Raw genomic sequence first — 230,686 nt, 5'->3', positions numbered from 1 at the left:
TTGATAGTATAATCCATTTGCAAAAATCCCCATTCCAAACAGAATAAAAATGAGTAATAAAAACGTAAGAGGCACCATATTAATGATTGGCAGTGCTACATTGAAACCCATATAATAAGAAAACGCATCACACGCTACTAATAACAATACAAATAATGCTGCCGGTAAATAGTACTTACGATATCCAAGCCAACCTATATTGAAAATAGTTGCCCAACCATTCCAGCTCCACCTAGCAATCCGCTTATTCTCAAGCTCCCATTTCCTTTTGTAATACGGATATTGTCTCCCTACATATACTTCTAGTTCTTTATCTATTAACGAGCTACTTTCACCTTGTTCATTATCCAACTTTCGCTGACAACTTGCACAATTTAACTGTTCCTCCTCGCAAGGTTGCCCACAATTTATACATTTCAAAACAATCCCTCTTCCCATCCATACGTCATTTCATAATACCTTCGTGTTTTAATAACCACTCTTTCCTCCATAAACCACCAGCATATCCAACAAGCTTTCCACTCTTTCCTATTACACGGTGACATGGAACGATTATTGAAATTGGATTCCGACTATTTGCCCCTCCTATCGCCCGTACAGCTTTCGTATTTCCAACCTTCTCTGCAATATCTAAATATGAAGCACTTACGCCATAAGGGATAGTATAAAGCGCATCCCATACATTTTTTTGAAATACTGTTCCCTCAGCAGATAGCGGGACTGTGAACTCTTTTCTTTTCCCCTTAAAATATTCATCTAGCTCATTTATACATTGATCTATTATTTCATTTTTATGTTCTTCTTGTCTCTCATCAACAAATATAACAGACGTAATTCCTTTATCGTTCGCTGTAATTTCCAGCAAGCCTAATTCACTTTCATAATAAGCCTGGTACATATGTCATCCTCCAATTCAATTCATATTAATTATTGTAACACGAATAGACAAAATTTTTCGTATAAGCGTTTTATTAGGGAAACAAAAACAAGAATGATACAATGTAAGAAAATTCAATCTAGGAGGCTATTGGATGAATTCTGAACTTTTTTCACCTTATACAATTAAGGACGTTACATTAAAAAACCGTATCGTTATGTCACCTATGTGCATGTATTCATCAGAAAACGAGGATGGCCAAGTAACTAATTTCCATCACGTTCATTACGGAACAAGAGCTGCTGGTCAAGTTGGTTTAGTTATGATCGAAGCAACAGCCGTGTTACCTGAAGGAAGAATTTCTAATAAAGACCTAGGTATATGGGATGATAGCCTAATTGAAGGCTTACATAAAACGACAACTTTTATACATGATAACGGCGCAAAAGCCGCCATTCAACTTGCTCACGCCGGAAGAAAAGCTGAATTAGAAACGGATGCTCTCGCTCCATCCGCAATTCCGTTTAATGAAACTATGAAAATCCCAGTAGAAATGAGTATACAGCAAATAAAAAAGACCATATTAGCTTTTCAAGAGGCTGCAATACGATCCAAACAAGCTGGATTTGACGTTATTGAAATACACGGCGCTCACGGTTATCTTATTAATGAATTTCTTTCTCCACTTTCTAATAAACGGACCGATGAATATGGAGGTTCACCTGAAAATCGCTATCGTTTCTTACGTGAAATCATTGACTCAATAAATGAAGTTTGGAACGGACCGTTATTTGTTCGTATTTCAGCAAACGATTATCATCCTGACGGTTTAACGGTTCAAGATTACGTTCCATATACAAACTGGATGAAAGAACAAGGAGTAGATTTAATTGATTGTAGTTCTGGAGCTGTTGTTCCGGCACACATCGATGTATATCCCGGGTATCAAGTGCAATATGCTAAACATATTAAAGAACATGCTAACATTGCAACTGGGGCTGTTGGTTTGATTACGAATGGAGTACAGGCAGAACAAATTTTAAATAATAACGAAGCAGATTTAATTTTTATCGGACGTGAGTTACTTCGCAATCCTTACTTTCCAAGAATAGCCGCCAATGAACTTAGTTTTGAGTTAGAAGAACCGTATCAATACAAACGAGCACCGGGGAAACTCCATACAAATAAAACCGAGAATAATATGTACTACTGAATCTAGAGGAATAAAAAGTATACTATAAGATAACGTATGTTATTTCATAATATCGTTTTAAGGTGGATCAACATTTTGCTTGATACACCTATTTTTTTATGTATTTATCTCCCTTTCTGAATATGTGACAGGGTTAAAAATCGAATTCCACAATCATGATTACGAAAAAAAACAATTCCTCAGATTAAGTGAGAAATTGTTTTTTCATATAGTAGTATTCTACATATTAATTCGTTTGTTTCGTTTATAACTCCAACAATTTTAAGTATCATTTACAAATAAGAACGATGCGCTGGCCATGAATCTTGAAGCTTGCGAAGTTGCACAATTTGCCCGGTATGATAAGCATCGTGCAAAAGGATGTTCATATATTGTTGCCAAATTGGTAGAGAAGGAGTTAATTGATTTAGTTCTGCTTCTTGAAGGGATATTAATGCAGATTGTAAGGCATCATGCACTTGAATTGTTCGCAACACTGTTTGTTGCCAAGCATCCTCATCATTACGTCCACCTTGGACAAACGTTTCATCATTATTTTGTGGCGCCACAAATGTTTCATCTTGATGCAAGCGGGCAAGTAAGCGTTCTTTAAAGATAAGTAAATGGTTTACATTTTCCCAAATCGTATTACTAGCCTCTCCTTCTGGTTGCCAACATGCTTGTGCAGCAGTAAGGTGCTTTAACGCGTCTGATAAAGGTGGATACCATTCTTCTTCGTAAAACACTTGCTTAATTCCATTTTGCAACATTTCTTTTTTACTCATTCTTATATCCTCCTTTTGCAAATCTCCCAAAAATACGGAGTAGTACATATAGGACTTTTATATCTTCGGAACCCAATTCCCTTCAGATTTTACTCAAACAGATTATTTCCAAATAGAAAGTATATTCCATTTGATTTATTGGCATTACAAACAATGGATATATGATAGTAGTATATTTTCAAATGAAGTGAAACATTCTTATAAGACGAAATCATCCGTTAGTATAATACGACTCTAAAAATAGCATTGCAATAAACGAGGTCACTTGTCGTACTAGAGTTGGAGACGTATAAAGTGAAACTTTAATCCGCGGGGGTTTTGCTGTCCACAAATAGCGGGATAAGAATGCGATTTGCATAATAAATTATCGTAAAAAAGGAGTGGGATTCCCACTCCTTTTTTACTTTCTTATAATTGCTAAACTACATGTATTTACTATTCATTCAAGATTCAAACTTGATTTTTAATACATGCCATTTTTCACGTTTTTTATTCTATCGTTGTAATTTCATTTGAGTTATAAATATAAATACCCGTTTCTTCTCTCAATGCAGTTATATACATCCCTTTCGCCACATCTTTCGCTGAAATTGGTTTATACTTTTTGAAAGCCCCTTTAAATATAAAAGGAATGATACGAGATAACTTTTCAGCCATTCGTTCACCGAAACGAAATTCTTGTCGATTTCCTACTAATAAAGATGGCCTAAAAATGTGAATACCACCAATGACTAACTTTTGTAATTCCTCTTCCATTCTCCCTTTAACTTGCGAATAAAAGAAAAACGATTTAGGTTTTGCTCCCATTGAAGACACAACAAGGAAATTTTGTACCCCTTGTTTTTCAGCTAAACAAGCAGCTCGTAACGTATATTCATAATCTACCTTTTTGAAATTTGCCTTTGTTTTTGCTTTTTTGATTGTTGTTCCTAGACAACTAAATACGTCATCTACAGCAAAAAACTCTTTATATTCCTCTAACATCGAAAAATCTATTTGCTTTTGCTGTAATTTTTCATGTTGCCATTGCATTGGTTCCCTTACAAAAATAGTAACCGAATCGTAGTAATCTGATTCAAGTAATAGACGCGTTATCTCTTGTCCAACTAAACCACTTGCACCAAGTACTAACGCTGTTCGCTTATTCATATATGCATATACCTCTTATTTTACTTTTCTCTCCTTCAGTAAAATACAACTTTTAGGAGTTTCCTGCTCTCATTTTACCACAAGTAAAGCACTATGCGTACGCATAGTGCTTTACTCACTCTTTTTTCTCATCTTTCTCTCGCAATTTTGTTACTGTTGATGCATCTCCTAAATTACTTATTAATCTTCTTAAAAAAATTAAGACTAATGCTAATGGTAATACTACCGCTAATATCAATAAAATAGCTTCCATTAAGTAACCCAAACACTCATCCCCCTCTACACCCTCCTTTCAAATATATGAACGTAGCGTTGTCACATATGCATGCATTCCTAAAAATAATACATCCAAATTTGACAACTTTATAACAAAAACAAATCGGAATGATTATTATTTATTGCAACTTTATAAAAGATGTATTATACTAAGTTCGCAAACTAAAACGTAATTATTCCGTTTTGTATTAAAATGATATTTTTCTTCTATAATTGGGGAAAATATATCCGTAAAAAAAGAAAAGAGGAGAACTTCATGCCTAAAAGATTGACTATATTTTCATTCTTACTTATTTTCACTTTAATTTTTACTGGCTGCTCAAATAAAAAAGAAGGTAATGCCAAGAAAGACGGAAAGCTAACTGTTTATACTACTATTTTTCCTCTTGCAGATTTTGCAAAAAAAATTGGTGGCGACTATGTAACTGTTGAAGCGATTTACCCACCTGGTGCAGATTCACATACATTTGAACCAAGTCAAAAACAAACAGTACAAGTTGCAAAAGCCGATTTATTCGTTTATAACGGCGCTGAATTAGAACCATTTGCTGAAAAAATGGAAAAAGCATTACAAAAAGAAAATGTTAAAATTGTAAATGCATCAAAAGGTATTGAACTGCGTACTTCTACTGAAGAAGAGCATCATGATCACGGAGACGGTCATAAAGAGGATGAACATCATCACGATAAAGACCCACACATTTGGTTAGACCCTACTCTAGCAATGAAACAGGCAGAAAAAATTAAAACTGCACTTGTAGAATTACAGCCTGATCATAAACAAGAGTTCGAAAAAAATTTCGCAGCACTGCAAACAAAATTTACTGATTTAGATGATCAATTTAAAGCAGCTGTTGCGAATGCAAAAACGAAAGACATTTTAGTTTCTCATGCGGCTTATGGATACTGGGAACAACGCTATGGCCTGAAACAAATTGCTATCGCTGGTATTTCAGCTTCTAATGAACCATCTCAAAAACAGCTTGCTGACATTACAAAAACAGTAAAAGAACATAATCTACAATATATTTTATTTGAAACATTCTCTACACCAAAGGTAGCGTCCGTAATTCAAAAAGAGACGGGTACAAAAATTTTACGCTTAAATCATCTTGCTACTATTTCTGAAGATGATGCGAAGAGCAATAAAGATTACTTCACTTTAATGGAAGAAAACGTAAATACATTAAAAGAAGCTACTAACTAATCAAATTTTTAAAAGAAGCTGAATATGTCATTCAGCTTCTTTTTTATTTGTTCTTACTTGACTTGACCAAAATAACAAGTAAAATTATCCATATTAGCTTTTAAGCTATATTAATTTAGAAGGTGAGTTGGAATTATGACTCTTCACATTTGTGAAGTTACAGCAAAAAATTGGCGTTCGGTAGCTGCTTTAAACGTCGCAAAAGACCAGCAGCAATTTATTGAAAGCAATGCGTTTTCTCTAGCAGAATCATTATATGAGGGAAACGGAACGTCAGTAGGTTTATATGATGGAGAAACACTTGTAGGATACGCAATGTATGGATGGTATTGGGAAAAACGTAAAAGTGTGTGGTTAGATCGCTTTATGATTGACGAGCAATATCAAGGAAAAGGATACGCAAAACGTTTCCTTCGCATACTCATTCAATTCTTACAAGATAAATTTGAATGTAAAATAATTTATTTAAGTTTACATCCAGACAACAAACTCGCAATGGGATTATACGAGTCATTTGGTTTCCGTTTAAATGGTGATATTGATGACGAAGGTCCAGTTGTAGGTGTTGTAATGGAGTTACTATTAGATGAACATACAAGCCTGTGAAAACAGGCTTTTTATTATCCTTCGTTTTTTGCAATCTAGCATTTTTCTACAAAATACTTAGTTAAGTTAAAAAATAAGCCTGCAATATATGCAGACTTATTTCACACACTCCCCGAAATGTTCTTGGAACCATTCTTTATTAATATCTTTTCCGATAAACACAACTTCACTTACTCGTTCTTCGCCCTCTTGCCACTCTCTATCATATGATGCAGCAAACAGTGTATGCACACCTTGGAAAACGATACGTTTATCTACTCCATCAATCGATAAAATTCCTTTGTAGCGATATAAATACTCCCCTAGCTCTTGAACGACAGCTGACATCCACTCATTTAGTTTTTGTAAATCTAACGGTCGCTCTTCGCGTAGTACAAACGACTTTACCCCTTCTAGATGATTATGCTCTTTATGAGGATAAATTTGTAACGTATCTTTCGTTTTAAACGTTTGAATTTGTAGTAACGATGGAATATCTACATCACAGTTAGTCGCCTCGATTAACTTTGCAGTTGGGTTAATACCTTGCAGTTCCTGCAATAGATTTTCCTTTTCACTTTCATCCACTAAATCTAATTTATTTACTAAAACGACATCAGCAAATGCAATTTGTTCCTTTGCTTCTAGTCCTTTTTCAAAATGTTTATGTATATGATAACTATCTACTACTGTTACAACGCCGTTAATTTGGTATGCAGATTGAATCACAGGATCTAAAAAGAATGTTTGAATAATCGGACCTGGATTTGCAAGACCAGTCGTTTCAATTACTAATCCATCAAATTCCATTTTACCTTCTGCTTTTACGTCCAGTAATTGTTTTAAAGCGACTAGTAAATCTTCACGTACAGTACAACATAAACATCCATTCGTCATCTCCATAATCTCTTCTTCGACATTCATAATCAGCTGATTATCAATACCAATTTGTCCTATTTCATTTACAATCACTGCTAATTTATGACCGTGATTTTCTGATAAAATGCGATTTAATAATGTCGTTTTCCCTGATCCAAGAAAACCAGTTAATATTGTTACTGGAATCATTTCGTACATCTCCTTATAGCTATATGTTTTTACATTATAGCATATAGAGAAAATCGTTTTTGTAGCAAAACATATTTATTGTATGTACGACACTGTAACTATATAATAATATGTAGCAAGAAAGCCTTTTCAAAAAATGATTCATTCATCAAGGAGGTACTTATAATGGAACGAGTTCAAATGGCCGAAACACTAGAATTTTCTCGTATTATTCAAGGTTTTTGGCGTTTAGCAGAATGGAATATGCCAAAGCAAGAGTTACTTTCTTTTATGGAAGCTTGTATGGATATGGGAATTACTACTTTCGATCATGCTGATATTTATGGCGGATATACGTGTGAAGGATTATTTGGAGAAGCGTTACAACTCAAGCCTTCCTTACGCGAAGACATGCAAATTATCACAAAATGTGGAATCGCTCCCCCATCACCAAAATTTCCAGAGAGATATGTTGCGCACTACAATACGAGTGCTGAACATATAATAAAAAGCGCGGAAGACTCACTACAAAACTTACATACAGATTATATTGATGTACTGCTCATTCATCGCCCTGATCCATTTATGGATCCAAATGAAGTAGCAGAAGCGTTCTCACGCTTAAAGCAAGAAGGAAAAGTCCGTCACTTCGGTGTATCTAACTTTTTACCTTCACAGTTTAATATGTTAAGTTCTTATTTAGATTTCCCGCTCATTACAAATCAAATTGAAGTATCTGCGATGCAGCTTGAACATTTCGAAAAAGGGACAATTGATTTATGCCAAGAAAAGCGAATCAATCCTATGATTTGGTCGCCTCTTGCTGGCGGAGAAATCTTTACTGGTCAATCAGAACGTGCTGTACGTTTACGTGAAACTTTACAGAAGGTTGCTACTGAACTAGATGTTACTAGCATCGATACAGTTATGTATGCATGGCTGCTTGCTCATCCAGCTAACATGATGCCAATCGTTGGATCTGGTAAATTAGATCGTGTTAAAACAGCCGCCCTTGCTACAAAAGTTAATTTAGATCGTCAACAATGGTTTACAATTTTCGAAAGCTCTAATGGACATCCTGTACCATAATACACAAAAAGAAGAGCTGTTTCTTTACAGCTCTTCTTTTTCATATGTATTTCTAGTCATGGCAAATACACACATATCCCTTAATCCATTTCCATCTACCGCTACACTCGCACTTTCCAATGTACCTTCTAACTTAAATCCTAATTTCTCAGGTATCGCTCTACTCTTCTTATTTAAAGAATCACATCGAATTTCTACGCGATTTGCTTTCAGCTCAGAAAAAGCATAATCTGTTATACCCTTTGCAGCCTCTACCATATAACCCTTTCCACTAAACCTTGAATCAATCCAATACCCAATTTCAAATTGAGGTATATCCCAATTAATACGATGCAATCCAGCTGATGCAATAAATTCACCTGTTTCTTTCGAAAAAACTAGTAATCTTAAATCCTCACGCTGTAAAAATTGAATATGCGATTTTCTAATGCTCACTTCTACTTCTTCCTCTGTTTGCTCTTTTTGTGCAAAAACCATCCAAGGTTTTAATTCTTTCATAGAAGCTTGAATTGCATCGTATACAGATTTACCGTCACCCGGTTTCGGCATTCGAATAAATAGCCTATCAGTATAAAATTCAGAAGGAAAATCAAATAATAACGGATTCACTTTCAACACTCCTTTTAATTCTTTTATATATAATAATATCCATCTCAAACTATACAGTAAAGAAATTTCTGAATTTTATACATTTTAATTATTTACCTCTACCGCTACACGAACTCCAGATTCAATTGCACCTTGTATCCATCCGTGATATAACGTTGTATGATCACCTGCAAAGTATAATCTCCCCTCTGGTTTTATAATCGCTGGTTGTAGCTCAGATTCTTGACCTGCCTGAAATAGCGCAAATCCTCCAAGTGCATATGGATCCAATGTCCAACTTTTTGATATGCCAGACATGAACTCATCATATACTTGACCGCCTAATATGGTCGCTAAATTTTGTAGTGTGTAATAAATACGATCACCTTTTGATAACCCATCCCATAACAACGCATCATAAGACCATGTATAGCTTCCTAACATCATAGCAGGTCCTTTTTCTCCAATTCCGTGACTTGGATAATAGGCGTAACGAATTGGTAAATCCGTTATAATTCTGCCACCTAATTGTCCTTGTTCTTCCCAAAATCGACTTTTAAATTGAATTCCTATTTTCGTCGCTGGCATATAATGCAATTCACGAATTGCTTTCCATTTTTCATGAGATATAGAATTAAATGGATCTACTTCCACAAAGCGCATTGTCGAAAATGGAATTGTAATAATAACTAAATCCCCTGTAATACTACTATACTCAAAAGTTTCCTCGTTTCGATAGAAAGCTGTCACACCATTATCATGTTGTTGTAGCTTCATTAATTTTTGATTATATATAATATTTTCTTCTAATTGTGGTAAAAAGGACTTCGGTAATCTATCATTCCCGCCTACTATTTCACAAAATCCACTCTCCACTTGCATAATATATAAAAAGCGTAACGTCTCAACAAATGACCTTTCCAAAAAACCTTCTAAATCTAATAAAACACCAATCATCTCGATTGTTACTGGTGAAAAGTAAGTATTATATTGATAAGGGTAATACTTTAAAAATTGTCCTGTAGAGTATCTCCCAAAATCCTTTACTACAATATCCCAATTTTTCTCTGGGTTCTTTTTTATAAAATTTATAATGGGCTGCACCGCTAACATTAATAGCTCCTCAGACGTTTTCCCAACTTCATTCATTTCCACAGGATACTTTAATATACTTGGATCTTTTTCATATTGTTTTAATGTCGTTTTTCGGCCATTTACGTAAACGATATCTGTCTCATTCCTATTAATAAAAGGGCTTACCTGTAGCCCGAATTTTCTTATATATGCCATTGTTAATGTGTGCGAATACGGAATTCTCATTGCCCCAACATCTAAATATAATCCGGTATCTTCCATTCTAACCGTCTCTATGCGGCCACCTACCCGGTTGTTTGCTTCAAAAATCTTCACATCATGTCCTGCAGCTTTTAATAAAGATGCCGAAACCAACCCAGCCATACCGGCCCCTACTACTATAATTCGCTTCGGACGAGTCGTCTTCTTTAACCCTTTATTTATAACTTTTAACGTTTCATCCATCTCAGTGTTATACATTATATCTTTCTGCACAATTCCACCCCTTACTTCATAAAGTGAAACTATAATCAGTGGGGGGTCTTCCCCTACTGATTATTAGTTGAACCAATCGGGCTTTTATGGGCATTAGTGGTTTAGTGCATTTTATTCATAAATTCCTATAAACATAACAACATAGAAAGAGGAATATTCACTAAAAGTACATAAGAGTTAGCTTTCACACCTCTTCACGCTTCGTATAATATAGCAACAGCAAAGAAGGAGTGGTTAAAAATGAAACAAACTTACGACTACCACGCTACAAAGAAGTATTTAGAAGAAAAGAAACAACAACTATGCAACAAACTTAGTTGTAAGCATCTATCTAAAAAAGAGCGTGAACAACTAAAACTTGAGATTGATAACTACGAATATATATTAAATTTAGCCGAAATGAATCATTATGAACGAGGATTTTCTCGTTAAAAGTAAATATAGAATTTATCCACTTTTTATTTTGAGCATTTTATTACGCATTTTTCGTAAGTAAATATATAATAGGATGTACATTAAGATTGAGAGGTATATTCTATGATCAAATTAAGCGTATTAGACCAATCACCTATTTCAGATGGTAGTACAGCAGCCCAAGCTTTTTCACATACAGTTACACTTGCGCAAGAAGTTGAAAAACTCGGATATACACGCTTTTGGGTATCGGAGCATCACAACTCTGTCAGCCTTGCTGGTTCAAGTCCTGAAATACTTATTTCACATATTGCAGCAAAAACAGATCGTATGAGAGTGGGTTCAGGTGGTGTTATGTTGCCACACTATAGCCCATATAAAGTTGCTGAGAATTTCCGTGTTTTAGAAGCGCTTTATCCAAATCGTATTGATCTTGGTGTCGGCAGAGCACCTGGTGGTATGCCAATTGCAACTCGCGCACTTCAAGAAGGCAAAATGGTCTCACTTGATCAATACCCAGAACAAATTGCAGATGTTGCAATGTACTTACATGATCAAGTACCAGAAAACCATCATTATGCAAATTTAAAGGCTACTCCTGTCATTCCAACATCTCCCGAGATGTGGATGCTTGGTTCTAGCGGAGAGAGTGCAATGATTGCCGCAAAACAAGGTGCTTCTTTTGCATTCGCACAGTTCATTAACGGATACGGTGGCCCTGAAGTAATGAATGCTTATCAAGAACAGTTCCAACCTTCTTATTTAGGAGATAAACCAAAATCAATCGTCTCTATTTTTGTTATTTGCGGAGAAACGAATGAAGAGGCGGAAAAAATTGCTTCTAGTTTAGATTTATCAATCTTATTACTAGAACAAGGAAAGCGTACAACTGGTACTCCTTCTATCGAAACTGCACAAAATTATTCATACAGCGCTTATGATTTATTCCGTATAAAAGAAAATCGTCAACGTATGATCGTCGGTGATCCATCTTCTGTGAAAGAACAAATCGTAAACTTAAGCAAAGCGTACAATACTGATGAATTTATGATTGTCACAATTACTCATCGATTTGAAGATAAATTGAATTCTTATCGCTTACTAGCAAATGCTTTTCATTTATAATGACAAAAGGGAGATACATCAATTATGATGCATCTCCCTTTTTTACTACTTATTATTTTTGTCGTCTATATATTCAATAGCTTCTTTTAATAGTTCATCAAAATCCTTAGGATAATCATGATTTAAATTGGGTATAACTTTAAACTCATGTTCTATATTCTTATCTCTTAATAATTGTACAAATTGCTGCGTACATTCGAAACAATCTTCATCTTGATCCCCACACACTATATATCCCTTTATATTTTTATTCTGTAACACTTCCAACAACTCATTCCATTCTTCAATCTCTGGAAGCCACGGCGCCACAAAAATAAAACCATCTACATCTATATCTTTTTGTAAAATTGTATACAAAGCTACTCTTGCGCCAGCAGAAAAACCACCAATTATTACACTTTCTACTGTATGATTTTCTATAAACATAACGTAATGCTCTTTTAATTCCTCTTTCCCTCTATGTTTATCATCCCAAACAAATCCATCTGAAAACTGAATTTGCGAAGATTGTGGTAAAGCTAACGTATAATCTTGTGTCAAAACAGATTTCCAATATGGTTCTATTATTTCTATATTTTCTTGATCCCCGTGCATTGCAATAAATAGTTTTCCTTCTTTATTGCTGTCTAAATATTTCACGTCTGCTCGTTCTGTTTTCTTTGCTAATTCTTCTCTTTCTTTACATAATTGAACCATTTTATGAAACTCTTCAAATTTATGTAGTGGTGTTAAATCATCGTCCGAAATTAAATACTCATTTCCGTACCAAAATCCATTGTCTATAATAGCTTCCTTCATTATCTGTAACGCTTCTTCTTCAAGCCCCGCTGCACTCGCTAGCGCATATTTAAAATTATATATTTGCGCTTTATTCCCCACTACACCTTTAGCATGCTCCATTATATAAGTGTACGCTTCCAAACTCCCTTTATTTGCGTAACAATGTAACGTTTCATTTAATAATTGAATGTAAGTCATACTATTTTTCATACATCCATTCCCCCGTAATCTTTTATAATATTTATTTCTCAAACCTTTATACCATTCTGTAATCACTGTATATAACTCACGCTAACAATACTTAATCATTACTTCTCTTCGTCCAATAAGTTTAGTATAAAATTTAATAAACTGAAAAATCAATATTTTACTAAACAAAAAAAGACAACAATATATTTATTGTTGTTTTCAATACATCTACCCACTCTTTTGTTTTTTTCTGTCTGGTTTACTTGAAACTAAATAGTGTTTTTCTGAAATATATAAGTCTCTTTTTAATATACGATTTAAATACGGCCCTAATTTCATCCCGCATATAAGGCGATCTTCACTACCTTCAACAATTGGAAACATTTCTTTTTCTGTTACGTATTGATCTACTGCTTTTTGTACGATATCAATTTCTTTAACTAGGTTTAGATTTTCTTCTGTATGTTCAAATACCTCAAGCGTTTCCTTCGTAATAAGAAAACTATTTGTTGGAAATGCAAGTAAATACGGCTTTAACAAATCATAATTTACTGTATAATCATCATTTACTAATACTGTATAAACAATATTAGCATTCGTTTCTAGAAACTTAGCCATCGCTTGTTCTAATTCATCTTTCGTAATTTCACGCTCTTCTTTTCCAGTTCTGAAAAAGCGAAACATTGCATCGCCTCCTTTTTACTATATTATAGCATAAAAGAAAACTGAAAAATGACAAAAAAAGCCATTGAAAGAATTTTTCAATGACTTTTTTCTTTATATACTTATATTTATTTTAAGAACGCACTTAGCATCCATACATGTTGTTCTAATGTTGTATGAATCGCTAACAACATGTCTGCTGATGTTTCATCGCCAGCTTCGCCAGCAACTTCCATACCTTCTTTTAATTCTTGAATAAGTGCAGAGTAATCATTCACTAATGTTTGCACCATTTCTTCTGCAGATTCCTTGCTTGTCCCTTCACTCACACTAGATGTTGCAAGATATTCTTTCATTGTCGCTAGCGGTTTACCTTCCAACGCTAAAATACGTTCTGCTAATTCATCAATATTTGTTCCAGCTTCATTGTAAAACTCTTCAAATTTCTCATGTAACGTAAAGAAGTGTGGTCCTGTCACATACCAGTGATAATTATGTAGTTTCACATATAACACATTCCAGTTTGCTACCTGCTTGTTTAATACTTCAACAACATTTGTTTTCGTACTCATACAATCCACTCCTCTTATCATTTCATAATGTTTATCTTTTAATAACCTAGTTACATGTTACCATACATTTCCTATCCTTTCGAACGATTGGCTCATATGTAACAAAGTTTTAACACCTTTAATACTTCCCTAATATCTTTTAATTCATGTATGTTTTCAAACACTTCATACGTCTAATTGTCCAAGCTCATACATATGCATAATAGTAAATCAAGCTCATCGTAGTAGAAAGAGGGATAACATGGACAATCAACAATGGCAAGTAGCAAAGAAGGTCGCTGCTACTTATATTGGAACAGTCGTTGGAGCTGGATTTGCTACTGGACGAGAAATCGTTGAATTTTTTACAGTGAACGGATTATATGGAACAATTGGCATATGTGTAAGTGGATTTTTTTTTATTTGGCTTGGCACAAAGTTGATGTTACTTTCATCACAAATCGGTGCATTTTCAGCGCAAGAATTTAACAAATATTTATTTGGGGATGTAGTTGGCAATGTTGTAAACACACTATTATTACTCGTATTATTTGGTGTAACGAGCGTTATGTTATCAGGAGCTGGGGCGGTATTTGAAGAGCAACTTCGTTTACCAAGACAACTTGGTATTTTCATTATATTGATCGCCTGTCTCATTATAGGTAGTCGCGGATTACAAGGGGTTTTTGAAGTTAATACACTTGTCGTACCTATTATGATGATTTTTATTATCGGACTTGCTATTACAACTTTTTTTCACGGTACAACTCCTATTAGTGACACTATTCCTGCAGAAAGCTGGAATATGAAGTGGATTACTAGTCCTATTACATATGTCGCCTTAAATCTTTCTCTCGCCCAAAGCGTTCTCGTCCCGTTAGCCAGTGAAGTAAAAGATCGAAAGGCCATTTTATGGGGCGGTATTTTAGGCGGTGCAGGACTTTCTTTAATTTTATTATGTAGCCATTTAGCTATTTTATCAGTCGATCAATTTTATCAATATAATATCCCAATGGCTGAAGTCATAAGAAAATTCAATGCAACTTTTCACTTTTTCTTTGTTCTTATCATTTTCGGTGAAGTGTTCACAACTTTAGTTGGTAATGTGTTCGGAATGACAAAACAAATTCAATCCATCACCAGATGGAAAAGTAACAATATTATTTTCTTCATTTTACTAATTAGTTATTGCTTTAGTTACATTGGTTACAGTGAATTACTCCACATTCTATATCCTATAATTGGATGGGTCAGCATCATTTTACTGCCAATTATTGCTTTTAAACAACTTCAAAAAACATAAAAGAAGCATCCATGTTATTGGATGCTTCTTTTATGTTCATTCACAATCATCGCATACTTCCCAGTACGGCCCCATTTCGAGTGCTAAATATGGCTTTAATTGCAACCGAATCATCCGACTAGGCATACGTTCTAAAACGAATTGAATTCCTTCTTCCTCTTCGTCTAATTCAACTTTTGAAATCGCAATTCTTTGCATAGTAGAAATAGGCATTCCATCTTTATATAAAGTGATTTTCACCTCATCATATTCATTAAAATACAATTCAACACTCATTTGATTTTTCAACAGTTCATCAACAATTTCATATTTATCATTTCGTTCCTGGATTATATATTTCCAGCCGCCTCTACCTTCTTCTTTCGGAGCTGCTTGAAATAATGTCATCAAATCCTCGTATAGCATAAGATAACCCCTCTCTTACTAAAAAACGATGAGTATTTTATATACCCTTTATCTCTATCACTATCCATATGTATTGTACCATATATCGTCGTTTTTACCGTATTCATTTGCTTCATAATTGCATGTAAAACACCTGATTCTCTTCATTATTATATGAATTGTCTCTCATTATATTTCTTAATATGCTTCTAACGCTTTCCAATCATATCAAACATAAGTAAATGCACTCTTTGTCCATCCTCCGCTTAGTATTTCCTTACAATCACAAAAAAGAAGAGTGACTTTTATCACTCCCCTTAAAAGAATTTCCCCGTAGCTACTAACGCTAATACTAGTATTAAAATTGTAAATAATAATGATACGATGAAACTAAAAATAGGTAATGCTTTCTTTTCATTCTTCTTAAAGAGTAACTTTAAACTAAGAAAGATGTTTACTGGTACAAGTATAAAATAAAAATATTTAACAATTTGCACCGAACTATTCGAAAGTGTTTTTAAAATAAACACTTCAATTAGAAAGACAATAAAAAATGAAATACTTAACCAAAATGAGACATAACTAAGCCAAGAATGTCTTTTGGTACCCCAATAAACTCCCATAGTAATCTCCTTTATTTGCATTTTATACGATTATAATTATACACAAAGCAAACAAATACCTCTATTTTTCGACAAATATCATACAAAATATACCTTTAAATATTATAAAGATACTCTCAATCTCATTTCATTTTACATAATAAAAACAGACTACTCCAATAGCATACTGCTATTTTGGAGATAGTCTGTCCTCTGTTAAACTTTAAATCTTTCAATTAACCCTTGTAACTCTTCAGCCATTTGAGATAATGTACCAGCCGCCGAACTAATCTCCTCAATGGACGCTAGTTGTTCTTCTGCTGATGCTGCAACGTTTTGAGTACTCGTCGCATTGTTCTGTGCTGTCATTGCAATTTGACCTACTGAAATAGACACTTCATTTGCACCTTTTGACATCCCGTTAGCCGTTTCAACCATCGTTTTAATTTGATCTGCAATTTCATTTGTAGATAGTAAAATCTCAGTAAAGTTTTGCTTCGTTTCATTCGCAATAACAAGTCCAGATTGAACTTCTTCATTTACATGCCCCATTGATTTTACCGTCTTACTCATGTCATCTTGTATTTCACATATTAATTTACTAATTTCACTAGAAGATACACTAGACTTCTCCGCCAATTTACGTACTTCATCTGCAACAATCGCAAATCCTCTTCCGTGCTCTCCTGCTCTTGCAGCTTCAATTGCCGCATTCAAAGCTAGAAGATTCGTTTGATCTGCAATATTTTGAATGACTTCTAGTATGTCACCAATTTGTTTTGATTTATTATTTAGCAACTGTATAACTTCATCTGATTGTGAAACAGATTCTGCAATAGACTGCATTTGATTTACTGTTTTTCCTACTAGTTTCCCGCCATCTTCTGCTTTTTCACGAGTATGAGCAGAAGCCATACTAATTGATGATGAACTATTTGCTACATGCTGAATTCCTTCTGTTACATCAAATAATAACATTGCACCATTTTCTACGCTCGTTGTTTGCGTTGTTGCCCCGCTCGATATTTCATCCATTGCCATTGTAATTTGCTCAGTTGCTTCACTCGCTTGTCTTACACTTGCCGTTAGCTCTTCTGATGCTGCTGCAACATGTCCAGCCGACGTATTAATTCTTCCAATTAACGTTCGCAATGCATCTGTCATCTCATTGAATCCTTTTGCAAGTTGGCCAATTTCATCATTAGAATGAATCTCGATTGTTTGCGTTAAATCTCCCTCACTTATTTCTTTAGAAGTAGCAACTAATCTTTTTAATGGCTTCGTTATAGAAAGTGTCACAAAATAAATAAGTGCTCCGCCTATAACTAATGAAATGAACATAACAATTAACATATTATAAAATACAGGCTGCGCAGCTTCAATTATTTCATTTGAGTACATCGTTCCACCGATTTTCCAACCTGTTTTTACATTTGTAGCAAATACCATTTGTTTTTCGCTGCCATCATACATATATGAAAAAGCACCATGGTTATCTTCATAAATTTTCTTCGCCCAAGAATCAGCTGCTTTTTCTCCTGATTTTTCTTGAGGATGTGCAATTATTTTTTGTTTTCCATCTAAAATGAAAGCATATCCCTTTTTACCGATATTGATTAACTTTGTTGTTTTTAATAAATTATCTAAACTTAAATCTATTGCTACAACACCGTTTTTATCTTCTGCTTGTTTTGCAATCGTTACGACAATATGTCCATTTCCTTGCGCCTTATATGGCTCAGTAACGACAATACCCCCTTGTTTTGCCACTGCATCTTTATACCAAGAACGTTCTGTTGGATCATAGTCTGCTGCCATTTGTATATTTGGTTCTTGCACAAATTTCTTATCATTCCCAGCAAAGTATACTTGTTCAACATCTTTATTCAAATTAATATATTGAGATAACATTTTTCTTAATTCATCTTGATTATCCCCTTGATACATATTACCTTGAATCACCCGTGCAAAATTATTTACATCATTAAATTTCGCCTCAATCATTTGATTGATTAAATTATCTAATATTTTTATATTGTCGTGAGCACTGCTCGTAATTTGTGATTCAAAGTTCTTTTTAGCTGTTTGATAAGACATGCCTCCAATAATAGAGACAGCCGCAATTAAAATGACAAAAAACGAAATTAGTAGTTTTTTTGCTACTTTCATATCACGAAACCAATTTAATAGTCTACCCATTACAAACCTCCTGCTTTTCAATTTCAATAGTTAAATCTAGCGAGTTGTAAACATTTCCCATCCCTAAATTATTATTTTCATAATCTATTACGATGAATACTTTGTAAAGTTTAAACAATTAAATTCCCTTTGTCTATATATTTGAATAATATTATTATAAAATTTACAAATACAAAAAAAGCCAAAGGGAACCACCCTTTGGCTTTTCATATTTTTTTATGCTGTTTAGAAATCTTTTTCCACTTATCACGCTCTGCTCTCGCAAGAATAGCATCTTGTTTTCTCATAAAATACGCCAGTTCTCTTTGTAATTTTTTATAGCTTTGCAAACGATTTATCGTAATAATTCCGTTATCAATTGCACTATGCACTGCGCACCCTGGCTCATTTTCATGTTTACAATCCCTAAAACGGCACGTTTTTGCTAATTCTTCAATATCAGAAAATGTTGTTTGAATTGCATCGCTTCCTTCCCAAAGCTGTAGCTCCCTCATACCCGGAGTATCAATAACTAAACCACCACTCGGTAATCGGAACAATTCACGATGAGTTGTCGTATGCCTTCCTTTACTATCTTCCTCACGAATATCTCCCGTTTTTGCTACTTCAAGTCCTATGAGTGCATTTAACAAAGTGGATTTTCCAACCCCCGATGACCCGACTAAAGCAATTGTTTTTCCTGAAGAAACAAATTGCTGCAGCGATTCAATACCAGTATGCTTTAAACTATCAACGACGAAGATCGGAACACCAATTGCCACAGCTTCCGTTTCAACAATTTTCTGTTCCACGTCTTCACATAAGCTACTCTTTGTTAAAACAATAACAGGCATTGCACCACTTTCATACGCTAATAGTAAATAACGTTCTATTCTTCTTACGTTAAAATCATGGTTAAGTGCATTTACTAAAAATAGATAATCTACATTTGCTGCTATTACTTGTTCTTCCGTTCGATTACCAGCCTCTTGTCTAGAAAAAGAGCTTCTTCTTTGAAAAATACGATGAATAATTGCTTTCTTTTCATTCTCTATTTTCTTTATATACACCCAATCACCAACCGCTGGATAATCTCCCTTCGTTACTGCTTCATGCCGAAACTTTCCAGACAGCTCTGCCATATATTCACCATCATTACAAATAATTCGATATATATGTTTATGCTCTAGTAAAATACGCCCTACTTCAAAGTTCTCTACAGCTTGTTCTTCAAAAAAAGAATCCCAGCCGAATGATTCTAAAATATTTTGATTCAAATTGATATCCTCCCTAGTTTAAGCTAAGCGGAAGGATCGTGCGCTCACTTATACAGTCTCGCCCTTTCCATCCACCTTTGTATTTGGTTTATGATTCATATACGTTATTTTCACCATAATACATCACCCCGTTCTCATTTTAATTACTCTCATTATATGGAATATTTATTTAAAAAGCTACCTTATTTAACGCAATTTTCAAACATTTTATTTTTCATCATTCTAATTTGTCCACGATGACTAATCTCATCTTCTAGCACATGAAACCACAGATAGTGCTGGTTATACGCTACACCGTTAGGCCACTTTCTTTCTGACATAAGCCATTCATCATCTTGTTCATTCAAATACTTCAGAGATTCTTCTCGAACACTTTGTAGAATTTGTATATAATACTGTATTTCATTACCACGGATTGTTCTCCCCGCTTTCCCTAAATACAGTGCGTCTTCCCATATTTCTAATTCTTCTTTTGTAAAGTCGCGCTCTTGAAATGAAATAAGTTGATGGGCTTTTTCTACAGCTGCTATATGCTTTAGTAACGCTCCGATGGAATTCCCTCCACTCGTCATAATGAAATCTACTTGCTCAACTGATAGATCGTTTATTTCCTGTAATGTTACAGCCCTCGTATGCTCCAGCATGCTTACTAATTCCCCTATATTTTTTGTATAACCATCCATACTTCTTATTCGATAATCTATATTCATCTCACGCACCCCTTTCTACATTCATATTAAGGAATAACCGCTTCATATAATAGACTGAAATATGTCAGATTTTTCTGTTATAATTAAATTGAATACGTAATAAACCCAAACAAACTTTCTCAATATGCTTCTATGAAATATTAAAAGGAATCAATATAAAAGAATCGAATCTTATTCACTAAAAGGAGTGGATTCGATGGAAATGTATCAATGGCTAACCGCTATACTCGTTGGTGGCATTACCGGTTTCGTTTCCCATCTAATCAATAACCAAGGTAAGTTATTGCTTCCACGCCGTTTGAAAACTTTTTTTCACTTTGGGTTTTTGACTGATATTTTCACTGGTAGTCTAGCTGCACTTCTTGGACTCGTTTTATTCGATGTTACCTTAATAAAAGAAATTATTAAAGTATCCATTGTGACTGCTATTTCCGGTCAGACTTTCTTACTGCACCAAGCGCTTGGTGGTGAGCAGGCTAAAAATAAACAAATTGGGAAAGCTGATGAGAAGATTCAAGAAATTGACAAATTATTACGACGTTAGTCTATACTTTCTTTAAAAATTATTGCTATAATAAACAATAAATATTTTCTATTGCGTCGTTTGTCAGAAGAAAGGGTGTTTCGTATGACAAAAAAGAAAATAGAAGATTTCTTAACAAACACTGAAAAAGAGGAACTGCTAGAAAACTATAAATGTTTACGAGAAGCCCGCACAAAAAGCGAAGCTAATTATTTTGGTGAAGCAGTAGACCATCTTTTAAATAAAGCAAAACAACGAATTATTAAAGATGCAGGCATACATGATGAAAATGCAGCAACAGTTCAATCAAAGAGAAAAGCACTGTTTTAGTTACATTAGCTAAAACAGTGCTTTTTATTTAGAATTTTTTCACAGCTATTTCACATCTATTTCACAAATATAAGTAGTCCTATATGCTAAACTAAGTATATCCTTTTCCAAGGAACTATATGCCGATATATGAATCCCTATCTCTGTAGGGATTTTTTATTTTTGGATTCCTCATAACTTTATTACGATACCTTTATACTATTTGTCTATTTTCTTTAATCTCTGCACTCAAAAACTCCTTTATGTATTTCTTCTCCTTTTATATAAAAGAGGGAAGTCCCCCTCTTCTCAACTAATCTTCTAAAATAGATTTAATTTCTTCCATAACCTTTTCATTCAATGAAACTTCCACCGCTCTTACACTTTCTCTTATTTGCTCCGCTCGTTTCCCACCAGGAATAACAGTATCAATGCCTTTTTTATTTAATAGCCATGCTAAAGCTAAATGTGATACTTCAAGATTCATTTCTTTAGCTAAACCTTTTAACTTCTCAACTTTTTTAAAGTTACTCTTATATGTATTTTCTTCAAATAGATTTACACTTTGACGCCAATCGCCTTCGTTTAATTTAAAATCTTCTGTATATTTTCCACCTAGTATCCCAAAAGCAAGAGGCCCGTATGGTATAAATGAAATACCTGATTCTATACAATACGGCAAAAGTTCTTCTCCAGCAGTACGATCCAACATATTATACGGTGATTGTACAACATCTATTTGTTCGTGCTGATTCGCTGCTTTTAATTGCTCTACGTTTACGTTAGATATTCCAATTGCACGAATTTTACCTTCTTCTTTTAGACGAGCAAGCTCTCCAATTGAATCTATGTAACTTGTTTCTGGATTTGTAAAATGTAAATAATATAAATCAATATAATCAGTTTGTAATCTTCTTAAGCTATTTTCCACAGCATTTCTTAAATAGCTTCGTTCATTATTAATATAAACTTCTCCATTTAATAACGGCTGTATTCCACCTTTTGTAGCAAGTACAACTTCTTGACGTTTTCCTTTCAATACTTCTCCTACCAATTCCTCTGATCTACCGAGACCGTATGAATCCGCTGTATCAAAAAATGTAACCCCTCGCTGGATAGCTTCTTCTATTAATCGTTTTCCTTCTTCTTCGTTCACATTAGCATATAAATTATGCCCCCCTACAGCGTTTGTTCCTAACCCCAACTTCGAAATATGTAACCCTGCCTTTTGTAATTTTGTATATTTCATTTTTTCTCCCCCTATATTTCTATTGTTCGAACATATTCGAACAATAGAAATATACCACTTTATATGTTATAGTGCAAACTATATTAACTGATACAAGTAGGTGAAAAAAATGCGTACTCTTTATCATCCAAACCGAGAAGAAATTCAATTCTCTTCAGTCTTATACGCACTTAGCGATCAAATTCGTTTACAAATTGTAACAATGCTATTAGAGAAAAATGAACAATCTTGTGGTGCGTTAAACATTCCAATTGCGAAATCAACTTTATCTCACCATTTCAAGGTTTTACGTGAATCCGGTGTTATGTATACACGCATTGAAGGAACACAACGTTTCATTTCAATTCGTGAAGATGACTTACATGCTAGATTCCCTGGTTTATTAGACGTCGTATTACATGCGACAGAACCATACTAAAAACATCTCATATTCATATGAGATGTTTTTTAGTATGGTTCTATTCTTTTAATAAAATGCAACTTTAATCAGAAGGAACTTTGTTCATCACACACTAGAAATATATACGCTTCATTCTTTTTCACTTTATTTTTGTACTGGATCCTTTGGACACTTTAATTATTTGATTACATTTTATACACATCATTAATATAGGGCCGCCTATCTGTTTCAATTCCTGTAGTTGCTTATGCTCACACTCCTCCATATTATTACCTCCCTTATCATATAATTAGGTCATTTTGTAATCACCATCACTACTAAGTTCATTCCTTATTTAACCTCTGAATAAAACGTTTAAATGCCGATATCCCTTCGTCATCTCGTTTAAAAACGCCAGCATCTTCAAGCGCCTGTATAAATTTCTGTCCTAATTCTGCTCTTACTATCTCCTCTACATTTTGTTCATGTATCCGATGGTAATATTTGATTTTTAATTGTTCAGCCCATCGTATATGAAGCGTTGGAATATCACTTGGAATGTTAAGTAAGAATTTTTCCACTTCCTGAAGTTCTGTTTTTAAACGCGCCGGAAGTACTGCTAACCCCATTACTTCAATTAGACCGATATTTTCCTTTTTAATATGCTGTATTTCCGCATGAGGGTGGAAAATACCTAACAAATGTTCTTCACTTGTACGATTGTTCCGCAAAACAAGATCCAATTCGTACATACTATTCCGGTAACGAGCAATCGGAGTTATCGTATTATGTGGAATATCATTCGTAAATGCAAATATATTAACAGATGGATCACTATATCCCTTCCACCTCTCTAATATGTACTCCCCTGCATTTACTATTTGTTCTATGTCTTTACTTCTTAAGCGAATAACTGACATAGGCCATTTAATAATAGAACATTGCATTTCTGGAAAGTTAGTTAGTTCAAAAATTAGGTCGTTTGATGCATTTGCCATAGCAAATTCATAGTTTCCACCTTGATAATGGTCATGTGTTAGAATAGATCCTCCTACAATAGGCAAATCAGCATTAGAACCAAGAAAATAATGCGGGAATTTTTCTACAAATTTTAACAAACGTAAAAATGTTTGACGGTCAATTTTCATATCACGGTGTTCTGAAGACAATACAATACAGTGTTCATTGAAATATATATACGGAGAATACTGTAGAAACCAGCTTTCATCTGTAAGATTCATACGAATCATACGATGATTCGTGCGTGCTGGATGTCCAATTCTGCCTCTATATCCTTCATTCTCAATACAGAGTAAACATTTTGGATAATTTGTACTTTCCAATACTCTCTCTCTAGCAATTTGTTTCGGGTCTTTTTCCGGTTTTGATAAGTTAATCGTTATATCAATGGGTCCATATTCCGTATTTACTTTATAATTTATATTTTTGGCAATTTGCTTCATTTGGATATAGTTGCTGTTTTTACTTAACTCATAGAAGTAATTTGTCGCAGCCTTCGGATTTTGTTCGTATTTTTCATAAAATAGAGAATTGATAACGGACGGTTTGGACATAAAAACATCCATAATTGCACTTGCTAAAACCTCCTTCTCGTCCATTACTGTCTCAATGACTTTATGCATACAAGCATATTCAATTAACTCTTCCAATAACTCCGAAATTGCTTTCTTTGCGGGCGCGGGCGCTGACGCTTCCACTACAAAGTCATCTAAACGAAGTAAGGAAAGGATTTGATTCCTTGTATATATTTCATCTTCTTTTTCAATCAGTTGAACTTCAATAGCACGATCAATTAACTGCTGGATAGCTTGATATATCATCAGTATATACCTCCTCTAACCTTATAGCGGTTTTCGTTGTTACGATGCCAGTTCTATGTACCTTTTATCATTTTATGAACAGATCTATGGGATAACCACCACCCTAATAAACATTTCATGAAAAAGAAATAAATACTAGATTCCACGATATATTCGACAAAGCCATACAAAAAAACATCTCATAAAATTATGAGATGTTTTTAGTATTTGCTATTCTTTTAATAAATCTATTAATCCATTCCCTTCAGATGTACGTTCATACCCTAAAGGTACAGTTCTTTTAATAAGTTGTGCATATATTTCTGGCTCTGATAACTTTCTACCATATTCTCTCTCACACTGCTTAATGAGCAATGCCAGCGCTCCAGCGACATGCGGTGTCGCCATAGAAGTTCCACTTAATACCGCATATTTCCCTTCAGGATACGTAGATAATATTTCATCACCTGGCGCCACTAAATCAATTTCTTGATTCGAATTACTAAAACATGCGATTTTCCGTTCTAAATTGACAGCGCCGACTTCAATTACTTCGGAATAAGCACCTGGGAAATCTAGTTCCTCTGTATTATCATTACAATCTCCATTATTCCCAGCAGCACATACGACGAGAACATCTTGCTTTACTGCATTTTGAATCGCTTCATGTAATTCTGGAACGTCCTGCGGGCCACCAAGTGACATTGAAATAACTCTAACTCTTTCTTTATTAGGCCCTCTCCAATTTACAGCATAATGAATCGCCTCAATAATTTGCTCATAACTTCCAGAACCATCTCCCGCTAAAACCTTTAACACTAACATTTTAGCAAGTGGTGCAACTCCTAAAACACCGACACCATTTTCAGTCGCTGCAATTGTCCCCGCTACATGAGTACCGTGTCCGTTATTATCAAGATAAATATTTGGATCCCCTTCGTAATCTTTCGTGAAATTTCTTCCACCGATAATGCGATCCTTTAAATCTATATGATTCACATCACAACCTGTATCTAATACGGCAACAACAATATCATTTCCTTTCGCACTCTTCTCCCATACTTGTGGAGCATGAATGAGTTGTACACCTGGTGGAATTTCATTTACTTGTTCAACCACCTTATCTACTGTAAAAGGAATCAATTGTATACCTTTTTGTTTATTCGCTGTACTACTATTCATCGTAATCCCTCCTGAAAATATATTATTTTCATTTCAGACCACTTTTGAAAAGGTTTAAATGTAACATTCGTTTTATTCGTTTCGTTTTCCTTCCTTAAAAATATTTCTCAATATAGCTTACTAATTCTATACTACTCTTTTTATTTATCTCGTAATTTTTATTCACCAAAAATTCGATTGGTACAACCAATAACCAAAATAAAAGGACCAATTTAATGGTCCTTTCATAGTTTTTAAAGAATGATATGAAATTTTAAAAATAAAATAAATTAAGACTAAGCCTCACTCTTATTTAAAAACTTCTCTATTTCTTTTATTAAATGTTTCGCTCCATCTATACTAACAGTAATGTTTCCATTTGCTAATGATATGTTTTGATTTGAAACATCACCTGTTATTTGACAAGCATTGTAAGGTTGATATTTTTGTAAAATGACTTTATCTTCTTCTACGAAAATTTCAAGTGGTGATTTGATTTGTATTCCTAATACTTCTCGTAACTCTTTAGGAATAACAATTCGTCCTAATTCGTCTACTTTTCGAATAATTCCTGTTGCTTTCATATTACTCCCCCCTTACTTTCTATTAATTTTTCCACCTCGCTCTTTCCATTTTATCACTTTTTGGTAATACTTGTATCTTTTTAGAAAATTTTGTACTCAAGTTAAAAATACACATTTAACTAATACGTAATCTCTCTTTCAATTGTTTTAAATAACGAGATCGTATGAATAAGAAATATACAACTTGAATTCCTACGAAAACACTTAATACAATCGCATTTTCTTTAAATAATGAGTACTCAAACATCTGTCCCAGTGCAGTTAACGCTACTGCCCCGTGTAATGTTGCAACACCTATTGGAACGAAGAATAATAGTGCTAATCGAATTGTAACTACTTTCGATAATTCTCCGCTCGTTAAACCTACTTTTCTAATCATTTCAAACAAACGAGTATCATCCTCTAAATCAGAAAACAAACGGAAGTAAAGGAAGCTTCCTGCACATACGAAAAATACTATACCAATAAAGAAACCTACAAATAAAATTGGTCCTGCTATTTGTAAACTTTGGTTTTGTTCGTACTCTTCTGCACTAAACGTTGCATGTTCTTCATAAGTCTTCATTTGATGAGTAAGCTCTTTACCAACCTCTATTTCATCTTTCGTTCCTTCTGTTTTGTACACATAATCTTTTTCCTCTTTAAATCCATCTTGTAATGCATCATATTGATTTTTAGAGATTACATAAACGTTACCTCTTAGTATTTTACTTAATGAAGAAGTATTAACTTTTTTCACTTTTAAAGATTCATTCAAATGTGGTAAAGTAATTTCTTTTCTTTCTTTCATCGGTGGGCCTGGTATATCGACTGATAAAAATAAAGCTTCTTTATTTGCTACAGTTTGAAATGGTTCTCCTGTTAACTTCGCATATTCCTTATAATCTGATTCTTTTATGAAAATAGCACTTCTTAACGACTGCTCCTCCGCCCTTTTCGTTGAAATAGTAGCTTTAGAAGCTGTTATACTATGTTTCTTTAATCCTTCATCAATCATCTTCAAATGCTGTGATTCATTACTATTTCCTTGCTTAGAATGATACTGAAACGCAATTGGTCTCTCCATAATCCCTTTCGTCATGGACGTGAAACCTACTAATGTACCTATTGCTGAAAATGCTACAGTTGAAATAATAGTTACAATAAAGAACATTCTGGCGTTGTCTCTCATACGGTAAGCTAAATCTGATAACGTAACAATATTTGTCTGTGTCCAATAGAAACGTTTACTTTTTTTACATAGTCTAATAATAAAGACACTCAACTGCTTGTACAGCAAATATGTACCAATAATGACTACCGTTGTAACAGGAATCATCATGACAAATACCATTGCACCGTGTGACATAAGCGCTCCCGCATATCCCGCACTAAGCAATATGACCGCTAATATAGAAGAAATAATGGAAGCTTTCGGTTCCGGCTTCGCTTCTGCTGATCCTCTAAACAATTTCATAATTTTATTTTTCCGAATCATTCCTGCACTAAACAATGAAATGATCATAAATAATACGAAAAACATAATGCTCGTTACAACAATGGCTTTCATTGGTATGTAATAAGCTAAGGAAATATCTAATTTTAATATCATCGGAGCTACAAATATTAACATTCCGGAAAATAGCATTCCTGCAAGTATTCCAAAAATAATAGCCCCTATCCCAATCATAATATTTTCAAAGAAGATAAGACGCTTTAATTGATATTTCGTCATACCTAACATCATTAAAATTCCTAATTCACGCTTTCTCGTTTTTAAAAACATTCCCATCGAATATAAAATAAAGAAAAACGTAAATAAGTAAATAATGGACTGTGCAAAAGACATACTTACGAATACGTATCGTCCCAATTCTCCAGCACTTAATGCGGGATGAAACGCAAAAAATGAATAAACAAAAAAGGCCATAATGGCAAATGCACTACTTAAAAAATATGCTGAGTATGTTCGTCTATTTCGTGTTACATTTCGATATGCGAGTTCTCTAATGTTCATATTCCTTCTCCACCCTTCTACTAACTATGTTCTTATATTAGTAAAGTCCGGAAATACCTTCCATCGATTCAAATGACAAAAACCTTACATTATTGAAAGGTTTAAAAAAAATTGCTTAAACGAAAGAGTTTCATTATAATGACTACATTCATATTCATACACGCATCCTATTGTATATTCGTTAGTTTTGCGAAATAATAAAGGATAGAAGTATGTACCAATATACATATAAACTTATTTACCGCTTTAATATGAATAGGAGGAAACATAATGACATTACAAGAACAGATTATGAAAGCATTACATGTTCAGCCTGTAATTGATCCGAAAGCAGAAATCCGTAAACGTGTTGATTTCTTAAAAGATTATGTGAAAAAAACAGGTGCAAAAGGATTTGTACTTGGCATTAGTGGCGGACAAGACTCTACATTAGCTGGACGTTTAGCTCAGCTTGCAGTGGAGGAAATTCGTAATGAAGGTGGTAACGCAACGTTTATCGCCGTGCGTCTTCCTTATAAAGTGCAAAAAGACGAAGATGATGCACAATTAGCATTACAATTTATTCAAGCTGATCAATCTGTTGCATTTGATATCGCTTCAACAGTTGACTCTTTCTCAAACCAATACGAAAACTTATTAGGTGAATCATTAACAGATTTCAATAAAGGTAACGTGAAAGCACGTATCCGTATGGTTACACAATATGCAATTGGAGGACAAAAAGGTCTACTTGTTATCGGAACTGATCACGCGGCAGAAGCTGTTACAGGATTCTTTACAAAATTCGGAGATGGTGGTGCAGACCTATTACCATTAACGGGTTTAACGAAACGTCAAGGACGTGCTCTTTTACAAGAATTAGGTGCGGATGAGCGACTTTACTTAAAAATGCCAACTGCTGATTTATTGGATGAAAAACCAGGTCAAGCTGATGAAACGGAGTTAGGTATTTCGTATGATCAACTAGATGATTATTTAGAAGGTAAAGCAGTTCCAACTGACGTTGCAGAAAAAATTGAAAAACGTTACACAGTGAGCGAACATAAAAGACAAGTTCCAGCATCAATGTTTGATGATTGGTGGAAATAAATAAAACATAAAAAAGAAGCTAATCTCATTAGCTTCTTTTTTATGTTAACGATACACCCCTACTCTTTTCTCTAGTAAGTCCTGTAAACAATCCTCATGTTGTTGATTAAACAATGGTGGCATTTTGTTTAGCGGGAAAAACTTCAATTCCAACGTTTCATCACCGTCTACTTTTTGCTCTCCACCGGCAATTGAGCATGAAAAGAATATTAAAATTGACTGGGCATTATCTCCATTTGGATATGCTTGAAAATATTTTGTATACACCCCGATAAGCTCATTTATTTCCACGTCATAACCTGTTTCTTCTTTTATTTCTCGAATCGCGGTTTCTGCGGCAGATTCTCCAATTTCCATTGCACCGCCAGGAAATCCCCAAGCGTTAAAATCACCTCTTTTTTGCAGTAATACTTCTCCATGTTCATTCAACACACAACCACCCGCAAAGTTTATGAGAACACAGTCGTGACCTACTTTTTCACGTAATTCTTTTATATAATTAGCCATCCTCTTCCCCTTTTCATACATCTTCTATCATTATTTCTTATCTTTTTCAAGCAATTCAATCATTCGATCTAGCTTATTATTCATATTAATTACATGTTGTTTTTTTGCAGCGCTGTTTTTGCAATAATTTTCTAAGGAACAAAGTAAATGATAGGAAAAACAAAACGATAAGTCCGATTACTAAACAAGTATATATCAATGTAAAAATATTACTTTCGAACAAATTCATTCAAATCCCACATCCTTCCTTTTTATATTTTATCACACAATTCTGTTTTTTGAAGTGATACATAATAAAAAGAGCACCTTTTACAGATGCTCTTTTTAATTAATAAGTAAATGTAATTGTCGCTAATGAATAATCTGCCATCGCACTATATGGTGCTACTTCATAAGATACACGTTTTGCACCTTTTGGCCAATTTATTTCATTTAACACTTTCTTTATATCTTGCATTGTTCCATCCATCGATTGCTTATATCGTACTTCTACCTTTTCTGGCTTAGAAGCGAATTGTTGCTGTAATTTTTTCTTAAATTCACTATAATTATCTGCCCCGTATTGTGCAGACAAATATTTTAAATTTGTTTCTTTTAACATTTGTTCATACGCAGCAGTCTTTGAACTACCCGTTTTTATTTTGTTTGTTAATTCATTAAAGTAACTTGCAGTTGCCGCCGGATATTTACTACGATCCCATTCATGATCTTTACTTAATTGCTCATCAGACATATTAAAATATGAATATGTTACACGCCCAGCTTTATCTGGTACTGGATCATCGAATGTCGTATCAATGTGGTACCATTTGTTTTCAATGTTTACTAAATTCCATGCATGAGCTTGTCCATTCCCTGTGCCTGTTACAATATGATTTTGAATACCTGCTTCTTTTAACAACTCATACGTTAATAACGTATAGCCTTGACAAACGGCAGAACGATTCGCTAATGCTTCATATGCTGTATACGCTTTATAAGACGTATCATAAGATACATGTTTTACAACATAATCGTGAATAACTTTTACTTTCTCATGCTCATCCATCCCTGTTTTTACAATTGAACCGATAATTGCTTTTGCCTGAGATTTTACATATTGTGTTTGCTCTTTTGATTCACGGTATTTCACTTGCAATGTAAACGTATAGTTTCCTGGTAACCCTTTAATAGAATATTTAGTAGACGCTACATTATATTTTACATACTCATCTGCATCTACAATTTTATTAAACTCGCCATACAATTGGTCCATAACATTTCTAGCATTTCTATCTTTCTTTTTATATGTGATTGTAATATTTTCTTCTCGATTATCAACCTGTTTTTTTAATTCTTTTCGGAAATCATCTAATAGCTTTGCATCTGATTGTGTTGTCGCTACAGACGGATTCGTAGCTGCATAAGATACCGTTGACGCGTGTAAGCCTCCCATTACTATAGTTGAACAAAGCAGGGTAGCTGTCACATACTTACTTGTCTTTCTCATCTCGTCACTCCTTACATTCTATAACTATACGAAAAAGTATCGTATAGTTTCAGAGTATACAATACTTTTCCGTATAGGTCATATGAGATTATGCATATTTAACATTGTAAAAAGGTTGTTCTTTTTACAAGAACAACCTTTTTCATTAACAAGTTTGTAATACACAACACGCATTTTCAAAACGTCGATTTTTTAAGTCTTCATTTCCAATACAGAAATAAAGCATTCCTAAATCTCCCCACATCATATTACAATTTTTAGTATCTGAATCGATTTGGAATAAAAGCGTCATTTGCTGCGGGTCTATCCCCATATATTCTCCTGTCTCATATAATACTTCCTCTTGTACAGAGAATGGTTCACCAAACATTTGATGGTTATCATAGTTGTCTGGGATTAGTTCTTCAAGCAATTGTAAGAAACGATCTGAATCAGCCTCATCTTCAATGAAAAGCTCTGGCAATTTATATGTCAGTTCAAAAGTAGTTGCACACTGGTTATAATTTGTTTGCAATTCATCTGCTCTTCGTAATTGCTCTACAGGAACATCATAATAAAGTACACGCCCCGCTTCAGTTGGATTCACATCTTCTTCAAAGTAATTTTCAATGCTAAAGAAATATAACATCCCTGTCTTAGGAAGATTGTGACCCATACCAACATTTTGTAAATCATTTAAATTAAATTGAGCGATAAATTGTAATGGATTTCCTTTGTGCATTGGGTATTCCAATGTAGCTGGCAAGTCAGGAACTCCTCCCATTTTCGAACTACCTACCGCAACTGTTTCCTCCTGCTTTGGCACAACTTTTACACAAGGAAATACAGTGTGAATAAGTTCCTCTTTTAAATGTGTCAGCCCATATTTATCAATTAATACTTCAATTTGTTTATTCATAAATTCTCCTTATATTTACATACTTATTTGTATCATCGCACAAAAATTATACTCCATTCTTTGTAAAAACAACAAGCCTCCAAAAAAACGGGCTCTTCCTCCATACGCGAACAAGTTTAAAAAAGCATAGTATACATTGTTCCTACAAACACGATAGTTCATTATTTCTTCCAGTACATTTTCCCCTCGTTCATTTTTATTTTTAATTTAAGGAGGAATTCCACATGGGTTACGGATATAGTTGCGGCGGTTACGGTGGTTACGGTGGTAGTTGCGGCGGTTACGGTGGTGGATGTGGTTATGGAGGTTTCGCTTTATTAATCGTTTTATTTATCCTTCTAATCATCATCGGAGCTAGCTGTTGGGGCGGCTTTGTAGGCTGCTAGTAAATTTAAAAACTATTGTAAAAAAGCACGTACAATACGTGCTTTTTTGTCATTTTCAAATCTTTTATTCGAAAGGAAGTATGATTAATGAAGATTGATGGTGTTTTTGAGGGGGGCGGTGTACGCGGAATTGCGCATGTAGGGGCAATTTGCGCGTTAGCTGAAAAAGGCTATGAATGGGAACGTGTAGCTGGAACATCAGCTGGTTCCATTATCGCTGCGCTCCTAGCAGCAGGATATTCTTGTTCAGAGTTAAAAACGATTATAACTGATATCGATTATAATAAATTTACGAAGAGAACCTTTATTGACAGAATCCCCTTTATCGGAAAAGGATTAAGCGCATGGACTACTCTTGGTATTTACTCTAATATATTTATAGAAGAATGGATTGAAGAATTACTTCGCAAAAAAGGAGTTCACTTATTCACAGATTTACCTGATTTAAATAAGCTTAAAATTATTGCTTCTGATATAAGTAATGGTAAAATGGTTATCTTTCCTGATGACTTACCAAATTACGGATTTTTAAATTATCGCTTCTCTATTTCTAAAGCTGTAAGAATGAGTAGTACAATCCCCTTCTTCTTTGAACCGGTAAAATGGAGAACCCCTAAATGGAAGCAACCTTGTTATATGGTTGATGGAGGGATTTTAAGCAATTACCCAATTTGGATTTTCGACTCACCTTCCTCTCCTCGCTGGCCAACATTTGGATTTCATTTCGTAAAAGATGAGATTCAAGCTGATCCTGCCCATTATAACGAGCCTATCTCCATGTTCAAAGGACTTTTTAAAACAATGATGCAAGCCCATGATTTACGTCATTTAGATAAGGAATCAAAAGCAAGAACGATTACAATTCCAACAGGATCCATTACAAGTGCCAACTTTGAGTTAACAAAGGAAGAAAAAGAGTGGCTTTACAATTCTGGTTATAACGCCGCAAATAAGTTTTTACAATCTTGGAACTTCAGACAATATATTGATGACTATAGAAACGGAAATCAGGACCGAAAAACAAATCGGTATTTCCGTCAACTTGACTCATAATACTATTATTTTTCATACGAGAACACGTAACGCTTTCAAAAAAAATAAGCCTAGTAATATCATAGATTACGAGGCTTATTTACTTCCTGCATAAATTATTATACGTCTCTTAAGGATACGTTAACCCTTTAGCTTCTTCCGCAGTAATAACGGTATATCGATTTCCCGTTCGTAACCCTAACAATTCTGCTTTTTCAATTGCATCCTGCTTCGTCTCCGCATAAGCAGCTAAATATTTTTCTCCATTAATAATTTGGCAAATTACGTATTGTTTCATTACTTTCTCCTCTTACTTTTTCATTAGTTGTGCAAGCTTTTTTATACCTATTTCAATTTCTTCTAACGTTGCGTATGAATAGGATAGACGCAAAAATTGGTTTGCACTTCTATCATACAAAGTACCTGGATTTAATAAAATCTTTTCTTTCAAAGCTTTGTCAAATAAGCTACGGTTCGAAACGGGTACATTCATATGTAACCAAATATAAAAACCACCTGTCGGTTCATACCATGTTGCTATATCACGACAATATTTCTCTAACATTTGCAACATAAAATCTCTACGTTTTTTCAACTTAGTTCTTACAAACTGTAAATGTTCATCATACAATCCATCTGCAAACCATTCCGCTGCAATTTGCTGGGATATAGAACTTGAACCATAATCTGTTTGCATTTTTATGTCTGCCAATCTTTGAATGACTGGCTCAGATCCAACAATCCATCCAATTCTTAATCCTGGACTAATGACTTTAGACATACTCCCAATATGTAGTACAATTCCGTTTTTATCATATGCTTTTAAAGGCTTTGAAACAGGCTCATCAAACCATAAGTCTTGGTACACCGCGTCTTCTATAATAGGCAAACCAATTTCGTTACATATTTCCATCACTTCTATTCGTTTCTTCGCATTCATACTAAAGTTCGTCGGATTATGAAAAGACGGAATTGTATATAAAATAGATGCATTAAATTGCTTCTTATATTTCGTAATATATGATGCATGTAAACCGTTCTCATCCATTGGTATACCAATTAAACGCATTCCTGCTGATTGAAAAACATTAAGAGAATATAAATAAGATGGTTTTTCTAATAAGATGGATGCCCCTTTTGGAAGAAGTCCCATAGAAATAAGTTGCAACGCTTGAATTGCTCCTGAAACAATTAATATAGAATCAGGAGTTACATCTATACCATGTCCTTTTAAATAGTCCGCAATTTTCTTCCTTAAATAGAAATTCCCTTTTGGTTCTTCATACCCAAGTATCATGCTCGACTTTAAAAGCTTATTCATAATACCTTTCATCTTTTTTTCAGGTAAAAGACTCGGCGCGAGCTCACCTGTTCCTAAACGAATTACATGCGGATAAAATTCAGCTTGATTAATCTCTTGAATAGCAGGCAGATTCGGATAATGAAGTCCTGTTTCTACATAAGACTGCCAATTAGGCGGGGGCGCGTACGTTGAAGCATTCTCATTATTATTTACAACAATTGTTCCTTTCCTGCCATTCCCTTCAATGTATCCCTTTGCCACTAGTTCATCGAAAGCCATTACAATTGTACTCCGGTTCACACCGAATGTATGTGCCAAATCTCTTTGTGAAGGTAATTTCGTTCCAACAGTCCATTCTCCATTAACGATTCTTTCTTTTATATACGTTTCTATTTGTTTATACAGAGGAGTCGCTAGAGACATATTCGGTTTCCAAACAAATCTTTCCATCATATCACCTTATATTCTTTTTGGTTGGTAACCTCTCCAACCATATGGATGGATACAAATTTTCATTTCTTCTATACAATATACACTATCATACTGAATTAAAATAGGAGGTAATATGATGAGTGAAGCAATTATTCATGGTATCATTCTTGCATTTGGTCTTATCATTCCATTAGGTGTCCAAAATGTTTTCGTCTTTAACCAAGGTGCGAGCCAACCAAACATTTGGAGGGCAGCCCCTGTAGTATTAACTGCCTCTATATGTGATACGTTACTCATATTGATTGCAGTGCAGGGTGTCTCCCTTGTACTCCTTACTTTTTCTTGGCTAACTAACACGTTATATATAATTGGATTTTTCTTTCTCCTATATATGGGCTTTGTTATTTGGAGAAGTAACCCTTCCAACGATATAAAAAAAGAAAACAGTATGCCATTAAAAAAGCAAATCCTTTTCGCTGCATCGGTTTCGTTATTAAATCCACATGCAATTTTAGATACAATCGGTGTAATCGGAACAAATTCTATTGAATACATAGGAAGTGAAAAATGGGCTTTCACACTTGCAACTATTATCGTTTCGTGGATTTGGTTTATAAGCTTAGCTTTAGCGGGGAAATTTCTAAAAAGAATAGACTCAACCGGAAAGACAATCGTATTATTAAATAAATTTTCTGGCCTCATCATATGGGGCGTCGCGCTTTATATGTTAAAACAAGTTATGTATTCTTAATGAATGAAAGAGAATTGCATGTTACTGAAAACATCATGCAATTCTCTTTCAAATTATGAAGTAGGTTCCGGTTTCTGTTTTACGTTCTTTGCATCTTTTGCTGGTTTAATCCAAATCATTGCTATAACAGCACCGATACCAGCGAAAATACTTGTTACATAAAACACTTCATGGTCAGCACCTTTCATGAAAAAAGAGTATAGAGGTGGGCCGGCTGCTACACCGATAAATCGCATGGAACTATAAAAAGATGTAACCGTTCCCCTTTGCTCCTTTTCAATTCCTTGTGTAATTAGGGAGTCTAAACATGGGAGTGCCATACCAATTCCTATCCCCATGATAACGAGACAAAGAAGTAGTAAATAAATCCCTTTTATAAATAAAGGAATGATGACTGATGCAGCTGCCATTAAAAAACCAATATAAATACACTTCTTCATTACATTTTGATTATCTCCAATTTTTTTACCCGCCATATATGAACTAAGTGACAGTACAAGTAACGGGATAGCAAGTACACAACCTTTCCATATACCATGTATGTCATACTTTGATTCCAGTATCGTCGACAAATAAAAGAGAATTCCGAATAAAATAAGCATAATAATTGCACCTAATACAAAAATGGCAATTAACCATCTTCCCTTTTCTCGAAATGTAGAGATAATCGATTTTATAAACTCTTTAAGTGGTGGCACTTCTCCTTCTTGTTTCTTTGCCTTTACTAGAATAAGTAATAAAACAATTGATACTATGCATAAAACTGGAATTGCCCAAAATGGTAAGAACCATACAATGGCAGCAAGAGCAGATCCTAAAATAGGGCTCAGCACTTTTCCAAATGTATTGGATGTTTCAATGATTCCTAAACCTGTACTAACTTGTTTTTCATCCTTGTATAAATCACCAACACATGGTATAACAACTGGCATTGCACCAGCAGCACCAATACCTTGAATCGCTCTACCGACCAATATCCAAGTGTAGGGATTATCAACTTTCCATGATACCCAACCAGTTATCGCTCCTCCTATAGCCGCAATCAGCAAACTCGGAACCATTATCATCTTTCGTCCCCATCTATCTGATAAATAACCAGCAATCGGTATAAGAAGAATGGCTACGATAGAGTATATTGTAATAATCATGGATACTTGAAACGATGAAATATGTAATTTCTTTTCGATTGTCGGTAGAATTGGAATGAGCATTGAATTCCCTAATGTCATAACAAGTGGAACTGATGCAAGCGCAATTAAACAACAGTTTTCTTTTTTTAACATGTTGGCTTCGGAACCCTTTCATCGTATATTTCTGACCATATAATAGCCCTGCTGGAACGTAATTTTTCATTCCACCAGGGCTATTACATCTTTACTACTTCCCATTTACAACAAAAGAAATTGGGGAAAATATAGTATTATTCCTATTCTTTGAATCCAGTTCGCAATATATTCATACCAATTAATTGAAAAAAAAAGAAAGGAAGAATCCTTCCTTTCTCCTATAACCTTCTACAATTAGCGAGTATATCCGCCACCAAGTTGTTGTTCTGCCATCGCTACTAGACGTTTTGTAATTTCACCGCCTACAGAACCGTTTGCACGTGAAGAAGTATCAGCGCCAAGTTGTACACCAAATTCTTGTGCAATTTCATATTTCATTTGATCTAAAGCTGCTTGTGCTCCATGTGATGCTAATTGATTAGAGTTACGATTTCTAGCCATTACCAATCACCTCCTTATTTATATATAAATTGTGTTAAATTTCAATTTAAATACATGGTAATTTTTGGTTATTTATATTTTTTAAAAAAGAGTCTCTACAATGAGAGACTCTTACATCATTTTATATTAAGAAGTTACTACTTCTAAATTTCTATTTGTTAATACTTTCATTTCTTCTTTTAATATATCTTTCGCATTATGTCCAAACCATTCGAGTGAAGCAAAATGGTCAGTATCTCTCACTTCCTGAATAATCTCATCATAATTTACCACACCTTCAAATAATGGAACCATACCAATTCGACTTCCCGCTGCTGCATATACATTATTTGGTTCAAACACATGCAAATAATCTGCTGACGATATATTCTTAAAATGGTAATGTTGTATCCACGGCTTTAGTCGATGGAAGCTGTCTATTGGATCTGCACCAGACTCCCATATATGAAGAAAATCAAGGTTTATTTTCAAATTCGGATGATCTACTTCTCCTAATAATTCCAAAGTAGAAGGCAGCGTATCCGTTAACGTATTTGGATGTGTTTCTAAAAGTACATACATATTATGCTGAGCAAATACTTCACAAATCATGCGAATACGATTCACATACTCTTTTCTCTCCTGTTCCGAGAAACCTTCGCTACCTTTTTGTCCAGCAAACGTACGAATTTTGTTTGTTTTAAACCAATTAGCTAATATTGCAAGTTGTTCACATTTCTCTATCGTTTTTTCAAAATCTGCCGATAATGATATGTCTAAGTAATCACTTATCATCGTAATTTCCAAGTTTTTATCCTTTAAACAATTCAATTCTCGTTCTGTCGTTTCATACTCTTGCATATACAAATTTCGTGCATGAGTCCCCCACAATTCAATTCCTTTAAAACCGTTTTCATATGCAAATTGAACAATATCAGTAAATGAAATTAATTGATGACGAAAGGAAATAGTACATAATGAATATTTCATAGGTTTGAACTCCCTTATCTTAAATTCAGTTAGGTTTTTAAAATGCTAAGACAGACTCGTTTGTTTTCATTTCTTTCCATGATAAAAACTGTCTCTCTAATTCAGCCTTAATTTGCAGTTCAATTGCATTCATTTCATCCAACTTTTCAACAATTGATAATAACATGCCTTTATTATTCGTCATCGCCATTTTAATTGCTCGATACTGTACATTTGTAAATCCTTGTACAATATCCTCTACCCGATCACACCAATAATCAAACTCTTGCTCCGAATATTGCAACGTTTCACGGAAGTATGCAAAGGCATGTTCATAACTATATTTACGAATTGCAAGTACTGGTATTTGCTTCACTGCCGCTACAAGACCAGAAAGCGAATAACCTTCTTCTTCATTTGCCATTTTTATAATTAAATTTTTCAATTCCATAGTCAGTTCATTGTCATTTCTTTTGAAAGTTTCTATGAAATAACTCGCTACCATTTCTTCTGTTGGCTCCTGAATTTCTTCTACATCAATGAAATACCCTCCACCAAATGGGTTATCTTGAACAGAGTGAAGCACTTTTTCTCTTTCCATATTCCCTTCCCAGCGAAAATCAGGATCTAGCATGAACCATTCTTCATCTTTCTCTGTCTTCGATATCATTAAATAATGCGGAAACGGTTTTTGATGAAATTTATTTTCCCTCTCTGGCAATAGAGACATATCAACCATTACAATGACATAGCGATTTTCTGGCTTGTTTTCTACTAATTGTAAAAACGTTTCTACATTGCTATCTTTACCTTTTGCATGATCATACCATTCGTTCACTTTCATACCGTACAATTTTTCATACCATAATAAATAATTATCATGGTTAATATTTTCGGAGTGATACGAGATAATGCCGCCTTCTGTTATATCAAAATCTCCGTCCCATAATCCAAAATAAAATGGACGGAAATCTATTTCGCTACGCCTTTTTATAATTTCACAAAAACAACTCACTAAACAGTGAACTTTAATTGAAGTCATATTCTCATCCACTTTCCTAAAGGTTAATTATTCACATTTACTACTTATACAGGCTGTAACTCCTCCATAAAATCAAGCAAAGATCCTACAGTAAGAAATGCTTTTGGGTCTACCTCATCCTCTGGAACGCATAGCTTTACATCCATTTCTATGTAGACTATGAGTTGTAACATCATTACCGAATCTATATATAAATCTTGGTTTAAACGCATCGTTTCTTCTAAATGCGTTACATTTTTTAGCTCCATTTTTTCTGTCATAATTTTCAACACTTCATTTTTTAATGTTTCACGTCTCATGTTGTAACCTCTCCCATCTCTAGTAATTTTCTACTTACTTTTCCAGTTTTATTTTTCGGAATTTCAGTTACACTTTCAATCTCATGCGGAACTTTATAAGATGGTAAATGCTGCATACACCATTCTCTTATTCGCACTGGATCAACATGAGAGATTACTTTCGCTTTAACAACTTCGCCCATCACAGGATGTTTTCCCCGATATACAATTGCCTCTTGAACGCCTTCTAGTCGAAGCATTGTTTCTTCTACCTCTATCGGAAAGACTTTTAATCCTGAAACGTTAATCACATCATCCATGCGCCCCATAAAATGAAGACCATGCTCAGATTTATACCCCAAATCTTTCGTGAAAATTTCCTTATCTTTCATTTTCACTACGATTTCTTCGGGCATATTTTCATCTGAACCTATACTTATACTCGCATGAGGTAGTGGATTACCTAAATCTAAATGGCTTTTCATATCATGACATATACTAATACAACCTGCTTCAGAACAACCGTATTGCTGCATCATATATGTTGTCATTTCTTTTAGTTTATAAAATAATGCTTCTGATAAAGGTGCTCCGGATGTCATAATTTTATGAAACTGAAACGTTCCTTGCGGGAAACTCCCCATAATATGTAACATAAGCGGTACTGCATAAATGATATGTTTTTCTGTATTGCGAACTATATTTAATGCGAATTTAGGGTTTTTATTCGTAATGATGATAGGTTTGCTTCCTCGCGTAATTGCAGATAACGTACCACATATTAGTCCGTATGAATGTGAAACAGGAGCCATAACGATCGGCACTTCATCTACTTCACAGTTTAAAGCTTCATTATAAGCAGTAATTTCTGTATCCACTTCCGCCCATGCTCTACGAATCAGTTTTGGTTCTCCTGTTGTTCCAGAACTATATTGCAATAAAGAAGGCTCTTCTAGTAAAGCGTTCACTACTTCTAATTTCGTAAAATCGGGATATTCTCCATATAATATCCCGATACAATTTGCACGCTTTGCCATTTCAATAGCCGTTTCTTTTGGCGTATCTTCATGTATAAGCAATACTGATGATTTCTTTTCTTTTAAGAAAAACACAAGCGTAATAATATCGAATGGATCTTTCAGACAAAGCGCGAATCTATTTCCTGCTGCTTTTTGAAATTGTTCCATTTCCTCATAAACTTGTAATCTCAAATCAAAATCACTTTTGCTATACTCTTGTTTATTAACGATTAGCATAATTTCCCCCTGTAACAACTGATTTTTGTTTGATAAGTTGTCTTGCTCTATACAATGGATTTGGAACTTCATGAACAAGCGAGTCCACATCCATATATAATCGTCGCTTCGTTAATTGCTCAGCATAGAATGTAGGAGTGTATAGCTGAATACTTTCAAATCTATCTTTCAAGTGTGGATATTTTCTAAAATGATTTTCAATTTCTTCGACAACTATCATCCAAAAAATTTCTTCTTTCCAATCATATTCGTCTGCAAGTACGAAAGCTAATTCTCCTACATTAAATAAGAACAGTGCATCTAATACCATCTCTTGTAAACATTCAATACGATCCATTTCAAAGAAATCATTCATTTTTCCATTCGCATACGTTTTGTGCATTTTAGTAAAGTCTGGACATTTATTCATTTCTTTTAAGAATGGACGATAAAACTCAAGTCCTTCATGGAAATCCTTTAATGCAATACGGACAGGTAGCCCTTCTTTATGAACTAAAATCATATTTTGTCCGTGTGATTCTAATGCGATTCCATACTCTACAACAAGATGTATAACTGGTATGATCGCTTTTTGAATCAGTAATCGTAGCCAATTTTCTATCCCGTATTTGTTTAACCATGCATCAATAACTGGTGTCCCGTCTTTCTCCTTTGCATATAAGCCGTTAAAGGGAACCGCATCCTCTTGCTCATCTAAATATTTATGAACGCTTTCACGCCAAATGCACCCTAATGAACCATATGTGGCTTTCTTATTCGTATCATACGTTACACTCGAAAATTCCTTTAACAAAATAATGCGCGATTCATCCCTTAAATAAGAATCCTGACTTACGACATCACTTAACCAATTCGATATAGCTGGTGCACTCACAACTGAATATGGTTTCAGCGTACGGAGTGTTGAAGTGTTAAGTATGTTCAGCGATAACTTTACATATGGTCTCTTTGGATTCGTAGCATTTCTTAACGTCCTCATCGATTGTTGCGCGCAATAATCATCCGCCGATTGTCCTAAATAAATTATATTTTTATCCTGTATATGGTCAGCGTAATTTGGAATGATGAAATTCTCCCACTGCCAAGGATGAACAGGTATAAACACGTACTGTTTTGGATTACATCCCGCACTGTGAATTCGTTCCATATACGTTTCTAATGTATGCTCGCCTATCTCACCTTTTAAAATATTGTCATAGATCATTTCATTTTCATAACCTACAGTCGCATACTTCTTATGAGCTGCAATCCATATAATTTTTATTGGTCTCATAAATTCATATCCATATTGAAAATTGTCACGATATTGAAACCCAATGCGTGCTTTATAGCTAGGATGATATGGATGACCGTCTATTAAATGGCTTTCAAATTCATCGTACGATTTTTGGGTATATTTCATCTTATTATGTCTTTCATATTGTACAATCGTGTCTTTAAATATCGTTTGTTCTAATTCATGAATAAAAGAATCTAATTTCGTTTGTTCTACGTTAACAATTCGAAAAACTTCTTCCAAAAATTGCGAAACTGATTGTATTTCTTGTTTTTCCTCTTGAACTCTTATTACTAATGAATCTATAGAGATACGTCCAAATGTCATTCGTTCTCTTCCGTAACATTCATACGTGACACTTTTGTTGTCCTCATCAAGTCCTTGAATAAGAAAAAGAATTTGTTCTTCGTTTTCTATGCGAATTGGCGTAATAATCCCCTCATAAATTAACGACTCTACTAATTGACGTAACACTCTTCTTCGTACTGAAATGTAATCTTTTGATTCAAGCGCTTTCAATATTCTCGTATGATACATGTCCACTCTCATAACTCCTCCACCTTATGAAAAATACCATTATTTGTATTACGTGAAATTTTAACGTTATTTATGAACGGACAGCCACTTCTCTAACGAGCGGATTCTGTACCTGTACGTAAATTGCTTGTTCTAAAGGATTACTTAACTCATCGACATCGAAAAATCTCGTTAATAAATTTGCTTTACATGCCAACTTATCCTCTTCTAACAATTCTCTTAAAAAGGTAGAAGGTTCACGGTTATACGAAAGGAACGCTTCAAGTACAGATCTTAATTCAGAGAGAAGAATTTCCTCCTTAATTAATCCTGCTGTGCCAAAACCGTTAATGAGACCAAACATATGATTGAAAATTAAGTAGTAACGAAATCTCTCATCTACAATATAATCGTCATATAGATTTCCAGTACGTTCTCCAATGCCAGCCAACTCATTATTAAGCGTCTCTTTCATTGAATTACAGAAATAAAACCCTTGATTATCACGGAAATAATATTTGACCGGATAACCATCCTTTAGCTGAACAACACTATTTTGCTGATGCGCTTCTACTGCAACACCATAACGTAAGTACATCCATACCATCGGCTTTAAAGAAATATTCATATATCGTCTAAACCAATCTAAACTTACTTCTTCACAGCTTCTACTTTCTACATCTGCTAGTCGATGAATAATATTCGATAAACGAGTACGTTCTCCAGGTATTGCATCTTGAACTAGTCCAGCAATTAAAGTAGCGTCATTTGCATGTTCACCATAAAAAGGGTTCTCTCGTATAATTACTTCAAATCCAGATTCTTTTGCCCCGTACTTTAATGTAATAAATGCTGGATCACAAATAAAATCAAAACCTGGAAACTTATCTAACACTTCACCAATTGCTGTATTTAGCATTTCCTTTCCTTCAAGACCACTCTCTAGTTCCTTCAATTTATTAATACGCATTGAATTTGTTACTTTTACTGGGAATGAAAACTTAAGCATATATTTTGATTGGGGATGATATAACGTCCTAAGTGATGATGTTGCCATATAATACTTACCGACAGGACCGATATATTCAAGTACTCCTTGATCTATCCACTCCTGTACGTATGATTGGTGCAATAGCCATTCTGCCTGAAGCGGATGAATTGGAAGTAATGAATATTCATCTTCATTACAATACTTCGATATAAATTCTTTACAAACCATCTCATCATTACGTAACTCTTCTTTTAGAATTACTGTTGTAGAATCTAACAATAATGATTTTTCATTTACTATATTTTTATGTGCCCTAAAATAATGAAGCTGACATTCTCCTTTTAATTCTGGAGAATACATTGCGCTTTTCCATTCCAAAATACCTTGTCTACTCTTTGGGGTTGGATGCGTTAAATGTCCAAATAATAAAGATTGCTCCGCTTCTATAAAGGATGTATGGAAACCGTATAATGCAGATGTATCTTCTATTCTCTCCTTTGTAAATTCTTCAATATTTTGACAACTACAAATAACTCGAAGCATAAGTTCAGCAGGATTCGTCCCTTCTCCGTAGTTGATAGACATCTCTTTTATTAAGAATGTAATAACAGTAACGTAATCTGCTTTTATAACATTCTTATTTTCTCCCATTTGATAATAAAATTGTTCTCCAAACAAATGGCGATCTGTTGCTGATTTATATATAACTTCTCCATACAAAGTAATGTTTTGTGCCGATAACCGACAACATAAATAAGTAGAGCCAGTATCTCTTTGAAATGAATTGTAGAAAATATCCTCTATCCTTTTATCCGCTGTAATCCATTCTCCACTTCCTGTTTCTCTTAAATAACAATTTAAAAAACTTTGTATTGTTGCATGTTCCGCGATTTGTTTCGCACGCTGCATACTTGTCCTCCTCTTTATATGAACACTATCGTAATTTCATATTACAATCGATAATTGAATATCGTTATCAATTAAAATTTTAATTGATTATCATTATCAATTCAATAGTTTATTTCAGAATTTTTAAATCCGAATAAATATTTCTTTTTTTCAGCCTTTCTTTAATCTAATTAAAAATACACAAGAAAAATTCTCACTTTCAAACTACATACTTATTTATTTCATTAGTAATCCCCTTCAAAATAGTTAAACAAAAGAGGTATACATTAATTCGTATACCTCTTTCAAACATAAAGTTTACATAATAATATTATTTATATCCCTCCAACAATAGGCTGTCTCTTCTACCTGTACTCTCTCTAAAAATTTCGTATCAATTTTTTCTGGATTAAATTTTTCATAAAAATTTTTAGAAGGGTTATTCGTAACAACCCATACTAAAAGTGATTGCATATCATTGTTTATACATTCCGATAATAAAGCTTGAAATAACTTTTGTCCTATTTTCATTCCTTGATACTCTTGTAAAAGGTAGATTGCATATAATTCCCCATCACAATTATATGTACCACTTCTTTCCACTCCCCCGTCAATGAATCCGATTATTGTTTCATCTGACGTCTCTGCTACAAATCTATATTGGTATTTATCTTCTTGTTGAAAAATGTTTTCCCATTGTTTTTCTCGTTGCTCATATGTTATATTTTCTAAAAATTCGTCAGCAAATATCCCTTTATACGTTGTTTTCCAGCTATCAACATGCACCTTTGCTATACCTCGTATATCATCTTTTATCGCTCTTCTAATATGTATTTCCATCATTTCTCCCCCTTGTTATTCATCATTATATCAATTTATTTCCTTAAAAATCCAAATAAAAAAAAGAGCGAATGCACTTCACTCTTTTTTATCACAATTATCTACTTTCCACTTCAACTGAAACAACACGATCAATCTCTTTCAGGGAACTATATAACTCTGTTGTATATAAATCTTCTGGAGCTAAAATAACCATTTCCAGTTGCTGAAATGCTCCATTATCTATATCTTTAATTTTCACTCGTTTCACATGCATACCTAAATTTTTAATTTGCTTAAATATACCATCTAACTCATGATGCTCTTTTACAGTAATTTTTATAGATAAATCCTTTTGTCTTAATGAATACGGACCTGCAATTTTCACAAGTTGTGGAAGTACGTTAATTGCTAAAATAATTAAAATCATAGCAACCGTCGCTTGTAAATAAAAGCCCGCCCCAATTGCTATACCTAAAGCTGAAGCAGCCCACACCATAGAAGCTGTCGTTAATCCAGAAATAACATCATTACTTCTTCGTAAAATAACACCTGCCCCAAGAAAACCAATCCCACTCACAATTTGAGCAGCTAGACGCATTGGATCCATATTTGTATGCCCTGGAACAGAATATACATGTACGGCTTCAATTGAAACCATCGTAATTAAACAACTTGCTACAGAAATAACCATACTTGTTTTCACACCAAGCGGTTTATTCTTTAGCTGCCTATCTATCCCGATGAATAATCCTAAAAAGAGTGCTAAACCTAATTTGAGTAAAAATTCATATGACATATTTCCATTCTCCTTACTTTACAATGTTTCCCTTGGAATAATTCACTATAACTCTTTTATGATATCAATTCCAGTCTTTTCTATTCATTTAACATAAAAAGCCGAAAAAACATTTGTAACGATGTTTCTCCGGCTTTTTATTATGCTTAAGATTCTTCTTTATTTCTGATCTTTAATCTTAATCTCTGCATCTTTGTAGAATGCTAATTTACTGTCATTATACTCTTTTGTAAAATTGTTAAATTGCTCTTTTGATTTTTGTGCTTCCACAGTTAATTCATTAACAGCCTTAACTTTTTCACCAATCTCCTTTAATTTCGTTTCTTTTACTTTTAATTTTTCATACAGTTCTTTTTCAGTCGCTAACGCCTTCGTATAATTTTCATTCATCTTTTGGAATGCATCATAACGGTTTTTATACGACTCTTCTACTGCTTTCGCTTGTTTTTGTAACTTCTTATCTTCAAGCTTCTCTATATTTCCTTGAACAGATTTTGTTTCTTTCTGAGCTTTTTCTAGCATTTCTTTCTCAGTTTTTAATACTTTTTCACGGTCATCTACATTTGCAGTAGCTTGCTCTATCTTCTTCATAACAGCGTCATTATGATCTTTACCTTCTTGTAAAATTTGAGAATATAGTTCTTGACCTTCATTCTCTAATTTCTCTAACTTCTTCGCTTCATCAACTAATAATTTTTCTTGTGTCGCTGCTGTTTCAAAAGCTGTATATAGATTTTCTTCTGGTTTTTCACCGAAACAACCTGTTAATAGTCCTACTGATAGTGCTCCAACTACTGCTACTTTTCCATACTTCAACGTTCATTCCTCCATTACATACGGTTATCATGCCAGAAATTCACTGGGAAGTGACTCTCTTCATGATAAGCTTCAAACTCATAACCCTTTTCTTTTAACCCTTTTAAAATTGCTGGCACAGCAGCAACTGATTGTGGGTGAATGTCATGCATTAAAATAACTTCCTGTGGTTTTGTTGCATTTGTTATTACATTTTGAGCAATTTGTGCTGCCGCTGCATCAACTTGCATTTTGTTATATCTCCAATCTAATGAATCAATTGTCCAATCCCATACTTTAAAACCGCCCTCTACTACTTTATTTCGAAGACCTTCATTTAATCCAGGCATCGAACCGTATGGTGGACGTGTTAATTTAGGTGATTTTCCAATAATATTTGCGATTAAGCTTTGATCTTCTTTCATTTCATTTACATACTCGCCATTTTTATATAACTTTGCAAAATTATGTGTCATACTATGCATACCTACATAATGACCCTCTGCATTTTCACGTTTCACTAAATCCGGAAATCCTTTTACATTCGCTCCAATTAAAAAGAACGTCGCCTTCGCATCATGCTGTTTTAACGTATTTAACAATTCAGCCGTATATTTCCCTGGGCCATCATCAAATGTAAGGTAAGCAACTTTTCTTTCTTTTCCATTAAAACGACTTGGTGCCGTTTTATTCATTTCTACTTTCGGTTGTTCACTTGCAAGCTGTACTACGTTTTCTTGTTTTGCAACAGCCTTTGCTGGTGAAGTAATGGATTGAAACATGAAATACCCAATAGCTACTGCTGCAATCGCTATTAAGCCGACTACTACTCGTTTAACTTTAAAAGCTTTTTCCATTCTATCGAATTCCTCTCCCTATTAATCTTATATATAAATCACCCAATATAATTATACATCTATTTATTTTATTACACTATATAAACAGACTTTATATGTATTATAATGGGAGTTTTATCAAAATGGTTGTTCCTTTTCCTTCTTTACTTATAATAACTAAGTGTACCTCCATGAAGCTCCACCATTTTTTAACGATAGCTAAAACACCTGTAGCACGGTTATTAATCTAGTAAAATGACTGTTCTATATATGGTAAATGCTCTGTAGCAATTCCAATCCCTTCGTCTTTCACCTTTATCACTGCTTGTCCTTCTTTTTTAGTCGCTTCAATATATACTTTACCATTTTTATGTGAATATTTAATGGCATTTTGAACAATATTCAAGAAAACTTGCTTTAGCCTATTTCGATCTCCTATCAATTCAATTCGTTCTATAGTTTTGATGAATTGCATTTGCTTCTCTTCAGCATTAGGAGTTAATTGCCAAATCGTCTCCTCTAGTATATCGTATAATTGCACCTTTTGTTTATATAAATTGAAATGATTTAAGTATAAGTTTTCTAAAATAAAAAATCGTTACAGAAAAGTTACAAATCCATCTCAATAAAAAAGATTGGCAAAGGCCAATCTTTTTTTATTATTCATTTCGAACTGGTTTTGGTGTTACACCTAAATGCTCATTTAATTTTTTCGAAATATCTTTTACATTTTTTTCGTTTGGAATGTAATAATAAATACCTCCGATACGTTTATCCGTACCTTCTATTTGCATTTTTTCCATTTCTAAATTAGATCCTGCCATATTTTTTGTAATCGCAAGCATATCATCGAAAGTTAAGTTCGTTTTCATATTTTTATCAACCGCATCAAGTAAAGAGCCCATTTTGCTAATTGATTGCACAGACATCGCTTTTTTTGCAATTGCTTCTATTACAAGTTGTTGTCTTTGTCCACGCATTGCGTCACTATCAATTTTACGCGTTCTTGCAAGTGCAAGTGCTTGTTCTCCATTTAAATGTTGGAAGCCTTTTTCTAAATGAATCATACCCGCTTGGTCTTTACTATCTTGCTCTGTGAAAGTAACAGGTACATCAATATCAATACCACCAAGTGAATCGACAATTTGTACGAATGATTCAAAGTTAAACTTCACATAATAATCAACAGGAACATTTAAAAATCTTTCCACCGTATCTCGTGTACTTTCAACACCACCAAATACGTGTGCGTGTGTAATTTTATCTAATTTCTTTCTAGATGGAATATATACACGTGAATCACGCGGAATACTTACTAATTTAACTGATTTATCATCTTTATTAATTGTTGCTAATAAAAGTGCATCTGTGCGAACAGCTTCACCATATTGACTTTTTCGCATTTCACTACCATCTACACCCATAATTAAAATAGAGATGTTATCCTTTAAAGGCTCAACTTCTTTATCACGTTTTGATGATTTATCAATTTGTGCATACGCATCACTTACAACAGCTTTTGCTTTATTATATATTAATGATCCATATCCTACTCCTCCAAAAATAAGTAGGAAAAATGGAATTAAAATGAACCATTTTATTGACCTTCTTTTAGAACGTTTTTTATTGCTTCTCGTATTTTGTTCTAATTCAGAGCTCATCTTCATTCGCCTCTCTTTCTCTTTCCCTAGTATAATGTATGTCTAGTATTCTTCATATTGAATTTCCTTTCAAACACCTTACATTTTTGTAAGGTTACATGATGAATCCAATATGTATTCCATCTCACATTATACTCTCGTGCTTATTTTTGGCAAGTCACTATTTTCCAACTTCAAATATTTAGCACTTCTCAACATTCGAAATTATAGATTTATAAATTTATTCGTTTCGAATCCTTCAATTTTCACCTAAAAAATTAGTAATGCAACAATACATTTCATATTATCTCTCAAGCGGTGTATACATTGTTTTCTTCCCATGATTATTAATGAAAGCGGATTTTGCTTTTAGTTTCGTCTTTTCTATTTCTATATCTTCATTCGAGAAATTCACAATAATTTTAATATCTTTTCCATAAGAAGCAGATTGAACTAATTTATCTTCTGACAAATATACAAAGTTCGTCATTTCTTCTTTTACTGCCTTTTCATGAACGTCATTCCAAACTTTCAGGTGCTGCGTAATTTCTTGTTTATGCTTATTCCACTCTACTTCATCTAAATGGTACAACGGAGGAACATTATACAATAATTCGTATAGCATACGGTTCCCTACCTCATCTTTTACTTTCAAACTTCCCCATTCCCAGTGGTGCGTTGTAATTACAGAATCATTGTATACTAATTTATATAATGGTACTGAATATACAGGGTTTAAATACACTTGTTTATATTCTTCTTTTAACAGTACTTGTTTTGCATATTTTTCTGGAACATTTTGATTCGGTGACCAATATCCGCCCACATAATACGGACTTGTTTTATTTTTCCTCATATCTTCATCGTCCCATTTAATAACCGGTGTTTCAATACCGTGAGCAAATGCAATCGTGCTACTTGCAAAGTCATTTCCGCCTTCTGAGCCAACTACCATACCTTTTTCTTGCGCAATATAATCCATTCGTTGCAATCTTGCTTTTAAATCTTGTTCTTGTGTCGTTATATGTTTGGCTGAATAGTCATCATAAATTTCACCTGTTGCATCACAATCAATAAACCATGAATTATATTTAGGTCCATTTTGTAAAATATCGTTCATTCGCTCTTTTACACTAGGAAGAGATAAAGTTGGATTTAACTTTCGCCCTCTACCTAAAAAGCCTTGCACTTTTTCTCCATTTTTCTTCGTCACAGTTCCCTCTTCATATAACGATGGATCCTGAAAAGAAGCTGTATTCCAATTTTTATCAGCTTTTTCGTGAATAGAATGATAAGAATCATACGGACCAACTAAATATCCCATTTTCTTAGCTTCTGTCACGAAATCAGGCTGCATATACCCTTGTTCCCAGTTCGGTAGCCCAATCCATGCATTGTCTATTCCTGATTCTTTCATTTCCTTTATAATATCCGTTCCATCTGCCTTACCCCATTTACTTACTTCTTCAACCGCATCACCGAGCGCTGACTTTAATACATGCTTATTTAAGTTATATAACTCCATCTTCGATAAATGGTCTATCCCTTTGTTTAATAACTCACTAGCGTTCTGATCAACCTTTTGAAAAATATCATCTTTATACAATTCCTTCATTGATAATACTTCATTTACATAACGTAAAATAACATTTTTTTGGTACTTATCAATGAAATCTTGTTTACTTACTTGCTCAAACACACTCAGTTCTCCAAGCTCCGAACTATTCTTTTGAATAAGCCCTTTTATATGACTAAATACAGGGCTATTTATTTGCTCTCTTATTTTAGGCCAATTTACGTTACTGTCAGACAAACCATTTTGATTCCAAAAATAAAAATGAGCAGCACCATAAAGTTTTTCAATCTCTTTATTTTTTCTAGCCTTTTCTTGTAATGTTTTAAATTCACCTTTTTGAGCAATATTATCCTTATACAGTTTAGCAATACTGACTGCATCATTATTTGTCACATATAATTGAAATCCATATGCTTTATTTTTATTTATACTCGGGAATTCATGTATAAAATCAAATCCTATTTTCGGATCCGAATGAAATTTCAATTCATTATTAAACATATTGTTCGCAATAAATACAATTGAATATTTCGAACCATTTAACGCAAAAAACTTCATAGAAAATGATTCAGCAAATGAATATGCATCATCCTTTAAAAACTTCTTCCAATTTTCATCATTACTCGGAATTTGCTTACCTTCCCATAACGGAAGTGTATAATTTTCAGCTTGTACTTTCGGCCACGTAAAGCTTTCTGCACCAGTCGATTCCACTTCAATATTTAAGTGATCTTTTTTCTTTTCTAGATTCACTTTTACTTTTTGATCTGGATATTCCCAAGATGTTCGATCCTTGTCTTTTTTTACATTCGACACCTTCATTTTCGGTAACGGCTGTGACGCCTGTTCCTTTACACCATCATGTTCTACAGTTAACATGAAAGTCTCTGGATTTACATCGTAAGTAAACTCTTTATACGTCGCTTTCTTTACTTTAGAATCTTGTACAGCCTTGTTACCTTTTACATCACACCCGACTAAAGTCGAAAATGACATCGTTGTAAGAAGACATATTGCTATCATTTTTTTCATCTTCTGCACCTCCACCACTGAATATACAGGGGCTTTGTTACAGGAATGTGGCAAAAAAATAGAACTAGCATAACGCTAGCTCTATTTTGAGTATTATAAATAAGTGTGTATGAACAACTATAATCTGCTTAAAGTATATGTAGTACAATAACCGTGTTTTTTCATCCCCACTAAATATAAAAGCAAATAATTCGAAGCCTTAACACTTATTTTTCAACTAAAAAAATAAGTGTATATAATATACCCTAAAACTAGCACTAAAATTACTAGCGCTGTACCTTTCCAATTCATACCACCCGTCATATCAACTGGACTACCTGATTCAGCTCTGTTGAATCCATCATTTAAAGAACCGGTAGGATTATTTTTCAATTCACTTTGCCTTATACGTTCTCTGTTTTCTTCTGGTGACTCTTTTTTCATACGATCACCTCCAAATTAATACACGCTTTACTAAATTATACATTATTACTTTTCTTTTATATGCCAACTGAAAAGATATTTACAACAAAAAAAGCTAGCAATGCTAGCTTTTTTATAGTTCTATATGTTCTTCTTTATTTACAGTAATTCCTCTATGATCGATTTCTAGCACACACACTTTCATAGACGTAAATACTCTCGCTAATTGCTCAGCAATTTCTTGACGCTTATCATATGGCGTTAATATAAAAATGGATGGACCTGCACCACTAAGCGCTGTGCCGTATGCTCCAAACTCTTTTGCACATTTACGAATTGAGGGTAATAGCGGTACGAGTTCTAAACGATACGGCTCGTGAAAATGATCTCTTTCCATCATTTCACCTACAACTTCCCACTTCTTTTGACAAAACGCAGCTACTAATACGTTGCTGATTGCACTAGCCTTAACTGCTTCATGAAACGGAAACACATCTGGTAATACAGATCGGCTTTCCTCTGTATTTAACTCTTCATTTGGAATAAGAGAAATTACACCTAATTCCTTACTTTCAATTCTTACAACCGAAACATTCTTTCCATCAAGTGCTCCGATTACAGTTCCTCCTAATATAGAAGCCGCAACATTATCTGGATGCCCTTCAAAATTTGTTGCAATTTGAACTTTTTGATCAGTCGTTAAGTTTAAATTGCCAAGTTGATTCGCAAGCTCTATCCCTGCTACAATTGCTGATGCACTACTTCCTAGTCCTCTTGTAAGCGGGATATTACTAGTAACTTCTATTATATGAGGTGATAAAGAAGGACATACTTTACATGCCGTGCTAACGATTAAATTTTTATCATCTGTCGGAATTAATTCTTCAAAGGAATGGATTACTTGCCATCTATCAGCTTTTTCTTTTACCACCACATCTAAATATAATGACAAAGCTATTCCTACTGAATCAAATCCAGGTCCAACATTCGCTGTACTAGCAGGAACACGAATACTTAATGGTATCACGACATAATCACCCCTTTAATATGTTCTTTAATTTGTTCTATATTATTTGAAACACTTGCAATATCTAATGTATTAGAAGAAATTGCGATATCAGGATCTTTCAAACCGTTTCCAGTTAAAACTGCAACAACTGTCTCTCCTTTTTTGATTTTTCCAGATTGAACATGTTTAATTACACCTGCTAATGAAGCATTTGATCCTGGCTCAGCGAAAACCCCTTCCGTTTTTGCTAATAATCTATACGCATGTAAAATTTCTTCATCTGATACCATATCTATTTCACCTTGAGACTGTTCAGCAGCCTCTACTGCATATGACCAACTTGCGGGGTTACCGATACGAATCGCTGTTGCAATTGTTTCAGGTTCTTCAATGACATGTCCTTTTACAATAGCAGCTGCTCCTTCCGCTTCAAATCCGTGAATTCTTGGCTTCTTATAGCCTTTTTCTTTCTCATATTCACAGAAACCTTTCCAGTATGCTGTAATATTTCCGGCATTCCCAACAGGAATCGCTAAAACATCTGGTGCACTTTGCAACTGGTCACAAATTTCAAATGCTGCTGTCTTTTGCCCTTCAATTCGATAAGGATTCACTGAGTTTACTAATGTAATCGGCTCTTCCGCAGCAATATTTCTTACAGCCTTAAGTGCATCATCAAAATTTCCTTCTATTGAAATGATTTCAGCTCCGTAAGCGACTGCTTGCGCTAATTTTCCATGTGCAATCTTTCCTTCCGGGATTACGATTATACATTTCATTCCAAGGCGTGCCGCGTATGCTGCGGCTGATGCCGAAGTATTACCTGTTGATGCACAAATAATTGCCTCCGAACCTTCTTCTTTCGCCTTCGCAACAGCCATTACCATACCACGATCTTTAAAAGAACCTGTCGGATTCGCACCTTCGTACTTACCGTATAACTGAATCCCTAATTGTTTTGATATATTTAATAGCGGAATAAGAGGTGTATTTCCTTCCATTAAGCTAACATCAGGTGTATTTTCATTCACCGGTAAATAAGAAGCATACTGTTTTAATAATCCTTTATACATATTGTTTTTCCTCCTCAATAATGTAATAACTGTTTATTTCACTTGCGACACTTTCTATCGCTCCTAGAACTCGTTCAAATTGATACTTTGAAGTTTGATGTGTCACAACAACGACTTCTGCAAGTTCACGATTTAAAGGTAATTGAATAACTTCTTTTAAACTTACAGAATAATTAACGAAACATTCTGTTATTTTTTGCAACATCCCAGGTTCATCTCGTAATGAAATACGTAAGAAATATTTCGAAACGACTTCTTCATCCCCCTGTAATTCATACGGTTCTGGTTCTTTTAATGCGCTTTTATTTTTCTGAACTTGATTCATATTTTTAACGATTGAAATAATATCACTTACTACAGCAGAACCAGTTGGTAACTTCCCAGCTCCAGGTCCGTAAAACATTACTTCTCCTACTGCTTGACCATGAACATATACTGCATTAAATTCATTATTTACATTCGATAATGGATGATGACTTGGTAAAAGAGTCGGTTCTACACTTAAATGAATGGCTGACCCTTGTTTCTCTGCTTTACCAATTAATTTCATAGTAAATCCTAACTTTTCAGCCATTTGTAAATCTTCTTTTTCGACCTTTCGAATCCCTCTTACTTGCACATCATCTAAAGAAACATTCATCGAAAAACCTAAGTTTGCAAGAATGGCTACCTTTCTCGCCGCATCTAACCCATCTACATCCGCTGTTGGATCCGATTCTGCGAAACCTAATTTTTGTGCTTCCTGTAAAGCCTCTTCATACGACCATCCATTTTGACTCATCTTTGTTAACATGTAATTTGTTGTTCCATTTACAATTCCCATTATTTTTTCAATTTGATCTGAAGCTAATCCGTCTGTTAATCCTCTTAACACCGGAATACCGCCCGCTACACTTGCTTCATAACATAAATCACAATCATTATCGTTCGCCACTTGGAGAAGCTCTGCACCGTATACAGCCATTAAATCTTTATTTGCTGTTACGACATGTTTTTTATTTCGTAAAGCCTTAACAATATGTTGCTTTGCTTCTTCAATTCCGCCCATTACCTCTACTACAATATCAATATTTGGATCATTTAGAACTTCATCGACATGACTTGTTACTACGATTCCATCAATGCAAACATCACGTTCTTTTTCTAAGTCACGTACAACGACTGTCTTTACCTTCACTTCATACCCTGTATCAAGTGTAATTTTTTTATAATGTTCTTTCAAAATATGGACAACACCACTTCCGACCGTACCTAAGCCTAACACCCCAACATTAATAACGTTATTCATTTTCTAATCTCCTCCTACAATTTTATTTTTTATCTCTATCAATCACCTTGCTCTGCTTTTTAATCATGCAGGTGGTGGTTATTTCCGTACGTACAAATCGTTTCATTTTACTGCACCTCCTTTCAAAGTAAAAAACACACTCATCCCTAGGAAAGGGACGAATGTGTTTTCGTGGTTCCACCCTTGTTCCAATCCAGACTTAACTCCTTCTAGATTGCTCAAGTTCAGATAACGGCTGATTCCGTCAATAATTACTAGATTACTCGTTCACTATTGAAGTTCAAAGGTGGTAAAATCATTTCTCGTGTTAGGAAGCTCACACCCTTGGCTTCCCTCTCTGTAAACCGTAAAAATGATTCCGTGTCCTTATCGTTACTTTTTCGTTCATGTTTATTTGTTAACTCATTATACTCGTATAAACAACAAAATCAATACTATTTTTTAATTATTTTTAATTTTCAATCCCTAATTCAATAAAAAAACACACTCATCCCTAGGAAAGGGACGAATGTGTTTTCGTGGTTCCACCCTTGTTCCAATCCAGACTTATTTCCTTCTAGATTGCTCAAGTTCAGATAACGGCTGATTCCGTCAATAATTACTAGATTACTCGTTCACTATTGAAGTTCAAAGGTGGTAAAACCATTTCTCGTGTTAGGAAGCTCACACCCTTGGCTTCCCTCTCTGTAAACCGTAAAAATGATTTCATGTCCTTATCATTACTTTTCGTTCATGTCTATTTGTTAACTTATTATAGTTATCAACTTTTTAAAAAGCAAGCCTATTTTTACTAACTATTTTCAAAATCTTTTTTTATTATATTTCACAATAACATTTTACAATTGCCGCTCGATTTACCTATTTTGCTATTTCTCCATTTTGTAAATCAACAGTTCATATATAAATATCCCATTCTAAAATGTGTACATATTCACCTTACAAAGATATATTAATAAAGTTTTTTAATACAATCTTTTCGTATAACTTTCTTCTAAAGAACGTGCAACATCTTCTTCTGAAGCATTCACTTTCGCATGCTCCAGCAACATTTTTGCTGCTGAAGGTAATTCTTTTTTATTTAACCAAAATTCTGAATCCCACATCTTAGAACGAATAAAAGCTTTTGCGCAATGAATATAGCATTCCTCTATTTCAACAACAATTCCAAGTAACGGATTGCGTCCATTTGCCTGCATTTCTTGCAAAATTTCTTCATCGTTTGTAATGAATGCTCGGCCGTTTATTCGGAGTGTCTCCCCAAGACCAGGGATCAAAAAGAGTAACCCTACGTGCGGATTTGAAATAATATTCAAAATGGAGTCTATACGACGGTTGCCTGGTCTTTCTGGAATAATAATTTTATTATTATTTAATACGTATACAAATCCAGGTGCGTCTCCTCTCGGCGAAGCATCACACTCTCCTAATTTATTTGCAGTAGATAATACTAGAAAAGGAGATTTAGACAGAAAATCTATGCAATGATGGTCTAATGATGAAATAACTTTTTTCAAAGCTCGCTCACTTGGTCGCCCCAATATTTTTCGTAACTCTTCCTCTGTTGAAATAATCGATTTTATTTCCTTATTCTCTATCCCCACTTATACCTACCCCTTTTTCTTTATTCTCCCAAAATTCAATACAGATATTGTATAATAAAATTTGCAGAAAGGGGAATTTAAATGACAGAGTGGTTAACAATATTTGATACTGAAAGAAATATACTTGGGAAGAAATTACGTGATGAAGTGCATCGTGACGGTGATTGGCATGAAACATTTCATTGTTGGTTTGTAGAAAAAGATGCTGAAGATATGTTTTTATATTTTCAATTACGCTCTAAAAATAAAAAAGAAGCACCGAGTATATGGGATATTACTTCAGCTGGACATATTATGCATGATGAAGAAGTACAAATTGGCGGTCTTCGTGAAATTGAAGAAGAATTAGGACTTTCCTTTCAAACTACTGATTTAGCATACAAAGGTATCTTTAAAATAGATTATGAAATTTCAAATCTTACTGATCGTGAATTTTGTCATATGTATTTTCACAATGTCATCAATACACTTTCATTTGCACCAGGTGAAGAAGTAGACGATGTGATGAAAATACATGCAACTTCTTTTCTACAACTATTAAAAAGAGAGATTTCATCTTTTACGGCTATTTCTGTTTTAAGCAATACACCGATAACAATAACATTTGAAGATATTTATCCATATGATCTTGCATACTATGAATTTGTTATAGAAAAAGGAAAAAACTTACTAGAAAATAATAGTTTATAAATAAAATAGGACTCCCATTTTAAAGTACTTGGGAGTCCTATTCTTTATAGTGGATGATTGACAATACCCGACTGATTTAAATTCCAGTTTATTTTCTCTCTTTCGATGTTTGGAACATACTTGGCAGCGTTACAAAGCGTGCCCCTTTCGTTTTTAACTGCGGAATAATTTTGTCTAGTGCCTCTACAGATCCTTGCAAATGCCCACCTGGTGTTGAATGCTGAAGTATAACACTGCCAGGAAATGAATTCCCTAACACATTATTTATAATCGTATCAGCGCTTACTCCTTTCCAATCAACCGTATCAACACTCCATTGTACAATCATAAAATTTTGCTCTGTTGCCCACTTCAATTGATTTTCAAGTATTTCACCGTATGGCGGACGAATAAATTTCGGTGCATAACCAGCTAAACGATTTAATATTTCTTCGGTTTTCATAATTTGATTACGGTACTCAGCATCATTTACTTTCGCTAAATTTGGATGGCTATACGTATGATTGCCAATTACATGCCCTTCATTCGCAATACGTTTTACTACATTCGGAAACTTTTCTGCATTTTCACCAAGCAAGAAGAAAGTCGCCTTCACATTATGTTGTTTTAACTTATCTAAAATTTTCGGCGTAAATTCTAAATCTGGTCCATCATCAAATGTAAGAGCGACTTCCGCTTTATTGTACGGCCCTGAAAATGCGTACGCATATTTTTCGACCCACGAAAATGGCGTCCACGATCCACGCTCATATGCTTTCATTTGTACTGTATATTTTTGAGGGATATATGTGTATGGCAATGAACTCATATAGTCTCCATAATAAAATGAGTGATATGGCATATAGGCGTACGAAACATCTCGTTCTAGTCCCCATTCATATGGGGCAAACATTTCTGACGAATAAAAATAATACATAATAAAAACCTCCCTAAAATTTCATATGTGATTCATCTGCACTTTGTTAGAGAAATTATTATTCATGAACAAAAATAAGACTGTCCATAATTAGGACAGTCTTACTGCTATATACAATTAATAAATCGATGCACTATCTTTCGGCAAAGCTTTTACATGTTTTAAATAGCTTGTCACTCTGTCATCATCACCTTGCGGGTATTGATACCCATATGTGTTACCAATTTCGTTCGCAACTTTTCTAAATAAATCGCCCATTACAAAAAACGACTCCCAAATGTCTACATATTCAGCATTCGAATAGGTCCTTTTAAATTGCTCCCACATATCTTTTTCAATGTATTGCTCGAAAAGCTTTCCAAACTTTCCTGCATTAACTGTAAAGTCTGTTTTCATACCAATATGCCATTCTAACATTACGATGAACATATCCCGCACCGGGCCATCAAGTATTCCTTTCGCATAAGAAAGTTCTTCTCTCCATAGTCCTTTTGCCACATTCGTACTACACCACCAAAATTCATTACAGCAATCTAAAAACTCTTTTTCTGTAGGCTTTTTTATTAAGTAATCCCTATCGCTTGCTGGTGGAAATTCGTCAATACAATTATCTTTATCCAGAAGCAGTTCACTTAAACTATCTTGTCCAATGAACTTATTTATCAAATCAAAGGGAACGAGCGTTAAATCAATTCGGTTTCCATCCATAAACTGCATTAAATACGGAAATTTCCCGTCTTCATCTGGGAACTAATGACATTTCTTCCGGCATTTGTACAATCATTATTTCGCCAAATCTATGAATCCAATTATGATTAGACGTAAAAGATTGTATATCATTTACAACATACATAATATCATAGTCTTGAAAACAATCTTTTTTCACATGTTGATTTACACGTGACCCATTCATGATGACAGCTCGAATTCTTCCATCCTCTTTTGCTGTACTAATAATTAAGTCTAACATTTCTTTTTCAGTTCTCATCTATTCCTAACCTCCAATTTTTATATAAACTTATATTTCCAAGTATGTTGGAGGTCCACGAGCTAGCTGTGTTGTACACGATACATGTTATAATTTTTGAAACATCTTTTTCATCTTTTTACCACCTTCCGTCATTCTTTTACGACTACCATTACAAACCCATCGTATCCTTTACTTCCGACAGTTTGAAGCGCAGTAGCACTTACACGTGGCTCTGCAGCTATTAATTCATAGAAGCGACGTATCCCTTGTACGCGAGGATCGTTACTCGTATTGTCAATAACTTCTCCTTCACGTACTACGTTATCACCAATAATTATAGTACCAGGGCGTGATAGTTTCAGTGCCCATTCAAAATAAGTAGGGTTATTTTGTTTATCAGCGTCTATAAAAATAAAATCAAATGGTTCATACTTCTCATTTTCGATTTGCTGTAAAGAATCTAAAGCTAATCCTGTTCGCACTTCAATTCTATCATTCAAATTGGCACGCTCAATATTGCTACGTGCAATTTCAGCATGCTTTTCACTTGCCTCCAATGTAACAACTCTGCCTCCAGATGGCAATCCCCTTGCAAGCCATATCGTGCTATATCCGCCTAGAGTACCAATTTCCAAAATGTTTCGAGCTCCTTGAATTTGTACTAATAGTTGCAAAAACTTCCCTTGCGTTGGCGATACATCATGTGCTGGTAAATTAGCTGCAGCGTTTGCTTGAAGTACTTCTTCTAATGTAGAATCTTTCGGTATTAATACATCACTCACATATTGATCAACAGCCGTCCATTTCTCAATCGTACTCATGTAAATACCATCCCTTTCAATATATTTCTACTATTCACATATTATTATACAGAAAATTCTGCCTTATAAACAAAAATAAAGAAGGGACATCTACTCCATTACAGAATAAATATCCCTTCTTTTGTTTATGAAATTATCCCTTACGGATTAGTAGACCAAAGTCCTGCTGATTTAATAAATGTACGTTTATTTAATTTCAGCTGCGCTACGATAAACTCTGCAATATCTTCTGCTTGCATTACTTTATCTGGGTTTCCATCAGTTAACCCTAAATCTACAGCCATATCAGTTGCTACTGTACTTGGGGTTAAAGCTGTTACACGAATATTATGTTTGCGAACTTCCATCGCTAACGATTCTGTTAAGCCAAGAACACCAAATTTAGAAGCACTGTATGCACTTGTTACAGGTGCACCTTTTTGTCCTGCTGTAGATGAAATGTTAATAATATCACCAGATTGTTGTTCAATCATACTTGGTAAAGCTGCACGAGTTGCATAGTATACACCCATTAAGTTTACTTGAATGATTTTTTCCCAATCAGCAACGTCTAATTCTAAAAACTTACCGAACTTAGAAATACCAGCGTTATTAATTAAAATATCGATAGACCCTAAACCATTTTTTAACGTTTCAATTGCAGTCGTTACCTCTTCATATGAAGATACATCAGCAGTCGTAATAACAGCTTTTACGCCTTCTGCTTCTACTTCTTTCGCTACAGCTTTCAAGTTTTCTTCTGAACGAGCTAAAAGACCTACATTTACGCCCTCTTTCGCTAATGCGATTGCTACAGCGCGACCAATTCCTCTACCTGCTCCTGTAATTAAAGCATTTTTACCTTGTAATAATTCTGCCAAGTATAACACTCCTTAATCATCTCAGTTATGTATTATATTAAAATTGTATCTGTGTTTATGTAAAAAGGCAATGATGCACTTTCATGTGCGTAGGTTACTTATAGGTAACTACGGAAAGTTTTTATTGATAAGTCTCATGTTTTTGCCATAATTCATGTAAAATAAAAATAAATCCAGCATAGGAGAGTGTATGTGTATGAAAAGAAAAAAATGGTTCTTGTCACTAACTGCAGTCGGACTATGTATCATATTTTTGGCTATGTACTTTATATTTGGTAATCCACTACATTATAAAGTAATAGAAAAAGATACTAGCGACTATCTCTATAATATACAAGGCTATAAGCAAAAAGAAATACAAAGCATAACCGGAAAATATACTCCCATTTATAATATCGGCTATTATGCAGAGGTAGTATATAAAGACGAACCTTATTTTACATACTCTTATACATACGATAATAATAAGAAAATAATACAAGACAACGGCATTTTAGGAAGACATACTGAGTCATTTAAAAATCTTAATTTAAACTGGTCATTGTTTGACGAGTTAGTAGACGGTATCCATACTAACTTGCAAGAAAGAGGTTTAAGCGAAAAGAAAGATTATTCTATACGCTATGTTCAATTCATTGATATCGATGATGATACAAACGGTGCAGAAGCATATGTTGACTTTAAGAAAGATAAAGAATCAGATTATTCATACCGTATGAATGGCCAAGGAACAGCTTATCAATATAGTTGCAGTAACGGGGAATGTATTTTTAAAGAAAAATAGTGTTAGAAGATATCCTCCTAACACTATTTCTCTTCATAATTCGGAATACACACAATAAATTCTGTTCCATTCCCTTCCTCACTCTCGACTTTTATTTCTCCTTGATGAAGGTCAAGTACCTTTTTTACAATGGCCAAGCCTAAGCCACTTCCTCCATAAGTACGATTTCGTGAAGAATCCGCTTTATAAAACCGTTCAAAAATATGTTGTTTTTGTTTTTCAGATATACCAATTCCCGAATCATGGATACGTATTTCTACGAATTTCTCATATTCTTTTAACTGAATTGTAATTGTGCCACGACTTGGCGTAAATTTAATACTATTATGAATTAAATTAATCCACACTTGACTCATACTTTCTTGATCCGCAATTATATACACTTTTTCTAAATCAAGGTCTAATTCAATTTCTTTTTCAGCCCAGAGCGGTTCACTATTTAACACAGTTTGCTTTAACTGTTGATCTAATCGATAAGTCACTCTTTCTGGTGTATACTCTTCCGACTCTAAAAGAGTTAGTTTCAGTAAATTTTGGCTTAGTTTAGATAATCTCGTCGTTTCCGTTTCAATAATGGTAAGATAATGCTTTCGTTTTTCCTCGGAAAGATTGTTATCTTGTAGCGCTCTAGCATATCCTTTTATAGATGTTAATGGTGACTGTATTTCATGAGAAACATTCGATACAAATTCCTGGCGCATTTTCTCCATCGCATTCAGTTCATCTGTCATATCATTTATACTTTTTACGAGTACACCAATTTCTCCATCATACTTTTCTTCATTTCGTATTTTTACGGAGAAGTCTCCTTTTGCAATTTTTTGTATCGGTTCAATAATAGTCCAAATCATTGCCTCTCGTTTTGGTCTCATTAATATCCCAATCAATGTCCAGATAAGAACAATAAATACAAAACCGACCATATCACTAATTAGAAAGGCCACAAACGACGATACGTTTACTTCAAAAGCATTCAATATACTAGTTGCTACATAAAATGCGATAGACCAAATTATAGTGAGAAAAGAAAAAAGCGCTAATACCGCTCCCGTTACTTTCAACATCTTCAACTTACTCATTCGTTTTCTTTTCCTCATTTACTTACCTCTAAGCGATACCCTAATCCTCTTATCGTTTTAATACTAAACTTCGACTTCTCTTCTTGAAACTTCTCACGTAGTCGATTAATATGAACGTCTAGTGTACGTTCATTCCCTTCAAAATCATATCCCCATACATCTTCAATTAACTGCTCTCTCGCACAAGTTCTTCCTGCTTTAGAACCTAAAGTAAAGAGCAATTCGAATTCTTTTAGCGGTAATGTGACTGTTTGTTCTCCGGCTGTAACTTCAAATGTTTTACGATTTAACAGTACATTCCCAATTTGAATCGATTGCGACACTGTAATTTGGTAACGTTTCAATAACGCCTTAACTCTCACTACTAGTTCTATAGGATCAAATGGTTTTACAAGATAATCATCCGTGCCAAGGTGAAATCCTTTTACTTTTTGAGACGTTTCCCCTTTAGCAGTTAGCATCAAAATCGGAATATCATAGTACTTCCTTAATTCAAAACATACATCAAATCCATCCATATTTGGCATCATGATATCAAGAACAACCATATCAACTTTTACTTCGTCTATTTTCTGAAGTGCATCTAGTCCATCAATTGCCTCATATGTTTGAAAACCTTCTCGTTCTAAAAATACAGAAACAAGTTCCCTAATGTGCGGATCATCGTCCACTATTAAAATGTTAGGTATCAAAGAAACCATTTCCTTTCTAATTCGCATCCTTTATAAAACTTTTAAAAATGAATCATTAGTGGAGTAAAAACCCCACTAATGATTCATTTTATAATACGCCCTCTTTAATTTTCAATTGTTGCGTTGCAAATTCACGATACATATCATGTGTCTGTAATAATTCATCATGTGTACCGCTTCCTGTAAGATTCCCTTTTTCTATAAAGATAATTTTATCTGCATCCACAACAGTAGAAAGTCTATGTGCAATAACTAATGTTGTTCTGCCTTTCATTAAGTTATTTAACGCTTTCTGAACGACAGACTCTGATTTACTATCTAGACTGGAAGTTGCTTCATCTAACATAAGAATTTGTGGATTTCGAAGTAACGCTCGAGCAATTGCAATTCGCTGTCTTTGCCCTCCAGAAAGCTTCACACCACGCTCTCCAACTTCTGTTGCATATCCGTTTGGCAAATCATGAATAAATGCATCAACATATGCCATCGCTGCTACTTTTTCAATTTCTTCATCTGTTACTTCACCCTCAACACCGTAGCAAATATTATCACGAATTGTCCCATCAATTAACGGACTATCTTGTGAAACGTAACCAATTTGACGTCGCCATGATTGCAATGAATAACTCGTAATTGAGTCTTTTCCTAATTTAATGGCACCGCTAGTTGGCTCGTAAAAACGTTCTAATAGTGAGAATAACGTCGTTTTCCCGCTACCACTTGGTCCTACAATCGCTGTTACTTTTCCTGATTCAATTGTGAAATCAATATTCTTTAAAACTTTCTCTTCTTCGTTATACTCAAAATGTACATTTTCAAGAACGATTGGCTGCTTAGCATTTGTGACTTTCACACCAGTTTCATGATCTTCTACTTCATATTCTAAAATTGTATTAATTCTTTCCGTTGCACCAATTGCCTTTTGGAATTGTGTAAAGAACATAGATAATTGACTCATCGGCATTATAATTTGAACTAAATATAAAATAAATGCTACTAGTTCTCCTGTTGTTAATGCACCGCTAGAAACTCGCATTCCACCATACCCTACGATAATAACAAGTAATGCCATTAAAACAAACGACATAACTGGTGAAATTAACGCTTGCACTTTTCCCTCTTTCAAGCCAAATTGTAATAGCTTTTCAATACCTTTATTTCCAGTTTCATATTCCTTTTTTTCTGTGTTCGAAGATTTCACTAAACGAATTTCTGATAATACTTGTGTTAATACACTAGTAAAAGAAGCCGTTTCATCTTGAAGTGCTTTTGAAATCTTATACATTTTTCGTCCAAGTGGAACTAAGATGAGTACTGATAACGGAATAACCGTTAAAAGTAAAAGTGTCATTTTCCAATCTAAAACAAATAGTACAATTAATGATCCAACAATTGAAATACCGCCTGTTAATAAATTTGACAAATGCTCAGAAATTAACGTTTTCACAACTCCTGTATCATTTGTCATACGGCTAATTGTATCGCCTGTTCTATTTTGATCATAATAAGTTACCGGTAAAATAAGCACCTTTTTCCACAAACGTTCTCTCAGTCCAGCTACAATCTTCTGTCCTATATAATTTAGTAAATATATAGACAATCCCGCGGCTATAGTTTGCATAATAAAGAATGCAATTAGCCCAACAATTTGTCCTGTACTAATTGACGAAAGTGAAAAATTATCTACTAAGCCCTTCGTTAACATCGGTATAAATAAACTTGCTCCAGTAGAAAGTAAACTCATTAATAACGCAAAAGCAAGAATCCCCTTTGGAGGATTTGTATCTTGAATAAGGCGTAAAAACTGCCTCCATCTCCCTTTTTTCTCCATCTCATTTCTAACTTCCATTTTTGTTCATCTCCTCGTGTTCAACCAAACTGTTCTTTCTAAAAGTAGAATACAATACAAATGTAAACTGAATGTAAACACACTTTTTCTGTTTTTACAAAATATACATACAAACGCATCTTTACAACAGATATAAACATCTGATATTATTACCTGGTACTTAATATTATTCTATGTGAATTATAGATAACTAATTTACAATACTGTATAAATCTCCCGTTATTGAAAGGAGTATCCTTTTTGCAAACAAATATACATTCCGAAAAGGAAACAATCATTTTTATTCATGGATTAGTCGGCAATCGTCGTGCCTTCAAAAAAGAGCATAAGCGATTTTCCGCCTCTTACAACATTATTACTTATGACTTATTAGGTCACGGCGACGATAAAGGAGAAGCTATCGAATTTTCATTACAGCGCCTCGTAGATCAACTATTGAAATTATATGAAAAAGAAGGTATTACAAAAGCTCATATTTGCGCTCTAAGTTATGGCTGTTATATCTCTACAATTTTTGCACAAATGCACCCAGAAAAAGTATTAAGCATTTGTCATATTGGTGGACATTATAATAATCCATCCCTTTTATATAACGTATTTCAAAAATTTTGGGAGAAGCGCGGAGACGAATACTCTAAATGGCTCTCTCAATATGCAAATACCATTTTTCCAAGTGGCATACTAAAGGCAAATCCGTTCGCAGTCATTTCAAGAAATATTTATTACCGTTTCGGATTGCAATTACATTCATCAATTATTTCCCAATCATTACGGCATCGTTTAGAATTCGATTTAAAATCTAAATTAAAATCACTTCCCCACCCTATATTATGGGTAATGGGTGAACATGATCATCTCTATAAATCTTGTCTTTTTGATTTAAAGTCCATTCTTCCTAACGTTTTATATAAAGAAATACCGTTAGCAGGACATGCAGCAAACTTATTCCGTCCGAACTACTTTCATGACCTATACGCTCGATTTTTAAATGGGAAGTTACAGTAAAAACTACTACATTCCCAATTTATTCAACTATAAAAAGGCTTCCCAAGTTTCCCTGGAAAGCCTTTTCTCTATACGAAAAGTATATAAAACTACTTTTTCTTAGTATGCTTTTGTGTAACCTAACATGTGCTTGCTCCAGTAAGAGTTACTTACAGAACTAATACGTACACCAGTTGCATCAGTTTCTGCACTAATGAACTGACCGTTTCCTAAGTAAACACCCATGTGAGAAGGACCTGATTTATAAGTATTTTGGAAGTATACTAAATCACCTGGTTGTGGATTGCTAGTTTTTGTTTTAGAGCTCCAGTATCCAGCAACTGTTTGACGAGCGCCTTTATGACCAGTTTGATTTAATACGTAGTGAATGAATCCACTGCAGTCAAAACCAGCAGGTGTTGTACCAGCAGTTCTGTATGGTGAACCATTTAATGATCTAGCGAATCCAGCGATTGAAGATGTATCTCCACCTGTTGTTGGTTTTTGTACGTCTTTACCTGGTTGTTGAACGTTATTTGTAACGTTATTGTTATTTGTAACGTTGTTTACTCCGCCTTTTACAAACTTAACGAAGTCTGCACTTACGTAACCTGTACGGCCGTTATGGTTAATTTTGTACCAACCATTTTCAGCGCCAGTAACGTTTAATACTTTACCTTGTGTTACGCCACCGATTACAGCGTTGTATGTAGCTGGGCCTGTACGTACTTTTAAAGCACCAGTGTTAACAACATAAGAACCACCAGTTTGAACTGTAGTAGTATTGTTGTTTGTAGTTGGTTGTTTTGTTTCGTTAGATACAGCAGAACCACCTTTTGTTACGAAGTCTTTGCTTACGTATCCAGTTCCACCATTGAAGTTGATTTTAAACCAATCTTGTACTTCACCTACAACTTGTACTGTTTTACCTTTATTTACAGAGCCTAATACTGTATGAGATGCACTTGGGCCTGTACGTACGTTAAGTGAAGAAACGTTTACTGTGTAAGTACCAGTTCCTTGTTGAACAGTAGTTCCTGTTTTACCACCAGTCGTTACGAAGTCACCACTTACATAACCAGTTTGACCGTTTACAGTTACTTTGAACCAACCGTTTTCTTGTCCAATTACTTGTAGTACTTGACCTGATTTCACTTTAGAAATAACGTTATGTCCTGTACCAGCACCTGAACGTACATTTAATACATCAGCTGTTACCGTGTATTTTAATTCAGAAGTTGTTTCTACCTTTTTTGTTTCAGTTACAGTCGTTTGAGTTTGAGTTTGTCCATTAATTTCTTTTAGCGCTTCATTTGAAACTTGTGCCTGAGCAGAATCCATACCTGGAACTGCAACACCTACTACAGAAGCTGCTGCTAAACCTGCAATTACTTTTTTCATAAGTTGTCTTTACTTCCTTTCCCTACTATCCTCTTAAAAAAACTTATAAACTTAATACATTACAATATTATCAAAGTAAAATATTCATTAAGTTCCATTTTTTAACAAGAGTTTTATTTTTCACACAGAGTTCATTTTAAATGAATGAAGTGAATTCCGTGTGAACTTCATGTGAACTTTACCATTAAACTTATTGTTTTTGCAATGCTTTTTTCAATTCTCTTATGTATTTCATTGAAAATTCGACATTTCATTCATTATCTGAATATACATTTTCTATCCACTTTGAAAAACTCTATTCATCTAATCCAATGCAAAGAATGTATTTCCTAGTAAAGTTCCTTCCATGAAGCATACTCTTATCATGACAAAAAATACTTTTTTTATCAATAGTATAATATTTTTAGAAAACTATTTTTGATACTAGCTATCGCTTTTAAAAGATTTGACGATTTGTAAGATTTAACTTCAAAAATCCTGTTCTAATTTGGCGAAAATACACACCCACTACCCACTTTTCACTAACTATGGAATTTATAGGATATTTATATTATCATATATACAGCGGCATTTTAACCAATACAAATTTTATTTACCCTACACTGAAACCTATGGAACTTTTACAGGGCGGTACATTGAATTTTGAGATGGAAGTCTTATTGCCCGCAAATAATGGGATTAAAAAAGGAGGTATATTTATGAAAAACATAATAGATGATCCTATAAATAAAAATATAGAATTGTACTCTGCTTTTTTTCAATTCGTTTCAATTATTACCTTACAAAAAATATCAACTATTGAAACACGTAAAAACGAATTAAAAGATCAGATGAAAAATTCCTATCAAAAAAATCCTTATTACTTATAAAAGGTGAACAGGTTGTATCCCTGTTCACCTTTTATCTCGCATTATTTATAAATTTTCACACGATTTTCTAAAGGTTGGTATTCTTTTTCACCTGCAGGTACCACCGGTTTACCAAACGGCATTTGCGCAGTAAGTTTCCAGCTTTCTGGAACTTCCCATTCTTTTCTCACTTCTTCATCAATTAATGGATTGTAATGCTGCAATGTAGCACCAAATCCTTCAATTTCTAAAGCTGTCCAAATTGCAAATTGTAACATTCCTGAGGATTGCTGTGACCACGTTGGGAAATTCTCTTTGTATAATGCAAAGTTTTCTTGCAGTTCTTCCACTACTTGACTGTCTTCAAAGTATAAAACCGTTCCATAACCACTTTTAAATGCATTCATTTTTTCTTCAGTAGATGCAAAGTTATTTTCAGGTACAATTTTTCGTAACGTTTCTTTCGTAATATCCCATAACTTATCATGTTGTTCTCCTAGCAAGACGACAACGCGGGCGCTCTGAGAGTTAAAAGCTGAAGGTGTATGTTTTACAGCATGATAAATCACTTCTTGAATTTTTTCATCAGAAACTACTTGCTCTTTACTAATCGCGTAAATAGATCTTCTGTCTTCAATTGCTGTGTAAAAATCTTTTGCCATCATAATTCCCTCCAATTTTCATTTGAGGCTTTTTCATATGTATACATCATGTTCCGCCTCTTAAAACTTATCATTAATAAGCTTCTAACTTTATACTATCAACAAACAATAATAAACTCAAATAATAACACTCACATTTTTTACCTTTTTACTTCCTAATACTAACAATAAAAAGGCAATTTATTGTTACCGATAATAAGTAACAACAAATTGCCTTGCTTATATGATGATCCAACTCAGTATTTCACTTAATTAACTAAGCCAAAAGCATAAGACATTAGCTTGTTCGTCTCTGTAAAACGTTGCGTTTTACCTTTCGTTCCCATTACAACAGTAATAATACGAGTATCACCTTGTTTTGCTGTACCCGTAAAACAATACCCCGCGCTATCTGTAAATCCTGTTTTTAATCCGTCTATTCCTTCTATATATAAAGCTTTATTATTTTTGTTTAACATATCATTTGTACTTATAACATTAATATTATTAAATGCTAACTGACTTTGACGTAAATGAGTCACTTCTAATATTTCTGGATAGTCTTTTATTAGATGATACGCCAAGTTTGCTACATCAGCAGCCGTCATCTTCGTCTCACTTCCATCAGGTTCTTGTAGTCCTGATGCATTTGCGAATTTAGCATAATCCGACATTTTTAACTCCTTCGCTTTTGCATTCATAAGCTGAACGAAATCTTTCTCCGCCTTAGCCATATGTTCTGCTAAAGCCACAGCCGAATTATTTGCCGATTCAATCATTAATGCATGGTACAAATCTTTAACAGTCAATGTGTCATTCACTTGGACTGGGATTCTCGCACCCTCTGTTTGTGCCGCTTTCGTACTCATTTTCACCGGATCTTCCCAGCGAACTTTCCCATTATGTACATTTTCTAATAGAAGATACGCTGTCATCATCTTAGACATGCTTGCTGGCGCAAAAGCTTCTTTTTCATTATGTTGATAAATAACTTCTCCATTACTCGCATCAATAATCATAGCTGCTTTTGCATCAATTTTCGGTGGTATGTACTTTGGTGGCACTACTTTTTCAGCTAATCCTGTTTTAGGTAGTTCTGCCACCTGTAAAGGTTGTCCCTCTATATTTGTTGCACTCTTTTGAGTTCCTTGGAATAAGAACCAACATATCCCTAAAATAATGACTACTAGGATCGTCAGCCTTCCCCATTTTAACCGCTTCATTTCAAAACTCCTTTAGCAAACCTTTTATACACTCACGTTTAACCATAACAATAATTACTTTATATCGTCAAGGTAAAAAGCATATTTATTCATCTAATACATTTATGTTACACTAATAATACCGAAATATAAGAATATTCAATGATAAATATTAGAAACTCATAATTCAATAGAAAGGATTCTTACGATGCTACTTCCAAAACCATTAAAATACGGTGACACAATCGGCATTTATTCGCCCTCTTCACCAGCAACCTACACTTCTCCTAAAAGATTTGAACGAGCGAAATCTTATTTACAACAGAAAGGATTTCACATATTAGAAGGTTCACTAACAGGTCGATATGATTATTATCGCTCCGGCAGTATACAAGAGCGTGCCGAGGAACTGAATGCTTTAATAAGGAATCCTAATGTATCATGTATTATGTCAACAATTGGCGGTATGAATTCCAATTCCTTATTACCTTATATTGATTATGATGCTTTTCAAAATAACCCTAAAATAATGATTGGCTATTCAGATGCAACAGCTTTATTGCTAGGGATTTATGCCAAAACAGGAATCCCTACATTTTACGGTCCGGCACTCGTCCCCTCCTTTGGAGAATTTGAGCCTTTTGTAGATTATACATACAATTATTTTGTAGAAACATTACTACATGATCAATCGCTTCCTTACAACATAAAACAGCCTTTATTTTGGTCAGATGAATTTATTAATTGGGAAGTGAAAACGAAAGAAAAAGAACTTAAACCAAATAATTGGATTTCCGTAACAAATGGACAAGCTACTGGACGTATTATTGGAGGGAACTTAAATACAATAGAAGGAATTTGGGGTAGTCCTTATATGCCATGTATTCAAAATGGGGATATTTTATTTATTGAGGATAGTTCAAAAGATGCAGCTACTATTGAAAGAAGCTTTTCATTACTTAAAGTTAACGGCGTATTTGATAAAGTTTCAGGTATTATTCTTGGAAAACATGAGCAGTTTGATGATTGTGGTACAAATCGCAAACCTTATGAAATATTATTGGAAGTACTGCAAAATCAAAGAATTCCTTTATTAGCTGACTTTGATTGTTGTCATACCCATCCGATGATCACTATGCCGATAGGTGCTCAAGTGAACATGGATGCAACTAATAAAACAATACATATTTTAGAACAATGGAAGATATAAAAAAACACTTATATTATAGGAAGAAAATATTATAAACTTTTCCATTAGAAAACATAAAAAAGCTCCGTTCATCACAAACGGAGCTTTTTTATTATTGTCCTAAATTTTGAACCTTCTCTTTCAAATCACGAACTTGATCAATCGTCTGCATAAGCTCAGAGTTTTTAAATTGCTCTACATCCACTTTTCCTTCTTCTATCTTCGTCATTGCCGTATCAATTAATGTATTTAACTTTTCGTTATATCCGACGATTTGCTGATGAAGATCCTTTGCTACATCAGGTGGTGTTAATTCATTGAAAGCGGGTATATCTTGTTTAATTTCACTAAGCTTCGTTTCTAACTCTTTTCGAGCTTCGCTATCATTAACAGCCTTTTCAGCTAATGCTGGTGCATCATTTGCAAATGCACTTATTTCATTTACATAGTCTGTCGCTTTTTGAGCATAATCTATGGAGTTCTTTCCTTGCTCTACTAGTGAACATCCCATTAAACCAATTGAAACTATACATACTAATAAAATTGATTTGATTTTCATTTTAGACTCCCTTCGCCTTTATAATTGTCTGCAATTTTCTCTATGCATAACTTCTAGCTAAATTACTTATAACCTTTTTCAAATAGCTATTTACCCTCTTACATGCCCTATTATCGTTACAGCATCTATTTCTATATTTACGCTAATAATATCTTCAATTATATCCATATATCCTTGTCCTATAGCTGTTCCATAGTGTAATGTAAGCCCCTTCTTTTCATACACTGACTTTGGCACCGAAAAAATAAACCTCCTCAAGTTACTTTCATCAGCTGGTTCCATAATTAAAACAATCCCATCCTCATCAAACATATATGCTCGCCCTCCAACTTTACATTCACTATGGCTCAGTATTGCCTTTGTCAGCTAAATTTAAAACATAATAAGTTAAGATACAACTTTGCTGTATCTTAAAAATAAAAAACATTAATTCTTTTTTGTTAAGAATTAATGCTTTTTAAAAAATCATTTTCTGACTCTAGCATCTTTTTTTGACGAGGTTTTATTTTTTTTACGGGAACTCCAGCATAAATATACCAATCATCTAAACTCTCTTTTACCATACTCATCGCACCAACTGCTGTGCCTTCTCCTACAGTTACATTTGGAAAAATAATAGAATCAGCACCAATAATCGTATGCTTTTTTAAAATAACTTTTCCTGTTTTCACATTCCTATATTGATTCGGGACAGTTGGCCCCATTAATGTATTTCCACTGAAATCATCTAGTACTGCATATACGATTGTTTTAGCTGAGATATTTGCAAAGTCATACATTTCAATCCCAACTTCCCCTCCATATAACGCTGTATACGCTGATATATGCGAATAACTTCCAATTGTGATTTTACCACTTAAAATACAAAAATCATCAATTCTTACATTATTACCAACTGATATAACACCTGGATTATATATACTTGCTTTTTTACTAATCAATACATTTTTCCCAACAGATAAAAATCCAATTTTCTTTAGCTCTTCTTGACTATAAAAACTATTCATCTGCCGACACCACCTTCTGCCCTAAACAGATTACAATTTGTTCTACTATTTCTTTCGTCATTCCTTCCCATAAAGGTAAACTTACTATTCGTTTGGCTATTTTATTCGTTTCTATTAAATCTGTAGACTTATAAGTTCTAAAAAGAACTTGTTGGTGGCATGATGGTGAAAAGTATAATCTAGCTTCTATTTTCTGTTTTTTCAGTTCTTCTATCACTTGTATGTTGTGAACTTCTTCCGGACAAAGAATAGGCATAAATTGTTGAATAACTGCTTCTGTCTTTTGGAGTTTCCATCCTTTTTTCATTAATCCATTACTTTGTAACAATTGTTTATACCATTCAGAAATACGGGTGCGTTCTTTTAATTTTTGATTCCATTTTTTCATAGTCGCAATCCCAACAGCTGCCGCATATTCAGACATTTTACAATTAAACCCCATCATCGTACATTCACGATTTTTATCAAATCCGAAATTACCCATTCTTTTAATACGTTGTATATCTTCTTCCTTTTTACTATATATGAGCCCTCCTTCACCAATTCCGAACGGCTTTGTTGCATGAAAGCTATATACGATCATACCACTAAAATCCTGACCGTAATGCATACTTCCATTCATTAACCCAAATCCCGGTGCCGCATCTACGACAACCGGAATACCCTTTTTCTCTAATTCTTCATATTTTTCTAAGTCCATCCATGATCCAAAAGTTGCGTACGGGACAACAATCGCAACCTCTTCTTTTAATTCTTCAATCTTATCCCAAAGTACTGTTTTATCCATATACCAATCATCTATTGAAATATCAATAAAATAAGGTTCCAATCCACACCAAATAGCCGCTAATGGAGTCGCAGGGAATGTAAAACTAGGCATGAGGGCATATTTTCCTTTTCTTCTTTTCTTAAGTTGAATAGCGGCCATTAACCCTAATGTTGCGTTTGCCACCGTTGTAACAGCGCCCCTGTTCTGAAAAAATCCCGACATAATTGTTTCTTCAAAACGTTGATTTATAGGTCCATAATTCGTATATATGTGAGATGTATCAATTTCCTTCAATTCGTCCAAATACTCAATTACAGGTACAGTTGAAGCACGCAAAAAAGGAATATTCTCCATATCTATCTATTCCTTCCTATCATTTTCGGACAATATAGAGCGTATCTGTTTCAGATAATCCAAATTTCCTAGCACTTTTCATTCCTTTTCTTTCAGCTACGTTATATAATTCCACCTTAAACCCTGCATTCATTAATCGTTGAATGAATCCCGATTGATTATAAATTCTCACATGATCTTCTTGACCAAAAGCTAATTTTCTCAATTGTGGTGTTACAATTAATTTATTTTCTATAATAGAATCTACATTCATTACGATTGGTACTTGAATAATTCCCCATCCATTTGGCTTTAATACTCTATATAACTCTCGCATTGCTTTGTCATCGTCAAGAACGTGTTCTAATACATGGCTACATAAAATTACATCAAAAGTATTACTATCATATGTAATGCTTGTAACGTCAATTTCCTTCATTAATGGATCCTTTGGTTCTATATCCCCACATACATACGTAATATTTTTATACTCGTTAAACCAATCTCTTAACTTCTCTTCAGGTGCAATATGAAGCATAGTGTATTCTCTACTTAACAAGTCCGTTTCCATTTCAATGTACGCACGATACAACCTTTCACGATCCATTGAACTACAAACTGGGCATATCCCTGTATCTTTATTCCACATCTCAAATTTATATTTCGGAAAATCATAATGTGCTGGCCAAGGTGAAAATTTTTCAAATTGCTGATTGCAATATTGACAATAACAAGATTCTTTCTCAAACATATGAGCGACTAGCTTGTTTAACCCTTTTTTTATCTTTTCATTATAAATTTGATCTAGTTCCCCATTTCTTACCGCATCCTTAACTATAAATCCCGCATTTTCTAAACAATAAGATAAACTCTCTTTATAATCTCTCTCAGAACTTAAAAATCCACTATTATATGCATCTATAATTAATTCAATCCACTCTTCAATTGTCATTAAAATAAAATGTATTTGTTTTTGATTTTGTCCACTATGTTGTCTAAAATAACTAAGAGGTTCTTGTATATAAACTACTTTTCCTTTCCTCATCATATCTAGCCAAGTTGCAATGTCATTAATAGAAGAATAAGCCTTTCCTTTAAAATACCCAAACTTCCCTTCAAACAAATCTCGATTAAACAGAACAGTTGTCGGCTCACCAACTATATTTTTTAAATTTTTTAATATGTAATTTCCTAATTCTTTTCCTTCAAAAAGTGTAGTTTCTTTCGCAATTTTCATATTCAATGTTGAGGGTGGTAATATCTCTCCATTCTCATCAATCAGTTCACGATATGACGTCACAAATGAAATATTTTCTAACGTCAAAAAGTATTTCATCATTCTCTCGATCTTTTCATGATGAAATAAGTCATCATCTAATAAAAAGTTTATATAATCCCCATTCGCAAGTTCTATACACTTATTAAAGTTTTCAGCAACTAACGGAGTTTCATTTTTAGCATATGTAATACACTCATATTCACGTAAATACGGTTGAATCATAGCATTAACTTCATTATTTGTACTGTCGTCAGAAATAATAATTTCAATATTTTCATATGTTTGATTCAGTGCGCTATTGAGCGCTAATTCCAAGTAATAAGGTCTATTGTACGCGGGAATAAGTATACTTACTTTTGGTAAAGGAGAATTATTATTTATATGTTGTTTTTTCTTTTCTATGTTTATTTTCTTTCTCCTAATTTTTTGATAATAGTCTAATGTATACAATATCGATGATGGAACTATCCTTCTTGCATAATCTAGAAAATTAGTTATCGCTTTGTCTAATTCTTTTTCGTCGGATAAGAAACCATATTTTTTTCCTGCTATAATACTATGTGAAAAATCTTCTAACCCATCCATCATTTTATTAGATTCATTTAACTGTTGATCTGGATGTAATCGAAAGTAACTAAGTGTCTCTGCTATATATACTGCTTTTCCTTTACTTAATAAAGATAACCATGAAGCAATATCTACGTTACATAGATACCGCCTCTTATCAAAAATCCCATACGGTTCTTGTAAATCATTTTTACGAAATAAAACTGTTGTCGGTTCTCCGATATAATTTTTTTGATCCACAATTACCCTATTTGCTAATTCTGTTCCCTCTATAATCGTATCCTTTTCAAATAAACGGACAGTTGAATAAATATGTCGTAGTTCTTGCCCTTTATCATCAATTACTTGGCGATGAGATGTTACAAGCTTAATTTCATTATCTAGATCATTCAAAAAATACTTCATCATTTTTTCAATTTTATTCACGTGAAATATATCATCATCCATTAAAAAGTTTACATACTCACCGTTCGTTTCATTAAATAACATTAGCGCATTTTCAAATTGTCCGAGAGTTGACCTGTTTTTTATATAAATAATATTTGAATGATTACATAAGTATTTTTGTAACACCTTTTCTGTTTCGTCATTCGTACTATCATCTCCAACTATAATTTCTATATTAGGATACGTTTGTTCTAACACACTACATAATGCCTTTTCAAAGTAGCGAGGTCGATTATACGTAGGAATTAACACACTTACCAACGGAAGTTGATCTACCACCTCTACAGTTCTTTCAATATGAGTTCTCATTTTACTCTCTCACCTCTTCGCATATTATTTGTATACGCGATGCAAAAATCACATTACTTTAACTGTATGGAGCCTATATACTTTTATGCAAATATGAATCGAAATATCATACTTTTCGTTCCTGAATAAACATATTTAATAACGCGGACATTTTATTTGCACCTTTTTTATTCATATGATCACTATCATAAAAATCTTCATCACAAAATAATGGTGAATCAAATAGATCTATGATTTGAAAAGAATATTGTGCTTGAAAATCATTTATAACTTTATAAAAATCTTCTTTTAATTTCTTACTACTACAATTGAAATAATGTGAAGTAACAGGGAAGACAACAATTAGTGGCTTTATATCATTTTTTAACAGTAATTCTAAATATGTTTTAAAAATCGTTTTATTTTCAACTAAAGTATGAGGATACGACAATTTAGCATGTGAAGCTGCTCTCATTTTCCCATGTTCTTCAAAAGGAATATGAAGGGGAGTAGTATTCCATTCAGCATTTATCCAAGGTAGTATCAATGATTCATCTTTTAGTTCGTCTAATAAAATATATTCAAAATGCAAAGTAAAAATAGAAAAAAGTTGTTTCGGACTATCTAGATGTGAGAATCCATCAGTGGGTAGAGGAGAATGAACTACAGTATGATGACCATCTTGAAACAATGGATAATATACTTTGTGAATTCTATATGCTTCAGATGATAACGACATGTCAAAGTAAAAAGAGAAATAGGCTATTCCTATCAAACAATATTGAAATGAATGATCGTTTGATAGAAGTTGTGACGCTATTAAATAATCATAGTATAGATCTTGCGATGGAAGTGTTAATTTTATTGACTTTTTTGAGAGGAGCTCCGTACTTATGCCACAATGCGGATAAGACAAACCGGTAGCAAACAATTCATATGTGGGATCACTCTTTACTTTTTTCATAGACATGTATAAAAACATAAGATCCGGATTTATTTGATATATAGAAATTAATTTATTCCTCCATTCATACATGTATTTTGTTAAATTAATAATTTTTTTACTTTGCACGCCCTTGTTTATCAATTCATTTGTAAGTTTTTCTGCGTCCACTCTCCAAATGACTATATATTGAAAAGAATTTTCTATACGAACAATAGTTGAAACGTCTACAACATGAACTATTGTTTTACATTTATTTTTGTCTAATGCATTTTGAATCCTTACCCCTGATACTTCATCACTTAAAACAATAATTTTATACTGCTCCTTCATGTATATCCCCCTCCATTATATGTATAATATGAAATTCATTTTTCATTCATAATGATCATATGCATCTGCAATCCAACATTAAAAAAGAATAGAATATTCATTTCAAAACAAAAATAGCTCCACCATTTGGCGTAGCTATTTTTACAATTATTACTTATTCAAACTATATTCCTTTATCTAACTCATAAAGCTTTCGATACTTCTCGTTTTCTTTCAGAAGTTGTTCATGACTGCCTTGCATCACAATTTGACCACGATCAAGGAATATAACTTCATCTACATGTTCAATTCCTACAAGGTGGTGTGTAATCCAAATAACAGTCTTTTCTTCTGTTGCAGAAAACATTGTTTCTATTAAAGATAGTTCTGTCTTTGGATCTAAGCCGATCGTAGGTTCATCAAGTACAATAATTGGAGCCTCTTGCATTAGCGTTCTAGCAAAAGCAACCCGTTGTCTTTCTCCACCAGAAAACCTTTTTCCCATTTCATGCATTTTTGTTTGCAATCCATCTGGAAGAGAAGCTATATGCGAAGCTAATTGTGCTTTCTCTAAAGCTGTCCATATCTCTTCATCCGTAGCCTCTGGTTTACCGATTCGCACATTATTTCCAATTGTCGTATCGAATAAATGCGGCTTTTGATTCAATACAGAAATATATTTTGATAAAAGATTCGTATGAGCATGTTCACTATTCAATAAAACTTCACCATGTAACGGGCTTAGCGCACCTGCTAACAATTTTAACAAAGTAGATTTTCCTGTTCCACTTCTTCCTAAAATGGCGATTTTCTTTCCTGCCTTTATTTGCAGTGATACTTCTTTCAATACAAATTCATTACTATCTGGGTAACTATACGATACATTATTTAATTCAATGTCTATATATTTTGATGCAACATAATCTTTATCCTCATGTAATTCCTTTTCATCCTGTAAAACATCATTAGCTTCTACTTTATTTAGACGATGAGCAGATTCTACATATGATGGAATTCGATCGATAGCATCTGAAAGTGGAATTAACGCATTTGTCACAGATAACGTCATTAAGACGAAAGCCGCAATAACGGTAGATGCAATCTGTTCACTTGCTGCCTCATTTCCAGTCCATATGATCATTGAAATAACTACGATCCCCACTACTAATTGAATGATACTGTCCCGAATATGATTCCAGCGCTTCATTCTTTTTTCCGTTTTTAACAACTGAGCATTTTGCTCTACATACTTATCAATGAATTCATCTTTTCTACCACTTGCTTGCCAATCAGATAGCCCAAAAACAGCGTCTGTTAGTTGTTGATACAAACGGCTTCTTCCTTGCTTTAAAGTAACATGATGTTGCTTCATTAAAAGTAATGATACAAACGGAAGAAGAAAAACGATAATAGCCAACATACATGCTGCAATAAGTGCAAATACTACGTCAAATGCTCCGATAACAAGTACGAATATGCTATATACAACTAACGCTAATAGACTAGGAAATATTGTACGTAAATATAGGTTTTGCAAATGCTCTATATCTTCGGATAATATACCTAACATATCGCCCGTTTGAAATCGTGAGCGGAAAAATAACGCCTGCGGTTCTACTATTCTGTATAGTTTCGTTCTCATCTTTTCTAATATGCGTAGTACGACATCGTGTCCAACTAAACGCTCTAAATAATGAAATACCGCTTGTCCTATACTAAACGCACGTGTTGCAACAATAGGAACATATACAGCCATTACATTTTCTGGTCTAAGAGCAGATTTAGAGATTAAATAACCTGAAATGAAAAGTAACATCGCACCTGAACTAACTCCAAGAAGACCAAGGAAAATAGTTACAGTCATTCTACCTTTATTTTGCTGTATATAAGGTTTAATCCAGTTACTCATCTCTATCCCCTCTCTTTCCTTTGAAAATGTAATGCCTCATTCTTTAAAAGTTCTTCATACGTGCCGCTTTTTATCATTTCCCCTTTATTTAAAATAAGAATATGATCCATCTGTTTCATCCAGTGAAGACGATGTGTTGCAAGAAATACTAGCTTACCTTCAAACAGACGTAACATCGCTTGCTTTATTTCAAATTCAGTTTCAATATCAAGATGTGCTGTAGGCTCGTCTAATAAAATAATTGGCTTTTTGCTTAAAAGTGCACGCGCCATAGCGACACGTTGTTCTTGCCCGCCACTAAGCATACGTCCACCTTCTCCAATTCTTTCATACATCCCGTTCGGAAGCGATGTAACGAGTGAACGAAGACCAACTTCATTAATAACTCTTTCCACTTCTGCATCAGTTGTATTTGTTTCATAGAAACAAATGTTATCTTTTAATGAAAGCGGGAAAATATAAGGTTGCTGCGGAATATAAGCAATATTCTTTTGCCAATCTTCTCGAGTAGACCCGTCAATTTTCACACCATTTATTATCAGCTTTCCACCCGAAGGAGTTAAAAATCCTGCTAATACGTCAATTAACGTCGATTTCCCTGCCCCACTTTCACCAATTACACCTATAGCGCCGGTGCCTTTCCAAGTAAAATCAATTCCCTCTAATATAGCTTTTTCAGATTCATTATTCTTTACTTTTACATCTTGTAATTTCAAGTTACTAGAGGCATTCCATATTAAACCTACATTAGATTCTTTCGTTCCTATTTCTTTTTGTTGCTGTAAAATCTCTTCTATTTGCTCCATTGCAAGTTGTCCATCTAACGTAGCATGATAATTCGCTCCAACTTGTTTAATTGGCAGAAAATATTCCGGAGCTAAAATTAAAATCGTAAGGGCTGGCAATAGTACAATTGTCCCATCTATTAAACGTATCCCTAATCCGACCGCCACAAATGCAATGGATAAGCTCGTAAAGAAATCTAATGCAAAAGAAGAAAGAAAAGCAACTCGCAAAGTACGCATCGTTGCTTTTCTATACCTTTTACTTACTTTTTCAATCTTTCCTTCGTGTTGTTTACTTTTCCCTAAATACTTTAATGTTTCTAATCCTTTTAACGTATCTACAAAATGATTAGAAAGTACTCGATATGTTTCATATTGGCTATCTGCCATTTTCTGCGCTGCTAATCCTAGTAGGATCATAAATGTAATTACGATAGGAATCGTTACAACTAAAATGATTCCAGACTCAATATCTAACGTAAAAACATATAGTACAATTAGTCCCGGTACGATACTACTTCTAATCATTTTAGGAATTGTTAATTCAATATATGTTTTAAATTTCTCAATACCTTCAATCGATAAGGTAACCAGATGACCTGTTCCAGCAGTTTGAACATACCGTGGACCTAATGTGAAATACGCCTCTATTAATTGTTTTCGCAGTAGCGATCCTGTTTTTTCAGCGAAACGTTCCACTAATATTTGCGAAATTCGAACTAGCATATGACGTACTGCAAACGTGATTCCAAAATAAACCGTTTCATTTAACACAGATTGCACTGTTTCTCCTTGAAATAAAAACGTAATAGCCCGTGCTAAAAACACTGTTTGCCCAATAATACTTATAGCTTCTAAAATGCTAATGATTGTTAACACTACATATAAAACTCGGCTACCAGGATACGACGGAAGTCCTCTTTTTCTTTTCATTAGTACTCCAAATCTTTATCTGACTTAACAGGTTGTCTAAACACATAGAAACTCCATATTTGACTTCCCAAAACAAATGGCAATATAGCAATTGAAAAATACGTCATCAGTTTTAGTGCATAATCTCCCGATGCTGCATTATAAATCGTTAAATCGTATATTGACCCTAACGAGCTAATTAAGACACGTGGGAACATGCCGGCAAACACACTCGCACTTAGTAAAATGATTGTTAAACTCGTCATAACGAAAGCCCAACCATCTCTTCTTCTTTTATTTAATAATGTTGACGCACATAATGCTACAAAAGCTCCAATCGGAACCATAATCCACTCTGTACCATGACCAGTGAAAATATCTGTTTTCCATAACCCTACACCGGCAAAAATAAGAAGTGCTATAATTGCAAGCGGTGCAATTTTCAACGCAGCAATACGTGCACGTTCTCTTAACTTACCAGTTGTACGTATAGTAAGGAATTGCAATCCGTGAACAATACATAGCAGAAGGAACATAACTCCTCCAAGTAATGCAAATGGATGAAGTAATGGTAAGAATCCACCTACAGCATTTTTCGTTTCATCAATTGGAATACCTACCATAAAGTTAGCAATTGCAACTCCCCAAAGAACAGGCGGTAGTAAACTTCCTAAAAACATACCCCAATCCCAAAAACCTTTCCATTTATGATTGTCTATTTTCGCACGGAATTTAAAGGAAACCCCTCTTATAATTAAAGCAAGAAGCATAAATACAAACGGAATGTAAAACCCGCTAAATAAAGTTGCATACCAGTGCGGGAATGCCGCGAACATAGCTCCACCAGCACAAACAAGCCATACTTCATTCGCATGCCAAAATGGGCCAATTGTATTTAAGTAAATTCTTTTCTCTAAATCGTTTTCCCCTAAAAACCTTGAAACTATACCTACACCGAAATCGAAACCTTCAAGTACAAAGAAGCCTACGAATAAAACTGCAATAATGATAAACCACAACTCATTAAGAGATAACATACTCTTCCTCCTTATCAAATGGATCATGGCTTTGAGAATCCTGTTTCGCTTTCTTATTCTCATGTCCTTTAATAATACGAACGAATAAGTAAATAGTGATTCCACCTATAATTAAATATAGTGATGTGAATGAAACTAAAGAGAATAATACTTCTCCGAACGTAACATTTGGAGATACAGCATCTTCCGTTTTCATAACACCGAAAACTACCCAAGGCTGACGTCCCATTTCAGTCATAATCCATCCTACTGTATTACCGATAAACGGTAGTGCAATTGCATACACCATTAATTTTAAATACCAAGTTTTTTCAGCTAAACGATCTTTTCTTGATAAGAACCATCCGTATGCTCCTAGAAGAAGCATAAATGTTCCACTCATTACCATCGCTCTAAAACTCCAGAACATAGTGTGTACTGGCGGTATATAATCTCCAGGCCCATATTTTTCTTCATATTGTTTTTGAATTTGATTCATCCCTTCTACTTGACCACTAAATTTATCAAATGATAATAGACTTAGCATATAAGGGATTTGAATTTCAAACGAATTTTCTTGCTTCTCTGCATCAATTTTCGCAAATACTGTAAATGGCGCTGGATCCTCACTCGTATTCCATAACGCTTCAGCTGCTGCCATTTTCATTGGATGCGTCTTAATTAATTGTTGTGCTTGCGCATGACCAAAGAATAATACTAACGCCGTTGTAAGTGTTCCAACAATGATAGAAATGCGGAACGATTTTTTAAACACTTCAGTTTCTTGAGCTTTCGTTATTTTCCATGCACTCACACCCGCAATAAAGAATGCACCAGTTGCAATCGCAGCTGTAATTGTATGCGGGAATTGTACCCATAATTGTGGGTTTTGAATAATCGCTAAGAAATCATTCATCTGTGCACGTCCATCTGCTGCCATTTCATATCCTACTGGCGATTGCATAAATGCACTTGCAGTTAAAATCCAAAATGCTGATAACATTGTTCCAATTGAAAGGAGCCAAATACATAACAAGTGAATTCGCTTCGGTAATTTGTCCTCACCGAATACCCATAAACCTAGGAATGTAGACTCTATGAAAAATGCTAATAAGCCTTCAATTGCAAGTGATGGACCAAACACATCACCTACGAAACGTGAATATGTTGACCAGTTCATGCCAAACTGGAATTCTTGTAAAATACCAGTTACTACACCTACCGCAAAGTTAACTAGGAATATTTGTGTCCAAAACTTCGTCATCTTCTTATAAATTTCTTGTCCCTTTACCACGTATAACGTTTGCATTAACGCAATGATAAAAGCTAAACCAATAGACAGCGGAACAAAAAAGTAATGGAAAATCGTTGTTGATGCGAATTGTATTCGTGCCAATTCGAGCGTTTCCATACTACAATCACTTCCTTCATAATTTTTTATATCGTAATTTCAATTGAGTTGTATGAATAAAACAACTCAAATCTTAGAAATATAGAAAGATAAATTTGTTTATGTACTTTTAGAAAATATAATTTTTCAGTTTTCAAGATAATTACAAAAAAACTTTCTCATAAAATTTACCTTTTCACTATTTCAGTAGTGTTTTATCCGTTAATCGAATTGTATAATATACCTGCATAGTAAATTCAGCTGATTTTTGACGTATTATTGACATCATTTTGTCTGAAATATGTCTTTTGTCATTTTTTTGAATTAGATTTTTCTCATTACTAAAATGTATTTTTTTAATATAAGACTTACTCTCATATCAATAAAAAAATCAGTTTTCTCTACATACGCTTGACTTTTTCACGAAAAAATGTCCTCTTTACCAATGAAGAAATCAGTTACTTTTTTGTCAAGAGAAAAATACATTCCTAAAATTCAAACACGAAATAATGTTATTCAAAAATAGAAAACCCCTTCCCTCTTTCTAGACTGAAAATTCATTTTTTTGTCATTTTTTCAAACAAAATTAATACATAAAAAAATACCGAGAATCGATTAGACTCTCGGTATTTTTCAAATTATTTTGCTGTATGTTTTCTAACAGCCGGTAAAATTTCAGTAGCAATTAATTCGATATTTTTCTCAATTTTATTAAGTGGCACACCACCAAAATCAATTTGTGCCATAAAACGTTGTTGTCCAAACAATTCATATTGGTAAAGCATTTTTTCAATAATTTGTTGCGGGCTACCAACCATTAATGCGTCACGATAATCTACTGCATTTGTAAATTGTTGCTTCGGATACCCACCACCACGCAGTGTAAGCATACCAGCATTAATATGAGGATAGTATTCACTAAACGCATCTTGTGAATTTTTTGCTGTATAAAATAAACTCGTTGTTGCAACTGGCAAACTTGCTGGATTAAATCCACTTTGCGCCGCAGCCTCACGATAAGCATCTACTGATCCTTTAAAGTTAATAGCTGGACCACCTAGTGTTGTTATCATCATTGGTACACCCGCACGTCCTGCTTTAATCGCACTAGCTGGTGGGCCACCAACTGCACGCCAAATTGGTAAGTTATTATTTTTAGCTCTCGGAATAACCGATGCATGTGCAAGCGGCGCTCTGAACTGTCCGTTCCATGTTACATGTTCCTCTTTATTAATTTTTAATAAAAGTTCCATCTTCTCTTCAAATAGCTCTTCATAATCATTCACGTCATAACCAAGTAAACTATATCCCCCAATACGAGATCCACGACCAGCCACGATTTCTGCACGTCCATTAGAAATTAAGTCAATTGTAGCAAAATCCTCATACACTCGTACCGGATCAGATGTACTTACTATCGTTGCTGAACTTGCAATTTTTATATTTTTCGTAGCTTGTGCAATAGCTCCTAAAATAACTGTATGAGCTTGCGTTGTAAAATGCGTTTGATGACTTTCACCGACAGCAAATACATCAAATCCAGATTCATCCGCTAACTTTGCTGTTTCAATTAATTCATGAATTCTTTGTTCTGCACTAATTTTCTCTCCGTTATGTGGATTTAAAACATGATCCCCAATTGAATATAATCCAAACTCTATTCCTTTACTTGTATCCATACGGTATTTTTCCATAGTTGCTCTCTCCTTTAATTCAGTCGTATTCATTTTCTTCAATCACCCATCACTTGATTAGTCAATTGATAGTGAAAAAAAATTACTCTTGCGGCAATTCTTTTTTTTCACTATGCTTATGAACTTTCGTCATCAGCTCGTATAATATTTTCTGCTCTTCTTCATTTAATACATCATCAAAAAACGATGATTGAAATGCAAGTTGCTCTGGCAACGCTCTCTCTAAAGCTGCTTCCCCTTGCTCTGTAAGACTAATTGTTTTCGTTTTCCAATCTTGTTTTCGTACAATATATCCTTCTTTTTCAAGACGAGTTAGCATTCGAGAAATACCGCCTTGTGTAACAGTTACCTTTTCAGCTAACTCCATTTGTGTGAGTGGCTGATACGTACGTATTTGCAAAAGCACATCAAATTGAGCTGTCGTTAAATCAAACCGTTTTAAAAACTCATTTGACATCTGATTACTTTGGTTCGTAAATCGTATTAAACGTAACCATATTAATGACCCTATCGTATTATCACGCATATTTGATCACTTCCTATCGTGAATCTTACTATCACTTTACCACTCAAGTGATAGTAATGCAAGAAATAATTACATTTTTTATATAACTCAACTTACTTGTACTTAACTAAAGGCATCAATCGTGTAGTATTAGGTCTACTTGCCATTCTCTACATCTCCATAAAAAAAGGATTAAGCTCCAACGCCAATCCTTATCATGCATTTATTTTTCGTTTTCAAAACAGTATATTTGAAATTCACACCATCTAATCTATTATTTTCTTTTATCGTACCGTAAATTCATTTGAGCATACCGTCTTCATGTAAAACCTGTATAAGTTTGCATAAAAGGCCCTTGTTTACACCAATCGGACTTTTACGGGATAAATCATTTAAGCTCTACTTTTACTTCCTCTTTAGACATAACATCAGGTCTATAAATTAATTCAAGATTAGAATCACCTTTTTTCGCTTCAAATGTTATAGCTCCTGTTAACTTACCGTTTGGATCTACATCTTTAATTTTAAAAATATTTTTATTGCTAGTTGAAAATGTATGGTCCACAATACTTCCATCGCCTCTTTCAAGGTAAAAATCCAATGGGTTAATTCTAACTTTTTGATGACCAATATTCTCTACTGTAACATGAACAATAACAAACTCATTACCTTTTTCCAGCTTATCATATTCTGCCACTTGTGCTATTTGTACTTTATGGACTGTTAATTTTTGATTTCTAATTTCAGTAGTTTTTTCAACATTATATTCTCTTGTATCTTCATTCTTCGTATTTTCTTTTTTGGCACTACTTTGCTCTTCCTTAGTATCATTTGATACAGTTTTAGCTACTTCTTTCTTCTCATCACATGCCGATAAACTGAAAGCTAACGTCCCTGCTAAAGTGACTGTCGCGATTTTTTTAAACATAAATTCCCTTCCCCCAATGTGAAAATGATAAAAATCCCCAAAAACTATATACTATACTAACAGATAAACGAACATTATATTGTCGCTATGTGTCGAATGTAGTAAGGCTATGTATAAGTATGAAGTCTTACTCTGCTTCATCTCTCAACTGTTCGACATATGATAAAATCTTAACAATAGATATCTACCTTACTTACGAACTCTTTCTTCCCATAACTATGAGTATCATAAAGTTTTAAATAAGAAAAAATTCAAATAAAATGATAAAATTAAACAAAGCACTAGTATAAAGGTGGGCAGAACATGCATATTTCTAAACAATTTATAAAACCATTTCCTGAATATGAAGACATATTTTATGATGATTTAGAACAACATAAAAAGCACTTTTTACCCATTTGTTCTATAAACTTACAATGTATTGAACCGGAATTGGACGAATGGTTACATATTGTGTCAGCAAAAGAAATCCATGATGGTTGCGTGGGTGATTTCACCAAACCATTTCACACAAATTTTACGAAAGCAGATACATTAGGATTCAATGTCATTAATGGAAAATATAAATTTGAAGCGGATTGGAATTATTTCGAAATCGAACAAAATAATTCTGACATAATAGAACAAGCCTACGAGAGTAATGAAAGAAATTATCAAATCCGTAAAGATTATTTTCAACGTAATCAAAAAATTTATCCTTATTCTAGCTTTGGAAAAGAATTTACATCTGTAGAAGTATTAGAACGAGAGTTTGCCGAAAAACAAACAAATGGCTGGGGATTAAATTATCCCGTGGTAAATGGTATCCTAAATGATGTTCGTTTTATGACAGAAGAAGGTAAAGAATTATTAGAAGACTGCGATAACGAAGACGAAATTTTTGACTTTACGAATCTTCTATATGTACCAAAAGATGAATATGGACATCCATTTACATATGTTGGATTTGTTACAGGATATTATTTTCAAGCTTATGGTGCCGATCGTATTTACTTATTCTTTAATAAAGAATTAAGAAAAGCAGTAATTTGTTTTGAATATACATAAGATAATTAAGAAAAGTCCATTTTGAACATTATTACTTGACTCAAAATGGATTTTTTATAAATAATTTATTTATATTTCAATTCCTCATCTACTGTGAAATGTGTAAAACCTCATATATTGTAATATCCTCCATCTCTTCAATTTCAGGCTTTACTTCATAAAATTCAAACTGACTATATCCCCACTTATCTGGGTTATACACTATTACATTCCCTTTACAATTTTCTGTATTCTGGACATTCTTATTAAAAATATTAAATTGAGTCCCAATCAATGAATTCTTTTGAGAAATACTTCCCACATATTCAACAACATACTTACATTTCTTAAAATCACCACTTAGATTAACAACTAATGGAACACCTATATTTATTTGTTGCCACCCAAAAGATTGTAAAATATTATCGTAATACCCTTCAAAGATAAATTTGTTCATTCCTTCATGACCATTCCAAATATATAAAGGTGCATAACAGTTATAGAAATTCCCTTCCATACCTACCTCAGTAATTAAATATGCTTTGAAATTCAATTCTTGAAAACCATCCGTTTTATGCCCATTATCCTTTACCCTTTTTTTAATAATCTCCATGTCATAATCCTTTGGCAAAATGACTTTATATTGCATTCCAATCATGTTTATCACTCACTTTCTATCTTATATACACAATGATAAACCGGTGATTGACTAACGTAAAATAGGTATAAATTATGTTTGTTATCATTTATAATGATACCGTATAAGGGGCTGTGATAAATGGAAATAAATGATCTTATTATATTCAAAACTGTAGCTAGTGAAGGTTCTATTAGTAAAGCTGCTAAAGAGTTAGGATATGTTCAGCCAAACGTAACTGAGCGAATCAAAAAATTAGAACAAGAATTAGAAACTCCTTTACTACATAGAGATAACAAAGGCGTTTCCTTGTTACCTTCTGGTGACATTTTATTAGACTACACGAATCAAATATTAACTTTAGTAGAAGAAGCGAAAGATAAAATTAAAACGAGTGGTTCTTCTTATATAATCGCGACGTCACAATCTATTTTGACTAATTATGTAAGTAAGCGTATTAAAGAAAATTTCAGGAATTATCAAATATATGTAGAAAATAGTAGTCATTTACAAAAATTACTGCAACAACAAAAAGTTGATATGGTCATCACTTATGAGGATGATCCCGACGCAGCTTTTAAAAAAGTATTTACTACTTCAATTTCTATAGGCTTATTAAAAACGAAAGAAACACGTACCATTGACTATTCGCAGGAACTCTTCTTCGTTAGTAATGACAAAAAGTGCCCTTTTAGAAATAAGACGATACAATTTCTAAAAGAAAATCATTTATCACAGCGTCAACTTCAACAATTAGATTCTTATTCGCTTATGGAAGAGTTTATTCAGGACGGAAAAGGAATAGCCTTTTTGCCGATTAGAAATGATACATTGGTACCAATTGAAAATGTTCCAATTGAGAAATTAGCTGTTCATTTTTTTACAAATGAAAACTCTTTAAAACAAATCCCTGATGAACTATTTGATTAATAGAATAGCTATAAACTAATTACATACACCAATAAAAATCCCTCCTTTACGAATTTAAAAGAGGGATTTTCATATTCTATACAATTGATTTTTCACACATTTTGCTCCACTTCTGCACTTTTCTCCTTCTTACTCTGTTTCACATTCTTCAGTCTCTTAATCGTGCCAACTAATCCTTTCGGAAAAACTAGCAAGACGATAATGTACAATAAACCAAGAATAATTGTCCATCTTTCAAAAATCGGATACGCTGTGGCTAGTTCTGATAAATAATATTTCAGTGATTCAATAATTCCAGCTCCAGCAATTGCTCCAATTAACGTTCCAACGCCTCCAATCATTGTCATCAATAATGCATTTAATGTCATTTCAATTGAAAATACAGTCGTATTAACAAAGCGTAGTGTGATAACAAATAAACCACCGCTAATCGTAGCAACTACTCCTGCAACAATACTAGCAATAATTTTATAATGAAGAACTTTATATCCTAATGCTTCAACACGTTGCTCATTTTGTGAAATTGCCTTTAATACTTTTCCAATAGAAGATTTTGTGAAAAGACGTAACAGAATAAAAATGACAATTAAACATATAAGTGTTACATAATAAAACGTAAAACGATCACGGAATAAGTCTGGTACACCAAATGTAAAACCGTCCCCTCCGTGAGTGAGTCCACGCCATTTTTCAGCAAGTACGAAAAACAACTGTGAAATAGCAAGTGTTAACATTGCATAAAAATGACTTTTCAGCCGTAACGAAAGCAAACCGATTATATAACTAACAATTGCTGAAATGATAATTGCAGCTACTATCCCTATTAAAAAGTTCGTTATGGATACTCCTTGCCGATCAAATAAAAGTGCTACCCCATACGCTCCAATTCCAAAGAACATACAATGGCCGAACGATACAATTCCTGTATACCCAAGCAATACATCAAAACTCATTGCAAAAATAGCAAAGATGAAGATTTGAGTGAACAAAATTAACAAGCTCCGTGAATCATTTACGAATGGAAATACACTTAAACAAATGAGCATAAATACTCCGAAGTATACTTTAATTCGATTTGATGTGCTGTTCACCATTTCACCCCTTTTCACTAACAAGTCCATTTGGCTTCACTATTAAGAAAAATAGTAACATTAACATATTGATTGCAAGTGATAAATCCGGTATAAAATACGCTGTAAAAGCACCCGCTAATCCGACAATTAAAGATGCGATTGCTGAACCTTGTACGCTTCCTAATCCTCCAATGATTACTACTATGAAAGCTAAAATCGCATACTGCATACCCATCTCGGCGAAAATAACTCCTGAATACGGTGCTAATAAGAAGCCTCCCAACGCTGCCATCCCTGCTCCTAATAAAAAGACGAAAGAAAATATCGCTTTTACGTTAATACCGAGCGCTTGAACCATTTCTTTATCCATTACACCTGCACGGATCATTAGACCTATCTTTGTTTTTTTAAGCAATAATAGTAAGGAAATATAAATGATGATCCCAATTAAAATTACGAATAGACGATATTTAATTAATATAATACCTTCAAATGTATAACTACCTTGTAACCATAACGGTAATTTAGCACCAATTGGATTTGGCCCCCAAAATACTTTAATACATTCACTAAGTACAAGCATTCCTCCAAGCGTCACAAGAAGCTGGCGAACATGATTTCCATATACCGGTCTAATAAGGAATCTTTCTAAAATGAATCCAAGAAACATCCCCATAGCAATTGCTCCAATTAACGCTAATACATAACTACCTGTCATATTAAATATCCAAACACCTGTAAACGCTCCCCAGGCAAATAAACCACCATGTGCGAAGTTTAGAACGCTCATTAAACCGAAAATAAGTGAAAGTCCTGATGCTAATAAAAAAATGAGCATCCCTGTTGAAATCCCATTTACAAATAAATTGATTAACACATCCATCCTTCTCACCTCGGATTCATGTTAAGAGATTCCTAAATATTTGTGACACATTTCCTTATCCTCTTTTAATTCATGCATAAAACCGTTATGAACAATTCTTCCGTTATCCATAATATAAAAGTAATCACCAATTTGACTAGCCATCATAAAGTTTTGTTCAACGAGTAAAACTGTTGTTTTCTCCTTCATTTTCAAAATGGCTATCATTAATTTTTCTATCATAATAGGGGACAAGCCTTTACTCGGCTCATCAATAAGTAATAAACCATCACTATTAATAAATGCTCTTGAAATTGCTAGCATTTGTTTTTGTCCTCCGCTTAAGAATCCACTTTTTTTGTGCCAAAACTGCTTTAAATCTGGAAATAGTTCAAGCATCCACTCAATTTTCTCTTCCGCTTCTTCTCCCTTACCCCTAGCAAGAGCGAATGTTTCTTCTACTGTCAGATCGTGAAAAATACCTTGATTTTCTGGTACATAACCTATTCCTTTCCTTGAAATTAAATGTGTAGATAATCCATTTACTTGTGTACGATCATAATAAATTTCACCATGTGCGATATGGTGAAATCCCATAACCGAACGTAATGTCGTCGTCTTCCCTGCCCCATTTCTTCCAAACAGTACAGTAATCGTTCCTTTCTCAACAGCAAGAGATACCCCTTGTAAAATATGAAACTGATCTAAATACGTCTCTATATTATTCACTTGTAATAGTGCCACTATATAATCCCCCTAAATAAGCACTTTGTACACGCTCATCTTTCATCATTTCTTCGGGCAAACCTTCAGCTAATAACTCTCCATGGAATAAAACGATAAGATGGTCTGATAAACCTAGTACCATATCCATTTTGTGTTCAATTAGTACAATTGTACTCTCTGGATGTTTTTTAATATTTTCAATCACTTGTAAAATAGCCGGTACTTCCTCAACTGATATACCTGCCGTCGGCTCATCAAGTAGTAATACATCCGTTTTTAAAGCTAGTAACATCGCAAGCTCTAACTTTCGTTTTTCCCCATGTGCTAAATCTTTCGCTAATACATGTTCTTTCTCGTGAAGTAAGACTGTTTTTAAGAAACGTCTCGCCTCTCCCACTTGTTGCTTAAATTTTGCCGAACTCGGAAAAAAACTATAGTAATCTTGAACAAATGATTGAACACTTAAACGAACATTTTCAAGTACCGTTAACTCTGGGAATATATTTGTAAGCTGAAAAGAACGGCCGATTCCTAATCGAGTTCGATCCGAAATTGATAATTTTGTAATCTCTCGTCCTTTAAAATATACTTCACCCTTTGTTGGAGAAATTTGTCCACTTAGTAAATTAAATAACGTTGTCTTTCCTGCACCATTTGGTCCAATAATGGAAATAAGTTTTCCTTTTTGTACCGTTAAATTCACATCCTTAATAACATGATGCTCGCCAAAAGATACGCTAAGATTTTTCGTTTCTAGCAAATGTGTCACGAAATCCCTCCCTTTAAAGCTTTAAGTATGAAAGAAATACGTATAAAGAGGGCATCCCCCTCTTTATACAAAAACAACAGAAAATTCAGTTTATTTGTTTTGAACTGGTGGTTCTGTCTCTTTCATCGTTAATTCTCGCTCTAATACTGGCACCGGATAATCAACACCATCTTGCTTTTTCAATGTGATAGAATAAAGTGTTTGCATCGCTTGGTGATCCTTTTCTCTAAACTTCATCTTTCCTTTCGGTGTATCAAATTCCATTCCTTCCATTTTCTTAATCAACGTATCAACATCTGTATCACCTTTTGTTTTCTTTAAAGCTTCTACAATAGAAATTGCCGCTGACATTCCACCTGCTGTAAATAAATCTGGCACCGCACCATTAAATCGTTTTTTATGTTCTTCCACTAACCAATCATTCACCTTATTTTTCGGGAGTGTATGATAATAAACAGAAAAACCTTGCATTCCTACTAACGCATCCATCGTTTTTAATGCCGGTATATCTGGTGCACCGGTAGAAATTTTAATACCTTGTGCTTCCACATTCATATCTTTTAACTGTTTCCAAGGTGAGTTTGCCCCTGCCCAAACGATAAATAAATAATCTGGTTTTGAGCTAATGATATTTTGAATATTTGCAGTGAAGTCAGTCGAATTCGTATCAGCATATTGCTCGTTTACAATATTCGCACCTAATTTCTTCGCTCCAGCTTTAAAAGCTGCAATCCCTTCACGGCCAAATGCATTATCCGGAGCAAACGTCGCAATCTTTACATCTTTTTTTGCAATTGCCGCTGCTCCTGCAATCGCATCTTGCGAAGAACTTCTTCCTGTTCTAAAAATATATTTATTCCAGTTCTTTCCGGTAATACTATCAGCAACTGCTGGTTCAACAACCATTATTTTTTCATATTCTTCAGCTAGTGGTAATACCGCTAATGTATCACTTGAACTAGATGATCCGATTAAAAAATCGACTTTCTCTTCTTCTAATAACTTCGTAGCTTTTTTAACCGCCACCTCTGCTTTTGTTTCCGTATCTTCTACAACAAACTTAATCTTCTTCCCTTCCACTTTCCCAGTTCCACCCGTTGCATAGTCTAACCCTAATTCAAATCCGTTCACTGTTTGTTTTCCATATGATTCTAATGGACCTGTTAATGAAGCAAGAACCCCTACCTTAATCGTCTTTTCATCCTCTGTACTTGTTTTCTTTCCTGAACAAGCTGCCGTTATTAATAACGAACTTAAAATACAACCAGTAGCCACCATTCTTAGCCATTTACGTTTTTTCATCGACATTGTGATCCTCCCCATACTTTACTTTCTGATAGAGTCAAACACGCCAAAGTTGCCCATCCGTAATTATGACTTTTCCTCTGAATCATACAAACAAATCTGTTAAAAAAATTTAATGAAGTACCTTTACATTCGCCGCCTCTTTCCAAATACCTCCATTTACCATATATTCATCTAGCATTTTTCACCACCTAATTACAGTCGCTGCCCACGTATATCCAGTCCCTGCACTAACTACTACTGCAATATCTCCGGCCTGTAATTTTCCCTGTTCATTTGCAAAGTGAAGACCAATGCAAGGATCCAGCGCTGACATATGTCCATAATGATCTAAATATACAACTTGTTCTTCTGCTAGCCCTAGCCCCTGTATCAATTCTATTAACATAGAACGTTTTGTATGCAGTGGTAACAATACTTTAATATCTTTAGGAGTAAATCCACTTTTTCTTAACGCCTCCCGAATCACCTTGTCAAAATTAGGAGTTGAAACCCGGTCTAGACGTTCTTTCATACTAATAGGATCTATTACATCAATAATAATGTTGTCGATTCTCAACAGTATCATAGCTCGCAACCTGCTTCGATCCACCAGCTGGGATACGAACATCTTCATGATCAAAATGAATCAACGCCCCGTCAGTTAACTTTTTATACTTCCCTCTTATAACACCAAATATATTTAAGCAATATTCCGAAAGTAAATCCATATTTTACAAAAACTAAATATACTAATATAATAGATAAGTGATTATCACTTAAAAGTAACGGATATGGGTGAGAAAATATTGTTTTATATACTTAGGAGGAATCATAATGAATTTTAAACATGTACTTGCAACAGGCTTAATTACCGCCACATTATTCGGTGCAACGAATGCTCATGCACAAACTGAACGTTTCATCGATGTACCAAAAGGGCATTGGTCTGAAGATTCGATTGACCATTTAACTGAACAAAATGTCATGAATGGTTATGGTAACGGAAAATTTGGATTTGGGGACAATGTAACTCGTGGGCAAGTAGCTGCGATTATTTCAAGATACTTAAAACTAGAAAATACCGGATCTACAAGTAAACATTTCTCTGATATTCATGGGCATATGTTTGAAAACAATATTAAAGCAGTTGCTCAAAAAGGAATCATGACAGGGGACAATAGCACTGACAAGTTTAGACCTGATGATACATTAACTCGATATGAAATGGCTGTTATCTTACAAAAAGCGTTTCATTTACCTGTAAAAACAAACGACCTTTTCTATGATGTTCCAAATAATCATTGGGCAACAAACTCTGTTCGTTCATTGTATAGTAATGGTATTACAAACGGAATTGGAAACTATCAATACGGCGGAAAACTGAATGTAACAAGAGAACAATTTGCAAAGTTTATGTATAGCGCAATTAATGTAAGTCCTTATTTTATTCCTGATTCTATTCCTGCGAAAGATGAGGATAAGTATAAAGAAATTGAGAATATACTGATTGATTCTGGGTTTTTAAAAACCGATTATAACTATGTATTCACTAAAACTGGTCAAACATATGATGGCATTATGCAATTTAATTTTTCTCCCTATGATGACAGTGCATATAGAATGTCTATTCATAGTGATGATCCTGTATTAAACGAGCCGGTGAGAAAAATCCTAAATACACTACTACCAACTAAAGCAGATTATCTGTATAGTCTAATTAAAAATCCTACTGCAAGCTCTCGAACAATAGAATTAGATGGTCGCAAAATTGAATTTAGTAGAGACTCTAGTACTAGAGTAAATGTTTATCTTGGAAAACGAAAATACTAAAAGAGTGACTATTTAACATGAATACAAGTAGCTAAATGGTTACTCATAAGAAATAAAAGGGCTGCCCCACAAGTCGGTTTCAACGACTTGCGGGGCAGCTCCTTTAATCTTAATTAGAATTAAGTTCCACTTTCTCTAACCCTTCAGCCAATTGTTTCTTATCTAGCCCTTCTCCTATTACTACCAAGTTCGTTGGGAAACCGAAGTCTTGTTCCAATAAAGTCGGTACCCCGAACGAGTATTGGAATAAGTGAGGATATTTGTCCCCATGAAATTTCACAAAACCTTTTACACGATAAATACTATCTGGTAAATTCGAAAGCCATTCGTATAATTTATCTTGATCAATTGATTTCGTAAATTGATATGTCATCGTTTGTATATGCAAATGCTGTTTTACATGTAGTGTCTCATGTTCCCCATCATTCGTAAATTCAACTTCTTCTATATCCTCTAAAGATATATTACAATACTTTGTTTCAAACAATTTCGCATGACTATTTATTGCTTTCACATCTTCAATTACTTTGTTCTTATCCGCATCTGTTAGTAAATCTGATTTATTAATTAAAATTTGGCTACCAAACTTCAGTTGCTCATGTAATAATTGCTGAACGTTTGCACTTAATACACTTCGATTTAACCACCTTACTGCATCTAAAACGACTACTATTGATTTCACTTCTAGGAAAGGTGCTAAAATTGGTGATACACATGCATCTAACACTTCAATTGGATGCGCAACACCTGTCGTTTCTATATAAATGACATCTGGTCTTTCTTGTTGATATAACGAATGTAATTGTATTTCAAGCTCTTCTTTTAGCGTACAACAAATACAACCTTTCAGAAGCTCTCTTAAAACATTCTCTTTTCCAATAATATCTGTATCTACTGAGTACTCACCAATCTCATTCATCAACACTGCAACTTTTCTATCCTTCTTTTTCTCCGCTAACAATAAATTTTGTAATAATGTTGATTTTCCACTACCTAAAAAGCCACCTAATATATGAATTTCTACTTTATTCATTTGATCAACCATCCATTTCTTTATTTCAAAACGTATTCAAAGCGTAATAATTACGATTTATATTTATTATTTTATTAAAAGAGTGGTGATTTGTAAATATATCTTCACTTTTCGTTTACTTCATGAGCAACTCGAATTCCAGACTCTATTGCTCCTTGCATCCACCCATGTGTTAATGTTGTATGCTCTCCGGCAAAATGCACTTTCCCAGATGGTGGTGTAATATACGGAAATAACTCGAGTTCTTGGCCCGGTTCGAAAGCTGTAAATGCGCCGCAAGAATACGGATTTTGACTCCAGCTAAAAGATGCCCCTGTAACAAACTCACTATAAACGATGTCACCGTATATTTCCGCTAAATTTCTTAATGCATAACGAATGCGTTCACTATTCGGTAAACTATCCCATGTTAACGCCTCATCTGCCCACGTATAACTCGCTAAAACGGTAGCTGCCCCTGGTGTATGAATGCCATAACTCGGATAATATGTAAACCGTATAGGTAAATCTGTAATAGATTTACCGCCACATTGCTCCACTCTTTCCCAAAATCTACTTTTAAACTCTATCGCAATTTTAGTTGCAGCAATATAATTTAATTCACGAATTGCTCGTCTTTTATAATAAGAGAATAAATGATACGGCCGAACTTCTACAAATCGTAACGCTGAAAATGGAATTGTGATAATAGCAATATCACTTGTTATAGTAAATCGCTCTAACGTTTGCTCACGATTTCCTTGTAACATTACTTTATTATCTTCTTGTATAATTTTCTCTACTTTATATGACATAAAAATATTATCCTTTAGCTGTGGCAAAAATGAATTGGGTAATACATCCATTCCACCCGTTATCTCATAATATTTCGTCGTTGAAGTAAAAAAAATCATTTCCCTTAATACTTCAATTAAAGACATTCCCATATAAGCTTCCATATCAAGAAGTACCCCAATCATATCTATTGCACCGTCTGAATAATATTCAGTTAAAAATGAGCCGAGCGAATATGTTTTATACTTTTTTTCAACGATAATCCAGTTTTTATTAGGATCTTTTTTTATAAAATTTAGTATGGGTTCTAATACTACTAACATTAACTCTTCTGCCGTTTTCCCTTTTTCGTTCTCTAAAACAGGATATCCAAGTATACTTGGATTTTTTTCGAATATGCTCAATCTCGTTTTAATATTATTCGTATAAATAATATCTGAAGCGGTTTTATTTATAAACAGATTTAACGGTAATTTAAATTTATGAATATAAGCTAAAGTTAACTCGTGTATTCCAGGAATTCGCATCGGCCCTGCATTAAAATATAAACCAGAGCTAAATGGTTCACGAATCGTATATATTCTTCCGCCTATTCGATTATTTGCTTCTAAAATTGTTATGTTATGCCCTGCTTCTTTCAATAACGATGCTGCAACTAATCCTGAAATCCCTGCACCAGCAATAATAATTTGCTTTGGATTCTTCGTTTTAACGAGCCCCACATTAATAATATGAAGCATTTTTCCCATCGTTAATGGCTGCATCATACCCTTTTCCCCTTTGATAAAGGATTTTATTGCATTATATTCCTTTAACTTACTTCCTATGTTTCATGCAAGAAATTGCAAGGATACATTTTCAAATACTTGAATATCTTTTATAAAATGTAATAAACTAGATATGACTCTATAGAAGTAAGACGTATTATCTTACATAATAAAATCAATGAAATTGCGAGGAATTTTGAAATGAAAAAAGGGATTAACCGTGTTGTATTAGTAGGAACAGGAGCAGTTGGATGTAGTTATGCTTACTGCATGATTAACCAAGCTGTAGCTGAAGAATTTGTTTTAGTTGATGTAAACGAGGCAAAAGCTGAAGGAGAAGCCATGGATTTAAGTCATGCAGTTCCATTTGCTCCAGCTCCAACTAGAGTATGGAAAGGCAGCTACGAAGATTGTAAAGATGCTGATCTTGTAGTCATTACGGCTGGATTACCACAAAAACCAGGCGAAACACGTTTAGATTTAGTTGAGAAAAACGCGAAAATCTTCAAACAAATCGTTCGTAGCATTATGGATAGCGGATTTGATGGTATTTTCTTAATCGCAACTAACCCTGTCGATATTTTAACTTACGTAACTTGGAAAGAATCTGGTTTACCAAAAGAACGCGTAATCGGTTCTGGTACAACACTTGATTCTGCTCGTTTCCGCTATATGTTAGGTGAGTATTTCGATATTGGTCCACACAACATTCATGCTTATATAATCGGTGAACATGGTGATACGGAACTTCCTGTTTGGAGTCACGTATCAGTCGGTATTCAAAAACTACAAACGCTTCTTGATAAAGACAACACATACACGCAAGAAGATTTAGACAAAATCTTCATAAACGTTCGTGATGCAGCTTACCATATTATCGAGCGAAAAGGTGCAACTTACTATGGTATCGGTATGTCACTTCTACGTGTTACAAAGGCGATTTTAAACGACGAAAATAGCGTATTAACAGTATCAGCTTACTTAGAAGGCCAATACGGTCAAAAAGATGTTTATATCGGCGTACCTGCTGTTTTAAATCGCGGCGGTGTTCGTGAAATTTTAGAAGTGGAATTAAGTGAAGAAGAAGAATTAAAATTCGATCACTCTGTTCAAGTATTAAAAGAAACAATGGCTCCAGTTCTTTAATCGTGTATGCAAAAAAGCAATCCAATTTATTTTGGATTGCTTTTTTGATTGTTCCTTGAAAACATCAGTTATTTTCTATCATTTCCTATTTTTTAAACTGTTCCTCATTGTTTACATCAAGTACATCTAATAAAAAGATAAAGATTGGTATCCCGATAATAAGCCCCCATATTCCAAGGAAATGTTCTGAGAAGATGAGAATCATAAATGTATAAAAGATTGGCAAATTCGTTTTCGCAGACATAAACTTCGGGTTTAAAAAATAACTTTCAAGAGCATGGATTACTGTAATGAACACAAGTATGTATACAACGTACATAACTCCGCCTACGTTATATGCAATAATACAAAGTGGAAACAAGGAAATGATTACCCCGGCAACAGGGATTAATCCAAGTAAGAAAATCATGACAGCTAATACGAGAAGCTGCGGAAATCCTAAAACAATTAATGCAATGACAGTAAGAATACAATTTACAACTGCAATTAAAAACTGCGCTTCAATTACTTTACCGAACGATCTTGCAAACCTTTCACCAAAATATGCAATCTCCTCATAAAAAACCTTCAGACTACTATCTTTAAATTTCGAAGTAAATGATATGATGCGTTCTTTTTCTAATAAGAAAAATAAACTTAAAATAAGAGAAAGGAGTATTTGCAAACTGACTTTTCCTATATTTGCAATCGATTGATATATGACATCTACACCTTGTTCTATATATTTTGATACTTCCATTCCGTTAATTGTCGAAAGTGCATATTTAATGATTTCATTATCAGGTGGGTTTTGAAAAAACAATTTAAATTGATAAATCAATTGTGAAATTTGTATCGTTAACACAGGTAAATATTTATATAATGTCGTGCCAATAAAGGAAACTAATATGATATACAAACAGGCGATAACAATTTTCCGGTTCACTTTCAATTTCTTTGAAATAAAACGTTGAAAACGATCCATTAAAAATGTCAGTATAAACGTAATTAATATTAAATTGATCATACTTTTTAATCCATATAATACTAACGCTACTATTATTAAAACGAGAAACCGTTGAAACCCTCTACTTCGAAAGAAATTTTTCACTTCATTCATTAAGATTTAACCTCCCCCTTCAGTGGATGGAAATTGAATATATTACATTTTATGAACTTCTATAGACAATCTTTCTTACTAATTAGAAAGAATCCTTTTTTTCTTTTTATATTGTTAGATTCTATTTACATTAGCCACCTACTTACTTCAATGGAGCTCTTTTTTTCGTTTACCCTTTTACAATTTAGGTGATTTTCTATTTTTAGACTGCTGTTCATACGCATAACCAATATTGAATAGTTCCTTCTCACTGAATTGCTTCCCGACAAACACTGCACCTACTGGCTCTCCATTGTTATCATATCCTGCTGGCACCGCTAATTCTGGATAGCCAGCTACAGCTGATAGAAGAACTTCATCGTTGTTAATCATAACTAAAGCATCCAAACCTTTTTCTACTAAATATCTATCTAGCTCTTTTCTTGCATTTTCTTGACTCGTTTGCACTACTTTTTCAAACTCATCTTTCGTTATAACAGATTTTTCAGACGCCTCAATTAATGTTTGTCCATATTTTATTCGTCTATTACTATCCTTTTTATTAAACGCTATAATCTCTTCTAACGATTTTACCGGTACATTTTTTTGCTGTGAAAAATAATCGTTAACATTATGTTTGAATTCATATTCTAATGTTTGCAGATTATCTACACCCTCGCTGTTTAACTGAATATCATCAGTCAATATCGCACCTGCATCTTGAAGGTCTTTTCTAATCTTTTCTGCTACTTTCTTTCTATTCTCATCTTGTTGATCTATTGAAAAAAGAACCCCTATTTTTTTCCCTTTCAATCCATCTATTGATAAATCCTTCGTATAATCAATTCTTTCTTTTTCTTTCATTTTTTCTGTCATAATATCTTTTTCATCATAACTTACCATTATGTTAAATAACGTTGCCGCATCCTTTACCGTTCTTGCCATCGGCCCTGCTGTATCAAGCGTTTCAGCTAACGGAATAATGCCTGATCTACTCACCATACCTAGTGATGGACGTAATCCAACTACTGATTGCTGCGTCGCTGGTGCTACAATTGATCCAGTCGTTTCTGTCCCGATTGCAAGCGGCGCAAAATCTGCCGCAACTACTGTAGCAGATCCAGAGCTTGATCCTGATGTATCAAATGTAATCGGACCGTACGGATTCAAATTTTGTCCTTTTTTCCCGCTATATCCGCTAGGCATTGTAAAGGATAAATAATTTGCCCATTCAGACATATTCGCTTTTCCTAAAACAAAAGCACCTTCTTCTTTCAACTTCTTCACGATTGTCGCATCTTCATCTGCAATCCAATCTTTTAACACATACGTGCCCGCACTTGTCGGCATCACCTTTTCTGTTTGTACATTATCTTTTACGATAACCGGCATGCCGTATAAGTTCGATTTCTTATTTGAAGACCTTTCTTTATCTAACTTTCGCGCTTCTTCCATTGCATTTGGATTAATCTCTGTAACAGCATTTAATGATATTCCATTTTGGTCATGTTCTTGTATTCTAAAAAGATAAATACTCGTTAACTCTTCATATGATAATTTTCCATCATCAATCATTTTTTGAAGCTCGTTCACAGTCGCATTTACAACCTCTTTTTCTTTTATCTTCACATTATCTATGTTAATCCCTTTCAACTGATTATGTATCGGTTTTAACACTCTATCTTTATCATATACGATACGCTCAGTTTCCTTTGGAAAATAATTTTTATACACGTAATATCCTCCGGCACATGTCAATAGGACGATACCCCCAGCAATTGACAGCGTTATCTTTATCCACTTTTTCATGCTGTTTCCTCCGCTCTAAAAGTTGCTCCATTGTATTGAAAAAGAGAGTTATCCTCATAACTCTCTCTAATTAGAATGCTAAATGAAAAAATAAAGGATTTCAATTTCATTACTTCTTTTTTTGCATTTGCTTCGCTAATAATTCTTTCACTTGATTATATGATAATCCCGAATTTTCATTTAAACGTTTTACTTCTTCAACATCAGTACCTACCACTGTATACTTTTTCTCATCATTCATTTTCCCACTTCCCTTTCGATTATTTCTTATATTTTTCCCCTAAACTCTTATTAATTAACACAAATACAAATACGGAAACTGGACGAAATTCAATAGCTAAAGGGAATTCAGTTACATAAGAGGAAAAGATAAAAAAATGTCGAATGTATATACTTGTTAAATTTAAGGGCTTGGAGGGTACATTTTGAAAACATATGAGTTTAAACATAACATTCCAACATTAGAAGAGTACAAATATTTGTGTGATTCTGTTGGATGGACTGATTATATGAATTTTGAAGTGGCGGAAACTTCACTGAAGCATTCTATTCACTGCATCACAGTGAAAGATAATGAACAAATAATTGGCATGGGGCGAATTGTTGGTGATGGATCTATCTATTTCTATATTCAAGATATAGTAGTTCATCCGGATTATCAGAAACATGGTATCGGGAAAGAAATCATGAATCGTTTAGTTACATACTTACACGAAAATGCCCCTGATAAGGCGTTTGTCGGTTTGTTTGCATCAGAAGGTAAAGAATCGTTCTATGAGAAATTTGATTTTAAGGATTACTCACCAAACATGACGGGGATGTTTACTGTCATTACAAAACAATAAACATAACAGATTTTTAATTGTAAGGAAAAACTTCGATTCATATGAAGGAAATCGTTCTTGCAGTAAGAGTTTAACATTGCATACGAAAGGAGAGTACATATATGGCTAATATGTACTCTCCTTTTATTTAACTTTTTACATATTAAATTTCTTAATAAAATTTCACTACATCTTCAGTAGGTAAGAAAGTTCTTTCTCCTGGTTGTTCATTTGGCTCACCAAATGGCATTTGTCCTACTAAGCTCCACTCCGCTGGAATGTTCCAAGTTTCTTTCACTTCAGCATCTACGATTGGATTGTAGTGTTGCAGGGATGCACCAATTCCTTCAGCCGATAATAACATCCATACAGTATGTTGTAACATTGCATTTCCTTGATGAGACCAGAATGGGAACTGATCTTTATATAATGGTGCATTTTCTTGCATTTTTTCTACTGTTGCTTGATCTTCAAAGAATAACACAGTCCCAACACCTGCATGGAAACCTTTTAATCTTTCTACAGTCGCTTCAAAGTTTTCTGCCGGTACGCGGGCTCTTAGTGTTTCTTTAACAATATCCCAAAACTTTTCATGTTCTCCATCCATTAATACAACCATACGACCACTTTGCATATTGAAAGATGTTGGTGCGTGTAAAGCTGTTTGTAAAACTTCTTCAATTCTTTCTTTCGTAATTGCATCGTTTTTTGTTACTTTACGAATAGAACGACGGTTCACGATTGCTTCTTTTAAATTTGTTGTAGTTGCTGACATGTTAATTCCTCCAAATATTTGTTTTATAATTTATTTTGTTATTTCATAACAAGCGAATTAGCAATATCCATCTGTATTACATTGCATACCTTCAAATGAATTTGTTTTATCCTTTTCAATTTCTTTATCGATGACTCTTTGTAGCGTTTCTTTACTAGCAAGCCCTTGAATGACTTCATCTCCAATCATGACAGTTGGAACAGCCATAATATTTGCTTCATCATATGCATGCTGAATTGCTTCTTGATGCTTTTCTTTATATTTACGAGTTACTAAAGCATCTTTAAATTCAGCTTCAGGAAGACCTACTTCTACCGCTAATTTTGTTAAAACATTAATATCTTCAATGTTTTGCTCTTCTTGGAAAAATGCGGTGAATACGCGGTGATGATACTCATTTCCTAGTCCACGTTCTTTCGCAAATTGACATCCTTCGAAAGCTAAATGTGTATATGGATGCGGTGAAACACGCGGCAAACGCATATCGATTCCTAACTTCTTCGCAGTTGGAAGAATAAAAGCATCCCATGAGCCTAATTTTTCTGGCTCATTCCATGGATCTATTTTTGAATATGGACTTGGACGTAATTCAAATGGCATCCATTCAATTTCTACATCTTTCTCTTTCGCTACTTCATCTAATGGACCTTTTGCTAAAAAACAAAATGGACATATAAAATCTGAGTATACTTTCATTTTTATAGTCATACTTTTACACCTTACCTTTATAGTTGTAATTAAATTAGTTACATTAATAACAAAAAAATATAAATATGATTTAAGCATTCATTTTTTCTTGCAAAGTTTCAAACAAATGCCCCATCGCAATATTTCTCAAAATTTCTTCCATCGCAGATTGCGCTTGTATTAATATAACTTCTAACACCGCTTGAATATTTGCTCCAATTGGACAATCTGGATTTGGTTGCTCGTGAATATGAAATAGTTTGTCTTCTTTGACTACATTTACTGCATGGTATACATCTAACAATGTGATTTCGTGTAAATCCTTTAATAATCCGGCACCACCTGGACCGCGATTTACATATACAAAACCAGCTTGTTTCAAGTACGACATCATTTTACGAATGACTACTGGATTTGTGTTTACACTTTCAGCTATATAGTCTGAAGTACAAAGTGAAGATGGATTGTTTTTCAAAATAGATAAAATATGAACAGCTATAGAAAAGCGGCTACTAATTTTCATCGTGATCACCACCTCGATGTAATCATTATAGTTACAACAAAAAGATAAGTCAATCCTTTTCATAGATTTTTTATAAGCAAATTAAAAAGTGTCCCATTATGATATATGAGACACCTCTTTTTATTCTGCAAATAGCGCTTGAAATTCTTCAATAAATAGCTGCACAGCGATTGAGGAATCCTTTAATGAAGGAACAGCTAAAGCAATTTCTCTCCATACTTGTGGTTCCAATTCTCTCGTTTGCACATTCTGTGGTAAATTCGTTAAAGATAATTCGGCTAATATTGCAATACCTAACCCTTCTTGAATCATATTTAAAGCTGTAGTAACGGTCGATATTACATACTCAGCCCGAAGTGGTACGTTGGCTTGTTTAAACATATCAATAATGGGTGGTTCGTATCCACCCTTACATAATATGATCGGTTCATTCTCTAAATCACTAATTGCAATAGAGTCCTTCTTACAAAGAGGATGATCATCTCTTAAGATAGCAACCATTTTCCCCTTCGTTAATGGGACAATCTCCATCTCTTTATTAGGCAAAATGACAATTCCTATATCAACAACCCTCGATACTAACCAATCTTCAACTTCTTTAATCGTTCCTTCACAAAGAACGACTTCTAAGTTCGGATACTTCTCCTTAAAAAGGTTTATCATTTTGGGTAAGAAATGTGCAGAAGCACTCGGAAAACTCCCAATTCGAATCGTCCCAACTTCGTGTCCTTTCTCCATCGCAACTTCTTGTTCAATCTTCTCTACACCGTTCAAAATCTCTCTAATATGCACAAGAATTCTGTTTCCTACATCCGTAACGATTAGCCCTTTTCGTTTATCACGTATAAGAATCGTAACTCCTAACTCTGACTCAATACTTGAAATCGCATGACTTACAGCTGGCTGCGTCATATTTAACACCCGAGCAGCCTTCGTAAAACTACCTAACTCAACAGTTTTTATTAATACTTGCAGTTGTGTAATGGTCATAACTAATCACTTATACTCCTTATAAAAAAGATTCATTTTATTTATTACAGTCGATATCATATCATAGTGAAATGAATAACAACAAGGAGGTCTTACCGTGACACAACTTTCTCGAACTAAGACGGCCATAATCCTTACCTTTCTCGTTTTCATGTGGGGAATCAATTGGCCTTTATCTAAGTTTGCCCTGCATTATACACCACCCGTTTTATTTGCAGGCGTTCGAACTTTAATTGGAGGATTCATTTTACTTCTTTTCGCATTACCGAAATACAAAGAGTTACACTTAAAAGAAACTTGGCATTTATACGTTATTTCTTCTTTACTTAACATCATTATATTTTACGGATTACAAACTGTAGGCCTTCAATATATGCCCGCTGGGTTATTTTCCGCCATTGTATTTCTACAACCTGTTTTACTCGGCATTTTCTCATGGATTTGGCTTGAAGAATCTATGTACGGCTTAAAAATTTTCGGGCTTGTTCTTGGATTTATTGGCGTAGGTGTCATTAGCTCTAGTAGTTTAACTGGACATATTTCTATTATAGGAATCCTTCTCGCGATAGGATGCGCGATTGGCTGGGCACTTGGAACAGTATTTATTAAGAAGACTGGGCACCGCGTTAATTCTATTTGGATGGTAACACTGCAGCTTATTATTGGCGGGCTTTGCTTAATTGGATTTGGATCAGAGTTTGAAAGCTGGTCTAGTATTGCTTGGAGTATACCGTTTGTTAGTGTTCTACTCTTTATTTCATTCTTTGTTATTGCAATGGGATGGCTTGCATACTTCACTCTTGTTGGAGCCGGTGAAGCAAGTAAAGTTGGGGCTTATACATTCCTCATTCCACTAATCGCTATTATTGTAAGTTCAATTTTCTTACATGAGGCCATTACTATTAGCTTATTCATCGGACTATTATTTATTGTGGTGAGTATTTGTTTCGTAAATATAAAGCCGAAAACACTTGCTGTAAGGCAGCAGGTTGAAGTGAAATAAAAATAAAAAAGAGCCTGCTGTTTGTAGGCTCTTTTTCACCCTTACTTACCTTTTACGACGTACTACAAAAACACACGCAACTACCGAAGATACAATCGCCAAAATAGATAAAACAATCGCTATCAATTGCAAATTACTAGTACCTTCATTTTTTTCTACATTAGACACTTCACCATGTTCCCCTGTTAATGACATACCTTTTGCAATTGTAGTAAGTGAATGTGGTTTTTCAGCTTTTTCATCGCCTGTCCATTCAACAATTTCTCCGTCTTTATATTGTTGATATGCATCCCAAACTATTTTTTGTTCTTTATCCGGATTTTTAGCGACGAAAGTAAATCGCTGGAACTGACCGGGTAAAATCCCTTCTCCCGTTGCTTCCCACACTACAGTTTTAACTTTTCCAGCATTATTTTTCTGCTCTTCCACTTTCCATCCTGGCACGGGTTCATACTGTTGAAACTCCACTCCAGACGGTATTTTCAGTGTAACTTTTGTCGTTGCTACATTCTTTTCAACCGGTACTTTTATCGTGTAAGTCTCCCAAGAATTAACGTCCGAAGTCGCTGGCTTCACAGTGACGTGCGCACTAACTGGTAACGAAAAAATGCCCATTGCAATAATTGTTGCGATCATTGTTGTGCCAATTTTTTTTATACGTTTCATTTTCTATTAACTCCTTTTTATTTATACCTTCTCTTTATCTGCCGCCTACTATAAATTTATAATCCGTATCAAAACTATCAAGAGATTTTGTTAATCCGTGCACTTGTATATTCCAGTTTCCTGTCATATTAATATACATACCTTCCGCTTCATATTCTCCTGGTGACACGGCCGAAACTTTAAATGAACCTTTTCCCATATTCATATCTAATGATTGCGTAGTTAAAATAATTTGCTCCATATCAGTAACAGGTTGGCCATTTTCATCCTTTAAAGTAATATGGAATGTATTTTGTCCTACTTTATTAGGACTTACATGTAAAGTAAGTTCATACCCATTATCTAATTGCTTACTCTCTGTAAAAGGTCCAGTAGGAGGCATCGGTGGTGTTTGTACGTTTGTCATAAAAGCTACGATGACGAAAATGATAATTCCAATGATAAACTCTACTTTCACCGTAGCGCCTAATCCTTGCTCCGCTCTCATTTTCCCTTTCACATAGTGAACAATTCCCAATATCCCCATGAAAATGAATAAAAGTATCTTTGCTAATAAAGCTAATCCATACTTCGTATCAAATAACGAGTGGATAGTTGGAATAAAGAATGTACTGTTAAAAAGACCTGTTATTAAAATCACGATGACAGCACCTGTTGCCCACGGCGAAAAACGCTTAATCATATCCCAATACATACTCCACTTGTCATCCTCTTTACGTAAAAGAAGAATAATGGATGATAGACCACCAATCCATAATGATGCTGCAAATAAATGCAGAAAATCCATAACGACAGCAATCTCTTTAAACTTTAAACCATATGCATGACTATTAAATGCTTTCATAACAAGGATCCCAATAAACAATACTATCGGAATGCTCCATACTTTAAACGACGACAGCTTCTCACGCTTCATCGCAAAATAAGTAACAATTATAAGCGAACTAATAAGAACCATTTGAGTAATCCATACATATCCAAAAACAGAAAGCTGTAATGTTTCTTTTAATAGTAATGGATCGAATGCTTCTAACCATGAAACATCAGCATTTATTTTCGCTTGCAATGGCAGATTGAATAATAAGCTAATCAATATACCCAATAATGAGATCCATATTATGTTCTTACTCCTTGATCGAACCGAGGTTGCATTCCCTTTATACATAATAAGATTAAAGAATAGCACTCCTATAAATAGTGAGAAACTTGTATATAGTACTCCACGTTCCATAATCATATCTATTTGCGGGACATATCCCATCTCTTCCACTTGTACGTCGTCTGCTCCCGCTTCTGCTGCCCCAATGCGGAACGGAATAACTCCTTGAATGGGATGCCCATCAGCAGAAATCACTTTCCACTGAATAGAGTAGAGACCGTTTTTCAAATTTCCTTTTAACCCTGCTTCTAATAACTTTTTGTTTTTCTTATCAATATGAGCATCTTTTAAATCTACTCTTGTACCTGAGGTATCTCTTACAACCAATGTATTAAAATGCGAAACTTGTATATCCTCATCAAATTCAATTTTCACTACAGATGGTGCTTTCTTCAACGTTTCATTTTCAGCAGGGTTTGATTTCACAATGTACGCATGAGCAGATGCACTTTTTGGTATCAATATAATAAGCACACATGCAATTAATAGCCATGCCCCTAACCTTCTCATTACTTTCACAACCATTTCACTTCTTTCTTCCACATCACTATATTTTCATTCCTTTAACTTCCCAAGTTCAATTTTCCGGCGAAATATTAACCTGATTAAATATAAGTTTCTACACAGTGTAACTCTTTATTTCTCTCTCACCCCTAAACTTCCAATACAATAGTAACTACCTTCAGTGATACAACTTACATTTTTAAAGTCGATTGTTATTATATCATAAAATATATTTATGTAAGTTCCTGACGAAGAAAAGTTATCGTGAATCATTTGTGAAGAAAGTGTGAAATACATAAATAAAAAAGGTATTACGTTATTACGCAATACCCTTCTTCTATCATAAAATTTCTTTACTTCTCTTCTGGATAATCACAATACTCAATGATTGTTCCCTCTGTATCAGCTGGGTTAAGATATATTAATCTTCTACCGTGCTTATTAATTCGAAGTGTATGCTCTAACGTTCGAATACCTTGTTCTTTTAGCTCTTCTAGGGCCACATCTAAATCATCGACACGATATGCAACGTGATGAACACCTTTACCTTTTTGTTTAATAAAGCGTGCTATTGGAGATGTCGTATTATTCGTAGGCGCAAGTAATTCAATTCTATCTCCATCCACTTCAAGAATGGCTACTTCGCTTTCAACACCAGGAGCTTCACTTACGTAACGATCTATTAAAGTTCCTAACAACACCTTTTCATAAAAACGTATCGTACTATCTATATCTCGAACTGCGATGCCGATATGATCAATTGTTTTTTTCATTTTATTTCCCCTACTACTTTATTTTCTTTCATTATTAATAGTAACAAAAAAAGTTATAGAATCAAATTCTATAACTTTTTTATTTACCCTATTTTCTTATTCGCACTAGCGGGTTGAACTTGATTTTTTGCTTTTAACACGCTAATGCCATATCCGATAAATCCACCGATAATCGCTGGGAAGATCCATCCTAATCCTACTTCTTGCATCGGAAGGAATTTAGTGAACACTCGGCTTACTACTTCAATGTTAACTCCAGCTGCACTTAATCCATCGAATAAGCTGATGATAAATGTTACGATTAAGCTCACTTGATAAACTTCAGCTCTTCCTTTGAATAATGAATGGAAGAATGTTAAGAAAATCAATACGATTGCTAGTGGATAAATTGCTGTTAGTACTGGAACAGAAACTGCGATTAATTGTGTTAATCCTACGTTTGCAACAATTGCACTAAATACACATAGCGTGATTGCAATCGCTTTGTAAGGAACATTTGGGAATAACTTATGGAAGAATGAAGAACATGCTGATACAAGTCCCACACTAGTTGTTAAACACGCTACTGTAATCATTAATCCTAATAATACTCCACCATATGATCCAAAATAGTAGTTAGAAACTTTTGCTAATACTTCTCCACCATTCTCTAAATGTCCAAGCTTTGCAACACTTGAAGCACCCATATAAGAAAGAGCTGTATAGATAATTGCTAAAATAGATGCTGCAATGATTGTCGCTTTTGCACAAACGATCATAATCTGCGTTTTCGTTTTCGCACCTTTTTCTTTAATTGCATTAATGATGATGATTCCAAATACGAATGATGCAAGCGTGTCCATTGTTAAGTATCCTTCTTGGAATCCTTTAAAGAATGCATGTGATGTATAAGCTTCCACTGGTGCTTGCATATCTCCAATCGGATGTATAAAAGCAACGATTACTAAAATACCAATGAAAGTTAACTTAATTGGCGTTAAGATTTTTCCAACAATATCGACAATTTTCGCAGGATTTAGCGAAAAAAAACAAGTGATGCTAAAGAATACAATTGTGAAAAGAATTAAAGGTGTAGAACCTAATCCTTCTGGCATAAACGGTTTAAGACCAATTTCATAAGAAACATTTCCTGTTCTTGGTATTGCAAATAACGGGCCAATCGCTAAGTATAAAACTGTTGTAAACACAATCCCGAATACTGGGTGTGCACGACTTGCTAATGACTGTAAATCATCTTTACCCGAAAAACCAAATGCCAGTACACCTAGTAATGGTAATCCAACACCCGTTACTAAAAATCCAGCGTTAGCAATCCATACATTCTCTCCTGCCGATTGACCGAGCATTGCTGGGAATATTAAATTTCCTGCTCCAAAAAATAGTGCAAATAACATTAATCCAATAACTACTATGAACGAAAACGGTACTTTATTCGCCATAATATAACCCCCATTCAAATTTCCTTATCTCATTTTCCATTTTTAACTAATTGAATTTTCTGAATATTAAATTCGACTATCAACTATTCTTGAACTCATTATAGTTTGTCATATAATATTTTGCAATACTATTTTCAAACTTTTCTTTTATTTTATAAATATACATTTTTTAACATAGAAATAGACTAAAAAACCAACATGGTCATCCATGTTGGTTTTTTACATTTACTATCAATTAAAATTTCGCCGCTACTTTTTTAACGTTCTCTAAACCTTCTTCAACAATTTGTTGTGAACGATCTGGATATTGATTGTGCCCTTCAATTACAACAGTCTCTGGATTTGTAATTCCCCAGAACCCAAGCACATTCGTTACATAATTAACTGCCATTTCCATAGGAGCCATTTGTTCTGAAGAGTAATCTGAACCACGCGCACCTAATACAACGACTTTCTTATCGCCAGCTAAACCTACTGGGCCATTTGCTGTATATTTAAATGTTTTTCCAGCTTGAGATAAGTATGAAATATATGTGATTAATGGCGCTGGTACTGTGAAGTTCCATAGTGGGAACGCAAATACAACTTTATCAGCTTCTAAAAACTGATTTAAATATTGATCTACCGTTGCTACAGCCTTCTCTTCTTCTGCTGTTAACTCCATTCCTTGACTACGTTTATATCCACCTGAAATAGCGATATTTCCGTAATACGGAAGATCTAATGCAAATAAATCTAACTCCGTAATTTCTGTATTTGGGTTGGCTTCTTTATAAGCACTTACAAATGTTTCATACATTCTTGAACTAACTGCTTGCTCCGCTGGACGATCGTTTGCTTTTACAAATAATACTTTTGACATTGTTTTATTCCCCTCTACTTTTGTATTTTCTTCTTTTTTACCAAATAAAGAGCTAAATAATCCCATTTTCTTCACCTAAACTTTCTTATCATATTCATTATTCATCATCATAAAAATTCTTATTCTAATAAAGTGAAACTTTAATCAGTGGGGGAGTTCTTCATCCCCCACTGATTATTAGTTGAACCAATCGGGCTTTTATGGGCAGTTGATCTCCGCCTAACTTCTTTGCTTTCGCTGAATTCTGAGGTGGGGGTCTTACTGCCCATTAATGCGGGATAAAAAGTTCCAATTGATACCTTAAGTAAAACAATTAATACTTTTTGTTATTTAATTACCTTATGTAAGTGATTGTAATACACTTCACTTACTTTAGTCAAGTAACTTTAAATAAAAAATAATATCTCGAATTAAAAATAAAAACCTCGATACAATTAAAACATCCATTGTAACTTTATTATTTGTATAATGGATGTTGAGAGGGCAATTCATATTTAGAAAGGATTTACTCATGAGCACTATAGAAAAGATTCAAACTTTTATTATTCTTTTTGCTGTTACATGCGGCATCGTACTCGGACAATTTAATTTGATACATATGTATGCAGAGCAATTTATTGTCCCCTTCTTATTTTTCATGCTGTATGGATTATTTCTCAGCATTCCATTGAAAAAAATAAAAAATGGATTCCGCAATTTAAAATTCGCTGGAACAAGCCTTACTATTAATTTTGTATGGACACCTTTACTCGCTTGGGGATTAGGAGCACTATTTCTTTCAGATCACCCAGCACTTTGGGTTGGATTTATTATGTTAATGGTTACTCCATGTACAGATTGGTACTTAATCTTTACTGAAATAGCGAAAGGAAATGTAGCACTTTCTACTGCAATTTTGCCTGTAAATTTAATTTTGCAAGTACTACTCCTTCCCATTTATTTATTTTTATTTGCTGGTGTCATGAAGACTGTAGCGGTTTCTGTTTTAGTAGAAAGTATTGTTATCGTAATCTTCTTACCATTTGTACTTGCACACGCTACAAAATTCATTATGAATAAACTGAAAAAAGCTGAAACACTCGAAAATAAACTCATTCCGTTTTTCAGCTCTGCTCAAATTGTATTTTTAAGTTTAGCAATCGTAGCGATGTTTGCATCACAAGGAAAATATTTACTACAAAATATGAATGTCGTTTTATTACTACTCATTCCTGTTCTATTGTTCTTCATCATTAATTTTGTACTGGGACAATTTATCGGACGCATAATGCGTTTATCTTATAAAGATACAGTAAGTTTAAACTTAACAACATTAGCAAGAAACTCACCTGTTGCACTCGCCATCGCTGTAACAGCTTTTCCGGACGAGCCTCTTATCGCACTTGCACTCGTTATTGGACCGTTGATTGAACTGCCAGTACTTGCTTGTGTTTCACAAGTGTTGTTACTTATTAAGAAAAAACAGTAATATACATAAAAAAACGTCCTACTTTAGGACGTTTTTTTATTGTCGAGAAATTATAGAAGTAACGATAATTATCAGCTCTAAGGATTTTATACGTTATAGAAAATTAGCTTGTCGTTACATTAACAAAACCTTTCTAATTAAACATTATAGGAAAAGTAAATATAACGAAAGCTGCCCAAAGTCCGTAGATTGGCAAATACTTCGTAACAGCATCTTGGATAGCTGTCGGTCCTGATTTGTTTTGTAGAAAACGCATATAGGAAAACATAATCCAAATGAGATTTGCCCAAATCAGTATGTTTACGCCTAAAACAGCAAGTCTATTAGGTGTAATCCCGTAAGAAGAAAGTCTGAATACAATGGCTGACAATGCGACAGTGTCAATAATAAGCGCCAGAACAATTAAGGCAAAATTTATATAATCTGAAATGCTCTTTTTCTCGTCTGAATCACTCTCAACGATAGAAAATATAGTAACAGCCAATACACCAAGGAGTATTCCGTTGAAGGCCATTAGGAAATTGCGGTCCAAGAATGGATTTTTCCCGACCCAAATTACCGTTATTAGATAGATAAACAATGTGATCAAGACAAGCGGACTAAAAATTTTAGATATGTATGGTGTAATATTTTTAGCAAGTTTAAGATTCAATGATACTAAGTATGCAGCCACTACAGCGAGAGCGGCAGCTCCAAATAAAACAACATTACTAAAATAGAACTCTCCTATATCCAAGTCAACGAAGCTAAATAATCGCATGGTGAATAATGCTAGTATCATTCCGCTCACTGCCATACTCGCGTAGAGAAGACCATATTCTAAATTAAATTTAATATACGCTAATCTTGTACTACCTTTTGAATATTCATTTCCCGTAAACGCAAGTCCCAATAAGACCCATAACAATATAGGAAGATGTAAATATGCAAGGATACTGCTGTCTTTATAAGTTAATGGCAACATATTAAGATACAACCCGGCAATTAGGAACAACGCTGCAAGTAAGTAAATAATACTTTTTTTCGGAGTATTATTGTAAATAAAATAAGCAGCAATAAAGGGAATTACACCAAAAGCCAAGTTAATTGGAGCAATTGCTTCCTGCTCGACAAAGTGGAAAATGATTCTAGTGCTTAGCCCAGCTAGAATAGCTAACATGCCCATGAATAAGAAACCTTTTTGAAACAGCGATATTTTTTCTTTATTTGCCGTCTCCTTGAAATTCAATCTTTCATACCAAGCAGCTAGAAGCTGAGAATCAGGGTTTTCATCCCATGCTTGTGAGAATGACTTTTTAAAAGCTTTCGGGTCTTTTCTATACATTCTCTCCAACTCATGAGGGTTATCCATATTTTTAATAATCAAATTGTGATTGTTCATAGTTTTACCTCCTCTAATAAAAAACAGCGTTGTTAACTTTCTATAAAAAGCACCTCACTGATTTATTATGATATTGATTTTAATACACAATTTATTGTTTTACAATAAATATTTATCAATTACAAAGATTTTTTTATTGTATATTTTATTTTAAATAAAAATATATAGTACTACTTATTCAAAAAAATATCCTATAGAATAGACTTTTTTAGTGTCTATTCTATAGGATACAGTTTAATTATCATATTTTTTTATTTGTTGAACAACTTAATTCTCAAACACAAAATTAATCTTATTATCTTTCCACTCTAACATCGCATCAAACGTTTTCTCGCCTTTTTTAAAGCCTTTAATTAAATCGGTCTTTTCACCTTTTAAAAGTTTTGTCATATTCTTTTGCGAAATTGTTTTGCTTAATATTTTCTTTGAGATTGTAAAGTCACATTGTGTCGTGTTGTAATTAGAACAACCGTAAAACGTTGACTTATCAATCACATCGCCATCACATTTTTTACAGCTACCAACCTTTTTACCTGTTGTAAATTTCGATCCTTTTCGCTCAATCGATTCAACATGTAATCCAGTAAAATCCCATTTCTCTGACATTTCCACTGCATCTTCAATAATTTTAGCTGATAGCTTTTTCGTTTGTTCCATAAATGTAGCTGGTGATGCTGTGCCTTCACCAATTTCCGCAAGGCGTTGCTCCCATTTCGCTGTCATTTCTGGTGAAGCTAGTATTTTATCACCGATTGCGGTAATTAATACTTTCCCTTTATCGGTTGCATACACTTGGTTCTTCTGCACATCTATATATTTACGGTCTTTCAGCATAGTAATAATACCTGCACGCGTTGCCTCAGTACCTAAACCTTCTGTTTTCTTTAATACTTTCTCCAGCTCTTCATTTTCTAAATACTTACCGGCCGTTTTCATTAACGTAATAAGTTGTCCTTCTGTATAACGCTTCGGCGGCTGTGTTTTTCCTTCTTTCACTTTCACCTTTACAACTTTTCCTTGTTCACCTTCTGCGACAATTGGAAGAATTGTTTCGTCATCTTTATCGTCTTGGAAAATAACTTTACGCCAACCTTCTTGAATTTGCTGTTTTCCTTTTGAAATGAATTCAGCACGTTCGTCTACAAGAGTTGTAATCGTTGTGTAGTCAAAGATTGCTACTTCATAATGCGCCGCAATCAGTCTTCTTACGATCATATCGTAAATTTTCTTTTCATCACCTGATAGTTTGCTTGGATTTGTAACTTGCTCTGTCGGTATAATTGCATAGTGATCTGTAACTTTTTTTTCATTCACATAACGCTTATTATTCATAATCGATTCAATTGGTGCTGGCAATAAACCTTTATATTCATCAAACTGACTTAACTTCTGTAAAATATCAGGGAACGTCGCTGCTTCTCCTTGTGTAACATAGTTAGAATCCGAACGCGGATAAGAAACTATCCCTTTTTGATATAGTGCTTGTGTTATATCAAGCGTCTTTTTCGGTGAAAATTTAAAAGCTTTATTAGCTGTCGCTTGCAGTGCTGATAAATTAAATAAAAACGGGGGCTGAAACTCTTTACGCTCCGTTTTCATTTCTTTTACTACAGCCGGTTTACCTTGGCAAAATGCTGCAATTTTATTTGCCATATCAGGGTCCTTTAAGCGGGATTCACTATCCTTCTCCCATTTCCCCTCATACTTCTTTCCTTCTATATTAAAGGTTGCGAACACTTCCCAAAACGGCTCAGACTTAAAGTTTTCTATTTCCTTTTCACGCTTTACGATTAACGCGAGTGTCGGTGTTTGTACACGACCAGCTGAAAATACATCGTTCATTCCTTTTTTCTTTAACAAAATACTAAAGACACGCGATGCATTCATACCAACGACCCAGTCCGCACATGACCTTGTATATGCCTCATAGTACGTATTAATTGTATCTGCTTCATCTAGTAAATTTTTAAATCCTTGGTATATAGCTTGTTTCGTTAAAGATGAAATCCAAAGACGCTTCATCGGCTTTTGCACGTTACAAAGATTAATAATGTTTCGTACGATTAATTCCCCTTCACGCCCAGCATCGCCCGCATGAATAATTTCTGTTACCCCCGGATTATGTAACAGCTGTTTCACAACGTTAAATTGCTTATACTTTGACTTTGTTACTTCAAATTGAAAACGCTCTGGAATCATCGGTAACGTATTAAGTGACCATTTTTTCCACTCAGCGTGATAATGTTCTGGATTACATAACTGCGTCAAATGACCAATTGCCCATGTACAGTACGCTCCATTTGGAAATAACTCATTCGCTTCTACTTCTAAATATCCATCTTTCCGGCGATATTTAAATTGTGAAACAAGAGCCAAACCTTGATCTGGTTTCTCGGCAATAATTAATTTCATTTTATAACTCCCTATCTGTATTCCAGTGTTACTTTCATTGTCTATCTGTTTAGAGGCGATGATAAAAGAACAATCTTATTTATCATTCGCGGGTTACTCCCAGTAATGGGATAACTATAATATTATACGCTGATTCTTTATGGCTTCACAATAGAAACTCATTATATAACAATTTCTTTCTCATGCTCACAAATAAAAAAGATGCTCAAAAAATCAAGCACCTACTTACTTACATTTATTAAATTGTGCAGATAATATGCAGATATAAATAAGCATAAGTAATCTCCATACGAACATATGATGAAATGAACGATAGGACAGGGAGGTATCATAATGTTCGTTTACACATCGACTGCCTTAACACTTTGTTGTATCTCGATTCTTATTACATCATATATTTCTAAACGTAACGGTACCCTAATGGGGTATATGGTATTTATTATGTCTTTTAGTATGAGTATCGGTTTAAGTATAGGTTTTTATTTAGGTATTCTTTTTAAAGGTGAATTACTATATTCTACTTTGCTTGCGATTTTGATTAGTGGTTTTATCGGTTTTTTAGTCGGTCTACGGTTTCACCTATTTACCGCTTTAGAAGGAATGTTTTCTGGATTAATGGCAAGTATGATGGGAGCAATGATTACAGAAATGTTAAACGCTCAACAAGCTCATAGTATACTGTTTATTAGTCTTTTACTTACGATAACAATAACTATGTCATGTATGATTCAACTTTTATCAGACACCTTTTCTACTTTTATTCAACGGCGTTTTTTGTTATTACTATCAATTAGTGTGGCAATTATCGTTGCCGTATTCGTGACATACCCAGATCATACTCCCCCACCTTCACCCGGGCATGATCAACATATACATTGACTCTTACACCGAAAATGAATAAGCAGCTATCCATAGGATAACTGCTTCATTTCATTCTGGCTTATTAGGAATGTTTGGGTTTGGAACATAATCAGATTTATAATCTGTATATTTCACTTCTGTTACCATCCCGGCGGAAGCATGGTGTAAATCATGACAGTGGAACATCCAATCACCCGGATTATCTGCTACAAAGGCTACTTCATATTCTTCACCTGGTTTTAGGTTCAAAGTATCTTTCACAATTGGAGAACCTTCTATCGGTTTTCCATCTTTACTCAACACCTGGAAGAAGTGACCATGTAAATGCATCGGATGATCGTCCATTTTAGAACGATTTACCAATTTTACTTTTACTAAATCACCCTTTTTTACTGGAATCGGGTCAATGTCTGGAAATACCTTTCCGTTAATTGTATATACCATTTCATTTCCATTCATTTGCGTATTCAAGTCCATATTATATGTGGCAGTATACTGCTGATTTAACGTGAAACTACCTAGTTTTTTAGCACCATATTTCGTCATATCTAATTTCGATAATTTTTCTTTTTCATCTGCTTTATCTTTCATCTCTTTGCTGCCATCATATTCAATAACAGCTTTCATTCCTTTTGCACCTTTATTTGCTGAATGGTCTTCAACATACCATTTCCCAGGATTATTAGCAGTAAATTCAATATCATAACGTTCACCAGGTGCGATTGAAATTACTTGATCCTTTATAACTTTTGGATCGTTTATTGGTTGACCATCTGTCGCAATTACTTTTATATCATGACCGTGAACGTGTATATCATGTGATAGATAACCAGCATTAACGAGTCGAAGACGGACTTTATCCCCCTTATTCACTTTTAATGGTTCTACTAAACCCCCGCTTTTACCATTGATTGTGAATAAGTCATACATACTCATATCATGGCCTTCCATCTTCATATTTCCATGGTCCATTCCTGTCATATTACTAGAGTCTTTTTTATCACTGCCCATGTCCATACCGGAATGATCCATGCCGTTCTTATCTTCATTCTTTTTCGTATTTTCATTATCCTTAGATTTATTACCTTTTTGCCCTTTTGTCATTTCTTTTAACTGTTTATTAATCTCTTCTTTATCTGTTACCCATTCATCTAACATTACTGTGTAATCTTTATCATATTTTTCCTTTGTATCTTCTACAATGAGCGCTCCATACAAACCTCTATCTAATTGATTTACAGAATCTTGATGTGAATGATACCAATACGTTCCTGGTACGTTCGCTTCAAACTCATAGGTGAAACTTTTTCCAGATTCAACCGCATCTTGCGTCACACCTGGAATTCCATCCATATTATTTGGGACAGGATACCCATGCCAATGAATAGATACTGGTGCAGATAGTTCATTTTTTAATGTCACTTTCACCTTTTCGCCTTTTTTCACCCGAATTTCTGGATCAGGAGATGAGCCATTAAATGTCCAGACTGGAACAATAACACCGTTACTTAATTTTTGCTTTTCTTCTTTCGCTATTAAAGTAACTTCTGGTCCTATTTCAACTTTCAATGGTTTTGTAGCCGTTTCAGTCTGTGGTGTTTTTTTATCGTTCATATTTTTATGATCATTTGTTGTATTTGTGGTCGCAGAACATGCAGCAATTAAAGATATGACAGAGACTGTAACTGCTGTTAACACAAATCTCTTCATGGAAACCCCTCCTTTTTCTTTTTCAAAATCATTATAAAAAATGATTTTCAAGAAAATATGGAGATATGCAATGAGCTAAATAAAAAGACGCCCAAAATCGAGCGCCTCTTCTAATGATTATTTCGTAACAACTTCATCTTTTTTTATATTTACATTGTTTTCTCTCATAAACGCTTCAATCTCTTCAACTTCTCTAATAATATCTTTTGACAAGTTTTCATGTCCGTCTTTCGTTACAAGAATGTCATCTTCAATACGAATTCCAATTGCTTCTTCTTCAATATAAAGACCAGGTTCAATTGTTATAACCATGCCTTCTTCTAACACTCTATCTTTATATGTTCCTACATCATGCGTATCTAAACCAAGGAAATGGCTAACACCATGATAATAGTATTTTGATAACTCTTCGTCTTCTTGAATTAAACCAATTTCTTTACACTCTTCTGCTAGTACCTTTTTTGTATGCTCATTTAATGCAGCAAACTTTACTCCTGGCTTAATGAGTTTCGTTGTTTCTTTCAATGCTTTTAATACAATATTATACATTTGTTTTTGGCGACTAGAGAATGTTCCATTTGCCGGGAATGTATAACTAATATCAGCGTTATAGTAGTCTTTTTGAGCGCCTAAATCTAGCAGTACTAAATCACCATTTTGAATTTGTGCATCATTGTCTTCATAATGAAGAACTGTAGCATTTTTCCCACTTGCCAAAATTGTATTGAATGCATGATGCTTAATACCAGATGACTTCAATGTGAAATCAAACTGAGCTTCTAATTCATACTCCATCATGTCTGCTTTTGCATGCTTAAGTACGTTGTAAATACCCTCTTTCGTTACAGCAATTGCTTCTTTTATGATTTCAATTTCTTCTTCTGTTTTAAACACTCGTAATTCACAAATATTCGGATATACATTACCAACTAAAACGTGTGGATACTGTTCTCTTACATGTTTAGCAAAAGCAAGCGTTTTTGTCTCCGTACCATTCCACTCACGACGCTCTAAATCTAAATATAGATGCTTCACATTTTCTGTAAAAAGTATATTTGACATTGTCTTTTCAAAGCTATCTAAATATACAACTTTCTTTATACCTGAAATTTTCTCTGCTTCTTTGTTAGAAACTGTTTTACCGACCCATTTTTCCATGACTGGATCCGATTTTTCAATGAACAGTGTTTCTTCAACACTATTTCCAAACTTCTTCAACATGAAAATAACATTTGGTTCCTCGATTCCTGTTACATAGTAAAAATTTCGATTCGGCACAAATTTATAATGTGCATCCGCCGACATATGAGGTGCTTGTCCAGCAAATAAAATAGTAATAGATTCATCTGGTAATGTGTTTACTAATCGTTCTCTATTTTGAGCAAAAAATGTTGATTTCATAATAATCCCCCTAGCGTTCTATGTATACTTGTAAATCTAATTACCCAATACAATTCATTTTATTATTGTTATAATTTTTCGTCAATTGATAGTACTCATATAAAAAGGAAAATTTTCATTACTAGAGCCCATTCCAATCTAAATGATGCATACCACTCCACAATTTCTTGACATTTATTCCATATACTTAAAATCTCATATATAGGAAAGGAGCTACAACTTTGAAATATTATGTAGCAACAGGGATAGCAATTACTTCTTTATTCATCATTACAGGATGTTCTAGCAACGCCGAAACAGCACCAGTGAAGAAAGACACGGTGCAATCTCAACGAAAACATACAGAAACAGTAAATACGAGTCCGCAAAACTTCTATAAGGAAACTACATCTGGAAAAATCGAGCACATTCATGGAATTGGCTATGCAGGAAATATGCCCGGAGTTTCTATTGCCACTCACAGTGGTATAAAAGTTTATCAAAATGGAAAATGGTTTGAAACTAAGACTGAGCTACATGATTATATGGGGTTTCAGGCAACAAAGAACGGATTCTTTGCCAGCGGCCATCCTGAACCAGGTGCAAATTTAAAAAATCCTTTAGGATTAATGAAAAGTTCTGATGGCGGTAATACCCTCGAGAAGCTAGCGTTTTATGGAGAATCTGATTTTCACAACCTTGCTGTTGGATATAATACGGAAGCAATTTATTTATACAATGAGCGTCCAAATTCTAAATTACAACAAGGTTTTTATTTCAGTACGAACAACGGACAAGATTGGAAAAATAGTAAGTTAAAAGGTCTTTCAAGTACAATTCATTCCTTTTCCGTACATCCTGATCAATCTAGTGTAGTCGCGGTAAGTGCTAAAGATGGTGTTTACTTATCTACAGATTACGGAAATACATTTGAACTATTCACTACATCACTTGAATCGACAGCAGTTACATTAAGTAATGAAGATGTTTTTTACGCCCCTATCAATAAGCAAATGATAACGAAGAAATCAATTGCTACAAATGAAGAAACAAACATACAAACTCCATCTTTAGATTCTAAAGATGCAATTATGTACATATCACAAAATCCTCAAAATTCATCTGAAATAGTATTTGCTACAATGAAAGCAAATGTGTTCCTTTCTACAGATGAGGGGAAAACTTGGAAGCAGATTACGAAAGAAGGAGCATTTCAATTTAATTAGAAAGGTGAATATAACGTGTTTTCAACAATTAGCGAGTGGAGTTATCAACTCATGTCTCCTTTAATGGATGTCGCGAATACTACGAAATCAATTCCTCTTTTATTTGCATTTTTATTAGGCATTGTAGGTACCCTTGCTCCTTGCCAATTAACAGGAAACATTAGCGCTATTACACTTTATGGGAATCAATCTTTACAAAAGGGACATGCATGGAAACATATATTGTTATTCATTTTAGGAAAAATAATAGCTTTTACGACACTTGGACTATTAGTATGGTTTTTAGGAAAAGAGATTCAGCAAATATTAACTTTGTATTTCCCATGGTTACGAAAAATAATTGGACCTTTATTAATTTTAATGGGGCTAATGTTGGCAGGTATTATAAAAGGAAGAAGTTTCTTCTCGATCAAATTTATACGAAAACAAAATGAGGTTGGCTCATTTTTACTTGGATTCTTCTTTTCCTTAGCTTTCTGTCCGACTATGTTCGTTCTATTTTTCGGAACGTTAATCCCTTTATCTTTCTCATATAATTATGGTTACTTGTTTCCGACATTCTTTTCGATAGGAACTGCTCTCCCTATCGTTATATTAATGTTCATCATCTCCTACCTTGGATTAAATGGAGCACTACTTAAAAAGAGCCGAAAAATAGGAAAACACATTCAACTTATAGCAGGGGTACTACTCATTTTAGTTGGAATTTATGATATATCCTTATATTGGGTATAAATAAAAAAGGTAAGTTCAAGTGATTTGAACTTACCTTTTTTACAAATTATATTTCACTCTTCTGCATGCCCTTTTGTTTCATCTCCCACTTCTTATACAATAGTACTGCACCAAATAAAAATACCCCTGCAATGAATGAACCTACTGGTAACATTTTTATCATTTCATCAGGAAATACGAGCGGAAGTAAGGGAAATGCATACGCTGCTGGAATACGTACTCCAACTATTTTTAATAAAATAAGCATTAATATCATATTGAATAAAGTAACTACAATCCATGAATCAATTGCAAAATACAATAAAGTTCCAACAGTTGCTGATGTAGTTAATACTACTATTTGTTTAAATGCCATTTTTTCATTGTACATCGGTTTTTGAAGTGATTCATACACAACGACTAGAATTGGCGGAATAACCGCTAATTGTTCATAACCAGTTATCCAACATAAACTGATCCAAACGAAATTTAGTATTAGAAATACAGTCATATATTTATACTGTATATTCACTTTTCGCTCAATACCGTTATTCAATTTAAAAATAAGAACACCAATCATTAAAATAAATGTCAAAACGAAGACTGAGATAACAAATGACCATTCCGTCGCATTTGTTACTAATGGTAATAAACCTGTCGCAATAGATGGTGCTAAATTGGACTGAATAACACGTAAAAACAGCATCATCAATACAAGCGTTAAGCTTACTTTCCCTAAATAGGCTATATCCATTTGATTCACCATAAAACCAATTACAGCTGTTATTGACGGTGCAATAAAGATTTTTTCTGGTTGTCTTAGCCATCCCGGCTCACGGTATGCCCATAAAGCGATTGCCATTGCCGCTATTTCCGGCAAAATGACTTCTGGATCATTTAATAACACACCTGCTATTACCATAGCTAAAATAAATAAAATAGCAATCGTATATGAGATGATTGTTTCTTTCTTTGAAATTACTGCATTCATTATTACATACTCCTTTTTGCTTATTACTCTCATAAAGTAAAATAATAACTTTATATACCCTACTTAGGTATTGTATATTAACATCTTCCCTATTTCAAGTATTTGTAGTTTTTTCATTCTTTATCACCCCACACACTTACAAAACAATGAATGTTTATAAGCATTGACACTTATTAAAAGATACGTTACAATAACTATACATTAGTAAGTAACTAATGTAATTAATTAAAACTAGAGGTGAATCAAATGAAAAACATTTTATTCCGTATTAACGAATTATCAAAAAAAGAAAAAGCATCTGGATTAACAGTTGATGAAAAACAAGAACAACAAATGCTGCGTCAAAACTATACAAAAACATTTCGTGGAAGCTTAGATTCCATTTTATTAAACACAAAAATTGTTGATCAACATGGTCTTAACGTTACACCAGCCGCATTACAAGATGCTCAAATACGTTTAAAATTAAGCAAATGAAATCAAAGCTAAAAAAACAATCGTATAAAACATAAAAAGAGCCGGAATTCCTATTTAGAAATTCCAGCTCTTTTTATTGTCTTTTCTAATTTAGTATATGAGCGATACATCGCAATTCTCCACGATACAATCATCGCAAATGCGAGTAAGAAAAACATTCCGCTTAACTCTGCTAAATCAATTGATTGACTTAAATATGATTTTAACGCTACTCGTACAGCTAATAATCCAACTAAAATAAATATGAATGCTTTTGACGGTTTCATATATATATGTTCATTTCTTATTTCAAACTTAGTTGTTTTAATAAGAAGTATAGAGAAAATAAGTCCTAGGCTAATTGCCTCTACTATTTCTAACGATGTTAATCGAAACTCTGGTAAAAAGTACATCATTGCACCAGTACTCATAAAAATTGGCGGTAATATAATTTTCTTTTTCGTTACCGGTTTTTTCGCTGCTTTAAAGCGAAGAAACATGACACCAACAGCCATACAAACCGCTACAATACTTGATAAAAGTGCTATCATACTATCCACTCCTATCTATATAATAAACCGATAATTAAGTAAATAAATGCTGCATTATATAATTTCTTCATTCTATTCCTCCTGCTGTAAACTTTCCATATTCGCTGCAATCATTTTACGGAAAGTTTATGAACGGAATATGAACAAAATATTACATTCAACTTTTGAAAATAAAAAAGCCATTCCACAATTAATATTTGCGGAATGACTTTTCAACTTATTTTAAATCTTCTATTGAGAAAGCACCTGGAAGTAATTGCTCAACAGTCACTTCTTTTTCATCACCTTTTACATTCGTTAGTAAAACTGGCATTTTCGGTTCACAGAATTCAGCAATTACTTGTCTACAAGCACCACATGGTGATATCGGTCCGTCCGTTTCGCCTGTAATAACTAAGTAACTAAAGTCGCGCTCCCCTTCTGATACTGCTTTAAAGATCGCTGTTCTTTCTGCACAGTTACATAAACCGTAAGAAGCATTTTCTATATTACAACCAGTATAGATTTTACCTTCTTTCGTAACTAATGCTGCGCCAACAGGAAATTTCGAATACGGAATATATGCTTTTGCTAACATCTTATTTGCTTCTTCGATATATTTTTTCTTATCCATATTATTTCCCCCTTAAAGTATGTGTAATTATGATTAGTCAGTAATAACTGTATGAACTAATTTAGGAGCCACTGCTGTTTCAGCAATAGAAATATTTTCATAAATTTTTGCTTTTACATCTTCTACATTTTCACGATTTGCATAGATCGTTACGAATGGCTCGCCTTCTTTTACTGCATCGCCAACTTTTTTACGTAACATTAATCCTACTGCTAAATCGATTTCATCTTCTTTTGTCGCACGGCCAGCACCAAGTAGCATAGCTGCGATACCAATTTCATCTGCAACAATGTTAGAAATAACACCTGAAGTTTTTGCAGGTACATCAATTACATACTTCGCCTGTGGCATTTTTTCTGGATTGTCTACAATTGAACTATCTCCGCCTTGATTGCTTAAGAACTCTTTAAACTTCTCAGTTGCTTTTCCGTTTTTCATAACTTCAATTAGCATTTCACGAGCTTCTTCTAACGTATTTGCTTTTTTCGCAAGTACGACCATTTGACTTCCTAATACAAGTACTAATTCCGTTAAATCTTCTGGACCTTCACCTTTTAACGTATCAATCGCTTCTTTCACTTCTAGAGCGTTACCAATTGCAAATCCAAGCGGTTGTGACATATCTGAAATAACAGCCATCGTTTGACGTCCTACATTATTTCCGATACGCACCATTGCATGTGCTAATTCTTTTGCATCTTCTTCTGTTTTCATAAATGCGCCAGCACCTGTTTTTACATCAAGTACGATTGCGTCAGCACCAGCTGCAATTTTTTTACTCATAATTGAACTCGCGATTAAAGGAATTGAGTTTACTGTTCCTGTTACATCACGTAATGCATAAATCTTTTTATCTGCAGGTGTTAAGTTTCCAGTTTGTCCAATAACAGCTACTTTGTCACGGTTTACAATATCAATGAACTGCTCTTTCGTAATTTCAACGTGGAATCCTTCTACCGCTTCTAATTTATCAATTGTTCCGCCTGTATGTCCTAAACCACGACCAGACATTTTTGCTACTGGTACATCTAAAGCAGCTACTAATGGTCCTAATACTAATGTTGTCGTATCACCAACACCGCCAGTTGAATGTTTGTCTACTTTAATTCCTTCAATTGCTGATAAATCGATCGTTTCTCCAGACTCAACCATCGCCATCGTTAAATCTGCACGTTCGCGATCTGTCATATCTTTAAAGAAGATTGCCATTGCAAGTGCACTCACTTGATAATCAGGAATACTTCCGTCTGTATATCCATTAATAAAGAATTTGATTTCTTCAGTCGTTAATTCTTTGCCGTCACGTTTTTTCGCAATAATATCTACCATTCTCATTACAATCACCATTCCTTTTTATATGATATGAATCTGTTAAAATAATAAGCCTACGATTGTTGCTGATAAGAAACTTACTAATGTTGCACCGAAAAGTAATTTCAAACCAAATCTTGCGACTACATTCCCTTGCTTTTCATTTAAGCTCTTAACTGCCCCTGCAATAATTCCAATTGAAGAGAAGTTTGCAAATGAAACTAAGAATACAGATATAATCGCTGTCGTTCTATCTGAGAAATTAAAGTTTCCTTGTGCTAAATCTGTCATAGCGACAAATTCATTTGATACTAATTTTGTTGCCATAATATTTCCGGCATTAACTGCTTCATGCCAAGGTACACCCATAATAAATGCAAATGGTGCAAATACATAACCAAGAATTTCTTGGAATGAAATACCGATTACACCTTTAAATACTGCATTAATGAATGCGATTAAAGCAACGAAACCGACTAACATAGCTGCTACTGTAATTGCAACTTTAAATCCATCTATAATGTATTCCCCTAATACTTCAAAGAAAGTCTTTTTCTCTTCTTCTTGTACTTCTAACATATCTTCTTCTTCAGTAACTTCATAAGGGTTAATGATAGAAGCGATAATAAAACCACCGAATAAGTTAAGCACTAAAGCGGTTACAACATATTGTGGTTTTAATAACACCATATATGATCCAACGATAGACATTGAAACGGTAGACATTGCAGATGCACATAATGTATACATTCTTTTCTCTGGCAATAATCCTAGTTGTTTCTTAACTGAAATAAACACTTCAGATTGTCCTAAAATCGCAGAAGCAACAGCGTTATATGATTCTAGTTTCCCCATTCCATTTACTTTACTTAATGCTAGACCAATAGATTTCACAATAATAGGTAATACTTTAATGTGTTGCAAAATACCTATTAAAGCTGAAATAAATACGATTGGCATTAATACACTTAAAAAGAACGAAAACTCTTTTTGATTTACTAATCCACCAAATACGAAATTCACACCGTCAGCGGCATATTTTAATAGCTCTCCAAAACCATCTGCTATTCCGCTAATTAATATATTCCCTACACTTGTATTTAATAATAAAAACCCCAAAATGAATTGTAATATAACCATCGTTATGATTGGGCGATATTTGACTTTCTTTCTATCATTACTAGCAAGCCAAGCGATACCTAAAATCAATACGAGGCCAAAAATACCGATTAAATATTTCATAAGCCGTCTCCTCCCATTCGTATCCGCTTACATTTTTTTCAATTGTTAAAGCAATAGATACACTTTACTTTGTGTATCTATTGCTTTTAACTTCATTAATGATTAGTAGTTATCTGTAGCACCTTTTGCATCATTTAATACGATTGCAACACTAGCACTTGCTCCAACGCGAGAAGCTCCAGCAGCTACCATTTTGTCTGCATCTTCACGTGTACGAACGCCACCAGATGCTTTTACACCAACGTTTGGTCCAACTGTTTTGCGCATTAATGCGATGTCTTCAGCAGTTGCTCCGCCAGTTGAGAATCCAGTTGAAGTTTTTACGAAGTCAGCACCAGCTTTTACTGATAATTCACAAGCGCGTACTTTCTCTTCATCTGTTAATAGGCAAGTTTCAATGATTACTTTTACAAGAGCTTTTCCTTTTGCTGCTTGTACTACTTCATAAATATCTTTTTCAACGAACTCGTTATCGCCATCTTTTAAAGCGCCTACGTTGATTACCATGTCAACTTCAGTTGCACCTTTTGCGATAGCATCTTTTGTTTCGAAAGCTTTTGTTTCAGTAGTGCTTGCTCCTAATGGGAAACCGATTACAGTACAAACATCTACATCATGTCCAGCTAACTCTTCAGCAGCTAGCTTCACCCATGTAGGATTAATACAAACAGAAGCGAATTTATATTCCTTTGCTTCTTCGATTACTTTCATAACATCTTCTTTAGTAGTATTAGCTTTTAAAATTGTATGGTCAATTAACTTTGCAATATTCATTATCTTCACTCCTCATATCTTTTAACAACTTCATTCTAACTCTTAGTTGAACAAATGTAAATACACTTTTGAAATTTTGTTCATTCTTTTCGGAAAGGAATTTTTCAATAGTAAATAAAGCGCATTCTAACTAAGAAACAATTCATATTTAAAATCAAAACTTTTATATTAACAATGGTAGTATGTATCTCAATATCCATAATTATTTTTAAAAAGGCAATTTGTATTCAAAAAACACTCCCATAATTCATACCTAACAAAATAAAAGGCTTTCTCAAAATTAACATCTTGAGAAAGCCTTTTATTTCTAACCTTTTTGATAATGTAACAATTCTTTTGCTGTATGCTGATCGATAATTAATACATTTGCATACCCGCCACGTAACGCACCATCAATTGCTTTTATTTTTCTATTACCACCAGCAACTAAAATAGAACGTTTCTTTAATTTCAGTTCTTCTAACTCAATTCCAATTGTACGCTGATTAATCTCTTCGCTACTAATCTTTCCGTCTCCATCAAAGAAACGTGAACAAATGTCACCGACCGATTGTTTTTTGAGCAAATTCGTTTCATCCTTATCGAAATAACCTAATCGGAATAATAGTGCTTCGTCTCTCACTGTTCCTACAGTGAAAATTGCAACATTCGCTTGTTTCCCCATTTCGATAATGTGATGAATATGTCGATCCTGCTCTACTAATTGTTTTGTCACTGCATTATCAAATATAACTGGAAGGGGTAGATTTCTTGGTGTCGTTTGAAAAGCATCTGCAAATAAAGCAATCGTTTCATTCGCATATGTATTTACACTCGAATGACTAATACCACCTTTTAACTGAACAACTTCTACACCTTTTACATGTTGTGGTACAATTTTTCTAGCGATTTCATACATCGTCATTCCCCAGCTTACACCAACGATATCACCAGTTTTAACCGTCTTTTCCATATACTCAGCTGCATATTTACTAATATACTCTGTAATCGTTGCATATTCTGGCACTGGAGAAAATACGACATGTGCCTCTAACAAGTTGTACTTTTCTTTCAGTAAATTTCCAACGTTATCTAAATCAGCAAATGGATCGGCTATGCTAATTTGAACAAATCCTTTTTCTTTCGCGTACTTTAATAATCTAGAGATAGTCGGCCTTGAAATATTTAATTTATTAGCAATTTCCTGCTGACTATAATCTGACTGATAATATAATCTTGCAACTTCAACGCTTAATTGTTGTTTATCTTTATCCATAGTAACTCATTACATATCCTTTCCTGTATTTCCTTTTCGTTACAAGCATTATACAGCTTTATGCAAGAAATTTCGACTACCGAATTTTATCTAACTGAACTTCTACTACACTTCGTATTTAAAATGAAACTTTATTGTATATATTTACAACCTCAGCATAGATACACTTGAAACATATAAATCGATTTATATGTAATTCATTCTTTTTTGCTTTTTCTGTAGTAACGATAACAAAGCCTTTCAATAAGAAACATGAAACATCGTCTAAAAAGTTACCTTTACTAATAACTATTCAAATACCCCTCATAAACAGAAAATACTGTTTATGAGGGGTATTTATTCAATTTAAGTCTATAAAAATTGGATAAAAACAATGCAAGTTTTCACTTATTTAGAATAAGTGACAAGATGATGTTTTATTTGTTCAATAAAATAATGATGGTGTATATTATCGTTAGATACTCGACTTGCCATAATAGCTCCCTCCATTGAAGATGTAAGAAAAGAAGCAAGTGATATAATGTCTATATCTTCTTTAAGTTCTTGTTTCTCTATTCCTTCTTTTATGAGAGAAGCCATTAACATTACTGTATCGTCATAACCTTCTGCTGCTGCTTTTTGTAATTCTGGAAATACTCCAGTACTTTCAATTGCACTATTAAGTAATGGACAACCTCCAGCAATAGGAGGATTATTAGCTGCATCTTGATATACAAGGAATATTGCAAGGATTTTATCGATTGCTGTCTTTTTATTTTCCATTGCTTTATGAAAATGACTCCACATAATCTCACCACTTTTGTCGTAGGCAGCAAGGACAATTTCTTCTTTATTTTTGAATCTACGATAAATAGATCCTTTAGGTAGTTCAGTAGCTGTCATTATATCCTGGATGGATGTGCGAGTTATCCCATTTGTATTAAATAAATATAAAGATGTTTCAATAATTTTTTCTTTTACCTTATCAACTTTAGTCATGCTTTGTAATCCTCCTAATAAAAACGATCTTAATATTCCAGGTAATGTTTACCTCTATTTTCTTAATTTTTTTGTAAGTATAAATAAATTTGGAACAGAAATATCTTATGGAAACCTCAAACAATACAGTTTGAAAAGAGGTTAATCAAATTGTATTATCCGTATAATCAGAGTGAATTTTCTGCCAAAAACAACATGACCAATTGTTTAATTCAGTCATTTTATTCAACTAATTTTACCTAAAATCGTAGAAGATGTAAAAATATATATTTTAGTGTATAGACATATGATTATTATATATAATCTCTATTAATATGTTTAGCTAAAGTGTTTGAACTACCCCCACTTTCACTTCATATATTAGGATATCTACCGCATTCCTTGCGGTTAAAAGCCTTATCACTTCATTCTTTAAAAAGGAAATCGTTAATAATTAATGAGTACTGAAATTTAATTGTAAATAAGAAACTCACATATAAGTATTTTGTATTTTTGTCATTTTGATTTTGTTAATACTTTGTAAAAAGGATTAACAAAACTAGAAACTTATAGTATCATTAGTTTTCGGACCGAACCGTCCGGTTTGGAATCTTATATAAATATATTTAGAAGGAGAACTTAATGCAGAAAGAAAATTCAAAGATTGTAGGTAATTTAATTAGGAGGATAATAAAATGAACTTTATAAAAATGAATAAAAAAGAACTTACTATGCTAATAATCTTTACACTGTTTGTACCATTTCAAATTGGCTTGTACATATTATTTGGCATATCACTTTTAGCTAATGTCAATTTAGTTGAATCAGAATTTGTTCTTAGTGCCATCGGTTTTACTGTACCTGCTATTATAGGAATAATTTTCTTTAGGAAAGAAATCATTCAAAGTTTTACTTATTTTAAAGAGAAGACAATTTTGAAAATAGTAAGTATTCCTATGGTGGTTTTATTTACGGTAATTGTGGAACAGTCTATTATGCGTTTTCTAGCAACTGGTCAGCCAGAGAACCAAGAACAGCTTCTTGAAACGGGTGCAGAGGTACCTATTATATTTACATTGCTTATATTTGGTATTCTGGGACCAATACTTGAAGAAATTGTGTTTCGTCACATATTAATAAATCGTTTTTCTTATCATATTGGTACTGCTATTGCATCTATCATTTCGATCATTATTTTTACACTTCTTCATACAAACCAGCTTTCGGATATTGCTATTTATTTACCTGGCTCGGTGATACTTACTGTGGCTTATCTTATTTCTAAAAGATCCATTGCATATGTAATAGCGATACATATATTAAACAATTGCCTTGGTTTCATTCTATAAGAAATTAGACTTAGTTCTTTTGCAAAGTAAAAAAATAGAAACAGATATTGATAAATGAGGAGTACAATTTAGACAGTGACTAATGATTTATGAAATTCCTTGTACGTCGAAATACCGCAGTTTGGATGTAAACTGCGGTTTCTTTTATATAGGGGGGCCCACTGCATCACAATTAAACTAAAAAAGGAAATACCATGACTAATATATGTTCTCCTTATATCCCATTACAGTAAACATTTTTGGAAAATATCCAGAATTTTATTAGCGAGTTAGTAGTTGAAGAAAAATTTGTTCCTCAGCCCTTAAGTTATAATACATAAAAATTAAATTGCTTAGTTAAGAGAAAAGATGAAGTATCAATTTTGCTTAAAGTATCTAAACTACCTTGATTTTTTCTTATACAGCAAACTATATCAAGTGATTAAGGAACTCATTTTTGAGGCTCAAGTTAGATATGTATATAAAATTAGTATGAAGGTGTGAAATCAATTATAAAATAGTAGCTTTAGAATAAATGAAAAGAGAAATAAATAACCACCATTATTTATTTCTCTTTTCATTTACATATTTATTTTTGGAAAAACAATCTAACTCCAAATACTAATAATACCGCGCCTGTAATACCCTCTATTGTACGGTTCACTCTTTCTTTTCTTAAAAAAGTTCTTAATTGACGTATGAGTGAGATATAAAGTAAATACCATATTGCTGTCAAAGTCGTAAATGTGACTCCTAATAATAGAAATTGTAGGAAATGATTTTGATTACTTACAATAAATTGGGGTAAAAAACTAATGAAAAACACAGCGGTTTTTGGGTTTAAAATTGCCGTAGTAAATCCTTGTCTAAAGCTTTTAATTGCCCCAATATCCTTAGAGTACATTTCTACTGAACCTGACATATCTTCTTTTTTATGTAAGGCACTTTTAATTGACTTTACAGCTAAGTAAATTAAATAAAAAGCCCCAGCATATTTTATAAATGTAAATAACATAGCAAATTTCATTAGGATGGCAGAGAGTCCTAGCGTAGCCATTATTGTATGAATCATCATTCCAGATATCGTTCCTAAAACAGTCTTTATCCCACCATTTTTACCATGCGAGATAGTGTTTTTTGTAACTAGTGCAAAACCAGGACCAGGCATTATTATGATTAGCATTGCTGTAAGAATAAATAATAGATAATTTTCCATGTTCTAGTATTTCCTTTCCAATTTTTAATTTTACTTACAGTATAGCTTTTTTCATTAAAACATTAAAATTAAAAGACTTGATCAAGAGTTCCGACAGGAAAATGCGGATTTACAACGATAAAGAAATTCTAATATAAAAAAAACAACTTTTCAAATGCTTCCACACATTCATTAACCAAAGTAGTAAATTCTTTACATGCTTTCATTCGCTTATTTCGTATCCACGCCCCCCCTTACTGATAATGCACTCTTCTGTTCACTCATCATTCATCCTCCTCCAAAATAAAAAGTACCCGAATGGATGCTTTTAAATTTACTCAAATATTACTGTAACTAGTTTAATATTTTCGAAGTCTTCACTTAAAAATAAAGTTTGTTATCTTCACTTTCGGCAATAGCTTTTAAAACTTCTTGAAGAGCACTCGATGCTACCAAAGAAATATCTTGATTTTTATTATTTAACTTTATCATCTCCTCTTTATGGCTTCATTAAGCTTACATTATATATCTATAATATAATTAAAAGTTACTTTTATGACAAAAAAGAGCAACCCATTAGTTACTCTTAAATGACAAAAAAACTGGCATCCTAAGATATAGGAATATACAGGATTTTAAAAAATAGGAATTATAAAAATCATAAATAATCTTTATTCTGGTGTTTCCGCACCTTTCAACGTACAGCAGAAGAATATAATATTACCCGACTGCCTTTCATTTGCTGTACGCTCAAAGGAAAGGAAAACCCTTCCCCGTATATGAAGTTACTATTAAAAAGTGGAATGAGCCCACTTATTTATTTTTACATAATTTCACCACTTAAATATTTATATTTTTTCCTTTTAAGCAGAAAATGAATATTACAAAAGAGTAACCATGCATCAGTTGTACTTTCGTCAATTTCTTATATTTTTACAGTAATTCCCTTTAGAATCAAATTAGGTCTTACTCTCAATTACAATTGTCTTGTCCCGATGAACATTTGAAATATTTTTGGTCATCAAACTGACTATTACTAAAACTACAATATTCACAAATAAAGCGATAATCCCTTCATTCAAATCTTTAATAACCTGAGGAAAACCAGGGAATAGTTTACCAATACTAATATTTCCTAAGTCCATAATTGAGACTAACAACCCTCCTGTAATAATCCCAGCAAATGCCCCTTGTTTAGTCACAAAGTTCTTTCTCATCAAACTCGCAAAAAATGTAGGAGCGAGTTGTGTAATGAAATTATAAGCAATTAGAGCTAGACTAAACAGGGTATTCCCTCCTTTAAAGGTCAAATAAATTCCTACAAGAGAAATAAATGGGACTAAGTATTTTACCAATTTGCCAAGCTGCATTTCCGTTACAGATGGATTAAATACTTGATATATATTTTTGGCAAGCAATGTTGATATTGCCATTAATAATAATGAACTTGGTACTAGTGCCGCTAACACTCCCGCTCCGCCAATTACACCAACAAACCATGGGTCAAAAGCTTGTTTAGACAGTTGCAGCAAGATAGTATCAATATCACTACCATTTAATCCTGGCATCCGCAAGATTGCAGCAAATCCAACGAAAAAGGCAAATAGTAAAATTAATTGATACATTGGCATTAAAATTGCATTTTTTCGTAATGCTTTTTCACTTGATGCAGCAAAAATGGGTGAAAAACCATGTGGCCACATATAAAATCCAATAGAGCTTAATATTACTGTTGATATATACCATGATATACTCATCCCCTGTTCAGGCAGTATGGTAAAGTTCGGTTTTACTTTTTCAATTGCCTCATACATAGGTTGAATCCCACCATAATAATGAATAGGAAAATAAAGTCCTAAAAATACGACAATCCCAAGAATTAAAATATCCTTTAAAATCGATGTTTGCGCAGAGCCATGAATACCAGAAACCATCACAAAAACAGTTACCCCTATCGCTCCAAACCAAATAGCTGTTGTAGAAGATATAGCACCGTAAGATGTTGCAGAAACGATATATCCTAGTCCCTTCAATTGCAGTACTAAATAGCATGTACAGGCTATTACACCAATAACTGCAACAAGTACCCCAAGATAAGGACTTTGATATTTTTTCACAAAAAAGTCCGACTGTGAAACTAACTTATGTTTCTTTGCATACCTCCAAATAACAGGAAAGGTCCAGTAGGAGATTACCGTTGCTAAACAACCATATGTTATGATACTAAAAATAGATCCCCCCTCTCCATAAGCTGAACCACTTGCCCCTAAAAAGGTAAAGGTCGTATACATTTCGCCTGCAGACAGAAGGAAAATCAACAGGGCTCCCATTCCACGACCTCCAACCGACCATTGCTCTAAATCCATTTCTTGCCCCTTTTTAGCACGAATACTAATCAAAATAGGGATGACGAAAAAACATAAAATGAATAACACTGAAATATTCATCTTGAATCCCCTTTCCGGTTAGTGGGATCTATTTTATAAATAATCGATAAGATAACTGTAGTTATAAGTGACCAAAGTACAATCCAAAAGTGGAAGAATGGCATTCCAAAAACATAAGGATTTACCTTATTTGTAAATAAAGCCCCTACAATAAACCCTAAGAATGGAATAAAGCTAAGCCAATGTATGATTTTCATACTTTTATCCCCCTAATACGCTAGGTTTAACATCTTATAAGTACCGTGAACTAATAACTGTACTCCATATCGTAAAGCTTGTTCATCAATAGTAAATCTGGGATGATGGTGAGGATAGATAATTCCTTTTTCTTCATTACGAGCCCCTATAAAAATATAAGATGATGGAGTCATATATTGGTAGGCAGAGAAATCTTCACTCCCCATAATTGGTTTTAAAATCTCTCGATTGTCTTCACTAAATACTTCACATACTGTCTCATCCATCAATCTTGTTACTTCTTCATCGTTTATAGTCGGAGCATAGCCAAACTGATAATTGAATTCATATGTAGCTCCATGTGCTTCTGTAATTCCCTTTACTATTCGTTCGATAAAAGTTGGAACTTTTTCTCTTAATTCTGGATTAAAACTTCTAACAGATCCCCCTATGCTTATCTTATCTGGAATAACATTAATTGCACCTCCTGCATTAAACTGAGTCACTGAAATTACAAGTGTTTCCTGAGCGTCTCGATATCTCGAAACAATATGTTGGAGATTAGTAACAATTTGAGTTCCAATTACAATGGGGTCAATCGTTAATTCAGGTTGCGATGCGTGTCCTCCTTCACCTAACACCGTAATATTAAAAGTATCTGCTCCAGCCATCATTGGACCGTAACTTAAGCCGATCTTACCCACAGGAAGCGCCGACGACAGATGACTTCCAACAATCATATCTACTCCATTTAGTACACCAGCTTGTACTAACTCTTGAGCACCACCAGGTGGAAGTTCTTCAGCGTGTTGAAATATAAAACGAATCTCCCCTTTAATTTGATTTTTTAATTGTGCAAGAACCCATGCCGTACCCAGTAACATTGCCGTATGTCCATCATGTCCACAAGCATGCATTACGCCTTTCTTCTGTGACACAAAGTCAAAATCATTCTCCTCCACAATTGGAAGCGCATCCATATCTGCCCGTAATGCAATTACCTTTCCTGGCTGCTTACCAATTAAACGAGCCATAACACTTGTGTTTGTCGGACGTGAAATTTCTAGATTACCAAAGCTTTGTAGCTTTTCAATAACAAATTGTGCAGTATTTTCTTCTTGAAATGATAGTTCCGGATATTTGTGCAAATGCCTCCTCCAACTAACAACTTCACCTTGAATATTTTCAATTAAATTATGAACTCTTTCTATTTGAGACATGTATTTCAACTCCTTTTCAATTTAAACTTCATTAGAAATTCTATTTTAGGTGTATTTAAGGAAAAAATTCCTTAAATGAAGTATATTAGTTATTAAAAGAAATTTCAATATTTTCAGATAAATAAAAACTTGTATGAATTGCAAAACAAATAAGCACCCCTAATGGATGCTTATAACAATCGATAAATTTTACTTGGTCTCCCACGTGTTGCATAGGTCTCTTGCCCGATACATTGTGCCAATTCAACCTCGCACATATCCGTAACAATACGTCTCACATTCCGTTCTGTCATCTCAAGATGTGTCGCTAATTCCTTTGTTGTGAAGCAATTCCATTTCATTTTATCTATAAGAGCCGATATTTTTTTATACGTTTTCACACTTATATTTCCTTTTTTTAATTTCTCTAAAAGGAATTCACTTTGGGTACGAATTGTAAAATTTAATTCTTTTTTATCACCCGGCGATTCAACAATTGTACCATCATCTTGAACAATTACAATCCCACGCTTTTTCATTCCCTTAGAATGCTGAATTGCACGAAAAGCATTAATTTCTGCCGAATATGCAGTCTCACCAAAACCAATTCCAACGGCAACAGTTGTATCTGCTTCAAACGCTAATCTCTGAATAGCATCTTGCAGCATCTGTATTTCTCTTTCAATTGCACCACGAGAGCTAAAAATCATATATCTACCGTTGCCCTTATCTGAAACAGACCCGTTAATTGTTTCACCAAGCTGAATCATTATTTCTTTCAATCTAATCTCCAAGTATTGCAAATGATATGGAGTCTTCATTTCCTCCGCAACTTTATTAAAATACTCAACTTCAATGATTTCGACACCAATTTGTGCATCTTTAAAATAGGCGGCTTTTACTTTCTCAGAAAGTATTCTGAGTGTCTGGCGAATTTCCATCTTACTCATCGACATTCTATAAGATGGAATTCCACGCTCTCTTAGGGAATCACATACTGACGGGAAACAAGTTAAGACTCCTGATATTTTTCCTTTTTCCCATAAATCCATGTGAAAATTTAATAATTCCTCCATATCAATATCCAAATCAAATACTTTCGTATAAATCTGTGGCTTCTTTATATGTAACTGTGATAAAGCTTCTTCACTAATATTATTTAAAGACATTGTATCGATACTTAGTTTCTCAATAATTCTCCCCTGTTCATAAATCATCTCTAAAAGAGATTTATATAAGCCTGATTCTGTAGCAGGAACATAAACCATTATTTTATCGGTGCCTATATATTTTTTTGCAATTTCATAGGGAAGCGGGCCAGAAAAAAGCCACGCATGGACATGAGGAGTATATTCATTTACAATTCTCTCTATTTCCTCTATTTGTTCATAGGAATAAGAGGTAAATTCCAACTCATGTTTGTATTCTTCTACCATGCCTAGAATCTGATCTATAGAAGTTTTTAAACCGATTAATCCAACTTTATACATACTATATTCACCGCCTTTACCATATATATGTACTCATATTATATAGGATACATACAGTATACTATATAACTTAGACTTAGGACTTACGATTATAAGGCAGTTATCCCTTACCTAAAGTTCTAATTTTATACCTTCTCATTTTCCGACAGAAGATCTCTCTCTTGAAAATGCGGAGGTATAAAATAGTTACTCTAAAACATCCTTACTCACTCTTAACTCGATAGCAACATAATACTTCTGAAATATGCACATTAGTAAGAAGGCATTCGTCTAAATACCGTTTTTAATCAAAACGTATATCTAAATCATCCTCCCTCTCGCTTCATGTCACCATATGTTAGAGATACATAGAAAAAAAAGAGCAATGTATAGCTATTGCTCTTTTTAACTCTCATATCAAAATATTACTAGACTTTTTAATTTTCACATATCCATCTAAGTACTGACCATCAATTACAGCTGCATAAGCAACCAGTTCATGTGTCTCTTCATTTTTATATAAATTTAAAATTATATATCCCCAGACTGAAACTTTGCAATACCGTCTGCACTATTCCCATGAGCAATCACAAATCCATTACCTGCCGTTGCCCTAGATGCTATTCTATTTATTTAATATACCGATTTCATAGCGATTATAAACATGAAATAAACTTTATCTATTCACCAAACTCATGGCCATTCAAAGTGATTCATCCTAATAGAGGTATCTACTTTTGGATACCAAAAAGAACCCTTCCGTTTCGGTTAGGTTCTCTTTGGTATACTGCTTATAATGAAATTATCCTCATTATTTTCGGTCCTTATTTCTTCTTCTTTTAACTCCTAAATAAAGTACCCAAATAATTACAGCGAAGATCAAAATACCTACCACAATTCCCAATAAGTTAGAAAAAACATAGGTAATGAACATAAGTGAAAATATAACATGAATCATTGCTACAATTATTGATACAACTCTTACAGTTGTAGGATCCATATCCTCATAGTTATCTTTCAATATATCTTTTAACCATAGCCATATCATTACAATATTAAAAACTAAACTTAAAAGATTTATAGCCAATGTCCACATCATGTCTAAACTTCCCCGGCCATTAAATATACTGCTATAAAAGCCTTTTACTGTTTCTATTCTTATTTCTTGAAATCCAAAAATCGCCACAATACCTATAATGATTACAATTAATGAACCTACTGATTTTCCTAAACGATTTTTAAAGGTATCTAATACTTTCTCCATAATATCTCTCCTCGTACTTTTTATGATAAATACGTTAATAGGTGAATCACACCGTAAAATTCCTCTATCCTTTCATCTAGGATAATCTTTATAGTAGTTTGGTGTTATTCTAACTTCCCTATACCTATTGAGTGCATATAAGCCTCATCATTGACAAATCCAATTCTACTTCATATTTTTTCATTAGTTTCTAAAATTCATTTCCCCTTGACCCTCACATTAGACTATCATAAAAGCTATTATTTCTTACATGTTTAATGAGTTTCTTCTGTTGCTTACTTTTTCTACACTTTCATTCCAACAAAATAACCATCATAAGGATCCATTGCAAATTTTATAAAGAGTATAAATAGAACGAAAACACTCAGTTAATCGACTTAAATGATAAATAGCCCTGCCTTGGATAAACAGAGCTTTTCATCAAAAGTAGTGCTATGTATAATAAATACACTAGGGTAGGGTATTTAAACACCTTTCAACGTACAGAAGAATATGCCGACATCTCACATGTTTTTCATCTTGTTGTAGACTCAAATGAACTTAATATATCGATTATCGCATAATCACACTGTGAGTTTTTATCTATTTTTTCGTTAATATACGCAAAAATAGAATTTATTATTAGAATTTTAATTTATTCAATTGATTACATGTTTTTTTACATTAATTGTGCAAAATTTGTATTTTACATACAAGCGATCACTGTATATCTAGAGAAAACTCAAAATAAAAAGGAAAGGTTTTTCCCTTTCCTTTACACTAATTTATATTTTTTACTTGTACCAATTCATCCGTTATGATAATACTCTTCGAATTATCTAAAACAGATATACATGTCACAAGAGTTACTTCTGTCTTACCATGATCTTCTATCACTTTTCACTGTTCAGGTGTAACTTTTAATATTCTCGTCACGATATGTTATTATTCTGTACCGTTGTCATATAGATAAATTTTATCATTCTTTTTTAATTTTGATAGCTCACTAAACAAAACCACTATGCACATAGGATAGTGGTGTTATTCCCTACATAAAGAAATAAGTAACATATCGCAAATTACGCATCATTGAAAAGCAATTCTATTTTAACAAACTTTAAAGGTAAATTTAAAAACATTTTTTCTTTACTCGGAGAAAAGCACCTTAGGGTGCCTTTTCTTTATTAATGGACGCTCCTCCTTTTAGAAATACATACTTTGAAAACCTTGAAGTATTTGAAAATCAATTTTATCTGCTTTTGTCCTTTGAATTATAAAATCCAATACATTATTAACATTATCTGCATATTTAGGCATTACTTCCAGAGTATCTGCCAATGGTTTAGTGAAATCATCCCAATGTATTGGAATAACAAGTTTCGGTTGCACCTTTCCTACCGTTTGTTCGTAATACCTATTTAGAAACGTACTTTCCTGCTTTCCTAATCCCCCTACTCCTAAAAATAAAACATCAGCTTGAATATTATCTAATCCCCCTTCTATATAGTTAGCACTTGGTTTAACAAGGAAAGCTTTATTATTATGTGTAATTAAGAAATCATATGAAGAGTCCTCATGATAATCTAAAGCTTTAGCTGGTTGTTTTAATGGCTTCGTTATTTTTTCCCCTTCGTCAAAGGTTGGTGAATGTTTTGACGGAAGGACAGTGATAGTAAAGTCACCAAACTCTATAGCCTTATTTATCTGGTATACAGACATCTGTTTCTTATTTATACCACCACCAAGACCTACATTGATTGTTGATTCTGAACCATATACATATGTTCTAGTTCGTTTAGCAATATAAGCTAAATCAAATGCATGATCATAATGTGTATGTGCGATAAACAATCCCTTAAGTTTATTATTATCAACCCCTATTCTATTAAAAACTCTATCTACAGTATCTTCATCTGTTTTTAAACTGCTAAACACTATCCTTGGTAAAGATGGCCTAGAAATAAAACCATCAATCATTAATTGTGTATTACCATCATCAAATAATAATGATGATGTTCCTAAAAATGTGACCTTTACCTCTCCTTGATTCAATACTTTTTGTATTGTCTTTGGAGCATAATATTCCTTGTATTGCTTAATATCTGCTGAAGGCGTTAAAAATTTATAATAAACAAAAATGGAAGCAATTATCACCAATACTAATAACCCTATAAAAATACCCTTAACTTTTTTTCTTAATATATATTTCAAAAAACAATCTCCTTTTCTAGACATAATATATTATTAACACATATTTTACAGCGATATTACCGGATAACCAAACATATTCATTCCATAAATGGGGTACCACCACATCTCCATCAAGCTAAAAAATTGTATCCATAAAACACAAAAACGCGATTCTTTTTGTAGAAATATACAGAAAGAGTCGCGTTTTTTGTATGAGTTTATCGATTTCTGATGAATTACAATTGTTTTCTAAAGCATTACAGCAACTTAATATTACCTTTCTCTTCTAAATCTTTCTTTTTCACGTATCCCCTAATCAGGTATTTCAAACAGTTTAATGATAGGACATACACAACACAAAAGATAAACAGTTCTGAATCACAATCTCAGCGACTCTTTCTATAAAGTCACATCACTTCCCCATAAAAGAAAGTAATTACAGTTTTGTAGATTTCAAAAGTATAATTAACTGTAAATTTCCACTATAAAAAATATGACAATTTATAAAAAAAACGAAAATTACAACATAAATAAATTGAAGATTTTTTACTAGCCATTACAATCTTATGTTTGTAAAATAAATTCAGGGTATTTTGTAAAGCTATGTAAATTTTTAGGAATAGCTTTAGGAGAGACAATCTATGAATATACTTGTATCAAGCTTAATTTATAACAAATCTGCAAAAAGAAAAATTCAAATCCTTGAAATACTAAGTGGAGAACAAAAATCCATATCCTCCATTGAATTGGCAAAACAAATTAACTGTTCAAATCGGACTATTACAAGTGAAATTAGTGAACTTAATATTTCGCTTCCTGAAACTTGGGATATAATCGGAGAAAAATCTAGGGGCTACATGTTACAAAAACCAACAACTGACAGTCTTTCTCCAATTATTATGTCATCCATAAAAGACAGTATGGTTTTCAAAATCCTTACAGAAATATTCATAAATAAGTATTATTCTTTAGAAAAGTGGTCACAAATTTTATATATAAATAAATCCACATTACGGAGTAATTTAAAGGATTTTGAAAAATCTATATTAACTCCCAATAATTTAGAATTTAAACTAGGCTTGATTAAAATTAACGGAGAAGAAATCAATATAAGATTTCTTTATAAAGCTTTTTTCTTTAGTATAGAACAGTATACAAATGTAATTTCACTACCAAACGATTTAACGGAAAATATTAACAACACTCTTAATTCGCATAATGTAAAAATAGATTCTAATTTATTAAAAGTAATTATTTATGTCTCTATTCAGAGAATTATTGGCAAGCATTTCGCAGATACTAAAATTAAGTTCCCTGTTATTTTTACATTCGAACAATCACTTTGTTTCAATGAAATAATTTCGATCATTGAGGATTACTGTATGGTGAACCTACCTCAGGACGAAATAGACACATTAAATCTTGCTTTCTTTCTTTGTTCAACTAGTATTACGCAACAAAAAGTCAAAACTCTTAAATATCTTGAGAAAAAAAACGAAAACTATTATCAAGATTTTTTAAAGCTTGTGGATATGATTATTTCTAATAATAAAAGACATACTATCAAAAGTGACTATTTAAAATCGGAATTATGTATCTATTTTTATAAACTTTATGTTGCTAAACAGTATAAATTCTCAATGGACTGCTTTTATACACAGCCAGATTACCTAGTTCCCAGCTTAAAAGAAATGTATGATACAAATCATCTTATTATTTCTAAGTGGAATACTACCATCAACGAGAATAAATTTAATGAAAATGACATTAGTCACCTAGCACAACACACAATTCATATTCTTTACTCCACCTATTCCAGAAAGAATGTATTATTTTCTTTTTCAGGAAATCCAGCGTATGCAAAACTTGCCAATATGACTTTAAAGGCACACTTTGAAGAGTCTATAAATATTCATTTAAACCTAGACAATTCAACAAAATACGATCTTATAATTACCAATGATAGAACAACTTCTTACCCTAATGATTCACCGGTTTATTTCATTCATCAATTTATTACTAAAAAAGATATCCAAGATATTAATGATTTACTATTTGATTAAAAGTTCATGCCATAACAACATGGGGTAGCAAACCCTGATTTTCTTCCAAATAAACCGACTCACGCAAAAAAACAAAGTGAGTCGGTTTATTCTTGACATAATGAAATGAATTTTAACACGCAAACGCATATAAATGAAAGATAGTCACAGTTTAATAAACTTCAATTATTATTTATTATTTAGCAAACAGATGATTTCCAATTTGTGCCACAGTTTGACGTGTTGTAATCCATTTGTCAGTGGATGTTTGAGGATTATAGAAATAGAGCCAATCCGAATTTGTTTCTTTGGAAGTGAGAGCCTCTTCTACTGCCATTCTTGCTTCCTGAGTAGCAGGCTGATTAATCCTACCGTCTGTAACAGGAGTAAATGCATAACCGTTTTTAATGGGTTCATAAATTACGTCTTTAATTGTATTTGGAAAGCCATTAGTGTTAACCCGATTTAACACTACCTTTGCAACCGCAACCTTCCCTGCATAAGGTTCCCCTCCTGCTTCTGCATTTACTAATCGAGCCATTAAGTCCACTTCTTGTAATGAAATACCAGTATTGATCTTTAAGTGCTGACCGACAAAAATATGATTTCCGTCTATTTTATTGTTTTGTTTTATAGACTCTATTGAAACCTTATATTGTTGTGATATAGAACTTAATGTATCTCCGCTTTTCACCTGGTAAATTGCTTGATATGTATTAGTTGAAGCTGTTGAAGTATTCTTTTGAACATACTCGTTTGCAGTTGACGATCTTGGTATTGTTAAACGTTCTCCAATATTAATTTGATCATTTGCTTTGCTATTAGCTTGTTTAAGTAATTGTACGGATACTCCATATTGTTTACTTATCGCTTCCATAGTATCATTCTTTTGAACCGTATAGACTGTTGAAGCTGCAGCCCCTACTGGATTTGATATTATTGTAATCATTGCTGCAGATAGTGGTAACCAGGTTTTCACCTTACATAACTTCATTCAAAAAAACCTCCTAAAAATATTCAAATAAGCTTTATTATGTTTAAGCTGAAAACAAATCAAGCTAGTTATAGCGTAACAAAACATATAATTTTAGTCATTGCATTTGTATTTCTATATACATAGTTGAATTGCCGATGATATTAAAATGAATTATTATCGTTTAGATTTCAATAGAACCGTATAATCTGTTCTAATTCTCAAATTAAAAATGGTGAATATAGAGACTTTAATTTTTAACGTATTCCCCGAAAGAATTCTCCTTCCTCAAGCATGTGAAGAGCGTAGCCCAACGATAGGTGGGATAATTGTTTCGGTTTGGCATAGCCAAAAACTTTTGATAAATTAGCTATATGAAGTTCTTTGATAACTTGATATAGAAGGTTGCAGGAAGAAAATAGAGTGCGAAAACCAAGCCATTCGGTTCCTCCGTAAAATATCAACCGTACCAAAAGAGCGCCTATGCGTTGAACATCTAGGGTTGGAACACCCCGAAGTAACGCTCAGGGAGACGAAAGGTTACTTTCGTCTCGGAACTTGAGAAGCTCCCACTTTAAGTTTTGCTAAGTGGCGAGTAGTTTACATCCCGCTTTTTAAATAGAAAACCCCTCAATAGTATTGAGGAGTTTTCTTAGTAAACAGTTCATAAACTAACACTTATAATCAGAAAGTATACATCTCCTATGAAAACATGGAGATACTTAAGGATTAAATCTATTATTTCATGAAAAAAACTTTAAAAATAATATAAAATTTCCTGTTACAAGCAAAAATAGGTTTCCTAAAATTTATCCTTATGTGTTAAAATGCATGTTTATATTTCAAGCATTACTATTCTCATTAATTGTATTGAACCTATTTTAAATACCTATTATTAATCTAGTCAAAAATATTTCTTAATTAGCTACAAAAAAAAAAACATACATTGGATATGTTTGTTTTTTTGTATACAAATTCTTTAGGCACATGAGACGAATACCAAAGAAAAACTTCTTATATTTATTCTATCAAAGTAATTCTTCAAAAAAATTAATGATTTTTCTCTTGATACGGAAATTTCGCATCACATTATTCTTATTTTTTAAATCATTTTTTAATAATACACAAAGGTACATCATTGATTCTAATAATAATCAATTTCGAATATCTGAGTTTTTCATATTAGCAAAAGTAAAGGAGGAAGCAAGATAGATTCTCTATTTATATTGGAAGAAACCTCTTCTGGCTAGGAATGCAGAAGAGGTTTACAATAAGGGATCTTGCTCTTGCAATTTTTAAGGAGACAACCTATTTAGTTGTCAGTTATTATTATTACACAGATCCTTTTCAATAAGTTTTCTTAAATTTCCTTATTAGAGGAAAAAATGAAAACGTTTAACAAATCCCATTAAGTTATAATATAATTGCAAAGATGGGAAAGCAATAATAGATATTATGACACGGAAAAATAACCGATACTCAATTCGAGTACCGGCTATTTTTGTATTTATATAGAAGACTCACTAAATTAATGAATTTTATTGACTCTACATATTTTCTTATATTAAATGAAAATGCCTCCAATTCCAATTGGAGGCATTTTCAAATCATGGCAAAATATAACGTTTTCTCTTACTACTTGAAGTGGATACTATTAATTATCACATCAAGCTATCTTTATCACATTATAAGACAACGTGTTTATTAAAAATAGATAATGTTATTTCTCAGTATTCAATAAAGATTTCCCCACCATAGCAGCAGCGATTCCACCTAAGGTTGGAGCAATAATGAATACCCATAATTGAGAAATAGCTTCTCCACCAGCAAATAATGCTGGTGCAAAACTACGTGCAGGATTAACAGAAGTTCCTGTTAATGAGATACCTAATAAGTGCACTAACACTAAAGTAAGACCAATTACAATTCCAGCTAAATTAGTAATCCCCTTGTTACCAGTTACAGCGATAATAACTAAAATAAAGACAAATGTTAACACGAATTCAACTATGAATGAACCCGATGCCCCTAAATTTCCAAAACTATTCTGACCTAAGTTACTTAATGTCATTCCCGATGATTTTAAAATGGTTACTAAGGTTACAGTTCCTAATAAAGCACCTAAGATTTGTGCTACTATATAATACGCAAGCTCCTTAGCCGTCATTCGTTTATTTATAAACATGGCAATAGATACCGCAGGATTAACATGGCAACCAGAAATTGTTCCAATGCTATATGCCATAGCAACAATTGATAATCCAAAGGCCATCGCAATTCCTAAAATACCGATTCCTTCCACTCCTCCACCTATTACAGCTGTTCCAGTTCCAAATAGTACCAATACAAATGTACCAATACATTCAGCAATTGCTTTGTTTATCATGATTTTCCTCCTTTAAATATGCATGAAACGATTTTATAGGGTTTTAAATCGTTTCATGCTAATTAAGTTCTCTTTAATAGAACTACAAATTAAAAAGCATTCACTTTTATTACAAGTGAATGCTTTTTAAAACACAGTGAATAAGATACTGAACTTGAATAAATACAATACAGTTCATAAAAAACTCAATTAAATTATAACAAACACAAAATAGTATTTTCGCTACATTTTTTCCGGTTAAGCGGTAAAATTATAACGAAAATTATTTATTTTGACTTTTTTATCCTATCGTTACCAATACCTATTCCACTAATTAATCTACATTACCTATAATAAACTTCTCATATTTAAGAATAGTAAAAAATTCATAAGTAACCTCTGGTTCTACATAGATTACTGTTTTTGTCTGATTTCCTATTTCTATTGTTACTACCGAATTTCAGTATACAACATGAACTTATAGAAACAGTAAAGGTTAATTCAAATGATAAATACAAATTTTAATTCAATTAATGTCACCTTCCGTTAACTTTCCTGAAAAGTATATAATTGGGGTTTTTGTTTTAGTTAGAAAACAAATGATTAATAAATTTTTTAAGAAGATCCGTAATACGGCTCTTTTTTATTAATAAAACTAATTCAAATAAAGCTTTTGTTTAATTACCTTTCAGTGTTAGTTGTTTCATGTCCCTAACCCCATTGAACGAGATATAATTTTCTTCTTATCTGCCTGCCCCATGGTTAATGCAGCGATTTCTTCATGTACTCGTCTTCTATGGGACTGGCGACCACCTGCTTCGCAAGCACATGATCCCAATGGATACCTACTATCCACTCCAATACCGTTTTGAGTTACCCCTGTTCCGTTACACGCGTAATCGTCACCCTTTCTTATTACAACCTCGAAATTACGTTCTAATATCTAAGCTACTGAAAAAGCTAAGTTGTTATGGCGAGCAATGCTTAAATGTAGTTTGTTAAAGGTATATAACAATCATTTATCAGAAAGTCCAATCTTTTAACCTGTTGGCTGTCTTACTAAATGCACTTCTATTTTTTCAAGTACATCGATTTCTATACCGAATTCCCCATCTGCTATTTTCTAATGTACTTCCCCTATATTTTTTCGATATCCATAATGCTTGCCAACCACTTTTATTAAATCGAACAATATTTTCATTTCAATCCTTCTAACAGTCGGATTAACGTAGCATATTGAGCAAACTGTTATCATTTTTTCTTCAATCGTTCATTTTCTGATTCAATGATAGGTTTTTCTTATTCTGTGCTGTAGCAGATAGGACATGTCGGATAACCACCGTTTATTCCTTTTACACATAATTTCTTAAACGGATTTTATGATTTTTACTTTTAGTACAGACATCAGAACTCATACTGGAATTCACTTTTTTGACTAAATGTTTTATTACAGGATTCGTTTCTATTTGAATGACTTCCATTCTTGTCATCTGAAGCTTAGACCCTATTTTCTAACAAGATAGTTATAACTGCAAAAGAACGTCCTTAACGTAAGATGCAACTAGACTTTCAAATTAAAAATTATTAACATACGCATCTCACATTACTTTGGATATTGCCTTCTTATAATCCAATCGTTCTATTCATTACTTTTTTACGCTTTACAAAGGAAAAATGTATAACAAAATGGATGACCTTAATTTGTTATACTTACTTTAAATATTTTATTTGAGAGATATAAAGATGAAATAATTCAGGACTTATAACTGGGTTTTAATCGTCGATAATGAACAAATCGCTTTCAAATCTTCAGAAGTGTTGGACATTAGCAAGAGGATTGTAGAGATATAATACCAGGATATTAAGAAAATCAAATTTAAGAAACCTAAGTCACTAACTAACGGTTATATTCACTTCGAATTGATTAGTAAATCGGGTACAAAAAGAATTAAATTAGAAGTAACAAGAGAAGAAAACGCCGTATTTTTCACAAGGAAGCTAAAAAGCTGGTTGAAAGTCATCTGTAAACGAAGGAGCATAATAATGAAAAAAAATTACTTACAGCATTAACTTTTAGCGCATTACTTATGGGGATGGTTGCTTGTAACCCAGATGAGAAAACTACAACTGAATCAAAGTCATCTGAACCTACATACAAAAAGGATGAAACAAAACCAAAAGGGAAATTAGCATTTCAGGATATGACTACAGATCAATATCTGCAAAACTACAACAATATTAAAGACGATTCAGTTAATCAAGGTATTCAAATACTACCTTTTAATCTTGAATATGAAGAAAGCACTGAAACTCATCGTTTTTATTACACAAAAGCTGAAGATAGTACATCAGAAGCTAAATGGGTTAGTGTGAGCCTGAGAAGAGATGATAAAACAATTAACAGTATTTTATATAATGGCGCTCCAGACCTAGACACTGTTAAAGCCATGATAAAAGCTACAGGGTTAACATGGTCAGACAAACTAGATAGAATGGTTGAAGGAAATGAATCAAATAAAGATAGCAATGAGATAGTAGTTGATGCTGTAAAAATCTCTATTTTCGGAAGTCCTACTACTATCAATGTTTCAATCGATGCACCGGCAAGCATTTAACATGGTTAATATCAATTCGGAGGAAGGCACCTTAGGGTATCTTTTTTCCCTATTCTGCTGCAAATGATTAGGGTATTACACTAATAATAAAAAAGAGCTATAAAATATATTATTTTTATACAAAAATAATATATTTTATAAGATTGAAAACAATTTACTTATTTCAACTTCTACCTTTACTTTGTTTAATAATTACTCTTTAATTTACTTGGAGAATACCATTTTAATTCAAAAAATGATCTCGTTACATTCTTTAAGACCATTGAAACTTTCTTAACATGGTTAAAAGTGAGGGGATCGGCTTAAAAATGGACTTAGCGTTGTAAATCCCCATTTTTCTGATGGTACCCCATCAGAAATTCATCTATGTTATTAGTATCAATTTGTCTAAATGTTATTAATAACATAGATAAAAAACACAGAAAATTTATATATCAAATTACAAGTCCAACTCTCACAAAAAACAGGATAAAAAAATAAACAGCGGAACTAGTCCACTGTTTACTTCGCCACGCCTTCATGTAATTTTTCTGTATAATCTTTTACATCTTTCCAGCTATCTTTCGCTGTATGTAAATCTTCTTTTATGAAGGTAAATTCTTCAGGGCTGATTCCTTTTACGTTTTGCAGTAAATTATTATACTTTGCCCCTACTGTATACCATTGATTTGATATATTTTGCAATGCTGTAATTGCTGCATCAATTGTTTCAGTCATATTTGTTGTTTTATTTTTTACATCTGTCAATATTGCCACTTCAGCTTGTGCGCCAGAAATTCTATCTTTTAAATTGGAGATTTCTCTTTCTGCATTTGCGATATCTTTTTTTGCAATCGCAATCATCGGTCCGCCAGCAAGACATGTTATTAGTGCTACGCAAAGTACGCCACCAGCAATGACCATATCATTACTCTTTTTGATTGAATCGTTATATGTATTTATTTGTTGCTCTAGAGCTGGAATGCCAGCATTCGTACTTGCTAAAATTGCTGTTAATTGATTTGTATCCTCTTTAAAACTATTTGTGTCTTTCGCCATTCTATCGCGAAAAGCTTTCAAATCCCCTAATAATACATCTACCTCATTTTGATTCTTTACAATATCCGCATACAACTTTTCTAAATCCGCTTTTAATTTTCCACTATCCTTTTGTTCAATCGCTACTAGCATGCTATTATAATACGCTTGAAAAGTATTATTGTAATTAATAATATTTTGATCTGTTTTCATAATTTGAGGCTTCATATAATTTAACCAATACGCTGCGTTAATTTTTGCATCTCTTTGGTGCTGAATCATATTTCCTTTAAACTCACTATTAATGGAACTTATTTTACTCAAATCAGTCTCTTGCTGATTTTGAATTAATTTTGCATATGAATCCATTGCAAATATGCTCGATGTCGTTTGCGCCATAACATCTTGGAATCCAGCTGGCCCTAGCGAATAATTTTCCGCACTTTCTTGCAATGTTTTTACGTTTTGTTCTGCTGCAAAAGGATGTAAAGGAAATGCGTTACTCGTTGCCACTCCAGCAATCATTAACGTTAAAAGACATTTTTTATAAAATCGTTTCTGCATACTTTTCACCTATTTTCTTTATAAGGGTATAAAAAGCTCCTGCTCACAACTGAACAGGAGCTTCAAATCACTCATCAATACTTAACGCTCTAACGATTCGTATCCGATTATGCTTTTTTCGTATCTACTACTTTAATATCTTCAGCATAAATCTTTTCTGCATAGTCTTTAATGTTTTTCCAGCTATCTTTCGCAATGTTTAAATCTTCTTTAATGAAAACAAGGTCGTTTGGACTAATTGAATCTACATTTTGAAGTAAAGAATTGTATTTTGATCCCATTGTGTACCATTGGTTTGAAATGTTTTGCAACGCTGTAATTGCAGTATCAATTGTATTTGTTAAATACTCCGTTTGTGTTTTAATGTTCGTTAACCCAGCTACTTCTAATTGAGCAGTTGTAACTTGTCCTGTTATTTTTTGAATTTCAGCTTGTGCATTATCAAGTTCTTTCTTCGCTAATACGATTCCAGCTGTACCACCGCCTACAGCTGCGGCACCACCTGCAATTAATGCGACTCCTAGCGGCGTTCCTGCACCTGTAGCAATAACTACTGCACCACCGATAATTGCAATTGGTCCTAGTGCTGTTGCAACAGATGAACCGATAATAATTGCATTATATTTACTAATTGCTTCATTGTACGTTGTAATTTGATTTTGCAGAAGCGGAATTCCAGCATCTTGACTAGCTAATATAGATGTAATTTGATTTGCATCACCTTTAAAGTTTTGCGTATCGGACGTCATTTTGTTTCGGAATTTTTTTAAGTCTTCTACTAACTGATCTACTTGCGCTTTATTTTCATTAATACTACTTGATAATCTAGTTAACCCTTTCGTAAGAGTCGCTTTATCCTTCGAATCCACCGCAGCAACTAACGTATCATAATAGTTTTGGAATTTCGTATTGTAGTTAATGATATTTTGATTCGTTGAAATAAGCTGCGGCTTTAATACATCTAACCATTGTTTCGCATTTCCTCTAGCTGTATCCTGGTGCTGAATTACTTTCCCTTTTAAAGCCGTATCAACAGAGGATACATTACCAAAGTTAACATTCCCTTGTTTAATAATTGTTAAAGCGTACAGATCCATTACTAAAGCGTTTGAACCTGTTCTTTCCATTGCATCTTTTAGGCCTTCTGGTCCTAATGAGTATTCTTCATAGTCATTATAAGCTTTTGCTACCGCATGAATTGGAGCTTGTTTCACTGTACTTTCAGCTGCATACGTATGAGCTGGCATGATATTTCCTGCTGCAAATACTGCCATAAGTGCTGATAGAGCCATTACTTTATAAGGTTTTTTTGTCATTTTTCTTCTCTCCCTATATCGTTACTTATTTTTAATGTACTTCAACGTTTGTAACGTAATCTTCAAATTGATTCGTTTGTTTATTCATTTCATCACTTACTTTTTTAATTTGATTGAAATGTTTTTGAAGTAAACTACTATCTGTATATGTGCCTTCTTCAACATTCTTTTGAATTTGGATCATATTATTGTTTAAAACTTTCCAATCCGTTAATAACGTTTCTAAAGTTGTAATTTGACGATCGATTAGTTCTGTAAAGCTACTTACTTGATCTTCAACGAATGTAATTTGTGTCGCCTCTGCTTCAGTTTGTGATAACTTTTGAATAAGTGGTAGTAGCTCTTTTTGCTTTTGCTGAATGCGAAGAGCTGCTTCTCTCGTTTGACTATCTGCAGCATTTACAATTTCATTACTTAAAGTACCGATAGAAACGAAATCAATTGTTTTCGTTTGCGCAGTTTGATTTGTAATTGTAAATACTTGTTTACCGATATTAATAGAACCTTTAATAATTTCTTGAGGTCTATTCAAAATAGTCGTTAATTCCGCTTGGATTTCTCCTTGAATTCTTTTAATATCTTCTCTTAATTTCACAATATCTCCACTTGATCCTTGCAGTGTTTTTATTGCTTCATCAGCTTTAAGTGATAAGTTGCTACTATCTTTGTCTAATACCGTTTTAAATCGATTTAACTCTAATAAATCTTGCTCCATACTCTCTTGGATGCTTTGTACTTGCAATTGTAATTTTCCATATGCATTTGTAAAATCTGCTTTTGCCTGTTCATCTTCATTGACGTTTCCTGCTAGTTCATAGAGCTTACTATAATAACTATTAAATCTAGTACTATATCTCATCATCTCTTGATTTAAATCGATTAGCTTCGGATTATATTCATCAATCCACTCTCTTACATTTGCCTTTGCAAACTTTTGATGATTCGTCAAACTACTCATCGCATTCACCTTAATGTCTGGCTGCTGTAAAATCACTAGTCCATATGCTTGTATAAGCGGTGACTGTGATCCTAACATTCTAATTGAATTGGATAATGTATTTGGAGCAATTACATTTTGTGCATATACTGTTTTCACTTCTGTTTGCCCTTCCTTAGCGTAAGCGCTTACAGGAATAAAACAACTCGTAGATACTGCTGTAACCAATAACCCTGTAATTAAAGTCTTTTTCACTTTAACTCCTCCTATGTATTAGCAACTATTACTATCGCATTTTATTATTCTATTTTCTTGCATATAGTTTGAGATGGTTAAAATAGAGAACGTTCTCACCGCGATCCATGTACGAACCACCTCTCCCAACTTTTATTGCTACAGTACTTACTTATTGTTATAAAACATTTCATATGTGATTAGTATGAATAATATTGTATAAAATTTCTATTTTATAGCCATTCTCACATTCACACAGTGAATATATTAAATAAAAATATTATTCATTTTAAACTAAATAACGTACGTAAATATGAAATTCCGTTTTGTTTTCATGTAAGTTTTGTACTGTAAGGTCATTTAAACACAGCTATTTATATAACGTAAAGAAGTATTTTCATTCCCTTTATTTTCAAGCTTTCCTGTCCTTATTTCAAAATATAATCCACTTCACTTTTTCAATTGAAATATCCATATATCACAACAAAAACCTCTACTTATTCATAGATACAAAAATTATATTGATATATCTTCCAGACCCGTATGCAATTATGCATAGTGTATACACAAAAAGGATAGCTTCACTTTCGTAAAGCTATCCTTAAAAAATCTTCTTACTTTTTCAAATGATATGGAACTGTCGTAATAACAACATTTCTTTTATAGAGTAAATACGCACGAATGAGTAAACTAGACTGATTATGAAGAATGTTATGCCAACCTTTTTTCGGAATGAACTGTGGTATAACTACAGTAACTCGGTAATTTGACTCACTCGCTTTATATTGTACTGTATCAATAAACTTTGTTAGTGGCTGAATAATACTTCTATAATGAGAATGTAAGGTAACAAGCCTTACTTCAGGTTGCCACTTCTTCCATTTCTCTTCAAATTTCTTTTCCTCTTCTCTGTCAAAAGCAACATATACAGCAATAACTTGATCTGCTGAAAGAGCCTTCGCATAGTTCAATGAATTTTCTACTACATGCGTCATACCAGCTACAGGAACAACAATTACATTTCCCTCAATTGGAACAAGTGGCTCACAAGTTTTTAAACTTAATTGATCACCCACTGCATCGTAATGCTTCTTAATTCTATGGAACAAGAAGATGATGGCAGGTAAGAAAATAAGGATTGACCAAACTTGTGCGAACTTAGTTAAAAAGAACATACTCATTACAATAAAACTAATGACTGCACCAATTAAATTGACCGTTAATCTCAAAGCCCATCCTTCAGGTTTTTCACGAAGCCATTTTAATACCATCCCCGTTTGAGAGAGTGTAAACGGAATAAATACGCCTACTGCATATAACGGAATTAAATGTTCTGTTTGCCCTTGGAAAGCTACAATTAAAATAATCGAAGCAATTCCAAGTATAATAATACCGTTTGAGTAACCTAGGCGGTCTCCTCTAATCGTAAACATTCTCGGTATGAATTTGTCTTTTGCAAGGTTAACTGCTAATAGCGGGAATGCAGAATACCCTGTGTTAGCAGCAAGAATTAATATTAAAGCAGTTGTACCCTGTATAAAATAGTACATGAAATTACGTCCAAAAGTTTGTTCAGCAATTTGTGAAACAACTGTTACTTCCTTACTTGGATTAATTCCGTAATAATAAGCTAAGAAAACAATTCCTGAAAATAAAACTGCAAGTAATGCACCCATTGCGAGCAATGTTTTCGCTGCATTGTTAGGTGCAGGATCCTTAAAGTTTGGAATTGCGTTAGATATTGCCTCAACACCCGTTAAAGCAGAGCTTCCTGAAGCAAATGCTCGTAACAGTAAAAACAAACTAATTCCTGCAACTGGTGTTCCAATCGGTGAATGTAATGTCGGTGAAACTTGACCAGTTATAATATTATAAATACCTACACCAATTAATATAAATAGTGCTAAAACGAATAAATAAACAGGATATGCTAAAACGGAAGCTGATTCCGTTACCCCTCTTAAATTTAAAATAGTAATCAATATAACAAATATAATCGCAATGATTACATTATGTGCATGTAAACTAGGGAAAGCTGATGTAAGCGCATCTGTACCTGCTGATACACTTACTGCAACAGTTAAAATATAATCGACTAATAAAGATCCTCCAGCTATTAGCCCTGGATTCATCCCTAAATTTTCTTTTGATACTACGTATGCGCCCCCGCCGTGCGGATAAGCAAAAATAATTTGTCGATAAGATAAAATAAGGGCTGTCAATAATACTAATACCCCAACAGCGATAGGAATAGAATACCAATAAGCTACTGCTCCTAGGCCTGCTAGTGCGATTAATATTTGCTCTGGTCCGTATGCGACCGATGACAATGCGTCAGAAGATAAAATAGCTAACGCCTTCGTTTTATTAAGCTTTTGCTCTCCTAACTCAGTTGATTTTAACGGCCTTCCAATTAAAAACCTTTTGATTGATGAAACCACTGCTGTCCACTCTCCAATAATTTTGTACGAACTTTTCTGCTAGTTACAGCGGGTAAACGATTTCTTCAGAAAACAAAAAATGTCTACAAGCCATAACGAAATAGACTTGTAGACATTATTTTTTTTGTCGCACAAGCTCCACCTTCCTTCTCAATATAACGCTTACGAGGTTAGCTGTCGGATTCGGGCCTATGAGTAGCCCTACCTTTTTCAAGGATTCACCCCATTGGATTAAGTACTAATCCATAAGAACGGGTCCCCCGCACCATGCGGTTTCAGCGATTTAGAAAATTGAAACTGTGGATTATAATACTCCTTTATTTTCAAAATGTAAACAAAAATTTTTAAAAAGAAAAAATTTAAATGATTGCGCATAATCCGCTGGTAAATATACATAATGAATACTAAAAAATCGATAAAGGAGACTCATATGTCTAAAGAAAAGAAGCCTATTTTTTCCGATTCCTATTTAGATGCATTAGCAAATGAAATTAATCAATTATACGGTAAACGTGAACAGGAAATAAATTTGACAGATAGAACGAAAAGAAATAAATAATTTGTCATAAAAAAGAAAGCAATACACTTATATATTGCTTTCTTTTTTATTTTTTCATACATCCAATTGTATTGCTGATCTGTTAAAGGTCATTTCTTCATACACTTTCAAATTTTGATATACTGCCCCTAATAATGGTGCTTCTATAGAAAATTGTTCCGCTACATCTAGTAAGTATCCTTGTATGTGCTCGCCTTCAACGAACGAACCTTTTTCCATATCACGCTGCATCGATGACTTCATATCATACGAAATTTTATCAATTTTTTTCATATGTTCTTGGGCAATTCCATCCTTAACTGGAGCTTTCATAGATCTCATGATTTGCACACATTCTTCAAATAAGTTTTGGATAAAATCGCGTCCACCTTCACTTTCGCGAATCGGTCCTATCGCTGCACGCATTAATGTCGTCACACCCGACATTACAGTAATAAATAAATATTTATGCCACATATCTTGCATAATATTTTCACTTAAAACAAAACTAGATTTCGTACCTGCAAATGCTTTAGAAATATGCTTTATTCTCTCTGAATCTTGAGACTTCATTTCTCCAAATACAAGTCTGTTGGCAACACTCGTTTGTACAATCTCTCCTTGATCGTTTAACGTCGTCTCGATAAAGCATAAACCGCCAATTACTTTTTCCACGCCGAATTCCTTTTGTAATAGTGATAAATGAGCAATACCATTTAACAATGGAATGATGACAGTATTTTCACCTACAAACGGCTTCAAATCTTGAATCGCCTCGTTTAAGTGATACGCTTTTGTTGAAAATAAAATAACGTCAAACGGAGAAGTTCGATCTTCTTTCGTTATTAATTTCGGTTGGAAGGAAAAATCCCCGTTAACACTACGAATAACAAGTCCCCTTTCCTCTAATTGCTGTTTTCTTTTACTGCGGACAAGAAACGTAACATCTTCTCCTTTTTCGACTAATCGACCTCCAAAAAAGCCTCCGACGCCACCAGCTCCTAATACTAAAATACGCATACAACATCCCCCTTTTCAAAATACAATTTTATAACATTTAATATACATAACATTATACATGTCCCCTACTAAATAAGCTGAATTTTCATTCTTAATCGAGTATAAAACAGTGGTTATTTTCAAATAAATTTGGGTATGTTGTTTTTATAGCATATATGGAAAGGAAACAATGTAAATGGAGGCAATACAAACAATCGAGGAAAAAGATGTGACAACAGCTATATTTCAATTTATATTCCCGTTTTCTTTTAAAACTGGATATGAACAAAATATGTTCCCTTTCTTACAGAAAAATGATTTCCGTCCTTTTCGACTCGATCATCTTGAAAATGAAAATACATACTACGGAAAGTTTCAAGTTTCACATCAAAATATGGAAGCATACTATCTTTCATTTACAAATAAAATTCTATTTCCTCACTCAGAGCATCAAAAAGGATTACAACGCTATTCTAAAGACCTTAACTTAACTGGACATTTAACAACAAATTTGATTTCTGTTCCATTCAAGATTCATTCTATTGATGTAACACTTTGCCCTTATGAGCTTGGCTTCTTAACAATTCGGACAGAAGTAGAAACCGCTCCAAACATGACATTATCAGAAGCAATCGAATTCGCCGCCCGCTTCCGTGTACTTGAAACTAAAAATGATACAAACGAGACTATTTGTATTGAATGTAACGGAAAACAATACTCACAAGTGGAAAAACTTATATTCGGTGATTTATTTCATGGTGTAACAGACTTCTTTGAGAAAAAGAGATTGCGGAGCTCTTACTTTCAAACCTTTCCTTTCTTTGAAGACCAAAGAATGTATGTACAAACTTTATTATCCGTGAATAAAGAGTCAGACCTTCATATAATCGATGTATACCGAACTTCCAGTCTTTCCGGATTAACAGACGATGGCAATCCGTATATTAGCGCAAATAACATCCCTTATATTCAAGATTATTTAACAAAACATTCTTATCAAAGATGGGCTCCTAATCGCTACTTTGTTATGGAAGAACATATTTTTACATGTATAACAAATGAAGGTGAGCAAGCAATCGCTAAACTTGCTAGTCAAATGTACGGGGAGTTTTATTACGCTTTGTTATTAAATCTATTTCATAAAGTTGTTTTATTAAAAATGGCAAACGCTTATGCTGAACTTAACATTGAACAAGATACAAATGAAATAGAGAAATTAATTTATTCAATCAATTCATTTACAGCAAATTACTTCTCTTTAGAGTTAGTATCCCAATCACAGAGTGAAGATATTTTCTTCCGCTTAAGAAATCTATTTAACATTGAAGTACTATACTCGAATGCAAAACAAAATCTTGATAGTTTGTTTAAATATCAAGAAAATGTCGCTTCTAAAAAAGATAGCCTTTTACTATTAATTTTAACGCTCTACTCTGTAGTAGGCCAAATGTTAGGGTTTACTATGATTGATCTTTTAAGAAACACCGATTCAAACAAAATCTCGTCTCCACTTGAATTTTTCGCGCTTTTAATAGCAATTAGCGGCATAGTCATTTCACTTATTTTAGGTGCGCAAAGTTTATACCCATGGAGTCTACAACATAAACGAAGAAAATCATGGGTAAAACAAACTGTACTTTCTGCTGTTAAAGAGAAAGATGATAGGAAGTAAAGAAAGTTATTTTCAAATTACAAATATGTGGTACGCTTCAGTAAATGAAATTTTTATCAGCGATTTTTCGAATATATCGGCGCAACTCAAATTATATCAGCGATTTTTAAGATATATCGACTTACCGACAAAAACTGATAAAAAACACATAGTAAAAAAAGTACTCCAAAATAAAATTTGGAGTACTTTTTTATTACAATAATTTAGCTTACTTCCCTGCTTCGATTTTCTCTAATGCAGCAGCTACTTGCTCTTCAGTTAATTCGTGTTGAACGATATAACGATTACGTGGGTGTACACGACATTCATGAGAACATGCACGTAAATGTTTCGCTTCGTTTTCTTCAGAACATAAAATTTTCTTATTACATTCTGGATTTGCACAGTTTACATAGCGCTCACAAGGTTCACCTGTAAAGTGGTCTTTACCAACGATAACATGCTCTTTTTGGTTTACTGGTACAGAGATACGCTCATCGAACACGTAACATTGTCCATCCCAAAGCTCACCTTGTACTTCTGGGTCTTTTCCGTACGTTACAATACCGCCGTGAAGCTGACCTACATCTTCGTAACCTTCACGAACTAACCAACCAGAAAACTTCTCACAACGAATTCCGCCTGTACAGTATGTTAAAATCTTTTTACCTTCAAGTGTTTCTTTGTTTTCTCTAATCCAATCTGGCAACTCACGGAATGATTCAATATCCGGTTTAATCGCACCTTTAAAGTGACCTAGATCAAACTCATAATCATTTCGTGCATCAATGATAACTGTATCTTCTTGTTTCATTGCCTCATAGAATTCTGTTGGCTCTAAATATTTACCAGTTATTTCTTTCGGATTAATGTCGTCTTCTAGACGAAGTGTAACTAACTCTGGACGAGGGCGTACGTGCATTTTCTTAAATGCATGTTCATCTGCCTCATCAATTTTAAAAACGATTCCAGCAAAACGTGGATCATTGTTCATTGCTTCCATGTATTTCTCTGTTTGCTCAACAGTTCCAGAACAAGTTCCGTTAATTCCTTCTGTCGCTACAAGAATTCTTCCTTTTAACTCAAGTGATTTACAAAATTCTAAATGCTGTTCAGCAAATTCTTCTGGATTTTCAATTGTTGTGTACATGTAATATAGTAATACTCTATATGGTTTTGTAGTTGCCAATTTATTTCTACCACCTATCTAAATTTTAAAATCATGTATAAGTTAACGTTCATATCAAAACATATATAATAAGAAAATACATACTAAATTGTACTTAGCCTATTTTCTTCTATTTACAATTTTTTCTATAAGTTAACGAAAATAAAAACAAGATTACATCACAAAACACTATGGTTATGTTGTAATCCCAATATATTATATATCATACAATTTCATTTCCATCAATTAATATGCTGTAATATAGGCTCTATGTTCACATAAATTTCAAAATTAGCCCTTTAATTCATTATGTTTCCCCATGTAATCACACCATAAACTCCCATTTTTTTATAACACAACACCATCCATTGCAGCAAGGCATATAATTTGCACTAAGGAAACATTTGTGTTCAAATAAAAATATCATCTGATACATTTAAATGTATTGAAATAAACAATAAGAATACTTACAATAATTTCATCAAGTTAACATTTCAAAGGGGAAAACTACTATGAATAAAGATATATCAAAAGATGAACAAGTCCCTTCTCAAAGTACAACTGTTCAATCAGCACACTTAGCTTTAAGTGGAGAAACGAAAGGGTGGAAAAGACTGTTACCGTTTTTAGGACCCGCTTTTATCGCATCCGTAGCTTATATTGACCCTGGTAACTTTGCTACAAATATCGCAGCTGGTTCACAATATGGATATTTACTATTATGGGTTATATTCGCGTCTAACTTAATGGCAGTATTAATTCAAACTTTATCAGCTAAATTAGGAATTGCTACGGGAAATAATTTACCTGAAATTGCTCGCGAACACTTTCCAAAACCTGTGTCTATTGGCTTATGGATTCAAGGTGAACTCGTTATTATGGCTACAGATTTAGCGGAATTTATCGGGGCAGCACTCGGATTGTATTTATTATTTGGAATTCCGATGTTACCAGCTGCTTTAATTACAGCAGTCGGATCATTTATTATTCTTGAGTTTCAACGCAGAGGATTTCGCCCACTAGAAGCTATTATTACAGGGATGATTTTTATCGTAGTAATAGCATTTGGGATTCAAGTTTTTTATGCAAAACCAGAATTAAGTCCCCTTCTTTCAGGACTATTTATTCCAAAATTCCAAGGTGTAGACAGTATATTACTTGCAGCAGGGATATTAGGTGCGACAGTTATGCCACATGCAATCTATTTACATTCTGCATTGACACAACGCCGCGTGGTCGGAACAACTGATGAACAAAAGAAAAAAATTTTCCGTTTCGAGTTTATTGATATCATTATCGCAATGGTTATCGCTGGAGCAATTAATGCAAGTATGTTAATTGTTGCGGCTGCACTATTCTTTAAAAACGGCTTACATGTCGAAGATCTCGATGTTGCTTTTAACCAGTTCAGTACTTTAGTCGGCCCTGTATCAGCTGCTTTATTTGGAATTGGGCTCTTATCAGCAGGACTATCTAGCTCGTCTGTCGGTACAATGTCAGGTGATATTATTATGCAAGGTTTCATTCGAATGCATATTCCGTTATATTTACGACGTTTCATTACAATGATTCCACCATTAGTTATTATCGCTTTAGGTGTAAATCCAACTTACGCACTAGTCATGAGCCAAGTCGTCTTATCATTCGGTATTGCTTTTGCATTAGTGCCACTTATTATGTTTACAAGCAATAAAAAAATTATGGGTGCGCTCGTTAATCACCGCATAACAACCTTTATCGCTTGGATCATCGCTGCACTTGTTATCATTTTAAATATTTTCTTACTTTATCAAACATTTGTAGGGTAATGAGAAAAGGTATTCCAATAAAACTGGAATACCTTTTTTCATTACCACTTATGTATGTACCTCTTTCTGGCATTATCGTACCTTTTTCAGTTCGAAAGTAAAGTGGTAATCCTTCCGAAAGAAATATGCTCACCTTGGATGGATCCTGCCTTTGATGATGAATATGTAAATGCGGCTCACTTGAACTTCCTGAGTTACCAACTTGAGCAAGTACATCTCCTTCATTTACATGTTGGCCTTCCCTCACTTTAATTGATCCTTTTTTTAAATGGGCAAGAATCAAAAATGTCCCTGATTCATCTAGTTGCAAATAAATATGATTCCCCGCCATTGACTCAAAATTATCCTCTCCCGGAACTACATCTTTTTCATCATTATTGATGGATACAACTGTTCCAGAAGCTGGTGCCATTACTTTCGCTCCATATATTCCATAATCTCCTAACTTACGACTTTTCACTTCAGCAGGCGGAATGAGAATATCATATGCCCACCTTTCATTTGGTTTTATAACGTGATAGTTTGTTTCTAACCGATCACCGCCCCAACCTATTAATGCTCGTTCATTCAAAGGAAAACGAACGACTACCTTAGGACTCATAGAATGTACATCTGCTGGGTAAGCAAGTCCCCCTATGTTAGCAAACCACCCTAAGGGCCAAGCTCCAATTATAGAGAAAAGAACGATGAAGAGTAGCTCTCTATCTATTCGCTGTCTGAAAATGCCTTTCCACACAAATAGTAACGTTACCCCTATCAAAATAAAGAGTGATACTATGCTAAAGACTTGTATACTCCACCAAAAAATGACTGATATAACACCTTTAGCTAAATAAACTACACTCCAACTTATAATTAAAAACGCAACTAAAATTACTAATACATACTTCTTCCACATAATGTATCCTCACTCTCATATCTTTGTTCTACATGATACGAAGTGAAAATTACGACATATAAAAGAAATACTTACGACTTTCTTACAATTCTTTATAATGCGGTAAAACGATAGTGAAAACAGTTTCTTTCTCGTTACTGCGCACAGTGATATCCCCTTTATGAAGCTCTGCTATACTTCTCGCAATTGCAAGTCCCATTCCTTTGCCACCCGTATGAGAGCTACGTGATTTTTCACCACGATAAAACTTCTCAAAAACGTAAGGAAGATTCTCATTCGGAATGCATTGTCCAAAATTTTTAATTTCTATTTCAACATTCATGTCGCTTTTAGAAACTTGAATTAAAAGCTCCTTTCCGTCTTTCCCGTACATAATACTATTACTAATTACATTTTCGAACAGCCTCACCATAAGCGCCACATCCATTTCCACATGTAACTCGTTATCACCTTTAATACGAAAGCTCATATCGGCATCATCTAGTTGTGGCACAAAATCAATCATGATTTGTTCACTGAACGCTTTCATATTTACTACACTTTTATGTAATTCAATCTCCCTATAATTTATTTGACAATAATCTAATAAATCATCTACTTGATTTTTTAATTCATAACTTTTTCGCTTTAATATACTTACATACTGTTCACATTCTTCTCTATTTGTATGAAGCTGACTTCCTAACAGGTCCGCGTAACCGATTAGAGATGTTACAGGTGTTCGTAAGTCATGAGAAATATTACTAATCATTTCAGTTTTCATTTCCTGTGATTTTTTTTCATTTTCGATAGACTCTTTTAAACTTTTAGCCATTCTATTAACATTCGCTGCTAATTCACCAATCTCGTCATTTTTTGAAATAGGTATATGTATCTCCAAATTACCATTACTTATTTCTTTCACGTTCTTATTTATTTCAGATAACCTTTTCATCATTGTTCTTGTCATGAATGCAAAGTATATTGTAGTAATAATTAAAAAAGCTATTACATATAAAAGTGAATATTTTTCTTCTAACGCAGTAACATGACTATATATATTTCCAATTACAATTTGAAACGCTATTATACTTACAGTTGCTAATAAGATGCTACATATGAATGTGATAAAAAACTTAGCTCTAATACCTTGTAATGATTTAATCTTCAATTTTATATCCGACTCCCCAAACATTCTGTATAAACTTCGGTTCTTTTGGATTCTCTTCAATTTTATTTCTTAATCTTGCGATATGAACCATTACTGTATTATTACTTTCATAGGCTCTTTCTTTCCAAACGCTTTCATATATTTCTTCAATAGTGAACACACGATTCTTTGCAGCTGCCATTAAGTACAAAATATCATATTCAGTTTTCGTAAGATTGATTGTTTCTCCATATAACATTACTGTTCTAGACACTTCATCTATTTCTAAACCCCTAATGTTTATTTTCTTTTCTATTACTTGGACAGTATTTTGATTGAAATATGTATACCTTCTTAATTGAGCCTTCACTCTCGCTATAAATTCAATTGTACTAAACGGTTTCACAATATAATCATCTGCGCCAGTACTAAATCCAATTACTTTATCTACATCCGATGATTTTGCGCTTAAGAACATAATTGGTAAACTATGTTTCTCTCTAATCCTTCTGCACAATTCTATCCCATCCATTTTTGGCATCATAATATCCAAAATAGCAAGTTGAATACTGTTATTATTTATGATTTCTAAAGCCTCTTCTCCGTTATGAGCACTTAAAACTTTAAAACCTTCTTGCATTAAATTCGCGTTAACAAATCGAACAATATCTTGATCATCATCTACAATTAAAATTGAGTTTTTCTCCATATACAAACCTCTTTTTGAAATATATTCCACAATCAATTTTATCACAAATCAAAAACATACTTTACCCTTGAATAATCTTTATTTTCAGACTAGATTATATAATAACAATACATTCTAGTTTCAAAAGAAATGGAGTGAAAGCATGTTTCCTATATTGAAAACCGACCGACTCATTTTAAGAGAACTTACCGAAGAAGATGCACCGAGTATACTACAATGCTTCTCTAATACTGACGTACTGCGCTATTATGGCCAAAAACCATTACAAGATGTTGATCAAGTGAAACAAGTCATTCATAACTTTAAACTGAGTTACAATGCAAGAAGCGGTATAAAGTGGGGAATTGAATTAAAAAACAAGAAAGAACTCATTGGTACCATCGGTTTTCACGATTGGTCTTCTGAGCATAAACGGGCCAATTTAAGTTATGCCTTTTTCCCTGAATACTGGGGAAAAGGATATGCGACTGAAGCTGTTTCTGAGGTTATATCATACGGTTTCCATACCATTCACTTAAAGCGTATTGGGGCAATTGTATTTCTTGAAAATGAAGCTTCAAATAAAGTGCTATTAAAATTAGGATTTGAAAAAGAAGGCGTTCTAAAAAATTATATGTATCAAGATGATATCCCCTATGACACGAATTTTTATTCTTTATTAAAATCGGTTTAATAGAAATTATGCGTAAAAACTCGTTTCAGCATAATAAATCAGGATAGTGGATCTTTAACGAAAGATGGGAAACCGAGTGTTATTCATTTCTTAGATCATCATACGACTGATGCGAAGTACAATAAATTATATAATTTTAAAAAGGGGCATGAGCATATTCTTACTCATATCCCTTTTTTACGTTCTTTTTCTGTTTTCGCAATGCTTTTGGAATGTATACACAGAAAGGTTCGCTTTCCATATAATCTCCCGTTATTGCATATGTTCTAGAACGAGATCCCCCACAAACATATCGAAACTCACAAACACCACATTTTCCTTTATAATTGTCAGGATTACGAAGGTTTTGAAAAACAGGGGAGTTTCGATAGATTTCAGCTAGCGATTTTGTTCTAATATTCCCGGTTTTAATCGGCAATAACCCACTTGGATATACATCTCCAATATGAGAAATAAATACAAAACCGTTTCCATCATTCACCCCTTTTGGAGCACGCCCAAGCTCATCATTTCGCCCTATATTTCCATTTATCAATACACCCTGATATTGAATTACCTGATTTTTTAATAACTGACTTGTTTCTCAGTATAAAATTAAGAGAACACGCCCTTTAGCTAAAGATTCTTAAAGTTTTTCAACATCATTACCTCTTTTCTAAAACTATAAAAAACGTACTATCCGGTAGCGCAACAGCACTCCCAGACTCATCTTTAAACTCGATTTTCTCGCTAAGATGTTGTGTATATCCATCCTGTAAATAGTTCATAGCTTGAACGATGTTTATTTTATCTCCAAAGATACCCTTTACGAAATCCTTATATTCGTTTGGCGTAAATATTCCAAACTGCTCTTGCACCTCATGAACGAAGGAATCCTCGCCCCATGTATACGTATATAAGAACTCCATTGCATCGTTAACAGGCATTTTGACTGTATCGTCTGCAAGTACCTCATACTGGATTATACGTCCCTTAAATTCACGGACATACTGCTCTAAGAACTTCATTCCGCCTGCATCTTTAAAACGAATCACACGCATTAACGTTTTATCTTCGGTCATGATGCCATCACGAACGATAATACGACCTCCTGGCTTTAACACTTCGTAAGCACTCTTTAGCCCCTTTTTAATTACTTCATGATTGAATTTCTTACCTTCATACTCGATATAAGAGAACAGCTCATGAAGAATAGAAGAATATACAATCGTATCAACCGATTCTTTTTCAAACGAGCTGCTTAAGTTGATTGCATCCCCTTTAATGACATCCCAAGAACGCCCCTCGTTCTGCTTCTTCTTTTTCAACGTATCAATCACATTTTCAGAAATATCGATACCATAGATTCGTTTGTCCTCGGTCTCTTCTTCGATCATGTCTAACATGACACCACCACCGGCTCCGACATCTACAATCGTATCTCCCCTTATATAATCAAGAATAATTCGTTTATCATCAGCCGAACTATTCATATGCTCCAGATACACTTCTTCGTTATGGAATCTATCATATGCATCCTTACGTAACCCGAAGAAATCAAACAGCAGCACATTTGCCCGAGCATGCATCATATCTATCTTTTCTGCCTCTACACAGAAGGTAATTAACGCCTCACCTACAGCGGAAAACTGAAACGACACATACGCAGTCTTCATATCTTCATCGACTTTAGCCTTAAAAGAAACATGCGTTGTATTCGGCTTCTCGTTCTCACGGTACTCCCGTAGATATTTCTCAATAACCCGCTTACGATACACGTTGTCCTTTTTCTCGCCTTTGAAATCATAGTGCAACTGCTGCATCAATTTCTCGAAATGTATATGCTGAACTTTTCTAGATCCTATCTCGTTCTTTAACATAATAAAAACTGTCCAAATATCCTCAAAACTAAGAGCATGCATAGACGGTTCTACATACCACAAATCCTTATTAGATAAAAATATTTGAACGTCTCTCTTCTCGCTTCCCATAATTATATCTTTTTCAAATACTGACTCCTTATGTTTTGGCGTGAGTCTATGTATGCGAGAAGTAAATGGCTCCATATAACCATCAAACAGGCCATCAATTGTAATCTTCACATCGTTCTTCACTTCACTCCACAAAGCTTTTGATACGCCTTCAATAATGCATTGGTTAAGATAGTATAGAATCTCCTTTAACCTAACGTCTCCGTATTCTTCTTTATATGTGTTAATTAAATCAACATGAGAGTCCAAACGAGCCTCCCCGCGTATATACTGCCCGATTAATCCATGTGTTCTAATTAAATCTCGAATAAACAAATACTCAGTAGAATTTAAGTTTGTCTCTACACGTCCAATAAACTGAATATCACTAAAAATATCAGCAGAACCCTCGTTATGTACGAATAGATTAATCCCGTTTTTCTTCCATTGCTCCCGCTGTTTTAAAGACCCTACCTTTGCAAGCTCACTATACGTTAGTACCTTTTCAATAATACGATACGCTTCTTCATCTAAAGGCAGTCCATCTAACACTTGTAGCGTACGGTGCACATAGTACAACACCGCATCTGTTTTTAATGTTTCAAGTACTTGTACATTCTCATAGTTTTGATGTATCTCCTCTGCCTCAATTAAATACTTTAACCACGTAGGGAGAGTATCGGAAAACCCTTCAATGTATTTATTTAGAATCTCAATGTTTTTCAACTTATTTACCCCCATATATAATCAATATCTGTAGTAAAGTCTGAGACACCTTCTTTAAAAAGATCATCACCCTATGTCCCCCTTTACCATCTAGAACTCTTTCAAATACAAACGCTTCAAACCCAGTCTTTTGCTCTTGTAAAAAAGAGTTATCAGGTTTGTAACACATTCTTTTATTCATCTCTTATTGTAACTTCATCAGGAATTTCGGCGGAATAAACAGTAGGACTCAGCGGATCACTTCTTACATTGATAAACATATGTTGCGATAGAATCAACCGAAAATGGAAACGGCAAGCGGGTGCACTCCACTTGCCGTTTTTTCATAGCTTAGTATGTATTTGAATTTCTTTTGCTTTCTCTTTTTCACCCTTCACTCGTACAATTAAATCATATGATCCGGATTTTGGCGCTTCAAAAGAAAGCAGACCTTCTTTTTGAGAAGTAACTTCTTCTTCATAAATAACCTTATCATCTTTTGTAACTTGCAATAAAATTGTACCTTCCTCAACGGCTGCTTCATAAGGAATTTCCACTTTTCCTTTTTCAGCTTTAACCGTTTGCACATCGTAATACCCTTGCAACGAACCAATTTTTAAAGTCGTTTCGCCATTTTTTTGAACCTTTGTGACTTGTGTTGCTGTATTGCATGCACTTAACAATACAACAAGAGTGAGAACCATAAATAAACGTAGTAATTTCATAAAAATTCTCCTTTTTTATGTACATGAATTAAAATTCTAACTCTAAATTTTGTCCCATCTTATTTCCCACCTCTTAAAATAGCTTTTTTTACAATAAAATACATAATAGAGAATAGTAAACAAGCTCCCATTGTACCAAAAACTACAATTGAAATTTTACCTGCTAATGTTTCATTTGGATCTAATGCATTAGGTAAGATTGTGCCAAAAATTGCAATACAGGCTAATACAACCATAAAATATTTAAATCTTTTTACTTTCTTATTCATACTAATTATCCCCTTTATTCCTTAAACCAAATCCCCATAAACCTACACCAGGACCTAATAGTACATGGAATTTGACTCTACTTTTTCTAGCTTCAAAGAATCCCCCGAGATTCCCAAATTAATATCGCCCAAGTATTATACATACCAATTCATTCATTTAGAAAAAGCCCCGCTCAAATCACACACTTAAGACCCTCTTTTTTTACAATACTCAAATAATTCTACACAAATATCTCTATCAATTCATCTTAATACCTTAATTACCTTTTAAGTATATCAATGACAAAATATATAATCTATTATTTTTTATATAATTAAAAACAAACATAATTACAACAAGAGATTGTTTGTATGCTTCTTTGTACTGTATTCCCTTATTCCATGTACTCTTAAAAAAACCTTACTTTTTAAAAGTAAGGTTTTTTTATTTATTCATTAGCAATATAAGCAGTCTTATAAGTATAAACACCACCAAATTGATGCTTCTCAATTCCTTTTACATAATCCTTTTGTACGTAAGCTGATCCCATTTGATAAAGCGGTGCAACTGCAGCATCCTCTAGCAGAATACGCTCAGCCTCTTGCAGAACTTCCCATCTTTTCTTCTGATCTAGTACTAGATCGCTTTTCGCTTTCTTTATTAATTCATCGTAGTGTCGATTAGAATAGTTCATTTTGTTATTCTGATTATCCGTCGTAAAGAGTTCTAAATAACTAATTGGGTCTTTATAATCCGGTCCCCAATTTGCCATAGATATATCGTAATCTCCTGTTTGTTCTAACTGTAATTTTTGCTTAAATGGCTGTTGTTTAATTTGGATTGCGAGTCCCTGCAAATGCTTTTCTAAGTCACCTTTTATATATTCTGCCATACGTTTTGCATTATCTTGTTCAAATGTTAAAAACTCGAGATTTACTTGTTCTACTCCAAGCTCTTTTTTCGCTTCTTCCCAAATCTTTTTCGCATTTTGCAAATCATATGGAGAAAGATCTCCATTTTCTTTTCTAAAATCTTTACCAGTCTCTTCATTTACATGACCAACTGGTACAAGTACACTTGCAGGTTTTGCTCCGTTATTAATAAAATGAGCAACGAAATCCTCTTTATTTAACGCGAATGAAATAGCTTGACGCACTTTCTTATTTGCTAACGCACTATTTTTTTCATTAAAACGTAGCATAGCAATTGCAGGTTCGCTCGACATATGTAATTCCTTACTTCCTTTATACTTGTCTACAAATTGAGAATTAATAGGCACTCGATCCAAATTACCAGCTTCGTATAAATTAACAGCGGTCATTGTATCCTTTACAATTTGAAAGTTTATCTCGTCTAATTTCACTTTCTTTTCATCCCAATATGTAGCATTCTTCTTTAATTGAAACTCTTGTTCATGCTTCCATTTCTCTAATACAAATGGGCCGTTATATATGAGATTACTAGGTTCCAATGCATAATTCTTTCCTTGTTCTTTCAAAAATGACTCATGCTGTGGCAAGTAAATCGGCAGTGCTAACAACTGTAAAAAATACGGAATTGGCTGTTCGAGTTCCACTTCTAACTTATAATCATTTATAACTTTAACCCCAAGTTCATCAAGAGGCATTGTTCCCTTATTTATCTCTTTCGCATTTTTCACATGAAAGAGCATGTACGCATATTGAGACGCTGTTTCAGGTTTAATTGCACGTTTCCACGCAAACATAAAATCATTTGCTGTCACACTGTCTCCATTTGACCATTTTGCATCTTTACGCAAATCAAATGTATATTTTTTACCATCTTCACTTCTTTTAAACGATTTTGCTACTGCTGGAATAGGCTGATCTTGATCATCTAATACATACAAACCTTCAAATATGTTTTGCATAACATGTGCTGATGTACCATCCATCGTTTTCGCAGTATCAAGAGAAGGGATTTCTTCCGATACCGTTACATGTAATACTTGTTTTTTTGCCTCTGTGTCACTTTTATTCGCTTTATTATTACAAGCTGTTAATAATAAAGATGTAACAAGTGCCATTACCATTAAATGGCTCTTTTTTAGCTTCATGAGTTGTTCTCCTTAAGTATAATATATTATAAAGCGTAATATATTATAGCAGAAATACTAACAGAAAGATGCGACATTCTTTTGAATATTTATTCGTCCAAGAAAAAAGCTATCCTTTTAAAAAAGGATAGCTTTTTCAACTACATATAATTACCTATCTTTGCAAACCTCGTTTATAACGACTCGCTTCAAATATAATACGCTCTTCATCTAACGTTTTACATTCGCCATTCCAAACGACACGTTTGCCGTTAATAATTACATCACTTACATCTTTTCCACTAGCAGCATATACAAGGTGCGATAACACTTCATCTGCTGGTTGTAAATGCGGCTTATTAGATGGATCAATTGTGATAAAATCGGCACACTTTCCGACCTCAAGTGATCCTGTTTGTTTCATGCCGATTACTTCAGCAGCTCCTTTAGTCGCAAGTGTAAGAGCTGTTTCAACTGGTAGTGCTGTTGCATCTTGATGAATGCCTTTTTGTAATAATGTTGCTATACGCATTTCTTCAAACATATCTAAATTGTTGTTAGATGCTACACTATCTGTTGCAATTCCTACTTTCATTCCTGCTTCTAACATTGCTTTTACATTCGCTATACCAGATCCTAGTTTTAAATTACTATTCGGGTTATGAGCTACTCGAACATCATGTTCTGCTAAAAATGCACGTTCATTTTCATTTAATACTACACCGTGTGCAATAACTGTTGGGCGTTTAAACAACCCGCAACTTGCTGCATATTCTACTGGACGTTTTCCGTACTGTGCTTCAATATCACGTACTTCACGCTCTGTTTCCGAAAGATGAATATGAACCATCGTTTGATTTTCTACTGCAATTCGTGCGCATTCTTCTAACAGTTCTGTGGAACATGTATATGGACTATGCGGTGCAACCATCGTGGTTAACATACCACTTTCATTATAGTAACGCTTCACATATTTTTCAGCTTCTTCAATTGCTTTCTTTTCATCCTCTTTCGTTCCGAAGCTAAATAAAGTTCTTGAAACTGCAGCTCGAATTCCACTCTTTGATACCGTTTCCATAATTGCATCTTGATCTACTCCAATTGGATTAAACATATCAGAGAATGATGTTGTACCACTTTTCACCATTTCAAGTAATCCTAATTCCGTGCTAGCGACCGCAAGCTCTGGCGTAAACTGACTTTCAAGTGGCCAAATTCTCGTCTCAAGCCATGGCTGTAATAACATATCATCGCCAATACCTCTTAAGAGACTCATTACAACATGTGTATGTGTATTTACAAGCCCTGGTAAAACCCACTTTCCTTTCATATCAATTACTTCATCTACTTCAAAATCATTAGCGAATTCTCCGCTCTTTACATCTATAATTTGATCATTTTCTACAATGATATATCCATTTTCTATCACTTCATTTTGTTCATTCATCGTTACGATTGTAGCGTTTACATAAGTTGTTTTCAAAAGTATTTCCCCTTTCAACTCTATGAAGTTCCCTTTAATAAGTTACCACCATTATAGTAACTTATTAAAGATTAAGAGTCAAAAGATAATTTGAATTCTTTCATTATCTTTTCCTTCAAAATGCTATATTGTTTTTCATTTGTATCTGCAAATGCTTCTTCTCGATTTGATTCCACATCCAAATAATTCAATCTTCCATTGAACTGAGTCCCTGTAAAATCAAACCTTTGTCCAACTATACAGTTATAAAAATGCCACACCTCCCCTACTTTTGTCTTTTTGATTTTTCCTCCGTATATATCTTGAACGACTAAAGCCGTTATACCACACTGTCCCTTTGCCGGATTCTCAATAGTCCACTTTAAACTTGTTTCAATCGACCATGATTTTACTAGTGCTTCATATATCCTCTTTATCTTTACATCATCCATTCTAATCTTCTCCTACTATTAATTGTTTTACACATCATGTTGCAAAAGAGGCAGTAAACGATCCTCAAAAACCGTTGATGGTGTCTCTCCTATTAACTTTGCTCCCATCTTCAAGTAAAACCCTTTTGCATTCGGATCACTATCAATTGTAAAACTTTTTATTCCTAGCTCATTTGCTTTTTCTAATACATACTCCCAAAGTATTTTCCCGTACCCTTTTCCTTTGTAACGAGGATGAATGTACAAGAAATCAAGAGCGTTATCATTACGTAAAAATGAGAAAAAACCAATCTTCGTATTATCGTTTTCTAAAACATATACAAAATTATTTTTTATGTACTCATCAGTAATTGTTAAATCTTCCTTACAAGCAAGTATGAATGCTTCGCTATAGTTCCACGTTGCTTTTGAATGTAGTGCAAGTTCACTTAATTCATTTGCTTCACTTAATAACGCATTTCTTATCTTCATGATTCTTTCTCCTCACCTTTGATATATAAACTATTAAAATGATTCGAAAAGTAATTAAAAAAACCTCTTATTTCCGTAAATAAGAGATTACTTTTATAATTCCTCATAATAGGTAACAATTTTTTAAAAGAAAAAAACGCCATTCCTGAAAATTGGCGTTCTTTTTCTTTTAACCTTTATGGCATATTATATTAAGAATCATTTTTGCACTTCTAAACAGTTTCTACTACCGCTTCAAGCATTGTTCCATTTTTAGCATAGTTTGTATGCCAAGAAAAAGCTTTTTCTAAAATATGAGGAGTTTGTCCACCTCTTGTTCTTGCTTCCTCGTAATAAGCTCGTAGCTGTTCACGATACATTGGATGTACGCAATTCTCAATAATTAGTTCCACTCTTTCTCTTGGCGCAAGCCCTCTTAAGTCAGCATACCCCTGTTCAGTGACGATAACATCTACATCATGTTCAGTATGGTCTACATGAGAAACGAAAGGAACGATGCTTGATATGTTGCCACCTTTTGCAATCGATTTAGTAACAAAAATAGCTAGGCGTGCATTTCTCGCAAAATCACCCGAACCACCAATACCATTCATCATTTTTGTACCTAAAACATGAGTAGAATTAACATTTCCGTATATATCTAATTCTAAAGCAGTATTAATCGAGATTAATCCAAGGCGACGAATGATTTCAGGATGATTAGAAATCTCTTGCGGGCGCATCATTAATTTGTCACGATATTTTTCAAAGTTAGAAAATACTTGTTGCATTTTCTCTTCAGAAAGCGTGATGGAGCAGCAGGAAGCAAAATTGACTTTCCCAGCATCCATTAGATCAAAGACCGCATCTTGTAAAACTTCAGAATATACTTCTAAATCTTCAAACTCCGAATCTAGCATGCCGTGCAATACTGCATTAGCAACTGAACCAATTCCAGATTGTAACGGTGCTAAACGATTTGTTAATCGGCCTACTTTAACCTCTTCTCGAAGGAACTCTATTAAATGCTGTGCCATAATAACAGTTTCTTCATCTGGAGGAACAATTGTCGATGGCGAATCCAGTTGATTCGTAAACACAATTCCCTTCACTTTTTCAGCATCAATTGGGATACCGATTGTTCCAATTCGATCATCCGTTTTTACGAGCGGAATAGGGAGTCTTTCCCCTTGTTTACCTGGTTCATATAAATCATGTAGCCCCTCTAATTGCGTAGATTGAGCCATATTCATTTCAATAATAATAGACTTAGCATTTAAGGAGAATGCTAAGGAATTTCCAATTGAAGTGGTTGGAATAATCATTCCATCTTCAGTAATCGCAACCGCTTCCAAGATAGCGAAATCTATATCCATAACGTCAGCACGAAGTAACTCTGCTGTATGAGATAAGTGCTGATCCACAAATAAAAAGTCTCCGTTATTAATTCCTTTTCGCATAGTTGCATCTGCTTGGAAAGGCAATCTTTTCCCTAAAATTCCTGCCTCAGCAAATAATTTATCTACATCCGAACCTAAGGAAGCCCCTGTATAAACATTTACTTTAAAAGATTTATCATTCTTAACTCGGTTTACAAGTGCAAATGGGACTGCTTTTACATCACCAGCACGTGTAAATCCACTTAATCCTAAAGTCATTCCACTTTCAATCCATGAAGCTGCTTCTTCAGGTGTAACTACTCGATCTTTTAATCGTTGATCCCTAATTCTATCTAAATTATTCTCCATATGTAATCCCTCTCCCAATGAATATTCATAATTATTTTACACATTAACACCATCAAAATAGGGATTTTCTTACACAATGCCGAAAATTCAGACAAAACAGCGAATCTAGGTTCTAAAGCAGAAAAATTTAGAATCCTAGAAGCTTACGAAAATAGCTAGCGTATGACTGACTCACTGGTACCCTCTCTCCGTTATCCATAGAAAGTACAAAAGTAGAATGCGTATCAGGGTAAATCGCTTTAATATGATTAACATTTACAATAAAGGAACGGTGGCATCTAATAAAGGAATCTTTCGGCAACAAGTATTCGAATTCTTGTAGCGAGTACTTATGTGTTCCTGTTAACTCTTCTGAATTCACATACGTCTTTTTATCTTTAGCTTCTAAATACATGACCTTTGAAAAAGGAACTGGAACCCATCCGTCTGTTGTTTTTAAAGTAACGACTGACTTTCCATCCGTTAAAGCGGGATAAATCGCCGTCACGCAACCTTCAATCTTTCCATTATTTGAAAATGGTACGGCCATTCCATGATAAGGAATACCGAAAACATCTCGGTTAATAAACTCAGAGGCTTTTTGCTTCGTTACCATTGCTTTATGAGCAATCGTCCCTTCCTTAATAGGATCCCCGGCGCTAATCTTTAAATCAATTCGTTTACTTGGCCGATAGTAAATATATTCTTTCGTATTCGAAACGGCAATTGATATTTCATCTGAAAATAATTCCCCAACTACATCTAGTAGTATACCTAACGTTTTATCTTCCATAGTATGAACACCTCATTTACTATTATACTACTATTATGATTTAAAAAACCGTTCAGCATTTTGAACGGTTTTACAAACTATTTAGTTCACCTTAGCCCCATAACATCTTGCTACTGCAACTGCCTGTGTTATATCTAATTTTACATTTTTCAAATCAAAACTTGTAAAATCAATTCTATCAACTATCGCCCCTTTTAAATTTGCACCACTAAGTTTCGCCTTACCTAATTGTGCACCGGTTAAATCCGCGTCACGTAAATCTGCTTTTTCTAAATTACATTCATATAGGTCCGCTTCAATTAAACGTATTCCCTTTAACATTTGTTTACTTAAGTTCGCGAACCTTAAATTCGTATATGACCAATCACCCGATATGATAGTTATTCCGTCTAAATTCGCTTCTTCAAAATCAGAGCCGGTCATTTTACATTCTTCAAACTTCGATACGAATAAATTCGCACCAACAAACTTACAATTCGCAAATGTAGTTCCTTTATGGATAGAAGCGTTAAAAAGAGCACCGGTAAAATCACATTCTATGAAATTACAATTTTCAGTAGAAACTTCCGATGCATCTATCCCTCTAAAACGGCATTTTATGAACGTACAATTTTTCAATTTCTCTTCTTTAATCAAAACATCTTGAAAATCTATTTCTACATATTCTTTATTTACAAATTCACACATAACTACTCCTCCATCTCCTTAAAGAAACCTCACTTCAAAAAAGTGAGGTTCCTTCTCATACAATATGCTTATCTAACCAAGAAATCAAATCTTGAAATACTTCATCTCGATTTACTTCATGGAACATTTCATGTCTTCCATTTTCATATAAACGCAGTGTTACATCTTTCACATCACATTTTTTATAGTTTTCATATACTTCTTTTACACCTTTCCCCATATCCCCAACAGGATCACGATCTCCTGAAAAAATATGTATTGGAAGGTTTTTCGGTGTTTTTTTGAACTCTTCTAGCTTATTTACTTCTAATACACCAGAAAACAATTCACGATAAAAACTCGTCGTACAAATGAATCCACATAACGGATCCGCAATATATTTATCAACTTGATTATTATCTGAAGATAACCAATCAAATTTCGTACGATTTGGTTTAAAGTGCGAATTGAAATTTCCGAATGATAAAAAGTTTAACATAGGACTTTTCGTTTTTTCTCCGCGTAATTTCATCTCAATTGTCGCTACTTTATGACCGATACTTCCTAATAACCCTGGATTTCCACCAGTTCCTGAAATAAGGAATCCATCATATAATTCACCTTTCAGTTGTACAGCACGTCTTGATAAAAAAGAACCCATGCTATGGCCAAGTAAAAATAACGGGCATGTCTGCTCTTTTCTTATCGTTTCTGATACAAAAATAACATCAGACACAGCCTCATTCCAACCTACATTTGGTTTAAAATGACCATAATCTTCTTCTCTTTTCACTGTTTTCCCATGACCTTTATGATCATGTGCATAAACACCATACCCTGCTTTTAATAACGCAGCAATAAAGTCTGTATAAACACCTGCATGTTCTGTCATACCATGTGCAATTTGAATAATCCCTCGCGGATCTCTTTCTGGTAGCCACTTACGTAAATAAATTTCCGATCCATCCAATGCCGTAACGAAACTTTCTTGTACGTTCATTTCGTCAGCCCCCAACTCTATTATGTATATCAAAAAATGAATATCCATTCATTATTCTTATTATGTATTATATGCAATTGCCTTCATTATGACAAATGACTCACTTTTCCAATTAGCTCTTAAACTAATATATTGACGAACGGAAAATAAAATTATATAGTTACTTACATAAAGTAAATATTATATTTTTGGGAGGTTTCTATTATGATGCCATCATTATTTTTAGCACACGGCTCACCGATGCTTGCTATTCAAGATACAGACTATACAAGGTTTTTAAAAACACTTGGAGAAACATATAAACCTAAAGCAATTGTTATTTTCACTGCTCACTGGGAAAGTGAAATATTAACGATTTCTTCATCAGATAACGAATATGAAACAATTTATGATTTTGGAGGTTTTCCTCCTGAGTTATACGAAATCAAATATCGTGCGAAAGGCTCTTCTAACATTGCATCTATGTTAGAAACGAAATTTAAAAACAAAGGTATTCCAGTCCATCATAATATGACGAGAGGTTTAGATCATGGCTCATGGACACTCTTGCACCGTATGTATCCAGAAGCAAATATTCCTGTCGTCCAAATTTCAGTCAATCCATTCCTTCCTGCAAAAGAGCAATTTAAGATTGGAGAAGCACTTAAAGGACTTGGACAAGAAGATATTTTAATAATCGGGAGCGGTGTTACCGTTCATAACTTACGAGCTTTGAAATGGAATCAAACGACACCCGAACAATGGGCAATTGAATTTGATGATTGGATTATTAAACATATGCAGACTACTGATAAAGATGCATTATTTAATTGGGAGAACAACGCCCCTCATGCACAATTAGCAGTACCAAGAGCAGAGCATTTTGTTCCTTTATTTATCGCTATGGGAAGCGGTGAAAATAACGGTGAAGTCATTCACCGCAGTTACGAGCTTGGTACATTAAGCTATCTTTGTCTCCAATTTTAAAGAAAAGGATGAAGCAATCATTGCTTCATCCTTTTCTTTTTCATTCACTTAGTTAACTAACTTCCAAATGTCGTTTCTCTGATACCTCTTCGTTCTTATTATGAAAATAAACCCAAATGCACGCAATAAATAATAATGATGAAGTAGAGAAGAAAACATATTGGAAGCCCGCATGTGCTGCAATTTGTCCACCAAGTACTGGCCCAATCATATTTCCTAAAAACTGAAACGATTGATTATATCCAAATATTCGTCCCGTTACATGGGTTGGTGTATGTTGTTTTAGTAGAGTTTGTACGGAAGGTAATAATCCTGCTTGTGCGATACCTAATAAAAATCGAAGAATTAATAGTTGCCAAGCTGAGGTTACAAATGCTTGCGGGATAAAAATAATTCCTGCAGCAAACAACGCTACAACTAACGTTTTTTGAGGACCGATTTGATCTGATAATCTTCCTAGTCTTGGTGCTGCCAAAATAACCGCTAACCCTGTCGCTGACATAACTGCGCCTGCAACCATTTCAATATGAGCTGTTCCTGGGCCTTCTAAATTCTTTACATACAATGTAATAATAGGTTGAATTGACATGTTCGCAAGTTGAATAATAAATGTTGTTACAAATAAACTAATAATTAAATGCTTTGCTGGAACCATCGTCCATACTTTTTTCGGTTGTGCTTTTTTTGCTTGAGCGGAGTGATTCTCTTCATGTAGGAAGAAAAAAACGATGAGAAAAGAAAGGAATAAAAAAGCTCCTGTAACAAGAAAAACATGGCGCATTCCAATTAACTCAGACAAGTATCCTCCAAGTAACGGGCCAAGTAAAGAGCCGCTCACGCCCCCAGTTGAAATTGTGGAAATTGCCCAACCTGAATGCTCTTTCGGAGTTTCTGCTGCAATAAAAGTCATCGCCGTTGAAAGGAAACCAGATACTGCTCCCATCAAAAACCTTAGTGCGACTAGTTGATACACGTCCGTTACAAACCCCATAAGCGTCATAATAATCGCCATACCAAGGCTCGCACGAATCAGCATCAATTTCCGTCCATGTATATCACCAAGCTTTCCCCATATTGGTGATACGATCGCACCCATTAAAAATGTTATACCAAATGCAAGTCCTGACCACTGTGCAATGCTAGAAGTGCCAGTCACCCCTAATTCCTCAATATAAAAAGATAAAAAAGGAATTACTAAACTCATACCGGCTGCAGTGGTAAAACAACCTAGCCAACAAATCATTAAATTTCGTTTCCAGTTGGCCATTTTCACACCTTCTTTCTTTAGATACCCATTCTACACCCTTTCTTGTAAAAAGTTTAGTAATTTGCTTTATTTGTAAGATTTACTACAAAACCCGCTATTTTCTAGTAAAAATCACTACATCTCTACATTATTTTCATAAAAAAACCAACTCCCATATATGGAGTTGGTTACTTATTCTCTAACGGTATTAAACGCGCATCACAATTTCGCTCATAAAACTCAATCGGACCTGCTTGTCCAATAATTGCGTATTCATATCCTTCTTGCTTCATACTATGTAAACAATGATGTAACAATTCCTTACCTACACCTTTCACGCGATTTTGTTTCGCTGTGCCCATTGGACCAAACAATCCCTTCTTTCCTCTCACTACATCATAACAAGCGAAACCCACTATCACTTCTTCTTGTTCTGCTATATAAATAGGTAAATTTTCTTTATATGTACGAAATCCATACTCTATTGAATGTAACCAACGTTCACCAAATTCCTCATTAACAAAACTTGCTAATTTTTCAAAATCAGAAGGGCTAGCCTTTCTAACAGTACAAATTAAATGATTATAAGTAGGAACAAAATATTTTAGATCGACCGCTAAATCTCTTGGCTCAGCTATAATACGTAATATATCTTTTTGTATTTGTGCATTTCCAATAAACGTATCCGTGCGGAATAGCGCATATATAACATGCCCTTCATTTATTATTACTTGCTGGAAACGTTCCATACGTTTCTTCGCTATTTGTAAAATTTCTAGCACCTTATAAGATACCTTATATTGTCCTATTTTTTTATACTCTTGATACGGTGAATCGTATTGTTTTCGTATTGAAAATTTTTCTAAAAAATCCGTACCCAAGTTACGAAACAAATACATATACAACTCGCTACAAACTCCAGTGCCTTCTTTACTCATTCCGATAAACAGATGAGTTGATTGAATAATATTATTTTCCGCCTCTTCTGCTGCAATCTTCAATATGTTATGCACACGTTTTGTATATTGAAATTCCTCCATATATATATCCATCCCCTACTACTTTACTATTAAACCGTAACCGTAAATAAGTGAAACAATTATTCCAACTACCAATATACCTGGCAGTAAATTTGCCACTTTAATTTTAATAATACCAAGTAAGTTCAATCCAATAGCGGCTATCATAATACCACCTGTAGCTGTCATTTCCACTATAAATTGATTCATTAATTCTTTCGGGACCAAACTATTAATTTGTGTTGCAAAAACCGCAATCCCTCCTTCATATAAAATAACTGGAATCGCCGAAAATACTACGCCAATTCCTAAAGTTGTCGTTAATATAATAGAAATAAACCCATCGATAATCGCCTTTGTAAATAAAATATCATGATTTCCGCGAATCCCACTGTCGAGTGCACCAAGTATGCCCATCGCACCAATTGCAAAAATTAAAGTAGCTGTTACAAACCCTTCTGATATGCTCCCTTTCCCTTTCGATCCAACTTTATTTTCTAGCCAATCTCCTAACAGCTTTAACTTTTCCTCTAGTTGTAGCCATTCCCCGATGACGGTACCAATAACTAAACTTAAAATGACAACAAGAAAATTTTCACTTTTCAATGCCATTTGAAGTCCAAGCACAGTAACTGCTAAACCGATTGCATGCATAATTGTTCCCTTCATACTTTCTGGAATTCTACTAAATAATTTTCCTAGTAAAGTACCAAATATAATACAAATCCCATTTACAACTGCTCCTAATATAACCATCTCTCGTTCTTCACCCTTCGAATTCTTTATTTCTATATTTTGGTTTATACATTGATTTACAGGTTATCTATATGTTAACTTAATATTGAGAATATTAACAAATGTTTTCACTACATAAACTGCATTTGTAGTTATACATAAAGTGAAACTTTAACTAGCGCGAGTTTTATTGCCCACAAATTGCGGTATAAACTCAAAAGGGAAGGTATTTATGAAAACTTTACTAAAACGATTTCTGTTAATAGCCTTTTGCATTACACCAATTGTTTTATTAGTTAACTACTCTTTTATTTCAAAAGCGAAAGACAAACCCGATTTGCAAAACAAATCTAGTAAAACAGCTTCAACAAGTGAAAAGAAAATAGAAGACAAGGAAATCACACTCACCTTCTCTGGTGATACAATGTTCGATTGGCAATTACGTCCTGTAATCGAAAAAAACGGGGCTGATTATCCATTCCAACATGTAAAAGAAGAAATAACAAAAGCTGATATTTCTTTCGTTAATTTAGAGTCAGCATTTACAACGAGAGAAAAGAAAGCTCCTGGACAACTGTTTTGGATTAAAAGTGATCCATCTACACTAAAAGCTATTAAAAACACGGGATATGACATCGTAAATATTGGGAATAACCATACACTTGATTATGGGCAAGATGGATTATTAGACACGATTTCTCACGTTGAAAAATTAAAGTTCCCTTACATTGGAGCCGGAAAGAATGCAAAGGATGCATATACTGCACGAGAAATGACTGTAAAAGGGAAAAAGTTCAAATTTCTTTCCTTCGTTCGATTTATGCCTGATACGAATTGGGTAGCTGGTGACAATAAACCTGGCGTTGCGAACGGATATGATTTAAATCTTGTAACAAAAACAATTAAAGAGCAAAAGAAAGATGCAGACTATTTAATCATCTATATGCATTGGGGCGTTGAAAAATCAAATCGTCCGGTAGAATACCAAAAACAATATGTACCTAAAATGGTTGAAGCAGGAGCTGACGCGATTGTCGGGAGTCACCCGCATTGGTTACAAGGATTTGAGTATTATAATAACGTTCCTATCGCTTATTCATTAGGTAACTTTTTATTCCCAAGTTATGTAAGCGGGAAAAGCGCCGAAACTGGCGTATTAACTTTAACTTTTAAAGGAAAGGATGTCCAAATGTCATTCAATCCTTACATCATTCGCAACAACCAAATCTCCCCTGTAAATGAGGACGAAAAGAAAAAAGCTCTACAATATTTACAAACAATTTCAACTGACGTAGAAATTGATGATACAGGGAACATAAAAAACAAACGAAACTAGACAACGCAAGATTTATTTCTCTGTAACATACTTTACAGAATAGGTGATGAACATGCTGAAAGACTTATTAGAAAATGTAAGTTTGTTAGAGAATATTTATAAAATATCTATAGCCGTTCTACTTTTATGTTCATTTTTTTCTGTTAGACTTCTAAAAAAAATAAAACGTGAACGAAAACTTACTACCTTTGAATTTACTATGTATGTAATCATTCGCATTGCGATACTCTTTTGGTTAACTAGCTTTATCCTACTTGAATATGGAAAGTATATAGTGTAATTATAAAAAGATAGATACAAGCAGCATTTCCGCTGTTTGCATCTATCTTTTTTATTTGGATGCTAACTCTTTCCTTCTATTAAATAAGCAAATCAAACAAAATAGGATTTTTATTAAGCTCCATAAATTGAATATTATTTTCTTTAAAACGAGTAATTAATTGCTCATAATCTTCTTTATGTTTCAACTCTACTCCGACTAGTGCTGGGCCATTTTCTTTATTATGTTTCTTAATGTATTCAAAACGAGTAATATCATCTTCTGGCCCTAATCCCTTATCAAGAAACTCTCTTAGCGCACCTGAACGCTGCGGGAATTCAATGATAAAATAATGCTTTAACCCTTCGTAAATGAGTGAACGTTCTTTCATTTCTTGCATTCTATCAATATCATTATTTCCACCACTTAGCGTACATACAACTGTTTTACCTTTTATTTCATCTCTATATAAATCAAGCGCTGCAATAGATAGTGCACCAGCCGGTTCAGCTACAATTGCATTTTTCTTATACAGTTCTAAAATCGTCGTACAAACCTTTCCTTCTGGTACTAAAACAATATCATCAATTACATCTTTACAAGTTTCAAATGTTAACTTTCCTACCTTTTTGACAGCTGCCCCATCAACAAAACTATCTATTTTCTCTAACGCGACATTTTCGTTTTGAAGAAAAGCCTCTTTCATAGATGCAGCTCCCATTGGCTCTACGCCAATGACCTTTGTAGCAGGACTAACACCTTTTACATATGTACCAACACCTGATGCTAACCCACCGCCTCCAATTGCTGTAAAGATATAATCCACTGGTTTCTCCATATCATGCATAATTTCAACTGCCACTGTTCCTTGACCAGCAACTACATGCGGATCATCAAACGGATGAACAAACGTCATTCTATTTTCTTCACAATAGTGCTGTGCTTCTTGGAAAGAGCTATCAAATGTATCACCAACTAATACAATTTCTGCAAAATCACTACCGAAAAATTGTACTTGCGATACTTTTTGTTTAGGTGTCGTTGTTGGCATAAAGATTTTCGACGGAATCTTCAATAAATTACACGTATAAGCAACTCCTTGCGCATGATTACCAGCACTTGCACAAACAACACCGTTTTGTAATTGTTCTTTCGATAAACTTTGAATTAAATTGTACGCACCACGAATTTTGAAAGAGCGAATCAATTGTAAGTCTTCTCGTTTTACATAAACGTCACAATCATATTTCTCAGATAGAACTGTATCACGTTGTAACGGTGTTTTAATAACGATATCTTTCATGCAATTATGTGCCATTAAGATATCTTCAATTTTCACTCTCTCCTTTACCTTTTGCACCATTTCATATCATCCTTATCTCTTTTAAATTGGCTCAATCAAAATCCGGGATTTTTAGAACTGCACCTGTATTCGCCGATGTTACCATCTGCGCATAACGTCCAAGCCAGCCAGTTTTCACTTTCGGTTCTGGTCGTTTCCATTCTTTTTTACGCTTATCTAATTCTTCATCACTAACTCTTACTTCTAACAATCTTTCCTCAACATCAATACAAACGATATCCCCTTGCTTGAGAAGTGCAATCGTTCCCCCCGCAGCTGCTTCTGGCGAAATATGCCCTACCGAAATACCACGTGAAGCTCCAGAAAAACGTCCATCCGTTAATAGCGCAACATCTGCACCTAATCCCATACCAGCAATCGCTGACGTTGGTGCTAACATTTCCGGCATACCCGGACCGCCTCTTGGTCCTTCATAGCGAATAACAACTACATCGCCTTTCTTAACCTTTCCAAGCATAATGCCCGCAAGTGCCTCATCTTGTGAATTAAAAATAACGCAAGGTCCTTCAAATCGTTTTACTTCTGTTGCCCCACTTTTAATAACTGCCCCATCTTTCGCAAGGTTTCCTTTTAATATACGTAATCCCCCTTCTTCACTATGAGGGTTTTCGAGAGAATGAATAACTTCCCTATCTTTAATCTCTGCATGAGCAATGTTTTCTCTTAATGTTTGCCCAGTAGCAGTAATACGGTCTAAATGAAGCACCCCTTCTTTTCGGCTCATCTCTTTCAAAATTGCACTAATTCCGCCTGCTCGATCAATATCCTCCATATGCCAATTGGAGGCTGGACTTACTTTACATAAATGTGGTACACGTCTTGAAACGGCATCAATGCGGTTCATATCGTAATCTAAACCCGCTTCTTGTGCAAGCGCCAATGTGTGCAACACTGTATTTGTTGAACCGCCCATCGCCATATCAAGCGCGAACGCATCATCAATTGCTTCTTCCGTTACAATGTCTCTCGGTTTAATATCTCTTTCAATTAAAATCTTTAATTTCTCTGCTGCTTGTTTAATTAATTCTTCACGTCTTGGATCAATAGCTAAAATACTTCCGTTACCAGGAAGAGCTAAACCTAATACTTCACATAAACAGTTCATAGAGTTCGCTGTAAACATACCAGAACAAGAACCACAAGATGGACAGCCATGATCTTCAATATCCTTTAATTCTTCTTCTGAAATTTTCCCAGATTGATAAGCTCCTACTCCTTCGAAAACAGAACTTAAATCGACAACCTCCCCTTTAGAAGTCTTCCCAGCTGCCATCGGTCCACCTGAAACAAAAACAGTTGGAATGTTAATACGAAGTGCAGCCATCATCATACCGGGGGTAATTTTGTCACAGTTTGGAATACAAATCATGCCATCAAACCAATGTGCATTTACAACCGTTTCTACTGAATCTGCAATGATTTCACGACTCGGAAGCGAATAACGCATACCGATATGCCCCATCGCAATACCGTCATCTACTCCAATTGTATTAAATTCAAATGGAACCATACCTGCTGCACGCACTGCTTCTTTAACAAGTTTTCCAAACTCATTTAAGTGCTTATGACCTGGAATAATTTCAATAAAAGAATTACAGATAGCTATAAACGGTTTATCAAAATCTTCATCTTTCAAACCAGTTGCTTTTAATAAACTACGGTGCGGTGCTTTATCAAAACCTTTTTTAATCATGTCACTTCTCATCTTGTCAAATCCCCTCTTACGTATTTTTCACTTACAATCTCTTTCTCTATTTCTTTACTAATTCTTTCGGTGCATGAATCCAGCTCATCATTTCACGAAGCTCTGCCCCCACTTTTTCTAACTGATGATTTTTCTCTGCTTTTTTCATGGCATTATACGTTGGACGCCCAGCTTGATTTTCTAAAATCCATTTCTTCGCGAATTCACCTTGCTGAATTTCTGTAAGAACACGTTTCATTTCTTTCTTCGTTTCATCTGTAACAATTCTCGATCCTGTTACATAATCTCCAAACTCAGCCGTATCTGAAATAGAATGGCGCATGTTCGTTAAACCACCTTCGTACATTAAATCAACAATTAACTTTAATTCATGCAAACATTCAAAGTATGCAATTTCAGGACGATATCCGCCTTCTGTTAACGTTTCAAAACCAGCTTTCACAAGTGCAGTTACCCCGCCGCAAAGTACCGCTTGCTCACCAAACAAATCTGTTTCTGTTTCTTCTTGGAATGTCGTTTCAATTACACCTGCACGTGTACAACCTACACCTTTTGCATACGCAAGCGCTACACGTAATGCCGTGCCTGTTGCATCTTGATGTACAGCGACTAATGCCGGAACACCATTTCCTTCTTGAAATACACGGCGAACGAGATGACCTGGACTTTTTGGCGCGACCATTGCTACATCTACGTAACTTGGCGGATTAATTTGTCCGAAGTGAATATTAAATCCATGTGAGAAAAGTAACATTTGTCCTTCACGGAGATTCTCTTCTACTTCTGCTCTATACACATGTGCTTGCTGTTCATCCGGTAATAGCATTTGTACAACTTGCGCGGTTCGAACCGCTTCTGAAACAGACATTACTTCAAACCCATCTGCTTTTGCTACTTCAAAAGACTTACCAGGTCGAACACCGACTACAACTTCCACACCAGAATCACGTAAATTTTGCGCCTGCGCATGACCTTGAGATCCATAACCAATTACCGCAACTGTTTTCCCTTGTAATAACTCTAATTTTGCATCTTTCTCATAATACGTTTTCATATTCCATACACTCCTTATAATTTATTTACTTGCAGTACATCAATTAATTTTTTCAACTGACCGACAAGTAATGTCGCTTCATTTTCAGTACAAACTGCTGTGAGTTTCATTTCAGAAACGCCACTAGTATCTCTTTCGTTTAAATGTAAAGAAGAAATATAATAACCACGCCGAGCAAAAATCCCACTTATACGTAATAAGACGCTTGGCTCGTTATGAATAACGAGTGAAAAAGTATGACTCATTCTTCCCACCTCTTCATAATCATTTCGTTATTCCCTTTGTTTGGCGGAACCATCGGAAATACGTTTTCACCTTCTTCTACACAAAAATCAACTACGACAGGACCATCATGAGCAAATGCTTCTAACATCACTTGTTTCGCCTCTGTTGAATTTGTCGCCCTTAATCCCTTCACTCCATAAGCTTCTGCCACTTTCACAAAATCTGGTGATCCGATTTTTGACTCTGATAAACGATTTTCATAAAACATCTCTTGCCATTGCCTTACCATCCCTAAAAATTTATTATTTATAATAAATACTTTTACAGGAATATTATTTTCAGCAATTGTTTGTAATTCTTGAATGTTCATTTGAAAAGAAGCATCGCCCGCAATACAAATGACGAGTTCTTCTTCTTTCGCAAGCTGAGCACCAACTGCCGCTGGGAAACCAAATCCCATCGTTCCTAGTCCGCCAGATGTTAGAAACGTCCGTGGGTTTTTCGCTTTATAAAAATGAGCAGCCCACATTTGATGCTGTCCTACTTCTGTCGTAACAATCGCTTCACCATTCGTTACTTCACTTACTAGACTAATAACATGCTGTGGTTTTAACTCACATTCTTTTTGATTGTAGGAAAGAGGATATTCCGCTTTCCATTCCTCTATTTTCGTAAGCCATTCATTTGTTTGTGTACGAATTGGCATATGTAACAACATATGTAACGCTTTTTTCACATCTCCAACAATCGGATATTCCACAGTTACATTTTTATGGAACTCCGAAGGATCTATATCAATATGTACCTTTTTTGAATGCGGAGAAAAGAGTTCTAATTTTCCTGTTACACGATCATCAAAGCGAACACCTAACGCAAGTAATAAATCACATTCTGTTACTGCCATATTTGCAGCGTACGTTCCATGCATGCCGAGCATTCCTAAAAATAACGAATCTCCCGGCGGATATGCACCAAGTCCCATTAAAGTGGAAACGACAGGAATACGATTTTCCCTCGCAAACTGAATAAGTTCATCAGAACCACCCGAATGAATGATCCCTCCTCCAATATAAAGAAGGGGACGTTTTGCTTCGGAAATTGCTTTAGCTACCTCTCTAAGCTTCCTACCGTCTGGCATAGGCTCTAATTTGTACCCTGGAATCTCAATTACTTCATTATAAAAACTTGTTACATTTTCATTTTGAACATCTTTTGGAATATCAATTAATACTGGTCCTGGTCGCCCGCTTTCGGCGATGTAAAAAGCTTCTTGTACAATGCGTGATAAATGATTCACATCACGAACTTGGTAATTATGCTTCGTAACAGGTACTGTAATCCCGACAACATCTGCTTCTTGAAATCCATCTTTTCCGATGAGAGGTTTTGCAACTTGCCCTGTAATGACAACTAAAGGAATCGAATCCATATAAGCATCTGCTAAACCCGTAACTAAATTTGTCGCCCCTGGGCCAGAGGTAGCAAAGACTACCCCGACCTTTCCAGAAGCTCTCGCATATCCTTCTGCCGCATGAATGGCAGCTTGTTCATGACGAGTTAAAACGTGCTTCAAACCACTTCCATATAACGCGTCGTACACTGGCAAAATCGCTCCGCCTGGATAACCGAAAACAGTCGTTACACCTATTTTTTTCAAGCATTGAATAACATATCCGGCACCTGTCACATCTTCACACTGTAATTTCTCACGTGTTGTATGTTGTTCCATTTTAATTAACTCCTCTCCCCTACCTACAGTAAGCTCTCCGCCAGTCCTGGAACACGTACTCCTCTTTCTCTCGTTAACTTTTTAAATTCCTCTGTCAATTGTTTCGTTACACTTCCTGGTTTTCCATCTCCAATCTCTCTTGAATCAACTTTTACAACTGGAATTAATTCTGCTGCCGTTCCTGTTAAAAACACTTCATCTGCTACATATACGTCATGGCGAGTAAATGGCCTTTCCTCACATGGAATATTAAGTCGTTCACATAGCTCGATAACACTATTTCTCGTAATACCTTCTAGCGCCCCTAAGTAAGAAGGAGGTGTTAACACTTTTCCATCTTTCACAACGAAAACATTGTCTCCAGATCCTTCACAAACATATCCTTGTTGATTTAACATAAGGGCCTCTAACACTCCTGCTTGTGCCGCTTCAATTTTCACAAGTACGTTATTTAAATAGTTCATTGACTTAATACGTGGATCTAATGCATCTGGCGTATTACGTCTCGATGCAACAGATACAACGCTTAGTCCATTATCGTAAAATTCCTGTGGGAATAACTTTAATTGTTCTGCAATGATAATAACGCTCGGTTTCACACAACTTCTAGGGTCGAGCCCTAAGTCACCTTTTCCCCTTGAAACAATTAATCGAATGTAGGCATCAGCATATTCATTTTTTTGCAATGTTTGTAAAACTGCTTCTTCCATTTCGTTAACTGTCAGTGGGATTGTAAGTAGAATAGATTTTGCCGATTCGTATAATCGTTTTACATGTTCTTTTAAACAAAATACATTTCCACCGTAACTACGAATCCCTTCAAATACACCATCTCCGTATAAAAAACCGTGATCATATACTGAAACAACTGCCTTTTCTTTTTCTACAAATTCCCCATTCATATAAATATACTGGTTTCCCATCTCACATCGCTCCTCTTTTTTCTCTCTATTTTTGCAATCTATTTCTATATCGATTGCTGAGATGAGTTATTTTAACAGAATATTCAGTATATAAATCTTAAAAATATACTCGTCTCAACAATCGATTACATACATACTTGTAGCAATCCATTGCTGAGACGAGGGAATCGTGGTACCACTCAGCTTCCTTACACTTCTCACGAAATATAAGCTCTGCAAGTCCAATTAGACTTTTGTTTTTCTATCGGAAACAACTCCGCTACTTTTTACTAGTTTTCAAAAGTAGTACTCCGAGGTGATTTTCAATGATGAAATTGTTACCACCCTCACAGCTTCTGGGCAGCTCTCTGAAACAATTTTCTTCATTTACTCTCCTCTTCTACGCATTATCGTATTCTATTTTTTAAAATAAAAACTCTCGCCTCAGCAATCAACTACTACAATTTAGTAGCTTTGATTGCTGAGGCGAGAGTTTCGCGGTACCACTCAGCTTCCTTATACTTCTCGCGAAATATAAGCTTTGTAGGTCCAATTAGACCCCCGTCCTTTTACCGGAGACGATGCCGTCGCCCTCTACTCAGTTTCCCTTTCGCAAGCGATGCTCCGAGGTGATATTCAATGATTCGATTGTTACTACTCTCACAGCCTAGGAGCAGCTCTCTGAAACGATCATAACCATCTACTTTCCTCTTCTTTGCATATGTAACATATAAAGTTGAAAGATTCTTAATTAACTTTTATTTGTTAAACGTATTATAGGACGTTGTTCTTTTCATTGTCAACATGTTTTTCCAAAAAAAATAAAATTCAATCAATTCAAGAGAAGTCTATTTATTTTTTCTCAAAACAAAATCGGAATGAACTTCTTACACATACTCATATATTACTTAAGTATGTTCGCATTACTACATAAAGAAAAACAACTTAATAACATAAAAATTTTTTTGAGGAGATGAGAAAACTATGTTAAAAGGAAAAGTGGCATTAGTTACAGGAGCAAGCCGAGGAATTGGACGTGCTATTGCAAAACGTTTAGCGAACGACGGTGCATTAGTTGCTATTCATTACGGAAATCGAAAAGAAGATGCTGAAGAAACTGTTTATGAAATTCAATCAAATGGCGGATCAGCTTTTTCTATCGGTGCAAACCTTGAATCTTTACATGGTGTAGAAACCCTTTATAGTTCTTTAGATAGCGAATTACAAAAAAGAACTGGTAGTACTAAATTTGATATTTTAATAAACAACGCTGGAATTGGTCCTGGTGCTTTTATTGAAGAAACGACTGAACAATTTTTTGATAGAATGGTTTCTGTTAATGCAAAAGCACCATTCTTTATCATCCAACAAGCTCTATCTCGTTTACGTGACAATAGCCGAATTATTAATATTTCATCCGCTGCCACTCGTATTTCTTTACCTGATTTCGTTGCATATAGTATGACGAAAGGCGCTATTAATACGATGACTTTCACGCTAGCAAAACAGCTCGGAGCACAAGGAATAACAGTGAATGCAATACTTCCTGGATTTATTAAAACCGATATGAATGCAGAACTCTTGAGCGATCCAATGATGAAACAGTATGCCACTACCATTTCCGCTTTTAATCGCTTAGGTGAAGTAGAAGATATTGCCGATACCGCGGCATTTCTCGCTTCTCCAGACAGCCGCTGGGTTACTGGACAATTAATTGATGTGAGCGGAGGATCTTGTTTGTAATTTCTTAATCTACTTACGCAAAAAAAGCCAGCATTTTTGCTGGCCTTTTTCACTGTGTAAAACGATACCCTACTCCCCAAATTGTTTCGATATATGATTTATCAAATGGATCGAGTTCAATTTTGTGACGAATATTTTTCACATGGACAGCAACCGTTGCTGCATCACCAATTACATCCATCCCCCATACAGTTTCAAAGAGACGATCTTTACTAAATACTTGATTTGGATGTTCTGCCATACAAGTTAATAAATCAAATTCTTTTCCTGTTAACATGATTTCAGTTCCATTTACAAATACACGTCGGGCCGATTTATCAATAAGTAATCCTCGAATACGAATTTCATCTTTTATTTGTTCTCGTTTTCCTGTTAAACGATCATAACGAGCTAGATGAGCATTTACACGTGCCACCATTTCACTCGGGCTAAACGGTTTTATAATATAATCATCTGCTCCAAAACCTAACCCTTTAATTTTATCGATTTCCTCTTGTTTTGCGGACACCATAAGTATTGGTATGTCCTTTTCCAATCGAACTTGTTTACAAATTTCATATCCATCTATTCCCGGTAACATTATGTCTAAAATTAACAAGTCATAATCCTCCAGCAGAACTCTTTGTAACCCTTTTTCGCCAGAGTAATCAATATCTACTGTATACCCAGCAACCTCTAAATAATCCTTTTCTAACTCTGCTATAATAGCTTCATCTTCAATAATTAAAATTCTTTTCAAGATGCTCTCCTTTTTCTAATTGATTTTTTGTAATGTAAATGCCAGCGTCGTTCCTTTACCTTTTTTGCTTTCTACCCAAATATCACCACCATGTTGTGTGATAATCTGATGTGCAATTGACAAACCAAGTCCGCTTCCACCTGTTTTAGAATTTCTAGAATGATCTGCACGATAAAACCTTTCAAATATATGAGGCAACGCCTTCTCTTCTATTCCTACCCCATTATCTTTTATGTAAATCGTTACATAATCAATAGATTCGATCATGCGAATTCCTATATATCCTTCTTCTTTATCCATATACTTCACACTATTCCAAATGATATTTGTAATAACACGACGTAATTTTTCACGATCACCTTTTACCAAAATAGAAGTATCCTTTTGAGCATCCCATCTCACTGTAATTCCCTTATCTTGCAATTCAAGCTGTAGTTCTTCTATGCAATCAGATAAGTATTGGTTAATTTCAACCTCTTCAAATTGAAATGGTTCCTCTTTCAAATCAAGTTTTGAAAAGAGAAAAAGCTCGTCAATTAATTGATCCATATCAAACACTTTATGATAAATAATCGTTAAATATTTATCTAATTGTTCTGGAGTTCGAGCGATACCTTCTTTAATTCCTTGTACATAACCTTTAATAGCCGTTATTGGCGTCCGTAAATCATGAGAAATATTTGAAAGCAACTCTTTACGATTCTTTTCATATTGCATTTGCAACTCGACCGATTCCTTCAATCTGCCACGCATCTCTTCAAACGATAAACTTAATTCACCTATTTCATCTTTCGCAAGTGGCTTTACTTGAAAATCTAAATCACCCTTTTGAATTCTTTCCGTTGCCTGCTTTAATGAATGCAATGGTTTAATAATACTCCGTGATATAAAATATGTTAATATTCCATTCGTAATAATTAACCCAAGTATTAAAGAGAATACGAAATACGGGAAAAATTCTCTAATCATTTCTTCTAAAGGATTTACATACTCAAATACAAAAATACTGACCTTATCCTTCTCTTCATCGTAGTAATCAAATTGCTTATAGTAAAAAGAATTACCCTCTATTTTCACATCCATTCCCTTTCTTTGTCCTTCCGTTTCAAATGCGGGTAGGTATTTATCAAAAGAAGAGATTTTAAAATATGGGGATGAATATGTAAGCTCATCATTTTTTCGAATTAGTAATCCTGCTTGATTATCGTTTAATTCTTTATCAGTTTCCTTTAAAAAATGTATATCCTCCAATTTATCTGGAGCATACGATGAAAGAATTTTCAACCTACTGAAAATATCATCTTCATCTTCTTTTGTACGAATAGCTCCCTCCTGCTCTTTATCAATGAGAGAATGACTATTTTGATTAAGACCAATGATTGCTTTTGCAATACGAATATCACCAAATAAAGTAACACTAATTAACATAACTGCTATACCGCAAAAAACGATTGGAATAATTACCATCGCAACATACGACAACAGCAATCTAATACGGATTGACATTACAGAACTCCTATGAACATTATAATTTTAGCTTGTTACAGAATTCACCGGAAACGAAACTTGACTCATCCAAATACCAGCTAATAATACGAGTATAGCTAGAACCATTTCTAAGAGCAATAAACGGCGATTAACTGTTCCAATATCGATACCCCATGTTTTCGTTTGTCTCCATGCTACAATTGTAATTATACATACAGTAAGAATCTTTATATTTAAAAGGTTCGTCCATATTGAATTAAAATTAAAAAGTACCCAATTCCTTGTCTGTAGAAACACAATTAATTCCCCAGAAAGAAATGCTAGAATAAATGAAATACCAGCAATACTACTAAAATGTTTACGGAAACGCTTTTGATCAAATGTAATTTTGTATAATGTTGTCCACGCTATAACAAGAACTAAATAAATAAGTGCTCCTAGCCACACTGCAATACTCATAACATGGACCATTCTAATTATAACTGCTGCCCAATTTGGATTAGTAATCCATACATGACCTGTGAAAGAAAAACTCGCAACAAGAAATCCCCAAACTAGCGCATACCATTCGTTCCCCATATGTTGCAAAGACATAAGAACTAATAATAGCAGTTGAATCATAATAATAACTGAAAATGGCGAATGAATAAGTAAACTTCCCTTCGGAATAACTGACTTATATACTATTAATTCAGCTATTAATCCTACTACAAGTATAGAGAAGAAAATCTTTTTCATATTCTTCATTCTTTGCAATATGGACGGTAATCTATAACGTTTAACAAACATATCGAGCCACTTTACTCCTGCTCCAATTAAAATCATTCCCTCTACAATATAGCGTAGTGTTACTATCATAACATCTGAAAATACTGAGCCACTCCCACTCGCATTTCCCTCTACCACTACATTAGTTTGTACTTCTTCTCCAATTGAAAAGGGATAGCTGCCCTCACTCGGATGTCCGTCTGCAGAAATCATAGACCACCTTACTGTGTAAGTACCATTATTTAAGTTTGGTAATTTCACTTTTATTTTTGTTGGGTTATCTAATATTTCAACCTTTGATACTTGCACTCTCTTTGCACTTGGATCTAGCAGTTCAATATTGACTACATTTCCTGTAACTGGTTCACTAAATTCAAGAATAATCTGTTCCGGTTGTACTGTAAGAACCTCCCCCTCTTTAGGGGTGGCTCCTACAACACTTGTATGAGCAAATACACTACTATGAGAAAATAAAAATATACTTACACTTGTTAAAATAAATACTATCATTCTATAAAGCATGAAAACCTCCGTATTATTATTCTGGATGATTACCTGAGTGATCTCCGGTAGAAAATGGAGTAGTTACCCCCTCATAATTCATCATCGTATGCATTCCTTTTTCCGCATGAACGAGATGATGACAATGAACCATCCATAGTCCACTATTATTTGCCTCTAAAGCAATTTCATATTCTTCTCCCGGAAAAACATTAACTGTATCTAAGTAAATCGGACTTCCCTCCATTGGTTTACCATTTTTAGAAATAACTTGGAATGTATGTCCATGCAAATGCATTGGATGAATTTCTTCTCCCTTATTTTTAAAGCGAATCTTAACTTTATCTCCTTTCTCTACTTTAATGGGTGGAATGTCAGGTGATGTCTTTCCATTAATCGTATACACCCATTTTTCTTGTCCATTTACATCTTTCACACCTTCTGCCAAATCCATATCATAGACCTTTGTAAACTTTGAATCTATCGTAAACTTGCCAACTTCTTTTTCTCCATATTTCGTAAAATCAAACCATGGATAACTCTTTATATCAATAGGTTTTTTCGGCAAAGAACCGTTCCCAATAGTCGCCGTTAACATTCGATTCATTTTCTTAGATGGATCCACATTAATAAGTTTTACACTCGTTGTTTCCGGCATTTTAAAAACAAGGTCATAACGTTGTGCAGCTCCCATCGGAAGAATTGCTTTATCTAGCTCGTCCCCACCTTTTATATCACGACCATCTAATGCGATAATTTGAAATGGCGCCCCAACTAATGTCATTAAATGCGTATTATTCCCAGCATTAATTAAGCGAAGGCGTACTGTTTCACCTGGTTTCGCATCCAATCGTAGTCCCTCACTTGTATCATTTAATGTAAATACATCGTAATCATCTCCATCAGATAAATCTTTGAGTTGATCATTACTTGGCATCATTAACGGGCCTTCTAAAGTTTGCGCCTTTTCATTTCGAATATGATTGCTAGGGTAGCTATCCCAATCTTTATCTTGTTCGCCATTATGCTTACGGGTTTTTATGGCTCCTGTTTTCCATTCATGGATCGCCACTGTATAATCCTTTTCATATTTTACAGCTGGTTTATTCGGTTCAATAACGATGGTTCCAAATAGTCCCCGCTCCGTTTGTATTGAACTTTTTTGATGTGAATGATACCAATATGTCCCCACCTGATCAGCATTAAATGCGTATGTATATGTTTCACCTGGTTTTATAGCATTTTGCGTAACACCTGGAACACCGTCTACCGCCGCAGGAACATCTAATCCGTGCCAATGGATTGTAACTGGTTCTGGCAATTCATTTTTCAAATTTACAACAATACGTTCACCTTGTTTAACTCGAATTTGAGTACCCGGTGATGTTCCATCAAAGGTCCATGCATCTACCTTTTTCCCATCTCCCAAATCTAAACTTGCTACTTTCGCCGTAATATTAAAAGTTTTTGTAACCCTTTTTTTGGCATCTGAATTAGCAATAGATGTAATTGATTCTGAAGTAGATGTTGCATCTGTTAACTTCTTTTTTTCATTTGTACCTGGGTAATTATTTATTAAAAAATATCCAAAAATAACTAACCCTAATAATAAGCATGCCGCAATCAATATATTTCTTAAATCGCTTTGTATAAATTCCTTTTTCATATTAGTCTCTCTTTCATTTTTTGTTGTAAACTATTAATTTTCATACGTGGATTCATTGTCTATCACCTCACATCTTCACTTCGATTCACATCATAACACTCAGAAAAAAAGAAACTTTGAAGGAATTTTAAAGACTTTATAAAGAAATATATTTCAATTTCCCTTTACTTCTAAATCTTTTTTATTGCGTAATAAAAAAGATTGTATAATACTATATAAAACATATATATTTAGGAGGATTACAACAATGTCCGAAAAAACATACGAACTCGCAACCTTCGCAGGCGGTTGCTTTTGGTGCATGGTAAAGCCATTTGATGAACTTCCTGGTATTCATAAAGTACTTTCTGGCTATGCAGGTGGTCATGTAGAAAACCCAACATATGAACAAGTAAAAGCTGGTACATCTGGTCATTTAGAAGTTGTACAAATTACATTCGATCCTTCTATTTTTCCATATGAAAAATTACTAGATTTATATTGGCCACAAATCGATCCAACTGATGATGGCGGACAATTCTTTGACCGTGGTCCCTCTTATCGCACTGCTATTTTTTATCATAATGAAACGCAAAAAGAGCTTGCTGAAAAATCAAAACAAGCTCTTGCAGAAAGCGGTATGTTTAAAGAGCCAATCGTAACTGAAATCCGCCCGGCTGCACCTTTTTATGAGGCTGAAGAATACCATCAACATTTTTATAAAAAAAATCCGGAGAAATATGCTACTGAGCAAAAAGAATCTGGCCGTGAAGACTTTATAAAAGAAAATTGGCAAAAAAAATAATAAAAATGCATCGTAACTTTTAAGTACGATGCATTTTTATCTTTGAAAAAAGTACCATGCAATAATGAGAACAACCGCTGTTAATGTCCAAAGTGCGATTTCATTTTTCACTCTACTCTTTTTCTTATTCATTTCCTCTCCTCCTAATAGCAATACAACATATTCAAGATTTCCTCTGTTTAATTGTCCACCTTATATACGTGAATACATCCTTACAAATTTTTATAACAAGACCACCGACGATTCCGATTGCAATTGAAATTACTAACATCTGTACAAAACTAAAAGTAGTTGTGTATGTTATGTAGATAACAATGCATACAAGTAAAACATCCGGTAAAGAAAGCAAAAACTTTTTAAGCATTTCTTCAGCTCTCCTATGCTTTATTTGTAATTTATACTTTCTACTGTAGCTTTGAAATAAAGTTTGTTCAAAAATTCCATTTAGACACTCATTTTATGGAAAAGAATAAGAACCTCTTTTAAAAAGGGGTTCTTATCTACATATCCTATTCCATAATTACTCCTAAAATAGAATAATATTACTAGTGATTTGTTGTGAATTAACTATTTGCTAGGCAATCGGATGTTACGCCAGCTACCTACATCGCATTGACCGTATGTATTATCACCTACTGCTACCACCGTGCCATCTAATTTCAGACCGACCGTATGCGCACAACCCGCCGCTATCACTACAATATCACGCCAATCGCTTACATTACATTGACCATACTCATTCCAGCCGACTGCCACCACGGTACCGTCTGATTTAAGTCCGATTGTATGATTCGTACCAGCTGCCTACATCGCATTGACCAAGTTTATTATTACCCACTGCCATCACTTTGCCATCCGATTTCAAACCAACAGTATGAAGATAACCTGCCGCCAACTCCACCATACCACGCCATCCACTTACATTGCATTGGCCATATCGATTATTCCCCACAGTCGTCACTGTTCCGTCCATTTTAAGACCAACTGTATGCCAGTCACCCGCCGTGACCACCACAATATCTCTCCAGCTACTTATATTACATTCTCCTTCTTTATTTCGCCCCACTGCTACTACTGTGCCATCCGGTTTAAGGCCAATGGTACAACGCCACCCCGCCGCAACCGATACAATATTATGCCAGTCGTTTACATCACATTGATCATGCTTATTCCACCCCACCGCTTCCACAGTATTATCACTTTTAAGAGCGATTGTATGAGCATTACCCGTGTTCGTCGCCATATGAACATTGCCCGCTGCGACTGCTTCAATATCACACCAACCGCTTACATTGCATTCTCCTTCTTTATTTCGCCCCACTGCCACAACTGTGCCATCCGATTTAAGAGCAACTGTATGACCACGACCTGCCGCTATCGTATCTTTAGGCCACCGTTTCACTTTTAACATTTCTTCTTTCGGTGAAATGTAATTCATGTTTTACCTCCTTGCATATAAGCAACTGTATCCAAATAGATATTTTTATCTAATTTCATTATAAATGACCCGACTTTTTTTATAAATTTACAGCTACAAAAGAAGCCTATTACTACTTCTTCAAAAAATAAAAACCTCCAGTTTAAATACTAGAGGTTCCTTCTTTATTTCTGCAATCGTTCAATAAAATCGTTCAATTTATCAAGTGATTTCATATTCTGATTACAAGCTACACCATCTTTGCAAATATAGTTTCCCTTTTTCACAAAGGTTCCTTGTACATCACCTTTAATTTCAACTAAAAACATCCCAACTTCTTCATGTCCATGACATAATGAACAAATGCTCTTTTTATTTAAGCTCTGGAACGTTCCTTGCAGACCAACAAACTTATTTTTATCATTTTTCGCTATTATAAATTTCCTGCTTGACCCTTTATCAATCCAGCTTAAATAAGATAATTCTTTCATGTTCAGTTCTTCCATATCAGGAAGTTTTAATTTTTTCGCTTTAGGAAATAATTTTTTTAATGTTTGCGCTGTAACTTCCTGAAACGGAATGACATACGGATTTATTTTCAGTAAAAACGATTCTGCATCTTCTCTATTTTGAACTGTTAATACGGTATCAATTAACTCTTTCTGTTCATCCGTTAAATTCTCAAATACATGTATTATCTTTTCAATCGCTAGTGATTTTAACGCTTGAATTACACCTCTATCATTTGCAGTTGCGTGCCCATTTGCTAAAATATAAGCTTGTGATTTTATAAAATTATATTGATCACTTCTAATAAAAGCTTCCATCTTTATCACTCCATACAAATTGTTGATCTAGTCTTATTGTATACAATGATTCAGCTTTTTGATATGTAAAAGATAACTTAGAAACGAATATTACATACATCGATTATATTTTACCGCTCCATTTCCTGACAAAAGAAACCATCGTCTGTTTTCCATTCAGCATATAATACATCCTCAAATTTAGTAATCCCTCTTTGCTTTATTTGCTTATACAGCCATCCTTCATCAAAACCAGCTTCCCTCAAATTATCTTTCACTACTTTTCCATCACTAATTAATGAAATTGGTAAGTATACAGGCTTATGTTTTAAACTTAAATCATTTATAGTAGGAGATTCATATTTGCTCTTTTTCAGAACGCTTATGTTTCCGTTAGGTTCCAAAATCATATATTCAACTTCTCGAATTGAAAAAATATCTTTTTGCTGCCTAAGCATTTGTTGTAATTGATTAATATCTAAATGATTTGAACTTAATTGTTCTCGGTCAATTTTTCCATTACGGATAATAATTGAAGGATACCCTTCAAAAAACCTTCTTGTTCCTCTTATTTTTTGTGTTATCACTTCTATTGAATAAATTAAAATTACCCAAACAAATACTGAATATAAAATAGACCACACTTTAATTTTAGGATCATATATTGAATTTCCAACGAGCTCACCAAGGACGATAGCTGAAATAAAATCAAAGGGGGTTAGCTGAGATATTTGTGTTTTCCCTAGTATTTTTGTAGCAATTAATAGAACAAAGAAACCAATTAAAAGCTCTATCGTTATTTGTCCAATATGATTCATAAATGCTCACCTTTCTGCTTTTCACTCAAATGTTCTATATTCTATTTAGTAAAAAAACGACACATTTTTCTATTATTTTGTCCATTCATACGCAATATATCCAATAGATACAAAACAAAAAAAGAGTCTAGTTCAATTTAATAATTGAACTAGACTCTTTTATTTTTATTTAGAATACACGATCTTTTTAATCGTTTCTCCGGAAAGAAAATGCTCCTCCGCAAGTTGATGAATGGAAATTCCGCTTTTAAACGCTTCTTTAATAGCTTTATTTCTTTCATCTAATTGTTTTCTTCCTCCAGATCGTGTACCCCATTTATAATGTTTCGTTTCTTGTTTTGGAATGTAAATTGTTTCACCTTGTATATACTTTTGAATTTCAGTAATTAAACTTTCTGGTAAAACTGTCGCAGCTTTAACGTATTTCATTTCTGCTCGCCCCTTATTTTTTATGGTTCATTTCAATAAGGTGCAAAGCCAAATATAAAAAATGATACGAGCTCATTTAGGCGATTGTATATTACTTGTCTACCTCACGCAAAGTATCGCCATTTCCATACTTGGCTTTGCATGAGACGCTGCAGTGTCCGGCAATTGAATTGTAATCGCCATATAAACACCTCCTAATATACCTTTTGCATTTTATTATATGATAAATTCCTCCCCCTTGCATCTACATCCTTTTTAAAGCATGAAATTACTTAGTTTGATATAATACTTTTTAGTCCAATTCAAAAATATAGTGAGGTTGCTTTATGAAAAAGAAAATAATTATTACAATCGTTACATTATTCATTATTACTGTAGCATTATTTGGAACATACAAATTGATGAACGCAAGAAGTTTTCAATTGTTTGGAAATTTAACAAACCGAGTAGAAACAAATGAAAAAGTGATTGCTTTAACTTTTGATGATGGTCCTACGAACAATGTAAAACAAATATTACCGCTACTAGATACATACAATGCAAAAGCTACTTTCTTTTTAATCGGAAATGAATTAGAAAAAAACCTATCGTTAGGAGAATCTATCGTACAATCTGGACACCAAGTTGGAAACCATACATATTCTCATAACAGAATGGTTTTTAAAACACCTTCTTTTATTAAAGAAGAAATAGAAAAAACGAATTCATTAATCCGCCAAACAGGATATACAGGCGAAATTGATTTTAGACCACCTAACGGAAAAAAGCTAATTGGTCTGCCCTATTATTTAAATAAAAATAATATCGAAACAATCACATGGGACCTTGAACCTGATACTTTTTATAAATCTGCTGCTGATAAAATTGAATATGTTAATAAAAATGTACAACCAGGTTCTATCATTTTATTACACTCTATGTACGATGAGTCTAATGAAAATTTACAGACCATTGAAGGTATTTTAGACTCATTATCTAAGAAGGGCTATCAGTTCGTAACAGTAAACGAACTGCAAAAAAGAGCAAAGTAAAAAGGTAGCGTATCATAGAGCGATACGCTACCTTTCTTTTTAAATAATGCCAAGTACATTTAAGAATACGATAATAATCGCAATTGGTGCGATAAAGCGAAGTAAGAATAACCATAATACGAACAGTTTATAGCCTTTATTTTTACTTACACCAAGCTCTTTCATTAATACATCTTTCTTCATTTTTAAAGGAACAAAGATGGAAACTAATAAAACACCAAGTGGCATTAGTACGTTACTCACTGCATAGTCCGCTAAATCAAAGATTGTCTTTCCGAAAATTTTCAGATCACTTAATATACCAAATGATAATGCTGATGGTACTCCAACAACGAAGATTAATAAACCTACGATTAAGGCCGTTTTTTCACGTTTGCCTTTACCTTTTGATGTTAACGACGCAACACTAATTTCTAGCATAGAAATAGCAGATGTAATCGTTGCGAAGAAGAACAGCAATAAGAAAATAACGAAGAATACTTTTCCGAACGCCATTTTACTGAAAATAGCAGGTAATACGATAAATAATAATCCTGGTCCTTGAGATGGTTCTAATCCAAATGCAAATACAACTGGGAAAATTGCAAGTCCTGCAAGTAATGTAATTACTAATGTTAAAGCTACGATAGAAAATGCTGAACGCGGTAAACTTTCTTCCTTCGGTAAGTATGAACTATATGTTACCATTACTGCTACACCGACCGATAATGAGAAGAACGATTGACCCATCGCATATAAAATAACTTCTGATGTTACATGTGAGAAATCAGGTTGTAAGAAGAAACGAACTCCTTCTCCCGCGCCGTCTAATGTAAGGGCACGAACAATTAATACAAAGAATAAAACGAATAGCGCTGGCATGAAATATTTATTTACTTTTTCAACACCGTTTTGTACGCCTTTACTTACGATAAAAATAGTAATAAGAATGAATAATAACTGTGCTCCTACTGCTAAATAAGGATTGGAAATGATTTCACCAAACGTAGCTTCGTATGCGCCATTTCCTTCCCATAGTCTACCTGTAATTGCATTCCATAAGTATAATAAAATCCATCCCCCTACAACACTGTAGAAAGAAAGTAATATGAAACAAGTTATAATCCCTAATTTCCCTAACCATGGCCATAATGTTTTGGGTGCAATTTCTCTATATGCATCAACAGCCTCTTTTTGTGTACTTCTTCCGATAACGAATTCAGCTAATAATAGCGGTAAACCAATTAATAATGTGAAACCGATGAAAATAAGGAAGAACGCCCCGCCTCCTCCGATGCCGGCCATATATGGGAATTTCCAAATCGCCCCAAGACCAATTGCTGAACCTGCTGCAGCTAATACGAAACCTAATTTCGATGTCCATTGCTGTGAATTCATTTGTTAATCTCCTCTCTGTCTCTTTTTCTTTGTTTCAGTTCAGTATTTATATTGTTCTATCAATACTCTTTTCTAATACGTTCACTTCCTCCCTAATAATAAAAAAAACGCCCCTACGTAAATACGTAGGGACGACAAAAATATCGCGGTACCACCCTAGTTATGAAGATACAACAAAGTTAGGACCTAAATAAAAAACGTCCCTACGCAAATACGTAGGGACGATAAATTATCGCGGTACCACCCTAGTTATGAAGCCACAACAAAGTTAGGACCTAAATAAAAAACGTCCCTACGTAAATACGTAGGGACGATAAATATCGCGGTACCACCCTAGTTGTGAAACAATCTTCACCACTTTATTTGATAACGGTATAAACTACCGTCTTTCATTTCCTCACAATGTGAGATTTATGAAAGATGCTCCAGGACGAACTTCATGAATAATCTATATACTGATTCACACCAACCATCAGCTCTCTGAAATAGGGAGATATTCACTACTATACCCTTTCATTGCCCAAATATTATTTTCCGAATTGATTACTATCATTTTTATCACACATTAAAAATAGTGTCAACTTATATTTTGAATTTTTATGTATTACGTTCTATTTAAAAAATGTAAAATATGACTTTTAAATGAATAATATTAGAATATTTATGTTCCATACTATATTAACTTCTCTAACAGGTTTATAGTAGTATACGATAAATGCAAGACAGCACGAGTAGGAGGAAAGAATTTTGTCTACTTCAAAAGTTTTAAAAGGTACTGCTTTATTAAGTGGTGCAACAATGATTTCACGTATATTAGGTTTTATATACTTCTTCCCTTTTCAACTATTAGTCGGAACACAAGGGGTCGCTTTATATGGATATGCATACTCTTGGTACGGTATTTTATTAAGCTTCTCAACAGCTGGTATTCCTATTGCCGTTTCCAAATTTGTTGCAAAGCATAATGCGCTCGGTGATTATAGTACAAGCAAAAAATTATACAACTCTAGCGTAAAATTAATGTTGTTTATGGGCTTTTTAGGTTTTTTAACTTTATTTATTGGAGCACCATACATATCACAATTTATTATTCGCTCGAAAACGCCAGATCCACAATTTATCGCCGACGTAACACTTACGATGCGAGCATTAAGTTTCGCACTTATTATCGTACCAGCTATGAGTGTTACACGTGGCTATTTCCAAGGTTTTCAACATATGAAACCAAGTGCCGTTTCTCAAGTCGTAGAACAAATTGCGCGCGTGGTTTTCATTTTAGTTGGTAGTTTTATCGTTTCAAAACTATTAGGGGGTTCAGTCGCCTCTTCTGTTGCAGTTGCTACGTTTGGCGCTGTTATCGGAGCGCTTGCCAGCGTTTCGATTTTAATGCTGTACTGGAAAAAATATAATAGATTAAAGCCTCCCGAAGGAGAATTAAAGTCAAGGGCATCGAATATTCCATTAAAAAATATTTATATGGAATTACTTCGATATGCAATCCCAATTGTATTTGTCGGTATTGCAATTCCACTCTACACGTTAGTAGATCAATATACTGTAGCTGATGTCCTTAGGGCGATGGGCGAGCCGTTAGAAACAGCGAATGCAGTTTTCGCTTATATAACGAACTATGCCCAAAAGTTAATTATGATTCCAGCTTCTCTTGCAACTGGATTCTCATTAACGATCATTCCGGCTATAACGAAATCGTATACAAGCGGGAAACTAGAAGAACTACAAGAACAAATTGCAAAGATATTTCAAGTCTTATTATTCTTCACTATCCCAGCTGCATTCGGTCTTGCTAGCATCGCTTACGATGCATTCCGTATGGTTTATGTAAATCCTGAAATTGCACTTGGGGGATCACAATATTTAATTTCATTTGCACCTTCTGCTATATTAAGTGCGATTTTCACAGTTTCAGCAGCTATATTACAAGGAATCGATTATCAAAGAAAAACGATGATCGCTTTCTCAGTCGGTATTCTCGTTAAAGTTTTAGTAAATACACCGCTCTTACATTTATTTGGCGGACACGGTGCTGTACTTGGAACAATTCTTGGATACCTCGTTTCCAATGTTATTATGTTGTACTGCATCATTAAGTTTGCGAAATTTAAAATTGGTGAGACAGCAAAAACAGTACTTCTTATTACAATTTACTCCGCTGCAATGTCTGCTGTTGTAATTGCATTAAAAGCGATTTTAAAATGGATGATTCCTGGACAATCCTATATGGAATCACTTCTCATTGTCTTTATATGCGGCGCTGTAGGAGGGATTGTTTATCTTTTATTCGTCCTAACGAGCGGACTTGCTTCACATATTCTCGGTGATAGACTTCAACGATTACCCATACTAGGTAAATTAGTCAAATAAAAAGAAGGGAGGTAACTCATTGTTACATCCCTTCTTTTTTACTTCGCATATTGTATACGTTTTTGTTGTTCAGTAATATGTAATTCTGGAGCATATTGTTGTACTAAATGTAATAGCTCTTCAATTAACACTTCTAACTCCTGTACACTATACTCCGGTTTCCCTATTAACGTATTTGCCATACGCTCGTATAGATTTTCAGGCTTAATAATCATTCGTTCCACATTATGTGGCATCCATTTAAATGCCGGATGATGTACATACATTTTATTCAAACCAAATAAGACACCAAATATATTTCTTTGCACTTCACAAATAACATCATATAACATAAGCCAGTCTTTTCGTTTTAAAAGCGCCTCTCGATTATGCCAGCGATTACTTAACCAAAGATTTTCTGAAATCATCCGTTTCGCTAGGTCTTCTGGATATGCCACCACTCTATCTTTTAATTCATGTACTTTCTCTTCTCCATACAAACTAACACCATCATGAACGGATGATACGATACATTGTTTTTCATAACTTATATCATATTGAACCACCACATCCGAAATAACTTTCTCTACTGTTTCAGTTAAAAAGTTACTAATCTCTAATTTAATTCCCTCTTTTGTCAAATACGTTTCCGACCATTCTTCTTCCTCGTAAGGGTGATATGACAAAATTGTTCCACCAATATAGTTAATTGGCCCTTTGCGATCCTCATCCTCTGGTGGCATTGACCATAAAATATGCAATTCTATATCTGAATGTTCATCTTCTAGTTTTCTAGCTACTGAACCCGCTAAAATAATAGCTTCGATCTTCGGATTTCTCCTATAAATCTCCGACATTTCTATTGCTTTCTCTTTTAATCCCACTTCATTTCCCCCTATAATTGCAGTACACAGTTACCTTTTCATTTATCTATTTCGATATTATGCATTGTATTCCCTTTTCAATGTCCCACTAAATCATATTTCTATCCAATAACGCTGAACAATTTCCCCAGTATGAACAGAAACTACTTCATCTTCTAACATACCGCCAACCTTTTGAATCGTTTTAGCCGAAGCGATATTAACTTTATCGCAAGTTATTAACACTTTCTGTAACCCTAACTTTTGTGCTTCATCTAATGCAAGTTGTAGTTGTTTCGTAGCGTAACCTTGACGACGTTTATTTGGATGTACACTATAACCGATATGACCGCTTTCCAGTAATAATTCTTGGTTTAATCTATGTCTAATATTCACAAAACCTATAAGTTCCCCTTTTTCAAAACTTAAAAATTGACTAGACGGTACTCGATTACCTTGTAAGTTTTCTTCCACTTCTTGTATACTCACTTTTTCAAACCATTTATCGAGAGAATCAAAATTTTGTAAAGAACTACTGCCATGTGGTTGTTCATCCGCATGTAAAAATGCCTCTCGATACTCCATAATTAGTTCGCTATATTCATTTGTCGGTTTTAATAGTTTCATTGTGTTTCTCCTCTCTTAATAACCTATAACAAACCCCTTAATAGCGCTATTTCACCATTAAGGGGTTTCTATTATTTTTATTCAAATAATCCCATACTCAAATAACGCTCACCTGTATCAGGTGCAATACATAAAACTCTTTTACCAACGCCTAATCGTTTCGCTATCATAATTGCTGCGTAAACAGATGCTCCAGAAGATGGTCCAACTAATAATCCCTCTTGTCTAGCTAAGTTTCTCATTGTCGTTAAAGCCTCTTCGTCTGCAATTTGAATAATTTCGTTATACACTTCTGTATTTAAGTTTTTCGGTATAAACCCTGGACTTGTTCCTACTAGTTTATGAGGACCTGGAACACCACCTGATAAAACGGGAGATCCTTTCGGTTCTACTACTGCAATATATAAGTTTGGTAATTTCTCTTTTAGCGTTTCCCCAGTCCCTGTAATCGTCCCACCAGTTCCTGCCGTTGCTACGAATGCATCAAGCTCGCCATCCATTTGTTCATAAATTTCAAGTGCAGTCGTATAACGATGAATATTCGGGTTTGCTGGATTTTCAAATTGTTGCGGAATAAAACTATTTGGAATTTGCTTTTGCAGTTCTAATGCCTTCGCAATTGCTCCTGGCATTCTTTGTTCTGCCGGTGTTAAAACTACTTCCGCGCCGTATGCTTTCAATAAATTTATACGCTCTTTTGACATATTGTCTGGCATAATTAAAATCGCTTTATACCCTTTCGCAGCTGCATTCATTGCTAAGCCTATTCCTGTATTTCCGCTTGTCGGTTCAATAATTGTATCTCCTGGTTTGATGAGACCATTCTCTTCTGCAACGTGCAGTAAATTATAGGCAGCGCGGTCTTTCACACTGCGTGATGGATTAAACATTTCTAGTTTTACATACACATCCGCTGCGTCTTCTGGAATAAATTTAGATAATCGGACGACAGGTGTATCTCCTATTAATTCTGTAACATTTTCACATAATTTCATAGTGCATCCCCTATTCTATCGTTTTCTTATCACTTGGTAATAACCAAGAAGTAAGTCCAATTAATGGTAGACAACTACATAGTAACATAATGAATTGTAGACTATATATGTCAGCCAATTTCCCAAGTACTACAGATCCTAAAGCTCCGAGTCCAAACGCAAGCCCTACAATTAATCCAGATACCATCCCTACTTTTCCAGGAACAAGCTCTTGCGCATAAACAACAATTACACTAAAACTACTTGAACTAATAAAACCGATACATAAAAATAACGGTACGACCCACATGAGCGAAACGTGAGGTAATAAAAGGGCAAGTGGCGCCGAACCTAGCATTGAAAATACAATAATTGTTTTCTTTCCAAATCGATCTGCTAACGGTCCCCCAAAGAAAGTTCCTAACACACCGGCAATCATAAACGCGAATACGAAATACTGGGCATTTTTTATAGATAAACCGTAATGCTCAATTAAGTAAAATTGATAGAAATTCCCTATACCAGCACCGTACCAAGAACGTACAAAAGTAAGAAAAACAAGAAGTAGAATAACAAATTTAATATGTGTACTTACAATCGCATTTTCCGCCTCAAGCGCAGCCCTTTTTTTTCTTCTCACAGCGCCAGTTGCTAATTCATTCCTATACCAATTTGATACGAAAATTAATAATACAATTCCTACTGCTGCAAAGGCTGTAAAACCTAAAGAACCAATTTGGCCGAGCGGAACGAAAATTAGAGCTGTAAAAATAGGAGCTAGGGAATTCCCTGTATTTCCTCCAACCTGATAAATCGCTTGCGCTAAACCTCGTTTTGCACCGGCTGCCATATAAGCAACACGAGCACCTTCTGGATGAAAGACTGCGGAACCTAATCCGATAAATAAAACAGAAATAATAACAATAATAAAGTTCGGTGCAAATGCAAGTCCAATCATTCCAAGCATACTCGAAAACATACCGAGCGGTAATAAAAATGGTGATGGCTTCTTATCTGAATACATACCAAAAACCGGCTGCATAATCGATGACGTCATATTTAATGCAAACGCAATCCACCCTACTTGCATATAAGATAAATTCATCGTTTTTTCCAAAATAGGAAACAATGCCGGCACGACTGCTTGCATCGAGTCATTTAAAAAGTGACCGAAACTAATCGCAAATAGAATTCGATATACCGTCGGTGTTTCCATTGTATTTTTTTTCGAAACTGCCTGCATATATGTATTTCTCCTTTCTGTACAAAATATATATTTATTACAGCAAGTGTAATAAAGTAAAACTTTAACCTCGATAAATTCTGACTTTTGAAACATTTCTATTCTATACTGGTTTCATTTCTTTTTCCAGAAATATCACTTCTTACATAATATATTTTTTCTATAAGTTTTATCGGATTTATTTATAGAAATTTTCTATATTTTCTTTTATACTAGGACAGAGATGAAGGAAAGGATGACAACTATGAAGAAAAAAACTAAAGGAATCGTTGCACTCTCAATCACATTATCTATGTTTTTAACAGCATGTGGTCAAAAACAAGAGGCAACAACTACCGGAGAAAAGAAAAAAGAATCTTCAAAACAAGTATTAAACATTGTAGAAGCTGGGGAAATTTCTACACTTGATTCATCTATCGCAACTGATGGGTTTTCTTACGCTGCATTAAACAACGTAATGGAAGGATTATATATGCCTGGCCCTGACAATAAACCTGTTCCTGCAGCAGCTGAATCATACAAGCTGAGCGAAGACGGAAAAACATATACATTTACATTACACGATTCAAAATGGTCGAATGGTGATCCAGTTACTGCACATGATTTTGAATATGCATGGAAACGTGCTGTTAATCCAGAAACTGCTTCTGAATACGCACATATTATGTTCGATATTAAAAACGCAGAAAAAATAAATAAAAAAGAATTACCAATTGACTCATTTGGTGTAAAAGCAATTGACGATAAAACGCTTGAAGTACAGTTAGAACACCCTGTTCCATACTTTTTAGGGTTAATGGGATTTGCAACATTTTATCCTCAAAACAAAAAAGTTGTAGAAGCGCAAGGGAAAAATTACGGACTTGAAGCTGCAAATGTAGTTTATAACGGGCCGTTTCAATTAAGTGAATGGAAACATGATACAAGTTATAAAATGTCAAAAAACCCGAACTACTGGGATAATAAAAATGTGAAGCTAAATGAAATCAATGTAAATATCGTAAAAGATACTTCCACAGCCGTTAATTTATTTGAAAGCAAACAAGTAGACCGGATTACGATTAATTCAGAGTTTGTCGATAAATATCAAAAAGATCCGAGCTTAAAGAAAATGGAACGTCCTTCTATGACATTTTTCCGATTTAGCCAAAAGAATCCTTTATTAGCAAACAAGAATGCTCGAAAAGCTATTTCGCTCGCTTTTGATAAACAAGGAATCGCAACAACGATTTTAAATAATGGTTCTATACCTGCGAATGCATTTGTTCCGAAAGGATTCGTAAAAGGACCTGATAATAAAGATTTTCGCAGTACAAGTAATATAAAAGTAGGAACAAATGTGAAAGAAGCTAAAACACTATGGGAAACTGCAAAAAAAGAAACAAACTTACAAAACGCTTCACTTTCAATCATAACAACTGATGAGTCTAACGATAAAAAAATTAGCGAGTTTTTAAAAGGTGAATTGGAGAAAAACTTACCTGGCTTAAAAATCACATTACAGCCCCTTCCAGTAAAAGCATTTTTAGATCGTGAAGGAAATGGTGACTATGAAATTTCACTTTCTACATGGGGACCAGATTATCCTGATCCTACAACATTCTTAAATATGTTTGTCACTGACGGACCGTTTAATAAGATGAGCTATTCAAACAAACAATACGACGAATTAATTGAGAAAACGAGCTCTACTTTAGCAACTGACTTACCAGCACGTTGGAAAGCGTTCCAAGATGCAGAGAAAGTCTTACTGGAAGATGATGCAGCTATCGCTCCAATCTTCCAATCAGGCCTGGTATATTTAGAACGTCCAACAGTAAAAGGTGTTGTTATTCGTCCATTTGCAGGAATTTATTCTTATAAGTGGGCCTCTATTACAGAATAAGAAAAAGGCGATCCTAACATATATTAGGATCGCCTTCTTTATTAAATTGCAAAACGCTTATACTTTTCGTAATCACTCGTCTTACATTCTACTTCTAGTTTTGTACCTTCGTTTTCATAACTTGTAGATAAAACGTGCGCATGATTATTGAAATAAGAAACTACCTGTCCTTGATCATACGGAATTAACATTTCACACTTCGTATACTCTTTATAGATGTGTGAACGAATCATTTCGACAAGCTCTTCTATCCCAACATGTTTCTTCGCTGATAAATAAACGCGGTCTTCTTGTACTTTCGGAATTTCAACATCTACCATATCTGATTTATTATAAGCATAAATGGTTGGAATATTTTCTACTCCAATTTTCTTTAACGTTTCATTTGTAATGTCAATTAACTGTTCGTAATTTGGGTTCGCGTAATCTACAACGTGAATAAGTAGGTCTGCTTCCGCTACTTCTTCTAACGTTGAACGGAATGCTTTCACAAGGTGATGCGGTAATTTGCTTACAAATCCAACTGTATCTGTTAATAGGAATGATTTGTTATCTGGCAAATCAATATTTCGCACAGATGTTTCTAGCGTCGCGAATAACATATCTTTTTCAAATACTTGTTTTTCTTCTGTACCATTGTAAATTTCAAGCATTGCATTCATCGTCGTTGACTTTCCGGCGTTCGTATAGCCTACTAATGCTACAACTGGTACTTCATTTTTCTTACGTTGCTTTCGCTGCGTTTGACGCTGGGCAACAAGTGCTTCTAGATCTTTATTTAAAACTGAAATCTGTTCTTCAATTTTACGACGATCTAACTCTAATTTCTTCTCACCGACACCTTTATTTTTCGTACCAACTCCGCCGCTCTGTCTTCCTAACGATTCACGAAGACCGATTAAACGTGGCATCATATACTGAAGATGCGCTACCTCTACTTGCAACTGTGCTTCTTTCGTTTTCGCACGTTGCGCAAAAATATCTAAAATTAATATGGTACGGTCAATTACTTTACAATCTAAATCTGCTTCTAAATTTCGAATTTGAGAAGGAGATAATTCGTCATTAAAGATTACCATATTCGCATCTACTTCATTTACATAAGCTGCTACTTCTTCAATCTTTCCTTTTCCAATATAATGGGACGGATTTACTCGTTGTAAATTTTGCGTCACTTGCCCAATTACCTCTACATCACAAGCTTCTGCAAGATTTGTTAGCTCTTCCATTGAATATGCAAAATCATCTTCATTACCTAAATTTACTCCAACTAAAACTGCTCTTTGTAATAATTCTTCCATATATTTATTCCTCCATTTCGATTACGTAAAATAAAAAACACAGGTTACTGCCTGTGTTTTCGTAAACGGATAAGGGTTCACCAAAGAAATAGGAGAAAGCTATACTTTCATCCTATCTCATAGTCAATAAGTCCCAAAATCATATACGCATCCACAATAAGTGTTCACCTATACGATCCCATTCTATTTATAAAGGCAAAACAAAAAGAGGGCGTATTCGTCCCTCCCTCTTTTTCACATATAAGCTTAATAAAGGGTTCCTTTAAAATAGGCAGACCAATCCCGTTCACTCTGCACACAGACAGAGCCTTTGAGCGCTATTCAATTATTGGCACAAAGTATTGAGACGTAATCTGATTAAGATCAAAGGAAGCCCCTCCGTTCATTTTAAGTTACATAAAGTGTAGCATAAGTAATTCGCTTTCACAAGATTAAACCACCTATAGAAATAGAAAGAAAATCTTTATATATTTACTTTAATCGTCATTTTTTGCGCGTTCTTCTTACAATAGAAATCACAACAGCTACTATCAATAACAGGCCTATAGAAAGAGTAACAACTTGCCACCAGCTTAAACCGTTCAACTTGCCACCTTTTAAATCGACTTTCTTCGTCGGAACAGATTCTTTTGCGATTTGACTTAAAACCACTTTGTCCGCCCCTGCCTCATCTAATCTCTTCGTTCCACTGCACATTGATGTCTCTAACTTCCCTTCTCCTCTATTAGAAGCAAAGACTAAATACTCTCCTCCCTCCCCAAAAGGAAACGTACAGCTACTAAAACTTGTATATATAATAATTTGCGAAGAGCTTGTCCCTTTCCAAATTTTCTTCACTTCAAATAACATTTCCATTTTTCCATCCTTCTCTTGAACCTCTAATACCTTACCTTCAAACACTACATCCGTTTTTTGTAACCTCTCTTCCGGTGATGCTTTCATACACTCACAAGCGTAAGACTTCTCTGGTAAAATAAAATAAATAAAGCTACAAATTAAAACTAGAGACAATACATATACGATTCTTTTCAAGAATCTCAAACCCCCTTTATGATCAATTTTAGAAGCTTTCCGTATATTATTTGGACATCACTCCTCAAATCCATTTTCGTTTTATTAAAATATATCGATTTTAATAAAACGAAAAATCTTAATTGACATTTTTATAACCTAATAATAGTATCAGGTTATAAAATAAGTTAGGAGATGTTCCCATGCATTCTAAATCTGGTATTACTGCAATTGGTACTTATGTTCCAAATCAAATATTATCTAATAACGATTTAGAGAAAATGATTGATACGAATGATGAATGGATTGTACAAAGAACAGGAATGAAGGAAAGACGAATCGCGAGCGAAGACGAATACTCCTCACACTTAGCCATTAAAGCAATTGAAAATTTATGTACAACTTTTAAAAAGAACTTAGAAGATATAGACTGTATCATCGTCGCTACAACAACCGCTGACTATGTTTTTCCGAGTGTCGCGTGTCAAATACAACAACACTTCAGCATACCTCATACAATAGCATTTGATTTAAATGCAACTTGCGCTGGTTTCACATATGGCCTGCACGTCGGTAATAGCTTAATCACTTCTGGATCACACAAAAAAGTACTTGTCGTAGCGACAGAGACATTATCTAAAGTTACTGATTACACCGATAGAACGACTTGCATTTTATTTGGCGATGGTGCTGGAGCTGTTTTATTAGAAAGAGATGAAAACAAACCAAGCTTTGTCGCTGCTCACATGGGAACAAATGGGTACGGTGGGATTCATCTATACCGAACAAACTTATCTACTACTATGAATGGCACACAACTACAAACAAATGAAAAAATCGTGCAAAATGGGAGAGAAGTATATAAATGGGCAACTCGTACAGTGCCAGCAGGTATAAAAGAACTATTACATACCGCAAATATGCAAATAGATGATATAGACTGGTTCATACCACACAGTGTTAACTTACGAATGATTGAATCTATTTGTGAGAAATCTCAAATTCCAACACAAAAAACATTAACGAGTGTGGAATTTATGGGGAATACATCTTCCGTCTCTATTCCACTTGCACTAGATTTGGCTAGAAAAGAAGGAAAATTAAATAATGGAGACACACTTTTACTATACGGATTTGGCGGTGGGCTTACGCATTTAGGGCTTATTGTGGAGTGGGATTTAAACTAAAAGTTTTTTATACAATTCACTACAAAAAAGCTGCATTCAAAGATTGGTTACCTCCCTTTGAACGCAGCTTCTTTTATCTTAACTTTATTTACCTGTCCGAGCCCATATCACAACAGGAATGAGCATGAAAGCTAACACTCCTCCAGCTAATGACAATGCCGCATAACTTGAATTCGCCACTACCATACCTGACATCGCTCCACCTGAAGCTCCAGCTAGCGCAATAAACACATCTATTTTCCCTTGTGTTTTTGCACGTGTGGAAGGTATAGTTGCATCAACAATTTGAGCAGTACCACTTATTAAACCGAGGTTCCATCCTAATCCAAGTAAAGACAAAGCAACAATTAATAGTATTAAAGAATCACTCGGCGCTATTGCAGCTATGACACCTGCCGCTAGTAAAATTACTCCGCCAGCTATACTCATCGTAGTTCTTCCAATTTTATCAATTAACATTCCTGTAACGAGAGAGGGAAGGTACATTGCACCTACATGAAAACCAATCACAAGCCCTACTGCACTTAATCCATGACCGTGATGCCCCATATGAACTGGAGTCATCGTCATAATTGCAACCATCACGATTTGAGTAAGTATCATTACGATTGCCCCAACTGTAATACCTCGTTTATTTTCTGTCGCTTCTTCTATTACTGGTTGCCCTTTATATATATGCTCTTGTTTATATGTTTCTATCATATTAGCAATAAGTAACGGATCTGGACGAAGCATAACAAATAGAACAAGACCCGCCAGTATAAATGCCGCTGCTGATAATATGAACGGACCAGCAAGTTCAGGAATTCCAATTGAATGAGCAAACCTTCCCATTACACCTACTAAATTTGGGCCTGCGACTGCACCAAAAGTCGTCATTACCATTGTAATACTAATAGCAGTTGCTCTTTGCTTCTTATTCGCTAAATCCGTTCCAGCATAACGCGCTTGTAAATTCGTAGCTGTGCCCGCGCCATATATAAGTAAAGAAACTAGTAAAAGAATAATACTATTTGTTAAAGCTGCCCCCACAACTCCGATAGCCCCTAGTCCGCCTACTATAAAACCTGCCGAAAGCCCTATACGGCGACCATGTTTTTGCGATAACTTCCCAACAAAGAAAGCCGCTACCGCAGATCCCATTGTAAACATAGCTGCCGGTAATCCTGCATATGCATCTGTCCCAAGCATTTGCTGCGCAAGAAGTGCACCTACTGTAATGCCAGCAGCTAACCCTGCTCCGCCGAACATTTGTGAGATGCTGACGATTATTAATGTTCGTTTGTATAATTTTTGTTGTTGTTCTTCTGTATATATATGATTACTTTTTAAAGCCCCCGCCTCATCTAACAAGTTCTCATCCTCCCTTTGAAATAAAATCCCCTTGTTAATGTACTATGTTTTCCATTACATATTCAACAGCATTTTCTATTCGTTCTTTTCATTCTAAAAACTTACTAACCATAGACTACTTATCTCATGCTATATTAAAAATACTACTATTTACAATATACAAGGAGAAAACACTGAAAAAAAATCTAGAATTATGTGAGGCTTGCAAACAAAACCCAGTACATAAAATAGAAGAATTCGATGAAGCAAATCAACCACAAAACTTTTTAGTTATGAATGGCAGCGTACAAATTCATGAAAATAGACTGGATGAATACGTAGACTTCATTAATACAAACAACTTTACCAATGTTTACATTAATGATCTTAGGTATAGTTTAAACCATATTAACTTTCTAGAACGCTGCCCGCAAATTGAAAGCTTACAAATTAGTAGTACATGTATTACTGATTACTCAGCTTTATATAAATTAAAAAACTTAAAATCTTTAGCATTAGAAGAACCACAAGTTCCACTAAACGTAACAGCACTAGAAAGCTATACAAATTTGGAGGAACTTCACATACAGTGGAATAAAAACATTACAGGATTCGAATCTTGTCCTAACTTAAAAGAACTATACATTTGGAAATACAAACCGAAACAAAAAAACCTTGAAGAATTAATGTCTTTACAAAAACTTGAAAAACTAAGCATTACACATGGCAATATTAACTCATTAAAGGGATGCAGAGCATTCCCAAAATTAAAGCATTTAGAAATCCATTATTTAAGAAATTTAGAACATATTGATGAAATTGAAAACAACGCTTCAACTTTAACATACATCGAATTCAATCATTGCAGTAAAATGAAAAATCACGACTATTTACGTTATTTAACAGAGTTAGAAACCGTCATTCTATCAAGTTGTGGTAACATACAAAATCTACAATTCATTAAAGAGCTACCTAAATTAAAGCAATTAAGTTTCGTGGATTCTACAATTGTAGACGGCCATTTAGAACCTTGCGTCGGAATTGATTTTGTTGGCTTTAATAATAAGAGGCATTATAGTCATAAGTTTAATGAATTAAACCCAGATTCCTCATACTAACGTAAAGAAAAACAGGCTGTTATTAGCCTGTTTTTTTACGCTTCCTCTACTACCCTTTTCCTTCTCCCTTTACTCAAAGCCTTTCCTTCCCAAAATAACAAACTTACTAACGCAAAAACTAAGATAATCGGCACACTTACTTTATATAAATCTGTAAAACTCATTGCCATCTGATTTTGAGCATAGTGATTCACATCATTCGAAAATGCGAGTACCTCTTTCTTTATATTTCCCTCTTGTTTTTCAACTTCTTTTGTCACTTGATTCATAACTTCTTCTCTTTTTACATCTCTATATTCTACTGGAATTTCTCTTAATACTTCATCCACTTTTTGGTGAATTAATGCATCTTTTTTCTCTTTATTTAACCCTACAAATGTTTTATTTTGATGCTTTTCTACACTTGGTTCTATACTTTGGTTCTCTATTTTTTCTTTTGTTACTTGTAGTATTTCAGCTTGCTGTGAGCTATCCACATGAATATTATGCACTTTTTCTTCTGCATAACGATATACATTCTCTTTATTTACAGCTAAATTATGCGTTAAGTTAGATACAAATATTGCAACTGCTAATACAATTCCTACTTGCCGCAACATCGAGACAACACTTTGAGAAGCGGTTAATAATTCCCCTTCAAACGAAGAAGCACTTAAAACTGTAATTGGACCTACTACTAAACCATACCCAACACCTAATATCATACATGGAATAATAATTTCTATATTTGTTGAATTAACATCAATCATTTGCAACCAATAATAAGATAAGCCCATAACAAGAAAGCCTGACAAAATAATAGTTACTTTTCCGAGTTTTTTAATTAAAGTTGCTGCAACTGGTGAGACAAAAAATATCATCGCTGAAATAGGTGTCACTAAAAAAGCTGCTTCAATTTCCGTTCGGCCTTGTATTTTCGTCAAGAACGTCGGAAGCAATACAGTAACTCCAATTAAAAATAAATTACTTAATATGACAACGATAGACGCTCCGACAAACATTCGATCTTGAAATAACTTTAAATTCACCATTGGATTATGAATCTTTCGTTCTACTAAAACAAATAGAATAAGAGAAATAGTGCTAATTGCATAACAAGACAAAGCAATATTACTTTGCCATCCCCATGTATTGCCTTTTACTAATATGAGAGTAAAAGAAAAAATTGCTGTGCTACTTAATAGCAATCCTATCCAATCTATTTTTGAGATAATACGTTCTTCATTTTTTATTTGTAGCATAAAGCAGCATAAAATGATTCCAAGAATACAAATTGGAACATTTACGAAGAACACCCATCTCCAACCGAAATTTTGTGTAATAATTCCACCTATTACTGGTCCCATCGCAGCTGATAGTCCTTGTGTTACGCCTAAAATTGCAAGTGCAACATGCCTCTTAGCTAATGGCATTGCAGATACACCAATTACCATACTAGTTGGAAATAAAATCGCCGCACCTACACTTTGTATAAAGCGAGAAAAGATAAGAAAATCGCCCGTATTAGCAAAAGTACAAAGTACTGACCCGCCGCCAAAAATTATCAAACCAAGAATATACATCTTTGCTTTCCCAAAAATATCAGCTATCCGTCCAAGCGGGATAGCGAGTACTGCTATTGTCATTGTATAAACATTTAATACCCAAGACATCTTTTCTAGTGAAGTATTTACACTCGCTTGTATCGCTGGTAAAGCTATATTCATAATTGTCGTATCAATCATACAAAGAAATATACCTAAGCACATTAAAAAGACAATATTAATACCCTTTGATTGCTCCATGTTCATCTACCCCTTTATTTATTATGAACGTGTTTTTTATTCTTCCATTTTATTTTGTTCTTTTGCTTCTAGTTGCTCTAGTTTTCTTTTCAATGTCTCTACTTGAGCACTATACGATGCAATACCTACATCGAGTGAAATTTCCTCAACAAAAGTAATACCTTCTCTCCACTTTTCATATTTCAAACGAAGATCCGCAATATATGCTTCTTTCCTTTCAATTTCGTCCGCAATCCATTTTTTTATTGCCTTGTCATCGCTATAATTACCGAAATACATCCTCATTAAAAAATCTGAACGTAAAACATCTTTCTCTACATCTGTTTGCATGTACTGATAAAACTCTTCACGCCCTTCATCTGTAATAAAGTACATTTTCTTATTCGGTTTCCCTTCTTGCATAATAACCTCTTTCTTTATTTTCCCCTCTTTTTCCAACTGTCGTAACGTTGGATAAATCATTCCAAAACTCCCATCAAAGAAATGAGTAAATACGTCTTCAAACACAATTTTAATATCATAACCAGACATTTCTTTTCCCATTAACAAGCCTAAAACAACATCTCTTCCCTTCAAAATAAAACCTCCATACTGTATATAATCAATAATCATATTAACAATGTTAATATGATTATTGATTATATACCTCATTCCGTTAATTGTAAAATGTTTCTAAATAAAAACACCCTGTAATTTTATTATCTAAAATTACAGGGTGGCTCTACTTTATATTTCATATACAAGCTTTGTACTATTTTACAACTTCATCTTGAATAGTTTCAAAGCCTTCTGTCTTTCCATCTTTTATTTCATAATAATACGAAGGTAATTCTATATTATGTTCTAAGAGGTAATCCTCAATTAATGAAATAATAACTTTCAACGTTTTCAAACGTGCGTATAATTTATCGTTACTTGCGATAATTTGCCATTTCGCATTTGGCTTATTTGTTTTTTCAAACATGTCTTCCATTGCTTCAACATACTCGTCCCACTTTTCACGATTACGCCAATCTTCGTCTGTAATTTTCCATCTTTTCAAAGGGTTTTTCTCTCTATCTTTAAACCTCTTTAATTGTTCATCTTTACTAATATGATAGAAGAACTTCCCGATTATATAATGATCATCTGTTAATAGTTTTTCAAAATCATTAACCTCATCATACGCTCTCGTCCACTCCTCCTTTGTAGCAAAACCTTCAACACGCTCAACTAACACGCGGCCGTACCATGAGCGATCAAAAATAGTAATTTGCCCATACTGAGGAAGTTTTCGCCAGAAACGTTGCAAGTAGTGGTACCGTTTTTCATGAGGTGCTGGTGCTCCGATTGGATTTACTTGAAACCCGCGCGGATCAAGATGTTCCGTCACTCGCTTAATTGCTCCGCCTTTTCCAGCCGCATCCCAGCCTTCCATAACGAGCATAACTGCGATTTTTTCTTCTTTTACTATTTGCTGCAATGCTAATAAGCGCCTTTGATATTTTTCAAGTTTCTTATTGTACTTAGATTTCGATTCAATTCTTTTCGTTACATCTACGTTAGCAAGATATCCATTTTCCATAAAACAAATCCCCCTTGTTGTATGACAATGATATTTTAACATAATATTGGAAAATTTTCTCATCAGAAAAAACTGTGTAGAAAAATCTCTACACAGTTTTCATAAAGAATACAGCAGTTAATTTTCGCATTTAAAATGTAAATTACATTCATGAGGGTCATAAATATCACCTTACATTATATGGTATATACTCACATAAAGAGAAGATACTAATAAATAAATCCGTTACAGAATGGGAGCTCTCTAAAAATGAAAAGAAAAATTTTCTCTCTCTTTGCACTAATCTGCTTCGCACTACCAATACAAGCAAGTGCTTACACATTTCAATCACTACCAATTGAATCAAAGTCAAAACAGTGGTATATCGAAATTGATAAATCTCATAACGCAAACAAGCAAGCAGCGCAGCCAAAAAAGGGGGTATATGATACATATAGTTTACTCATAAAAAACATCGGTAATGATGTATCAAATGTATCAGTGGAAATACTTGATAACACTCCTACCTCTAAAGCTATTTTTAATCCTACTACGTTACATAACAACGTTTCTAAAAGTCAGACAAGCTCTGACTACATCGTATTCCCTTTAGACTTTAATAGCCATAATTTTAAAGTCGTCATTACTTGGGAAGAAAAAAATTTCTCATACAACGGTCATCCGGTAAATGAAGGGAAACAAATGAAACAAACATTTGTATTTAATGAAGAGTAAGCCCTAATTTGATTCGGGCTTACTCTTCATTTACAAAACCAGATTGAATTGCTTCTGTCACTTCTTTTGTGATATCCAGTTTTGTTGCATCGGTGCTAATTTTCTTATGCCAAATATGTACGGAAGGCTTTTCGTTACAAAAATGTTTTATTAATACTAGTTGGTTATATGCTAGCTTATTTTCTCTATGGGTAGCAATATAGACTGTGAAATTTTTTGCTTCAAAGACCTTTTCCTGCAAAGTGTATTGGCTGTCCAATTCCTTTACTACTACATCGTTCAGGTTTTCTATAATCATATAAGTTATTCTCCTTCCCCTTATATCATCAATCAAATCGTCGAATACTTGGTACACATAATACTACTCCAATTGTTACAAGTACTAATATAGCTAGTGTTATAATCGTTATCTCACCACCTATGACAGTAGCTAACCATCCTACAACCACATAACCTAGTGGCAATAAAGCAAATGAGCCTAGCATATCAAGGCTTGCCACTCTTCCAAATGCTTCTTCTGGCACAAGCTCTTGTAAACTTGTTTCCCAAATGAGTCCAAATATCATCATACCGAACCCTTCAATTGCCATTAATCCAATTAATGCAGGTGCCCAAGCAATAAACGGCATTATTAAAAGCGCACAACCACTTATTAATACACCACCATAGGCAAGTAATCCCCGCTTATGCCACCGTTCCCTCCCGCCAAATATTAGCGCGGCAATTACAGCTCCAACACCAGAAGATGCCATTCCTAATCCATACACGTATGCTTCAAAATGATGATGAACATTAAATAACCATGGAATTAATACGACGATAATTCCTGCATAACAAATATTGATGAAAGAAAAAACTAAAATTGTAATCCATAGCCACGGATGATTTTTTAAAACGAAAACACCTTCCATAAACTCTTGTTTGTAATCGATTTGTCTCTTTTCAATGGATTTTACTTTTTTAAACTTTATTTCTCTTAAAAATATTAAACATAAAAATGATAGCAAATATGTTACTGCATCCAGTCCAAATCCTATTCCAGCAGATGCAACTGACACAATCAATCCTCCAAGAGCCGGTCCAATTAGTCGTATACCTTGATTACTCATTTGCGTTAATGCATTAGCTGCATTTCGAATTTCCGGTACAAATACTTTCGCCCTTACAGCCGCATATGCTGGCTGAAATATCCCTTCCATAAGCCCATATAATGCTACGAGTGCGTATAGAAGTGGAATTGTTAAAACGTCCATAAATATAAGTGTCGCAAGTAAAAGCATTAATATACAGCGAATTATATCTGTAAATAACATTAATTTCACTCGATCAATTCGATCTACTACTAATCCAGCAAACGGTAACGCAAGAATATTAGGAAGCATATACATTGCCATAGTCATTCCCATTACAACTGTTGAACCAGTTAATGAATACACAACGACTGGCAAAATAACCATCGTTATCGAACTGCCTAAAGTCGAAAGTAATTGCCCAATCCATAAAAATTTAAAATGTGGTGACGCTTTAACTGGCAATAACAATTTACCGACATAACTTACATGTTTCTCTGTTCGTATTTCTCCTTGCATACTTCTCTCCTCTTTTCAAATTAAGTTAACACTAAATATAAAACAGAAAATTCAATCTTTAATACTTATAATTATATATGAAACTGTTAAATTATTGGTAAAAATAAAAAAGGTGTTTTCATAAATGAAAACACCTTTTTTATATTATAATTTTAAGTTCTTCTTCAATGTCCAATATTTTTCTTGAGTATTTTCAAATGAAAATTCTACCCAACCGTTTGGATCTTCACGATATACAGTTACTTTCTTACCATTTTCTAATTTTCCAACTTCATTTTGTGTAATATTTGGTACACTCTTAATTGTATAACCAAATGGATATGGCACTTGATAGTAAGAACCTACTAATTGAACCGTAGCCGTTGCATCTTTTGCATAATCTTTATATGGGATGTCTTTTCCTAATGCCTCTACATTTAATGTATTAGGATTTTTCGGTAATCGTTTTACATTTTCATAATCTTTCTTGTTAAACGGTTTAATACGCTCCATAATATTAGCGATTTTGCCAGCCCATTCTTTATCTGTTGCATACTTTTCATTCATAGCAGGTAATGTGTAACCATTAAAATGATTAGCACCTTCTTCTAAGTAGTTCTTCCTTACATAATCAGCATTGTAAGAAATACTTTCCTTGTATGACGGTAAATATTTTGCATATGCAAATGGGTCACGGTCATATGCTCTTAAGCCAAATAAATTATGTTTACGATATGCAATTTCTGATTTACCGTACGCTGATTCTAAGATTGCATGTGCAGCTAAATATAGTGCGCTCACACCATACTCATTTTGTGCTTGAATAAAATCTTTACCAGTTCCAATAAGTGGACTATCCGAATGAGATTTTTTAATGAAATTATCAATCTCTAGTGCCGTTACGTTAGATGGCAAAGTTACGTCTAGATTAATATACGATGGCTGTTCAACAGGAACATCATTTTTAATTTTCATCGCTTTATATAATAATTGCGCATAGCTTTCACGTGTTAATATACCTGATGGATCAAATCCTCCAAGTCCATTTCCTACCGATACACCATTGGATTGCAATGCACTAATTGCTTCTTTTGCCCACCAGTGTGTTGCATCTATATCATTAAATGTATGTGGTGCTTTTACTTCTAATTTAAATGCTCTTTGCAAAATAACAGACATTTCAGCACGAGTTAATGATTCTTTCGGTCTAAACGTCCCTTTACCATCACCTATGAAAATCCCCATATCTGTTAATGCCAAAATTTCTTTTGGGAACATCGTCGTTCCTGCGCTAATATCAGAGTATGGATTTTTATAATCGCTTTTTAATTCTGGTTTTAATGCGCGATACATTAATGCTGCTACTTGCTCACGAGTTACAACATCTCCAAAGCCAAATTTACCATTATCGTAACCTGCAATAACCCCTTTTGACGTTAAATCAGTAATCGCTTCAAGTGCCCAATGATTTTTCGGAACGTCTGGAAATTCTTTTGTAGATGCAAACGAAGTTGCTGGAGCCAGTACTACTTGAAGTGCGACTGTCACTGCTAACACATTAGAAATAACTTTTTTCATAAATTGTTTAACACGTTTTCTATATGCTTATACCGTGTTAACTTGCCTCCCTTTATCGTATAATTTTCCCTATTAAACTAACAAACTCTTAATTAGTCAACAGTAAAAGTATACGTGATAAAAATAAACTAATCTACCATTATTTTATTCATAATCAGCATAATACGATACATCTTTCTATTTCGATATAAAATTACAAAAACTTACATAAAAAGCCCACCTCTATATAGACGATGGACTTAACAATCAACATTGTTATTTCGTTAAACGAGATTTTGAAGCATCAAAACCTTTCCACTCATAATAATCTAAAATACCCGCATAAATTGCCTCAGCAGCTATTTGTCTTCCAGATTCTGAAGCTAACTTCTCATAATCCGCGCTGTTATCTAAAAATGCTAGCTCCGTTAGTACTGCTGGCATCTCATTTTCTCTTAGTACATAAAAGTCTTCTGGTTTCACACCACGATCTCTTGTATCTAGAGCTTTAACTAATCGCTTTTGTATTTTATCAGCTAACATATAACTATCTTTTTCACGCTCAGTTAATTCTTTCTTTTCAGATCCTTTATAATAAAAAGTTTCTGTTCCATGTCCATCATGTTTTTGAGAAGCATTTGCATGGATACTTACAAAAATATCTCCATTATGTTCTTTCGCGAAATCCACACGATTTTTAAGGTCTTCTCCTTGTTTTTCACCAAGACGAATATCTGTTTCACGTGTTAACATCACACGGAATGGAGTATGTTTCTCTATTAAACTTTGTAATCTTTTAGATGTATCTAATACAATATCACTCTCATGTAATCCTTGTGTTGCTTTCCCAGGATCTGTTCCTCCATGACCTGGATCAATAATAATCATCTGTTCTACTAAAGGATTGCCTATTTTAAGTGAATCAGCCTTTGCAATAAACTGTGCTGCTTCTGCTTTCGTTACAGTTTTCTTAGGCTCCCACTTCTCACCAGTACCAAGAGAGATGCCTAATTCAACTAGGATGTTCGCTTTTTCTTTACCCCAGTTTAGTGTTTCTAAATCTTTGAATTTAGTTTCTGGAGTACCGTTTACTTTAGACTCTAATTTGTAAGCTTCTACAAGAAGAGATGCCATTGAAACACGGTCGATTTTCCCGTCTGGCTCGAATCCATTGCCTGTACCTTTAACAACGCCAGCTTTTTCTACAGCTGCGATGATTGGAGTAGCCCAATGTTTTTGAGAATCAGCGTAAGATGGTTTAGCATTTGTATCGATTCTTAAGTTTAATATTCGAGCCATCATTGTAGCTGCTTCGGCACGAGTAATTTCTTTTCCAGGCTCGAACATTCCTTTATCGTTACCTGTAACTGCACCTTTCTCTACTAAATAGTAAATAGAATCTTCTGCCCAATGTTTAGCTGGGACATCTGGAAATTTTTTTGTTTGTGCGAAACTACTAGATGAATAAGATAATATACTAGCTGCGATTAATCCTGCTGCGATTATTCTATTTTTCATAGAATATATTCCCCTCTCAAGTACAATGTATTTATGTAACAGACTAATTATAGTTCTGAAAATTAGTAATAGTCAATTGAAATTTGTATAATTTTGTATTATTATTGTATTTTTTGTCATATATAACTATAGTTAAAAACTATAAGATTTTATAAGAGGAGAGATTCGTATGAGCAACAATTGGAAAGATATAGAGCACCGTATTTATACAATGTGTATGATTCAGCGTAATAACAAAATATTGCTAATACAGCGCCCCGATCATCTAGGCTTCCCTGGTTACATCGCTCCTGGCGGAAAAGTAGATTTCCCAGAAAGTATCGTTCAAGCTGCTATACGAGAATCGAAAGA

At 34.1% G+C, this 230,686-nt stretch carries 209 protein-coding genes, 9 pseudogenes, 1 riboswitch and 5 other annotated features (2 of these 224 cut by a window edge); of the genes and pseudogenes, 49 read left to right on the top strand and 169 right to left on the bottom strand.

All coding sequences use genetic code 11. The features are described from left to right. Together ACU8YW_RS09990 and ACU8YW_RS09985 are read right to left on the bottom strand one after the other, a co-directional pair. Nucleotides 1–438 carry the 5' end (the start) of a DUF2628 domain-containing protein gene (locus tag ACU8YW_RS09990; RefSeq protein ID WP_098649354.1) on the bottom strand. Its footprint begins 567 nt before the window's first position, so only the first 438 of its 1,005 coding nucleotides appear in the window; the start codon lies at nucleotides 436–438; the stop codon falls past the left edge of the window. 7 nt (nucleotides 439–445) lie between these two features. After that, a complete protein-coding gene (locus ACU8YW_RS09985) occupies nucleotides 446–898 on the bottom strand; it encodes a methylated-DNA--[protein]-cysteine S-methyltransferase (RefSeq protein ID WP_087982770.1) in 453 nt (150 codons plus the stop codon). Between the two features lie 133 nt (nucleotides 899–1,031). Here ACU8YW_RS09985 and namA point away from each other — a divergent pair, with 133 nt between their 5' ends. Then, on the top strand, nucleotides 1,032–2,090 hold the full coding sequence (gene namA / locus ACU8YW_RS09980; protein WP_426933736.1) for an NADPH dehydrogenase NamA: 1,059 nt from the start codon (nucleotides 1,032–1,034) through the stop codon (nucleotides 2,088–2,090). A 272-nt stretch (nucleotides 2,091–2,362) separates the two neighbouring features. On the opposite strand, the gene ACU8YW_RS09975 is transcribed toward namA, so the two are convergent. The 3 genes from ACU8YW_RS09975 to ACU8YW_RS09965 all read right to left on the bottom strand — a co-directional run bounded on the left by ACU8YW_RS09975 (nucleotide 2,363) and on the right by ACU8YW_RS09965 (nucleotide 4,268). Further along, complete coding sequence (locus ACU8YW_RS09975) at nucleotides 2,363–2,854, bottom strand: DinB family protein (RefSeq protein WP_426933737.1); 492 nt, start codon at nucleotides 2,852–2,854, stop codon at nucleotides 2,363–2,365. 489 nt (nucleotides 2,855–3,343) lie between these two features. Beyond that, nucleotides 3,344–4,003 carry an oxidoreductase gene (locus tag ACU8YW_RS09970; protein WP_048559679.1) on the bottom strand — a complete coding sequence of 220 codons (660 nt, stop codon included), beginning with the start codon at nucleotides 4,001–4,003 and terminating at the stop codon, nucleotides 3,344–3,346. A gap of 115 nt (nucleotides 4,004–4,118) precedes the next feature. Next, a complete protein-coding gene (locus ACU8YW_RS09965) occupies nucleotides 4,119–4,268 on the bottom strand; it encodes a hypothetical protein (RefSeq protein ID WP_000540925.1) in 150 nt (49 codons plus the stop codon). Between the two features lie 267 nt (nucleotides 4,269–4,535). Here ACU8YW_RS09965 and ACU8YW_RS09960 point away from each other — a divergent pair, with 267 nt between their 5' ends. Together ACU8YW_RS09960 and ACU8YW_RS09955 are read left to right on the top strand one after the other, a co-directional pair. Beyond that, the gene (locus ACU8YW_RS09960; protein ID WP_149213401.1) at nucleotides 4,536–5,486 is read left to right on the top strand and encodes a metal ABC transporter substrate-binding protein; all 951 of its coding nucleotides are present in this window, start codon (nucleotides 4,536–4,538) and stop codon (nucleotides 5,484–5,486) included. Between the two features lie 135 nt (nucleotides 5,487–5,621). Next, nucleotides 5,622–6,092, top strand: coding sequence for a GNAT family N-acetyltransferase (locus tag ACU8YW_RS09955; RefSeq protein ID WP_088063105.1), 471 nt, complete (start codon nucleotides 5,622–5,624; stop codon nucleotides 6,090–6,092). Nucleotides 6,093–6,188: 96 nt separating this feature from the next. On the opposite strand, the gene ACU8YW_RS09950 is transcribed toward ACU8YW_RS09955, so the two are convergent. Next, the gene (locus ACU8YW_RS09950; protein WP_000613417.1) at nucleotides 6,189–7,139 is read right to left on the bottom strand and encodes a CobW family GTP-binding protein; all 951 of its coding nucleotides are present in this window, start codon (nucleotides 7,137–7,139) and stop codon (nucleotides 6,189–6,191) included. A 165-nt stretch (nucleotides 7,140–7,304) separates the two neighbouring features. Here ACU8YW_RS09950 and ACU8YW_RS09945 point away from each other — a divergent pair, with 165 nt between their 5' ends. After that, nucleotides 7,305–8,207, top strand: a complete 903-nt coding sequence (locus tag ACU8YW_RS09945; protein ID WP_088063104.1) for an aldo/keto reductase — start codon at nucleotides 7,305–7,307, stop codon at nucleotides 8,205–8,207. A gap of 24 nt (nucleotides 8,208–8,231) precedes the next feature. Here ACU8YW_RS09945 and ACU8YW_RS09940 read toward each other — a convergent pair whose 3' ends face one another. Further along, complete coding sequence (locus tag ACU8YW_RS09940) at nucleotides 8,232–8,816, bottom strand: GNAT family N-acetyltransferase (protein WP_048543150.1); 585 nt, start codon at nucleotides 8,814–8,816, stop codon at nucleotides 8,232–8,234. An 84-nt stretch (nucleotides 8,817–8,900) separates the two neighbouring features. Continuing rightward, nucleotides 8,901–10,364 carry a flavin monoamine oxidase family protein gene (locus tag ACU8YW_RS09935; protein WP_098649353.1) on the bottom strand — a complete coding sequence of 488 codons (1,464 nt, stop codon included), beginning with the start codon at nucleotides 10,362–10,364 and terminating at the stop codon, nucleotides 8,901–8,903. 240 nt (nucleotides 10,365–10,604) lie between these two features. Here ACU8YW_RS09935 and ACU8YW_RS09930 point away from each other — a divergent pair, with 240 nt between their 5' ends. Then, complete coding sequence (locus ACU8YW_RS09930) at nucleotides 10,605–10,796, top strand: DUF3896 family protein (protein ID WP_048543153.1); 192 nt, start codon at nucleotides 10,605–10,607, stop codon at nucleotides 10,794–10,796. A gap of 105 nt (nucleotides 10,797–10,901) precedes the next feature. Continuing rightward, entirely contained in the window at nucleotides 10,902–11,903 is a 1,002-nt protein-coding gene (locus ACU8YW_RS09925) for an LLM class flavin-dependent oxidoreductase (RefSeq protein WP_048543155.1), read from the top strand. 45 nt (nucleotides 11,904–11,948) lie between these two features. Here ACU8YW_RS09925 and ACU8YW_RS09920 read toward each other — a convergent pair whose 3' ends face one another. From ACU8YW_RS09920 to ACU8YW_RS09910, 3 genes are all read right to left on the bottom strand, one after another. Beyond that, entirely contained in the window at nucleotides 11,949–12,893 is a 945-nt protein-coding gene (locus ACU8YW_RS09920) for an alpha/beta hydrolase (protein ID WP_097908270.1), read from the bottom strand. 207 nt (nucleotides 12,894–13,100) lie between these two features. Then, nucleotides 13,101–13,556 (bottom strand): DUF3939 domain-containing protein, encoded by a 456-nt coding sequence (locus tag ACU8YW_RS09915; RefSeq protein WP_060490081.1) that lies wholly within the window; start codon nucleotides 13,554–13,556, stop codon nucleotides 13,101–13,103. A gap of 107 nt (nucleotides 13,557–13,663) precedes the next feature. Continuing rightward, nucleotides 13,664–14,107, bottom strand: coding sequence for a Dps family protein (locus ACU8YW_RS09910; protein ID WP_000105195.1), 444 nt, complete (start codon nucleotides 14,105–14,107; stop codon nucleotides 13,664–13,666). A gap of 241 nt (nucleotides 14,108–14,348) precedes the next feature. Between ACU8YW_RS09910 and ACU8YW_RS09905 the strand changes: the two genes are divergently transcribed. Beyond that, nucleotides 14,349–15,389, top strand: a complete 1,041-nt coding sequence (locus tag ACU8YW_RS09905; RefSeq protein ID WP_426933738.1) for a YkvI family membrane protein — start codon at nucleotides 14,349–14,351, stop codon at nucleotides 15,387–15,389. A 36-nt stretch (nucleotides 15,390–15,425) separates the two neighbouring features. Here the strand turns inward: ACU8YW_RS09905 and ACU8YW_RS09900 are convergent, their stop codons facing one another. The 5 genes from ACU8YW_RS09900 to ACU8YW_RS09880 all read right to left on the bottom strand — a co-directional run bounded on the left by ACU8YW_RS09900 (nucleotide 15,426) and on the right by ACU8YW_RS09880 (nucleotide 20,540). After that, a complete protein-coding gene (locus ACU8YW_RS09900; RefSeq protein ID WP_000965083.1) occupies nucleotides 15,426–15,794 on the bottom strand; it encodes a DUF3979 family protein in 369 nt (122 codons plus the stop codon). A 296-nt stretch (nucleotides 15,795–16,090) separates the two neighbouring features. After that, on the bottom strand, nucleotides 16,091–16,396 hold the full coding sequence (locus tag ACU8YW_RS09895; RefSeq protein WP_000539573.1) for a hypothetical protein: 306 nt from the start codon (nucleotides 16,394–16,396) through the stop codon (nucleotides 16,091–16,093). A 195-nt stretch (nucleotides 16,397–16,591) separates the two neighbouring features. Beyond that, nucleotides 16,592–18,574 (bottom strand): HAMP domain-containing methyl-accepting chemotaxis protein, encoded by a 1,983-nt coding sequence (locus ACU8YW_RS09890; RefSeq protein WP_097908268.1) that lies wholly within the window; start codon nucleotides 18,572–18,574, stop codon nucleotides 16,592–16,594. A 206-nt stretch (nucleotides 18,575–18,780) separates the two neighbouring features. Next, nucleotides 18,781–19,830, bottom strand: coding sequence for a ribosome small subunit-dependent GTPase A (rsgA, locus tag ACU8YW_RS09885; protein WP_088063100.1), 1,050 nt, complete (start codon nucleotides 19,828–19,830; stop codon nucleotides 18,781–18,783). A 182-nt stretch (nucleotides 19,831–20,012) separates the two neighbouring features. After that, nucleotides 20,013–20,540: a DinB family protein gene (locus ACU8YW_RS09880; RefSeq protein ID WP_262719801.1), complete on the bottom strand. Its 528-nt coding sequence runs from the start codon at nucleotides 20,538–20,540 to the stop codon at nucleotides 20,013–20,015. A gap of 196 nt (nucleotides 20,541–20,736) precedes the next feature. On the opposite strand from ACU8YW_RS09880, the gene ACU8YW_RS09875 reads away from it, so the two are divergent. Together ACU8YW_RS09875 and ACU8YW_RS09870 are read left to right on the top strand one after the other, a co-directional pair. Then, a complete protein-coding gene (locus ACU8YW_RS09875) occupies nucleotides 20,737–21,084 on the top strand; it encodes a DUF4257 domain-containing protein (RefSeq protein ID WP_060490074.1) in 348 nt (115 codons plus the stop codon). A gap of 84 nt (nucleotides 21,085–21,168) precedes the next feature. Continuing rightward, nucleotides 21,169–21,393, top strand: coding sequence for a hypothetical protein (locus tag ACU8YW_RS09870; protein WP_000162604.1), 225 nt, complete (start codon nucleotides 21,169–21,171; stop codon nucleotides 21,391–21,393). A 45-nt stretch (nucleotides 21,394–21,438) separates the two neighbouring features. Here the strand turns inward: ACU8YW_RS09870 and ACU8YW_RS09865 are convergent. Continuing rightward, nucleotides 21,439–21,625: pseudogene (locus ACU8YW_RS09865) on the bottom strand (hypothetical protein). 60 nt (nucleotides 21,626–21,685) lie between these two features. Beyond that, nucleotides 21,686–22,621 (bottom strand): aldo/keto reductase, encoded by a 936-nt coding sequence (locus ACU8YW_RS09860; protein WP_088609004.1) that lies wholly within the window; start codon nucleotides 22,619–22,621, stop codon nucleotides 21,686–21,688. Between the two features lie 109 nt (nucleotides 22,622–22,730). Here ACU8YW_RS09860 and ACU8YW_RS09855 point away from each other — a divergent pair, with 109 nt between their 5' ends. Then, the gene (locus ACU8YW_RS09855; protein WP_064474209.1) at nucleotides 22,731–23,039 is read left to right on the top strand and encodes an ArsR/SmtB family transcription factor; all 309 of its coding nucleotides are present in this window, start codon (nucleotides 22,731–22,733) and stop codon (nucleotides 23,037–23,039) included. A 305-nt stretch (nucleotides 23,040–23,344) separates the two neighbouring features. On the opposite strand, the gene galT is transcribed toward ACU8YW_RS09855, so the two are convergent. The 4 genes from galT to ACU8YW_RS09835 all read right to left on the bottom strand — a co-directional run bounded on the left by galT (nucleotide 23,345) and on the right by ACU8YW_RS09835 (nucleotide 28,561). Beyond that, a complete protein-coding gene (gene galT / locus ACU8YW_RS09850; protein WP_446894060.1) occupies nucleotides 23,345–24,841 on the bottom strand; it encodes a UDP-glucose--hexose-1-phosphate uridylyltransferase in 1,497 nt (498 codons plus the stop codon). Nucleotides 24,842–25,051: 210 nt separating this feature from the next. Beyond that, a complete protein-coding gene (locus ACU8YW_RS09845) occupies nucleotides 25,052–26,002 on the bottom strand; it encodes a serine protease (protein ID WP_088063095.1) in 951 nt (316 codons plus the stop codon). Between the two features lie 275 nt (nucleotides 26,003–26,277). Next, on the bottom strand, nucleotides 26,278–26,565 hold the full coding sequence (locus ACU8YW_RS09840; protein WP_048543174.1) for an AbrB/MazE/SpoVT family DNA-binding domain-containing protein: 288 nt from the start codon (nucleotides 26,563–26,565) through the stop codon (nucleotides 26,278–26,280). 115 nt (nucleotides 26,566–26,680) lie between these two features. Continuing rightward, nucleotides 26,681–28,561, bottom strand: a complete 1,881-nt coding sequence (locus tag ACU8YW_RS09835; protein ID WP_088063093.1) for an ABC transporter permease — start codon at nucleotides 28,559–28,561, stop codon at nucleotides 26,681–26,683. A 270-nt stretch (nucleotides 28,562–28,831) separates the two neighbouring features. Between ACU8YW_RS09835 and nadE the strand changes: the two genes are divergently transcribed. Beyond that, nucleotides 28,832–29,650, top strand: coding sequence for an NAD(+) synthase (nadE, locus tag ACU8YW_RS09830; RefSeq protein WP_087982839.1), 819 nt, complete (start codon nucleotides 28,832–28,834; stop codon nucleotides 29,648–29,650). A 45-nt stretch (nucleotides 29,651–29,695) separates the two neighbouring features. Here the strand turns inward: nadE and ACU8YW_RS09825 are convergent, their stop codons facing one another. The 4 genes and pseudogenes from ACU8YW_RS09825 to ACU8YW_RS09810 form a co-directional block, all read right to left on the bottom strand. Further along, entirely contained in the window at nucleotides 29,696–30,157 is a 462-nt protein-coding gene (locus ACU8YW_RS09825) for an NUDIX hydrolase (protein ID WP_046954986.1), read from the bottom strand. A gap of 30 nt (nucleotides 30,158–30,187) precedes the next feature. Then, nucleotides 30,188–30,386 (bottom strand): annotated as a pseudogene (locus ACU8YW_RS09820) (DUF4083 domain-containing protein). A gap of 99 nt (nucleotides 30,387–30,485) precedes the next feature. Beyond that, complete coding sequence (locus ACU8YW_RS09815; protein WP_088063092.1) at nucleotides 30,486–31,646, bottom strand: transglutaminase domain-containing protein; 1,161 nt, start codon at nucleotides 31,644–31,646, stop codon at nucleotides 30,486–30,488. A 145-nt stretch (nucleotides 31,647–31,791) separates the two neighbouring features. After that, nucleotides 31,792–32,544, bottom strand: a complete 753-nt coding sequence (locus tag ACU8YW_RS09810) for a YwqG family protein (protein ID WP_088063091.1) — start codon at nucleotides 32,542–32,544, stop codon at nucleotides 31,792–31,794. Nucleotides 32,545–32,768: 224 nt separating this feature from the next. On the opposite strand from ACU8YW_RS09810, the gene ACU8YW_RS09805 reads away from it, so the two are divergent. Both ACU8YW_RS09805 and ACU8YW_RS09800 read left to right on the top strand, forming a co-directional pair. Then, the gene (locus ACU8YW_RS09805; protein WP_330938499.1) at nucleotides 32,769–32,930 is read left to right on the top strand and encodes a YjcZ family sporulation protein; all 162 of its coding nucleotides are present in this window, start codon (nucleotides 32,769–32,771) and stop codon (nucleotides 32,928–32,930) included. 87 nt (nucleotides 32,931–33,017) lie between these two features. Next, on the top strand, nucleotides 33,018–33,983 hold the full coding sequence (locus tag ACU8YW_RS09800; RefSeq protein ID WP_446894059.1) for a patatin-like phospholipase family protein: 966 nt from the start codon (nucleotides 33,018–33,020) through the stop codon (nucleotides 33,981–33,983). A 109-nt stretch (nucleotides 33,984–34,092) separates the two neighbouring features. Here the strand turns inward: ACU8YW_RS09800 and ACU8YW_RS09795 are convergent, their stop codons facing one another. Next, the gene (locus tag ACU8YW_RS09795) at nucleotides 34,093–34,260 is read right to left on the bottom strand and encodes a DUF3933 family protein (protein ID WP_087982849.1); all 168 of its coding nucleotides are present in this window, start codon (nucleotides 34,258–34,260) and stop codon (nucleotides 34,093–34,095) included. Between the two features lie 12 nt (nucleotides 34,261–34,272). After that, nucleotides 34,273–35,715 (bottom strand): aminotransferase-like domain-containing protein, encoded by a 1,443-nt coding sequence (locus ACU8YW_RS09790; RefSeq protein WP_426933740.1) that lies wholly within the window; start codon nucleotides 35,713–35,715, stop codon nucleotides 34,273–34,275. A gap of 118 nt (nucleotides 35,716–35,833) precedes the next feature. Here ACU8YW_RS09790 and ACU8YW_RS09785 point away from each other — a divergent pair, with 118 nt between their 5' ends. Next, entirely contained in the window at nucleotides 35,834–36,448 is a 615-nt protein-coding gene (locus ACU8YW_RS09785) for a LysE/ArgO family amino acid transporter (protein ID WP_426933741.1), read from the top strand. A gap of 53 nt (nucleotides 36,449–36,501) precedes the next feature. On the opposite strand, the gene bcbE is transcribed toward ACU8YW_RS09785, so the two are convergent. From bcbE to ACU8YW_RS09685, 20 genes and pseudogenes are all read right to left on the bottom strand, one after another. Beyond that, nucleotides 36,502–37,731: a bacillibactin exporter BcbE gene (gene bcbE, locus ACU8YW_RS09780; protein WP_088063087.1), complete on the bottom strand. Its 1,230-nt coding sequence runs from the start codon at nucleotides 37,729–37,731 to the stop codon at nucleotides 36,502–36,504. Nucleotides 37,732–37,968: 237 nt separating this feature from the next. After that, nucleotides 37,969–38,175: an alpha/beta-type small acid-soluble spore protein gene (locus ACU8YW_RS09775; protein ID WP_000113545.1), complete on the bottom strand. Its 207-nt coding sequence runs from the start codon at nucleotides 38,173–38,175 to the stop codon at nucleotides 37,969–37,971. A 126-nt stretch (nucleotides 38,176–38,301) separates the two neighbouring features. Beyond that, complete coding sequence (gene asbF, locus ACU8YW_RS09770) at nucleotides 38,302–39,144, bottom strand: petrobactin biosynthesis 3-dehydroshikimate dehydratase AsbF (RefSeq protein WP_088063085.1); 843 nt, start codon at nucleotides 39,142–39,144, stop codon at nucleotides 38,302–38,304. Nucleotides 39,145–39,181: 37 nt separating this feature from the next. Further along, nucleotides 39,182–40,165 carry a petrobactin biosynthesis protein AsbE gene (asbE, locus tag ACU8YW_RS09765; protein ID WP_142293485.1) on the bottom strand — a complete coding sequence of 328 codons (984 nt, stop codon included), beginning with the start codon at nucleotides 40,163–40,165 and terminating at the stop codon, nucleotides 39,182–39,184. 44 nt (nucleotides 40,166–40,209) lie between these two features. Continuing rightward, a complete protein-coding gene (gene asbD / locus ACU8YW_RS09760; protein ID WP_001250756.1) occupies nucleotides 40,210–40,464 on the bottom strand; it encodes a petrobactin biosynthesis protein AsbD in 255 nt (84 codons plus the stop codon). Then, nucleotides 40,461–41,699, bottom strand: coding sequence for a 3,4-dihydroxybenzoic acid-AMP ligase AsbC (gene asbC / locus ACU8YW_RS09755; protein WP_426933742.1), 1,239 nt, complete (start codon nucleotides 41,697–41,699; stop codon nucleotides 40,461–40,463). The genes asbD and asbC overlap by 4 nt, the downstream gene beginning before the upstream one ends. Next, on the bottom strand, nucleotides 41,686–43,524 hold the full coding sequence (locus ACU8YW_RS09750) for an IucA/IucC family protein (RefSeq protein WP_426933743.1): 1,839 nt from the start codon (nucleotides 43,522–43,524) through the stop codon (nucleotides 41,686–41,688). Before ACU8YW_RS09750 ends, asbC begins: the two co-directional genes overlap by 14 nt. Before the next feature lie 58 nt (nucleotides 43,525–43,582). Then, nucleotides 43,583–45,391, bottom strand: coding sequence for an IucA/IucC family protein (locus tag ACU8YW_RS09745; RefSeq protein ID WP_426933744.1), 1,809 nt, complete (start codon nucleotides 45,389–45,391; stop codon nucleotides 43,583–43,585). 297 nt (nucleotides 45,392–45,688) lie between these two features. Then, nucleotides 45,689–46,210, bottom strand: a complete 522-nt coding sequence (locus ACU8YW_RS09740; RefSeq protein WP_097906846.1) for a GNAT family N-acetyltransferase — start codon at nucleotides 46,208–46,210, stop codon at nucleotides 45,689–45,691. Between the two features lie 97 nt (nucleotides 46,211–46,307). Beyond that, a complete protein-coding gene (locus ACU8YW_RS09735; RefSeq protein ID WP_000119502.1) occupies nucleotides 46,308–46,988 on the bottom strand; it encodes an MgtC/SapB family protein in 681 nt (226 codons plus the stop codon). A 159-nt stretch (nucleotides 46,989–47,147) separates the two neighbouring features. Further along, nucleotides 47,148–47,804: a YkyA family protein gene (locus ACU8YW_RS09730; protein WP_087982867.1), complete on the bottom strand. Its 657-nt coding sequence runs from the start codon at nucleotides 47,802–47,804 to the stop codon at nucleotides 47,148–47,150. Nucleotides 47,805–47,818: 14 nt separating this feature from the next. Next, nucleotides 47,819–48,640, bottom strand: a complete 822-nt coding sequence (locus tag ACU8YW_RS09725; protein ID WP_088608996.1) for a peptidoglycan-N-acetylglucosamine deacetylase — start codon at nucleotides 48,638–48,640, stop codon at nucleotides 47,819–47,821. 100 nt (nucleotides 48,641–48,740) lie between these two features. Beyond that, nucleotides 48,741–49,196: pseudogene (locus ACU8YW_RS09720) on the bottom strand (sensor histidine kinase); the annotation flags it as partial. Between the two features lie 82 nt (nucleotides 49,197–49,278). After that, on the bottom strand, nucleotides 49,279–50,280 hold the full coding sequence (locus tag ACU8YW_RS09715) for an LCP family protein (protein WP_000093639.1): 1,002 nt from the start codon (nucleotides 50,278–50,280) through the stop codon (nucleotides 49,279–49,281). Between the two features lie 283 nt (nucleotides 50,281–50,563). After that, complete coding sequence (locus tag ACU8YW_RS09710) at nucleotides 50,564–52,867, bottom strand: glycoside hydrolase (protein ID WP_426933745.1); 2,304 nt, start codon at nucleotides 52,865–52,867, stop codon at nucleotides 50,564–50,566. Between the two features lie 213 nt (nucleotides 52,868–53,080). Next, on the bottom strand, nucleotides 53,081–53,290 hold the full coding sequence (locus tag ACU8YW_RS09705; RefSeq protein WP_088063078.1) for a DUF6366 family protein: 210 nt from the start codon (nucleotides 53,288–53,290) through the stop codon (nucleotides 53,081–53,083). A gap of 112 nt (nucleotides 53,291–53,402) precedes the next feature. After that, nucleotides 53,403–54,296 (bottom strand): homoserine kinase, encoded by an 894-nt coding sequence (gene thrB / locus ACU8YW_RS09700; RefSeq protein ID WP_088063077.1) that lies wholly within the window; start codon nucleotides 54,294–54,296, stop codon nucleotides 53,403–53,405. Then, nucleotides 54,293–55,351 carry a threonine synthase gene (thrC, locus tag ACU8YW_RS09695; RefSeq protein WP_426933746.1) on the bottom strand — a complete coding sequence of 353 codons (1,059 nt, stop codon included), beginning with the start codon at nucleotides 55,349–55,351 and terminating at the stop codon, nucleotides 54,293–54,295. The genes thrB and thrC overlap by 4 nt, the downstream gene beginning before the upstream one ends. Further along, entirely contained in the window at nucleotides 55,344–56,639 is a 1,296-nt protein-coding gene (locus tag ACU8YW_RS09690) for a homoserine dehydrogenase (protein ID WP_087982880.1), read from the bottom strand. Before ACU8YW_RS09690 ends, thrC begins: the two co-directional genes overlap by 8 nt. Before the next feature lie 150 nt (nucleotides 56,640–56,789). Then, nucleotides 56,790–57,021: a binding site (T-box leader), on the bottom strand. A 115-nt stretch (nucleotides 57,022–57,136) separates the two neighbouring features. Continuing rightward, nucleotides 57,137–57,368, bottom strand: a binding site (T-box leader). 233 nt (nucleotides 57,369–57,601) lie between these two features. Next, nucleotides 57,602–58,240 (bottom strand): pyridoxamine 5'-phosphate oxidase family protein, encoded by a 639-nt coding sequence (locus tag ACU8YW_RS09685; protein ID WP_088608616.1) that lies wholly within the window; start codon nucleotides 58,238–58,240, stop codon nucleotides 57,602–57,604. Nucleotides 58,241–58,321: 81 nt separating this feature from the next. Here ACU8YW_RS09685 and ACU8YW_RS09680 point away from each other — a divergent pair, with 81 nt between their 5' ends. Continuing rightward, complete coding sequence (locus ACU8YW_RS09680) at nucleotides 58,322–58,930, top strand: NUDIX hydrolase (RefSeq protein WP_088608617.1); 609 nt, start codon at nucleotides 58,322–58,324, stop codon at nucleotides 58,928–58,930. An 88-nt stretch (nucleotides 58,931–59,018) separates the two neighbouring features. Here the strand turns inward: ACU8YW_RS09680 and ACU8YW_RS09675 are convergent, their stop codons facing one another. From ACU8YW_RS09675 to ACU8YW_RS09660, 4 genes and pseudogenes are all read right to left on the bottom strand, one after another. Continuing rightward, complete coding sequence (locus ACU8YW_RS09675; protein WP_426933747.1) at nucleotides 59,019–59,846, bottom strand: peptidoglycan-N-acetylglucosamine deacetylase; 828 nt, start codon at nucleotides 59,844–59,846, stop codon at nucleotides 59,019–59,021. A gap of 117 nt (nucleotides 59,847–59,963) precedes the next feature. After that, nucleotides 59,964–60,834, bottom strand: a pseudogene (locus tag ACU8YW_RS09670) (aminoglycoside 6-adenylyltransferase). A 131-nt stretch (nucleotides 60,835–60,965) separates the two neighbouring features. Then, nucleotides 60,966–61,637 (bottom strand): O-methyltransferase, encoded by a 672-nt coding sequence (locus ACU8YW_RS09665; RefSeq protein ID WP_106382826.1) that lies wholly within the window; start codon nucleotides 61,635–61,637, stop codon nucleotides 60,966–60,968. Nucleotides 61,638–61,777: 140 nt separating this feature from the next. After that, nucleotides 61,778–62,497, bottom strand: a complete 720-nt coding sequence (locus tag ACU8YW_RS09660; protein WP_142343625.1) for a 3-ketoacyl-ACP reductase — start codon at nucleotides 62,495–62,497, stop codon at nucleotides 61,778–61,780. A 196-nt stretch (nucleotides 62,498–62,693) separates the two neighbouring features. Here ACU8YW_RS09660 and ACU8YW_RS09655 point away from each other — a divergent pair, with 196 nt between their 5' ends. After that, nucleotides 62,694–63,281 (top strand): DUF3139 domain-containing protein, encoded by a 588-nt coding sequence (locus tag ACU8YW_RS09655; protein WP_426933749.1) that lies wholly within the window; start codon nucleotides 62,694–62,696, stop codon nucleotides 63,279–63,281. A 23-nt stretch (nucleotides 63,282–63,304) separates the two neighbouring features. Here the strand turns inward: ACU8YW_RS09655 and hitS are convergent, their stop codons facing one another. From hitS to ACU8YW_RS09640, 3 genes are all read right to left on the bottom strand, one after another. After that, complete coding sequence (hitS, locus tag ACU8YW_RS09650) at nucleotides 63,305–64,378, bottom strand: envelope stress sensor histidine kinase HitS (protein WP_446894058.1); 1,074 nt, start codon at nucleotides 64,376–64,378, stop codon at nucleotides 63,305–63,307. Then, the gene (gene hitR / locus ACU8YW_RS09645) at nucleotides 64,375–65,052 is read right to left on the bottom strand and encodes a response regulator transcription factor (RefSeq protein ID WP_217993520.1); all 678 of its coding nucleotides are present in this window, start codon (nucleotides 65,050–65,052) and stop codon (nucleotides 64,375–64,377) included. Before hitR ends, hitS begins: the two co-directional genes overlap by 4 nt. A gap of 88 nt (nucleotides 65,053–65,140) precedes the next feature. Next, complete coding sequence (locus ACU8YW_RS09640; protein ID WP_088608620.1) at nucleotides 65,141–66,901, bottom strand: ABC transporter ATP-binding protein; 1,761 nt, start codon at nucleotides 66,899–66,901, stop codon at nucleotides 65,141–65,143. A 240-nt stretch (nucleotides 66,902–67,141) separates the two neighbouring features. On the opposite strand from ACU8YW_RS09640, the gene ACU8YW_RS09635 reads away from it, so the two are divergent. After that, entirely contained in the window at nucleotides 67,142–67,906 is a 765-nt protein-coding gene (locus ACU8YW_RS09635; protein ID WP_060490040.1) for an alpha/beta fold hydrolase, read from the top strand. A gap of 99 nt (nucleotides 67,907–68,005) precedes the next feature. Here ACU8YW_RS09635 and entFM read toward each other — a convergent pair whose 3' ends face one another. Further along, nucleotides 68,006–69,286 carry an enterotoxin EntFM gene (gene entFM, locus ACU8YW_RS09630; RefSeq protein ID WP_046955009.1) on the bottom strand — a complete coding sequence of 427 codons (1,281 nt, stop codon included), beginning with the start codon at nucleotides 69,284–69,286 and terminating at the stop codon, nucleotides 68,006–68,008. Between the two features lie 698 nt (nucleotides 69,287–69,984). Here entFM and ACU8YW_RS09625 point away from each other — a divergent pair. After that, nucleotides 69,985–70,155, top strand: a complete 171-nt coding sequence (locus ACU8YW_RS09625; RefSeq protein WP_048543210.1) for a hypothetical protein — start codon at nucleotides 69,985–69,987, stop codon at nucleotides 70,153–70,155. 41 nt (nucleotides 70,156–70,196) lie between these two features. Here ACU8YW_RS09625 and ACU8YW_RS09620 read toward each other — a convergent pair whose 3' ends face one another. Both ACU8YW_RS09620 and ACU8YW_RS09615 read right to left on the bottom strand, forming a co-directional pair. Then, nucleotides 70,197–70,799: a nitroreductase family protein gene (locus ACU8YW_RS09620; protein WP_170968397.1), complete on the bottom strand. Its 603-nt coding sequence runs from the start codon at nucleotides 70,797–70,799 to the stop codon at nucleotides 70,197–70,199. 245 nt (nucleotides 70,800–71,044) lie between these two features. After that, nucleotides 71,045–71,998 (bottom strand): D-alanyl-D-alanine carboxypeptidase family protein, encoded by a 954-nt coding sequence (locus ACU8YW_RS09615; protein ID WP_098856694.1) that lies wholly within the window; start codon nucleotides 71,996–71,998, stop codon nucleotides 71,045–71,047. 187 nt (nucleotides 71,999–72,185) lie between these two features. On the opposite strand from ACU8YW_RS09615, the gene ACU8YW_RS09610 reads away from it, so the two are divergent. Further along, a complete protein-coding gene (locus ACU8YW_RS09610) occupies nucleotides 72,186–73,187 on the top strand; it encodes a S66 family peptidase (protein ID WP_098088445.1) in 1,002 nt (333 codons plus the stop codon). Nucleotides 73,188–73,278: 91 nt separating this feature from the next. On the opposite strand, the gene ACU8YW_RS09605 is transcribed toward ACU8YW_RS09610, so the two are convergent. From ACU8YW_RS09605 to ACU8YW_RS09545, 13 genes are all read right to left on the bottom strand, one after another. Beyond that, a complete protein-coding gene (locus tag ACU8YW_RS09605) occupies nucleotides 73,279–73,725 on the bottom strand; it encodes a DUF6376 family protein (protein ID WP_087982909.1) in 447 nt (148 codons plus the stop codon). 90 nt (nucleotides 73,726–73,815) lie between these two features. Continuing rightward, complete coding sequence (locus ACU8YW_RS09600; protein ID WP_087982911.1) at nucleotides 73,816–74,037, bottom strand: hypothetical protein; 222 nt, start codon at nucleotides 74,035–74,037, stop codon at nucleotides 73,816–73,818. A gap of 128 nt (nucleotides 74,038–74,165) precedes the next feature. Beyond that, complete coding sequence (locus ACU8YW_RS09595) at nucleotides 74,166–74,732, bottom strand: acyltransferase (RefSeq protein ID WP_088608624.1); 567 nt, start codon at nucleotides 74,730–74,732, stop codon at nucleotides 74,166–74,168. Then, entirely contained in the window at nucleotides 74,725–75,855 is a 1,131-nt protein-coding gene (locus ACU8YW_RS09590; protein WP_098856693.1) for an aminotransferase class I/II-fold pyridoxal phosphate-dependent enzyme, read from the bottom strand. The genes ACU8YW_RS09595 and ACU8YW_RS09590 overlap by 8 nt, the downstream gene beginning before the upstream one ends. A 19-nt stretch (nucleotides 75,856–75,874) precedes the next feature. Then, complete coding sequence (locus tag ACU8YW_RS09585; RefSeq protein WP_426933751.1) at nucleotides 75,875–78,436, bottom strand: glycosyltransferase; 2,562 nt, start codon at nucleotides 78,434–78,436, stop codon at nucleotides 75,875–75,877. Between the two features lie 106 nt (nucleotides 78,437–78,542). Next, nucleotides 78,543–79,691 (bottom strand): hypothetical protein, encoded by a 1,149-nt coding sequence (locus ACU8YW_RS09580; RefSeq protein ID WP_199695715.1) that lies wholly within the window; start codon nucleotides 79,689–79,691, stop codon nucleotides 78,543–78,545. Between the two features lie 163 nt (nucleotides 79,692–79,854). Then, nucleotides 79,855–81,579, bottom strand: coding sequence for a thiol reductant ABC exporter subunit CydC (gene cydC, locus ACU8YW_RS09575; RefSeq protein ID WP_088608627.1), 1,725 nt, complete (start codon nucleotides 81,577–81,579; stop codon nucleotides 79,855–79,857). A 2-nt stretch (nucleotides 81,580–81,581) separates the two neighbouring features. Continuing rightward, nucleotides 81,582–83,297 (bottom strand): thiol reductant ABC exporter subunit CydD, encoded by a 1,716-nt coding sequence (cydD, locus tag ACU8YW_RS09570; protein ID WP_087982922.1) that lies wholly within the window; start codon nucleotides 83,295–83,297, stop codon nucleotides 81,582–81,584. Beyond that, nucleotides 83,297–84,313, bottom strand: a complete 1,017-nt coding sequence (gene cydB, locus ACU8YW_RS09565; RefSeq protein ID WP_000950075.1) for a cytochrome d ubiquinol oxidase subunit II — start codon at nucleotides 84,311–84,313, stop codon at nucleotides 83,297–83,299. The genes cydD and cydB overlap by 1 nt, the downstream gene beginning before the upstream one ends. Continuing rightward, the gene (gene cydA / locus ACU8YW_RS09560; protein ID WP_000448888.1) at nucleotides 84,300–85,703 is read right to left on the bottom strand and encodes a cytochrome ubiquinol oxidase subunit I; all 1,404 of its coding nucleotides are present in this window, start codon (nucleotides 85,701–85,703) and stop codon (nucleotides 84,300–84,302) included. Before cydA ends, cydB begins: the two co-directional genes overlap by 14 nt. 617 nt (nucleotides 85,704–86,320) lie before the next feature. Next, the gene (locus tag ACU8YW_RS09555) at nucleotides 86,321–87,376 is read right to left on the bottom strand and encodes an LLM class flavin-dependent oxidoreductase (RefSeq protein ID WP_426933752.1); all 1,056 of its coding nucleotides are present in this window, start codon (nucleotides 87,374–87,376) and stop codon (nucleotides 86,321–86,323) included. Between the two features lie 82 nt (nucleotides 87,377–87,458). Then, a complete protein-coding gene (locus ACU8YW_RS09550; protein WP_001205523.1) occupies nucleotides 87,459–87,902 on the bottom strand; it encodes a MarR family winged helix-turn-helix transcriptional regulator in 444 nt (147 codons plus the stop codon). A gap of 367 nt (nucleotides 87,903–88,269) precedes the next feature. Beyond that, a complete protein-coding gene (locus ACU8YW_RS09545) occupies nucleotides 88,270–88,809 on the bottom strand; it encodes a DUF4352 domain-containing protein (RefSeq protein ID WP_088063058.1) in 540 nt (179 codons plus the stop codon). 303 nt (nucleotides 88,810–89,112) lie between these two features. Between ACU8YW_RS09545 and ACU8YW_RS09540 the strand changes: the two genes are divergently transcribed. Beyond that, nucleotides 89,113–89,856, top strand: a complete 744-nt coding sequence (locus ACU8YW_RS09540) for a siderophore biosynthesis protein (RefSeq protein ID WP_088063057.1) — start codon at nucleotides 89,113–89,115, stop codon at nucleotides 89,854–89,856. Between the two features lie 88 nt (nucleotides 89,857–89,944). Here the strand turns inward: ACU8YW_RS09540 and ACU8YW_RS09535 are convergent, their stop codons facing one another. Then, nucleotides 89,945–90,493, bottom strand: a complete 549-nt coding sequence (locus ACU8YW_RS09535; RefSeq protein ID WP_088063056.1) for a DUF4865 family protein — start codon at nucleotides 90,491–90,493, stop codon at nucleotides 89,945–89,947. 120 nt (nucleotides 90,494–90,613) lie between these two features. On the opposite strand from ACU8YW_RS09535, the gene ACU8YW_RS09530 reads away from it, so the two are divergent. Further along, complete coding sequence (locus tag ACU8YW_RS09530; protein ID WP_088121888.1) at nucleotides 90,614–91,402, top strand: LysR family transcriptional regulator; 789 nt, start codon at nucleotides 90,614–90,616, stop codon at nucleotides 91,400–91,402. Between the two features lie 92 nt (nucleotides 91,403–91,494). Here ACU8YW_RS09530 and ACU8YW_RS09525 read toward each other — a convergent pair whose 3' ends face one another. From ACU8YW_RS09525 to ACU8YW_RS09500, 6 genes and pseudogenes are all read right to left on the bottom strand, one after another. Beyond that, nucleotides 91,495–92,448: a branched-chain amino acid ABC transporter permease gene (locus ACU8YW_RS09525; protein ID WP_131933559.1), complete on the bottom strand. Its 954-nt coding sequence runs from the start codon at nucleotides 92,446–92,448 to the stop codon at nucleotides 91,495–91,497. A 49-nt stretch (nucleotides 92,449–92,497) separates the two neighbouring features. Next, the gene (locus ACU8YW_RS09520; RefSeq protein WP_088063053.1) at nucleotides 92,498–93,358 is read right to left on the bottom strand and encodes a branched-chain amino acid ABC transporter permease; all 861 of its coding nucleotides are present in this window, start codon (nucleotides 93,356–93,358) and stop codon (nucleotides 92,498–92,500) included. Between the two features lie 21 nt (nucleotides 93,359–93,379). Beyond that, nucleotides 93,380–94,081: a branched-chain amino acid ABC transporter ATP-binding protein gene (locus ACU8YW_RS09515; protein ID WP_426933753.1), complete on the bottom strand. Its 702-nt coding sequence runs from the start codon at nucleotides 94,079–94,081 to the stop codon at nucleotides 93,380–93,382. Beyond that, on the bottom strand, nucleotides 94,059–94,832 hold the full coding sequence (locus ACU8YW_RS09510) for an ABC transporter ATP-binding protein (protein WP_088063051.1): 774 nt from the start codon (nucleotides 94,830–94,832) through the stop codon (nucleotides 94,059–94,061). The genes ACU8YW_RS09515 and ACU8YW_RS09510 overlap by 23 nt, the downstream gene beginning before the upstream one ends. A 90-nt stretch (nucleotides 94,833–94,922) precedes the next feature. Next, entirely contained in the window at nucleotides 94,923–96,140 is a 1,218-nt protein-coding gene (locus ACU8YW_RS09505) for a substrate-binding domain-containing protein (RefSeq protein WP_426933754.1), read from the bottom strand. A 181-nt stretch (nucleotides 96,141–96,321) separates the two neighbouring features. After that, a pseudogene (locus ACU8YW_RS09500) lies at nucleotides 96,322–96,754 on the bottom strand (3-oxoacyl-[acyl-carrier-protein] synthase III C-terminal domain-containing protein); the annotation flags it as partial. Nucleotides 96,755–96,953: 199 nt separating this feature from the next. Between ACU8YW_RS09500 and ACU8YW_RS09495 the strand changes: the two are divergent. Next, nucleotides 96,954–97,949 (top strand): S-layer homology domain-containing protein, encoded by a 996-nt coding sequence (locus ACU8YW_RS09495; protein ID WP_087982942.1) that lies wholly within the window; start codon nucleotides 96,954–96,956, stop codon nucleotides 97,947–97,949. 109 nt (nucleotides 97,950–98,058) lie between these two features. Here the strand turns inward: ACU8YW_RS09495 and ACU8YW_RS09490 are convergent, their stop codons facing one another. Continuing rightward, nucleotides 98,059–98,982: a CobW family GTP-binding protein gene (locus tag ACU8YW_RS09490; RefSeq protein WP_262720226.1), complete on the bottom strand. Its 924-nt coding sequence runs from the start codon at nucleotides 98,980–98,982 to the stop codon at nucleotides 98,059–98,061. Between the two features lie 104 nt (nucleotides 98,983–99,086). Next, entirely contained in the window at nucleotides 99,087–100,523 is a 1,437-nt protein-coding gene (locus ACU8YW_RS09485; RefSeq protein WP_262720227.1) for a flavin monoamine oxidase family protein, read from the bottom strand. 201 nt (nucleotides 100,524–100,724) lie between these two features. Here ACU8YW_RS09485 and ACU8YW_RS09480 point away from each other — a divergent pair, with 201 nt between their 5' ends. Beyond that, nucleotides 100,725–101,669 (top strand): L-lactate dehydrogenase, encoded by a 945-nt coding sequence (locus tag ACU8YW_RS09480; protein WP_000715320.1) that lies wholly within the window; start codon nucleotides 100,725–100,727, stop codon nucleotides 101,667–101,669. A gap of 85 nt (nucleotides 101,670–101,754) precedes the next feature. Here the strand turns inward: ACU8YW_RS09480 and ACU8YW_RS09475 are convergent, their stop codons facing one another. From ACU8YW_RS09475 to ACU8YW_RS09465, 3 genes are all read right to left on the bottom strand, one after another. After that, entirely contained in the window at nucleotides 101,755–102,768 is a 1,014-nt protein-coding gene (locus tag ACU8YW_RS09475) for an AI-2E family transporter (RefSeq protein ID WP_137050649.1), read from the bottom strand. Nucleotides 102,769–102,945: 177 nt separating this feature from the next. Then, nucleotides 102,946–104,556, bottom strand: coding sequence for an amidase family protein (locus ACU8YW_RS09470; protein ID WP_446894057.1), 1,611 nt, complete (start codon nucleotides 104,554–104,556; stop codon nucleotides 102,946–102,948). Nucleotides 104,557–104,665: 109 nt separating this feature from the next. Beyond that, nucleotides 104,666–104,797, bottom strand: a complete 132-nt coding sequence (locus ACU8YW_RS09465; RefSeq protein ID WP_000997338.1) for a hypothetical protein — start codon at nucleotides 104,795–104,797, stop codon at nucleotides 104,666–104,668. A 184-nt stretch (nucleotides 104,798–104,981) separates the two neighbouring features. Here ACU8YW_RS09465 and ACU8YW_RS09460 point away from each other — a divergent pair, with 184 nt between their 5' ends. Next, entirely contained in the window at nucleotides 104,982–105,401 is a 420-nt protein-coding gene (locus ACU8YW_RS09460) for a GNAT family N-acetyltransferase (RefSeq protein ID WP_097907442.1), read from the top strand. Between the two features lie 151 nt (nucleotides 105,402–105,552). On the opposite strand, the gene ACU8YW_RS09455 is transcribed toward ACU8YW_RS09460, so the two are convergent. The 4 genes from ACU8YW_RS09455 to ACU8YW_RS09440 form a co-directional block, all read right to left on the bottom strand. Then, nucleotides 105,553–106,155, bottom strand: coding sequence for a nitroreductase family protein (locus ACU8YW_RS09455; RefSeq protein WP_088063044.1), 603 nt, complete (start codon nucleotides 106,153–106,155; stop codon nucleotides 105,553–105,555). A 57-nt stretch (nucleotides 106,156–106,212) separates the two neighbouring features. Next, nucleotides 106,213–106,863: a DsbA family oxidoreductase gene (locus ACU8YW_RS09450; RefSeq protein ID WP_088063043.1), complete on the bottom strand. Its 651-nt coding sequence runs from the start codon at nucleotides 106,861–106,863 to the stop codon at nucleotides 106,213–106,215. Nucleotides 106,864–106,933: 70 nt separating this feature from the next. Next, on the bottom strand, nucleotides 106,934–107,365 hold the full coding sequence (locus ACU8YW_RS09445) for an Rrf2 family transcriptional regulator (protein WP_426933756.1): 432 nt from the start codon (nucleotides 107,363–107,365) through the stop codon (nucleotides 106,934–106,936). 120 nt (nucleotides 107,366–107,485) lie between these two features. Next, nucleotides 107,486–108,355, bottom strand: coding sequence for a LysR family transcriptional regulator (locus ACU8YW_RS09440; RefSeq protein ID WP_088063041.1), 870 nt, complete (start codon nucleotides 108,353–108,355; stop codon nucleotides 107,486–107,488). Between the two features lie 97 nt (nucleotides 108,356–108,452). Between ACU8YW_RS09440 and ACU8YW_RS09435 the strand changes: the two genes are divergently transcribed. After that, nucleotides 108,453–109,358 (top strand): DMT family transporter, encoded by a 906-nt coding sequence (locus tag ACU8YW_RS09435; RefSeq protein WP_000192802.1) that lies wholly within the window; start codon nucleotides 108,453–108,455, stop codon nucleotides 109,356–109,358. 45 nt (nucleotides 109,359–109,403) lie between these two features. Here the strand turns inward: ACU8YW_RS09435 and ACU8YW_RS09430 are convergent, their stop codons facing one another. The 5 genes from ACU8YW_RS09430 to ACU8YW_RS09410 form a co-directional block, all read right to left on the bottom strand. Continuing rightward, nucleotides 109,404–110,024, bottom strand: coding sequence for a YcnI family copper-binding membrane protein (locus tag ACU8YW_RS09430; RefSeq protein ID WP_426933757.1), 621 nt, complete (start codon nucleotides 110,022–110,024; stop codon nucleotides 109,404–109,406). Between the two features lie 34 nt (nucleotides 110,025–110,058). Next, the gene (locus ACU8YW_RS09425; protein ID WP_426933758.1) at nucleotides 110,059–111,708 is read right to left on the bottom strand and encodes a copper resistance CopC/CopD family protein; all 1,650 of its coding nucleotides are present in this window, start codon (nucleotides 111,706–111,708) and stop codon (nucleotides 110,059–110,061) included. Nucleotides 111,709–112,040: 332 nt separating this feature from the next. Next, entirely contained in the window at nucleotides 112,041–112,460 is a 420-nt protein-coding gene (locus tag ACU8YW_RS09420; RefSeq protein WP_000750833.1) for a VOC family protein, read from the bottom strand. A gap of 83 nt (nucleotides 112,461–112,543) precedes the next feature. Beyond that, nucleotides 112,544–113,899 (bottom strand): branched-chain amino acid transport system II carrier protein, encoded by a 1,356-nt coding sequence (brnQ, locus tag ACU8YW_RS09415; protein WP_001284769.1) that lies wholly within the window; start codon nucleotides 113,897–113,899, stop codon nucleotides 112,544–112,546. Between the two features lie 235 nt (nucleotides 113,900–114,134). Next, nucleotides 114,135–114,827: an FMN-dependent NADH-azoreductase gene (locus ACU8YW_RS09410; protein ID WP_088063037.1), complete on the bottom strand. Its 693-nt coding sequence runs from the start codon at nucleotides 114,825–114,827 to the stop codon at nucleotides 114,135–114,137. A 445-nt stretch (nucleotides 114,828–115,272) separates the two neighbouring features. On the opposite strand from ACU8YW_RS09410, the gene ACU8YW_RS09405 reads away from it, so the two are divergent. After that, a complete protein-coding gene (locus tag ACU8YW_RS09405) occupies nucleotides 115,273–116,229 on the top strand; it encodes an arsenic resistance protein (protein WP_426933759.1) in 957 nt (318 codons plus the stop codon). A 133-nt stretch (nucleotides 116,230–116,362) separates the two neighbouring features. On the opposite strand, the gene ACU8YW_RS09400 is transcribed toward ACU8YW_RS09405, so the two are convergent. Together ACU8YW_RS09400 and topB are read right to left on the bottom strand one after the other, a co-directional pair. Further along, nucleotides 116,363–117,610, bottom strand: coding sequence for a DUF4153 domain-containing protein (locus ACU8YW_RS09400; protein WP_446894056.1), 1,248 nt, complete (start codon nucleotides 117,608–117,610; stop codon nucleotides 116,363–116,365). Nucleotides 117,611–117,877: 267 nt separating this feature from the next. Next, nucleotides 117,878–120,022 carry a DNA topoisomerase III gene (topB, locus tag ACU8YW_RS09395; protein ID WP_097889387.1) on the bottom strand — a complete coding sequence of 715 codons (2,145 nt, stop codon included), beginning with the start codon at nucleotides 120,020–120,022 and terminating at the stop codon, nucleotides 117,878–117,880. A gap of 333 nt (nucleotides 120,023–120,355) precedes the next feature. Here topB and ACU8YW_RS09390 point away from each other — a divergent pair, with 333 nt between their 5' ends. After that, the gene (locus ACU8YW_RS09390; RefSeq protein ID WP_098133640.1) at nucleotides 120,356–120,901 is read left to right on the top strand and encodes a hypothetical protein; all 546 of its coding nucleotides are present in this window, start codon (nucleotides 120,356–120,358) and stop codon (nucleotides 120,899–120,901) included. Nucleotides 120,902–120,952: 51 nt separating this feature from the next. On the opposite strand, the gene ACU8YW_RS09385 is transcribed toward ACU8YW_RS09390, so the two are convergent. Further along, nucleotides 120,953–122,593, bottom strand: a complete 1,641-nt coding sequence (locus tag ACU8YW_RS09385; RefSeq protein ID WP_426933761.1) for a multicopper oxidase family protein — start codon at nucleotides 122,591–122,593, stop codon at nucleotides 120,953–120,955. Nucleotides 122,594–122,710: 117 nt separating this feature from the next. After that, nucleotides 122,711–123,994, bottom strand: coding sequence for an aminopeptidase P family protein (locus ACU8YW_RS09380; protein WP_098133639.1), 1,284 nt, complete (start codon nucleotides 123,992–123,994; stop codon nucleotides 122,711–122,713). 221 nt (nucleotides 123,995–124,215) lie between these two features. Here ACU8YW_RS09380 and ACU8YW_RS09375 point away from each other — a divergent pair, with 221 nt between their 5' ends. Further along, complete coding sequence (locus tag ACU8YW_RS09375) at nucleotides 124,216–125,199, top strand: F510_1955 family glycosylhydrolase (RefSeq protein ID WP_199695735.1); 984 nt, start codon at nucleotides 124,216–124,218, stop codon at nucleotides 125,197–125,199. A 15-nt stretch (nucleotides 125,200–125,214) separates the two neighbouring features. After that, on the top strand, nucleotides 125,215–125,934 hold the full coding sequence (locus tag ACU8YW_RS09370; RefSeq protein WP_220389180.1) for an urease accessory protein UreH domain-containing protein: 720 nt from the start codon (nucleotides 125,215–125,217) through the stop codon (nucleotides 125,932–125,934). Between the two features lie 46 nt (nucleotides 125,935–125,980). Here ACU8YW_RS09370 and ACU8YW_RS09365 read toward each other — a convergent pair whose 3' ends face one another. Continuing rightward, the gene (locus ACU8YW_RS09365) at nucleotides 125,981–126,904 is read right to left on the bottom strand and encodes a hypothetical protein (protein WP_065228644.1); all 924 of its coding nucleotides are present in this window, start codon (nucleotides 126,902–126,904) and stop codon (nucleotides 125,981–125,983) included. A 246-nt stretch (nucleotides 126,905–127,150) separates the two neighbouring features. On the opposite strand from ACU8YW_RS09365, the gene ACU8YW_RS09360 reads away from it, so the two are divergent. After that, nucleotides 127,151–127,381, top strand: a complete 231-nt coding sequence (locus ACU8YW_RS09360) for a DUF896 domain-containing protein (RefSeq protein WP_000789775.1) — start codon at nucleotides 127,151–127,153, stop codon at nucleotides 127,379–127,381. 50 nt (nucleotides 127,382–127,431) lie between these two features. On the opposite strand, the gene ACU8YW_RS09355 is transcribed toward ACU8YW_RS09360, so the two are convergent. From ACU8YW_RS09355 to ACU8YW_RS09325, 7 genes are all read right to left on the bottom strand, one after another. Beyond that, nucleotides 127,432–127,911 (bottom strand): CcdC family protein, encoded by a 480-nt coding sequence (locus ACU8YW_RS09355; protein WP_097907231.1) that lies wholly within the window; start codon nucleotides 127,909–127,911, stop codon nucleotides 127,432–127,434. A gap of 217 nt (nucleotides 127,912–128,128) precedes the next feature. Further along, nucleotides 128,129–128,524 (bottom strand): cytidine deaminase, encoded by a 396-nt coding sequence (locus ACU8YW_RS09350; protein WP_000358522.1) that lies wholly within the window; start codon nucleotides 128,522–128,524, stop codon nucleotides 128,129–128,131. A 33-nt stretch (nucleotides 128,525–128,557) separates the two neighbouring features. Continuing rightward, nucleotides 128,558–129,859, bottom strand: coding sequence for a pyrimidine-nucleoside phosphorylase (locus tag ACU8YW_RS09345; RefSeq protein ID WP_001983022.1), 1,302 nt, complete (start codon nucleotides 129,857–129,859; stop codon nucleotides 128,558–128,560). Between the two features lie 36 nt (nucleotides 129,860–129,895). Further along, nucleotides 129,896–131,077 carry a NupC/NupG family nucleoside CNT transporter gene (locus tag ACU8YW_RS09340; protein WP_000876170.1) on the bottom strand — a complete coding sequence of 394 codons (1,182 nt, stop codon included), beginning with the start codon at nucleotides 131,075–131,077 and terminating at the stop codon, nucleotides 129,896–129,898. A gap of 102 nt (nucleotides 131,078–131,179) precedes the next feature. Further along, entirely contained in the window at nucleotides 131,180–131,851 is a 672-nt protein-coding gene (gene deoC, locus ACU8YW_RS09335) for a deoxyribose-phosphate aldolase (RefSeq protein ID WP_001017444.1), read from the bottom strand. Between the two features lie 307 nt (nucleotides 131,852–132,158). Next, nucleotides 132,159–133,106, bottom strand: a complete 948-nt coding sequence (gene deoR, locus ACU8YW_RS09330) for a DNA-binding transcriptional repressor DeoR (protein WP_088608651.1) — start codon at nucleotides 133,104–133,106, stop codon at nucleotides 132,159–132,161. 387 nt (nucleotides 133,107–133,493) lie between these two features. Next, nucleotides 133,494–134,084, bottom strand: a complete 591-nt coding sequence (locus ACU8YW_RS09325; protein ID WP_088608652.1) for a TetR/AcrR family transcriptional regulator — start codon at nucleotides 134,082–134,084, stop codon at nucleotides 133,494–133,496. 674 nt (nucleotides 134,085–134,758) lie between these two features. Here ACU8YW_RS09325 and ACU8YW_RS09320 point away from each other — a divergent pair. Next, entirely contained in the window at nucleotides 134,759–135,412 is a 654-nt protein-coding gene (locus tag ACU8YW_RS09320) for a CPBP family intramembrane glutamic endopeptidase (protein ID WP_088608653.1), read from the top strand. A gap of 568 nt (nucleotides 135,413–135,980) precedes the next feature. Here the strand turns inward: ACU8YW_RS09320 and ACU8YW_RS09315 are convergent. The 8 genes and pseudogenes from ACU8YW_RS09315 to ACU8YW_RS09280 all read right to left on the bottom strand — a co-directional run bounded on the left by ACU8YW_RS09315 (nucleotide 135,981) and on the right by ACU8YW_RS09280 (nucleotide 145,332). Next, entirely contained in the window at nucleotides 135,981–136,607 is a 627-nt protein-coding gene (locus tag ACU8YW_RS09315; protein WP_426933762.1) for a LysE family translocator, read from the bottom strand. A gap of 938 nt (nucleotides 136,608–137,545) precedes the next feature. Next, a complete protein-coding gene (locus tag ACU8YW_RS09310) occupies nucleotides 137,546–139,033 on the bottom strand; it encodes a sodium:solute symporter family protein (protein ID WP_426933763.1) in 1,488 nt (495 codons plus the stop codon). Further along, nucleotides 139,030–139,230 carry a DUF3311 domain-containing protein gene (locus tag ACU8YW_RS09305; RefSeq protein WP_088063020.1) on the bottom strand — a complete coding sequence of 67 codons (201 nt, stop codon included), beginning with the start codon at nucleotides 139,228–139,230 and terminating at the stop codon, nucleotides 139,030–139,032. The genes ACU8YW_RS09310 and ACU8YW_RS09305 overlap by 4 nt, the downstream gene beginning before the upstream one ends. A gap of 12 nt (nucleotides 139,231–139,242) precedes the next feature. Continuing rightward, the gene (locus ACU8YW_RS09300) at nucleotides 139,243–140,430 is read right to left on the bottom strand and encodes a M20 family metallopeptidase (protein WP_097889378.1); all 1,188 of its coding nucleotides are present in this window, start codon (nucleotides 140,428–140,430) and stop codon (nucleotides 139,243–139,245) included. 170 nt (nucleotides 140,431–140,600) lie between these two features. After that, nucleotides 140,601–141,899: a hypothetical protein gene (locus ACU8YW_RS09295; protein ID WP_426933764.1), complete on the bottom strand. Its 1,299-nt coding sequence runs from the start codon at nucleotides 141,897–141,899 to the stop codon at nucleotides 140,601–140,603. A 790-nt stretch (nucleotides 141,900–142,689) separates the two neighbouring features. Then, entirely contained in the window at nucleotides 142,690–143,142 is a 453-nt protein-coding gene (locus ACU8YW_RS09290; protein WP_088063017.1) for a hypothetical protein, read from the bottom strand. A 759-nt stretch (nucleotides 143,143–143,901) separates the two neighbouring features. Continuing rightward, nucleotides 143,902–144,138, bottom strand: a pseudogene (locus tag ACU8YW_RS09285) (sortase); the annotation flags it as partial. A 186-nt stretch (nucleotides 144,139–144,324) separates the two neighbouring features. Next, entirely contained in the window at nucleotides 144,325–145,332 is a 1,008-nt protein-coding gene (locus ACU8YW_RS09280) for an MBL fold metallo-hydrolase (RefSeq protein ID WP_446894055.1), read from the bottom strand. 620 nt (nucleotides 145,333–145,952) lie between these two features. On the opposite strand from ACU8YW_RS09280, the gene ACU8YW_RS09275 reads away from it, so the two are divergent. Further along, nucleotides 145,953–147,374: an AcpB/EbpR/MafR family transcriptional regulator gene (locus ACU8YW_RS09275; RefSeq protein WP_088063016.1), complete on the top strand. Its 1,422-nt coding sequence runs from the start codon at nucleotides 145,953–145,955 to the stop codon at nucleotides 147,372–147,374. Nucleotides 147,375–147,549: 175 nt separating this feature from the next. On the opposite strand, the gene ACU8YW_RS09270 is transcribed toward ACU8YW_RS09275, so the two are convergent. From ACU8YW_RS09270 to ACU8YW_RS09260, 3 genes are all read right to left on the bottom strand, one after another. Next, a complete protein-coding gene (locus ACU8YW_RS09270; protein ID WP_088063015.1) occupies nucleotides 147,550–148,347 on the bottom strand; it encodes a cell wall hydrolase in 798 nt (265 codons plus the stop codon). 1,699 nt (nucleotides 148,348–150,046) lie between these two features. Continuing rightward, a complete protein-coding gene (locus ACU8YW_RS09265) occupies nucleotides 150,047–150,712 on the bottom strand; it encodes an aquaporin (RefSeq protein WP_088063013.1) in 666 nt (221 codons plus the stop codon). Between the two features lie 682 nt (nucleotides 150,713–151,394). Then, complete coding sequence (locus ACU8YW_RS09260; protein ID WP_255288423.1) at nucleotides 151,395–151,529, bottom strand: hypothetical protein; 135 nt, start codon at nucleotides 151,527–151,529, stop codon at nucleotides 151,395–151,397. A 1,249-nt stretch (nucleotides 151,530–152,778) separates the two neighbouring features. On the opposite strand from ACU8YW_RS09260, the gene ACU8YW_RS09255 reads away from it, so the two are divergent. Continuing rightward, the gene (locus ACU8YW_RS09255; RefSeq protein WP_088063012.1) at nucleotides 152,779–153,306 is read left to right on the top strand and encodes a hypothetical protein; all 528 of its coding nucleotides are present in this window, start codon (nucleotides 152,779–152,781) and stop codon (nucleotides 153,304–153,306) included. Nucleotides 153,307–153,807: 501 nt separating this feature from the next. Here ACU8YW_RS09255 and nheC read toward each other — a convergent pair. The 4 genes from nheC to kimA form a co-directional block, all read right to left on the bottom strand. Beyond that, the gene (nheC, locus tag ACU8YW_RS09250) at nucleotides 153,808–154,887 is read right to left on the bottom strand and encodes a non-hemolytic enterotoxin NHE subunit C (RefSeq protein WP_061673168.1); all 1,080 of its coding nucleotides are present in this window, start codon (nucleotides 154,885–154,887) and stop codon (nucleotides 153,808–153,810) included. Nucleotides 154,888–154,994: 107 nt separating this feature from the next. Continuing rightward, nucleotides 154,995–156,203 (bottom strand): non-hemolytic enterotoxin NHE subunit B, encoded by a 1,209-nt coding sequence (nheB, locus tag ACU8YW_RS09245; protein WP_087982994.1) that lies wholly within the window; start codon nucleotides 156,201–156,203, stop codon nucleotides 154,995–154,997. Between the two features lie 31 nt (nucleotides 156,204–156,234). Further along, nucleotides 156,235–157,395, bottom strand: coding sequence for a non-hemolytic enterotoxin NHE subunit A (gene nheA / locus ACU8YW_RS09240; protein WP_046959101.1), 1,161 nt, complete (start codon nucleotides 157,393–157,395; stop codon nucleotides 156,235–156,237). Between the two features lie 593 nt (nucleotides 157,396–157,988). Continuing rightward, entirely contained in the window at nucleotides 157,989–159,815 is a 1,827-nt protein-coding gene (kimA, locus tag ACU8YW_RS09235) for a potassium transporter KimA (protein ID WP_088082839.1), read from the bottom strand. A gap of 144 nt (nucleotides 159,816–159,959) precedes the next feature. Further along, a riboswitch (cyclic di-AMP (ydaO/yuaA leader) is annotated at nucleotides 159,960–160,106 on the bottom strand. A 139-nt stretch (nucleotides 160,107–160,245) separates the two neighbouring features. On the opposite strand from kimA, the gene ACU8YW_RS09230 reads away from it, so the two are divergent. Continuing rightward, nucleotides 160,246–160,374 (top strand): hypothetical protein, encoded by a 129-nt coding sequence (locus ACU8YW_RS09230; protein ID WP_000031869.1) that lies wholly within the window; start codon nucleotides 160,246–160,248, stop codon nucleotides 160,372–160,374. A gap of 54 nt (nucleotides 160,375–160,428) precedes the next feature. Here ACU8YW_RS09230 and panE read toward each other — a convergent pair whose 3' ends face one another. Then, the gene (gene panE, locus ACU8YW_RS09225) at nucleotides 160,429–161,373 is read right to left on the bottom strand and encodes a 2-dehydropantoate 2-reductase (RefSeq protein ID WP_088063009.1); all 945 of its coding nucleotides are present in this window, start codon (nucleotides 161,371–161,373) and stop codon (nucleotides 160,429–160,431) included. Between the two features lie 175 nt (nucleotides 161,374–161,548). Between panE and ACU8YW_RS09220 the strand changes: the two genes are divergently transcribed. Beyond that, entirely contained in the window at nucleotides 161,549–163,024 is a 1,476-nt protein-coding gene (locus ACU8YW_RS09220; RefSeq protein ID WP_426933765.1) for a hypothetical protein, read from the top strand. A 208-nt stretch (nucleotides 163,025–163,232) separates the two neighbouring features. Here ACU8YW_RS09220 and trhO read toward each other — a convergent pair whose 3' ends face one another. Next, complete coding sequence (gene trhO / locus ACU8YW_RS09215; protein WP_000246241.1) at nucleotides 163,233–164,192, bottom strand: oxygen-dependent tRNA uridine(34) hydroxylase TrhO; 960 nt, start codon at nucleotides 164,190–164,192, stop codon at nucleotides 163,233–163,235. 491 nt (nucleotides 164,193–164,683) lie between these two features. On the opposite strand from trhO, the gene ACU8YW_RS09210 reads away from it, so the two are divergent. Further along, a complete protein-coding gene (locus ACU8YW_RS09210; RefSeq protein WP_001030662.1) occupies nucleotides 164,684–165,979 on the top strand; it encodes an Nramp family divalent metal transporter in 1,296 nt (431 codons plus the stop codon). Here ACU8YW_RS09210 and ACU8YW_RS09205 read toward each other — a convergent pair. The 3 genes from ACU8YW_RS09205 to ACU8YW_RS09195 all read right to left on the bottom strand — a co-directional run bounded on the left by ACU8YW_RS09205 (nucleotide 165,936) and on the right by ACU8YW_RS09195 (nucleotide 168,715). Continuing rightward, the gene (locus ACU8YW_RS09205) at nucleotides 165,936–166,877 is read right to left on the bottom strand and encodes a M23 family metallopeptidase (RefSeq protein ID WP_088063006.1); all 942 of its coding nucleotides are present in this window, start codon (nucleotides 166,875–166,877) and stop codon (nucleotides 165,936–165,938) included. The genes ACU8YW_RS09210 and ACU8YW_RS09205 overlap by 44 nt on opposite strands. An 82-nt stretch (nucleotides 166,878–166,959) precedes the next feature. Next, the gene (locus ACU8YW_RS09200; protein ID WP_141542721.1) at nucleotides 166,960–168,027 is read right to left on the bottom strand and encodes a sensor histidine kinase; all 1,068 of its coding nucleotides are present in this window, start codon (nucleotides 168,025–168,027) and stop codon (nucleotides 166,960–166,962) included. Further along, nucleotides 168,017–168,715 (bottom strand): response regulator transcription factor, encoded by a 699-nt coding sequence (locus tag ACU8YW_RS09195; RefSeq protein WP_088063004.1) that lies wholly within the window; start codon nucleotides 168,713–168,715, stop codon nucleotides 168,017–168,019. The genes ACU8YW_RS09200 and ACU8YW_RS09195 overlap by 11 nt, the downstream gene beginning before the upstream one ends. A gap of 142 nt (nucleotides 168,716–168,857) precedes the next feature. On the opposite strand from ACU8YW_RS09195, the gene ACU8YW_RS09190 reads away from it, so the two are divergent. After that, the gene (locus tag ACU8YW_RS09190; RefSeq protein ID WP_087983009.1) at nucleotides 168,858–169,388 is read left to right on the top strand and encodes a GNAT family N-acetyltransferase; all 531 of its coding nucleotides are present in this window, start codon (nucleotides 168,858–168,860) and stop codon (nucleotides 169,386–169,388) included. 160 nt (nucleotides 169,389–169,548) lie between these two features. On the opposite strand, the pseudogene ACU8YW_RS09185 reads toward ACU8YW_RS09190, so the two are convergent. The 12 genes and pseudogenes from ACU8YW_RS09185 to ACU8YW_RS09130 form a co-directional block, all read right to left on the bottom strand. After that, nucleotides 169,549–169,953 (bottom strand): annotated as a pseudogene (locus tag ACU8YW_RS09185) (SPASM domain-containing protein); the annotation flags it as partial. Nucleotides 169,954–170,032: 79 nt separating this feature from the next. Further along, the gene (locus ACU8YW_RS09180; protein ID WP_098117719.1) at nucleotides 170,033–172,078 is read right to left on the bottom strand and encodes a class I SAM-dependent methyltransferase; all 2,046 of its coding nucleotides are present in this window, start codon (nucleotides 172,076–172,078) and stop codon (nucleotides 170,033–170,035) included. A 308-nt stretch (nucleotides 172,079–172,386) separates the two neighbouring features. Further along, nucleotides 172,387–172,767 (bottom strand): BA_1872 family lipoprotein, encoded by a 381-nt coding sequence (locus tag ACU8YW_RS09175; RefSeq protein WP_088063002.1) that lies wholly within the window; start codon nucleotides 172,765–172,767, stop codon nucleotides 172,387–172,389. Between the two features lie 59 nt (nucleotides 172,768–172,826). After that, nucleotides 172,827–173,036 (bottom strand): hypothetical protein, encoded by a 210-nt coding sequence (locus ACU8YW_RS09170; protein WP_087983012.1) that lies wholly within the window; start codon nucleotides 173,034–173,036, stop codon nucleotides 172,827–172,829. A gap of 428 nt (nucleotides 173,037–173,464) precedes the next feature. Next, on the bottom strand, nucleotides 173,465–175,093 hold the full coding sequence (locus tag ACU8YW_RS09165; RefSeq protein WP_088063001.1) for a peptide ABC transporter substrate-binding protein: 1,629 nt from the start codon (nucleotides 175,091–175,093) through the stop codon (nucleotides 173,465–173,467). Nucleotides 175,094–175,247: 154 nt separating this feature from the next. Continuing rightward, a complete protein-coding gene (locus ACU8YW_RS09160) occupies nucleotides 175,248–176,573 on the bottom strand; it encodes a bifunctional S-methyl-5'-thioadenosine deaminase/S-adenosylhomocysteine deaminase (RefSeq protein WP_141542720.1) in 1,326 nt (441 codons plus the stop codon). 53 nt (nucleotides 176,574–176,626) lie between these two features. Further along, nucleotides 176,627–176,986 (bottom strand): YunG family protein, encoded by a 360-nt coding sequence (locus ACU8YW_RS09155; protein ID WP_088062999.1) that lies wholly within the window; start codon nucleotides 176,984–176,986, stop codon nucleotides 176,627–176,629. A 27-nt stretch (nucleotides 176,987–177,013) separates the two neighbouring features. Then, complete coding sequence (locus ACU8YW_RS09150) at nucleotides 177,014–177,457, bottom strand: GNAT family N-acetyltransferase (RefSeq protein ID WP_088608672.1); 444 nt, start codon at nucleotides 177,455–177,457, stop codon at nucleotides 177,014–177,016. A 212-nt stretch (nucleotides 177,458–177,669) separates the two neighbouring features. Then, nucleotides 177,670–179,184: a succinyl-CoA:acetate CoA-transferase ScpC gene (gene scpC, locus ACU8YW_RS09145; RefSeq protein ID WP_088062997.1), complete on the bottom strand. Its 1,515-nt coding sequence runs from the start codon at nucleotides 179,182–179,184 to the stop codon at nucleotides 177,670–177,672. Nucleotides 179,185–179,311: 127 nt separating this feature from the next. Next, nucleotides 179,312–179,956: a LytTR family DNA-binding domain-containing protein gene (locus tag ACU8YW_RS09140; protein ID WP_000389701.1), complete on the bottom strand. Its 645-nt coding sequence runs from the start codon at nucleotides 179,954–179,956 to the stop codon at nucleotides 179,312–179,314. 81 nt (nucleotides 179,957–180,037) lie between these two features. Then, on the bottom strand, nucleotides 180,038–180,643 hold the full coding sequence (locus ACU8YW_RS09135; protein ID WP_088062996.1) for a pentapeptide repeat-containing protein: 606 nt from the start codon (nucleotides 180,641–180,643) through the stop codon (nucleotides 180,038–180,040). A gap of 55 nt (nucleotides 180,644–180,698) precedes the next feature. Next, nucleotides 180,699–181,622 (bottom strand): alpha/beta hydrolase, encoded by a 924-nt coding sequence (locus tag ACU8YW_RS09130; protein WP_088062995.1) that lies wholly within the window; start codon nucleotides 181,620–181,622, stop codon nucleotides 180,699–180,701. 204 nt (nucleotides 181,623–181,826) lie between these two features. Between ACU8YW_RS09130 and ACU8YW_RS09125 the strand changes: the two genes are divergently transcribed. Further along, a complete protein-coding gene (locus ACU8YW_RS09125; protein WP_426933766.1) occupies nucleotides 181,827–182,588 on the top strand; it encodes a DODA-type extradiol aromatic ring-opening family dioxygenase in 762 nt (253 codons plus the stop codon). Between the two features lie 52 nt (nucleotides 182,589–182,640). Here ACU8YW_RS09125 and ACU8YW_RS09120 read toward each other — a convergent pair whose 3' ends face one another. From ACU8YW_RS09120 to ACU8YW_RS09110, 3 genes are all read right to left on the bottom strand, one after another. Beyond that, complete coding sequence (locus ACU8YW_RS09120; protein WP_426933767.1) at nucleotides 182,641–183,855, bottom strand: multidrug efflux MFS transporter; 1,215 nt, start codon at nucleotides 183,853–183,855, stop codon at nucleotides 182,641–182,643. 167 nt (nucleotides 183,856–184,022) lie between these two features. After that, nucleotides 184,023–184,874: a GNAT family N-acetyltransferase gene (locus ACU8YW_RS09115; protein WP_426933768.1), complete on the bottom strand. Its 852-nt coding sequence runs from the start codon at nucleotides 184,872–184,874 to the stop codon at nucleotides 184,023–184,025. A gap of 18 nt (nucleotides 184,875–184,892) precedes the next feature. Next, nucleotides 184,893–185,609, bottom strand: a complete 717-nt coding sequence (locus ACU8YW_RS09110) for a DUF554 domain-containing protein (RefSeq protein ID WP_046955070.1) — start codon at nucleotides 185,607–185,609, stop codon at nucleotides 184,893–184,895. Nucleotides 185,610–185,820: 211 nt separating this feature from the next. Here ACU8YW_RS09110 and ACU8YW_RS09105 point away from each other — a divergent pair, with 211 nt between their 5' ends. Both ACU8YW_RS09105 and ACU8YW_RS09100 read left to right on the top strand, forming a co-directional pair. After that, nucleotides 185,821–186,924, top strand: coding sequence for a CapA family protein (locus tag ACU8YW_RS09105; RefSeq protein WP_426933769.1), 1,104 nt, complete (start codon nucleotides 185,821–185,823; stop codon nucleotides 186,922–186,924). A 52-nt stretch (nucleotides 186,925–186,976) separates the two neighbouring features. Further along, entirely contained in the window at nucleotides 186,977–187,204 is a 228-nt protein-coding gene (locus ACU8YW_RS09100) for a hypothetical protein (RefSeq protein ID WP_000910223.1), read from the top strand. Nucleotides 187,205–187,283: 79 nt separating this feature from the next. Here ACU8YW_RS09100 and ilvA read toward each other — a convergent pair whose 3' ends face one another. From ilvA to ilvE, 6 genes are read right to left on the bottom strand one after another with little or no spacing between them, the layout of a single operon-like run. Continuing rightward, complete coding sequence (gene ilvA, locus ACU8YW_RS09095) at nucleotides 187,284–188,546, bottom strand: threonine ammonia-lyase IlvA (protein ID WP_097889367.1); 1,263 nt, start codon at nucleotides 188,544–188,546, stop codon at nucleotides 187,284–187,286. A gap of 31 nt (nucleotides 188,547–188,577) precedes the next feature. Continuing rightward, nucleotides 188,578–190,251, bottom strand: coding sequence for a dihydroxy-acid dehydratase (ilvD, locus tag ACU8YW_RS09090; RefSeq protein ID WP_046959077.1), 1,674 nt, complete (start codon nucleotides 190,249–190,251; stop codon nucleotides 188,578–188,580). Between the two features lie 46 nt (nucleotides 190,252–190,297). Continuing rightward, nucleotides 190,298–191,305 carry a ketol-acid reductoisomerase gene (locus ACU8YW_RS09085; protein ID WP_446894054.1) on the bottom strand — a complete coding sequence of 336 codons (1,008 nt, stop codon included), beginning with the start codon at nucleotides 191,303–191,305 and terminating at the stop codon, nucleotides 190,298–190,300. Nucleotides 191,306–191,319: 14 nt separating this feature from the next. After that, entirely contained in the window at nucleotides 191,320–191,550 is a 231-nt protein-coding gene (locus ACU8YW_RS09080; RefSeq protein ID WP_000019914.1) for an ACT domain-containing protein, read from the bottom strand. Continuing rightward, nucleotides 191,547–193,259 carry an acetolactate synthase large subunit gene (gene ilvB / locus ACU8YW_RS09075; RefSeq protein WP_097889364.1) on the bottom strand — a complete coding sequence of 571 codons (1,713 nt, stop codon included), beginning with the start codon at nucleotides 193,257–193,259 and terminating at the stop codon, nucleotides 191,547–191,549. The genes ACU8YW_RS09080 and ilvB overlap by 4 nt, the downstream gene beginning before the upstream one ends. 23 nt (nucleotides 193,260–193,282) lie before the next feature. Next, nucleotides 193,283–194,182: a branched-chain-amino-acid transaminase gene (gene ilvE, locus ACU8YW_RS09070; protein ID WP_000528141.1), complete on the bottom strand. Its 900-nt coding sequence runs from the start codon at nucleotides 194,180–194,182 to the stop codon at nucleotides 193,283–193,285. A gap of 151 nt (nucleotides 194,183–194,333) precedes the next feature. After that, nucleotides 194,334–194,573 (bottom strand) — a binding site (T-box leader). 67 nt (nucleotides 194,574–194,640) lie between these two features. After that, nucleotides 194,641–194,886: a binding site (T-box leader), on the bottom strand. A gap of 259 nt (nucleotides 194,887–195,145) precedes the next feature. Between ilvE and ACU8YW_RS09065 the strand changes: the two genes are divergently transcribed. Then, the gene (locus ACU8YW_RS09065; RefSeq protein WP_088608684.1) at nucleotides 195,146–195,904 is read left to right on the top strand and encodes an SDR family oxidoreductase; all 759 of its coding nucleotides are present in this window, start codon (nucleotides 195,146–195,148) and stop codon (nucleotides 195,902–195,904) included. Between the two features lie 49 nt (nucleotides 195,905–195,953). On the opposite strand, the gene ACU8YW_RS09060 is transcribed toward ACU8YW_RS09065, so the two are convergent. From ACU8YW_RS09060 to ACU8YW_RS09045, 4 genes are read right to left on the bottom strand one after another with little or no spacing between them, the layout of a single operon-like run. Further along, nucleotides 195,954–196,643 carry a response regulator transcription factor gene (locus ACU8YW_RS09060; RefSeq protein WP_075310075.1) on the bottom strand — a complete coding sequence of 230 codons (690 nt, stop codon included), beginning with the start codon at nucleotides 196,641–196,643 and terminating at the stop codon, nucleotides 195,954–195,956. A 15-nt stretch (nucleotides 196,644–196,658) separates the two neighbouring features. Then, nucleotides 196,659–198,149, bottom strand: coding sequence for a sensor histidine kinase (locus tag ACU8YW_RS09055; RefSeq protein WP_446894053.1), 1,491 nt, complete (start codon nucleotides 198,147–198,149; stop codon nucleotides 196,659–196,661). A gap of 27 nt (nucleotides 198,150–198,176) precedes the next feature. Continuing rightward, entirely contained in the window at nucleotides 198,177–199,421 is a 1,245-nt protein-coding gene (locus ACU8YW_RS09050; RefSeq protein ID WP_426933772.1) for a copper resistance CopC/CopD family protein, read from the bottom strand. A 16-nt stretch (nucleotides 199,422–199,437) separates the two neighbouring features. Next, nucleotides 199,438–201,066, bottom strand: a complete 1,629-nt coding sequence (locus ACU8YW_RS09045) for a multicopper oxidase family protein (RefSeq protein ID WP_426933773.1) — start codon at nucleotides 201,064–201,066, stop codon at nucleotides 199,438–199,440. A gap of 247 nt (nucleotides 201,067–201,313) precedes the next feature. Here ACU8YW_RS09045 and msrA point away from each other — a divergent pair, with 247 nt between their 5' ends. Continuing rightward, nucleotides 201,314–201,850, top strand: a complete 537-nt coding sequence (gene msrA, locus ACU8YW_RS09040; protein WP_001291868.1) for a peptide-methionine (S)-S-oxide reductase MsrA — start codon at nucleotides 201,314–201,316, stop codon at nucleotides 201,848–201,850. 163 nt (nucleotides 201,851–202,013) lie between these two features. On the opposite strand, the gene ACU8YW_RS09035 is transcribed toward msrA, so the two are convergent. The 5 genes and pseudogenes from ACU8YW_RS09035 to ACU8YW_RS09015 form a co-directional block, all read right to left on the bottom strand. Next, a complete protein-coding gene (locus ACU8YW_RS09035) occupies nucleotides 202,014–202,214 on the bottom strand; it encodes a hypothetical protein (protein WP_088062987.1) in 201 nt (66 codons plus the stop codon). A gap of 203 nt (nucleotides 202,215–202,417) precedes the next feature. Continuing rightward, nucleotides 202,418–203,288 (bottom strand): annotated as a pseudogene (locus ACU8YW_RS09030) (RCC1 domain-containing protein). A gap of 164 nt (nucleotides 203,289–203,452) precedes the next feature. After that, complete coding sequence (locus ACU8YW_RS09025) at nucleotides 203,453–204,094, bottom strand: FusB/FusC family EF-G-binding protein (RefSeq protein ID WP_426933774.1); 642 nt, start codon at nucleotides 204,092–204,094, stop codon at nucleotides 203,453–203,455. Between the two features lie 110 nt (nucleotides 204,095–204,204). Further along, complete coding sequence (locus tag ACU8YW_RS09020) at nucleotides 204,205–204,891, bottom strand: DUF421 domain-containing protein (protein WP_088062986.1); 687 nt, start codon at nucleotides 204,889–204,891, stop codon at nucleotides 204,205–204,207. Between the two features lie 165 nt (nucleotides 204,892–205,056). Further along, on the bottom strand, nucleotides 205,057–205,320 hold the full coding sequence (locus ACU8YW_RS09015; RefSeq protein ID WP_000878309.1) for a CD3324 family protein: 264 nt from the start codon (nucleotides 205,318–205,320) through the stop codon (nucleotides 205,057–205,059). A 326-nt stretch (nucleotides 205,321–205,646) separates the two neighbouring features. On the opposite strand from ACU8YW_RS09015, the gene ACU8YW_RS09010 reads away from it, so the two are divergent. Further along, nucleotides 205,647–206,351 carry a polysaccharide deacetylase family protein gene (locus ACU8YW_RS09010; RefSeq protein WP_088062984.1) on the top strand — a complete coding sequence of 235 codons (705 nt, stop codon included), beginning with the start codon at nucleotides 205,647–205,649 and terminating at the stop codon, nucleotides 206,349–206,351. 39 nt (nucleotides 206,352–206,390) lie between these two features. Here the strand turns inward: ACU8YW_RS09010 and ACU8YW_RS09005 are convergent, their stop codons facing one another. Continuing rightward, nucleotides 206,391–207,728, bottom strand: coding sequence for a sodium-dependent transporter (locus tag ACU8YW_RS09005; protein ID WP_060489936.1), 1,338 nt, complete (start codon nucleotides 207,726–207,728; stop codon nucleotides 206,391–206,393). Between the two features lie 303 nt (nucleotides 207,729–208,031). Further along, nucleotides 208,032–208,254: a binding site (T-box leader), on the bottom strand. Nucleotides 208,255–208,475: 221 nt separating this feature from the next. On the opposite strand from ACU8YW_RS09005, the gene ACU8YW_RS09000 reads away from it, so the two are divergent. Then, nucleotides 208,476–210,110: a putative polysaccharide biosynthesis protein gene (locus ACU8YW_RS09000; RefSeq protein WP_088062983.1), complete on the top strand. Its 1,635-nt coding sequence runs from the start codon at nucleotides 208,476–208,478 to the stop codon at nucleotides 210,108–210,110. 38 nt (nucleotides 210,111–210,148) lie between these two features. On the opposite strand, the gene ACU8YW_RS08995 is transcribed toward ACU8YW_RS09000, so the two are convergent. From ACU8YW_RS08995 to ACU8YW_RS08980, 4 genes are all read right to left on the bottom strand, one after another. After that, on the bottom strand, nucleotides 210,149–210,973 hold the full coding sequence (locus ACU8YW_RS08995; RefSeq protein ID WP_088062982.1) for a DUF4037 domain-containing protein: 825 nt from the start codon (nucleotides 210,971–210,973) through the stop codon (nucleotides 210,149–210,151). 93 nt (nucleotides 210,974–211,066) lie between these two features. Next, nucleotides 211,067–211,579 carry a GNAT family N-acetyltransferase gene (locus tag ACU8YW_RS08990; protein WP_097907871.1) on the bottom strand — a complete coding sequence of 171 codons (513 nt, stop codon included), beginning with the start codon at nucleotides 211,577–211,579 and terminating at the stop codon, nucleotides 211,067–211,069. 77 nt (nucleotides 211,580–211,656) lie between these two features. Beyond that, nucleotides 211,657–212,574: a cysteine synthase A gene (gene cysK / locus ACU8YW_RS08985; protein WP_426933775.1), complete on the bottom strand. Its 918-nt coding sequence runs from the start codon at nucleotides 212,572–212,574 to the stop codon at nucleotides 211,657–211,659. Nucleotides 212,575–212,584: 10 nt separating this feature from the next. Then, nucleotides 212,585–213,796, bottom strand: a complete 1,212-nt coding sequence (locus tag ACU8YW_RS08980; protein ID WP_426933776.1) for an MFS transporter — start codon at nucleotides 213,794–213,796, stop codon at nucleotides 212,585–212,587. Between the two features lie 244 nt (nucleotides 213,797–214,040). Here ACU8YW_RS08980 and ACU8YW_RS08975 point away from each other — a divergent pair, with 244 nt between their 5' ends. After that, on the top strand, nucleotides 214,041–215,681 hold the full coding sequence (locus ACU8YW_RS08975) for a peptide ABC transporter substrate-binding protein (RefSeq protein WP_097889356.1): 1,641 nt from the start codon (nucleotides 214,041–214,043) through the stop codon (nucleotides 215,679–215,681). 41 nt (nucleotides 215,682–215,722) lie between these two features. Here ACU8YW_RS08975 and hflX read toward each other — a convergent pair whose 3' ends face one another. Both hflX and ACU8YW_RS08965 read right to left on the bottom strand, forming a co-directional pair. Continuing rightward, a complete protein-coding gene (gene hflX, locus ACU8YW_RS08970; RefSeq protein ID WP_061673188.1) occupies nucleotides 215,723–216,982 on the bottom strand; it encodes a GTPase HflX in 1,260 nt (419 codons plus the stop codon). Between the two features lie 483 nt (nucleotides 216,983–217,465). Beyond that, nucleotides 217,466–218,014, bottom strand: coding sequence for a netrin-like domain-containing protein (locus ACU8YW_RS08965; protein WP_141542719.1), 549 nt, complete (start codon nucleotides 218,012–218,014; stop codon nucleotides 217,466–217,468). A gap of 182 nt (nucleotides 218,015–218,196) precedes the next feature. Here ACU8YW_RS08965 and ACU8YW_RS08960 point away from each other — a divergent pair, with 182 nt between their 5' ends. Beyond that, entirely contained in the window at nucleotides 218,197–219,180 is a 984-nt protein-coding gene (locus ACU8YW_RS08960; protein ID WP_446894052.1) for a ketoacyl-ACP synthase III, read from the top strand. A gap of 84 nt (nucleotides 219,181–219,264) precedes the next feature. On the opposite strand, the gene ACU8YW_RS08955 is transcribed toward ACU8YW_RS08960, so the two are convergent. Then, nucleotides 219,265–220,533, bottom strand: a complete 1,269-nt coding sequence (locus ACU8YW_RS08955) for an MFS transporter (RefSeq protein ID WP_426933778.1) — start codon at nucleotides 220,531–220,533, stop codon at nucleotides 219,265–219,267. A 251-nt stretch (nucleotides 220,534–220,784) separates the two neighbouring features. Here ACU8YW_RS08955 and ACU8YW_RS08950 point away from each other — a divergent pair. Beyond that, a pseudogene (locus ACU8YW_RS08950) lies at nucleotides 220,785–221,630 on the top strand (leucine-rich repeat domain-containing protein); the annotation flags it as partial. A 35-nt stretch (nucleotides 221,631–221,665) separates the two neighbouring features. Here the strand turns inward: ACU8YW_RS08950 and ACU8YW_RS08945 are convergent. The 3 genes from ACU8YW_RS08945 to ACU8YW_RS08935 form a co-directional block, all read right to left on the bottom strand. After that, entirely contained in the window at nucleotides 221,666–223,414 is a 1,749-nt protein-coding gene (locus ACU8YW_RS08945) for an MFS transporter (RefSeq protein ID WP_426933779.1), read from the bottom strand. Nucleotides 223,415–223,450: 36 nt separating this feature from the next. Continuing rightward, the gene (locus tag ACU8YW_RS08940; RefSeq protein ID WP_097889509.1) at nucleotides 223,451–223,990 is read right to left on the bottom strand and encodes a PadR family transcriptional regulator; all 540 of its coding nucleotides are present in this window, start codon (nucleotides 223,988–223,990) and stop codon (nucleotides 223,451–223,453) included. Nucleotides 223,991–224,165: 175 nt separating this feature from the next. Continuing rightward, nucleotides 224,166–224,978: a polyphosphate kinase 2 family protein gene (locus ACU8YW_RS08935; RefSeq protein WP_087983070.1), complete on the bottom strand. Its 813-nt coding sequence runs from the start codon at nucleotides 224,976–224,978 to the stop codon at nucleotides 224,166–224,168. A gap of 249 nt (nucleotides 224,979–225,227) precedes the next feature. On the opposite strand from ACU8YW_RS08935, the gene ACU8YW_RS08930 reads away from it, so the two are divergent. Beyond that, nucleotides 225,228–225,692 carry a YozF family protein gene (locus tag ACU8YW_RS08930; protein ID WP_106382806.1) on the top strand — a complete coding sequence of 155 codons (465 nt, stop codon included), beginning with the start codon at nucleotides 225,228–225,230 and terminating at the stop codon, nucleotides 225,690–225,692. Between the two features lie 19 nt (nucleotides 225,693–225,711). Here ACU8YW_RS08930 and ACU8YW_RS08925 read toward each other — a convergent pair whose 3' ends face one another. The 4 genes from ACU8YW_RS08925 to ACU8YW_RS08910 form a co-directional block, all read right to left on the bottom strand. Continuing rightward, nucleotides 225,712–225,990, bottom strand: coding sequence for a hypothetical protein (locus ACU8YW_RS08925; RefSeq protein ID WP_088608706.1), 279 nt, complete (start codon nucleotides 225,988–225,990; stop codon nucleotides 225,712–225,714). Nucleotides 225,991–226,018: 28 nt separating this feature from the next. Continuing rightward, nucleotides 226,019–227,281, bottom strand: coding sequence for an MFS transporter (locus tag ACU8YW_RS08920; protein WP_097889350.1), 1,263 nt, complete (start codon nucleotides 227,279–227,281; stop codon nucleotides 226,019–226,021). Nucleotides 227,282–227,425: 144 nt separating this feature from the next. Beyond that, the gene (locus ACU8YW_RS08915) at nucleotides 227,426–228,838 is read right to left on the bottom strand and encodes an S-layer homology domain-containing protein (protein WP_088608708.1); all 1,413 of its coding nucleotides are present in this window, start codon (nucleotides 228,836–228,838) and stop codon (nucleotides 227,426–227,428) included. A 255-nt stretch (nucleotides 228,839–229,093) separates the two neighbouring features. Further along, on the bottom strand, nucleotides 229,094–230,335 hold the full coding sequence (locus ACU8YW_RS08910) for an N-acetylmuramoyl-L-alanine amidase (protein ID WP_097889348.1): 1,242 nt from the start codon (nucleotides 230,333–230,335) through the stop codon (nucleotides 229,094–229,096). Between the two features lie 169 nt (nucleotides 230,336–230,504). On the opposite strand from ACU8YW_RS08910, the gene ACU8YW_RS08905 reads away from it, so the two are divergent. After that, nucleotides 230,505–230,686: the beginning of an 8-oxo-dGTP diphosphatase gene (locus tag ACU8YW_RS08905; RefSeq protein ID WP_098133621.1), read on the top strand. It continues 304 nt past the right edge of the window; 182 of the gene's 486 nt are visible here — the first part of the coding sequence; the start codon lies at nucleotides 230,505–230,507; the stop codon falls past the right edge of the window.

This window comes from Bacillus pretiosus (genome assembly GCF_052947655.1).
This window is presented reverse-complemented; position numbering and strand designations above follow the sequence as displayed.

Excerpts from the sequence above, each read along its gene's own strand:
- ACU8YW_RS09960 (WP_149213401.1), top strand. The coding sequence starts at position 4,536 with ATGCCTAAAAGATTGACTATATTTTCATTCTTACTTATTTTCACTTTA.
- ACU8YW_RS09675 (WP_426933747.1), bottom strand. The coding sequence starts at position 59,846 with ATGTATTATTTTTATTCGTCAGAAATGTTTGCCCCATATGAATGGGGA.
- ACU8YW_RS09265 (WP_088063013.1), bottom strand. The coding sequence starts at position 150,712 with ATGATAAACAAAGCAATTGCTGAATGTATTGGTACATTTGTATTGGTA.
- ACU8YW_RS09005 (WP_060489936.1), bottom strand. The coding sequence starts at position 207,728 with ATGAATTCACAGCAATGGACATCGAAATTAGGTTTCGTATTAGCTGCA.
- ACU8YW_RS09800 (WP_446894059.1), top strand. The coding sequence starts at position 33,018 with ATGAAGATTGATGGTGTTTTTGAGGGGGGCGGTGTACGCGGAATTGCG.
- ACU8YW_RS09130 (WP_088062995.1), bottom strand. The coding sequence starts at position 181,622 with ATGAACGTACAAGAAAGTTTCGTTACGGCATTGGATGGATCGGAAATT.
- nheC (WP_061673168.1), bottom strand. The coding sequence starts at position 154,887 with ATGCAGAAACGATTTTATAAAAAATGTCTTTTAACGTTAATGATTGCT.
- ACU8YW_RS09540 (WP_088063057.1), top strand. The coding sequence starts at position 89,113 with ATGCATATTTCTAAACAATTTATAAAACCATTTCCTGAATATGAAGAC.
- ACU8YW_RS09270 (WP_088063015.1), bottom strand. The coding sequence starts at position 148,347 with ATGAAGTTATGTAAGGTGAAAACCTGGTTACCACTATCTGCAGCAATG.
- ACU8YW_RS09360 (WP_000789775.1), top strand. The coding sequence starts at position 127,151 with ATGAAAAACATTTTATTCCGTATTAACGAATTATCAAAAAAAGAAAAA.
- ACU8YW_RS09205 (WP_088063006.1), bottom strand. The coding sequence starts at position 166,877 with ATGTGGAAGAAGTATGTATTAGTAATTTTAGTTGCGTTTTTAATTATA.
- panE (WP_088063009.1), bottom strand. The coding sequence starts at position 161,373 with ATGCGTATTTTAGTATTAGGAGCTGGTGGCGTCGGAGGCTTTTTTGGA.
- ACU8YW_RS09750 (WP_426933743.1), bottom strand. The coding sequence starts at position 43,524 with ATGAGAGTGGACATGTATCATACGAGAATATTGAAAGCGCTTGAATCA.
- ACU8YW_RS09195 (WP_088063004.1), bottom strand. The coding sequence starts at position 168,715 with ATGGAGAAAAACTCAATTTTAATTGTAGATGATGATCAAGATATTGTT.
- cydB (WP_000950075.1), bottom strand. The coding sequence starts at position 84,313 with ATGTTATCTCTTAATGAGTTGTGGTTTATCATTATTGCAGTTTTATTC.
- ACU8YW_RS09155 (WP_088062999.1), bottom strand. The coding sequence starts at position 176,986 with ATGGATGATGTAAAGATAAAGAGGATATATGAAGCACTAGTAAAATCA.
- ACU8YW_RS09920 (WP_097908270.1), bottom strand. The coding sequence starts at position 12,893 with ATGAAAAATAGTATGACTTACATTCAATTATTAAATGAAACGTTACAT.
- ACU8YW_RS09015 (WP_000878309.1), bottom strand. The coding sequence starts at position 205,320 with ATGAAATACGTTAAAGCTGCGACAGTTTTACCAGAAAGTTTAATTACT.
- ACU8YW_RS09985 (WP_087982770.1), bottom strand. The coding sequence starts at position 898 with ATGTACCAGGCTTATTATGAAAGTGAATTAGGCTTGCTGGAAATTACA.
- ACU8YW_RS09135 (WP_088062996.1), bottom strand. The coding sequence starts at position 180,643 with ATGTGTGAATTTGTAAATAAAGAATATGTAGAAATAGATTTTCAAGAT.
- ACU8YW_RS09795 (WP_087982849.1), bottom strand. The coding sequence starts at position 34,260 with ATGAAACAATACGTAATTTGCCAAATTATTAATGGAGAAAAATATTTA.
- ACU8YW_RS09880 (WP_262719801.1), bottom strand. The coding sequence starts at position 20,540 with ATGAATATAGATTATCGAATAAGAAGTATGGATGGTTATACAAAAAAT.
- ACU8YW_RS09595 (WP_088608624.1), bottom strand. The coding sequence starts at position 74,732 with ATGAATAGTTTTTATAGTCAAGAAGAGCTAAAGAAAATTGGATTTTTA.
- ilvB (WP_097889364.1), bottom strand. The coding sequence starts at position 193,259 with ATGGAACAACATACAACACGTGAGAAATTACAGTGTGAAGATGTGACA.
- ACU8YW_RS08915 (WP_088608708.1), bottom strand. The coding sequence starts at position 228,838 with ATGAAAAAAGTTATTTCTAATGTGTTAGCAGTGACAGTCGCACTTCAA.
- ACU8YW_RS09490 (WP_262720226.1), bottom strand. The coding sequence starts at position 98,982 with ATGAATAAAGTAGAAATTCATATATTAGGTGGCTTTTTAGGTAGTGGA.
- ACU8YW_RS09390 (WP_098133640.1), top strand. The coding sequence starts at position 120,356 with ATGTTCGTTTACACATCGACTGCCTTAACACTTTGTTGTATCTCGATT.
- scpC (WP_088062997.1), bottom strand. The coding sequence starts at position 179,184 with ATGGAGAATAATTTAGATAGAATTAGGGATCAACGATTAAAAGATCGA.
- ACU8YW_RS09925 (WP_048543155.1), top strand. The coding sequence starts at position 10,902 with ATGATCAAATTAAGCGTATTAGACCAATCACCTATTTCAGATGGTAGT.
- ACU8YW_RS09790 (WP_426933740.1), bottom strand. The coding sequence starts at position 35,715 with ATGGAAAGATTTGTTTGGAAACCGAATATGTCTCTAGCGACTCCTCTG.
- ACU8YW_RS09065 (WP_088608684.1), top strand. The coding sequence starts at position 195,146 with ATGTTAAAAGGAAAAGTGGCATTAGTTACAGGAGCAAGCCGAGGAATT.
- ACU8YW_RS09555 (WP_426933752.1), bottom strand. The coding sequence starts at position 87,376 with ATGGAAAAATACCGTATGGATACAAGTAAAGGAATAGAGTTTGGATTA.
- ACU8YW_RS09175 (WP_088063002.1), bottom strand. The coding sequence starts at position 172,767 with ATGAAATTACTACGTTTATTTATGGTTCTCACTCTTGTTGTATTGTTA.
- ACU8YW_RS09020 (WP_088062986.1), bottom strand. The coding sequence starts at position 204,891 with ATGAATCATATTGGACAAATAACGATAGAGCTTTTAATTGGTTTCTTT.
- ACU8YW_RS09445 (WP_426933756.1), bottom strand. The coding sequence starts at position 107,365 with ATGAAAATTAGTAGCCGCTTTTCTATAGCTGTTCATATTTTATCTATT.
- ACU8YW_RS09120 (WP_426933767.1), bottom strand. The coding sequence starts at position 183,855 with ATGGCCAACTGGAAACGAAATTTAATGATTTGTTGGCTAGGTTGTTTT.
- ACU8YW_RS09710 (WP_426933745.1), bottom strand. The coding sequence starts at position 52,867 with ATGAAAAAAATGATAGCAATATGTCTTCTTACAACGATGTCATTTTCG.
- ACU8YW_RS08960 (WP_446894052.1), top strand. The coding sequence starts at position 218,197 with ATGCATTCTAAATCTGGTATTACTGCAATTGGTACTTATGTTCCAAAT.
- ACU8YW_RS08945 (WP_426933779.1), bottom strand. The coding sequence starts at position 223,414 with ATGGAGCAATCAAAGGGTATTAATATTGTCTTTTTAATGTGCTTAGGT.
- ACU8YW_RS09860 (WP_088609004.1), bottom strand. The coding sequence starts at position 22,621 with ATGAAATATACAAAATTACAAAAGGCAGGGTTACATATTTCGAAGTTG.
- ACU8YW_RS09010 (WP_088062984.1), top strand. The coding sequence starts at position 205,647 with ATGAAAAAGAAAATAATTATTACAATCGTTACATTATTCATTATTACT.
- topB (WP_097889387.1), bottom strand. The coding sequence starts at position 120,022 with ATGAAATTAATTATTGCCGAGAAACCAGATCAAGGTTTGGCTCTTGTT.
- ACU8YW_RS09440 (WP_088063041.1), bottom strand. The coding sequence starts at position 108,355 with ATGACCATTACACAACTGCAAGTATTAATAAAAACTGTTGAGTTAGGT.
- ACU8YW_RS09725 (WP_088608996.1), bottom strand. The coding sequence starts at position 48,640 with ATGGAAAAAGCTTTTAAAGTTAAACGAGTAGTAGTCGGCTTAATAGCG.
- ACU8YW_RS09805 (WP_330938499.1), top strand. The coding sequence starts at position 32,769 with ATGGGTTACGGATATAGTTGCGGCGGTTACGGTGGTTACGGTGGTAGT.
- ACU8YW_RS09430 (WP_426933757.1), bottom strand. The coding sequence starts at position 110,024 with ATGAAACGTATAAAAAAAATTGGCACAACAATGATCGCAACAATTATT.
- ACU8YW_RS09775 (WP_000113545.1), bottom strand. The coding sequence starts at position 38,175 with ATGGCTAGAAATCGTAACTCTAATCAATTAGCATCACATGGAGCACAA.
- ACU8YW_RS09900 (WP_000965083.1), bottom strand. The coding sequence starts at position 15,794 with ATGCTATACGAGGATTTGATGACATTATTTCAAGCAGCTCCGAAAGAA.
- ACU8YW_RS09715 (WP_000093639.1), bottom strand. The coding sequence starts at position 50,280 with ATGAGCTCTGAATTAGAACAAAATACGAGAAGCAATAAAAAACGTTCT.
- ACU8YW_RS09480 (WP_000715320.1), top strand. The coding sequence starts at position 100,725 with ATGAAAAAAGGGATTAACCGTGTTGTATTAGTAGGAACAGGAGCAGTT.
- ACU8YW_RS09895 (WP_000539573.1), bottom strand. The coding sequence starts at position 16,396 with ATGGGAGTTTATTGGGGTACCAAAAGACATTCTTGGCTTAGTTATGTC.
- ACU8YW_RS09420 (WP_000750833.1), bottom strand. The coding sequence starts at position 112,460 with ATGAAAAAAACAATTGATCATATCGGCATCGCAGTTCGAGATATAGAT.
- thrC (WP_426933746.1), bottom strand. The coding sequence starts at position 55,351 with ATGTATAAAGGATTATTAAAACAGTATGCTTCTTATTTACCGGTGAAT.
- ACU8YW_RS09975 (WP_426933737.1), bottom strand. The coding sequence starts at position 2,854 with ATGAGTAAAAAAGAAATGTTGCAAAATGGAATTAAGCAAGTGTTTTAC.
- ACU8YW_RS09305 (WP_088063020.1), bottom strand. The coding sequence starts at position 139,230 with ATGAAAATCATACATTGGCTTAGCTTTATTCCATTCTTAGGGTTTATT.
- ACU8YW_RS09340 (WP_000876170.1), bottom strand. The coding sequence starts at position 131,077 with ATGAAATATTTAATCGGTATTTTTGGCCTCGTATTGATTTTAGGTATC.
- ACU8YW_RS09045 (WP_426933773.1), bottom strand. The coding sequence starts at position 201,066 with ATGAAAAAGGAATTTATACAAAGCGATTTAAGAAATATATTGATTGCG.
- ACU8YW_RS09890 (WP_097908268.1), bottom strand. The coding sequence starts at position 18,574 with ATGGGTAGACTATTAAATTGGTTTCGTGATATGAAAGTAGCAAAAAAA.
- ACU8YW_RS09955 (WP_088063105.1), top strand. The coding sequence starts at position 5,622 with ATGACTCTTCACATTTGTGAAGTTACAGCAAAAAATTGGCGTTCGGTA.
- ACU8YW_RS09180 (WP_098117719.1), bottom strand. The coding sequence starts at position 172,078 with ATGGGGGTAAATAAGTTGAAAAACATTGAGATTCTAAATAAATACATT.
- ACU8YW_RS09085 (WP_446894054.1), bottom strand. The coding sequence starts at position 191,305 with ATGAAAACGTATTATGAGAAAGATGCAAAATTAGAGTTATTACAAGGG.
- ACU8YW_RS09325 (WP_088608652.1), bottom strand. The coding sequence starts at position 134,084 with ATGACTAAAGTTGATAAGGTAAAAGAAAAAATTATTGAAACATCTTTA.
- ACU8YW_RS08910 (WP_097889348.1), bottom strand. The coding sequence starts at position 230,335 with ATGAAAAATAGAATAATCGCAGCAGGATTAATCGCAGCTAGTATATTA.
- ACU8YW_RS09025 (WP_426933774.1), bottom strand. The coding sequence starts at position 204,094 with ATGGAAGCTTTTATTAGAAGTGATCAATATAATTTTATAAAATCACAA.
- cysK (WP_426933775.1), bottom strand. The coding sequence starts at position 212,574 with ATGAAATTATGTGAAAATGTTACAGAATTAATAGGAGATACACCTGTC.
- ACU8YW_RS09545 (WP_088063058.1), bottom strand. The coding sequence starts at position 88,809 with ATGTTTAAAAAAATCGCGACAGTCACTTTAGCAGGGACGTTAGCTTTC.
- deoR (WP_088608651.1), bottom strand. The coding sequence starts at position 133,106 with ATGGATAAAGATAAACAACAATTAAGCGTTGAAGTTGCAAGATTATAT.
- ACU8YW_RS08925 (WP_088608706.1), bottom strand. The coding sequence starts at position 225,990 with ATGATTATAGAAAACCTGAACGATGTAGTAGTAAAGGAATTGGACAGC.
- nheB (WP_087982994.1), bottom strand. The coding sequence starts at position 156,203 with ATGACAAAAAAACCTTATAAAGTAATGGCTCTATCAGCACTTATGGCA.
- brnQ (WP_001284769.1), bottom strand. The coding sequence starts at position 113,899 with ATGGCGAATAAAGTACCGTTTTCGTTCATAGTAGTTATTGGATTAATG.
- ACU8YW_RS09290 (WP_088063017.1), bottom strand. The coding sequence starts at position 143,142 with ATGGAGAAAGTATTAGATACCTTTAAAAATCGTTTAGGAAAATCAGTA.
- cydD (WP_087982922.1), bottom strand. The coding sequence starts at position 83,297 with ATGAAAAGAAAAAGAGGACTTCCGTCGTATCCTGGTAGCCGAGTTTTA.
- ACU8YW_RS09475 (WP_137050649.1), bottom strand. The coding sequence starts at position 102,768 with ATGAATGAAGTGAAAAATTTCTTTCGAAGTAGAGGGTTTCAACGGTTT.
- ACU8YW_RS09655 (WP_426933749.1), top strand. The coding sequence starts at position 62,694 with ATGAAAAGAAAAAAATGGTTCTTGTCACTAACTGCAGTCGGACTATGT.
- asbD (WP_001250756.1), bottom strand. The coding sequence starts at position 40,464 with ATGAGACGTGAAACATTAAAAAATGAAGTGTTGAAAATTATGACAGAA.
- ACU8YW_RS09035 (WP_088062987.1), bottom strand. The coding sequence starts at position 202,214 with ATGCTTAAAAAGTTTTTGCTTTCTTTACCGGATGTTTTACTTGTATGC.
- ACU8YW_RS09950 (WP_000613417.1), bottom strand. The coding sequence starts at position 7,139 with ATGATTCCAGTAACAATATTAACTGGTTTTCTTGGATCAGGGAAAACG.
- ACU8YW_RS09615 (WP_098856694.1), bottom strand. The coding sequence starts at position 71,998 with ATGAAGCGGTTAAAATGGGGAAGGCTGACGATCCTAGTAGTCATTATT.
- ACU8YW_RS09535 (WP_088063056.1), bottom strand. The coding sequence starts at position 90,493 with ATGATTGGAATGCAATATAAAGTCATTTTGCCAAAGGATTATGACATG.
- ACU8YW_RS09580 (WP_199695715.1), bottom strand. The coding sequence starts at position 79,691 with ATGAAGGAGCAGTATAAAATTATTGTTTTAAGTGATGAAGTATCAGGG.
- ACU8YW_RS09455 (WP_088063044.1), bottom strand. The coding sequence starts at position 106,155 with ATGTCAGCAACTACAACAAATTTAAAAGAAGCAATCGTGAACCGTCGT.
- ACU8YW_RS09875 (WP_060490074.1), top strand. The coding sequence starts at position 20,737 with ATGGAAATGTATCAATGGCTAACCGCTATACTCGTTGGTGGCATTACC.
- ACU8YW_RS08935 (WP_087983070.1), bottom strand. The coding sequence starts at position 224,978 with ATGGAAAATGGATATCTTGCTAACGTAGATGTAACGAAAAGAATTGAA.
- ACU8YW_RS09355 (WP_097907231.1), bottom strand. The coding sequence starts at position 127,911 with ATGATAGCACTTTTATCAAGTATTGTAGCGGTTTGTATGGCTGTTGGT.
- entFM (WP_046955009.1), bottom strand. The coding sequence starts at position 69,286 with ATGAAAAAAGTAATTGCAGGTTTAGCAGCAGCTTCTGTAGTAGGTGTT.
- ACU8YW_RS09350 (WP_000358522.1), bottom strand. The coding sequence starts at position 128,524 with ATGGATAAGAAAAAATATATCGAAGAAGCAAATAAGATGTTAGCAAAA.
- ACU8YW_RS09530 (WP_088121888.1), top strand. The coding sequence starts at position 90,614 with ATGGAAATAAATGATCTTATTATATTCAAAACTGTAGCTAGTGAAGGT.
- ACU8YW_RS09365 (WP_065228644.1), bottom strand. The coding sequence starts at position 126,904 with ATGAATGCAGTAATTTCAAAGAAAGAAACAATCATCTCATATACGATT.
- ACU8YW_RS09485 (WP_262720227.1), bottom strand. The coding sequence starts at position 100,523 with ATGATGCAGCCATTAACGATGGGAAAAATGCTTCATATTATTAATGTG.
- asbC (WP_426933742.1), bottom strand. The coding sequence starts at position 41,699 with ATGCTAATCGTTAATAAACAAGAGTATAGCAAAAGTGATTTTGATTTG.
- ACU8YW_RS09230 (WP_000031869.1), top strand. The coding sequence starts at position 160,246 with ATGTCTAAAGAAAAGAAGCCTATTTTTTCCGATTCCTATTTAGATGCA.
- ACU8YW_RS09100 (WP_000910223.1), top strand. The coding sequence starts at position 186,977 with ATGCTGAAAGACTTATTAGAAAATGTAAGTTTGTTAGAGAATATTTAT.
- ACU8YW_RS09410 (WP_088063037.1), bottom strand. The coding sequence starts at position 114,827 with ATGGGATTATTTAGCTCTTTATTTGGTAAAAAAGAAGAAAATACAAAA.
- ACU8YW_RS09315 (WP_426933762.1), bottom strand. The coding sequence starts at position 136,607 with ATGGAAAATTATCTATTATTTATTCTTACAGCAATGCTAATCATAATA.
- ACU8YW_RS09310 (WP_426933763.1), bottom strand. The coding sequence starts at position 139,033 with ATGAATATTTCAGTGTTATTCATTTTATGTTTTTTCGTCATCCCTATT.
- ACU8YW_RS09170 (WP_087983012.1), bottom strand. The coding sequence starts at position 173,036 with ATGAATAAGAAAGTAAAAAGATTTAAATATTTTATGGTTGTATTAGCC.
- ACU8YW_RS09505 (WP_426933754.1), bottom strand. The coding sequence starts at position 96,140 with ATGTCGATGAAAAAACGTAAATGGCTAAGAATGGTGGCTACTGGTTGT.
- cydC (WP_088608627.1), bottom strand. The coding sequence starts at position 81,579 with ATGAGTAACTGGATTAAACCTTATATACAGCAAAATAAAGGTAGAATG.
- ACU8YW_RS09825 (WP_046954986.1), bottom strand. The coding sequence starts at position 30,157 with ATGGCTAATTATATAAAAGAATTACGTGAAAAAGTAGGTCACGACTGT.
- ACU8YW_RS09220 (WP_426933765.1), top strand. The coding sequence starts at position 161,549 with ATGGAGGCAATACAAACAATCGAGGAAAAAGATGTGACAACAGCTATA.
- ACU8YW_RS09945 (WP_088063104.1), top strand. The coding sequence starts at position 7,305 with ATGGAACGAGTTCAAATGGCCGAAACACTAGAATTTTCTCGTATTATT.
- ACU8YW_RS09080 (WP_000019914.1), bottom strand. The coding sequence starts at position 191,550 with ATGAGTCATACTTTTTCACTCGTTATTCATAACGAGCCAAGCGTCTTA.
- ACU8YW_RS09275 (WP_088063016.1), top strand. The coding sequence starts at position 145,953 with ATGAATATACTTGTATCAAGCTTAATTTATAACAAATCTGCAAAAAGA.
- ACU8YW_RS09740 (WP_097906846.1), bottom strand. The coding sequence starts at position 46,210 with ATGGAAATACATATTAGAAGAGCGATAAAAGATGATATACGAGGTATA.
- ACU8YW_RS09050 (WP_426933772.1), bottom strand. The coding sequence starts at position 199,421 with ATGCTTTATAGAATGATAGTATTTATTTTAACAAGTGTAAGTATATTT.
- ilvA (WP_097889367.1), bottom strand. The coding sequence starts at position 188,546 with ATGGTGCAAAAGGTAAAGGAGAGAGTGAAAATTGAAGATATCTTAATG.
- ACU8YW_RS09915 (WP_060490081.1), bottom strand. The coding sequence starts at position 13,556 with ATGTTTCGCTTTTTCAGAACTGGAAAAGAAGAGCGTGAAATTACGAAA.
- namA (WP_426933736.1), top strand. The coding sequence starts at position 1,032 with ATGAATTCTGAACTTTTTTCACCTTATACAATTAAGGACGTTACATTA.
- ACU8YW_RS09150 (WP_088608672.1), bottom strand. The coding sequence starts at position 177,457 with ATGAAGATAAGAAATGCGTTATTAAGTGAAGCAAATGAATTAAGTGAA.
- ACU8YW_RS09345 (WP_001983022.1), bottom strand. The coding sequence starts at position 129,859 with ATGAGAATGGTAGATATTATTGCGAAAAAACGTGACGGCAAAGAATTA.
- ACU8YW_RS09385 (WP_426933761.1), bottom strand. The coding sequence starts at position 122,593 with ATGAAGAGATTTGTGTTAACAGCAGTTACAGTCTCTGTCATATCTTTA.
- ACU8YW_RS08975 (WP_097889356.1), top strand. The coding sequence starts at position 214,041 with ATGAAGAAAAAAACTAAAGGAATCGTTGCACTCTCAATCACATTATCT.
- deoC (WP_001017444.1), bottom strand. The coding sequence starts at position 131,851 with ATGAATATTGCAAAGTTAATTGACCATACAATTTTAAAAGCTAATACT.
- ACU8YW_RS09835 (WP_088063093.1), bottom strand. The coding sequence starts at position 28,561 with ATGAACATTAGAGAACTCGCATATCGAAATGTAACACGAAATAGACGA.
- ACU8YW_RS09405 (WP_426933759.1), top strand. The coding sequence starts at position 115,273 with ATGAGCACTATAGAAAAGATTCAAACTTTTATTATTCTTTTTGCTGTT.
- ACU8YW_RS09705 (WP_088063078.1), bottom strand. The coding sequence starts at position 53,290 with ATGAAAAAAGAGTCACCAGAAGAAAACAGAGAACGTATAAGGCAAAGT.
- ACU8YW_RS09610 (WP_098088445.1), top strand. The coding sequence starts at position 72,186 with ATGCTACTTCCAAAACCATTAAAATACGGTGACACAATCGGCATTTAT.
- ACU8YW_RS09470 (WP_446894057.1), bottom strand. The coding sequence starts at position 104,556 with ATGAAAAAGTGGATAAAGATAACGCTGTCAATTGCTGGGGGTATCGTC.
- ACU8YW_RS09840 (WP_048543174.1), bottom strand. The coding sequence starts at position 26,565 with ATGAAAGCAACAGGAATTATTCGAAAAGTAGACGAATTAGGACGAATT.
- hflX (WP_061673188.1), bottom strand. The coding sequence starts at position 216,982 with ATGGAAGAATTATTACAAAGAGCAGTTTTAGTTGGAGTAAATTTAGGT.
- ACU8YW_RS09625 (WP_048543210.1), top strand. The coding sequence starts at position 69,985 with ATGAAAAACATAATAGATGATCCTATAAATAAAAATATAGAATTGTAC.
- ACU8YW_RS09425 (WP_426933758.1), bottom strand. The coding sequence starts at position 111,708 with ATGGTTGTGAAAGTAATGAGAAGGTTAGGGGCATGGCTATTAATTGCA.
- ACU8YW_RS09665 (WP_106382826.1), bottom strand. The coding sequence starts at position 61,637 with ATGAGTACGATTGAGAAATGGACGGCTGTTGATCAATATGTGAGTGAT.
- ACU8YW_RS09970 (WP_048559679.1), bottom strand. The coding sequence starts at position 4,003 with ATGAATAAGCGAACAGCGTTAGTACTTGGTGCAAGTGGTTTAGTTGGA.
- ACU8YW_RS08920 (WP_097889350.1), bottom strand. The coding sequence starts at position 227,281 with ATGCAAGGAGAAATACGAACAGAGAAACATGTAAGTTATGTCGGTAAA.
- ACU8YW_RS09785 (WP_426933741.1), top strand. The coding sequence starts at position 35,834 with ATGAGTGAAGCAATTATTCATGGTATCATTCTTGCATTTGGTCTTATC.
- ACU8YW_RS09680 (WP_088608617.1), top strand. The coding sequence starts at position 58,322 with ATGACAGAGTGGTTAACAATATTTGATACTGAAAGAAATATACTTGGG.
- ACU8YW_RS09300 (WP_097889378.1), bottom strand. The coding sequence starts at position 140,430 with ATGTCTCAAATAGAAAGAGTTCATAATTTAATTGAAAATATTCAAGGT.
- ACU8YW_RS09845 (WP_088063095.1), bottom strand. The coding sequence starts at position 26,002 with ATGAATAGTAGTACAGCGAATAAACAAAAAGGTATACAATTGATTCCT.
- msrA (WP_001291868.1), top strand. The coding sequence starts at position 201,314 with ATGTCCGAAAAAACATACGAACTCGCAACCTTCGCAGGCGGTTGCTTT.
- ACU8YW_RS09055 (WP_446894053.1), bottom strand. The coding sequence starts at position 198,149 with ATGTCAATCCGTATTAGATTGCTGTTGTCGTATGTTGCGATGGTAATT.
- ilvE (WP_000528141.1), bottom strand. The coding sequence starts at position 194,182 with ATGGGAAACCAGTATATTTATATGAATGGGGAATTTGTAGAAAAAGAA.
- ACU8YW_RS09125 (WP_426933766.1), top strand. The coding sequence starts at position 181,827 with ATGATGCCATCATTATTTTTAGCACACGGCTCACCGATGCTTGCTATT.
- ACU8YW_RS09210 (WP_001030662.1), top strand. The coding sequence starts at position 164,684 with ATGAATAAAGATATATCAAAAGATGAACAAGTCCCTTCTCAAAGTACA.
- nadE (WP_087982839.1), top strand. The coding sequence starts at position 28,832 with ATGACATTACAAGAACAGATTATGAAAGCATTACATGTTCAGCCTGTA.
- ACU8YW_RS09105 (WP_426933769.1), top strand. The coding sequence starts at position 185,821 with ATGAAAACTTTACTAAAACGATTTCTGTTAATAGCCTTTTGCATTACA.
- ACU8YW_RS09815 (WP_088063092.1), bottom strand. The coding sequence starts at position 31,646 with ATGAGAAAGACAAGTAAGTATGTGACAGCTACCCTGCTTTGTTCAACT.
- ACU8YW_RS09110 (WP_046955070.1), bottom strand. The coding sequence starts at position 185,609 with ATGGTTATATTAGGAGCAGTTGTAAATGGGATTTGTATTATATTTGGT.
- ACU8YW_RS09930 (WP_048543153.1), top strand. The coding sequence starts at position 10,605 with ATGAAACAAACTTACGACTACCACGCTACAAAGAAGTATTTAGAAGAA.
- cydA (WP_000448888.1), bottom strand. The coding sequence starts at position 85,703 with ATGGAAACGCTCGAATTGGCACGAATACAATTCGCATCAACAACGATT.
- ACU8YW_RS09190 (WP_087983009.1), top strand. The coding sequence starts at position 168,858 with ATGTTTCCTATATTGAAAACCGACCGACTCATTTTAAGAGAACTTACC.
- ilvD (WP_046959077.1), bottom strand. The coding sequence starts at position 190,251 with ATGAGAAGTGACATGATTAAAAAAGGTTTTGATAAAGCACCGCACCGT.
- ACU8YW_RS09745 (WP_426933744.1), bottom strand. The coding sequence starts at position 45,391 with ATGCAGCGTGCGAAACAAATCGCGGAACATGCAACAATACAAAGTTTT.
- ACU8YW_RS09870 (WP_000162604.1), top strand. The coding sequence starts at position 21,169 with ATGACAAAAAAGAAAATAGAAGATTTCTTAACAAACACTGAAAAAGAG.
- ACU8YW_RS09620 (WP_170968397.1), bottom strand. The coding sequence starts at position 70,799 with ATGATGGCAAAAGATTTTTACACAGCAATTGAAGACAGAAGATCTATT.
- ACU8YW_RS09640 (WP_088608620.1), bottom strand. The coding sequence starts at position 66,901 with ATGGAAGTTAGAAATGAGATGGAGAAAAAAGGGAGATGGAGGCAGTTT.
- ACU8YW_RS09465 (WP_000997338.1), bottom strand. The coding sequence starts at position 104,797 with ATGAATGATGAGAAAAAGTATACAGTGGTAGGTACTGATGTTGAAGAA.
- ACU8YW_RS09255 (WP_088063012.1), top strand. The coding sequence starts at position 152,779 with ATGGGGATGGTTGCTTGTAACCCAGATGAGAAAACTACAACTGAATCA.
- ACU8YW_RS09115 (WP_426933768.1), bottom strand. The coding sequence starts at position 184,874 with ATGGAGGAATTTCAATATACAAAACGTGTGCATAACATATTGAAGATT.
- ACU8YW_RS09520 (WP_088063053.1), bottom strand. The coding sequence starts at position 93,358 with ATGGATGTGTTAATCAATTTATTTGTAAATGGGATTTCAACAGGGATG.
- ACU8YW_RS08990 (WP_097907871.1), bottom strand. The coding sequence starts at position 211,579 with ATGAAACTATTAAAACCGACAAATGAATATAGCGAACTAATTATGGAG.
- ACU8YW_RS09320 (WP_088608653.1), top strand. The coding sequence starts at position 134,759 with ATGAACTTTATAAAAATGAATAAAAAAGAACTTACTATGCTAATAATC.
- galT (WP_446894060.1), bottom strand. The coding sequence starts at position 24,841 with ATGATATATCAAGCTATCCAGCAGTTAATTGATCGTGCTATTGAAGTT.
- ACU8YW_RS09735 (WP_000119502.1), bottom strand. The coding sequence starts at position 46,988 with ATGTCATATGAATTTTTACTCAAATTAGGTTTAGCACTCTTTTTAGGA.
- ACU8YW_RS09605 (WP_087982909.1), bottom strand. The coding sequence starts at position 73,725 with ATGAAAATCAAATCAATTTTATTAGTATGTATAGTTTCAATTGGTTTA.
- ACU8YW_RS09690 (WP_087982880.1), bottom strand. The coding sequence starts at position 56,639 with ATGAATAACGTTATTAATGTTGGGGTGTTAGGCTTAGGTACGGTCGGA.
- ACU8YW_RS09140 (WP_000389701.1), bottom strand. The coding sequence starts at position 179,956 with ATGGAAGATAAAACGTTAGGTATACTACTAGATGTAGTTGGGGAATTA.
- ACU8YW_RS09855 (WP_064474209.1), top strand. The coding sequence starts at position 22,731 with ATGCGTACTCTTTATCATCCAAACCGAGAAGAAATTCAATTCTCTTCA.
- asbF (WP_088063085.1), bottom strand. The coding sequence starts at position 39,144 with ATGAAATATTCATTATGTACTATTTCCTTTCGTCATCAATTAATTTCA.
- ACU8YW_RS08980 (WP_426933776.1), bottom strand. The coding sequence starts at position 213,796 with ATGCAGGCAGTTTCGAAAAAAAATACAATGGAAACACCGACGGTATAT.
- ACU8YW_RS09525 (WP_131933559.1), bottom strand. The coding sequence starts at position 92,448 with ATGCTCATTTGTTTAAGTGTATTTCCATTCGTAAATGATTCACGGAGC.
- bcbE (WP_088063087.1), bottom strand. The coding sequence starts at position 37,731 with ATGTTAAAAAAAGAAAACTGTTGTTTAATTGCGCTTGCATCAGTTCCA.
- ACU8YW_RS09810 (WP_088063091.1), bottom strand. The coding sequence starts at position 32,544 with ATGAATAAACAAATTGAAGTATTAATTGATAAATATGGGCTGACACAT.
- ACU8YW_RS09585 (WP_426933751.1), bottom strand. The coding sequence starts at position 78,436 with ATGAGAACTCATATTGAAAGAACTGTAGAGGTGGTAGATCAACTTCCG.
- ACU8YW_RS09590 (WP_098856693.1), bottom strand. The coding sequence starts at position 75,855 with ATGGAGAATATTCCTTTTTTGCGTGCTTCAACTGTACCTGTAATTGAG.
- ACU8YW_RS09905 (WP_426933738.1), top strand. The coding sequence starts at position 14,349 with ATGGACAATCAACAATGGCAAGTAGCAAAGAAGGTCGCTGCTACTTAT.
- ACU8YW_RS09400 (WP_446894056.1), bottom strand. The coding sequence starts at position 117,610 with ATGAACAATCACAATTTGATTATTAAAAATATGGATAACCCTCATGAG.
- ACU8YW_RS08930 (WP_106382806.1), top strand. The coding sequence starts at position 225,228 with ATGAAAAGAAAAATTTTCTCTCTCTTTGCACTAATCTGCTTCGCACTA.
- ACU8YW_RS09450 (WP_088063043.1), bottom strand. The coding sequence starts at position 106,863 with ATGACTATAAAAATGAAAGTATACTCAGATTTTATATGTCCATTTTGT.
- ACU8YW_RS09550 (WP_001205523.1), bottom strand. The coding sequence starts at position 87,902 with ATGCGTGATAATACGATAGGGTCATTAATATGGTTACGTTTAATACGA.
- ACU8YW_RS09495 (WP_087982942.1), top strand. The coding sequence starts at position 96,954 with ATGAATTTTAAACATGTACTTGCAACAGGCTTAATTACCGCCACATTA.
- hitS (WP_446894058.1), bottom strand. The coding sequence starts at position 64,378 with ATGAGGAAAAGAAAACGAATGAGTAAGTTGAAGATGTTGAAAGTAACG.
- ACU8YW_RS09380 (WP_098133639.1), bottom strand. The coding sequence starts at position 123,994 with ATGAAATCAACATTTTTTGCTCAAAATAGAGAACGATTAGTAAACACA.
- asbE (WP_142293485.1), bottom strand. The coding sequence starts at position 40,165 with ATGACTTCAATTAAAGTTCACTGTTTAGTGAGTTGTTTTTGTGAAATT.
- ACU8YW_RS09910 (WP_000105195.1), bottom strand. The coding sequence starts at position 14,107 with ATGAGTACGAAAACAAATGTTGTTGAAGTATTAAACAAGCAGGTAGCA.
- ACU8YW_RS09165 (WP_088063001.1), bottom strand. The coding sequence starts at position 175,093 with ATGAAGCTAAAAAAGAGCCATTTAATGGTAATGGCACTTGTTACATCT.
- ACU8YW_RS09600 (WP_087982911.1), bottom strand. The coding sequence starts at position 74,037 with ATGTTTGATGAGGATGGGATTGTTTTAATTATGGAACCAGCTGATGAA.
- ACU8YW_RS09295 (WP_426933764.1), bottom strand. The coding sequence starts at position 141,899 with ATGTATAAAGTTGGATTAATCGGTTTAAAAACTTCTATAGATCAGATT.